225 protein-coding genes and 9 pseudogenes (1 of these 234 cut by a window edge) are annotated in these 230686 nt (G+C 35.4%); 126 read left to right on the top strand and 108 right to left on the bottom strand.

Features of this window, described 5'->3' with window-relative positions; genetic code table 11:
* The 19 genes from MKY71_RS19655 to MKY71_RS19565 form a co-directional block, all read right to left on the bottom strand.
* Positions 1 to 399, bottom strand: partial view of a hypothetical protein gene (locus tag MKY71_RS19655; RefSeq protein ID WP_340733835.1) — the 5' portion only. 345 nt of this gene lie to the left of the window's left edge; only the first 399 of its 744 coding nucleotides appear in the window; its start codon is at positions 397 to 399; the stop codon falls past the left edge of the window.
* Positions 400 to 447: 48 nt separating this feature from the next.
* Positions 448 to 1785 carry a hypothetical protein gene (locus MKY71_RS19650; RefSeq protein WP_340733834.1) on the bottom strand — a complete coding sequence of 446 codons (1338 nt, stop codon included), beginning with the start codon at positions 1783 to 1785 and terminating at the stop codon, positions 448 to 450.
* 14 nt (positions 1786 to 1799) lie between these two features.
* Positions 1800 to 2024, bottom strand: a complete 225-nt coding sequence (locus tag MKY71_RS19645; RefSeq protein WP_340733832.1) for a hypothetical protein — start codon at positions 2022 to 2024, stop codon at positions 1800 to 1802.
* Between the two features lie 242 nt (positions 2025 to 2266).
* Positions 2267 to 4159 (bottom strand): group II intron reverse transcriptase/maturase, encoded by a 1893-nt coding sequence (gene ltrA / locus MKY71_RS19640; protein ID WP_340733831.1) that lies wholly within the window; start codon positions 4157 to 4159, stop codon positions 2267 to 2269.
* Between the two features lie 769 nt (positions 4160 to 4928).
* Positions 4929 to 6077: an SNF2-related protein gene (locus MKY71_RS19635; RefSeq protein ID WP_445683746.1), complete on the bottom strand. Its 1149-nt coding sequence runs from the start codon at positions 6075 to 6077 to the stop codon at positions 4929 to 4931.
* 220 nt (positions 6078 to 6297) lie between these two features.
* Positions 6298 to 8208 carry a group II intron reverse transcriptase/maturase gene (gene ltrA, locus MKY71_RS19630; RefSeq protein WP_340733829.1) on the bottom strand — a complete coding sequence of 637 codons (1911 nt, stop codon included), beginning with the start codon at positions 8206 to 8208 and terminating at the stop codon, positions 6298 to 6300.
* Positions 8209 to 8971: 763 nt separating this feature from the next.
* Entirely contained in the window at positions 8972 to 9496 is a 525-nt protein-coding gene (locus tag MKY71_RS19625) for a hypothetical protein (protein ID WP_065217248.1), read from the bottom strand.
* A 78-nt stretch (positions 9497 to 9574) separates the two neighbouring features.
* Positions 9575 to 10699: a hypothetical protein gene (locus MKY71_RS19620; RefSeq protein ID WP_340733828.1), complete on the bottom strand. Its 1125-nt coding sequence runs from the start codon at positions 10697 to 10699 to the stop codon at positions 9575 to 9577.
* Positions 10700 to 10918: 219 nt separating this feature from the next.
* Positions 10919 to 11797, bottom strand: a complete 879-nt coding sequence (locus MKY71_RS19615) for a hypothetical protein (protein ID WP_079524064.1) — start codon at positions 11795 to 11797, stop codon at positions 10919 to 10921.
* Positions 11798 to 11853: 56 nt separating this feature from the next.
* Positions 11854 to 14109, bottom strand: coding sequence for a DNA polymerase III subunit gamma/tau (gene dnaX / locus MKY71_RS19610; protein WP_340733827.1), 2256 nt, complete (start codon positions 14107 to 14109; stop codon positions 11854 to 11856).
* Positions 14110 to 14141: 32 nt separating this feature from the next.
* Complete coding sequence (locus tag MKY71_RS19605; RefSeq protein WP_340733826.1) at positions 14142 to 14654, bottom strand: hypothetical protein; 513 nt, start codon at positions 14652 to 14654, stop codon at positions 14142 to 14144.
* Positions 14655 to 14737: 83 nt separating this feature from the next.
* Positions 14738 to 16627, bottom strand: coding sequence for a group II intron reverse transcriptase/maturase (ltrA, locus tag MKY71_RS19600; RefSeq protein ID WP_065217243.1), 1890 nt, complete (start codon positions 16625 to 16627; stop codon positions 14738 to 14740).
* 695 nt (positions 16628 to 17322) lie between these two features.
* Entirely contained in the window at positions 17323 to 17709 is a 387-nt protein-coding gene (locus MKY71_RS19595; RefSeq protein WP_340733823.1) for a hypothetical protein, read from the bottom strand.
* A complete protein-coding gene (locus MKY71_RS19590; protein WP_340733822.1) occupies positions 17706 to 18527 on the bottom strand; it encodes a hypothetical protein in 822 nt (273 codons plus the stop codon). The genes MKY71_RS19595 and MKY71_RS19590 overlap by 4 nt, the downstream gene beginning before the upstream one ends.
* Positions 18528 to 18589: 62 nt before the next feature.
* The gene (gene ltrA, locus MKY71_RS19585; RefSeq protein ID WP_340733821.1) at positions 18590 to 20374 is read right to left on the bottom strand and encodes a group II intron reverse transcriptase/maturase; all 1785 of its coding nucleotides are present in this window, start codon (positions 20372 to 20374) and stop codon (positions 18590 to 18592) included.
* Between the two features lie 721 nt (positions 20375 to 21095).
* Positions 21096 to 21449, bottom strand: coding sequence for a hypothetical protein (locus tag MKY71_RS19580; RefSeq protein WP_340733820.1), 354 nt, complete (start codon positions 21447 to 21449; stop codon positions 21096 to 21098).
* A 330-nt stretch (positions 21450 to 21779) separates the two neighbouring features.
* Complete coding sequence (locus tag MKY71_RS19575) at positions 21780 to 22997, bottom strand: hypothetical protein (protein WP_340733818.1); 1218 nt, start codon at positions 22995 to 22997, stop codon at positions 21780 to 21782.
* Between the two features lie 5 nt (positions 22998 to 23002).
* The gene (locus MKY71_RS19570) at positions 23003 to 23464 is read right to left on the bottom strand and encodes a hypothetical protein (protein WP_340733817.1); all 462 of its coding nucleotides are present in this window, start codon (positions 23462 to 23464) and stop codon (positions 23003 to 23005) included.
* 12 nt (positions 23465 to 23476) lie between these two features.
* Positions 23477 to 23803 (bottom strand): hypothetical protein, encoded by a 327-nt coding sequence (locus tag MKY71_RS19565; protein WP_340733816.1) that lies wholly within the window; start codon positions 23801 to 23803, stop codon positions 23477 to 23479.
* A gap of 338 nt (positions 23804 to 24141) precedes the next feature.
* Between MKY71_RS19565 and MKY71_RS19560 the strand changes: the two genes are divergently transcribed.
* Entirely contained in the window at positions 24142 to 25710 is a 1569-nt protein-coding gene (locus tag MKY71_RS19560) for an IS1182 family transposase (RefSeq protein WP_340733815.1), read from the top strand.
* 79 nt (positions 25711 to 25789) lie between these two features.
* Here MKY71_RS19560 and MKY71_RS19555 read toward each other — a convergent pair whose 3' ends face one another.
* From MKY71_RS19555 to MKY71_RS19535, 5 genes are all read right to left on the bottom strand, one after another.
* Positions 25790 to 26932, bottom strand: coding sequence for a hypothetical protein (locus MKY71_RS19555; protein ID WP_340733814.1), 1143 nt, complete (start codon positions 26930 to 26932; stop codon positions 25790 to 25792).
* Positions 26925 to 27398 carry a hypothetical protein gene (locus tag MKY71_RS19550; RefSeq protein WP_340733813.1) on the bottom strand — a complete coding sequence of 158 codons (474 nt, stop codon included), beginning with the start codon at positions 27396 to 27398 and terminating at the stop codon, positions 26925 to 26927. The genes MKY71_RS19555 and MKY71_RS19550 overlap by 8 nt, the downstream gene beginning before the upstream one ends.
* Positions 27399 to 27411: 13 nt before the next feature.
* Complete coding sequence (locus MKY71_RS19545) at positions 27412 to 27741, bottom strand: hypothetical protein (RefSeq protein WP_079524053.1); 330 nt, start codon at positions 27739 to 27741, stop codon at positions 27412 to 27414.
* 66 nt (positions 27742 to 27807) lie between these two features.
* A complete protein-coding gene (locus MKY71_RS19540; RefSeq protein ID WP_065217232.1) occupies positions 27808 to 28704 on the bottom strand; it encodes a 5'-3' exonuclease in 897 nt (298 codons plus the stop codon).
* Positions 28705 to 28716: 12 nt separating this feature from the next.
* Positions 28717 to 29070 carry a hypothetical protein gene (locus tag MKY71_RS19535; RefSeq protein ID WP_065217231.1) on the bottom strand — a complete coding sequence of 118 codons (354 nt, stop codon included), beginning with the start codon at positions 29068 to 29070 and terminating at the stop codon, positions 28717 to 28719.
* A gap of 435 nt (positions 29071 to 29505) precedes the next feature.
* On the opposite strand from MKY71_RS19535, the gene MKY71_RS19530 reads away from it, so the two are divergent.
* From MKY71_RS19530 to MKY71_RS19520, 3 genes are read left to right on the top strand one after another with little or no spacing between them, the layout of a single operon-like run.
* Positions 29506 to 30462: a hypothetical protein gene (locus tag MKY71_RS19530; RefSeq protein WP_340733812.1), complete on the top strand. Its 957-nt coding sequence runs from the start codon at positions 29506 to 29508 to the stop codon at positions 30460 to 30462.
* A gap of 14 nt (positions 30463 to 30476) precedes the next feature.
* Positions 30477 to 30854 (top strand): hypothetical protein, encoded by a 378-nt coding sequence (locus tag MKY71_RS19525; RefSeq protein ID WP_340733811.1) that lies wholly within the window; start codon positions 30477 to 30479, stop codon positions 30852 to 30854.
* Between the two features lie 47 nt (positions 30855 to 30901).
* Positions 30902 to 31369, top strand: coding sequence for a hypothetical protein (locus MKY71_RS19520; protein ID WP_340733810.1), 468 nt, complete (start codon positions 30902 to 30904; stop codon positions 31367 to 31369).
* A gap of 70 nt (positions 31370 to 31439) precedes the next feature.
* Here MKY71_RS19520 and MKY71_RS19515 read toward each other — a convergent pair whose 3' ends face one another.
* A complete protein-coding gene (locus MKY71_RS19515) occupies positions 31440 to 32720 on the bottom strand; it encodes a ubiquitin-like domain-containing protein (protein ID WP_340733809.1) in 1281 nt (426 codons plus the stop codon).
* A 225-nt stretch (positions 32721 to 32945) separates the two neighbouring features.
* On the opposite strand from MKY71_RS19515, the gene MKY71_RS19510 reads away from it, so the two are divergent.
* Entirely contained in the window at positions 32946 to 34631 is a 1686-nt protein-coding gene (locus MKY71_RS19510; protein ID WP_065217221.1) for a methyl-accepting chemotaxis protein, read from the top strand.
* 308 nt (positions 34632 to 34939) lie between these two features.
* On the opposite strand, the gene MKY71_RS19505 is transcribed toward MKY71_RS19510, so the two are convergent.
* The 13 genes from MKY71_RS19505 to MKY71_RS19445 all read right to left on the bottom strand — a co-directional run bounded on the left by MKY71_RS19505 (position 34940) and on the right by MKY71_RS19445 (position 51343).
* Positions 34940 to 35389 (bottom strand): hypothetical protein, encoded by a 450-nt coding sequence (locus MKY71_RS19505; protein ID WP_065217220.1) that lies wholly within the window; start codon positions 35387 to 35389, stop codon positions 34940 to 34942.
* 19 nt (positions 35390 to 35408) lie between these two features.
* The gene (locus MKY71_RS19500) at positions 35409 to 35885 is read right to left on the bottom strand and encodes a hypothetical protein (RefSeq protein ID WP_065217219.1); all 477 of its coding nucleotides are present in this window, start codon (positions 35883 to 35885) and stop codon (positions 35409 to 35411) included.
* 407 nt (positions 35886 to 36292) lie between these two features.
* Positions 36293 to 37570 (bottom strand): IS110 family transposase, encoded by a 1278-nt coding sequence (locus MKY71_RS19495; RefSeq protein ID WP_340732245.1) that lies wholly within the window; start codon positions 37568 to 37570, stop codon positions 36293 to 36295.
* 612 nt (positions 37571 to 38182) lie between these two features.
* On the bottom strand, positions 38183 to 39232 hold the full coding sequence (locus MKY71_RS19490; protein WP_065217218.1) for an NERD domain-containing protein: 1050 nt from the start codon (positions 39230 to 39232) through the stop codon (positions 38183 to 38185).
* Positions 39233 to 39430: 198 nt separating this feature from the next.
* Complete coding sequence (locus MKY71_RS19485; protein ID WP_340733808.1) at positions 39431 to 40372, bottom strand: hypothetical protein; 942 nt, start codon at positions 40370 to 40372, stop codon at positions 39431 to 39433.
* Positions 40373 to 40452: 80 nt separating this feature from the next.
* Entirely contained in the window at positions 40453 to 40713 is a 261-nt protein-coding gene (locus MKY71_RS19480) for a hypothetical protein (RefSeq protein WP_065217216.1), read from the bottom strand.
* A 142-nt stretch (positions 40714 to 40855) separates the two neighbouring features.
* The gene (locus tag MKY71_RS19475; protein ID WP_065217215.1) at positions 40856 to 41974 is read right to left on the bottom strand and encodes a DNA polymerase III subunit beta family protein; all 1119 of its coding nucleotides are present in this window, start codon (positions 41972 to 41974) and stop codon (positions 40856 to 40858) included.
* Between the two features lie 95 nt (positions 41975 to 42069).
* Entirely contained in the window at positions 42070 to 42540 is a 471-nt protein-coding gene (locus tag MKY71_RS19470) for a single-stranded DNA-binding protein (protein ID WP_340733807.1), read from the bottom strand.
* Positions 42541 to 42588: 48 nt separating this feature from the next.
* On the bottom strand, positions 42589 to 42789 hold the full coding sequence (locus MKY71_RS19465) for a hypothetical protein (RefSeq protein ID WP_065217213.1): 201 nt from the start codon (positions 42787 to 42789) through the stop codon (positions 42589 to 42591).
* Positions 42790 to 44262: 1473 nt separating this feature from the next.
* Positions 44263 to 46080: a group II intron reverse transcriptase/maturase gene (gene ltrA, locus MKY71_RS19460; RefSeq protein WP_340733806.1), complete on the bottom strand. Its 1818-nt coding sequence runs from the start codon at positions 46078 to 46080 to the stop codon at positions 44263 to 44265.
* A gap of 736 nt (positions 46081 to 46816) precedes the next feature.
* On the bottom strand, positions 46817 to 47860 hold the full coding sequence (locus MKY71_RS19455; protein ID WP_340733805.1) for a DNA primase: 1044 nt from the start codon (positions 47858 to 47860) through the stop codon (positions 46817 to 46819).
* Between the two features lie 919 nt (positions 47861 to 48779).
* On the bottom strand, positions 48780 to 50264 hold the full coding sequence (locus MKY71_RS19450; protein WP_340733803.1) for a cystathionine beta-lyase/cystathionine gamma-synthase: 1485 nt from the start codon (positions 50262 to 50264) through the stop codon (positions 48780 to 48782).
* A 932-nt stretch (positions 50265 to 51196) separates the two neighbouring features.
* Positions 51197 to 51343, bottom strand: a complete 147-nt coding sequence (locus MKY71_RS19445; RefSeq protein ID WP_340733802.1) for a hypothetical protein — start codon at positions 51341 to 51343, stop codon at positions 51197 to 51199.
* A 35-nt stretch (positions 51344 to 51378) separates the two neighbouring features.
* Between MKY71_RS19445 and MKY71_RS19440 the strand changes: the two genes are divergently transcribed.
* On the top strand, positions 51379 to 51534 hold the full coding sequence (locus MKY71_RS19440; RefSeq protein ID WP_340733801.1) for a hypothetical protein: 156 nt from the start codon (positions 51379 to 51381) through the stop codon (positions 51532 to 51534).
* 183 nt (positions 51535 to 51717) lie between these two features.
* Here MKY71_RS19440 and MKY71_RS19435 read toward each other — a convergent pair whose 3' ends face one another.
* The 4 genes from MKY71_RS19435 to MKY71_RS19420 form a co-directional block, all read right to left on the bottom strand.
* Positions 51718 to 52956: an IS110 family transposase gene (locus MKY71_RS19435; protein ID WP_340716285.1), complete on the bottom strand. Its 1239-nt coding sequence runs from the start codon at positions 52954 to 52956 to the stop codon at positions 51718 to 51720.
* An 856-nt stretch (positions 52957 to 53812) separates the two neighbouring features.
* Positions 53813 to 54400, bottom strand: a complete 588-nt coding sequence (locus MKY71_RS19430; protein WP_340733800.1) for a hypothetical protein — start codon at positions 54398 to 54400, stop codon at positions 53813 to 53815.
* Positions 54401 to 54427: 27 nt separating this feature from the next.
* On the bottom strand, positions 54428 to 54925 hold the full coding sequence (locus MKY71_RS19425; RefSeq protein WP_340733799.1) for a hypothetical protein: 498 nt from the start codon (positions 54923 to 54925) through the stop codon (positions 54428 to 54430).
* Positions 54926 to 55496: 571 nt separating this feature from the next.
* Positions 55497 to 56735 carry an IS110 family transposase gene (locus MKY71_RS19420; RefSeq protein WP_340733798.1) on the bottom strand — a complete coding sequence of 413 codons (1239 nt, stop codon included), beginning with the start codon at positions 56733 to 56735 and terminating at the stop codon, positions 55497 to 55499.
* A gap of 527 nt (positions 56736 to 57262) precedes the next feature.
* Between MKY71_RS19420 and MKY71_RS19415 the strand changes: the two are divergent.
* Positions 57263 to 57535: pseudogene (locus MKY71_RS19415) on the top strand (DNA/RNA non-specific endonuclease); the annotation flags it as partial.
* Between the two features lie 814 nt (positions 57536 to 58349).
* On the opposite strand, the gene MKY71_RS19410 reads toward MKY71_RS19415, so the two are convergent.
* The 13 genes from MKY71_RS19410 to MKY71_RS19350 form a co-directional block, all read right to left on the bottom strand.
* On the bottom strand, positions 58350 to 60209 hold the full coding sequence (locus MKY71_RS19410; RefSeq protein WP_340733797.1) for a hypothetical protein: 1860 nt from the start codon (positions 60207 to 60209) through the stop codon (positions 58350 to 58352).
* Between the two features lie 13 nt (positions 60210 to 60222).
* Entirely contained in the window at positions 60223 to 60945 is a 723-nt protein-coding gene (locus MKY71_RS19405) for an AAA family ATPase (protein WP_269454600.1), read from the bottom strand.
* A 215-nt stretch (positions 60946 to 61160) separates the two neighbouring features.
* Complete coding sequence (gene ltrA, locus MKY71_RS19400; RefSeq protein ID WP_340733795.1) at positions 61161 to 63029, bottom strand: group II intron reverse transcriptase/maturase; 1869 nt, start codon at positions 63027 to 63029, stop codon at positions 61161 to 61163.
* 737 nt (positions 63030 to 63766) lie between these two features.
* Entirely contained in the window at positions 63767 to 64477 is a 711-nt protein-coding gene (locus tag MKY71_RS19395) for a hypothetical protein (protein ID WP_340733794.1), read from the bottom strand.
* 102 nt (positions 64478 to 64579) lie between these two features.
* Positions 64580 to 65416: a hypothetical protein gene (locus tag MKY71_RS19390; protein ID WP_340733793.1), complete on the bottom strand. Its 837-nt coding sequence runs from the start codon at positions 65414 to 65416 to the stop codon at positions 64580 to 64582.
* Complete coding sequence (locus MKY71_RS19385; protein ID WP_340733792.1) at positions 65388 to 66017, bottom strand: NYN domain-containing protein; 630 nt, start codon at positions 66015 to 66017, stop codon at positions 65388 to 65390. The genes MKY71_RS19390 and MKY71_RS19385 overlap by 29 nt, the downstream gene beginning before the upstream one ends.
* Positions 66018 to 66381: 364 nt before the next feature.
* The gene (locus MKY71_RS19380; RefSeq protein ID WP_340733791.1) at positions 66382 to 66696 is read right to left on the bottom strand and encodes a hypothetical protein; all 315 of its coding nucleotides are present in this window, start codon (positions 66694 to 66696) and stop codon (positions 66382 to 66384) included.
* A 23-nt stretch (positions 66697 to 66719) separates the two neighbouring features.
* Positions 66720 to 67880, bottom strand: a complete 1161-nt coding sequence (locus MKY71_RS19375; RefSeq protein ID WP_065217422.1) for a hypothetical protein — start codon at positions 67878 to 67880, stop codon at positions 66720 to 66722.
* Positions 67880 to 68752 carry a S1 RNA-binding domain-containing protein gene (locus tag MKY71_RS19370; RefSeq protein WP_065217421.1) on the bottom strand — a complete coding sequence of 291 codons (873 nt, stop codon included), beginning with the start codon at positions 68750 to 68752 and terminating at the stop codon, positions 67880 to 67882. The genes MKY71_RS19375 and MKY71_RS19370 overlap by 1 nt, the downstream gene beginning before the upstream one ends.
* 157 nt (positions 68753 to 68909) lie before the next feature.
* Positions 68910 to 72548, bottom strand: a complete 3639-nt coding sequence (locus MKY71_RS19365; protein WP_340733790.1) for a type IV secretory system conjugative DNA transfer family protein — start codon at positions 72546 to 72548, stop codon at positions 68910 to 68912.
* Positions 72549 to 72837: 289 nt separating this feature from the next.
* Positions 72838 to 73917, bottom strand: a complete 1080-nt coding sequence (locus MKY71_RS19360) for a transposase (RefSeq protein ID WP_340733789.1) — start codon at positions 73915 to 73917, stop codon at positions 72838 to 72840.
* A 4-nt stretch (positions 73918 to 73921) separates the two neighbouring features.
* On the bottom strand, positions 73922 to 74320 hold the full coding sequence (gene tnpA / locus MKY71_RS19355; RefSeq protein ID WP_065217418.1) for an IS200/IS605 family transposase: 399 nt from the start codon (positions 74318 to 74320) through the stop codon (positions 73922 to 73924).
* 161 nt (positions 74321 to 74481) lie between these two features.
* Complete coding sequence (locus MKY71_RS19350; protein ID WP_340733787.1) at positions 74482 to 75909, bottom strand: hypothetical protein; 1428 nt, start codon at positions 75907 to 75909, stop codon at positions 74482 to 74484.
* Positions 75910 to 76879: 970 nt separating this feature from the next.
* Between MKY71_RS19350 and MKY71_RS19345 the strand changes: the two genes are divergently transcribed.
* The 3 genes and pseudogenes from MKY71_RS19345 to MKY71_RS19335 form a co-directional block, all read left to right on the top strand.
* Positions 76880 to 78094 (top strand): hypothetical protein, encoded by a 1215-nt coding sequence (locus tag MKY71_RS19345; protein WP_340733786.1) that lies wholly within the window; start codon positions 76880 to 76882, stop codon positions 78092 to 78094.
* Positions 78094 to 78708, top strand: a complete 615-nt coding sequence (locus MKY71_RS19340; protein WP_340733785.1) for a hypothetical protein — start codon at positions 78094 to 78096, stop codon at positions 78706 to 78708. Before MKY71_RS19345 ends, MKY71_RS19340 begins: the two co-directional genes overlap by 1 nt.
* A 144-nt stretch (positions 78709 to 78852) precedes the next feature.
* Positions 78853 to 79732 (top strand): annotated as a pseudogene (locus tag MKY71_RS19335) (IS3 family transposase); the annotation flags it as partial.
* Positions 79733 to 80258: 526 nt separating this feature from the next.
* Here MKY71_RS19335 and MKY71_RS19330 read toward each other — a convergent pair.
* Entirely contained in the window at positions 80259 to 80666 is a 408-nt protein-coding gene (locus tag MKY71_RS19330; RefSeq protein ID WP_139377690.1) for a hypothetical protein, read from the bottom strand.
* Between the two features lie 119 nt (positions 80667 to 80785).
* Here MKY71_RS19330 and MKY71_RS19325 point away from each other — a divergent pair, with 119 nt between their 5' ends.
* Entirely contained in the window at positions 80786 to 81307 is a 522-nt protein-coding gene (locus tag MKY71_RS19325; RefSeq protein WP_065217413.1) for a hypothetical protein, read from the top strand.
* 454 nt (positions 81308 to 81761) lie between these two features.
* On the opposite strand, the gene MKY71_RS19320 is transcribed toward MKY71_RS19325, so the two are convergent.
* The gene (locus tag MKY71_RS19320; protein ID WP_065217412.1) at positions 81762 to 82349 is read right to left on the bottom strand and encodes an N-acetylmuramoyl-L-alanine amidase family protein; all 588 of its coding nucleotides are present in this window, start codon (positions 82347 to 82349) and stop codon (positions 81762 to 81764) included.
* Between MKY71_RS19320 and MKY71_RS19315 the strand changes: the two are divergent.
* A pseudogene (locus tag MKY71_RS19315) lies at positions 82338 to 82787 on the top strand (IS3 family transposase); the annotation flags it as partial. The gene MKY71_RS19320 and the pseudogene MKY71_RS19315 sit on opposite strands and share 12 nt — an antisense overlap.
* 159 nt (positions 82788 to 82946) lie before the next feature.
* Here MKY71_RS19315 and MKY71_RS19310 read toward each other — a convergent pair.
* Complete coding sequence (locus MKY71_RS19310; protein ID WP_065217411.1) at positions 82947 to 83678, bottom strand: hypothetical protein; 732 nt, start codon at positions 83676 to 83678, stop codon at positions 82947 to 82949.
* Positions 83679 to 84939: 1261 nt separating this feature from the next.
* Between MKY71_RS19310 and MKY71_RS19305 the strand changes: the two genes are divergently transcribed.
* The 17 genes and pseudogenes from MKY71_RS19305 to MKY71_RS19995 form a co-directional block, all read left to right on the top strand.
* Positions 84940 to 85734, top strand: coding sequence for a hypothetical protein (locus MKY71_RS19305; RefSeq protein WP_340733782.1), 795 nt, complete (start codon positions 84940 to 84942; stop codon positions 85732 to 85734).
* Positions 85735 to 85844: 110 nt separating this feature from the next.
* On the top strand, positions 85845 to 86867 hold the full coding sequence (locus tag MKY71_RS19300; protein ID WP_065217409.1) for a hypothetical protein: 1023 nt from the start codon (positions 85845 to 85847) through the stop codon (positions 86865 to 86867).
* A gap of 129 nt (positions 86868 to 86996) precedes the next feature.
* The gene (locus MKY71_RS19295; protein WP_340733781.1) at positions 86997 to 88340 is read left to right on the top strand and encodes a hypothetical protein; all 1344 of its coding nucleotides are present in this window, start codon (positions 86997 to 86999) and stop codon (positions 88338 to 88340) included.
* A gap of 45 nt (positions 88341 to 88385) precedes the next feature.
* Positions 88386 to 89360: a hypothetical protein gene (locus MKY71_RS19290; RefSeq protein ID WP_340733780.1), complete on the top strand. Its 975-nt coding sequence runs from the start codon at positions 88386 to 88388 to the stop codon at positions 89358 to 89360.
* A gap of 5 nt (positions 89361 to 89365) precedes the next feature.
* Positions 89366 to 90154, top strand: coding sequence for a hypothetical protein (locus tag MKY71_RS19285; protein ID WP_340733778.1), 789 nt, complete (start codon positions 89366 to 89368; stop codon positions 90152 to 90154).
* 7 nt (positions 90155 to 90161) lie between these two features.
* The gene (locus MKY71_RS19280) at positions 90162 to 90992 is read left to right on the top strand and encodes a hypothetical protein (RefSeq protein ID WP_340733777.1); all 831 of its coding nucleotides are present in this window, start codon (positions 90162 to 90164) and stop codon (positions 90990 to 90992) included.
* Positions 90979 to 92883, top strand: a complete 1905-nt coding sequence (locus MKY71_RS19275; protein ID WP_340733775.1) for an ATPase, T2SS/T4P/T4SS family — start codon at positions 90979 to 90981, stop codon at positions 92881 to 92883. Before MKY71_RS19280 ends, MKY71_RS19275 begins: the two co-directional genes overlap by 14 nt.
* On the top strand, positions 92880 to 94937 hold the full coding sequence (locus tag MKY71_RS19270; protein WP_340733773.1) for a hypothetical protein: 2058 nt from the start codon (positions 92880 to 92882) through the stop codon (positions 94935 to 94937). Before MKY71_RS19275 ends, MKY71_RS19270 begins: the two co-directional genes overlap by 4 nt.
* 77 nt (positions 94938 to 95014) lie before the next feature.
* Positions 95015 to 95470, top strand: a complete 456-nt coding sequence (locus MKY71_RS19265; protein WP_340733771.1) for an ABC transporter permease — start codon at positions 95015 to 95017, stop codon at positions 95468 to 95470.
* Positions 95471 to 95491: 21 nt separating this feature from the next.
* Entirely contained in the window at positions 95492 to 95893 is a 402-nt protein-coding gene (locus tag MKY71_RS19260; protein ID WP_340733770.1) for a hypothetical protein, read from the top strand.
* Positions 95894 to 95905: 12 nt separating this feature from the next.
* Positions 95906 to 96469, top strand: a complete 564-nt coding sequence (locus MKY71_RS19255; protein ID WP_340733769.1) for a hypothetical protein — start codon at positions 95906 to 95908, stop codon at positions 96467 to 96469.
* A 2-nt stretch (positions 96470 to 96471) separates the two neighbouring features.
* The gene (locus MKY71_RS19250; protein ID WP_340733768.1) at positions 96472 to 97467 is read left to right on the top strand and encodes a hypothetical protein; all 996 of its coding nucleotides are present in this window, start codon (positions 96472 to 96474) and stop codon (positions 97465 to 97467) included.
* 16 nt (positions 97468 to 97483) lie between these two features.
* Entirely contained in the window at positions 97484 to 98077 is a 594-nt protein-coding gene (locus MKY71_RS19245) for a hypothetical protein (RefSeq protein ID WP_340733766.1), read from the top strand.
* Positions 98078 to 98161: 84 nt separating this feature from the next.
* Positions 98162 to 99271, top strand: coding sequence for an S-layer homology domain-containing protein (locus MKY71_RS19240; protein WP_340733765.1), 1110 nt, complete (start codon positions 98162 to 98164; stop codon positions 99269 to 99271).
* Positions 99271 to 102477: a DUF5704 domain-containing protein gene (locus tag MKY71_RS19235; RefSeq protein WP_340733764.1), complete on the top strand. Its 3207-nt coding sequence runs from the start codon at positions 99271 to 99273 to the stop codon at positions 102475 to 102477. Before MKY71_RS19240 ends, MKY71_RS19235 begins: the two co-directional genes overlap by 1 nt.
* A 175-nt stretch (positions 102478 to 102652) precedes the next feature.
* A complete protein-coding gene (locus MKY71_RS19230; RefSeq protein WP_340733763.1) occupies positions 102653 to 103633 on the top strand; it encodes a GGDEF domain-containing protein in 981 nt (326 codons plus the stop codon).
* 30 nt (positions 103634 to 103663) lie between these two features.
* A pseudogene (locus tag MKY71_RS19995) lies at positions 103664 to 104026 on the top strand (transposase); the annotation flags it as partial.
* A 333-nt stretch (positions 104027 to 104359) separates the two neighbouring features.
* Here MKY71_RS19995 and MKY71_RS19225 read toward each other — a convergent pair.
* From MKY71_RS19225 to MKY71_RS19215, 3 genes are all read right to left on the bottom strand, one after another.
* Positions 104360 to 104668 (bottom strand): hypothetical protein, encoded by a 309-nt coding sequence (locus MKY71_RS19225; protein ID WP_340733761.1) that lies wholly within the window; start codon positions 104666 to 104668, stop codon positions 104360 to 104362.
* A 407-nt stretch (positions 104669 to 105075) separates the two neighbouring features.
* Entirely contained in the window at positions 105076 to 106353 is a 1278-nt protein-coding gene (locus MKY71_RS19220) for an IS110 family transposase (protein WP_340733760.1), read from the bottom strand.
* Positions 106354 to 106604: 251 nt separating this feature from the next.
* Positions 106605 to 106760: a hypothetical protein gene (locus tag MKY71_RS19215; RefSeq protein WP_340733759.1), complete on the bottom strand. Its 156-nt coding sequence runs from the start codon at positions 106758 to 106760 to the stop codon at positions 106605 to 106607.
* 63 nt (positions 106761 to 106823) lie between these two features.
* Here MKY71_RS19215 and MKY71_RS19210 point away from each other — a divergent pair, with 63 nt between their 5' ends.
* The 7 genes and pseudogenes from MKY71_RS19210 (at position 106824) to MKY71_RS19180 (ending at position 112335) form a co-directional block, all read left to right on the top strand.
* Positions 106824 to 107885, top strand: coding sequence for a tetratricopeptide repeat protein (locus MKY71_RS19210; RefSeq protein ID WP_340733757.1), 1062 nt, complete (start codon positions 106824 to 106826; stop codon positions 107883 to 107885).
* Positions 107886 to 107887: 2 nt separating this feature from the next.
* Positions 107888 to 108025, top strand: a complete 138-nt coding sequence (locus tag MKY71_RS19205) for a hypothetical protein (protein ID WP_340733755.1) — start codon at positions 107888 to 107890, stop codon at positions 108023 to 108025.
* Positions 108026 to 108682: 657 nt separating this feature from the next.
* The gene (locus MKY71_RS19200; RefSeq protein WP_340733754.1) at positions 108683 to 108922 is read left to right on the top strand and encodes a hypothetical protein; all 240 of its coding nucleotides are present in this window, start codon (positions 108683 to 108685) and stop codon (positions 108920 to 108922) included.
* A gap of 11 nt (positions 108923 to 108933) precedes the next feature.
* Positions 108934 to 109452, top strand: a complete 519-nt coding sequence (locus tag MKY71_RS19195) for a hypothetical protein (RefSeq protein ID WP_340733753.1) — start codon at positions 108934 to 108936, stop codon at positions 109450 to 109452.
* Between the two features lie 24 nt (positions 109453 to 109476).
* Positions 109477 to 109841 (top strand): annotated as a pseudogene (tnpA, locus tag MKY71_RS19190) (IS200/IS605 family transposase).
* A 4-nt stretch (positions 109842 to 109845) separates the two neighbouring features.
* Positions 109846 to 110925, top strand: coding sequence for an RNA-guided endonuclease InsQ/TnpB family protein (locus tag MKY71_RS19185; protein ID WP_340733752.1), 1080 nt, complete (start codon positions 109846 to 109848; stop codon positions 110923 to 110925).
* Positions 110926 to 111375: 450 nt separating this feature from the next.
* Entirely contained in the window at positions 111376 to 112335 is a 960-nt protein-coding gene (locus tag MKY71_RS19180; RefSeq protein ID WP_340733751.1) for an Abi family protein, read from the top strand.
* Positions 112336 to 112516: 181 nt separating this feature from the next.
* On the opposite strand, the gene MKY71_RS19175 is transcribed toward MKY71_RS19180, so the two are convergent.
* The 3 genes from MKY71_RS19175 to MKY71_RS19165 form a co-directional block, all read right to left on the bottom strand.
* Positions 112517 to 113146 carry a hypothetical protein gene (locus tag MKY71_RS19175; protein WP_340733750.1) on the bottom strand — a complete coding sequence of 210 codons (630 nt, stop codon included), beginning with the start codon at positions 113144 to 113146 and terminating at the stop codon, positions 112517 to 112519.
* Positions 113147 to 113227: 81 nt separating this feature from the next.
* Positions 113228 to 113461, bottom strand: coding sequence for a hypothetical protein (locus tag MKY71_RS19170; protein ID WP_340733749.1), 234 nt, complete (start codon positions 113459 to 113461; stop codon positions 113228 to 113230).
* A complete protein-coding gene (locus tag MKY71_RS19165; protein ID WP_340733747.1) occupies positions 113461 to 113640 on the bottom strand; it encodes a hypothetical protein in 180 nt (59 codons plus the stop codon). The genes MKY71_RS19170 and MKY71_RS19165 overlap by 1 nt, the downstream gene beginning before the upstream one ends.
* Positions 113641 to 113813: 173 nt before the next feature.
* Here MKY71_RS19165 and MKY71_RS19160 point away from each other — a divergent pair, with 173 nt between their 5' ends.
* The 22 genes from MKY71_RS19160 to MKY71_RS19055 all read left to right on the top strand — a co-directional run bounded on the left by MKY71_RS19160 (position 113814) and on the right by MKY71_RS19055 (position 136583).
* Positions 113814 to 114935, top strand: a complete 1122-nt coding sequence (locus tag MKY71_RS19160; RefSeq protein WP_340733746.1) for a hypothetical protein — start codon at positions 113814 to 113816, stop codon at positions 114933 to 114935.
* A gap of 860 nt (positions 114936 to 115795) precedes the next feature.
* Complete coding sequence (locus tag MKY71_RS19155; protein WP_340733745.1) at positions 115796 to 117769, top strand: DnaB-like helicase C-terminal domain-containing protein; 1974 nt, start codon at positions 115796 to 115798, stop codon at positions 117767 to 117769.
* Positions 117770 to 118093: 324 nt separating this feature from the next.
* Positions 118094 to 121066, top strand: a complete 2973-nt coding sequence (locus MKY71_RS19150; RefSeq protein WP_340733744.1) for a DNA polymerase III subunit alpha — start codon at positions 118094 to 118096, stop codon at positions 121064 to 121066.
* Between the two features lie 85 nt (positions 121067 to 121151).
* The gene (locus MKY71_RS19145; protein WP_340733743.1) at positions 121152 to 122765 is read left to right on the top strand and encodes a hypothetical protein; all 1614 of its coding nucleotides are present in this window, start codon (positions 121152 to 121154) and stop codon (positions 122763 to 122765) included.
* A 116-nt stretch (positions 122766 to 122881) separates the two neighbouring features.
* Positions 122882 to 124249, top strand: a complete 1368-nt coding sequence (locus MKY71_RS19140; RefSeq protein ID WP_340733742.1) for an S-layer homology domain-containing protein — start codon at positions 122882 to 122884, stop codon at positions 124247 to 124249.
* A 269-nt stretch (positions 124250 to 124518) separates the two neighbouring features.
* Entirely contained in the window at positions 124519 to 124698 is a 180-nt protein-coding gene (locus tag MKY71_RS19135; protein ID WP_340733741.1) for a hypothetical protein, read from the top strand.
* A gap of 74 nt (positions 124699 to 124772) precedes the next feature.
* A complete protein-coding gene (locus tag MKY71_RS19130; protein ID WP_340733740.1) occupies positions 124773 to 124952 on the top strand; it encodes a hypothetical protein in 180 nt (59 codons plus the stop codon).
* Positions 124953 to 124991: 39 nt separating this feature from the next.
* Complete coding sequence (locus MKY71_RS19125; protein ID WP_340733739.1) at positions 124992 to 125411, top strand: sigma factor-like helix-turn-helix DNA-binding protein; 420 nt, start codon at positions 124992 to 124994, stop codon at positions 125409 to 125411.
* A gap of 1185 nt (positions 125412 to 126596) precedes the next feature.
* Complete coding sequence (locus MKY71_RS19120; RefSeq protein ID WP_340733737.1) at positions 126597 to 126950, top strand: hypothetical protein; 354 nt, start codon at positions 126597 to 126599, stop codon at positions 126948 to 126950.
* 133 nt (positions 126951 to 127083) lie between these two features.
* Positions 127084 to 127464 (top strand): hypothetical protein, encoded by a 381-nt coding sequence (locus tag MKY71_RS19115; protein ID WP_079524379.1) that lies wholly within the window; start codon positions 127084 to 127086, stop codon positions 127462 to 127464.
* Between the two features lie 175 nt (positions 127465 to 127639).
* On the top strand, positions 127640 to 127846 hold the full coding sequence (locus tag MKY71_RS19110; protein WP_340733734.1) for a helix-turn-helix transcriptional regulator: 207 nt from the start codon (positions 127640 to 127642) through the stop codon (positions 127844 to 127846).
* Positions 127843 to 128142, top strand: a complete 300-nt coding sequence (locus MKY71_RS19105) for a hypothetical protein (protein ID WP_340733733.1) — start codon at positions 127843 to 127845, stop codon at positions 128140 to 128142. The genes MKY71_RS19110 and MKY71_RS19105 overlap by 4 nt, the downstream gene beginning before the upstream one ends.
* Positions 128143 to 128639: 497 nt before the next feature.
* Positions 128640 to 128849: a hypothetical protein gene (locus MKY71_RS19100; protein ID WP_079527240.1), complete on the top strand. Its 210-nt coding sequence runs from the start codon at positions 128640 to 128642 to the stop codon at positions 128847 to 128849.
* Between the two features lie 216 nt (positions 128850 to 129065).
* The gene (locus MKY71_RS19095; protein ID WP_340733732.1) at positions 129066 to 129338 is read left to right on the top strand and encodes a hypothetical protein; all 273 of its coding nucleotides are present in this window, start codon (positions 129066 to 129068) and stop codon (positions 129336 to 129338) included.
* Positions 129339 to 129744: 406 nt separating this feature from the next.
* Positions 129745 to 129930: a hypothetical protein gene (locus tag MKY71_RS19090; RefSeq protein ID WP_340733730.1), complete on the top strand. Its 186-nt coding sequence runs from the start codon at positions 129745 to 129747 to the stop codon at positions 129928 to 129930.
* 459 nt (positions 129931 to 130389) lie between these two features.
* A complete protein-coding gene (locus tag MKY71_RS19085; RefSeq protein WP_340733729.1) occupies positions 130390 to 130641 on the top strand; it encodes a hypothetical protein in 252 nt (83 codons plus the stop codon).
* A gap of 193 nt (positions 130642 to 130834) precedes the next feature.
* Entirely contained in the window at positions 130835 to 131389 is a 555-nt protein-coding gene (locus tag MKY71_RS19080; protein WP_340733727.1) for a hypothetical protein, read from the top strand.
* 3 nt (positions 131390 to 131392) lie between these two features.
* Positions 131393 to 132022 carry a hypothetical protein gene (locus MKY71_RS19075; protein WP_340733725.1) on the top strand — a complete coding sequence of 210 codons (630 nt, stop codon included), beginning with the start codon at positions 131393 to 131395 and terminating at the stop codon, positions 132020 to 132022.
* Positions 132023 to 132701: 679 nt separating this feature from the next.
* Complete coding sequence (locus MKY71_RS19070; RefSeq protein ID WP_340733723.1) at positions 132702 to 133004, top strand: hypothetical protein; 303 nt, start codon at positions 132702 to 132704, stop codon at positions 133002 to 133004.
* Between the two features lie 687 nt (positions 133005 to 133691).
* Positions 133692 to 134426, top strand: a complete 735-nt coding sequence (locus tag MKY71_RS19065; RefSeq protein ID WP_340733722.1) for a PadR family transcriptional regulator — start codon at positions 133692 to 133694, stop codon at positions 134424 to 134426.
* 66 nt (positions 134427 to 134492) lie between these two features.
* Positions 134493 to 134681 carry a hypothetical protein gene (locus tag MKY71_RS19060; protein ID WP_065217372.1) on the top strand — a complete coding sequence of 63 codons (189 nt, stop codon included), beginning with the start codon at positions 134493 to 134495 and terminating at the stop codon, positions 134679 to 134681.
* A 666-nt stretch (positions 134682 to 135347) separates the two neighbouring features.
* Entirely contained in the window at positions 135348 to 136583 is a 1236-nt protein-coding gene (locus tag MKY71_RS19055; protein ID WP_340733721.1) for an IS110 family transposase, read from the top strand.
* A gap of 150 nt (positions 136584 to 136733) precedes the next feature.
* On the opposite strand, the pseudogene MKY71_RS19050 reads toward MKY71_RS19055, so the two are convergent.
* Both MKY71_RS19050 and MKY71_RS19045 read right to left on the bottom strand, forming a co-directional pair.
* Positions 136734 to 136934, bottom strand: a pseudogene (locus MKY71_RS19050) (3-hydroxyisobutyrate dehydrogenase); the annotation flags it as partial.
* Positions 136935 to 137297: 363 nt separating this feature from the next.
* Positions 137298 to 137504, bottom strand: a complete 207-nt coding sequence (locus MKY71_RS19045; RefSeq protein ID WP_340733720.1) for a hypothetical protein — start codon at positions 137502 to 137504, stop codon at positions 137298 to 137300.
* Between the two features lie 214 nt (positions 137505 to 137718).
* Between MKY71_RS19045 and MKY71_RS19040 the strand changes: the two genes are divergently transcribed.
* The 8 genes from MKY71_RS19040 (at position 137719) to MKY71_RS19005 (ending at position 143966) form a co-directional block, all read left to right on the top strand.
* Positions 137719 to 138399, top strand: coding sequence for a hypothetical protein (locus MKY71_RS19040; RefSeq protein ID WP_340733719.1), 681 nt, complete (start codon positions 137719 to 137721; stop codon positions 138397 to 138399).
* A gap of 833 nt (positions 138400 to 139232) precedes the next feature.
* Positions 139233 to 140129, top strand: coding sequence for a DNA polymerase III subunit delta (gene holA / locus MKY71_RS19035; protein WP_340733717.1), 897 nt, complete (start codon positions 139233 to 139235; stop codon positions 140127 to 140129).
* A 14-nt stretch (positions 140130 to 140143) separates the two neighbouring features.
* The gene (locus MKY71_RS19030) at positions 140144 to 141028 is read left to right on the top strand and encodes a hypothetical protein (protein ID WP_340733715.1); all 885 of its coding nucleotides are present in this window, start codon (positions 140144 to 140146) and stop codon (positions 141026 to 141028) included.
* 86 nt (positions 141029 to 141114) lie between these two features.
* A complete protein-coding gene (locus MKY71_RS19025) occupies positions 141115 to 141717 on the top strand; it encodes a hypothetical protein (protein WP_340733714.1) in 603 nt (200 codons plus the stop codon).
* Between the two features lie 338 nt (positions 141718 to 142055).
* Positions 142056 to 142322: a hypothetical protein gene (locus MKY71_RS19020; RefSeq protein ID WP_065217367.1), complete on the top strand. Its 267-nt coding sequence runs from the start codon at positions 142056 to 142058 to the stop codon at positions 142320 to 142322.
* Between the two features lie 597 nt (positions 142323 to 142919).
* On the top strand, positions 142920 to 143123 hold the full coding sequence (locus tag MKY71_RS19015) for a DUF2187 family protein (RefSeq protein ID WP_340733713.1): 204 nt from the start codon (positions 142920 to 142922) through the stop codon (positions 143121 to 143123).
* Positions 143124 to 143136: 13 nt separating this feature from the next.
* A complete protein-coding gene (locus MKY71_RS19010) occupies positions 143137 to 143619 on the top strand; it encodes a hypothetical protein (protein ID WP_065217365.1) in 483 nt (160 codons plus the stop codon).
* Between the two features lie 38 nt (positions 143620 to 143657).
* Positions 143658 to 143966, top strand: coding sequence for a hypothetical protein (locus tag MKY71_RS19005; protein WP_445683745.1), 309 nt, complete (start codon positions 143658 to 143660; stop codon positions 143964 to 143966).
* Positions 143967 to 144154: 188 nt separating this feature from the next.
* Here the strand turns inward: MKY71_RS19005 and MKY71_RS19000 are convergent, their stop codons facing one another.
* Complete coding sequence (locus MKY71_RS19000; RefSeq protein WP_065217363.1) at positions 144155 to 144358, bottom strand: hypothetical protein; 204 nt, start codon at positions 144356 to 144358, stop codon at positions 144155 to 144157.
* 110 nt (positions 144359 to 144468) lie between these two features.
* Between MKY71_RS19000 and MKY71_RS18995 the strand changes: the two genes are divergently transcribed.
* The 23 genes and pseudogenes from MKY71_RS18995 to MKY71_RS18890 all read left to right on the top strand — a co-directional run bounded on the left by MKY71_RS18995 (position 144469) and on the right by MKY71_RS18890 (position 158448).
* Complete coding sequence (locus MKY71_RS18995; RefSeq protein ID WP_340733710.1) at positions 144469 to 144945, top strand: M23 family metallopeptidase; 477 nt, start codon at positions 144469 to 144471, stop codon at positions 144943 to 144945.
* A pseudogene (locus MKY71_RS19990) lies at positions 144890 to 145114 on the top strand (lysozyme); the annotation flags it as partial. The gene MKY71_RS18995 and the pseudogene MKY71_RS19990, both read left to right, overlap by 56 nt.
* Before the next feature lie 36 nt (positions 145115 to 145150).
* Entirely contained in the window at positions 145151 to 145408 is a 258-nt protein-coding gene (locus tag MKY71_RS19985; RefSeq protein ID WP_065217361.1) for a hypothetical protein, read from the top strand.
* 214 nt (positions 145409 to 145622) lie between these two features.
* Positions 145623 to 145826 (top strand): DUF6366 family protein, encoded by a 204-nt coding sequence (locus MKY71_RS18985; RefSeq protein ID WP_065217360.1) that lies wholly within the window; start codon positions 145623 to 145625, stop codon positions 145824 to 145826.
* Positions 145827 to 145890: 64 nt separating this feature from the next.
* Positions 145891 to 146553 (top strand): hypothetical protein, encoded by a 663-nt coding sequence (locus MKY71_RS18980; RefSeq protein WP_231918733.1) that lies wholly within the window; start codon positions 145891 to 145893, stop codon positions 146551 to 146553.
* 127 nt (positions 146554 to 146680) lie between these two features.
* Positions 146681 to 147007, top strand: a complete 327-nt coding sequence (locus tag MKY71_RS18975) for a DUF1827 family protein (protein WP_065217358.1) — start codon at positions 146681 to 146683, stop codon at positions 147005 to 147007.
* A 20-nt stretch (positions 147008 to 147027) separates the two neighbouring features.
* The gene (locus tag MKY71_RS18970) at positions 147028 to 147309 is read left to right on the top strand and encodes a hypothetical protein (RefSeq protein ID WP_065217357.1); all 282 of its coding nucleotides are present in this window, start codon (positions 147028 to 147030) and stop codon (positions 147307 to 147309) included.
* A gap of 48 nt (positions 147310 to 147357) precedes the next feature.
* Positions 147358 to 147573: a hypothetical protein gene (locus MKY71_RS18965; RefSeq protein ID WP_065217356.1), complete on the top strand. Its 216-nt coding sequence runs from the start codon at positions 147358 to 147360 to the stop codon at positions 147571 to 147573.
* 57 nt (positions 147574 to 147630) lie between these two features.
* Positions 147631 to 148308, top strand: coding sequence for a hypothetical protein (locus MKY71_RS18960; RefSeq protein WP_065217355.1), 678 nt, complete (start codon positions 147631 to 147633; stop codon positions 148306 to 148308).
* A gap of 55 nt (positions 148309 to 148363) precedes the next feature.
* A complete protein-coding gene (locus tag MKY71_RS18955; RefSeq protein WP_065217354.1) occupies positions 148364 to 148573 on the top strand; it encodes a hypothetical protein in 210 nt (69 codons plus the stop codon).
* Entirely contained in the window at positions 148546 to 148710 is a 165-nt protein-coding gene (locus tag MKY71_RS18950; RefSeq protein ID WP_079523950.1) for a BRCT domain-containing protein, read from the top strand. Before MKY71_RS18955 ends, MKY71_RS18950 begins: the two co-directional genes overlap by 28 nt.
* Before the next feature lie 204 nt (positions 148711 to 148914).
* Positions 148915 to 149361 (top strand): hypothetical protein, encoded by a 447-nt coding sequence (locus tag MKY71_RS18945; RefSeq protein WP_065217353.1) that lies wholly within the window; start codon positions 148915 to 148917, stop codon positions 149359 to 149361.
* 125 nt (positions 149362 to 149486) lie between these two features.
* On the top strand, positions 149487 to 150122 hold the full coding sequence (locus MKY71_RS18940; protein ID WP_065217352.1) for a hypothetical protein: 636 nt from the start codon (positions 149487 to 149489) through the stop codon (positions 150120 to 150122).
* Between the two features lie 62 nt (positions 150123 to 150184).
* Positions 150185 to 151021 carry a hypothetical protein gene (locus MKY71_RS18935; protein ID WP_065217351.1) on the top strand — a complete coding sequence of 279 codons (837 nt, stop codon included), beginning with the start codon at positions 150185 to 150187 and terminating at the stop codon, positions 151019 to 151021.
* Between the two features lie 380 nt (positions 151022 to 151401).
* The gene (locus MKY71_RS18930; RefSeq protein ID WP_340733703.1) at positions 151402 to 151842 is read left to right on the top strand and encodes a hypothetical protein; all 441 of its coding nucleotides are present in this window, start codon (positions 151402 to 151404) and stop codon (positions 151840 to 151842) included.
* A 152-nt stretch (positions 151843 to 151994) separates the two neighbouring features.
* The gene (locus MKY71_RS18925; RefSeq protein WP_269454599.1) at positions 151995 to 152120 is read left to right on the top strand and encodes a hypothetical protein; all 126 of its coding nucleotides are present in this window, start codon (positions 151995 to 151997) and stop codon (positions 152118 to 152120) included.
* Positions 152101 to 154263, top strand: a complete 2163-nt coding sequence (locus MKY71_RS18920; RefSeq protein WP_340733701.1) for a type IA DNA topoisomerase — start codon at positions 152101 to 152103, stop codon at positions 154261 to 154263. The genes MKY71_RS18925 and MKY71_RS18920 overlap by 20 nt, the downstream gene beginning before the upstream one ends.
* 221 nt (positions 154264 to 154484) lie before the next feature.
* On the top strand, positions 154485 to 154754 hold the full coding sequence (locus MKY71_RS18915; RefSeq protein WP_065217346.1) for a hypothetical protein: 270 nt from the start codon (positions 154485 to 154487) through the stop codon (positions 154752 to 154754).
* A gap of 28 nt (positions 154755 to 154782) precedes the next feature.
* Positions 154783 to 155169, top strand: coding sequence for a hypothetical protein (locus tag MKY71_RS18910; RefSeq protein ID WP_065217345.1), 387 nt, complete (start codon positions 154783 to 154785; stop codon positions 155167 to 155169).
* 462 nt (positions 155170 to 155631) lie between these two features.
* Positions 155632 to 155910, top strand: a complete 279-nt coding sequence (locus MKY71_RS18905; protein WP_065217344.1) for a DUF1871 family protein — start codon at positions 155632 to 155634, stop codon at positions 155908 to 155910.
* 108 nt (positions 155911 to 156018) lie between these two features.
* Positions 156019 to 157376 (top strand): IS3 family transposase gene (locus tag MKY71_RS18900; RefSeq protein WP_340733700.1). Its coding sequence is split into 2 segments (ribosomal slippage): positions 156019 to 156472 and positions 156472 to 157376, totalling 1359 coding nucleotides; the frame shifts between segments, so codons are not numbered across the junction.
* A gap of 150 nt (positions 157377 to 157526) precedes the next feature.
* Positions 157527 to 157688, top strand: a complete 162-nt coding sequence (locus MKY71_RS18895; RefSeq protein WP_340733698.1) for a hypothetical protein — start codon at positions 157527 to 157529, stop codon at positions 157686 to 157688.
* Positions 157689 to 157863: 175 nt separating this feature from the next.
* Positions 157864 to 158448, top strand: coding sequence for a hypothetical protein (locus tag MKY71_RS18890; RefSeq protein ID WP_340733697.1), 585 nt, complete (start codon positions 157864 to 157866; stop codon positions 158446 to 158448).
* 679 nt (positions 158449 to 159127) lie between these two features.
* Here the strand turns inward: MKY71_RS18890 and MKY71_RS18885 are convergent.
* Positions 159128 to 159856: a hypothetical protein gene (locus MKY71_RS18885; protein WP_065217341.1), complete on the bottom strand. Its 729-nt coding sequence runs from the start codon at positions 159854 to 159856 to the stop codon at positions 159128 to 159130.
* 579 nt (positions 159857 to 160435) lie between these two features.
* Between MKY71_RS18885 and MKY71_RS18880 the strand changes: the two genes are divergently transcribed.
* The 7 genes from MKY71_RS18880 to MKY71_RS18850 all read left to right on the top strand — a co-directional run bounded on the left by MKY71_RS18880 (position 160436) and on the right by MKY71_RS18850 (position 165583).
* The gene (locus tag MKY71_RS18880) at positions 160436 to 160768 is read left to right on the top strand and encodes an RNA polymerase sigma factor (RefSeq protein WP_079524140.1); all 333 of its coding nucleotides are present in this window, start codon (positions 160436 to 160438) and stop codon (positions 160766 to 160768) included.
* 341 nt (positions 160769 to 161109) lie between these two features.
* The gene (locus MKY71_RS18875) at positions 161110 to 161337 is read left to right on the top strand and encodes a hypothetical protein (RefSeq protein ID WP_079524139.1); all 228 of its coding nucleotides are present in this window, start codon (positions 161110 to 161112) and stop codon (positions 161335 to 161337) included.
* A gap of 805 nt (positions 161338 to 162142) precedes the next feature.
* Positions 162143 to 162385: a hypothetical protein gene (locus MKY71_RS18870; RefSeq protein WP_139377703.1), complete on the top strand. Its 243-nt coding sequence runs from the start codon at positions 162143 to 162145 to the stop codon at positions 162383 to 162385.
* 238 nt (positions 162386 to 162623) lie between these two features.
* A complete protein-coding gene (locus tag MKY71_RS18865; RefSeq protein ID WP_079524137.1) occupies positions 162624 to 162896 on the top strand; it encodes a hypothetical protein in 273 nt (90 codons plus the stop codon).
* Positions 162883 to 163482, top strand: coding sequence for a hypothetical protein (locus MKY71_RS18860; RefSeq protein WP_340733696.1), 600 nt, complete (start codon positions 162883 to 162885; stop codon positions 163480 to 163482). Before MKY71_RS18865 ends, MKY71_RS18860 begins: the two co-directional genes overlap by 14 nt.
* Positions 163483 to 164001: 519 nt before the next feature.
* Positions 164002 to 164895, top strand: a complete 894-nt coding sequence (locus MKY71_RS18855; RefSeq protein WP_176142040.1) for a tyrosine-type recombinase/integrase — start codon at positions 164002 to 164004, stop codon at positions 164893 to 164895.
* A gap of 262 nt (positions 164896 to 165157) precedes the next feature.
* On the top strand, positions 165158 to 165583 hold the full coding sequence (locus MKY71_RS18850; protein ID WP_079524132.1) for a hypothetical protein: 426 nt from the start codon (positions 165158 to 165160) through the stop codon (positions 165581 to 165583).
* Positions 165584 to 165616: 33 nt separating this feature from the next.
* On the opposite strand, the gene MKY71_RS18845 is transcribed toward MKY71_RS18850, so the two are convergent.
* The gene (locus tag MKY71_RS18845) at positions 165617 to 165961 is read right to left on the bottom strand and encodes a hypothetical protein (RefSeq protein WP_254865259.1); all 345 of its coding nucleotides are present in this window, start codon (positions 165959 to 165961) and stop codon (positions 165617 to 165619) included.
* 568 nt (positions 165962 to 166529) lie between these two features.
* Here MKY71_RS18845 and MKY71_RS18840 point away from each other — a divergent pair.
* The 3 genes from MKY71_RS18840 to MKY71_RS18830 all read left to right on the top strand — a co-directional run bounded on the left by MKY71_RS18840 (position 166530) and on the right by MKY71_RS18830 (position 167651).
* The gene (locus MKY71_RS18840) at positions 166530 to 166853 is read left to right on the top strand and encodes a hypothetical protein (RefSeq protein WP_079524131.1); all 324 of its coding nucleotides are present in this window, start codon (positions 166530 to 166532) and stop codon (positions 166851 to 166853) included.
* Positions 166854 to 167176: 323 nt separating this feature from the next.
* Positions 167177 to 167383 carry a hypothetical protein gene (locus tag MKY71_RS18835; protein ID WP_079524130.1) on the top strand — a complete coding sequence of 69 codons (207 nt, stop codon included), beginning with the start codon at positions 167177 to 167179 and terminating at the stop codon, positions 167381 to 167383.
* 73 nt (positions 167384 to 167456) lie between these two features.
* On the top strand, positions 167457 to 167651 hold the full coding sequence (locus tag MKY71_RS18830) for a hypothetical protein (protein WP_079524129.1): 195 nt from the start codon (positions 167457 to 167459) through the stop codon (positions 167649 to 167651).
* Positions 167652 to 167741: 90 nt separating this feature from the next.
* Here MKY71_RS18830 and MKY71_RS18825 read toward each other — a convergent pair whose 3' ends face one another.
* Entirely contained in the window at positions 167742 to 167924 is a 183-nt protein-coding gene (locus tag MKY71_RS18825) for a hypothetical protein (RefSeq protein WP_079524128.1), read from the bottom strand.
* Positions 167925 to 168126: 202 nt separating this feature from the next.
* Here MKY71_RS18825 and MKY71_RS18820 point away from each other — a divergent pair, with 202 nt between their 5' ends.
* The 3 genes from MKY71_RS18820 to MKY71_RS18810 all read left to right on the top strand — a co-directional run bounded on the left by MKY71_RS18820 (position 168127) and on the right by MKY71_RS18810 (position 171827).
* Positions 168127 to 168966, top strand: a complete 840-nt coding sequence (locus tag MKY71_RS18820) for an ATP-dependent DNA ligase (protein ID WP_079524127.1) — start codon at positions 168127 to 168129, stop codon at positions 168964 to 168966.
* 397 nt (positions 168967 to 169363) lie between these two features.
* Positions 169364 to 170455 carry an SAVED domain-containing protein gene (locus MKY71_RS18815; protein ID WP_340733692.1) on the top strand — a complete coding sequence of 364 codons (1092 nt, stop codon included), beginning with the start codon at positions 169364 to 169366 and terminating at the stop codon, positions 170453 to 170455.
* Positions 170442 to 171827 (top strand): nucleotide-binding domain-containing protein, encoded by a 1386-nt coding sequence (locus MKY71_RS18810; RefSeq protein WP_079524151.1) that lies wholly within the window; start codon positions 170442 to 170444, stop codon positions 171825 to 171827. The genes MKY71_RS18815 and MKY71_RS18810 overlap by 14 nt, the downstream gene beginning before the upstream one ends.
* Positions 171828 to 172103: 276 nt before the next feature.
* On the opposite strand, the gene MKY71_RS18805 is transcribed toward MKY71_RS18810, so the two are convergent.
* Positions 172104 to 173066: a hypothetical protein gene (locus MKY71_RS18805; protein WP_079524125.1), complete on the bottom strand. Its 963-nt coding sequence runs from the start codon at positions 173064 to 173066 to the stop codon at positions 172104 to 172106.
* 265 nt (positions 173067 to 173331) lie between these two features.
* On the opposite strand from MKY71_RS18805, the gene MKY71_RS18800 reads away from it, so the two are divergent.
* From MKY71_RS18800 to xerS, 6 genes are all read left to right on the top strand, one after another.
* On the top strand, positions 173332 to 174411 hold the full coding sequence (locus tag MKY71_RS18800; protein WP_176142037.1) for an S-layer homology domain-containing protein: 1080 nt from the start codon (positions 173332 to 173334) through the stop codon (positions 174409 to 174411).
* 272 nt (positions 174412 to 174683) lie between these two features.
* A complete protein-coding gene (locus MKY71_RS18795; RefSeq protein ID WP_139377702.1) occupies positions 174684 to 175505 on the top strand; it encodes an N-6 DNA methylase in 822 nt (273 codons plus the stop codon).
* 1277 nt (positions 175506 to 176782) lie between these two features.
* A complete protein-coding gene (locus tag MKY71_RS18790) occupies positions 176783 to 177421 on the top strand; it encodes a hypothetical protein (RefSeq protein WP_079524122.1) in 639 nt (212 codons plus the stop codon).
* A 966-nt stretch (positions 177422 to 178387) separates the two neighbouring features.
* The gene (locus MKY71_RS18785; RefSeq protein WP_065217310.1) at positions 178388 to 179197 is read left to right on the top strand and encodes a DUF3800 domain-containing protein; all 810 of its coding nucleotides are present in this window, start codon (positions 178388 to 178390) and stop codon (positions 179195 to 179197) included.
* Between the two features lie 176 nt (positions 179198 to 179373).
* Positions 179374 to 180015, top strand: a complete 642-nt coding sequence (locus MKY71_RS18780; protein WP_065217309.1) for a hypothetical protein — start codon at positions 179374 to 179376, stop codon at positions 180013 to 180015.
* 4 nt (positions 180016 to 180019) lie between these two features.
* Positions 180020 to 181147 (top strand): tyrosine recombinase XerS, encoded by a 1128-nt coding sequence (xerS, locus tag MKY71_RS18775; RefSeq protein ID WP_065217308.1) that lies wholly within the window; start codon positions 180020 to 180022, stop codon positions 181145 to 181147.
* Positions 181148 to 181352: 205 nt separating this feature from the next.
* On the opposite strand, the gene MKY71_RS18770 is transcribed toward xerS, so the two are convergent.
* Complete coding sequence (locus MKY71_RS18770; RefSeq protein WP_156732654.1) at positions 181353 to 181631, bottom strand: hypothetical protein; 279 nt, start codon at positions 181629 to 181631, stop codon at positions 181353 to 181355.
* A gap of 356 nt (positions 181632 to 181987) precedes the next feature.
* On the opposite strand from MKY71_RS18770, the gene MKY71_RS18765 reads away from it, so the two are divergent.
* A complete protein-coding gene (locus tag MKY71_RS18765) occupies positions 181988 to 182314 on the top strand; it encodes a four-helix bundle copper-binding protein (protein ID WP_065217306.1) in 327 nt (108 codons plus the stop codon).
* Positions 182315 to 182403: 89 nt separating this feature from the next.
* Here MKY71_RS18765 and MKY71_RS18760 read toward each other — a convergent pair.
* From MKY71_RS18760 to MKY71_RS18740, 5 genes and pseudogenes are all read right to left on the bottom strand, one after another.
* Positions 182404 to 183279: pseudogene (locus MKY71_RS18760) on the bottom strand (FAD-dependent oxidoreductase); the annotation flags it as partial.
* Positions 183280 to 183430: 151 nt separating this feature from the next.
* Positions 183431 to 184072 (bottom strand): YitT family protein, encoded by a 642-nt coding sequence (locus MKY71_RS18755; RefSeq protein WP_079524090.1) that lies wholly within the window; start codon positions 184070 to 184072, stop codon positions 183431 to 183433.
* 270 nt (positions 184073 to 184342) lie between these two features.
* Positions 184343 to 185092, bottom strand: a complete 750-nt coding sequence (locus tag MKY71_RS18750) for an amino acid ABC transporter ATP-binding protein (RefSeq protein ID WP_269454598.1) — start codon at positions 185090 to 185092, stop codon at positions 184343 to 184345.
* A gap of 2 nt (positions 185093 to 185094) precedes the next feature.
* Positions 185095 to 185745, bottom strand: coding sequence for an amino acid ABC transporter permease (locus tag MKY71_RS18745; protein ID WP_065217304.1), 651 nt, complete (start codon positions 185743 to 185745; stop codon positions 185095 to 185097).
* 72 nt (positions 185746 to 185817) lie between these two features.
* Complete coding sequence (locus MKY71_RS18740) at positions 185818 to 186612, bottom strand: amino acid ABC transporter substrate-binding protein (RefSeq protein ID WP_065217303.1); 795 nt, start codon at positions 186610 to 186612, stop codon at positions 185818 to 185820.
* Positions 186613 to 186943: 331 nt separating this feature from the next.
* On the opposite strand from MKY71_RS18740, the gene MKY71_RS18735 reads away from it, so the two are divergent.
* From MKY71_RS18735 to MKY71_RS18690, 10 genes are all read left to right on the top strand, one after another.
* The gene (locus tag MKY71_RS18735; protein WP_065217302.1) at positions 186944 to 187984 is read left to right on the top strand and encodes a metal ABC transporter solute-binding protein, Zn/Mn family; all 1041 of its coding nucleotides are present in this window, start codon (positions 186944 to 186946) and stop codon (positions 187982 to 187984) included.
* 88 nt (positions 187985 to 188072) lie between these two features.
* A complete protein-coding gene (locus MKY71_RS18730; RefSeq protein ID WP_065217301.1) occupies positions 188073 to 188261 on the top strand; it encodes a metal-sensing transcriptional repressor in 189 nt (62 codons plus the stop codon).
* 324 nt (positions 188262 to 188585) lie between these two features.
* Positions 188586 to 189581 carry a rod shape-determining protein gene (locus MKY71_RS18725; RefSeq protein WP_065217300.1) on the top strand — a complete coding sequence of 332 codons (996 nt, stop codon included), beginning with the start codon at positions 188586 to 188588 and terminating at the stop codon, positions 189579 to 189581.
* Positions 189582 to 189596: 15 nt separating this feature from the next.
* Positions 189597 to 190301, top strand: a complete 705-nt coding sequence (locus MKY71_RS18720; protein ID WP_065217299.1) for a response regulator transcription factor — start codon at positions 189597 to 189599, stop codon at positions 190299 to 190301.
* Positions 190298 to 191698, top strand: a complete 1401-nt coding sequence (locus MKY71_RS18715; RefSeq protein ID WP_065217298.1) for a sensor histidine kinase — start codon at positions 190298 to 190300, stop codon at positions 191696 to 191698. The genes MKY71_RS18720 and MKY71_RS18715 overlap by 4 nt, the downstream gene beginning before the upstream one ends.
* A gap of 144 nt (positions 191699 to 191842) precedes the next feature.
* Positions 191843 to 193711, top strand: coding sequence for an asparagine synthase (glutamine-hydrolyzing) (asnB, locus tag MKY71_RS18710; RefSeq protein ID WP_340733683.1), 1869 nt, complete (start codon positions 191843 to 191845; stop codon positions 193709 to 193711).
* Between the two features lie 46 nt (positions 193712 to 193757).
* Positions 193758 to 194312, top strand: coding sequence for a TVP38/TMEM64 family protein (locus MKY71_RS18705; RefSeq protein WP_065217296.1), 555 nt, complete (start codon positions 193758 to 193760; stop codon positions 194310 to 194312).
* Positions 194313 to 194422: 110 nt separating this feature from the next.
* Positions 194423 to 195217 (top strand): lipid II flippase Amj family protein, encoded by a 795-nt coding sequence (locus MKY71_RS18700; protein ID WP_340733848.1) that lies wholly within the window; start codon positions 194423 to 194425, stop codon positions 195215 to 195217.
* 26 nt (positions 195218 to 195243) lie between these two features.
* A complete protein-coding gene (locus MKY71_RS18695) occupies positions 195244 to 196203 on the top strand; it encodes a C39 family peptidase (protein WP_065217295.1) in 960 nt (319 codons plus the stop codon).
* 315 nt (positions 196204 to 196518) lie between these two features.
* Complete coding sequence (locus MKY71_RS18690) at positions 196519 to 197019, top strand: C40 family peptidase (RefSeq protein ID WP_065217294.1); 501 nt, start codon at positions 196519 to 196521, stop codon at positions 197017 to 197019.
* Positions 197020 to 197584: 565 nt separating this feature from the next.
* On the opposite strand, the gene MKY71_RS18685 is transcribed toward MKY71_RS18690, so the two are convergent.
* Positions 197585 to 198610 (bottom strand): stage II sporulation protein P, encoded by a 1026-nt coding sequence (locus MKY71_RS18685; RefSeq protein ID WP_065217293.1) that lies wholly within the window; start codon positions 198608 to 198610, stop codon positions 197585 to 197587.
* 125 nt (positions 198611 to 198735) lie between these two features.
* Positions 198736 to 200256, bottom strand: coding sequence for a multicopper oxidase family protein (locus MKY71_RS18680; protein WP_065217292.1), 1521 nt, complete (start codon positions 200254 to 200256; stop codon positions 198736 to 198738).
* 353 nt (positions 200257 to 200609) lie between these two features.
* Between MKY71_RS18680 and MKY71_RS18675 the strand changes: the two genes are divergently transcribed.
* The 3 genes and pseudogenes from MKY71_RS18675 (at position 200610) to MKY71_RS18665 (ending at position 202369) form a co-directional block, all read left to right on the top strand.
* A complete protein-coding gene (locus MKY71_RS18675) occupies positions 200610 to 200759 on the top strand; it encodes a DUF378 domain-containing protein (RefSeq protein WP_413079119.1) in 150 nt (49 codons plus the stop codon).
* A 277-nt stretch (positions 200760 to 201036) separates the two neighbouring features.
* Positions 201037 to 201114, top strand: a pseudogene (locus MKY71_RS19980) (four-helix bundle copper-binding protein); the annotation flags it as partial.
* 232 nt (positions 201115 to 201346) lie between these two features.
* On the top strand, positions 201347 to 202369 hold the full coding sequence (locus MKY71_RS18665; protein WP_065217291.1) for an MBL fold metallo-hydrolase: 1023 nt from the start codon (positions 201347 to 201349) through the stop codon (positions 202367 to 202369).
* A gap of 220 nt (positions 202370 to 202589) precedes the next feature.
* Here MKY71_RS18665 and MKY71_RS18660 read toward each other — a convergent pair whose 3' ends face one another.
* From MKY71_RS18660 to MKY71_RS18645, 4 genes are all read right to left on the bottom strand, one after another.
* The gene (locus MKY71_RS18660; RefSeq protein ID WP_413079184.1) at positions 202590 to 203135 is read right to left on the bottom strand and encodes a YdhK family protein; all 546 of its coding nucleotides are present in this window, start codon (positions 203133 to 203135) and stop codon (positions 202590 to 202592) included.
* Between the two features lie 183 nt (positions 203136 to 203318).
* Positions 203319 to 203630 (bottom strand): hypothetical protein, encoded by a 312-nt coding sequence (locus MKY71_RS18655; RefSeq protein WP_139377699.1) that lies wholly within the window; start codon positions 203628 to 203630, stop codon positions 203319 to 203321.
* 196 nt (positions 203631 to 203826) lie between these two features.
* Complete coding sequence (locus tag MKY71_RS18650; protein WP_139377698.1) at positions 203827 to 206010, bottom strand: copper-translocating P-type ATPase; 2184 nt, start codon at positions 206008 to 206010, stop codon at positions 203827 to 203829.
* A gap of 169 nt (positions 206011 to 206179) precedes the next feature.
* Positions 206180 to 207097, bottom strand: coding sequence for a plastocyanin/azurin family copper-binding protein (locus MKY71_RS18645; RefSeq protein ID WP_082990890.1), 918 nt, complete (start codon positions 207095 to 207097; stop codon positions 206180 to 206182).
* A 256-nt stretch (positions 207098 to 207353) separates the two neighbouring features.
* Between MKY71_RS18645 and MKY71_RS18640 the strand changes: the two genes are divergently transcribed.
* Positions 207354 to 208268: a C40 family peptidase gene (locus tag MKY71_RS18640; RefSeq protein ID WP_065217288.1), complete on the top strand. Its 915-nt coding sequence runs from the start codon at positions 207354 to 207356 to the stop codon at positions 208266 to 208268.
* 99 nt (positions 208269 to 208367) lie between these two features.
* Here the strand turns inward: MKY71_RS18640 and MKY71_RS18635 are convergent, their stop codons facing one another.
* The 7 genes from MKY71_RS18635 to MKY71_RS18605 form a co-directional block, all read right to left on the bottom strand.
* Complete coding sequence (locus MKY71_RS18635; RefSeq protein ID WP_065217287.1) at positions 208368 to 209102, bottom strand: urease accessory protein UreH domain-containing protein; 735 nt, start codon at positions 209100 to 209102, stop codon at positions 208368 to 208370.
* Positions 209103 to 209122: 20 nt separating this feature from the next.
* On the bottom strand, positions 209123 to 210046 hold the full coding sequence (locus MKY71_RS18630; protein WP_065217286.1) for a F510_1955 family glycosylhydrolase: 924 nt from the start codon (positions 210044 to 210046) through the stop codon (positions 209123 to 209125).
* A gap of 66 nt (positions 210047 to 210112) precedes the next feature.
* The gene (locus tag MKY71_RS18625; RefSeq protein ID WP_065217285.1) at positions 210113 to 210649 is read right to left on the bottom strand and encodes a CueP family metal-binding protein; all 537 of its coding nucleotides are present in this window, start codon (positions 210647 to 210649) and stop codon (positions 210113 to 210115) included.
* A 33-nt stretch (positions 210650 to 210682) separates the two neighbouring features.
* Positions 210683 to 211363 carry a response regulator transcription factor gene (locus MKY71_RS18620; RefSeq protein WP_065217284.1) on the bottom strand — a complete coding sequence of 227 codons (681 nt, stop codon included), beginning with the start codon at positions 211361 to 211363 and terminating at the stop codon, positions 210683 to 210685.
* Positions 211364 to 211378: 15 nt separating this feature from the next.
* The gene (locus MKY71_RS18615) at positions 211379 to 212740 is read right to left on the bottom strand and encodes a sensor histidine kinase (protein WP_065217283.1); all 1362 of its coding nucleotides are present in this window, start codon (positions 212738 to 212740) and stop codon (positions 211379 to 211381) included.
* A 69-nt stretch (positions 212741 to 212809) separates the two neighbouring features.
* Positions 212810 to 213520 carry a cytochrome c biogenesis CcdA family protein gene (locus MKY71_RS18610; protein ID WP_065217282.1) on the bottom strand — a complete coding sequence of 237 codons (711 nt, stop codon included), beginning with the start codon at positions 213518 to 213520 and terminating at the stop codon, positions 212810 to 212812.
* A gap of 203 nt (positions 213521 to 213723) precedes the next feature.
* Positions 213724 to 214341, bottom strand: coding sequence for a YdhK family protein (locus MKY71_RS18605; protein WP_065217281.1), 618 nt, complete (start codon positions 214339 to 214341; stop codon positions 213724 to 213726).
* Positions 214342 to 214561: 220 nt separating this feature from the next.
* Between MKY71_RS18605 and MKY71_RS18600 the strand changes: the two genes are divergently transcribed.
* The gene (locus tag MKY71_RS18600) at positions 214562 to 216487 is read left to right on the top strand and encodes a penicillin-binding transpeptidase domain-containing protein (protein WP_340733679.1); all 1926 of its coding nucleotides are present in this window, start codon (positions 214562 to 214564) and stop codon (positions 216485 to 216487) included.
* A 677-nt stretch (positions 216488 to 217164) separates the two neighbouring features.
* A complete protein-coding gene (gene spoIIP / locus MKY71_RS18595) occupies positions 217165 to 218034 on the top strand; it encodes a stage II sporulation protein P (protein ID WP_079524082.1) in 870 nt (289 codons plus the stop codon).
* Between the two features lie 242 nt (positions 218035 to 218276).
* Here the strand turns inward: spoIIP and MKY71_RS18590 are convergent, their stop codons facing one another.
* From MKY71_RS18590 to MKY71_RS18575, 4 genes are all read right to left on the bottom strand, one after another.
* Positions 218277 to 218906, bottom strand: coding sequence for a nitrite reductase (locus tag MKY71_RS18590; protein ID WP_065217279.1), 630 nt, complete (start codon positions 218904 to 218906; stop codon positions 218277 to 218279).
* Positions 218907 to 218993: 87 nt separating this feature from the next.
* Positions 218994 to 221411 (bottom strand): heavy metal translocating P-type ATPase, encoded by a 2418-nt coding sequence (locus MKY71_RS18585; protein WP_082990889.1) that lies wholly within the window; start codon positions 221409 to 221411, stop codon positions 218994 to 218996.
* Positions 221412 to 221483: 72 nt separating this feature from the next.
* Positions 221484 to 221690, bottom strand: a complete 207-nt coding sequence (gene copZ, locus MKY71_RS18580; RefSeq protein WP_065217277.1) for a copper chaperone CopZ — start codon at positions 221688 to 221690, stop codon at positions 221484 to 221486.
* 69 nt (positions 221691 to 221759) lie between these two features.
* On the bottom strand, positions 221760 to 222092 hold the full coding sequence (locus MKY71_RS18575) for a metal-sensitive transcriptional regulator (protein WP_197494750.1): 333 nt from the start codon (positions 222090 to 222092) through the stop codon (positions 221760 to 221762).
* A 250-nt stretch (positions 222093 to 222342) separates the two neighbouring features.
* Between MKY71_RS18575 and MKY71_RS18570 the strand changes: the two genes are divergently transcribed.
* Entirely contained in the window at positions 222343 to 222672 is a 330-nt protein-coding gene (locus MKY71_RS18570; protein ID WP_065217275.1) for a four-helix bundle copper-binding protein, read from the top strand.
* 435 nt (positions 222673 to 223107) lie between these two features.
* Here the strand turns inward: MKY71_RS18570 and MKY71_RS18565 are convergent, their stop codons facing one another.
* From MKY71_RS18565 to MKY71_RS18500, 14 genes are all read right to left on the bottom strand, one after another.
* Entirely contained in the window at positions 223108 to 223524 is a 417-nt protein-coding gene (locus MKY71_RS18565) for a hypothetical protein (protein WP_065217273.1), read from the bottom strand.
* Between the two features lie 128 nt (positions 223525 to 223652).
* Entirely contained in the window at positions 223653 to 223940 is a 288-nt protein-coding gene (locus tag MKY71_RS18560) for a hypothetical protein (protein ID WP_065217272.1), read from the bottom strand.
* The gene (locus tag MKY71_RS18555) at positions 223934 to 224269 is read right to left on the bottom strand and encodes a hypothetical protein (RefSeq protein ID WP_139377696.1); all 336 of its coding nucleotides are present in this window, start codon (positions 224267 to 224269) and stop codon (positions 223934 to 223936) included. Before MKY71_RS18555 ends, MKY71_RS18560 begins: the two co-directional genes overlap by 7 nt.
* A gap of 93 nt (positions 224270 to 224362) precedes the next feature.
* The gene (locus MKY71_RS18550) at positions 224363 to 225604 is read right to left on the bottom strand and encodes a glutathionylspermidine synthase family protein (protein ID WP_065217270.1); all 1242 of its coding nucleotides are present in this window, start codon (positions 225602 to 225604) and stop codon (positions 224363 to 224365) included.
* A complete protein-coding gene (locus MKY71_RS18545; protein WP_065217269.1) occupies positions 225582 to 225821 on the bottom strand; it encodes a hypothetical protein in 240 nt (79 codons plus the stop codon). The genes MKY71_RS18550 and MKY71_RS18545 overlap by 23 nt, the downstream gene beginning before the upstream one ends.
* A gap of 5 nt (positions 225822 to 225826) precedes the next feature.
* A complete protein-coding gene (locus MKY71_RS18540) occupies positions 225827 to 226360 on the bottom strand; it encodes a hypothetical protein (RefSeq protein WP_079524076.1) in 534 nt (177 codons plus the stop codon).
* 117 nt (positions 226361 to 226477) lie between these two features.
* Entirely contained in the window at positions 226478 to 226663 is a 186-nt protein-coding gene (locus tag MKY71_RS18535; RefSeq protein WP_065217267.1) for a hypothetical protein, read from the bottom strand.
* A gap of 203 nt (positions 226664 to 226866) precedes the next feature.
* Positions 226867 to 227277 carry a hypothetical protein gene (locus MKY71_RS18530; RefSeq protein ID WP_065217266.1) on the bottom strand — a complete coding sequence of 137 codons (411 nt, stop codon included), beginning with the start codon at positions 227275 to 227277 and terminating at the stop codon, positions 226867 to 226869.
* Between the two features lie 22 nt (positions 227278 to 227299).
* A complete protein-coding gene (locus MKY71_RS18525) occupies positions 227300 to 227773 on the bottom strand; it encodes a hypothetical protein (RefSeq protein WP_065217265.1) in 474 nt (157 codons plus the stop codon).
* A gap of 2 nt (positions 227774 to 227775) precedes the next feature.
* Positions 227776 to 228210, bottom strand: a complete 435-nt coding sequence (locus tag MKY71_RS18520; protein ID WP_340733673.1) for a hypothetical protein — start codon at positions 228208 to 228210, stop codon at positions 227776 to 227778.
* Positions 228211 to 228357: 147 nt separating this feature from the next.
* Entirely contained in the window at positions 228358 to 228705 is a 348-nt protein-coding gene (locus MKY71_RS18515; RefSeq protein ID WP_156732652.1) for a hypothetical protein, read from the bottom strand.
* A 187-nt stretch (positions 228706 to 228892) separates the two neighbouring features.
* The gene (locus MKY71_RS18510) at positions 228893 to 229066 is read right to left on the bottom strand and encodes a hypothetical protein (RefSeq protein WP_156732651.1); all 174 of its coding nucleotides are present in this window, start codon (positions 229064 to 229066) and stop codon (positions 228893 to 228895) included.
* A gap of 622 nt (positions 229067 to 229688) precedes the next feature.
* Positions 229689 to 230048: a hypothetical protein gene (locus tag MKY71_RS18505; RefSeq protein WP_231918730.1), complete on the bottom strand. Its 360-nt coding sequence runs from the start codon at positions 230046 to 230048 to the stop codon at positions 229689 to 229691.
* A gap of 141 nt (positions 230049 to 230189) precedes the next feature.
* Positions 230190 to 230585 (bottom strand): NUDIX hydrolase, encoded by a 396-nt coding sequence (locus tag MKY71_RS18500; RefSeq protein WP_340733670.1) that lies wholly within the window; start codon positions 230583 to 230585, stop codon positions 230190 to 230192.
* Between the last annotated feature and the right edge of the window lie 101 nt (positions 230586 to 230686).

The following is a 230686-nucleotide window of genomic DNA, read 5'->3' as shown; positions in this document are numbered from 1 at the left end:
ATTAATATCTCCCGTTAATACAGTAGATTCAAAGTCATTTGAAGAAGCAAACTTATCTTTCATTTCTTTATAAAGTTCCGTATGATCTTCTCCAGGTTCAAATTGTGGCTTTTTAGCAAAGTTCCAATCAGAATTTATGACTCTTATTTTTGTTGATTCAAAGTCAATATCAACACTAGCTTCAACTAACTGGCTGTTATTTTTTGAAACAGGCGTAACACTAGGCTGTGCCTGTGTTTGTACATGCTTCACGCTAGTACGTCCATGCAACTTTGCATCTACAACATCCTCTACCGTTCTACGAATAACGCGGTTGCGGTTAGCATATGAAAAAGCATGGCCAAAACCGTATAATAGCATTCCACCAAACGTAACAACAAAAGCAACAATCTCTAACATAATCTTCTCTCTCCTTAAAAATGAAGAGGCGCGGAGTGCACCTCTTACCTAAAATAGTGATGTTTGAGCTAAATTAACTTTAGATTTCCGACCGCGCTTTGGCTTCGGTGCAACAAGTTCCTTGCTATCTAAAATGATTAAGTCAAAATCGTCGTCATTATTAAATAATGGATCAATGTCCTCTGTAATCGCTTCTTCTGATACATTGTTTACTGCAGGTTCAATTTCCTCCGGAACAGCTTCAACAGGAACGTCGATAGCAACAGTTTCATTTTCTTCTGTAACCGGCTCAACATTTAAGTCGATGGCTACAGCTTCATTTTCTTCTGTTTCTTCTGTTTCTACATTCAAGTTAAACGCTACAGGTTCAGCTTCATCTGCAATAGAATTAATGTTTAAATCAACCAGAACAGGTTCAATTCCCTCTGCTGCAGGTTGAATATCTAATTTAATTGCAACAGATTCAGTTTCCGTTGTAACCGGTTCAATATGTAAAACAACCCCTACAGATTCGCTTTCCTCTGTAATTGTTTCATCCACATCATTGTTTGCTACGGGTACGATAGCCTCTTGATCAATCGTAATATCAAGCGATACAGGTACATTTGCAACTGCAACTGGCTTCACATCAGATTCAACAATTTCAGGCTCGGTTTCCTCTGCGACTTCTTCCTCTATAGGCTCGTCTACAGTTACAGGTTCATCGTCCTCATTTTCATTATCTAAATCCTCGACAGGTTCTTCAGCTGCAATCGAAGCTAAAACGGATTGAATGTTTTCGCTCTCATTTTCGCCTGACGCAATATAATCCGTATCATCAATTAATGTTTCAACGAAAGCCGCGACTTGATCTTCCATTTCAACATCAACAACATTTAACAGTTCAAAGTGGATAGCCCCCGAACGGTCAGGATTTACAACGTCATACTCGACTTTAATGTTATGAAGGTCTTTTAACTTTTCACGTTGGTTAAAAAGATTCCAGCCAACAATTTCAATGTGGCTTAACAATTGGTCCCGGTATGGCAAGTAATCAATTTTCTCATTCGGTACAAAACTCTCCGTAAATACTTGTAATATGAAGTGTTCCATATATTGACGGTAAAAAAGATATTTGCTTGAACCATAAGATTCATTCCTTAAAACTAACACTTCATCTTCTTCATATTCCTCACTGTGATACCTTGAATTATCAAGGTATTCTAAAAACCATTGAGGGTACGTATCGGGCACAACAACAAAAAATGGGTCATTTCGTTTACCGAAATTGGGAATGAGCGCAATCGGCTCAAAATCCCATCTTTTCATTTCTGTTGATCTTCCTTTACGCTTTCTGCTGTAACTCACATATACTTTATGATCATTTTTCTCATATAACATTGTCATTTTTCGTTATCTCCTTAAACCGCATTTTCATAATCATCACGTGACGTTCCGCGTGACAACATTTCTCGTGCGAATGCTTCATAATCGAGTGTGGCTGATTGAGCTACATTTTGACCCTCGAACTCTTTTGCAACTTCCGCAAAATCAAGCTCTTGTCTGTCAATCGCCATATCAACACCGCTTTGTTTCGAAAGAATTAAGCTGTGCATATTGGCTTCAATCGTGTCAATTGTGATCAACCAAGTAATTTCGACTTCTTCACGTTGCCCTAAACGGACAGCGCGGCTATAACATTGCTCAATTTTCTTGGCGTTATAGTCAAGGTCGAAAAGTACAACACTTTTAGCTTCTGTTAGTGTGTAAGATTATTACGATAGGTAAGAGTATTCCGCAGCATTACCTGTTAGGAACTCTTTTCCCCCGTCTCACACGGTACGTGAACCTTTCGATTCATACCGCGCTCCATCAATGCAGGTTAGTATTATCCATTAACTTTCTCTCTAAATTTAATGAGTCTTTTATAAGTTTGTGTAGTTAAGATATTAGAGTAATCTTCTTTTGAATGAATCATCTTGTGACATGGTATATGGACTGTCGCGAGATTGTTGACGCGATTAAGTAACTCGATAGGTAATTTCGGGCTGATATGATGGAAATGAACATTGTCCGTTTCCGCTTGCAATCCGCAAACTCTGCACTTACCTTTGTCTCTATTGAAAGCGTAAGCCTTATTCATAAAGTATTCGAAGTTATACCGTTTGGACGTTCTACCTGTGGCTATCAGTTTAGATGTGTGTAATTTCAGTACATCATCTGCTCTGGCTAATGTAGGTACTTTTCCTGTCCTTTTTTCGTATAATTTTCGGCCTTCTACTGAATATGGTGTTTCCGCTTGTGTTTTGAGCGTGTTTTCTTCAAACCTACAGAAGTCCAACGCTGTTACTCCAATTTTCATGTTCATATGTTCAATGTATGCAACGTATGATTTGTATTTGGAGTGAATTGAGATAAGGTTATTGGTTTCGTTTGCAGGTCCCCAATCACCGCCGAACTTCTTTAATGCTTTGTAGGCGGCGTACTTAATTTTTGGTGCATATTTGGCAAGGTCTTTGTTTACTCGACTAGATGCTTGATAGTAGTTAATCGTGCCTCTTATTGACGAGTTGATACGGTTAATTTCATGTATTAATCCGTCCTTGTTCTCCAATTTAAAGTGTCTTAGATTCTTCACCTTTTTATGCAACTCATTAGCTTTCGCTTTAAGTCTAATCGGGTCCGGTCTACTTGTAGGTAGCCATCCATATCTGATTGCCTTCCAATCTTTCTTACTTTTATCTCGTCTGACTTTAAAGTGAAACCCCAGAAACTTGATTGGCTTTTTGCGAATATTCGTGATTACAGTTTTTTCATGTGACAGTTCGAGTTTGAGCTTGTTTTTAAGGTACTTATCAATCCGGTACTTAAATTTCTCAGCATCACTCTTGTTCTTGCACATAAGTACCCAATCGTCTGCGTACCTTATTAGGTAGCATGGTTTGAGTTTACTGTATCGCTCTAATGCGCGGTTCTTCCTTTTATCAACGCTTATCTCTGGGTTCATCTTCTTGTTTTCCCATTCGCGGGTAATCCATTTATCCATTGCATCTAGGTAGGCGTTTGCTAATAGTGGGGATAGGATACCTCCTTGTGGAGTGCCTATTTCTGAACGATTAGTAACGTTCATGATTCCCGCTTTGAGCATTTGTTTAATAATCATTAAAACCCTTTTATCCCTGATACCGAGTCCCCATAACCGTTTAATTAATATGGTGTGGTTTACATTGTCGAAAAAGCCCTTAATATCTCCTTCTACAACCCAATGATGTTTAGCGTGATAGGCAACATGGGCAACTCGTGCCATTGCCATATCTGCTTGTCTCATTGGTCTAAATCCGTATGAATGCTCGAAGAATTGAGCCTCTAATATTGGTTCGATTACGATTTTTATACATTGCTGTACTATTCTATCGATCATTGCCGGAATACCGAGAGGACGCATTTCTTTCTTACCGGGTTTAGGTATATGAACTCTTTTCACTGGGATAGGTTCGTACCGATTAAATGCCTCTTTGACACGTTTTATAACACTAAGATAATCCTTTTCCAAAAAGTGAATTCTAATGTCCTCATTATCTGTTCCGCTAGTTAAACTGCCTGAATTAGCTTTCAGTTTGTGCATTGCGGTTACGATAACTATGTCAGATTGAATAATTTCAAGTAGATTCTTGAAGTTGGGTGAATTCCCGTCTTCAATAGCCCTCTTTGTGTCTAGAAAGAATTTATCTAGTAAATTTCTCAATTCAGTCTCATTATTTAGAGTTACATGTTTTTGCACCGTTGAAATCACTCCTTTCGAGGAAATCATTGGCTTAAATCAGTTATGCTCAATGGCTTCCATATATCGAAAGTAATGATAATACTGTTCCTTTTTATTGAAATGCTAAGTTTCAAGCATTGACTATGCCCCTTCGCTCCGCATCCATTACAGATGTTTCAACACTACTACGGGCTGCTGCCACTAAGATTAAACAGTCATTTCCTACTGTTGAGGAACTTCGGATTTTACACTCTTTAACATTTCCTTCTTAGCTTCCTTTGTTCCGATGAATCTAGCTTTTATCATAATGACCTTAGCTTCCCTCTATAACCCGCCAATCATCTCTTCGTCCATTGTTGGAGGACTTGAGACTCTAATCCCTTGCTGGATTAGTTCAGAAAAGTGCGCGAGCAGATACCCTTTTTCCGAGATTGGACCTCACTAGGAGGCATATATCTTCTTTATTAGATATATCAAACGTTTCGAGCCGTACATCCGAGGATTCGTTCCAACGCTTCTGCGTTCTCTAAGCCTAGGTGGTTAATTCCACTAGTCATTTTATAGCCCCCCGCATACTTCACTAACCGCTTCACAGGTCTGTTTTTCTGCGCCTTCAGCGAGCTCCCATACGATTGTCTGTAAACAACTTTCGCACGTCGCAGTTCTTAGGGTATTGGATAGCCAACATTCTTTCCAGACAGGAACTTCCCCTATCAAAATCAATTCATCAGTTAGATATTTATAATAAATATCCTCTAGTTTTATTCTTTGTCTCCAAAGAGGTTGTCTAGAAACAAAGCACACCGGCTCCTGTCTTCATCGTCATAACTAAGCACGATAACGGGTCTTTCGGATCTTGGAATCGACGTAGCAATTCATGGCGTTCATGCATTGGTACGCTGCCATGGATATAGCCAACTTCATAACCTGGAGCAACCATGTTTAACAGCACACCTAGTTCTTCACACGTTTTTTTATGAGCCGTAAAGATAAGCATTTTACGGTTCATCATCGCTTCTTGCTGAATTTTATCTTGAATAAATTGCAGTTTTGAAGGTGTTTCGTCATTTTGTACATAGTCCGGGTGCAACCAAGGGCATGATGCCGTTTGACGTAGTTTACCTAACCATTGAGAAATCTCAATTGACGAGTATTTACTACGTACACCTTTCATACGAGCTAGCGCTAATTCGTCCTCATACATTTTGAACCATTCACCAAAATCTTTAAGCGTTTGAGCATATACTTCTTTTTCGTTCTCATTTTGAGCAACGTGTAAACGACGGTGAACAGGCTTTGGAATACGGATTACATTCGCAACATCATCATCCGTTTTTTTACGGCGATACATGACTAAATCGAGTAAGCTCCATAATTCCTGAGTAGATGAAACACGACTACTAATAGCTGTGCTATCCATTAAAGCCTTTTTATCCGCGCCTCCGTAAATTGTTTTGAAACAACGCTCTCCATAAGTACCAAATGCCTCAAATGGCTCTAATTGAATACGATTCCAGAAATGAACCTTGTCACCGAGCATCCAAGCAAGTAACCAAAACAGATCACTGGCTCCGTTTTCAGCTGGCGTACCGCTAATAACAACGCGTGTACGAGTTTTAATCGCCATGATTGATTTGCAACGAGTTGTACTACCATTCTTGAATAGATGGCCTTCGTCAACTGCTGCTGCCTTATATGAACGATTAAAATACTTGAACAATGGCTTTCTACGTAAAATTAATTCAATCGTGCCGTCCTCTAAAGTTTTGGTTTTCTTTGTTTCTGAAGCCCAACGCTCATAAGAAACTAAATGAATACGTTTAGTGCTCTTCATATCACTTGGATTATGAAGGACGATGTAATCATCGGCTAAACCTAGGTTCTCAATTTCAGCTTCCCAGTCACATAGGTTACGTGACATTGTAACGATTAGGATTTTAGTATTTGAAGGATCTGCATATAGCCCGGCAATTGTTGTGCGCGTTTATAGTGATAGGTAACTCTTTGAAGTAATCTCCAAGTTTTCCCCCACCCCACACCGTGCGTGCGACTTTCATCGCACACGGCGCTCCATCAATTATGTGTATGTTACGCATTTACAACCTCCATTAGCGTTACTGCTAATGACGGTAGCTTTCTCTATTATTAACTAGTTTTCATTCACTCAACTTTTTTGTATTTTCGTATTGTTTTCTGTATTTTAGTAGCTTCTTAGCACCTGCGGGGCTTAGTTGTAAGCTTGGGTCATTGTTGGAGTGCAATAGTTTGTGGCACCTCTTACATAGTGATGCGAGGTTGCTCACTTTGTTGATTAGATTAGGCGGTAATTTGGGATTCACATGATGCGATTCAAAATTAGCCCAAAGTTCTAAACTACAACATTTACACTTACCTTTATCTCTTAAATATGCATACTCACGATTCATTAGATATTCAAACGTTAAACGGAATTTGTAGGTGTGCTTATTAGCAAAGCCATGTAGATTCTGTCTTTCCAGTTGTTTTAGTTCGTAAATGGTACCGTTCCTTAACAATGGCAGTTTCTTGTTTGAAGCTCTCTCGTAAATCTTCCTTCCTTCTTCTGTGTACGGTGTCATTCGGTGGTTAATCCTAAATGCGTCAACACTGTGCGTAAAGCCAAATTTGGTGATAGCCATGTTTGTTTCCCCGATTTTGAGGAAGAAAATTCTATCTCGCCTATTTTCATGCCTTGCCGCGCAGTTGCTGGAGGTGTTTGCTTTAATAGTAAGCTTTCGAAACCTTCCTCTGTTCCCGTTGAGATACTTAACTGTTTTCCATGTTTGGTACAGTAATCGGTTATCCCATGATTTAAAGAAGTTAGTACAATTTGAGTATTTATAGTATTCAGCGATTCCTACTATTTTTGAATTGATTCTTTCAATCCCTAATGCTCGGTCTTCCTCATATTTCGTTCTCCATCTTAGCCTCTTAATTTCTTTGGAAACTTCAGCTAATTTAACTTTGACTTTTTGATTGTTGGGTATAAACTTCCCAACAATTTTGTCTTGGTACCGTGACTTTTCAGCGAAGAACTCAAACCCTAAGAATTTGGCTCTTTGTTTGCGGATGTCAGTTATTAGCGTTTTTTCCTCCGATAAATCGAGTTTCAATTGAGCTTTGAAATATTTTGTGACGTATCTCAAAACAGATTGTGCTTTCCATTTAGTGTTGCAAAGGATAACCCAATCGTCAGCGTATCGGATCAAGAATACTTTCTTGCCTGATTGCCCTAGTTTTGCTCGTTTGTCAGCTACGAGTTTTCCGTTTTTAGAGTAGCTATATGGATTTTCCATGTACATTTTGTTAATCAAGTGGTCGAAGTTGTTTAGATAGGCATTGGCTAGTAAAGGTGATATTATTCCACCTTGTGCCGTTCCTACATCGGTAGGATATAGCCTTTTATCTTCTTCAATTACACCAGCTTTAAGCATTTTCTTGATAATCGCTAGAACACGTTTATCTCGTATGCCTAGATTCCAAAGTATTTCAACCATTTTATTGTGATTGAGGTTGTCGAAAAATCCTTTAATGTCACCTTCTATAGCAAAGTACGTATGGCTTCTGTTAATCCTATCGATTATTTCAGCCATTGCGTGACTTGCTTTCCTGTAAGGTCGATACCCGTATGAATGGACGTAGAATTTAGCTTCAAGAATTGGTTCAATTACTATGCGAACGACTTCTTGAATAATTCGGTCAATCATGGTCGGTATTCCTAAAGGTCGGGTTTTACCGTTTGCCTTGGGAATGTTCTTCCTTTTAATAGGTAAGGGGCTATAGTTTTTAAGGTGCACATTAACAAGTGAAATCAATTCTTTGTATGGCATATTTAAATAGTAGTCAATGGTATTTCCGTCAATGCCTGCCGTTTTGCTACCCTTATTCGATTTAATGTTGTGTATAGCAGTAATAATTGTCTGCTCATTTAACATTAAGTCAATTAAGTTATAGAAAGGTTCATCGCCCTCTTTAGAGAGAGCATACATTTCATCGAGTAATTGTTTTAGTTCATGTTCAGTATTAACTAACTGTGCTTTTACCTTCACTGTTTCCCTCCTTCATTCATACATGTTCATGTATGAGTGTGATGTGGGTGAGTGAATTAACTGTTTACCTATCAAGAAATAGGTTTACACTTTAGTCGTAGAGAATAAGCTCATAATTGACTAGTGCCCTTCGCTCTGATTGGTTTATTTCTCTCTGGGGAACTTCCACAGCATTTCGTCTGCTTTATATCCACCGTCACTGAGCCAATCGTCGTCGCTACTATGACACCGCTGACTGATTTCCAACTTCGTAGCTCTCAAAAGCTCCATTGGAAACCTCTCAAACGTTCCATTATTCTTATCCCTTTATTTGAAAACCTTAGATGCCCTCTATACACCGCCACCTTGTCCTATTGCGAGATTAACCATAACTGCAATAGGCGTTGTTTCGTCGTCTAGGGAACCCGACGGACAACAGAAATTGGTTTAGGCAACAACAATTTCTCTTTAGTGGATGATAACTTGTAAAGTACGGGTAAGTTATCTCATGGGTTACGATGCGTACATATCGAGGGTTCAACTTCGTTCATCATAGTTTTCTTTTAAGGAACTCCGCCTTATTACACACAATCCGTATTATGTGTGCATTGTGACGACTTCACCTGGCTTCACACCCTCCTCGATTTGAGTTTTGGAGAGCATGCAGGAGTATCAAGTCACTGTTTATTTGGTTATTAACAGTGGTTTGGAATTTCACCAAACATATCAGAATAATAGTTGTAACAGCATTTTGCTGTCCCTGTTTTTCCCGTTGTATCAACGGTTATACAGAACGTTTCGCACTCCCGAGGCCCATATCCATCCCATTCAATAAACGTTTACGTGAACCGATAAGCGCGGCTCCTTCGATCTGATAATCGAATAATTTAGTCGTGTCATGTAACACGCCGCCAAAACGTTCTACTACTCTCGCATAGCTACGAGCATAAGCGTTTGTTTCTTTATGCTCGGCAATTGGTGTGTTGAAATCATCATAAGTACGACGCGTTTTTTTGAAGTCTTTATTTAGCTCGTCGAACCCGTTAAGAGTTACGTTTTTAGCTAAAAGATTTTCTATCGCTTTTACTTCAGATAAGTCCTGGACACCACGATTTAGCATGATGTTGTAGTTTAATGAAGACAGTTTTTTATAACGGTCACGTTCATGCCCTTTCATTAACGCAATGCTATGCTCAAAGTGAACACTCGCACTATTCATTAAAAAATTCACATAATTGTTTACTAAATAATCCTTTTGTTTCCCTAAAATAATCTCATTCTTTTCCTTTGATAAATTAATCTCTAACATAATCTGTTATCCTCCTTAAAAATAAAAGGAAGATACGATCTAACGTCGCATCTTCCTTAACTAAGTTAAAAGCCAATGTTATTTGCTTACTTGCCCTAACATTACTTTTACATTTTCAATTTCAATTGTTCCTGCGTCGGCAGATTCCGCTTCTAAAGTAACAGAACCTAAGAATGTAACGGGAGCGCCTGCAGCATTAATACAAATGAATACTTCATCTGATTTTAAAGCTGTTAATGCACTTTCGATCGCTACGACCGATAAAGCAAAACCCGAAGATTCCCCTTCACAAACAACGCCTAAGCTTTGTTGAAGTACATTTTCATAAATAGCTAGGTACTTACCATTGGTATGAGTAAATTTAATGGTACCTAATGCCCCTGATAATCGTTTTACGCGACGAGCAACTTCTAATAATTCGAGTCTGTCAATCTTCCAAACAAATGGAGAATTTTCATCTACATATAGTTTTGAAGTATCAACAAATTCACCGTCAATAATTCTTGTAATAATTTTTGTATTCGGTGCTTGGATTAATAGGCGACTGCCATCATTTACAAGTCCAACAGTTACAGCCTCTTTAACCAGTTTATTAACAGCTTTCATTGCTTCTTGTGGAATCGAAAAGCCTTTCGATAACCACTGACCGTCAACTACTTGATTAATAGCACGTACAGCGTCAGAAGCCTCTACAACAAGTTTTCCCTCTGCATTTGAACCAAAGTGAACACCTTTTGTAATTGGGTAAGTCGCGGCTACTTCTGAATCATTCGATGAACAGAAATGAGCGAATATACGACTGTAATAACCCCAATCAAGAGTGATTGAATCACCTTCAACCTTTGGAACTACAACAGCTTCTAACTTGCTTGCATGTTCTGTAAATAAGATCAGTCCGTTTGAACGTCCCCACTTTATAGAAACATGACCGTTTTGAATTTCCCCGAATACTGCTTCAACATCATTTGGTAAAACGCCGATTTTTAATAGCATTTCATGAGCCGATGCAATAAATTTAAAATCCTTTTTCACAATTGCTTTAACTTCTTTTTCAACTTCAACCAACGCATTTTTTAATACAAATTTTACAACTCCATTTTCAGCGATAACACCAATTGAAGCGTCTTCGTCTCTACAAAATTTCGCTGCACCTGCCATTGATTCGATAACCTCTTTAACGTCGTTTGCCTTAATATAGAACATAATAATGTTCCTCCTTAAAAATTTTATTTATTGATAATGTAAGAGAACGCAAAAAAGCACTATCAATAAATGAACAGACTGAACCCTTTGAGAGTTTAGTTGTTACACTTAAAGATAGTGCTTAAAAATATTCATTCCTTAGGAATGAATAAAAATTAAAAATTAAAAGTTACAAATATCAATACAGCAATTATACCGTAACAAGCGGTTGCTTACAACTTATTTATTACGGATTACTAACTCTAACTGCGACACATAATGCCCGTTAGAATAGAGATTCTTGCTGAAATCATTTATTAATCTATTAATCTGTAAAATTTGTTGCCAATCCATATTAGGTAAGCTGCCCCAAGCGGTAGCGTCGCCCTTTTTATGAGCTAATAACGCCTTTCCGTATGATTGAAGCAATCTCGAACTGAACAACTTCTGGTCTTTGTTTTCAAACAGTTTATCCCACGACTGAACAGAAATTAATGCTGCTGCAGGTGATTGTGTAAATAAATCTTTTACTACGGCAACCCACTGATCCAACTTTTCCTCACATTCTTTTAGTAATGCTAACTCACTTGCAAATTCAGACAATACCGCTGCGGTAGACAATTGAATATTCAATGTATCTAAATCCCCGGCAATTGAAGAAATGACAGTCGAGCCGACATTAAATGTTTGAACGCGACTCAAAATTGTATCGAGTAGCAATTCCTTATGTTCAGTTGTCATTAAAATATTTACATTCTGCTTAGGTTCTTCAAGAAATTTCAGAAGTGCATTGGCAGCCTGTGGGTTCATCTTATCAGCATGGCGGATAATGAACACTTGACCATTGCCCTCATAACTCTTTAAAGCCCCTTGATTTAATAGCTCACGAATTTGGTCCACTTTAATATACTGGCCTTCTGGCTCAATGAAAAAGACGTCCGGATGATTATTGTTAGAAATACGGTTACATGTAATACACTCGGCATTATCGCACCCACACAAAATCTTCTTACTTAACCAACGCGCAAAGCTTACTGAATCAACGCCTGCAAATAAATACGCATGACGTAGTGATTTGTCACTGATTTGTTTTTCAAATAATCGTTTTAATTCATTCATATTAGTCACCTTAAAAAAATAAGGGAATAGCTAACTATCCCCTTAAATCCCTTCAATTATAATTTCGTCACTTCATCGTACTTTGCTAAAACAGTCTCCCAATCAGCTTGTGTTAAAGCTACATAGTTCAATGGTTTGTATACATCAGCAAAAGCCTCTTTAATATTCTTTTCGTGAATTAGCTTGTTAATCAACGCGACTTGGATCTTGTTCTCATGAACAATAACCAGGCAATCGTCATTTATTGCTTTTACACTAAATTCATTAAAGATACGTTTCGTTGCTAAGCTTTTATTTTGTAATTCAGCAACAAACGTTGGCTTTATTTGTTCAAACTCATTTAACAGTCCTGCTTTCGCTGTTAAGATCGTGTTTAAAGCTAAAGTTTCTTTATCTGAAAGATTTACGCCAATACCACGATTTTCAAGTGGTGTCGGTACGTTAGAAATTGAATGTTCTTGTACAGGAGCTTGCTCTACTACTGGTGCTTGTTCGAATGCTTGTGGCTCTACAATTGTAGTAAAGCTTTGCGGTTCAACGTTGGCAGTACCTAAGTCAAAACCTTGTGGCTCAACTACTGGTGGTTGCTCAAAGCCTTGCGGTTCAACAGTTGCCTGTTCAAATGCTTGTGGCTCTACGTTCGCATTACCTAAATCGAAACCTTGTGGCTCGACTACTGGTGGTTGCTCAAAACCTTGTGGCTCTACAAGCGTATCAAAGCCCTGCGGTTCAATGGCTGCCTGTTTAAAGCTTTGTGGCTCAACAACAGACGACTCATTTAATTCAGGTAACTTTTCTGATTCTACAGCAACATTAAAGCTTTGTGGCTCACTAGTACGCTCAATTTCAACACTTTCTTTATTGTCAATTGGTAGCTCAGTCGCCCAATTAGTACCGTTTTCAGCTAATTTTATAGCTTGCTCTATGAAACCGATTGGATCTTCAACATCAACACTTTCCGTTACATCACTCTCATTAATGAAAGGTTGTTGCGGAATGCTATTTTCCTCAACTTTCACCGCGTCATTACCTAATTCAAATGCAGGTAATTCATGGTGAGTTGGTTCAACCGGAGCAAAGTTTGTCGGTAATGATTGCTCGTTAGTAACGATAGGCTCGTTAATCGTTTCAATCGGCTCTACAGGTGTAGTTGCAACGTTTGTTAATGAAATATTACCGTTACCGATAAGACCGCGCAGCTCGTCGATTTGAGCTTGTAGTGATTTATCAGCACCCGTAACCATATCAATGATTGTCATTTCCATAAGTAATGACAGGTCATGATGGAATTTCATATCATTCACTGTTTGCTGTAGCTTTTTCATGTATGCGAATACTGCATCATTTGAAATCGCATTGGCAACTTCTGCAAAGTTTTTATCCGTATGCCCTTTCTTTAGATCGGCCTTACCTTGTAATTTACGGAATACAAGAATATCACGTAAATAGATTAGTAATTCCTCAACAAAATACTTTGGCTCTTTGCCTTTATTGAATGTTGAATTATATAGCTCTAATGCTGATTCCAGTTCTTTATTCGCAATTTTTATAAGGAGTTGACCGATAATTCGAACGTCAACGGAACCTGTTAAAGCTAAGACGCTATCAAGTGTTACAACTTCATCCGTATTAGAGGCCATGCTTAACGCCTGGTCTAATAAGCTGACAGCATCACGTAATCCACCATTGGCAACTTGTGCGATTAGGTGTAACGCTTCTTCATCCATTTTACGATTTTCCTGTACTAAGATATGTTGTAATCGTTGTACAATCGTCGCGCTCGTAATACGAGAGAAATCATAGCGTTGGCAACGTGACAATACAGTTGCAGGTAACTTGTGCACCTCGGTTGTAGCTAAAATGAAAACTACGTGCTTTGGTGGCTCTTCCAATAACTTTAAAAATGCGTTAAAAGCCTGAGTTGAGAGCATATGGACTTCATCCAAGATAATCACTTTGTACTTACCGTTTAATGGCATAATACTAACGGTTTCTTTTAGCTCACGAATATGATCAACACCGTTGTTACTTGCTGCATCCATTTCATGAATGTCGATAGGATTTTCACAAGCGGCACATTTGCCACATGGATTAATTCCTTCTGGTTCATTACAGTTGATTGCCTTTGCAAATAATAAAGCCGAACTCGTTTTACCTGTACCACGTGGGCCAGTAAATAAGTAAGCATGGTTCACAGCATTGTTTTTAATCGAGTTTGCTAATGTTGTAGTAATATGTTCTTGCCCTACTAAATTATCAAATGAAGATGGGCGGTATTTACGGTAAAGTGCTAAGTTTGTATTTGTCGTCATAGTTAAAATTCTCCTTAAAAATAAATGTCGTATTAGTTATTCATTAACTCTTTTAATTTTCGTTTCATTTCACTATTCACATAGGTTGGTGCGGATACACCGTCACGTGAATTGAAAGTAATTTCATTTTGAATTAGCACACCTTTATGTAGCAGGTTGTTAATTAAAACATTCGTCATTTCTGCAGCGTAGCGATTGGTTTCGACACGTTGAGGATTGTTGATTGTTTCCGCGCATGATTGCGTAGGAAATACTGAATCATGGTCCTCTAAAATATCGGGATATAATAAGCCTACGGGCGGCACTACTACTTCCCCTTTAACTTTTAATCCAGCTACGACCTGTCCTGAAAAGCCACTATCAGCAATTAAATCTGTTACTTGCTGGAATGGTATATCTTTGTCAAATTCTTCTTTAACCCGAACACCTTCAACACCCACGTCAATGTACAGTAAGTTCTCCGCTTGCATGAAATACTCATGCATTAATTGGCGTGTACATAGTGATAGGTAACTCTTTGAAGTAATCGCTGAGTTTTCCCCCACTCTAAACCGTACGTGCGACTTTCACCGCATACGGCTTGCTATCAATCTATATATAATTCAAACTAGAATTTGAATGTTTCTTGTTAGTGAGCTATAGGTTCATTTCCTACTATCTCTCTTAATTTATCTATCTTTTTCCATGCTGTGATGTTTAATTTCCCAATGCGTTGAATAAGTTTATTGATAACGTCTTTTCCTGTTGCATGTATAAGTCTGTGTACATCAGTAGTGATGTACATGAGGTTTTTATATTCATCCGTTCCACCCATATTTCGAGGGGTTATATGGTGTACTTCCATATTATTGATTAGCAATGGCTCTTGTGTTATTGCACATTTACCATTTTGACCTATAAATAGTGAAATACGATTATCGTTATATTCGGTGCTCCTATTCGAGATAGGATGTTTCATAAGATATAACATCGTTGCCATGTTAGCTTCATTCAGATTTTTGTGTATTAATTCCCGTCCCTTTTTGGTGTAGGCACAAATTTCTTTATTTAAAGCTTTATGACTCTTATGTTTGATACCTGCGATTGGATATAACGGTTTACCCATAATATAGTAGGTTTTGAAATTATAGCGACCATAGAATTTCTTATACGTTTTAGGAATTTCTTCTGACTTGGTATTTTCTTTCGCCACGTTTTTAAGACATTTATCAACCATCCTGAATGTTTTAGCATGTATCTCCGCAAAATCTTTATTTACCATAGTAGCTATATCATAGTAGTTATGGTATCCCAGGATTTTTGCGTTCAAGAGGTCTACTGTATCAACATTCGGTTGGTCTTTAATTCTTACAATCCCACGTCGGTAACTCGTTGTAATTTTTTGTTTGGCTTTATCAGTAATATGTGATTGAACAACATAATCTGTTTTAACAGCCTTTTTCTTTTTAGCCTTAAATTTTATTCCTAGAAATTCAGTGTAGTTCTTTTTGAGGTTGGTAACTTTGGATTTATCTTCATTGATTTCTAATCCTAAGCGGTTTTTCAGCCATTCTTTAACTGCAATTAATGTTTTACTTGCTGAGTTAAAGTCTTTGCAGAAGATTTTAAAGTCATCGGCATATCGGACAATGAACATTTCTTTAAGTTCACTGCTGTTCCTCAATGCTCTGTATTTATGACTTCTATCTAATCTACCTCTAGATATTCTCTCGTAGTTGTGTTTTGTTGGCATGGTCTCCCATTGTGAACTAATCCACCAATCCAACTCATTTAAAACTACATTAGATAATAGAGGCGATAAGATTCCACCTTGTGGCGTACCTTTTTCAGATTTCCCTATACCTTCGATTTCGGATTTTAAAATTTTTGATATTACGCAAATTAAATTTTTGTCTTGAATACCAAGTGACCATAATTGTTTTAATAGCTTTGCATGATTCACATTGTCAAAGAATCCTTTAATATCTACATCAACTACATAGTAGAATTTTGAAAGGTTTACAAGTGACATTGCTCGTACAATCGCATGTTTGGTACTTCTATTTGGTCTAAAGCCGTAACTATGGTCATAGAATTTGGCTTCACAAATAGGTTCTAAAACTTGCTTAATGCATTGCTGTACAATTCGATCTGTAATAGTGGGTATTCCTAGAGGTCTTTTATCCCCATTAGGTTTGGGAATCAGTACCCTACGAACTGGCTTAGGAAAGTAATTATCCAACTGTTGTTGAATTTTAATTACAAATTCATCAATGTCGCTGTTTCCTAATTTGAGAATATTTTCTTTATCAGTTCCCGGAGTTTTACTACCCTTATTACTTTTAATGTTGCGAAAGGCTAATTTTATATTTTCTTCTGAACGAATTATTTCCATGAGATTTCGGAATTTATTATCCTTTTTACTTAATGCATATAGTTCATCGAACATCGTTTGCATATCATAATATTCATTGTTTCTTAGTAATCTCTTTTTAAGTTTCCTTTTGGAATGTCCTGTTTCAAGTCGGTTACTAACCATGTGCTTTCACCTCTATTATTCTTACTCGAACCTTGTAACTGTGAACGATTCCTATTCTAGTTATTATCAAATTTATATATAAACTGACTAATGGCTGTTCCTCCATATTCATTACAAATACTTCTCAGGTCGTGCCATCGCTCTTACAAGGATTAAGTAATGTTATATCTATAATTTAGATTTTCCATTACAACATTTCATAGGAGGTAAATCCTTCATGTTCCTTGCTTTCAACGTTCCGATATTTTTTATCCTTGCATATGCTTTTAGGTGTACTCTGTGAGCCTGTTTGCTTTAATTTGCCTGTAACAAATTAAGGTTTTTCATAACAACCATTTTACTAAACCTCACAAACCCTACAACTTAGGTAGGTACAGCATTTCTACTGCATCGATATATAGACTTTTTATTTCGAGTATTCGCCAGTCATTATGACATCTCACCATGAGCATTTTATGGACTCCCGGCATATCAGATACATTAGTTACCTCTAACTAACTTTCGTTTCTTATATAATTACAAGAGTTACGGTATCCTTCTGCCGACTTCACCGAGCTTCACACCATCAATTTATTTACCTTAATTGATAGCATGTCGGAGTATCAGAGGAAGCGTTTCAGGGCGTTACTCCTTCATTCCACTTTCTAAAAATATCAGTTCATACAAAACAGTTTTTGTATGCGTAATCTTTTCAATTACGAACGTTTCGCACGGTTATTATCGACACATCCTACTAAAATACGAAATGCTTCTGTATCATCACCGAAAAGGGTATCTAAATGTTCAAGCTCGGGAACGTACTCGGTAGATGCTAAAACATCCAAACTGTAATGTTCACCATAGCGTTCAGCTAGAGAATAAACCTTGTATTCGCCTACTTCATCAGAAGAAAATAGTTGATTACGAGTATTTTTCTGCTCTATTTTATCTCCGTCCACAATCATATAGCGTAAGCCTTGGATTCGTTCGCGGAAATTATTGTAGGTTTGCAAATTGTTTCTTACAAAAAACGAACCATTTGCGCCGGTTCCGATCGTTACTTGATTGAATTTTAATTTCTGGTTTTTGTCTAAAATAATCATAGGTATAGTCCCTCCACTACAGTTACGTTTTGTTTCCAATCCGCAGGATAGCTCACAGGCTCCATACCATGACTTAAATCGAAAATATCTTCCGCTTTAAATGGTACTTCATGCTCGCCCATCTTTGCGCGGAAAACTGTTTCAATTTCATCTTTATTTAATCGACCAAACACTCCAAAAACACCAAATGACGTATTAAACGATTGCTCGTTTTTATTATCCGTTTCTGAAAAGAAAGCACGCATAACATTATGACTATGCACTTCTAATACAGGGATATAACGCATTGATCGGTATTCGTTCGTGTGTTCGAACTTAATAGCGACAGCTGTGACACGTTGCTTAGGACAAGCAACAACATACTCCGCTTTTTCAATATCATAATACACCCGCAACGCGACTTCATATTGCTGATTCTCCATTACATATGAACGGAAAAAAGCAACAATCTGTGCGTAAATGCTCCCCGGTATCTTTTTGAACTTCCACTCGAACGTGTTAGTCAGTTCAGGCATATCACGAAACGTTACATTGTAACGATCCATAACCTCGAAAACGAACTCGTCTTCTGCTTGCCCGATACGTGACAACATACGACCATATGGTGCATCAAATAAGGCAAATACCGATTTATCTTTGCTAATGACATAGCGATAAAACTTTTTTGAAGCAGCGGCATCGTCAACATTAATGAAAAAGGAAGGCGTAAAACGCCCTCCTTCCTCACCGATGGCACCCTTTGAGCCAGCAAAGGCGTCAGGGAACAATCGTTTTTCATCTTTATATAGTGATAGGTAACTGTTTGAAGTTATCTCCAAGTTTTCCCCCACTCCACACCGTACGTGCGACTTTCACCGCATACGGCGTTCCATCTAACTGTCTACGTAACTACTAATTCAAGGTTACAAAGTTTCCTAAGTTGGTTGATTTTTGTAATCTGTTTTGTGTCAAGTTTGAAGAAATCAACTATTTTCTGAATTATTTCAGGTTGTGTTGCGTGAATGAGCTTGTGAATTTCCTTGTGAATAATTATTAAATTATCAAACTTATCCGTACCGCCTAATTTTAAAGGTAGTTTGTGGTGGCAATGTACGAGTTCGGCTGGTAAAGCCAATTTCGTAATGTGACACAGACCCTTTTGCATTGAGAATTTGGAAAGTCTATTATCCATGTATTCTGCGCTTTTGTTAGGTAATTTGGATTTCATCAGTCTGATTAACTCATTATCCCAAGAATAATTTTTCCCATCTTTATATATATTCATTGTTTGTGAATAACAAAGGTTATTTTTAGTGCTTCCGATAGCGATAGGGAAAAGTAGAGTATTTCCAATCCTATATGTTTTGTAAGTTGTCGGATAGAACTTGGTGTAGTATTCTATTCCGGCTTTCCCTCTAGGGTAGCCGTATTTAGATACTCTCCTTAACCTGTTTTTCAGCATTATACGAGTCCTGTGATAGATGTGTTTTAAGCTCACGCTAACATGTGTTGCGTATTTGAAATAATTTTGAATTCCCAAAACGACTGAATTGTACTTAAGTACATTGCTTGCGTTTGGGTGTTTTTGTAGTTGATAAGTATGGTTTCTTAAGTTGTTAATTATTTGCTCAGTCTTTTTATCGTCTATATATGAATGGCATACCCATTTAGCACCCTTTTGTACTGCTTTCATTTTGAAACCTAAGAACGAAGTAAATTTGTCTTTAACACATATAACTTTCGATTTCGTTTCCGAAATGTCGAGTTTTAGTCTGTGTTTTAGATAATCTTTTACTGCGTGAAACCAACGCTTAGCGTGGTCGTAGGTGTCGGTCATGATTCTAAAATCGTCGGCGTATCTGATTAGAAAGCCGGGTTTGAGATTAGAATTCGTTTTGAGAGCGTGGTACATGTGCCTATGGGTGTATTTATGGCGAGTTTCGAAAGTTTCCCATTGGTTAGAGATCCACCAATCTAGGTCGTTTAATACGACATTAGAGAGTAGAGGGGAAAGAATCCCTCCTTGTGGTACACCTTTTTTGGGAATCCCAATCCCTGTTATCGGAGCTTTTAACATTTTGCTGATAATAGCGATAACTCGTTTGTCCTTTATGCCAGTCTGCCAAAGCTGTTTTAGCAATAGTGAGTGGTTTACATTATCAAAGAAGCCTTTTATGTCAATATCAACTGTGTAATATTGCTTACCTCTGTTGATTAAATGTTGCACTCTGGCGACAGCATGATGTGTCGCCCTATTTGGTCTAAAACCATATGAGTGGTTATGGAACTTTGCTTCACAAATTGGTTCCAAAATATTCAGGAACATTTGTTGAATAATTCTATCCCTAATACTAGGAATGCCGAGTGGACGCATTGAAGTGCCGTCTGCTTTCGGAATCATAACTCTCTTTATAGTCTTTGGTTTATAGAAATTTAGACTGTTTTTAATGTAATTAACAAAATCTTCTTTTTCCATTTTTGCTAGTTCTTGAATGGTTTGTTTGTCTGTACCGGCTGTATTTGCACCGTTATTTGACTTTACCATTCTGTAGGCTAACATGATGTTTTCTTCGGTCGTTATTAACTCATATAGATTCTCAAATTTATCATTATTACGGCTTTTTTCGAAAAGTTCTTTTTGAACTTCGTTTTGCCCGTAATATGTAGTAGCTCTTTTTGTTCCCACTGGTGCAGTATCACTCCTTTAAATACAGGATAATACCAACTCACCTTCTTACCTGAAAGGTGGGATTCACTTTGTAATTTTTAGTTACGAGATAAACTCGTTAGACTAAGGGCTATCCCTCCGTTATATTTCTATAACTTCAACGGTACTGTGCCCTCGCTCTCACAATGATAAATGCATTTCGGTTATTAAAAACCTTATAGCAAACTTCGTGTCGGATAACACTTAAAAATGAAGTTCATTGCTTTCCACGTTCCTGTATATCTATCTTTACATATACTTTTAGGTGTCTGCTATATGCCTGTGAAATTATAATCTCGATTGTTGATTATCCCGAATTTCATAACATGGATTTTTACTTTTCGGTATTCCACCATGCGATTGCATGTCCATTATTTCTAATGGTTATGGGTCTAGACATGTACGTTCGCAGATTCGTCAGTTTCCTTCGAAACATTCTCACCATGAGTATTTTATAGAGTCCCGGCCTATCTCTTACCGTGCCTCTGAAAAGAGGTTTAGGCTTGATTCAGCCGACTTCACCTAGCTTCACACATTGTAATAAATCCGATTACAATGCATGTAGGAGTCTCAGACAATTGATTTCAGCGCAACATGACGGCTTCATTCTCAATTTCGATATACAAGTTAAATCTCTTGTACTTTAAACATCTTATTCAGTTTAAATAGTTTTACGAGATTCACCTATTTCACAAGTAAATTACTTGCTTGTAAGGTAACGTGTCGCACCCATATCCCACTTCGTACGTGCTGCACTAAATTTAGGGAAATGGCGTTCAATACCTTGTCGAACGATCTCTAATGTTACTCCGTCTTCTGGAATATCATCTTCATCAACAAAATCACTCACTCGGAATGCTTCAGTAGGGAAATGAATCGTCCACTCAGCAGTCACTTTAAATTCTTCAATCGGTTTTGGTTTTGGTTTCGGCTTTGCTGCAGTTGTTTTAGCTTTGGCTTTTTTATCTTCCTCCGCGTTTAATACAGCTTTTTCTTCCTCAGTTAATACGTCCTCTACTCCAACCACATCAAAAATTGATAATTCTATAGTCATTTTAAATGACCTCCTTAAAATGTTTGTTTATCTTACTTGAATACAAAAAAAGCACCCAATCGATAGACAGACAGACGAATCCCTTGAAAGGTTTCGAATGTTGCAGCTCGATTGAGTGCTAAAGAAAGCCGATATACCAGTGGTTTCGGCAAATAGTCAATAAAAAAAGTAATCAAATAAAATATACGTTAATTATATCTAATTAATAAGGCCGTTGCAATAAGTTATTTGTAGTTTGTACTTTTACAACGTAATTTAAACTTGCCCCAATAAAAGATCTATTTCGCATGTGTGTTCACACGAAATAGATCTCTTTAAAACTCGTTCTAATTAATAGAATTCACCAACGGTTACATTTAGTGGCGTCAGTGTTTCATCGTCAAAATCGAGCCCCTCATACTTTTTAAACGAATCGTAGCCCCCATTACTTAAGTGACTGTTATTCGATGTGCTTAAAAATGCGTCCGGAAGCTCATCGCATGGAATACCTTTGAAATTGAAGCAAAGTTGACCTGTTGAAAAAACGTTCGAAAACGGGTACTTGTAAAGCTGTGTACCTTCGTGAATCGATTTCTTACCTTTTGCGGCAGCTAATTTTGCGTCAATGACTTCAAAATGCTCATTAACGGTGATAGCAAAAATAAGGCGCGGAAAACCAACCTTTTCTTTGAACATAACCGACTGAAATTTAGTAAAGTACCGATTTTTAGGTAAGTCGTAATAGAACACGTTCCCCTTATTCGTATGTGCCATAAATACGGCATTTTTAGGTAAAGGTGCAAAGAAGCGCGCTTCTTTTTGAGTAAAACGGTCATTTTTACGACGTGCCAACTCGTCTTCTAATACAAATTGGTCTAATTCAGTAACTCCATTCAGAAGCCATGTTCGCATTTCATTAGGGTTAGTTGGTGTTGAAACCTCACTTAAAGCTAATTTAATTAAGCTTTTCCTTAATGGGCTATTATGCTCGTTTGAAAGCAATATCTTTATTAGCTCCGTAAAAGCACTAACATGGGTCTGTGAAAGTTCTTCATTTGCCGATGCAAACTTTAATTTCGTTCCCCATAACATAATGAATTCCATTAATTGTGCTGTTGGCATTTCTTTAGCACTTGCTAAGGATATCAATTCGCGTAAAGGGCCAGAAAAATCAATTTGATTTTCTCTTAATTTCTTGGACCACAACAGAATTAATTCATTGAAGTGTTCTACTGAAAAGTTTTCAGCATTTACTTCACAATGCTTTAGAATATTTTCAACATTAATCGCACGACTGGAATTAATCATTTCACCGTTCAGGTATTCTAACATCACATCAACAAACTCTCTCGCCTCGTTATCGACACTCGTAGCTTGTTCTAATAGCAATGAAAACTCGTCAATACGGTCATGAATAAGTACCGATAAAAGCGTATCGATTGGTAAATCACTTGCAAACATTTTCTGTAGTTCAGTAATGTATACTGTACGGGCACCAACCTTTAACTCGTTTTCATAACGCTCAATTACAGGGTTTTTATTTGGTTCAATATTAATTTTAATCGTCATTTTCTTTACTCTCCAACCTCAGAACAATATTTGTCAAATTTCAATAATTCTTTAGCAATCAAGTGATTTTCGAAGTCGTAGTCCTCTAAATAAAGATAGAGAAAACCATGATCCTCCCATGACGTACACCTTAATGATTGCAACTCCTTAAAAAGCAATTCTAATTTTTCATCTATTTCATCAAGCCCCAGGTCCTGAATACGCTCATAACTATACAGATTTATTCGTAGCGTATCGTTTTCCATATCAGCTTCTCCTATTCCAGTTTCCTCAATAAATTCCATTAATGCTTCCCATAAGTCATCGTAAAAGTAGCCGACAAACTCATTATATTGGTGAAAAATACGGATATTTGAAGAAACAGGCTTCTTTGTATAGTCTTCAATCATCTTGCAAATGATTAATTTATCAATGGTTTTAAGCATTGTTACATGGTCGTCTTGTGATACAGCAGTATTAATCTTCATACTCTCTCGCTCCTAGAAGAATTTCTTTTTATTATTAGTTTTCAAGTGCCAAAGCTCATAAAATGTGCTGTCGTCCATTAACGTATAATGGGTTGGTTCAGCATCCTTTTCACCCAAGCAAAATTCTATATCGCCCTCAAAATAAACAGAGACGCTACAAAGGTTTTCTCTAATCGCGAGTAAATCATCTATTGAAATAGAATCAAATAGCTCTCTCATATCGTTAATACTAGCTCTATGATTTTTAGGGAAAGCTTTCATAAATTCTACTTGTCTTAAAAACGCTTCATCATGTTCAGTACGCGGTTCATCAATAAAACCAACTAATTTGTCATACATATATTTTCCTCCAAAAATAAAGGGGCTGGGACAAAACCCGCCTCAAAATCAAAAGCCGTTCAAGTTTTACGATGAGTAAAGTTTGAACGGCTTTATTATTGTGTGTCTACTATGTAGCCGTTGTTCTCCGTTACGGCGGACGCTTTCCTGGGGGCACGGCTCGAGCCTGTAGTCTCTCCCACGTGCTTGTCCCCTGGGAGTCGCCGCCTTCACTCCGAACAACTAATTTTTCTTCTATATCAAGTAAATCTCTGCATAATTTCAGGCGTGAAAAAGGGACATTCTCTGTTAAAATTTAAGTATCCTACCACCAAATTTTAAACGAAAGAAGTGTCCCTATGTTTAAAGATTATAACATGAATCAACTTATTTTACCGCTAGATTTAGAAGTAAAGTTACATAAAAATGATATTGCCTTTTCCATCCACCATTTGGTCGAAAGCATACCGAACGAAGCTTTCGCTCCTTTTATTCACCATACTGGTTGTCCATCGTATCATCCACGTATGATGCTAAAGCTGATTTTATGCGGTTACACACAATCCACTTTTTCAGGAAGAAAAATAGAGGATCTGACAAGAGACAGTATCCGTATGATGTGGCTTGCCCAAGGATATGAACCAAGTTATCGCACTATTAACCGTTTTCGTGTACATCCCAATATGAAGGAACTCATTCGCCAATGTTTTGTACAATTCCGTTGTCAGCTAGTTGAAGAAAAACTCATTGATCAAGAAGCGATTTTTATCGATGGCACAAAGATTGAGGCAAATGCCAATAAGTTCACATTTGTTTGGAAAAAATCAGTGGAAAAACATCATACCAACCTCGTAGAAAAATCAAATAAACTTTACGATGAGTTATTGGAACATCAAATTATTCCTGAAATCAAACGTGAAACGGATGAACAGTTATCAATAGAAGAGTTAACACAAGTAGCACATCACCTAGAAGAAGTAGTCGACGACTATACGAGCAAAATAGAGCATTCTGATGATGTCATTGAACGAAAAAAATTACGTAGCGAACGAAAAACACCGAAGCAAATACTCAAACAAGTACATGATTGGATTATAAGAAAACAGAAATATGAGAAGGATTTTAAAGTGTTTGGTACACGCAACAGTTATTCAAAGACAGATCACGAAGCAACATTTATGCGGATGAAAGATGACTATATGCAAAACGGCCAATTGAAGCCAGGTTATAATGTACAAATCGCTACTGAAAGTCAATACACACTCGCTTATGATGTATTTCCAAATCCAACAGACACGAAAACACTTATTCCATTTCTTAATAAAATTGAGGAAAGTTATTTTGAGCTACCAAAACATATTGTAGCGGATGCCGGATACGGCAGTGAACAGAATTACCATGATATTCTTAACAATCGAAAACGAACACCACTCATTACATTTAATCAGTACTTGAATGAACAGAAGCGAAAATACAAAAATGATCCTTTTAAGACAAGCAATTGGGTGTATGAGAAAGAAAACGATGCATACATTTGTCCAAATGAAAAGAGATTAAGATTCCAATATAATTCTGTTCGTACGGATAAAGCAGGTTTCCAAAGAGAATTTAAAATCTATGAATGTGAAGAATGTACAGGATGTCCTTTCCGTACAAAATGTACGAAAGCTGCGGAAGGGAAAAATCGTAGACTCATGATTAACGAGAATTGGGAACAACAAAAAGAAGAAGTAAGAGCGAAGCTTTCAGAAGAAAAAACGGCTGCCATTTATCGTCAACGTAAAATTGACGTGGAACCAGTTTTTGGATTCTTGAAGGCTAATTTGTGTTTCCGCCGATTTTCAGTTCGTGGAAAATCGAAGGTTACTAACGAAATAGGCTTGGCATTAATGGCCACAAATTTAAGGAAATATGCGGTAAGAGGATAATGCCTCTCCGAATATTTTCTTTATAAAGCGCAAAAAGAGAAATTGCATTGTGCAATTTCTCTTTTTGCGTGAACTGAAACTAATTCTGTCCCAGCCTCTTCAATTTGCCTTTTAATATTAATTTTTCATCGTCAAAATCAGCGTCTTTGAATTCCTTTAGGTAATCCATAGCACCAGAAGTTAAATGGCCCGTATTGTTTGCCATCAGAAATCCACTCGCTGCAAAGCTCATATCGTCAAAGCTAAATGTACTTTTCTCTCCCCAACAAACCTCTCCACCGCCATAAACGTTAGAGTAAGGATATTGGTAAAGCTCTGAATCGCCATTTAATCGCTTGCCATCGTCTTTAAGTGCATATACACGCATGCTGTGAATAAACCCACCACTATTTACAGTGTAGAAAAATGCTAAACGTGGGTGTCCGATCTCCCCAATAAATTGATTATGGAATTTGATACGATAGCGTGCCTTTTTCAACTCAAAGCCATACACTGTACGCTTATTCGTTTTAAACACATAAGAACAGCCAGAAGGAATAACCCCTTCAAAGTCTGTCACTTCATGGTCTGTAAGAATATCACGTGTATTCAGAACAAACTCGGAATAATCAGTAGGTGAGAATCCAGCAATTATTGAATACAGCAGGTCTTTTTCAACTTCTTGCTGCTGCTTCGTTAATGACCGATACATAAATTTAAACATCGACATTCTAGCTATACGTAATTTCTCATTATTCTCTTCGTTTTCAACAACAGGTGTTTGTAACAACTGGCTCATTAGATTTTTCGTTAGGTCTAACATGTTGGCATCGAATTGAATACGAGAATCCGCAGACAATCTTTTCATAAACTCATTCAATGTCCTTGTATCAATAGATCGGAACGTCCAAACGTTCTCCACGACAGCTCTAAAAATTTTAACGAGTCCTGGGTCAAGTTCGTTATTTTCACCTGTATTTAAAAAATGACTAGGTACATGACGTATGACAGTCGCTAAAAAGTCCTCAAAAATTCCTTCATCATGCAAATTTGAAAGTGAAGATTCGAAATCCCTGTGCTCTAATAATAGTGACATTAAAGCACCTGGAGTTAAGTTCGCTGCCATACTCCCAAAATAATCAGCGGGTAACATTTGGCGTGAACCAACCTTCGTATCATTTTCATAACGTTCCATTTTGATATGTTTATTATCCTCAAAAATAGCAATTACTTTATTAGTCATTTTTCTCATTTCCTTTTCTTAAAATTAACTCGTAATATTCCTTAAAAAATTGGCATGGTCTACCACGATAGTAGTTCATATATAGGGTTACACCTGTTTCTGAATAAGTCTCAAACTCAACTGGCTCACCGGTTTCCTCGTCAAGAATTTCCTCATAGTAAAACTCGGACCAACCATCACAAAGTGCTTCAACAAGTGACTCCATTTTGTTACGAGGCAAGTTTAGATTTAAATATAAGTAGCCTGTTTCATCGTCCCACTCGAAATCGGAGTTTGTAACATGTAAAAATTCAAGTAAATCTTCTAGATACCCCTCATTTTCGTCACTGGAAGACCCCATATAAAATTGCAAATCCCATTCAATATTTAAGAGCTTACAAACCTTCGCTATCATAATTCGTGATAAAGAACGAATAATAACGTTCTTGTCACCACTACCAATTGCACTTTCATAATAAAAAGCCATATACTTTTTCTCCTTAAAAAAACTTCTTTTTCGATTTTGGTCTAAGATAATAGTTCGTCGCGTCGGATATATTAGCAGCGTTGTAAAATTCGTGTGCTAGCTGATACACTTCAGGCTCGGCAAATTCATTTTCTTCATACTCGCCAGCCTCGTAAGTGTACATTTCATACACAAGATCAAACGTATTGATTAAATCGTCTAGCGACCAATCTTCCAACTGATCCTCTATATCAGAAGAGTGTTCGTATTTACCGAAATACAAGGTTGAAATAATCTCTACAGATTTATTTGTGTAAAGCCCGAATTCGTTTTGTCCCCAAATTTTATCTACGTCAACTTTCATAAAAAATCTCCTTCAAATAGCAAAAGGAAGCACATTTAAAATGTACTTCCTCATACTTTCTTATAATTAGAAACGATTTAAATAAATGCCAAGCGACGAGCACACGCTTTTAAGCCCGTACTCTGAAAAATGATATCGTTGGACCTTTATAAATTCATTTATCTTTAATGTCGTTAAAACCTTGCAGAATGCAGCTGTTTCCACACCCACTTCATCAAAATACTTTTCGTATCTGAATAATGGTTTAGGGAAAGGCTTTTTAATCGCTTCGATTGTTCCAAAATGTTCAATCAACGATTTTGCACCTTTTTCACCGATTCCTGCAACGCCTTTTATATTATCCGAGCTATCACCAGCCAATGCCTTTACATCAACAATTTGAACTGGCTTCAAGCCCCATTCTTCCTCAAAACGTTCAGGAGTATAATACACATCCTCTTTTCCCTTACGTGCAACAACCGTCACTTCTGAGCTAACTAGCTGTAGAAGGTCTTTATCGTTACTTAAAATGTATTTATGTCCGTTTAAATTGTTTGCGGCACTCGCGATTAGATCATCGGCCTCTAACAATTCATCCGTAAATACAGGAATTTGAGCATGACTTAAAACCTCTTTTAAAGTTTCCATTTGTTCTGTTAAACCGGGTGGTGTAGGTTTAGAATCTCGATTGGCTTTGTACTCGGGGTACAAATTCGCTCGGAAACCGCGCCCTTTATCAAAGAAGAACACTAATTGAGCATTTAACTTCTCTTGATATTCTAGCACCATGTTTAAAGCGAGACGTACAGCTGGAATAAGCTTTCCGTCTGGTGAACGCTTGTCAACTTTCTCTGTCACATAGTAAGTACGGTTAATTAAATTATTCCCGTCTACTAAAATCCAGTCATTAAAAAAAGGTTTCTCCTTTAACGTATTGTCTTTGTTCATGCGGATAAGTTCGTCAAATAAATTCATCTGTAACATAGTAATCTCTCCTTAAAATAGTGTAAACTGACCTGTCGCCTCAATAAAATCAGGCTTTTTAGCTGATTTCGGTTGTGGAGCCGACGGAGTTTCTTCAAGTTCAAATAAAAATAAATCGTCATGTTGATTGGTAGCAGTTGGCTCAGGAACAGTGACAGGAAGCTCAAAAAGCGTTGGCTCAGTAACTTCAACTTTCTCTGTTTTTACCTCTTGCTGTAAGTCATTACGTAGATCGCGGTTAAGATAAGCACCGCAGAATGATTTTTTGTTAGGTTCTGTAGTATCAAATACACATGCACCTCGCCCTAAATCACACTGTTGCCAATATGCGCAGCAACTAAATCTCGTATAATCCTTGTTTTCCAATAGAAAGCACCTCCTAAATTTTTAAAGCATTTTTAAGCATAAAAAAACGCTTATTTAAGAGATTGATGGGTTTTTAGACATAGTAATGCCTAAAGATCAATCGCCTAAATAAGCGTTTTCGAGTAATAATGGCTCAATCCAATGGCTGAGCAAAAATAAAAAAATAAGTAAAAGTAATAATAATCAAAGTATAGCACGAAACCTTATTTAAAAAAACTTTATTTTAATACAAATATTTGATACGCTTTCATTATAAATATTGTTATTTTGTTATTATTTCTTTTTCCTCTATCCATTGGTATAGAGTTCCTTTTTTTGAAATCAAGCACGCTAAAATTGGCTTATTATGCCCTTTTTAGCGTGCTTTTTTTTATTAGACAAAAAAACATTATTTATAGAAACTGACGAGAACCTATTTTTAAGGAGTTGAATTGTATGCTTAAACCCTTAGTAGCAATAGCAGGACTACACATTGTATTGGTTTTGCTTGATTTAGCACAAGGTACGAATTACAAACACATTTATTCAGATTTTATTATGGAATGGTGGCAGGTCTTACTCGCTTTATACATTTTACCTGCCGTACTGAAGGTAAACAGAAAATACAAATACAAGGTGTTCGACACACTTCGTTTAAAGCAATTTAAAGCCGAAAACAAACGCTTTAGATTTACGAGCGAAATGTCCTCACTATTGACTTTGTACTTACTGGAACCTCCACGTGCGCACAATCCAGAACTTGGCTTCATAGCAAGCGACAAATTCTATAAAGAAGTCGTTACTGCTTTCCACGAAAAACTAGCCAATGCTTCACGCGCTACAAAATCTACCCCTGACAAAAGAGCTTTTCACTTACTGATAATCGGTCCCAAACTTTTAATCAGACATTTCATTTATCTAGTAGCCCCTTTCGCATGGATCTTCTATGTAAAATTACAGCTGCAACTTACGTTCATATCGGACTGGCCAGTAATCACATTGCCAGTTGTAATCGCGTTGTTCCTTCGAACAGTCTACTTTGTGCAAGCAAACATCGTTTACTCGCCAATTGAGCTAAATAAAAAGCTTGTAGCAAATGATATGAATGAAAGCACACCGCTACACACTGTATTACCAAATACAGCACTAGGAAATGAAATCGTATCTGCTCAAAAGGTTGAGGCAGAGTACCGCCAACGTTGCTCATTTATTAGCCGAAACATACCGATTCCTGAACATGTTGAGCCTTTCCGCCATATATATTTCCCACATGAAATATATCCAACGAATATAAAGCTCAATACAAGCCAAATGAAGCCTGTTCCGAGTAATCATCAACAAGTGCAAACCAATGACGAAAACACCGCGCAGGAGAGCTTATATGCTTCTGTCGTAACGATTAAATTAGGTTAAGGAGAATATAGAAAATGACAAAAGTATATTTATTAGTAAGAGCAGGCGTAATGTACACAATACCGCATGAGGATGTTGAATTATCAATCAAGGCAACCAAGAAATCCAAGCTGGAAGTGTTAGCCCAACATATTGATCGAGAACACCCTCCCCTTATAACATTCACTGATTTAGAAAATAACTTCACTGTATTATCAGACGATGACGGCTTAATGGCTGGCGAACACTTATATATGGTGAAAGATATTGACGACCGCGTTTACCACATTCCCGGCACATGCATATTTGCAAAGTTAGATCAGACACATAAAATCGTACCTCTAAACGACGAGGACTTGGCTTATTTACGAGCAAATGTCCCCCTTCGTTGCTGTGCAATGCCTGAAATGTAAGAGACAGACCATACAAATAACAGAACCATATTAAGGAGATAGAAAACATGACAAACATTAAAGAAATTTCAAAAGCCGATTATTTAGAGCAACATTATGAGCATGGTTGGGACGATTTAGCTTATCCGATGCTACGCCTGTCGAGCGCGGTAAGTATCACAATGGAATTAGGTCGTGACTTTGGCTATGGCGATAAAACAATCTTCGGCCTGATCTTAGACAATGATTATTACGTAGCTTTTTCAATGAATGATGAAGACTTAACGATACAAAGTGCCATCATTTATGATGAATACGATGATGTCATTTGTCGTGGCAAAGTAAATTGGCTAAAAGAAGATGATGAACCTGTAAACATGGTTGAAAAATTAACCGGTTATTACAATGCCTATGCCAAACTCTATGATGTAGCACCATTACAAAATCATGAGGGTTGGTTATTAAAAGATATGACGGTAAAACAATCCGATGAAAATATGACGGAAGTTATTGAGCATTTTATGAATCACATATAAAAAGAAAAACGAGCTGCAGCATCCATGTTGGAATTGCTGTAGCACGTTTTTTTATTTTATCCGGAAGGCATTACAATATTTTCAGTCGAACCTGTTTTCGTCCCCATTTGAACGCTTCAGTATTAGAGTGTACTAAAACGTCAATTCGATTGTTTTTTATATCGCTTCCAATGTCACCAGCTATTGCGAACCCATACCCCTCTACCCAAACCCGAGAACCAAGCGGGATAACAGTGGGATCAACCGCAATTACTTTTATATTAGTATTTAAACGGACATTGATACCCATTTTCGTAGTACCTGAACATCCAGTACAAAACGGCGTATAGGCGGTTGCTTCAACAATTAACTCCTCTTTACTTGCTGTTGGCTCGTTTTCAACCTTTATGTCACTTGAATAATTACTTAAAGAATCTTCAAGATCATTCGAGTTAGCACGTATGATTGATTCCTCGGCAGCCGCGACAACGGGCTCCGGAACCTTTGTACCGATTAGTATAACTTCGGTAACTGGCTCTTTTGTAACTTCCTCTGAAACCATGTATTTCACTACCGGCTTCCCGTTTTCTTTCACAATCTCGTATGTAATTTTTTTCTGACCGTTTTTACCTTTTGTAATTAGTTCGCTTTCCCCTTTTAGTAAAGAAAGCCCCCTCTGCTTTTCAGTAGCATACGAAAGCGTCTCCTCTACAACTTTTGTAACTTTTTCAACACGAATAATTTCAATTTTCATATTCGCATGGATTTTTGAATCTAACCGGTAATTAACTTTATCAAGCTCACCTAATGTAACGCCTTGCTCTTTTAATAAATTACTAACGGAAGTAACAGTAGAGCGAACATTTCTACGTTCCCCTTGTTCAATAATAGCTACATCAAAAGCCTGTAATATGTCTATTTCGCGGTTTTTATCGATTTCGCTATCAAGAGGTAATGACAGCTTATCATTGTCTGACACATCAATATTGGCCTCCTGCAATATATCTCTGACGGCTGTTTTAGTCGTCCAGATAGATAACATTTCACCATTCAAATTAATTTTAACTGGCTTTGCTTGCTGCCATTGGATGGTCATACCTTTTTCAATCTTCGTATCAAGTGAAGGTGAAACTTTGTCATGTTTCGATACATCAATTTTTTGCTTTCCTAACAACCGTTCGACAGTATTAGCGTGTGTAGAAACGATTCGTTCCCCTTCATTCGTAACAAGTTTTACATCAACTTTAGTTATTTGAAATAGGATGACTCCAATCACAAGTAGTAATAGAGCGCTCACTATACCGATGGCTAATTTCCTTTTAGCTTTACGTCGTGGCGATAATAATTGTTCTATTAAATTGTCATTCGACATATAAACGCCTCCTAATACAATTGTATTATAGGTTGGTGAGTTATGCGATGGCGAGTCAATGTTTTTTAAACAAAGTAAGGTTCTAAATGATGCTTCCGAATTTCCAATATTACAACATTACTTTTCAATATATTAACAATAGAAATTAATACCATGTTGCTATATAATTGTTAAACGTCATAAGAACTTAGACCTACATTTGGTGTGAATAAGGAGAAAAAAGCAATGAGTTTTAAACTAGGTACCAAAATAAATTTGCTATTTATTAGTGTAATATTAGTATTTTCACTGATTATTGGCTTAGTAGTTACCAATCAAGTACGTTCAGGTGTAAAAGATTTTGCACTTGAAAAAGCAAAAAGCGATTTAGATTTAGCCTATCGCTATATTAATGAAAAATATCCGGGTGACTGGAATCTGAAGAACAACCAGCTGTATAAAGGGAATGTTCTGATAGATGAAAATTATGAGATCGTAGATGATATTGGGGCAGATACGGATGGTACTGTCACTATTTTTAAAGGCGACACACGTGTTACTACGAATGTAAAAACTGACGGGCAGCGTGCAATTGGGACAAAAGTTTCCGATGAAGTAGCGACTGCAGTTTTAAAGAATAAGGAAAAGTTCTTCGGTGAAGCCGATGTTGCAGGGAATAAATATCAAGCAGCCTATGAACCATTAGTAAACAGCAACGGGGAAGTAATCGGGATATTTTATATAGGTGCTTCGGAGTCAATGATTACCTCCATTGTTTCTCAGATCATAAAGAGCTTTATTATTGTCGTTTTAATTATGATCGTTTTAGCAACTGTAACAAGTCTTTACTTTTCAAAAGGCATTAAAAAGCGTTTAAGCGACGTTTCGGCTGTTCTGACAAGCGCCGGTATAGGGGATTTTTCACAACGCCTTACGGCATCTAAAAGTGACGAAATCACAGATGTAGCGAACAATTATAATAAGATGGCCGATAACTTGAAGATATTACTCCAGGAAGTTTCCAATCATTCCGATGTAGTCGAGCGTTCTTCGGAAAATGTGTTAGAAAATGCGAAAGAAAATGTAGGTTCAACGGAACATATCGTTAAATCGGTGACGAACATCACGGATAGCCTTTCTGATCAACAGGAAATGATTGAACAAAGTGTAGTCGCAATTAGTGAAATGACGATTGGCATAGCGAACATTTCAGAAAACACAGCGGATATTGCTGGATCATCGGAACAATCAATGACTCAGGCAAAACAAGGCTTCTCAAACGTTGAAAAAGCGGTTCATCAAATTACAACGATTTATGAAGCCAATACGAAAACAAATGAAGTTATTAAGGAATTAGAAAAACGCTCCTTAGAAATAGGCAATATAACGAAAGCTATAACAGATATATCAAGCCAAACCAACCTATTGTCATTAAACGCTGCGATTGAAGCGGCAAGAGCTGGCGAACATGGGAAAGGATTTGCTGTCGTAGCCGATGAAGTACGTAAGTTATCTGAGCAATCCAATGCATCAGCTAAAATGATTTCAGACATTGTAAGTGCAATACAAAAGGACACTGTGAGGGTTTCCGAATTTATGAGCCATACACATAAAGAAATTGAGAGTGGCATTGTTTATGTGAGTCAAGCTGGCGAAACATTTGAAAACATCGTCAGTGAATTTGAAAAATCTAATGCACAAATACAAGAGCTATCTGCCATTTCAGAACAAATGGCTGCAAGTATGGAAGAAATTAATGCCTCTATTGAATCGGTTGCCGAATTATCACGCGGCACTTCGGAACATGCGGTGACCATTTCAGGTGAAACTGAGGAACAATTAGCATTAGTAGCTCAAATAACTGACGCTACAGAAGGTCTTACAACAACTGTAAGTGAATTGCGCGGTTTAGTTCACCAATTTAAAATATAAATTGAAAAAGGCGTAGCTCGAATGAGGTTTTTCATTCGGGCTGCGCCTTTTGTAATTGTGGCTTTTTACGATTGAAGACCCCTTCCTTTTTCAAGGAAAGTGCATAGCAATTAAATGGCCTTCAAACCGGTAAAGCGTGTTCGCGACCATAGCAAAAGGGACTATTCATTGAATAGTCCCTTTGCATTGTGTAAAAGTAATTCTGTCAAAGAAATCCAATGAACTTTTGAGCGATAATAATAGACTTTTTCTACTATTAATGGACTAAAAAACATTGTTTCCAAAAAGTTAAAAGAAATTTCTAATCTTTATTGCTTTAATTTAGAGACTACTGGTTGTACTTCACTTATAACTTCTACAATAAAGGTAGATGTAATTAATAAATGATGTTCAGCATTGGGTTGTATAACTTTCCGAATTTCATAATTATCATCGTACCATTTTAAAAATCTAGAATTTTGTACTTTATAAAATGTAGGACCATAATTGAGGGAATTATTCTCTATTTTATTGAAGAATTCAAAAATTAACTCTTCAATATCAGGTCTTACTAATTCTTCTACGATACGAAATGTTATAAAAGCTTTTCTATCTTCTGAGGATTCATATGAAAAAGAATACATCTCTTTACTTTTATTATCTTCAAAAACCAAAACAAAATCCTTTTCAAAAGATAATTTCACTAGATTCATCTCATTATTTTTTCTACAGAATGGATTTCCCACTATCGGTTCCCAAATTAAAAGTTGCTCTTTCATAAATAACAATCACCTCTTTTTAATCTCCTAAAAATCTAATTTTATCATCTAAAAATGATAAAGTTGGTCTTTGGTCACCTAGAGTAGAAGAAGTACTTCTATATAATGTTACATAACCACCATCTGTATTCTTTACAAATGTAGTTCCATTCTTACTAACATGTTGTACCACCTCTCCACGTCCCCCTATATTAGTGAATTCTGTCATTGCGTTATTAAAATTTCCATTGTTATGATAAATTTTTGTACTTCCACTTTGGTTAGAAAAAGTAGAACGACTTGTTAGTGCTGCCCAATCAGCTCTTGCATTACTAGGCTTAAATGATGAAAGTGGCGTTATTAACATTTCTGTAGAGTTTATTAGTGTTACAGTTTCATCTTCAATAATTTCAGGTTGTATTGCACTTCCGTCATCATTTGCAAAAACTAAACTTGAAAAACCAAATGACAATAAAATAATAGAAAAATATGTAGAAATTGTTTTTAAATTTAACATAAAGATTCCTCCCTCTATAAATGTTGATGTATCAATGGCTCACGCCATTTTAGAGTGTCAAAAAAATATTCTCCCGACACGTACATCTATCTTTATTTTGTAATTATTGATTTTTTTAACAATATATCTGAAAGCTTCGCTAAAAGATGAACCATTAATTGGTAATGTTCCTCCTGATCCTGTGCTGTATATTGATGCACTTTTGGATCTCTGCGTAGCTTATGATGACGGACCCTCCCATGTCTCTAGGCGTCTGATTGCGCGTACATTCCTTCGTTCGGTCTATTCATAAGGCAGAGGCTGGCGATGCTCCTTTAGGGACTCGTTTAATTAATCACGGTCGGATGGGGTAAATAATGCCGGCTTCTCCGTGTCATCCTCTTGGTTAAACTTTTGATGAAGTACGCTTAAGCAGCTGTTTGGAGACTGGCAAAATCGTTCATCATTTGTTGTTCATTAAACATGGTTTTCTTTTTACATAAGGCATGTAAAATCTTCAGTAACTTCCCACATAACACGACGATGGACTGCTTTTTTCGAAGCGGATTGACTGTACGTGTTGTGTAGTATTCATGTAATTGTTTGAATGCTGGATTATGCAAGATTAAAGGCATCATGACTCGGAAGAGGAGGGCGCGAAGTTTTCTTCTACCTCGTTTAGAAATCCGTTTTTGTCCTTTTTGCTGACCGGAAGAGTTTTCACGCAATGTGAGTCCCGCTAGTTTAATTAATTGGCGTGGATGTGTATATTGCGTTAAAGAACCAATCTCTGATAGTAAATCGACAATCGTGACATCCCCGATTCCAGGTACCGATGCTAAATAGTCATAATCCGTCATTTGTTTGGCTAACTCTGCGAGTTGACTTGTTAAGTCGTCTAGTTGTGCTTGCATCAATTTGTGCTGGGAAAGAAGCGTGGCGATTTCGAATTTGGCCATCACTATACCTTCTGTCAGTCCGATTGAGCTTTCTGCTACCTCGACTAATTGTTTTGCCTTTGGTAGCTGTGGGCTTTTCAGACCGTCTACCTGGCGATATAAAAATAGTAACTCTTCTGGTGATTTGCCTACAATATCTGTTGGTAATGGTGTTTTTTCAAGTACCGCATACGCCATTTTCCCAAAGCTTTTAAACACTTGTGTGAATTCAGGAAAAAAGCGATCCAGCCAACGAATCATGCGATTTTGTAGGGCATTTAAGTCTTCTTGAATCTTTGAACGTAATGTCGCACCATTTCGTAACTCCGCTTCGATACCTTCGAGATGTCGTGGATAGCTGAAGCGACCATCTCGCATGAGGCGAGCAATGACAAGTGCGTCTTTTTGGTCATTTTTCGTTTGAAGATTGTCGTCCAATTCCTTGGAACGATTGACGTGCATTGGATTGACCATCACGAATGGTATTCCGTAGCTTGTCAGAAACGCCGCCAAGTTCATCCAGTAGTGTCCTGTTGGCTCAAAACCAACGAGGATTTCCTGTTTTTCATGAGTGGTTTTTAGAGCGAGTAAGCGCTCATAAAAGCCTTCAAATCCAATGCGTGACTGTGTAATAGGAAATGATTTTTGGAGCACTCGGCCTCGATCATCAATAGCGCAAGCAAAATGTTTGTGCTTCGCAATATCGATACCGATTACTAGTGTATTTTCAGAAACTTGATTAATTTTTTCATTCGTATTAAAATTCATTGTTGTAAGTCCTCTCTGTGGATGTGCGAGTCAATTTTCCGGTTGACACTCAAGCATCATACAGGAGGGCTTTTTTGTTTTCAAGTCCCCGAAAATCCTTCTAACAGGAATGCTCCTTTAATAATACTAGTTCCATTAGTTTAATTCATATTTAATTAAAAATATCAATGCCAATCAACTATACGTCTACTGGTTAACAAATTTGAATATTAATAGTTCCATTGAAGCCACCTCCATTTTTCTATAAATTACCATATACTTTGAGAGAAGTATAAAAATATTCTTAAATGAATATGAGAAAGTTTAATCAATGATATTCGTACATTTTTTTAAGGATATAGGTAACTTATCTTGTCGGGGAATATGCAGGTATAATGAAGTTCATGAAGTTGTCACTTTGTTATTTTGTATGGTTGGATTCCATGAGGTTATTTTTTAGTAATTAGCATTATATTTTTATCTGGCAAACCTAAGAACTGCACCTAACTGTGGAATTGACGTCTACTTAACTGATTTACAACAATCAGAATTTGAGGTTTAATTGCCGCTAGTGATGAGTGCGGTTATTTGAAGAAAATACATATGTGAAGTAAGGGCAAAGAAAACTGCCACTTACTTCATATAGTCCTTAATAATGAAAATAAGGTCATTACCGAATGCATTAATTTTATATTCTCCAATGCCTGTAACTGTTTTCAACTCTTCATGGTTACAAGGTTTTTTTGAAATTAATTCTTCTAAGGTTTTATTTGAGAAAATATTATAAGCGGCCATATTTTTTTCATTTGCTAATTTTAGACGGAATTGTTTTAAAGCATTTTCTAAGTCTGTACTTTTCTGTTGGTCAGGCTTTGACTTTACTTTTGCTTCATCTTGATTATCAATAGTTTCCTCTAAGAATTTCAACTCTACTTCCTCTGTAACTTCTTCATTAATTTCTTTATGCGAAGCTTTAATATATTCGCTCATTTCGCTCATACGGTTGTCGAGAAAATGTACAGGCGACGATTTTTGAAGTTCCGATTTTAAATAGCTTACCAAATTGTCTACCCGTATAACTTTTTCTTGCACTCGCTGACTTGCTTTATTAGTGTTTATAACGGTCTTATTATTTGTAAATACAACCACACTTTTAATTGGAGTTCGACTAACTGCTCCCATTTCTTTCATATATGATTCAAATATTTGAGATTGTCGTTCCACTTGTCTTAATGGACTGTAGAACCCTTCTTGTAGAGCAAGTTTTTTTCCATGGAATACTTGTCGAATAAATTCATCTTTTTCATTAACTAAAATATGGCCATAGTAATTTTTAACTTCAATTAATAAAATAAATTTTCTTGTTAAGACAACAAAATCGATCTGACAGCTTAAACCGTTATGTTCAATCCGGAAATCATGAAGTATATGTATTGGTAAAAATGAGTTTTGTAATTCAAATAAGACACTATTCTCACCTTTCAAACCTAGTTCCAATAATTTTATTTGTTTGCGTATTTTTTTTCGTTTTTGTTCATCTGAGTTTTCAATTTCTTTATGTAATTGTTCAATTAATTGAATACTTTCTGTTGCTTCTTTAATAAGAAGTGGTGTTTTTAAAGTTTCGGTATCTGTAATAGCATTTGCAAGACTTTTGAGAAAGCCAACCTTTTTATATTTCATAAATTCCTCCAATTAATATCAGTTATAATGTTCGACTAAACGATATGTTCATTATGACAAAACACCTATTCAATGTATATCAAAGGTATTTAAAACAAATTTTAACACCTTAAATAAAAAGGATTGCTACGATTTCATAAAGAAATGTAACAATCCTTTGTTTATTTTAAATTAGAATTACTTGTTATATTTGGCTTTTCACAAAAAGCGCTGATTTTCTTGTTCAATCCAGTTCAAATAATGCAAACTCTTGGATTCCTCCATACGAAACCCTTCAATTGTGAAATTGCAATTAGTAAGTAATTGCTCAACCTTTTCAATGACGCTCTGAAGCTCATGCGTCCATTCTAAGCCGTTCCACTCGGTTAAGGTGATATACAAGTCCTCAATGTTTACATTACTCTCATAACGCGTTTTAACCATGCTTTTAACGAAATGTGCTGCATGTTCAAATGACATATCAAATATTGTTGAAACACTGTTAAATAAGCTATGAAATTCCTGATAAGCCATGTTCGCGTAATCGGCTGCCATATCAAACTCATATTCACTAAATGCTTCATTCATCATTTGCTGTTGCCATTGGATACGCTCTAATCTCCCCGATAAATCTTGGTACCAACGTTCTTTTGAAACGAGCTCACGTACCTTTTCAAGTAGATCGTCATACGTCACTGTAAATGCTAGTAGCCCCTTACTGCTTTTATGCTCTAACTTTTTATAGCCAGCTTTCAAGTAGCAATAACCCGTATTAGAGGATTTCACACTTTTCTGGTCCACATACGTAAGCAAAGTCATGGGTGCATTGTCCTTTTTGAAATGTTCAAAGGTCATTAATGAAGCAAGGATAATTAAATCACTGCTCAAATGCTCACTTTCATTACGAAATAAGGTGCATTCAATCGCTGTAAAGCAATCGTCACGAAATTTAGAGTACCAACCAACCCAAACAGCATCACCGGCAGCTGTACGCAATACGTAATTCTTCCCTGGTCGGCAAAAACTCGTGGCCCCTACTGTCTGCCTAGAATAATGGCGATCGGCTAATTGGCGACAAGTAACGTCTGTCTTTTTCGTCACCTGCCATAAAGTGTGTTTTCCATCCATAAAATCTAGCATTAATTGATAATTAGTCGTCATAGTTCATCTATCTCCTTAATAAAAAAAGCAGCGGTATATAAACCACTGCATATCTCGTATATTCTCCTTAAAAATAGCTTTTAGAAAGCTTTTAACACTTTTACCGCGCCATCACGAATCGTTACATATAGTGTTGCTAATCCGTTGAAAGCGGTTGGCTCTAAAACTTCCTCTAAAAATTCTGCATCTACATTTACAGCATAATGATGTTCCTTACTTTCCTCATTGAATGATAAAAAGTTACCTTTTGAACGTAAGTGACGGTAAAAGAAAGATTTATGTTTGTTGTTAAGACGCATTTCTAATTTTTCGATGTTTGAAGTTGTAGTTGTTTTTTTCATAATTTAATATTCCACCTTGTCATGTTTAGTTGCTCGCAATAAAGAAAAAGACACTCTATTCCATTAGCAAAGCTGAATGAAAATAAAGTGTCGTAAGAACCGTTCTTTAAAGCGGCTTAATAGTATTTGTCGTGTATAAAAATTATATTCGTGTACCCATAATCACTTGTTGTAATGAAGGAACTGTGCTGACATACAATTTTGGACCATCAAATGTTAAGATGATCGTTTCATTGCCTGTAGCAATTGCCTCTTTCAAGAATTGTACGTTGACGTTAAACGTTTCAGGTAATGTTCCGGTTACTGACGCAATCGGTAAAACGGTACTGAACTCACCGCCCTGGTGAATACATTGTACGTTTAAGCCCGATTCTACAGCTGAGAAACGAACGATCTTTTTAGCATCGTCCTTTTCTTTCGAAATACCACTGAATGAGTCGATTAACTTTAGTACATTTTTAAGCGATTTCACATCAACCTGTGCTCTAAATGACTTTTCCGAAATACTGAATAATGGTGCTACATTTGGATAAGTACCATCTAACAGTTTTACATATACAGTTACATTTTCTTGTTTTAATACAAGGAAACCATTACCGATTTCAGATAAGATTTCTTCTTCACTAAACAATGATAACGCGTCTGATAAGTATTTATTGTGCACAACGATTGAAGGGATTTCGTCAGTTTTTAATTCGATATTGAACAATGCAGCGCGGCGACTATCTGTACCTGTAGCGATTAAACGCTCACCATTTGAAACAAGGTTGATACCTCTAAGTTGTGGGCGCGATGCTTTATCACTTGATTCGCACGCATAACCAATGTTTTGTAAAAGCTCCGTATAGAAGCTTTTTGGAAGTGTTGGCAAATACGGCTTTAGTTCACAAGTCGGTGCTGGCGTAAATACTTCATCAGATTTTAGATTAAGCTTTAAATTAACCGATGTAGTTCGAATGTTAAGAGCATTATCCGTGACTGATAATACAACTTCGTCCTCCACTAAGTTAGAAAGTACGCTTAAAAAGTGTAAATCCAATAGCATTTCGCCTGGTTGTTCAACCGTAAAAATAGTAACTAATTCATCATTACCAACGATGCTATCTAAAACAGTTTTCGATGCAAAAATATCATCGTTCCCGGACTGTAATACCAAATGGTCCTCTGCAGCTGTCACTTTGATAACATCATTTTTAGCGTTCTTTGATAATGAACGAATTTCCTTAACGATAACTTCTTTATTCTTTAATGTGATCTTCATATATATTCTCTCCTATTTTAAAAACGAACAGTTAATAAGCTCGACTGTTCGTTTTCTATAAATTATTTTTGTCAGATTAGAGTTGTAGTTTGTAATTAACGATTAAAACCGAAGCCATCAGGTGAGCCAGCATTTGAAACAGGAGCATTATAACCCTGTTGTGACGATTGCTGATTCTGTTGGTAAGCTTGTGATTGAGTTTGTTGATTAGCATTAGAAGGATCAGCCGCCTGTTGAGGTTGAGTAGATGTTTCCTTTTTATCAAGGTAACGAATATCTTCAACAACAATGTCGTGGCTATAAGCTGTTTTGCCATCTTGACCTTGGTATGAACTAGACTGATAGCGACCCTTGATTGATACTAAACTCCCTTTTTTAAGGTACTTAGCAGCGTTCTCAGCCGCCTTTTGCCAGATCAGCAGAGGGATAAAATTAACGCCCTCTTTGCCATCTTTGAAAATACCATCACCGATTGCCAGCGTTACACGTGTGTACGCCGTACCATGTCCTGTATGCTTTAATTCAACATCCTTTGTTAATCGTCCTACGCCTGTAAATACGTTCATTTCAATATCTCTCCTAAAGTTTATTTGTCGTGTTTATTATTTTCATGATTAAAGTTCGTGAATGTTTTGGAATGTAACAGCGCGTTTTGAGCCATTTCTTAAACTCAATTCGATAGGCAGCTTACGATTCTTAATTAAATCATCAAGCCCCTTGCCATCTTCAATATTCCAAGTCCAGATCACGTTTAAAATATCTAATTTAGATACTTCAACTGAAAAGTCGCGAACAATGTTATAAAGGGACTGCATTTTCTTCTGCCCTTTTAATGTGTCGTCTTTTGATTGAAGGATGTGACGCGTCTTCTATCCGACCGTTAGGTTGGGGAATCGAAGATAGCGTCTACCCATTACGGGCTGGATAGGTAATTTTCGCCTTCAGCTCGCCTGTTAAGGTTACTCATTTTCCCCCCACTCACACCGTACGTGCGACTTTCATCGCATACGGCGTTCCATCTTAATTTTGCTTACAAGCATTAACGTCTTATTTCGTAGCTTTTTCCCTAAGTACTAAGATTTTCTTCCAAGTTTTTGGACTTACTATGCTAGAAAAGTCTTTATTAGAGTGAATCATCTTATGGCAACCTTCATGTGTTGTAGCTAGGTTATTCACCTTGTTAATTAGGGCGATTGGTAATTTGCGGTTGATGTGATGTGTGTTCACTTCATATGTTCTGACGTGTTCACCACATAGGTTGCATTGTCGTAATATTGGATAATTCCTCTATGGTTTCGTATCATTAGGAAGAATCACTCCTTCCTTTTGAAAAATCGGTTTTGCACAACGGCATCCCATTTAATTGACGTAATATCTTGTTTGCAATGTAATTAAGACTATGCCCCTTTGCTCCACAGGCATTACTCTGCTTCAACGCTACTACGGGCTGCTGCCACTAGTATTAAATGGTCATTTCCTACCATCGAGGTTTCATAGTTCTCCTACAAACTCCACCTAACTAGCTTCTTCTGTTCCCATTTTCTTAGCTTTACTTCATTGTTTTAGGCGCACCCTTTAACCCGTTAGTTACTTCTTCACCCACAGCAGGCGGATTTGAAGCTAACAACCTATATTGGTTGAAAGTCGTCATAATCGGACACCAGATTATGACCACAACTAAAATCTTTTTCAAGACCGAATGGCTTGTTATTCGCCAAACTCGACATTACGAGTCGTTAGTAAGGGTATTCGTTTCAACTTTTTTATAAAGTGTACCTCGCCATGACAATTACTAGCCCCCCGCATATTTCACTAACCGCTTTTCAGGTCTGTTTTTCTGCGACTTCACCGAGCTTCATACAAAATGAGTTTTAGGATTTCATCTCGCATGTCGGAGTATTAGGGTAACCATGCCTGCTTTCATGTTAAGTAGGGATTTCACCTACCAATTCAGAAAATGAGTTAAATAACGTTTTCTCTATATAAGAGAAAGTATCGCTATTCCTAGGCTTTTCTACTTGTATTTCTACAATGTATTGGGCTTAGAACAGAACGCACGTATCCATGTCATAAGCGGTAATTAGCTTCTTAACATACTTCCACTCTTGCAATCTCATTAAAAATTCCTCATAGTTCCCGGCTCCTGGCAGACCCACAACCAGCAAGCCAAATGTTTTAGACGAGATGTAAGCTTGTGACGATAGGTAAGACCTTGATGCTATCTCAGTCTTTTCCCCCGTCTCACACCGTACGTGCGAGTTTCCCCGCATACGGCGTTCCATCAGCGTTTACAGTGCTATGCTATCTAATTTACAATTCTTGCGGAATCGGTTAACTTTCTCAATTTGTTTATAAGTAAGTTTGTATTCGGCAATGATTGATTTAATCGCTCTAGGATTTGTACTGTGAATAAGTTTGTGTAAGTCTTTATGGACGATTCGCAAGTTTTTGAATTCGTCAGTTCCATCTAGATATTTAGGAATGTAATGGTGACAATGGACTTCATTGGCTGTTAGGAACAGACCAGAGATTTCACATTTACCATTTTTCATGGAGTATCGTGAAATACGATTATCCATGTATTCCATACTTCTATTAGATGGCTTATAAAGAGATAGTTTTGTTAATTCCTTAAATACACTGTCGCTAAGATTCTTGTGAATACTTCTCCTACCTTCATCTGTGTAAAGGGTTAACTCCTGTGAAAAGTTCATAGGAGATTGGTGCTTTTGACCAACTAATGGGAAAAGAATAGTATCTTTGACAATCCACGTTTTTCGTTTCAGATGTCCGAAACGCTTTTTATAAGTGGGTGATGGTGATTTAGGAAATTCAAACTTACCGGATTCCTTAAAGCGATTATGCATGGTGGTCCTAAGTTCATAGGAGAACCTATTTAAATCCTTGTATACATGCGTTGCTATTTTGAAGTAATCGTGTATACCAAGTATGAAACTATTAAATTTATGAACATTTTCCTTAGTAGGATTTTTGGAAATGGTTTTGATATGAATCTTCGCATTTTCCTTAAGCTGTTCTAGTTTTTCATCTTTGATATTTGATTTGACAACGAGTTTATTTCCCTTTTTCATTAATCCAAAAGTGAATCCAAGGAATTCTGTTTTCCTTTTTCTTAGATTAATAACTCTAGATTTCTCCGGAGAGATATCCAGTCCCAATCTGTCCTTAAGGTAGCCACTGACAGCATGGAACCATCTCCATGCTGTTTTACTATCCTTCGCCATGATTTTAAAATCATCTGCATATCTTACAATGAAGCCTGCTTTGAGGTTAGACTTTTTAAGATGCTTGTATCTGTAAGATCTAGGATTCTTTGAGTATTCAGGAACTTCAATTTCGAAATCTTCGAATTGTCCGGCAACCCACTGATCTAAGTCGTTGAGAACAACATTAGATAGTAGTGGTGAAAGGATTCCACCTTGTGGAGTGCCTTTCGTTGGGATGCCAACACCTTTTATTGGAGCTTTAAGCATTTTCATGATGACGGCCAAGACCTTTCTATCACGTATGCCGATGTTCCAAAGTTGTTTCATTAGTTTGGTGTGGTTGACGTTATCGAAGAAACCTTTAATATCGATGTCTACACAATAATGATAGTTTGAGATGTTTATTAGGTAATTCATTCTTGCTATAGCTTGATGTGTTGTTCGTAAAGGTCGAAAACCATAGCTGTGTTTGTAGAATCTTGCTTCACAGATAGGCTCAAGAACTTGTTTGAACATTTGTTGTATCAAGCGGTCTAGCATGGTTGGAATTCCTAAAGGTCTCAATTTACCATTCGCTTTTGGAATATAGGTTCTCTTAACCGCCCCTGGTCTATAATTCTCAAGTCTATCTCGTATGAGACTAATGAAGTCATCGCGAGTCAGACCTTTATAATTACTTATCGAAAATTTATCAGTTCCGGCTGTTGAAGAACCTTTATTACTTTTGATACTTCTATAAGCAAGTAGGATATTTTCATCGCTGATTATAATGTCATATAATTTGTGAAAATTATTTCCATCTTTACTCATCGCATATAAATTTGAGAAAATTTCGGTTGTACCGTAATATTCCCAATGTCGCAAGGTTGTCTGTATCATGGATACCACCTACCCTCATTAATAAGTAGAGGTACTTCCCATGTTCTTACCGGACCCATACAGTTCAATTAGTTAGAATAGTCAATTCTGTAAAACGATGACTAGTGGCTATCCCTCCACAAACATTACATTTGCTTCAACGGTACTGTGCCACCACCTTCACCGAAGTAAAGTGATTTAATACTGCGTGAGCAGATTTATATTCACAAACACGCCCCTTGATAGAGGTTTGATACGTGTCTTCGGCTTACCACGTTCCTTATTTCTTAGCCATCCATGTAAATTTTAGGTGCTTGCTATGAGCCCGTGAAACTACAATAGCGTCTTTGCTCGCTATACCGACTTTCATAAACACAATTCTTACTTATCGGCGGTCTCACTACCGTTGTAACGGCGGAAAGCATTTCTACTTCCTAGGCGTAAGGACCCGTACATTCGCAAGTTCGTCAGACACTTGATTGTGTCATTCTCACCATTATTTACTTTTCGACACCCAGACCTATAAGATTCACCAACTACCTCTAGTCAGCTTTCCTCGGCATTATCCGTTAGGGAATCCCTCAGCCAATCTTCACCTAGCTTCAAACCCCAAATATCTATCAAATATTTGACGCATGTAGGAGTATTAGGCGAGCGTTTCAAGCTAGCATGATAGCTTTCATTCCACTCATCAGAAATAAAGTTGTAATTACAAACTTCTATATAAGAAGTAGTAACCCCGCTGTTTCGTGTGGTATTAAGCCACACTTATCAACGAACGTGTCGCACTATGCTCACCTTCAGTTACAAGTAAGGACTTCATAGGACAAACTTCTGTAATGTGTCGCCCTTTCGACCATACTTTCATTACTGCAGGTGGCACAGCGATAGACATTGGCGCTCCACTTGAAGCACCATTTCGTCTTAAATACTTAATATTGGTTTCACTTTCAACATTGTGCTGAGAACTGAACCAAATGTATTTAGGCGATCCCTCGTCTTTACGAATACGTAAGCGAATGATATACCCGTATTCATCAAATACAGGAATAAAATAGCCCTTCATACTCGTACAAACATAATGCCATTTCCCTTTAACAACACCTTTTTCCGTTGAAATTTCACCAGCTTCACCTAAATGAGCAGGGAATTTCGACTGTTTGTAATAATCGGGTTGAAAAATTTGAGAGAATCCTGGTACTCGTTCAAGAGGATAATTTTTCTCCATGAGCGTTTTGTAAATTGGTAGCCATTCATCATAAGTTGGAACTGATCTAAACATATATAGATTCAATTCATCTTGACGATAGCCGCGCTCTAATAACTCTTTATGATGTTCAGTACGTAAAGGACACAGATTTAAAAATGCTCGATATACAGCATCTAAAATACGTGGTTCTTGCGGCGGTAAACTTTCGCTCACAACTTTTACAGAAGGAACGTAGTCTTTATTACCAGCAACGATTACTTTGCCTGTTTCATCATAAATTTCAATCTTTAAAAGCTCTGCAATACCTTGAATTGATTGCTTGAATACACCATCAGACTTACCAAACTTATGCCAAGCATAAAAGCCAATCGCATTATTAGCCGATGTATCAGTACAAGTAAAACATTTCATGATATTCTTTCGTGTTTCGATGCAGCAATGTTCCATAGCACCTTCAGCGTGATCAGGATTAGGACAAGGAATAAAAATCTGTTTTCCGATTTGCTTCATTGGTAATTCTAACGCATGTGCAACTTCAACCATTGGTACATTTCTAATTAGGTCAATGCTTTCTTGACTAATTTTCGCCATTATAAATAGCCCCCTTAAAAAAATTTAACCTTTAAGACGCAAAAAAACGCTCGATTAAATGAAGGCATGACAAATAAAGTCATAACAATCACTCAATTGAGCGTTTTCAATAAAAAAACTCTATTCCTGTGGAATAAAGGTGTGATAAAAAATAAAAAAGTCATAAAAGTTAATAGAATTAGTATAGCTAATAAAATTAAATTTGTCATTAACAACTTTTTTAAACGCTCAATTCTTTTGGTATTAACTTTTCAAATTATCTGGAACCATGCTAAAGACTGCCATTGCTCAGGCAATTCCTTGTCTTTGATTTATCCATAGTTACAGCTGCGAACCAGTTCAACACTGGCAGATTAATGTAATGTTTTTAAAAATGCTTAAATAGGCTGTAGACTTTGTTCTGGAACCATTTGTATTTTCTCCATGAAAAAGCCCATTCCAGCTACAAACACCGCGCTCAATAAAATAATACGGCTTAATAATTGTTTAAAAATCTTTATAAACATTGATTGAATAGCTTTTTAAATGATTATGTACAAATGGTCCCCATATAAAGCTACCAATCTATTCAATTAGCAAATTAGATCCTTAGTAATTTATAAAGCTATAAATATAAAACTATAATCTATTACTGGGGGAATTCTATGGATACTCTATTAAGAATAAGCTGAATAACCAGTAAACAATTGTATGCTATTAATCTACCTGGCGTTTAAATGTTTATTTATATGGCTAAATGGATAGAATAATTAGGGTTAATAAATTGTTATAAATCTATTTGATATAAACATAGTCAGTAATACTTGGGAAGAACTCTATTAAGATTAAGCTGAACTACCAGTGAACAAACAAAGCTAGTACGAGTAAATAACGATTTTCATAGCTTTACGGCATCAACAATTGATATGTATTAACGCATTCAATTATGGAGCCGGGGCGCGGCATTCAACTGATATTCGAGCAATACTTCTTTTGAAACAAAGGGCATTATTGCACTCGATTTAGGCTTTTTAGTTTTAGATACCGCATTTGTTGTCATTTCATTAGTCGTTGTAATAGCTGATTCGACAGCTGGCTTCGGTTTATTCTTTAAAGCTTGTACCAGTTTATCGAGAACCCCTTCTTTAAGCATCTTCATTAGCTTTGTTACATAACTTTTAGATACCTTCAAAAGCTTGCTGACAGCCGTATTTGTGCTTTTAGGATACGTAGCGCGGATCAGCTTCAATTTCGTTAATAATCGTAAAAGCTTAGTAGAACGGCGTCGATTATATTCTTCTCTTGATTTACCCCCTGCCAAACGACGAGATTTTTCTTTGGCTTTACGATTACGACGCTGTTTTTCCTCTTTGGATATGAGGACTGATAGGTGTTGCATTTCTGCCTCCGTAATTTCAAACCATTCAATCAGAGTTTCATTGTATAAGCGTAAGTGGTCGTTTGTATCGGCATAGCGGATCGCACTTATTGTACGATTGTAAACCTCACCCGATTTTAAAGGCTTAACAAATAAACCATTCAGTTCCTCAATCTTCTGAACAGCCTGCTCCTTACTTCCAGTTAGCAAATATGTGTAATGGCGCGCAACAAATAGCAAACGCTCACGATGGCCTTTCATGTTCCCCTTACGTAATTTGATAAGGGTTTCAAGGTCATTTAAACGCCCTGCTAATAATGACTTTACTGTAAACCACTTAGGTAATTTTTTCTTTGGGCGGTCTAATGAATCACTATTTGCGTTTGATTGAATTGCAAAGTTTACTTGCTCAACTGCCTTTTTATCTGTGTTGTTTGAAAAGTATGTAGAAAATGTTTTTAAATTCATTAGTCGGTCATGTAAATAGTCATAACGGACAATTTCATTCGATTTAGAATTAATTGAAGAAGGTAATCGGAATACACGTGCTGCATCGGATGTAGACGATGGATCGGCCCCAAAATCTTTAAGTAACTCAAAGATTTTACGCTGAACTTTACGCCAACGGTCGATAGCTAGTCCACTTAAAGGCTCACAATGCCATTCTAAAGCGAAACCACGTCCTGAATATAAAATTACATTCGGTTCTGGTAGCCTCGAGTGAAAGTAATCGGCTTTAAGGACCTCCAACACTTGTTCAGGCTTTAATCCTAAGTTGTGACAATCAATATCGATGTAAAAGTTATGTATTGTGCGTAGCTGATTGTTACGACGTAAAGGACGGTAAAAGCTATTAAGTGATATATAAGAGTCATAGCATACATATGAGCGAATCATTTCAGGTGTAATGTCATCTAAATAAACATGCTGCTGATGAACAGAATCACTATGTTGGAACTTACGCATAAATGTTACGTAGCCGTCTGTATCACGATGTAAAATTTTTATGTATTTCAGTGGGTCAATTTGGTTATAAAGTGGAATCATAATTTCGCTCCCCTTCTAGAAAACAAAGGGTAGTGAAAAATAGATTTTCGAAAATTATAAATAATTCTACAAAAAAACTAAATTTTGTCATAAAGAGCCCTCTTTCTGTTTGTTTGGTAAAAATTACAGAAAGACAGAAAATTAGTGTAAAAGCCTTGAAATTTGCGAATAAAAAAGCTAAAATTATAGTAATTATATAAAAAAGACAATATTAAAGACGCCTTACGAAATTGCTTTTTTTTCGAAAGGATAAATTTTAGTTTTTTATTCTATTTGTAGGTCTTAACGACTTACCAGAATGACTGCGAATCATTCTAAAACTAAGCTCTAAAACACGATTATTTCTGTCTTACTAATGCAACTGCGAATTGCATTAGTGCCACTAAGGCGACGGCTGCGAACCATCGTCTTTTTTTCATGCTTTTTTCTAGCAAAATAGCGATTTATAACAGCGACGCCTTAATTTTGGCAACAAAAAAGGCATACGAAACTGAATTTCGTATGCCGGTGCTTCCGATCAAATAGAAAATAAGATTGCTAATATTCAATATTGATTACAATTATTGAATAAATTCTATTATTCGTCAAGCATATATTAAGCAGCATACGATTTTTTATCTTCCGTACACCACCGCTAAGGTTAAAATCTGCTAAAAAACATTATTAAAATAAAACATTTGTGTTGCAAATCAATAGATACGTATTGTATACTTTGATTTGTAAATAATATTTAATAGCGAATCACTTTAGTCGGGGAGTCGCTGTCAACGATCTGAGCTACCAACTCAGGTCGTTTTTTATTTCTATTTCTATTAAACCGTTAAAGATTGGAAATGTCAACAGGATTAACGCTCTAAAAGCCCTAAATAGCGTATTAAAAGCGAAAAGCAAGTCTAGGTTAAAGTACCCCCCTAGACTTGCTTTTCTTTGCCTTAAAGAACTCGTAAAGAGCCTTTTGCGGCACGTAAGGCAGACGTAATAACGCCGACACTACCTAAGAATAATGATCCAATTAAATCATTATCCGTATTTAAGGCAGTTAAAATTTCTTGGTCGATAATTCCGAAGACAGTAATCACAATAGTAAAGACCGATTAAAAGAGCTTTAGATGAGGTGTTTGATACTCCTCAAGATTTTTATATGGAACTTACAAACTTCCAACAACAAACAACTAATAATGAAATTAATAACGATAATATCGTATTTTTAACTGATGGTAAAAATAAAAGGGAAAGAACTTTAGCAGATGATTTTCAGGGAAGGTTTTAAATTGTAGCTTTCGAAAATATAGAAGATGAATGCAGTTTTATTATTCCACAAAACCAGCTAATAGTTGTCAAGATTTTTCGATAAAAATATTAAATCCTACATGATATACTAAAAAAGGGTACACCAAATAAGCCTTCCTCTTTAAAATTGGAAGGTTTTGTTTAATCCACTTAAATATACTTTTTAAACCGCATTTTGGAAGGCTTCTTTCCTTTTAAGTAGGGCATATATCCAATGTAAAAGCTTATTAGCACATGCAATGATTGCTACTCTAAATGGCTTTCCTTCTTCGCGTTTTTTATCGTAGAACTCTCGTAATTTCTTATTTCTAGGGAGTATTTCATCACTTGTTTTTTGCTTACGTGCATCTCTTATACCGCATTGTACAGCCATAAATAACGCTTGTCTTAACCTGCTGGAACCTCTTTTGGTTATACGATTGATGGAAGCAGTAAATCGACCAGAAGAGTAAACGCTAGGATCTATCCCGGCGAATGCTACTAGCTTTTTAGGATGGTTAAACCGTTCTATCTCTCCAATTTCAGAGATGATTGTTGCCGCAATCTTTTCTCCAACACCAGGGATAGACTGGATTATCTCATATTCTTCAATTTCTTTAGCGAGGGCATCTATTTCTGCTGCTAACTTTGATAGATGCTCTTGATATTGAAGAACAATGTTAATAAACATTCTTAGGTTAAAGATATGGCTTTGATACAAGTTGTTTTGAAATGGATTACGTAATGCAGCCTCTCTCAATTTAATTGCCTTTTCTTTTGCCCATCTTTCTGAACGGGTTGTACATAATTCCGCAATTTTATTAGTAAGTTCTGATTCGCTAACACTTAAAACCTCTTTGGAGGTTGGGAAGATGGATAGAATCTGTAACGAAATTTTTGAATAGAGATTTCCAAAGACACCTCTGTATTCAGGGAAAACCTGATCTAAGATGGACTGTAGCTGTAACTTTGTTTGTGCAGCTGTGCTTGATACTGTTTCTTGTTGTCTAGTGAGATTACGAAGATTTAAGAGTTGTATACCTCTCTTTTTATATGGCTCTAACTCTTCCTTGTAATACAATTCGCATAGATGATAGGCATCAATGGCATCGGTCTTTACCTTGCGTAAATTTGTACTTCTAGCTCGATGAGAGATAAGTGGATTAACAATAATATAGACGTATTGTTGCTCCTCCAAAAATTGAATAACGGGCATATGATATTGACCTGTAGATTCTAAAATAACCGAAGGTTGCTTACCATCAGCTAATTTCTCTACTTCCTTTAGAAATTCTAATAAACTATCTAAACCATCAAGAGTATGTTTAATACTAAAGCTCTTACGATATGGTTTGCCTTTATCTAAAAAGGCTTGAACCTGACTTTCTCCTTTTGAAACATCCAGACCAACGACTGGATTCATAATTACATCTCCTCCTAAAGAAAACTAAATTCGTCGGTAACCCCTATAGCTGCTTGTAATGTCATAGGTTCGCTTGTTAAACGGGATCCTTGTCCCAACCAGCTCGAAACATGTTTATACAAGTAGGGGGTGAACAGTTTTGCGGACGGGATCAAGTCCCACGGGCCAGACGTTCTACCCCGACTACCGTTATAATAAGACCTAAACAAAAAAGGTCAACCAGAAAAATCTGGCTAACCTCATATTACGATCGGGCCATATTGTTGAATAACTTCTTTGAAGGGAATGTGTTAATTAAAGCGTATAATAAGGTAAGTTGTATTTAAGAGAAATCTTTGTTCTAATACTAATTGGGTATTATGTAGGTGGAAATCTTGAAAAGAAATGAAATAAAACACTTTTTATTAGGTGGTTATACAATTGGTTATATTGTGGGATGTTTGGTAGTTCTTATATCTGTAATTAACCCCACTTTTAATTTAAGCTTTTCCTTTAATAGTATCTTCTGTATTCTAGTGGTTTTACCCATATTATATTGGATGTTTTGTTATTCAAGGATGGTTTTCAAGTAGGAGAAAATTTTGACTAGTTTTGATATCTGGCAGTCAAAGGCCATATTGTTAAGTTTGCCAGATAAAGATATAAAGCTAATTACTATTAGGGGGAGTAATGTCTAAACGCTGATTTTGTACGTTAAGGCTAAGAACCGTAATATATAAAGGTTTCATGAACCGTTTTTTGGAAGCTTGATTTTAGTATATATATTTTGTTTATGAAAATACCTGTGGATAGGACACTTGAAAAAGTGTGTCCTATCCACAGGTACGATATTAGTCCTTACCTATTAAAATTATTCTTATTCTACAGTAGATTTATTTAGATTTTCTTTATTGTTATAGTTACTTTTATCACTAAACGCTTCAGGAACAATTGGTGCCTTTAAAGCACTTGTCATTCTTTTTACTAAAGAATACATTTCGTGTGAATCATCAATTTTAACAGTACCATAAGTATTAATAACTGTATGCCAATCTTCAGACTCTAAATGCCTTGTTGCAAATAAGTACTTTTCCCCTTCTTCTAGTAGTTCATCATTATTATATAAAAGAAGAACTTTATTACCGCTTTCGTCTTCATCGTAACCACCAAATTGATTTACAGTAACTTCACCTTCAAGGTTTCCCTTTAAGTTTTCTATAACTTTAACAGTAAATTGAGTTTCTGGCGAACCGTCTAAACTCTTATTGCCTTTTTCTCTAACAACGTCACCAATAAACACATTATTTGATGAACCAACTAAAATTTTATCGTTCGAAAAATCAGCAACTCCGTTTAAATGACCCTGTACAACTTTAGCAGGTTCTTCGCTCTTTTCAAAATTACTCAATCCATATACAGTTAGTCCTAGACACACTATTACGGAACCAATTATAGTTTTTTTCATAAGTAGACCTCCTTTTTAATGTTCAGATTAAAATCCCCATGAAGCGTGGTAGTCTTCTTTATCATGAGCACCCAATTTATCATAACTCCAAACTCCAGATCTCATAACATTACCAGCAAGATCATGATGATCTAATCCAAGTGCATGACCCATTTCATGTAGTGCAGTATGTTCTCTTTGGTCTGGGGTAAAATCCCAAAGAAAGAAATCATTGTATTCAAGGAGGTCAGCCCCACTTTGTGGAGTCCATCTACCACTCCACCCGGCATCCGGCCGGTCTACATCTTTGAAAGAGAGGTCTTCAACCGTAAGATTAGTATCACCAGCAATATTGATTACCCCCAGAGCGTTCCAAACATTTATAGAATGATTTCTAATTGAAGTCCAACCAGTTGTCCCTTTTGCAGTTCCCCATCTAATTTCTTTTCCATCAACTGAACTAGTCGTAAGAAAATGAGCTTGCGTATTAAGTGGAAGGAGTAGTGTGCCTAATAATACGGGTATTAATATTAATTTTTTCTTCATAGTATATTTCTCCTTCGGCTAGTTACAATTAGGATACGATTTGGAATTCTTATAAATCGTTCAAAAATTATAAGTAGTCAGTTATTTGTATTTCAACTAAATATTACCATATTTTATATCGCGTTTTATAAAATTATAGAGTGAATTTAAAAAACAGTATTTTTTTACTAGTATAAATTCTCATTCTTGTTAAACTAAAATGGTTATTTAGGGACTTCACTACTAGTATTGTTCTATCTTTATTTTCATTTTTGTTTTTTCATTGCTAGTCATTGTCGGCTGGACCCCTATTATTGGTGAAGAAGACACGATGATATAAGTGACATTGATTTGCACGAAATAGACATGAATATGGATTACAATGGTTCACATTCAGAAATAGATGAGGAATTTTATTTTAATCCTAATGATAAAAATAAAGAATTTCCTTATTCAACAAAACCAGCTAATAGTTGTCAAGATTTTTCGATAAAAATATTAAATCCTACATGATATACTAAAAAAGGGTACACCAAATAAGCCTTCCTCTTTAAAATTGGAAGGTTTTGTTTAATCCACTTAAATATACTTTTTAAACCGCATTTTGGAAGGCTTCTTTCCTTTTAAGTAGGGCATATATCCAATGTAAAAGCTTATTAGCACATGCAATGATTGCTACTCTAAATGGCTTTCCTTCTTCGCGTTTTTTATCGTAGAACTCTCGTAATTTCTTATTTCTAGGGAGTATTTCATCACTTGTTTTTTGCTTACGTGCATCTCTTATACCGCATTGTACAGCCATAAATAACGCTTGTCTTAACCTGCTGGAACCTCTTTTGGTTATACGATTGATGGAAGCAGTAAATCGACCAGAAGAGTAAACGCTAGGATCTATCCCGGCGAATGCTACTAGCTTTTTAGGATGGTTAAACCGTTCTATCTCTCCAATTTCAGAGATGATTGTTGCCGCAATCTTTTCTCCAACACCAGGGATAGACTGGATTATCTCATATTCTTCAATTTCTTTAGCGAGGGCATCTATTTCTGCTGCTAACTTTGATAGATGCTCTTGATATTGAAGAACAATGTTAATAAACATTCTTAGGTTAAAGATATGGCTTTGATACAAGTTGTTTTGAAATGGATTACGTAATGCAGCCTCTCTCAATTTAATTGCCTTTTCTTTTGCCCATCTTTCTGAACGGGTTGTACATAATTCCGCAATTTTATTAGTAAGTTCTGATTCGCTAACACTTAAAACCTCTTTGGAGGTTGGGAAGATGGATAGAATCTGTAACGAAATTTTTGAATAGAGATTTCCAAAGACACCTCTGTATTCAGGGAAAACCTGATCTAAGATGGACTGTAGCTGTAACTTTGTTTGTGCAGCTGTGCTTGATACTGTTTCTTGTTGTCTAGTGAGATTACGAAGATTTAAGAGTTGTATACCTCTCTTTTTATATGGCTCTAACTCTTCCTTGTAATACAATTCGCATAGATGATAGGCATCAATGGCATCGGTCTTTACCTTGCGTAAATTTGTACTTCTAGCTCGATGAGAGATAAGTGGATTAACAATAATATAGACGTATTGTTGCTCCTCCAAAAATTGAATAACGGGCATATGATATTGACCTGTAGATTCTAAAATAACCGAAGGTTGCTTACCATCAGCCAATTTCTCTACTTCCCTTAGAAATTCTAATAAACTATCTAAACCATCAAGAGTATGTTTAATACTAAAGCTCTTACGATATGGTTTGCCTTTATCTAAAAAGGCTTGAACCTGACTTTCTCCTTTTGAAACATCCAGACCAACGACTGGATTCATAATTACATCTCCTCCTAAAGAAAACTAAATTCGTCGGTAACCCCTATAGCTGCTTGTAATGTCATAGGTTCGCTTGTTAAACGGGATCCTTGTCCCAACCAGCTCGAAACATGTTTATACAAGTAGGGGGTGAACAGTTTTGCGGACGGGATCAAGTCCCACGGGCGCTACGTTCTACCCCGACTACCGTTATAATAAGACCTAAACAAAAAAGGTCAACCAGAAAAATCTGGCTAACCTCATATTACGATCGGGCGCTTTAATTGAATAATCGCATCCCGAAATAATCAAATTCTTTTATAAGAACCAAACTAGATAAGTAAAGAACCAACTGTTTTGATTAACTTTGTTTCAAAACAGTTGGTTTCTTTCTGTATAAAATCAGCGTTTGCAACTTATTTTTAATTGAACTTTATTAAATGCTACAAATTCCACTTATTTTTCCCCATATAATTTGGGGGAAAATATGTACAAGTAAAGGTAATATACACTATTATGTTTTTATCCCGATAAATTTAGATGTACAATATACTATAAGAGGGAACGTAATCGTTGATAAATTTGAAAATGTTAACCCTGATGAAGTAAACGATTCGCTCGGTTTAACAGGTAACAAGCCTACCGATTCGACTAGTTCAAACACAAACAATGATATTTCAAGTGTTGATACAAACGGAGACGGACAGGTAACCATTAAAGAAGCAAAAGCAGCCGGTTTCAAAATGCCGATCCAGCGTGATATAGATTGGTTATACCCCTATATGGATGATCGAGATAACGATGGTATGGTGGGAGAGTAAGCACCTATAAAGCTTAAAGGTACCGTAAATAAAAAACTGCCGACCCCGTAAATAAAAGGTATCGGCAGTTTTATTTATTAAGCCTTAAGTATGTACCTTAGACCCCGTTCACCTAAACCAGGAAGTGAAGATGAAGCGCATTTTGAAGTATTAACACTTAAATAAATTCAAGCTAGTATTGATTCTGTAGTTAAAGACGAGACACGCAATGCATTAATTAAAGAAATGTATGCATGGTGTCTCACGGTATCATCGTACGATAAGTGCCTAAACTTACTACACTCAGGTTCAGACTGGGATTTTGACGGATTCTCAATCATATTCGACCTAGAGTATGTAGCAACTGCGAATCAAGTCCGCAATAACTTCCGTGAGGTTAACTTAAAAGACGACGCACTAAACGTACAACTTTTGCTGACCTACTGAAGTAAATTATTCATGGCCCAAGCAGTCATCACTCTGCTTAGGCTGTCTTTATAATAGCACAGCTGTATTTTTTTAACAATTTAGTTCGTAGGACACCACGTATTAAAATTATTTAACCTAGATGCCCTTCTGAACATTGCCACAAATACTTTGTTGCGGAGTTAGTTAAAATACAACCAAAATGTATTTAAATAACAAAAATATGTAGTGGTGATAATGTGTTTACGATATGTGTAAAATATACACACATTGTAAACACATTTTGTTTTTTCTACTATTAACGTTAATTAATGGACTATCATTAACCGTGCTAAAACACAGTAATATCACCGGTTAATACCTTATCAACACAAAAAAACGATGGCGCAAAATGCACCACCGTTTAGTACTAACCTCGTCGCAATTTAATGATACGAAGTACAATGTTTTTGAAGTCTTTCACAAGCTGGCGCTCGGAATGAACTACATTGTTTCCATAAATCTGTTTAGAAATATCATATCCGTATTCATCATGGCCTACGAATAAGCAAACGACATCGATTCCACGCTTTTTAGCATTTGCTATCATTTCTTTCATTAGATCAATGCCCTCATCCCCAACAAAGCAAGGTGAACCATCACTAATCATAACAGCAAGCTTAATCGCTTTATCTTGTTTATCTGCTTTATCTAGTAAGTATTGTAAAGCTACAACATCCCTGTTAGCATAGCCCGGCTCAACTCCACCAATCGCACCTTTTGTACGTAGTGTAATTTTGTCGGAGTCTTTTAATTGGAAGATTGTTGTATCATCGTTCCAATCTGAATAGAAAGCAAAAGCTTCAGTAGAGATACTATTAGCATTTTCATCAGCAGCACTTAAAACAACCGTCAACGCCTCTTTCATGTGGTCAATAACGCGTTTACCGTCGTTACCCATAGAACAGCTCGTAGAACCGCTTATATCGTTCATACAACCGATATAAACGTTGCCAGCAGGTTTCCCCTCGACTTTCTTACGATAAATCTTATTATCGTTACATTGAGTTGCACGCCAAATTAGATTTGTTTTAATGCGTTTGCCTTTGGTACTAATATATTCTTCATCTTGAACAGGCTGCAGGAGCAGGCGGAAAGCTTTACTCAGCCCCTTCACCTTCAGACGATTTTCCTCATACATCGAAAAGAACTTTTCAGCATCAAGGTTTTTAACTTGGCTTTCAATAACCTTTGCAGACTCATTATATTGGCTACGGTGTGTTGCAACCGACATAATGTTGTCCTTCTGGTTTTCAGCGTCAAGTTGATCATCCACTTGCTCTTCAACATGTGCCATTTCGTTTTGTGCAATTTCCAATACACCTTCGAAATTGGGTTTAGCAGGTGGTTGTGGCTTATCTTCATTTTCAGGTTGTTCTTCCTGGTCTTCGCTTTCGCTATTCATAAGCGCCATAACACGATCTAAATTCGCCTCAATCTCATTTTGTTCCGTCTCTGTATTCGAATTTTCATTCTTAGTACGAGCATTAATGCTGTATGATTGTGTATCTTTCTTCTCGTCTTGGATCCATTCATAAATCGTCGGCCATACCGCGCTCAAAAGCTCATAAGTCGCTGTTAAGTTATCTTTTGTAGAGCGTTGGCAAATAATATTATCGATTAATGATTGGTTATCATCGACTAACTGCTTGGCTTCTTCGATATATTCGGCATCATCAACCATTTGTAATAATCGACGTAATAAGCAAGCAAAGAAATCATCCACTTTACTTTTACCAACATCCGGGGTTTCAACAAAGCACCATTCATAGTTCACGAAATCAATCGCATCAGCTGTAAATGGATAGTCGAGCTTTATAAAATGCTCTAAACGACCATCAGCGCAAAAATTACTTAAGTCACTGACGATGTTTTGAGGCCATTTTCGATTGTTTTTCCAGTCGTCCTCGTCATTTGAACTGTGGTCTTCAATCATTTGACGATAGATATTCATATCATCATACAGTTTATGACCCATTTCATGATAAGCGAGTCCAGCTTGGATAATGAAGCGTTCCGGGGTAGTGTATTGACGGGTTGGGTGAAAGTTTTCAACATCATACCGAACGTACATTGTTGTGCCATCCCAATAAGCCGTTTCAACGCCCGGTGCCGCCCATTGAAACTTAAAGTCGTTCGTTTTGAACTTACGACGAAGGGATCGCACTAATTGGCGACCCCTTACTTGTTTAATATGATTTTGTCGGTTTGCAGATATAGTTATTGTCATTGTCGTTTATCTCCTAATTGGCTAAGTCTGGATTAAATAAGATTTCGTCCGGCGATACAGGGAAGTCTTGAAGTTTTATATCATTAAATACTTCACGAACCGCTGCTCTTGCCTCACAATATTCTTCTACTTCTTCAACTCGGTTAAGGATATAGGCTTCAACCGCGCGAATGCGTGAAGTTTGGTTATATCCGAAAGTAAGGAAGTATTTCGCTGCTTTAAAGTAACCTCGTAGCGTATCCGTATCAGTTGCCAGTCCTTCTATATGAAGTTCTTTTAAACCTTCCTGAATGGCTTCTAAGAACTCTAATGCAGCAACGTCAACTAAACCTGTTTTACGGGTAATAAGCTCTTTAAATGATGCAGTTTTCGTTAAACGTAGAACGGCAAAACGGTCCTTAAATGCTTTGTTAAGCTTTTGAACCCCTTCATAGCCCTCACCAACGTTCATCGATGCACAGAATAATGTATGTGGATGTAGCTTGTAGCTGCCTAATGGCGTTGAGATTACACCGTTATCATCAAAGAATGAGTGGAATACAGAGGTCACATCACCTTTTAAGAAGTTTACTTCGGCAAAGTTAATTAAACCGCCCTCGAAACTAGCTCTCGTAAGGTTTGTTAGCTTATATGTACTCTCATTATTAATGAAAGCAGGTTCAGCGATTAATGTTTCCTTCGATTCGTCTTTGTTCCCAACGACGATATTTACCGGATAACCAAAAATCCAGCTAATTGTATTAATTAGATATAGCGTAGCTCCAACCCCGCTTAATAAATTAAGTTTAGGGGTTGGAGGAAACGCTTGCCCATTTCGGGTGTGATAGGTAACCGTTCTCTTTTACCAAAAAGGCAGTCAGATTCAGGTTTTCCCCCACTTCGCACGGTACGTGAGACTTTCACCTCATACCGCGCTCCACCAACTGTTAGTAGTTTATAGAATTAACGTTATCAAAGCATATCCCTATATTTCTGTATTTTCTTCCAAACTTTTAAATCAAGTTCGGAGTGATCTTTTCCATCGTGAATTTTACGGTGGCATTTTTCGTGAACGGTAACAAGATTCTCCGTTCTATTAACAAGGTGCATAGGAAGTTTTGGTTTTTTGTGATGTATATGAATGTCAAATAGACATTCTTCACCGCAAACCATACATTTTCCTTTATCACGATTGTACGCTCTAGTTCTGTTAAGTTTAAATTCAAGGTTATAAATTCGTTTACGGTTGCCTAAAATACCCATGTTCGTTGAGAGAGGGTCAAACAAGTTGTCAGCCCTAACTTTCAGCGGTACTCGTCTGGACAGTTGGAGTTGTAAAGCCCTACCTTCAACCGTAAACGGAGTCCGTTTTTGATTGTATAGTGGTGTAGGCGTATGAGTTACGAAAATTAAATCCGTAAGTCCAATCCAACTGTTACCAGCTTTTATAGCAGGTATCTTCATAGAGTATGGTTCATGTGCAGAAGGATTGTTGCTGACCTTGTTGGCTGGCATCCATCCGCCACCATATTTTGTTTTGGTGACGGTTTGAAATCCTGCTCTCCTAAGAACCCAACCGTATCTGGCCATAAACAGGTTAATACTGGTTGTGACTCGGTAATAATTTATTAGTCCTCGAATTTGAGAATTTATTCTAAGTATATATGAAGCAAGTTCATAATTATCTTTGGCTTTTCTCAGTTTCTTAACATCTTCATGTAGTGATTTAAACTTCGCGTTGAACCTATCCTTGTCCGGTCGAGATTGAGTAATCCAACCCGTTCTCGATTTGCCTCGTCTTACTTTATATTCGTAACCAACAAATTTGATAGCTTTGTTTCGAATGTTTGTTATTAGTGTTTTTTCGGCTGAAAGTTCTAATTTCAGTTTCTCGTTAAGGAATTTATTGATTTTGTACTTAAACTTTTCAGCATTTTCCTTTGAGTTTGTAATTAGAACCCAATCGTCAGCGTATCTAACAAAGTAAGCAGGTTTCAGATTACTTCTCTTTCTGAGTGCTTCAATTTTGCTATCGCTGCGAGTATATCCGAATTTGGTTTTCTTTTTCTCCCAACCTTTGGTAACAAATTCATCTAGGCTGTGTAAGTAGATGTTGGCTAGTAAGGGCGACAGGATGCCTCCTTGTGGAGTTCCTAATTCGCTCACCTTAACCTCACCCATAACACCTGCTTTTAACATGGCTTTGATGATTTTCAGTAATCTACGGTCGCGTACACCCATGTTCCAAAGTTTTCCTAAGAGAACTGAATGGTCCACGTTATCAAAGAACCCTTTAATATCACCTTCCACAATCCAGTGATAACCAGATTTGTGAACAATATCGGAGATTCTTTCATAGGCGTGTTGGGCACTTCGCCAAGGTCTGAAACCATATGAATGTTGAAAGAACTGAGCTTCAAAAATCGGCTCGATTACTAATCTGATACATTCTTGAACAATCCTATCTATCATTGAGGGTATACCTAATGGTCTAAGTTCAGATTTTCCTTGTTTTTCAATATAAACACGTTTAACCATATTAGGACGATAATTATTGAAAGCTTCGATGATTCTTTCCTGTACTTCAGAGAAGGATTTGTGAAGGAAATTATTACGTAGGACTTCATCATCAACACCGGGGGTATTACTCCCTTTGTTCCTTTTCAGTTTTTCAATTGCTGAAAGGATAACAGGTTTGGATGTTGCTATTTCTACAATTCCTTTGAATTTAGGTAGTTCATCGCTCTCAATAGCTTCCTTAGTTGTTGCGTATATTGAATCAAGTAAATCCTTTAATTCTTTATCAGTTTTGGGAACTGCTTTATCAAGTTTTTGAGCCAATAGCATCACCTCCTGGGCGAGTATTGGGTTAGTCATTTATGCTCCACGGCTTCCTTGAAGCGATATCGTTTTTCTATAATCTAACAATCTGTTGGCTATGCCCCTTCGCTCCACATTCATTACAAATGTTTCTACACTACTACGGGCTGCTGCCACTCAGTTACAACGGTCATTTCCTACCGTTTAGAGACATCTGATATACCATCATTAACATTCTCTACTGAGCTTCACTTGTTCCGTTAAAACTAGCCTTCCATATCGACTTAGGCTCACTCTCTAGTCCGTCAACCGTTCTTTCGACCTTGATTGGGGGTCTTAGAACTCACAACTTCTACGAGTTGTAAACAGATGAATACGACACGAAATATTCAACCGCGATTGATGCCTCTAATGAGGTGTCTACTCTTCATTATTCGAAGTAGACGGTAATCACGAACCTTAAACGAGTGTTCCTCTCGTAGCCTTATCGATTTTATGGCCCCTAGCATCTAGTCATACCATCTCAGGTCTTTTCAACGCCACTTCACCGAGCTTCGTACAATGTGTTGGTATTATACTAGTACAATTTCAACGATTAAGAATCGTGTTCCAAGTTCTAGTCACAAAGCACGTCGGAGCTTTAGGGTAGATTTGCCAATCTTCAATTCTAAGTAGGAACTGCCCCTACCTATTCGTTTTAACAGTTAGAATGTTTTAAATTAACATCCCCTCGGATTTTCCATGAGTGTTTCCACTAATCATGCTTGTCCGAGAACAAGTCGCACCGTATCTTTCCCGGTTCCAGCATCACCAACTAAAATTAAATGCTCGCCCATAAGGATATGCGTAATCGCAATTTCAAGCATTTCACCGTTGTATGGCGTGTCGGGTTTAACTGGCGGCATTAAGTAATCGTGCATAGGAATTGTCGCGTGTACAAGCTCACGTTTATCGAATATCTTATTTTGTAATGCGATAGAAAAACGTTGGTCGTCTAAGTGTTCTTGGATCTCTTTCCAACCAACATTTGCATCGCGTTTCGTTGTAGTTGAAGCGGTTTGAACAGAAGTATGAACAGGTGCGGGTGCTGGTTTACTTTTTGAAATCCCTAACTCCGCGCTTTTGTCAGTCCATGAAACTGCGTTAAAATTCGCTTCAAATGTTTCAAATTCAGGTGTCTTCGCTTTATGGCTCATATGTTCAATTTCATGGCCGAAATGCTTTGCGACAGCTGTTAAAACAACTGTATGCGTACAAGAAGTCCCTTTTTCAGCATTTTTACAGTGGTGAGCGATCGCTTTTGTACCGCCTGCTACGTAAATATAGCCTTTAGTTTCAATGTCTTTGAATGTAACACGTGCATAGAAATGTCCGTTTTTCCCCTCATACGTTTCCACTTGGTTTAAAAAGTTCTCTGGTTTGCAAGCATGTAAAGCCGTTTGTGAAATTGATAATGTTGTAAAGTTCATAATAGATTCTCTCCGATTCCTTAAAAAAGTTATTTGTCGTTTGTCTTTAATCAATAAAAAAAGACGAGTTACGGGTATCGTAATCTCGTCATAAATAAATGGTTAAGCCACTTCGTTTACTAGTTCAGTGGCATTGATACAGTTATTTGCTGAATCATACCAACCGACTACCTTAAATGATTTATGAAGGAAAATTGAAGATCCTTCCTCAATCATATTTGAAGGGAACCATAATAATACTTCGCGTCCATCAGGTGCTAACACCCGGCTAAATAACAATCCGTTTGCCCCATCCTCTAATAGTGTAGGTGGTTCCTGTGCAGTCAATTCAAACTTATATAAGGTTTGTTTTTGCTGAACAGGCGCGGCATTGTTAGTCGGCTGATTTGAAGTTTCTGTCGTATCAAAGTATAGGTCTAATTGTGAATCGCCTACGCCATTCCCAATAAGTCCATAACCTAAAAAACCAAGAGCTCTACCAATGGCAGACGTTTGAGCTTTAGCAAATGGATTTGATTGGTCCACACCTTTAGCCTCACGCCCGAGTTCAATTACCCCCGTAGCTGATCCATAAATCTCTGAATCCACTGTAACGGAACAAATTAAAGTGTCACCTAACGGGATGAATTGCGGAGCGTGTACATGGAATTGCTTATTAGCAGCTTCATGTTCATCACGTAGCATTTTCAAACGGCCATCGACTGTAACATAGGGCTTGAACACCTCGACATACGTTGAGTTGTTGAAACTTGAAAGTCCTAAGTTGTCATAGCCATTCACGTTAAATTCCTTATAAGCAATCTTCTCTTTTTGAGGTAAGAGCACTAAGAAATTGTGATACTTTGAATCAATCGAAGCAAGCGCTTGCTTGATCTCCTGACTCATGATGTTTCGTTTGTTTTGGGCTTTATTAATAAGCCACTGCGGTAATTGTGTCATTGTAAACCACTCCTTGTCGGCTTTTTGCAAAGTCTCTGTCGTATTTAGAAATGATGTAAGGCTTGTTCTGATCGATGTAGCGAACAGCTTTTTGTGCTGCCAATGCTTCAACGATACTTTCCAGGCTAATTACTCGATCTACAACCGCGCTCAGTTCTCTGGCAGGTGTATGGTTGCTTACAATTAAATGTACGCGGGCACCATTGGCCTGTGCTTCCACTACGGCTGGAACAAGGTCACTATCTGCTGAACAAAGAACAATGTCTTTAGCTCCGCTAGATGCCTCCTTATACAGCTGTAAAGCGATAAGAACGTCAACGCCTTTCTCAATGTTTTTCCGTCTGAAATCAAGTACAGTAAAGCCTTCTAATAAGTTCACACCGCGCTCTGCAAGTGAATTAAAGAATCGTTTACGGTTGCTGTAGAAAACAGACTGATCATCGGACACATTCGCACAAGCGAAATAAGATTGGGTCGGTGTATTCAAGATAGAGGATACTAACTTGAAAAATACTCTCCAATCCATGCCCTTCACGTTAATTTTGTGTAATTGGTGCATGATGTTCATTTCATCAACAATTACGGGAACTTCTTTCGTCATAAAACTTCCTCCTAAAAAATACTTTTGCTAAATGCTCGAATAACGATAAATCGTCGATAAAAAGCCGAGAAATTAGCGGTCACAGACAAGTAATTCAATCTTTTCATTAAAAAAAGGCAATAAAAAAACGCCTATTTTAAAGATTGATAAGGTTTTTAGACATACGTGTGCCTAAACATCAATCGCTAAAATAAGCGTTTTCGAGAAAAGATGGCTCAATCCAATAGTTGAGCAAACAGATAAAGAAAAAGAATAAAAATAATATAACTATATTTTAGCATAAGGTCGGGTTAAGTACAATTACAAAAAGCTTGCTACACATAGTAACAAGCTTCAGTAAGGTTATAAAGAATAAGTAAATTGATTACAGTGTTTCGCGCGGGAATAACACGATGTTTGAACCGCTCTCTTGCTGCTTATAAATCAATTGAATGCGTTCCGGACAGTGTTCTAATAACTCGGCAATTAATGTTTTATCTTCAACAATGCTAAGTAAATGTTCATCGTCATTATCGAAGTCGGGTTGGTTTTCAAAAAGGAAGAAGTTTAAAGTATCTTCTAATACCCCGACAAGATAATCCTGCTCTTTATATTTCAAGTGAAAGTTCGTTTTCATATCTAATAACTGTTTAGTGTCGTTATCTTCTAAGACGATTTTTAAAAAGTTCTGCATTTGCAAGTTGTAAAGCCTCCTACATAAGATTAATATTCGAAATCGTCGTCCTCAACAACATTGGTTGAATATGGATTATTAAATGTTTCAAAATACTGAGACGCGGTCATGCCCTCCCAAGCTCTTGTTAAGAAAGGAATACGAGCTTGTACAACGCCGTCAATATCATTGTAAATATAGAAAATATCATCACTTTCACGTTGGATCAAACGCTCGTCTGTCGTATAGCGAACGACTGTAGAAGGTGCGTATTTTTCAATCAGCTTATTCACGTCTGGAATACGTGAAACATTGTCTACAATCATAATCATAATTTCAGGACGTAAATCATCACCTAACACATTCATGCCTTTTTCGATGAAGCGTAAGCGTTTAGAAAGTGTTTCATACCAGTTGCTTTCAGGTCGCATAACCTCTAACCAAACCGTACGAATATCCCCTTCTCCGCGAATTGTCTTAATAACTGCGTGTGGTGATATATATTGCTTGCTGTCGATTGAATAGCTTTCATTGGCAGACCATGAAACAACGCGGTCTAGTTCATGCAGCTTACAATAAAACTCCGCTGAAATGACTTGGCGGAAGAATGGTGCCATTGAAGGTGCTGTGCCGGGAAGGTAATTAGTCGGGACTAATCTAAATTGGCTCGGTGTTGAACCATTTTTACCTAATAGTACATGAGCCGCGCGAGCCGCACTTGGAGATAATGCATAAAGGTAGGGTTTATGGTTTTCTAATGTAATGGGTGAATTCCAGTTAAACGGAACAAGAATACCGTTTTCAATCCATTTTTTCATATGATTTTTAATGCGTGCATTTGATTCAGTTACGCCAAATACGACGCGGTTAATCTGAATACGTGTTGCCACGCGGTTTTGAGATAAAAACGTCAGCAATTTGATTTCATAATCACTAAAGTTGTTATCCATCATTTTTACGTTGTACCAATACGTACTATTACGGATCACGTTTTGGTCTGAACGTAAAAAATTCAATTGAGCGTAAGGGTCACTAAATAATGAGAACTGCTCCCCGTTCGGTGGTAAGAATTTTAATACGTCTTTAGGAATGTTGGGTGACACGTAAGGACTTGTTGCGCTATAAGTCGGTGCCAATGGTCCAGAAGGTTGTAACTGTTCAGTTTGTTTCTGAACAGCTACATCTTCCATCGATAAGTTAAACTCAGACATTAAAATCCACGACGCTCTGAACGAGCGATTTGCCCCATATATGGTAGTGAAATACGGCCGCGCACATGCCCTTTCGCTACATCAACATCAACTACTTTAAATAACACTTCGCTACCGTTTTTAATATGACGAGCAACGTTTGCTGTTGGCAATTGAGCTAAAGCTGTTAATCCATAAGGTTTTAATGTTACGAAAATTACTTTACGGTCAAGATCAATGTTATTAATAGTGGCTCCGTAAGTCCCGCCAGGCTTGTAAGTCCCGATTGCTTGTATTGGGTCCATTTCTAACGCTTTTTTACTGATATGTACGTCACGTTTTTCTTTATCAACTTCCATAATGCGAACGCGGATACTTGGTGTTTCATTTAAAGAAATTTCACTGTTTAGGTCATGGATATATGTGTGGCTGTAGTCGCTCTTGTGCATACGTAATTTAACGCCATGAACATTTAGGAATACAAACATAGAGTCAACGCCTGTTACTAATGCATCGTAGATTTGCCCTGTTTCTACACGTTTCCAGAACTGTTCTACCTTCATCGCATTGGCAGCTTTACGGTCTGCTACAAAGAATACGCCATCATAAAGGTTCGTATCTGTAGTAATAATGTCTTTAATCATTACGTCAAACTGCTTATTAGTGAAGCTGTCTAACGATTTATAATTATATTCATCAACCAAATCTAATGGGATATAACCAAAAATATTTTCAAATACAACTTTTAAACAGAGTGTACTTTCTTTCCCTAGTGTTAATTCCTCATTACCGATACATTCTACACGTAGATAACGATTCAGGTTTTTGGCTTCGTAAAGACTCGACATAGCAAATGTGCGAGTTTCGATAAATTGTTGTTCATTAACAAACATAGATAACCCTCCAAATTGGTTTATTAAACAAAAAAAGGAACACCAAACCATACCTTTACCAAAAGGCATGGTTCGGTGCTCCCGAACGATTGTTTAATTTAGTTTTTTTATTGATAGACTTAATATAATCAAATAAGTATAAAAAATCAAGAGTAATTTAAATTTCTAATTCGATAATACGTGGTTTATCTGGCGCTTTCGGTTGTTCATTAGCCGGTTTTTCTTCAATTGGTTCAGTAACTTTCAGTGATGGATCTTCTTTACTTGCTGCGACATCCTTTTGAAGTTGGTCTAACATATCACTTGATTGTGTATCAATGACACTCGTTTCAAAGCCCTGCTGTGTTGATTCCTCTAATATAAATGGCTGTGGCTCAATCACAAATGATTCCTCGGTAGGTGGGATTTGTTCGAGCGCGGTTGCTTCAGCTGTAAAAGGTAATGGCTCAACAGGTGTAATATCCAATGGAAAATCATTTACTGGCTCTTGCTCAATCACTTCATACGGTGCAACATCAATGAAATTAGGTGTTTCTTCTTGCATTTCAGGCTCATTTAACGAATTTGGCTCTTGCGAAACGCCGCTCAGAGGCTCCGAAATGTCATTTAGTTGAGTAGTTGGTTGTTCGAACGCAATCTCAGCCTCTTGTACAGGTGCTTCATTTCCAACTGAAAGGTCTGTTTTTTCAAAAACAGGGAAATTATCAACATTTTCAACTGGCACAGGCTCATTGTATATCGGTTCATCATTAACGATAACGTTATTAACGATAGATAAGTCTGTTTCTTCAAAGACAGGAACATCAATCGATGGCATCCCCTCTTGAACAACTCGCTCACTTGGCTCATTAACCATGATTGATAAAGTCGTTTCTTCAAAGACAGGTGCTTCATCAGCTGGAACAAATTCATCCTTCGTTGTTTCAAAGCCGATAGATAAGTCTGTTTCCTCAAAAACAGGTACTTCATTTGTTGAAGTTGGCTCTTGTTCGTTCAGTTCACCATGTACAGGGAAATCAATTTCATCATTTCCAACTGGATTTGTTTCAGTCGTTGTTTCTTCCTCTTCTTCTAATAATTCAAGCCAATCGTTTTGCTCCGGAGTAATTACTGGATCGATTGCATGACCAGGAGAAACTTCTTGTACTGACTCGGTTCCAATTTCATTTTGTGCTGCAGGTTGCTCATTCACAACAACCGCGTCATTTAATACGACTACATCAGAAGGAACAGCAAAGTCATTCAACGACATTTCCTCACTTGGTTCATTACCGCCGAAAACATCATCACTGTTCTTTTGTGCATCTTCCGTTTTAGGTGAATGAACAGGTTCAACATGTGCTACAAGCGGTTCTGCTACCTGTGGTGTATTAACTGGCACCATAATAGGTTCTAATTCATGCGTAGATGGGTTCGTTGATTCGGCTTGATTTTCCGTTACGACTTCCGATTCACTCACAAACTCATTTAACGCTTGGTTAGCTTCTTCATTAGTGGCATCATCCATCATACTGCCATCTGATTTACCAATGTAGTTTTTGCTATTAGAAATAGCGCTCACAACATTAATATCTCTTTCATTCGTTGACTTAATATCAGACTCCACCAGCTTCATAAAGCGTTGAACAAACGCTGATTCATGAACAAACTCACCAATGGCATGTTTTGGTTTCGCTATGCTGTTACGCTCGTCTACGATCTGAACAATCATTTGTTTAAATGGCAGCTCTCTAATGTCAGTAGGTGTAAAGCGCGGCATAAGCTTCTTCTGTGAGTTCATACGCATGCCCCAATTTTGATTATCCGTAGTCATTGGTGCGCCTGATTCATTCACTGATTCTTCTACCCGCAATTCCTCACCAAATTCTTTAGAGAAGTATTCGTTATCGTCAACTGGACCGCGCCCGAATACCGTCTTATGTGAAGCGTTACCCATAACTGTTTTTCGGTAATCTGTCCCCACAGCATCTAACTGAGCGATCGACTGCATAGCGATAACCGCGCCCACTTTGTAAGAACGCCCTAAAGTTAAAAATCGTTGGAATGCATCATTAGCGTATAACGGGAATTCATCCACGTAAAAAATACAAGGGATACGTCGAACGTTTTCCTCTTTATTCTCTTTAGCACGACGGAATACGGCTGCTTGGAATTGACGTATAAAGAATTGGCCGAACATCATTGAGAGTTCGTCCAGCTCGCCAAGCGCGGTGTTTACTAACACGATTCCACCCTCACTTAACACTTTATCCGCGTCAAATACTTTATCGCCTTCTCCACTTGTGAATAAAGCACGTAAGCTATCCTCATTGACTAAATCATTCAGATACTTTTTAGCACCTGAAATATAGTTTTCCTTTTTGTTCTCAACCATTTGCTCTGGATGGTGTCTATGGTTCGGTGGATAAGGAACGGGCTTGATTTCATCTTTGTCACGAAACGTCTTGTAATCTAAAACTTGGTTAATAAAGTAGTTTACGACTACCTCATATGAATCCAGCTCTTTTAATTGGATGGGCGTAGCATTTGTATTACGTCTGTTCTGCTCAATAAAAGCTGAAACATGCTCTACAACATTTGCAAGCTCACGCGGATCGTCAATCAATTGCTGAATGATACGGATGTTTGTTTTGTTACCGTATCGGATTTTAGCTAATAAGGTAATGTTCTTACAGACCTCATTTTGTTGGTCTTTAAAGAATTGGTCTTGGTCGCCGGTTAATGCGGAGATTGTACCTTGAAAAGTATTCGCTACGATATTACGCTCACCAATAAAAGGATTGTACTTATAAGACATTTCTTTAAATGGGTCAATAACGATAATCTTTTCATCAGGTATGCCGAGCTTTTTACAGATTGTCAGTACATCGTCTACAGCATCCCCTTTTGGCTCTAAGAGTACCAACGACATATCTTTTGTACCTGTAGCAATCTTTATCAAGTCCTGAGCAATACGTAAAAGTAAAGTTGTTGAAGTTTTACCAGAACCCGTTACTCCTAAAATCGCCTCATGTAAAAAGCGTTCATTTTCTTTAATAACGATTGGCTTACCTGTATCAGACTCATAACCAACAATAACGTCAATGCTCTCTAACTTATATTCATGTGCATATCGTTTAAAGTAGGGCATTTGCCAATCCATGAAATGATCTTGCAATAAATCTTTATTAATCATGTAATCCCGCGCTTGTACGAATACACCCAATGCACTAATAATGATTGGGGCAAAGAATATGATTAGTAAAAATGAGTTTAAGTTATCTGTTAGCAAAATCCCTTTATGACTTTCCATTACGTTTAATGTTGTTAAGTAATCGAAATAATTCTCATAGACGAATTTTGAAAAGACCGCCCAACACATTACATGGAATGGTGCTAGGTTGAATAGCGCGGACCGCTTTCTCCCCTTTGGCGTTTTAGACCAATCCTTCTTAATGACTGGCTCTTCCTTTTGGGGAATGGTAATCGTTGTATAATGCCACGATACATAAGGCAGCACCCACAATATGATAACCAACCACCAGGGAAGTAGGTTAATTGGCGAAGCTTTAACAAAGCCGAATAAGTTCATTAGCCATGAAATCAAACCAAACGGCAAGATAAGGAATAAACTTATATATGTAGTTGTAGTAGCGATTCTAAAGTTTGTTTTAAAACGAAATTTTTCTTCTGCTAATGTTTTCTTAATAGCCGATTCAAATATTGATTTTCGTTCTTCTACTTCATCGAGCAACATTGGATCAACTACTTCACTTGGCTTATGCGACCGCTTTAACTGTGGAAGTAATTGTTTCATACCCTTCTCCTTTCTTTATAAATTATCGTAAAAAACAAAAAAACACCGTACCTATCCCTATGGATAAGTGCGGTGCTTCCTCACTAGAACTAATGTTAAGTAAAATTCATGAAACTGTCAATGTATTCTTATAGCGTTGAGACTCCCACGGCTAAAGCCGCAAGCCTTACACCTTCGGTGTTGAGATGGGATTCTTGAGTGATTTAACGTTCTCAATCCATTTCTGTTTCGAACAACCCTCAAGGTTAGGGTATCTCATTACCCCTCCTAAGACAGTGCGTATAGCATCTTAGGCTGATTGACTATTACCATCAACCACAGGCGCATATCGAATATTCATTGCGCCGACTATATCTCGGTGTTTCTTAAAACCACAATTACATTTGTATGTACGGTCTTTCGCTTTGTTCCTTTCGGAACAACTAGGACAAGTTTGACTGGTATAAAAAGGGTTGACGAACTCCACTTGTATCCCTGATAGGTTTGCTTTGTATTCGATATATTGTGCTAAACGATAAAACGACCATATATGAAGATTCTTTTCGTTTTTACGGCTTGTTCTTGCCGTCTGTCTTATGTTTGCTAGCTGCTCTAAGCGAATAACAGAAATTTTATGTTCGATTGCAAAATTAACAATCGAACGACTAATTTTATGGTCTTGGTCTTTCATATAACGTTGTTCTTTATCGTTTAAACTTTTAATAGCGGCTATTTTCTTGCGTTTGCCCAAGTTTTTTCTGGTAGAACGAAACTTACGTTTTTTAAATTTATTCATTCTTCCGTTACCGAAAAAACTGATTTTATCATCACTTGTTACAGCTACAGCAGGAACTTTAATCCCTAAATCAACGCCCATAATTTTTGTCCCATTTTTAAAAACAGGTTCACTTGTTAGGGCAATTTGAGCAATCCATTTTTTCTTCTTTTGCGTGATGCGAAGCGTCCCTAATTTATTTTCTGTTAACGCTTTTTGAATTCGATTATTTTCGTCTTTCATCAATGCCCTAATGGGCACTTTCTTAACTTTACCATCAATATAAAGAGGCATTGAAATACTAGTCGAATCAAATGAATAATTTTGGTTGTTCCAAACACAAACCAATTTCTTCAATAGTGGAACAATAGAAAACTTTTTCATTCTTACTTTGCTAAAAATGCTTTTCGCATCTTTAATCGCTTGGTTTTTCACAGCACTAGGCAAATCTACTTGTACATCTTTGCTCGTCTTCTTAGTTGTTTGTTTTACATTGACCATTTCATCTACAAGATTATTGATAGTTTGGATGTAGTTCTCGGACATCGCCTTTAGAATTAGAGCCTGTTCTTTTGATGGCATTAATTTAATTTGTAGTGTGAACGTTTGGCTCAATGTATTAACCTCTTTTCTTTTGCTGTTCTACATATCGTTTAATTGTTTCGCTAGAAACATTGCCCACCGTTGATACGAAATAAGAACGTGTCCACAAGCTCGGGAGGTGTTGCAGATGCGGAAACTCCTCTCTTAAAATTTTCGAAGACACCCCTTTAATCTTAGCCATTATATCTGCCGGACTAAGTGTTGGCAGCGTATTTAAAAACATGTATGCGTGGTCTCTATCACATTCAATTGCAATGATTTCGGTATTCAAGCTATCGCAGATTTCTTTAACGATTTCTTTAAATCTTTTTTCTACCTCATTATTCAAAAAAATTTTTCTTCTATAACGAGGACAAAATACAAAATGATAATTCAATAGAGAGACTGTCGTATTTGTATGTCTATAATTTTCCATGGCTCAATTGTATCAGTTAATAAACATAACAACAACGAAATGAACAAAAAAAGAAGAAATACATTTCAAATACTTGAGGCGTCAAGAACCGTAGGTTCAAAAACGACACTCCATATTTGACTTCACTATCATCCCACAGCTAAAGCAGTGGGCTTTCTCGTTCAGAAGTTCTGTAATGAACTAATTGGCACCGGTTCTCCGCGCTTATATAAAACAGGCATTGCCGGATTTGAAATCTGCATCACGTAATACTCCTGATAGAAATGTTCACCGTCTCGCATAGGGAACGTATCTTGTATTTCACGTGGGAACACTGGGTAATGCTTTCGATAAACGACAATCGGTACAATATGCTTTTGACCTTGAAACGCATCGCGCAATTGCACAACCGTTTTATTAAAACGTTCAATGGCTTTCTTCCATGCTGTTATACATAATCCCTCAATGTTAAAAAACATATACATATAGTTCTGATTTTTTTCATAACGAGCCAATGTGTCCCCTGTTCTCTTATCATACGCTTTGAACATCGCATTATCTTTTGTTGTATAGGTAAAGGCTCCATTAAAGTCAGGGTGCTTTAACGCGGTACTTAATACATTCGCAAAATCTTGTTTGTATTCAGTACGCATTGTAACAATTGTGTCCTGTAAAGTTTCATCGGTACATGTAATCACTTCAAACGAATCTGAATAACTCCGACAAGTCATTTGAAACGATTCAACGAAATTCAAATGACGCAGCTGTACTTGTAGATCACTTGGGTATTTATCTGAAGGTAAGATAACTAGCATCCCTTTGTAATATTTCAACTCATCTGTTTCAGCCATTTCATCAAGTCGGCGCTTTAATCGTCCAAACTTCTCCATTAGTCGATTCCCGTATTCTGTTTTCATATCGAACTCTAAATAAAAACGTTCGGGTGAGCTATACACTGATAGTTTCCCATTTCGCTCTACCGTATGTAAGGTTTTAAAATCTTTATATAATGATTGGTTTAATTGAACTTCCCCATCAGGCTTATACACATGTGATTTCTTCACTTTCGTATTTCGGGGAGCTGCATGGAGATTATCACGTACGGAACACACGTTCGATAACCTTACGCCCCCTATAGCCCAATTGTTATTTTGTTTCTCATTCGTATCTAGTTCCGCCAGTCGATTGAGTGACATGATCGCGGTCATACATGAAACTTGGAAAAGCGAATGTTTGTTCTCTAACATTTTATTGTCCCGCTTACGCCAGTCAAAATACCCCAACTCAAAATCAAAACCAGAGCGTATGTTCTTATCCCTCACTGTGATGTGCATATGGCTGTACATGAACTCCTGACCATCCTGTGTTAGCTGCAAATAGAATGTGTCCTGAATGTTCGAATACTCCGATATGACGTATCCGTTATCTTTCAGCAACTTTACCGTCTTCTGAATGGATCTTTGCTTCACTGGAAAGTCCTTCGATTTAGGGTGAATGTCAGGGTGAAAATAAGCTACTAATTGCTTGATTGTAGCAGCACGTAATTTTAGTAGCACCTTCATTATTTCTATCTGTTTTGGTGAAGGTTTTTTTGCTGTAGATGGCGTCATTAAAATCCTCTTTTCTATGTACTTAAATAAGCTTTAAAATCCCTCTTAAATTGCCGAGAAAATCAATCTTGAAATGTTATACCTCGTGACTCCGATTTTAGCACAATAAAGTTCGGAGTTACAAAGTTGGCGAACGGAGTACAAGCGAGCCCTTGCTATCACTGAGTTTTTGAGTTTATACACTGACGTCTATTACTGACGACCAACGGTGACGGGTTACGTCAGTATTGGTCGTCAGTGCAAAACGTCAGTGTAAGCCCTCTTTCCGACACTGAAAAATGCTACAAAAATCACCTGATTATAGTTAGGGATCGGTAGCAGTTGCAGCCATTTCCGCTGGATAATTTCATGTATATTTAGTTTGTTTTTAAGCATGGTTTAAGGTGGCTTTTGAGGCTGAAATGGGAACGTATCTAAGCAAGTAATTGAGCTTGATTTTTTGATTATTCATTGTGGATTTCGAGTATGACTTTATAGTTTGAACTTAATAATATTGGACATGTGACTATAAGTGATCAGCTATGGTTATCCTAAAGAAACATACACCTATTAGATAGTCTTCTACTAAAAAACATACAAAATATATTAAGAAAAGTATTGAGTAAATATGGAGTTTATAAATATATTTTACACACATTATATTCATTTTATATTGAACTACTAAACACATACAAAACACTTTATGTATAGAATGTGTGTATAAAATTTGAAATTCCGTGTTGCAATTGTAGGTATATTCTACATATCTTTTAAAGATAAAGTATACATATTGTATTGAGTCATTAAACACATTGTATTTAATATATACGCACAAAGTATTTATAATGTATTGATAATGTGTTGAGAGTATAAACATGATATGTACACACTCTATTGACATAGTGTTGAATTTAAGGTAAAATTTATATGTACTATTTTGATAGAGATAAGTACAAGAAACCAATTTTATATAATTAGGAGAGATAGAATTATGGCAAAGAAACGTAAAACTCGTCGCGGTGGCGTTGACGCTGGAAATGGTGAAGCTAAATTTTGGTTCGAAGGAGCTCATGCGGGTATCGCTATTCCTACAGCGGAGATTGAAATTTTCCGCAACAATGATAAATTTGCAATGTTAGCGAACAACGATGTTACATATGAAAATATTCACGAAAGATTAGATGTTACATTTGTTTCTTCAAAAGCATTAGAAGAAACGAATCGTAGATATAAAATTGGTGGTCACACTTTATCTGAAAATGGTGTGAAGCCGGATGAAACAGAATTTGAATCTAAAAAATACGCTTCTGAAATTATTGCTCGTTCTGTATTAGCAGGTATTTTAGTAGATGCTCTGAAACAAAAACATCAAGAAGTAGGTTCTTGGGATTTCAAGAGTGTTAAAGCTTCATATGACATTGCTCTTGCACTACCATTAATGGAGATTAATCCAAATTCATTTTCATCACATGCATTACGCTTTATCGGTACGCATGAAATGATCTTCCATTTCCCTAACGGCCAAAAAATTGAAGTTACAATTGAAATTGAATTTGCAAGCACATTCCCCGAAGGTGCAATTGCAGTTTATCCGATTATGTACAACCTAGATGGAACGTATAAGCAATATACAATAGAAGTAAACGGACAAACGATTACTACAGATTTAAGCCAATATAAAATTTTATTAACTGATATTGGGGCTGGTACACTCGATTTAGCGGTAATGAACGGTGTAAATTACGACTACAATAATTCAAAGTCTTTAGATTTAGGCACAAAAGAAGATGTATTCAGTATTATTGAACAATGGAACGAACATGACCCATTAAATAAAATTGATTCTCTAACGCAATTTACTAAGATTTATAGCTCTAAAGATGATTTCAGAACAGAAGCATTAGTGAACTTTGCTAGTCCACGATTAAGTGCAAACTCGAAAAAAATTGGTACTGAAGTTAAAAATATTTTCAAAGATTTAGGCTCAAAATCCGTAAACGTCTTCTGTGGTGGCGGTTCAATCTTATATAGAAGTCACTTAACTAAGATCATGAACTCTGACTCTAAATACCAAGGACGTACAATCTTCTCTGAACACGATAAATTTACAAATTCGTTAGGTTTATTAATGATGATGCTTCATGAAGCCTTTGATCAAATGAAAGACCAATACATTAGTGAAGTTCAAGGTCAAGGACAAGCATAATGACAAAAGAGCAAGATAACGCAAAAGGCGCAGAGCAAGGAAAAAAACCTAACAAAAGACGCTCGAAAGTACTAGGTCATGGGGATAGATTTCAAACGTACATTGGTACAGCAGCTCATGAAGATTTGATTTCATTTATCAACAAACAATCGGATTTATCATCAACTGTACTTTACGGCTTTCTAGTGCTACAAGCGAAATATGGTGACAGAGATATAAGAGATTACCTACCTAGAACTTTCAACCCCGAAGTCTTCCAAGAGGACTTCATCAATAAATTTTTAGGTGGTAATCACAATATTGCTAGCACCCTATTAAGTGAGGATGCACCAGTTATAGAAAAAAGTACGGCTAGTGAAAATATAGTAAAAAAAGAAAGTTACAATGAAAATGACGGTGAGACTGTCGAACTGGTAGCCAAAGAAAGTCCAGGAGATACAGTAACTCCAGAACCAACTGTACATGAAGGGAATAAAAACCATAACCTACAAAATACTGACAGTTCAGGCGTTGCATCATCTGACACAACCTCGTTGCAATCAAACAAAACTGGCGGAATGAGTATAGGTAATATGGCAGAAATGTCAAAGGCATTCACATTTAATAAGAAATAATAAAAAAGGTAGTTAGGTCAACGTATGAACTGAACCCCGAATAGTGGACACTTTAAAAAAAGTGGACCTATTCGGGGTTTTTCTATTTTCTTCACCGAAAAATCCCGTTATACTGGCCATACGATTTAAGGACGGGAGAACATCATGAGTAAAATTATTTTTAATGAACATCAACGCAGACAAATTGAAGCGAATCCAAACGTGGCATCTGTTTCAGATCGCTCTATTCAATATACAGCTGACTTTAAATTAAAGGCGGTTCGGGAAAACCTGGCGGGAAAAGGCCCAGCTCAAATCTTTAGAGAAGCTGGATTTGATTTAGATATTATTGACCTAAAAAAAGCCCAAAGTGCATTGAGCCGTTGGAAGTCTATCTATAAAACACTTGGTGAACAAGGGTTTTTGGAAGAGCGTCGCGGAAAAGGCAGCATAGGTCGCCCTCGTGCTGATAAACTAACAGCGGACAAAAAGTTAGAGAAAGCTGAAGCGCGTATTCGACTTTTAGAAGCGGAATTAACCCTTCTAAAAAGCTCGACGAAATGGAAAGGCAGGCTAAGAAGAATCGGTTCTAACACCAAGAGAAAAATATCAGGCAATTAACGAAACGATTCGACTGTATCAACTCAAAAACATGACACGCTATTTATGCCAAGTAGCGAATGTCAGTCCAAGCGGTTACTATAAATGGCTTCGAAATGCGGAAAAGGATGCACTTCGTGAAGAATCAGATTATCAAGATTACTTATTACTGAAATCGATATATGATAAAGAGAAAGGAAAGATTGGCTATCGTGGATTTTATATGGCATTAGTTGATGTATTAGACCAACCCATGAATCATAAAAAGATTCTTCGTTTAATGCGTTAATTTAATTTATATGCGAAAATTCGCCGTGCGAATCCCTATCGCCACTTAGAAAAAGCGACAGCGTCACACTGCCGTATACCGAATCATTTAAATCGCGAGTTCAACCAAGATGAGCCAGGAAAAGTATTCTTGACCGATATTACATACTTACAATATTGCCTTACTTCCCTTATTTGCTACATTCGACAACATAATTTCAAGATGGCTAAGAAAAAAATTAGAAGATTATAAAGCTGATAAGGTATATATCCCACAATTGTGGAGTAAATTAAATAATAAAAATTTAACAGTAAAAAAGAAATTATCAAAGAGTCTTGATGGTCTTCTGCAGTATCAATTCATTTCCGCTTTCATCAAGATTTTTGATAGTAATAGTAAATATTTAAATCGTAATTCTATTCTACATGGCAATTCTAACTACGATGGAATCGGAAAAAAAGAATGTTAAAAAATGTACGCATTATTACATGCCTCATTAGATTTAATTTATATCGAACCTTTAAAAGTTTGTTTCGGAAATAATAAAAAGAAATAAAACTTACTTCATATAAAAAAGCCCCCTACCAAAAAGGTAATGAGCTATTTAATAATTATTAGACCCTATTTTACGTTTTGGATAAACGCCAGAATTGGATAACTCTATTGATTAAATTGGTATTGTGTTGATATTTATTTTTTCCCGTTAAGAATTAATCACTTTTCCAGTACCTGTGCATCTTTTCTTGACTGAGTCATCTTCACATTCCACTTTAACACCATAATATCCAGCTTTTTCAACTTTTATATATTGTGTGTCGGTAAATGGTATTGGTTCACTTACAGCATTTCCAGAAGAATCTACTAATGTGGTAACTAGATTAAATTGACCACTAGAATAATTACTTACTTCTAAATAATCACCTGCTGTTGCGTATAGAGTTTCTGAATAAACTGTCCCTGATCCATAACTAGTAACATTTACTCCCTTGCATGGATTACCAGCTACATTAGAACAATCAATTTTTGAATATGCCGCTGATGCTGTTAATACGAAAGAAAATACAAGAATTAGGCTTAAAACAGTTGAAAGAGTAAACTTCGATTTTTTCATCATATATAACCTCTTTTCTTTTTGGTATAAAATACTAATTCTTCAAAAATATTAAAAACCCTTTTTGCGTATATGTTTTTTTAAAATTGTAATAATAAGAAAAAAGGGATTGATTTAAAATGAATAAATTAACTTTTTCAATTTTTGCTGCCAGTGCTATTCTGTTCTTGTTTGTTAGTGTTAAAATGTATGCTGTAGAAGATACGCCTTCAAGCTTTGAAAAAAAATATGCTGAAGTGGGATATAAATCAATTGAAGAGTCCGTTAAAGAATTTCAAGAGTTTTGTAAATGTGAGGTAAGATTACCTAAAGCATTACCTCCAATTCCTTTTACTCATGAATTCGGTAAATTTTCAGAAGACAAAAATTATATAAATGATACCTTAGAAATTCGATATGTACATGAAAATAAAACTGAAAATATCTTTAAAATAGATATTAAATTAATTGATAATGAATTAGAATTTAAAGGAAAAGAATATTTACTCGAAGATGGCACGAAAGCAGTGTATTTTGAACGTGAATACTTTAATTTTATGTTTTTTGAGAAAAACAATTTACAATTTCTAATGGGAATTAGTAATAAGATTACCGACATTGATCCGGGAGAGGAATTGGTTCGGATAGCAAATTCTATATAATCTACTAATTCATATTAATCAAGCAAGCAGCTAAAAATGCTGCTCCTTTTATTTTGGGACGAGTTAATAGGAGCGAAAGGAACATTATGTATAAATGTATAAAGAAGCAATCAATTTAGGGTTCAGACATCCTAAAGTAGTAAATTACAGTCAATATTAAATGATTTACTTAATAAGTATTCTAATATTGCTGCTTATTTATGGGGGATTACAAATTGCATTGCATAAGTCAGTTATAAGCCCAATTTTTAATAGCCCATTGATTAAATTTGTCAATGGGCTATTATTTATTAGAATGTTCGATTAATTACTGCAGCTTGATAGCTAAGCAGTTGCGCATCATTGTATTGATTAATTATTGAATCAGTATAGAATGGTTGGATTAATTACAAACTCCTTTTTACCGTTGACCGTATACAGTTTGTTACGTGCTTTTTTTAATAAGTCTCTAATTTCATCGCGTCCTTTCGGTTAACATAACTTCATCATCTCCTGTCGGGTTAGTATTTTCAGTTGGTGACTTCGGGGTTATCGTAGTAACACCAAAAAAATTATTAATGCCTTCAAATGTCAGCTGAGCTTGCTTTTCAATTTCAAAAGCTATAATTTTTTCATCATCTAAGTTACTGATAAAACCGTATTCAATTAAAATCGCGGGCATGTTTGTTTCACGCACCACTGCGAAATTTGCGCGTTTCATACCTCGGTCTCGAAAACCGATTCCATTAATGATTGCTTCGTGCAAGGATTTTTGTAATTTCACTGTATTAGCACTTACAGGACCATTGAAAATAAATGTTTCAAAGCCTGTTGCAGTTTTGTTTACTGCGCTATTATCATGCAGAGATATAAATATATGTGCTCCCCAAGCATTTGCTAGTTGAGCCCTTTGTGTAAGAGATAAATACGTGTCCGTGCGTCTCGATAGCCTTACTTTATATCCTTTTGCGATTAATTTCTTTTCTAAAGCTAGAGCTACTTTTAAAACATTTTCTGCTTCCTTGGACTTCGTTCCAATCGCCCCCGGATCAGAGGTGGTCAAACGGCCTATTTATCTTGTGTAAAAGACGTCGCTACAAGAGAAATTGTCGCCTATGCGCTATCAACAACACTTAAAATATCGATTGTGTATGAGACACTCGAACAATTAACGATTGATTTAGATGGGAATCTTCATCCGGAAGCCATGATTCATTCCGATCAGGGTTTTCATTATACGCACCCAGAATTGCAACAGCTTGTGAAAAAAATGGGACTGAAACAGTCGATGTCACGCCGGGGAAACTGCCTAGATAATGCCCCTATGGAATCGTTCTTTGGGCATTTTAAAGATGAAGTCGATTATAAGGAAGCTGAAAACTTAGCTGAATTGCATACGTTAGTCGTAGAGTATATGGATCATTATAACCATACGAGAAAGCAATGGACGTTAAAAAAGATGACTCCGGCAAGTTACCGAAGTCATCTAATCGCAGCATAGGCACAACTACATCCCTTTTTATTAAACTGTCTACAAAATGGGGTTCAGTTCAGTAATTGATCTAACTACCTTTTTCTCTAATTAACAAACCAAACGAGAGTTTATTATCCCCTACTGATTATGTTGCTCTGTTACCAAAATCGCACCCTTATATTATATTTAATCGACATCGACAACGGGACTTAAGTGTTCTGGAAAGTCCCTCCAAAATTCAATAATAGCGTTGGAGTATTTATTAAAACTAACTTTCTCGATATCGAAAACAATCTCAGCATTGGTTGTTAGCTCAACGTCCATGACTCTCTTGTCACCTAAGAAACCTTTTAAGAACAAGTCTGGGTTCTTTTTATACAACCTAGTAGCAGCACGACCGTCACCATGCTTGTATGTATTAACAAGATCAGCTAATAGTTCAATCGTTTCCCATTGGGGAGTCTTTGTTAAATCATATTTTAGATATTCGTATGCTTTCTTTATTTCCCCCATATTAAAACCAAATTTTGAAAATTCATCTACTAACCTAATCGGACTTGTACTATGGTTTAGCTCCTTGTAGACAAAACCTCTTAATTGTTGTTCAAAGATTTGGTATGTTGTAGCTAACAACGACAAGTGAAAATTATATTCCATGATTTTTTCCGATCTATAAAATTCATAAGCTTCCATTTCGATATCTTCAAATATGTCACTAGGATCAACTACCTCATAATTGTAAGCAGTCGCATATTCTTCACGCAATTTTTCTTTGTATTCGTTTGCTGAGTCCTCAATATTATTGAAAAGGGTTTCCATTGTAGAAGCAAACTTTTCTTGTATTTTCTCGTGAATTAAAATGAATTGCCCTCTTTTATATTTAGTTAGCCACACATTTAATTGAACTTGTTCACTCATAAGTTCGCCTCCTTACATTTTGTTTAATTTTTATATTCTTATATGAGCATTTACCGAAATGCTCTAAGCTAATTTGGCCCATAATGAGGGTCACCCATCAATTGAATGTTTATAGTATCGTTGCTGCTTTACATTAATTATATAGATTGGTAAATAGATGTAATATCCATTTAATTTATATATTACCATGAAATTAAAAAAGTTCACTATATACTCGTTTTGAAATATTTCTTAATAAGTAGTTATTCGTCAAAATCCAGATTAAGATAAAAAAAGCTGCAGTCAATTCATATAGGTTTTACGAACTATTATAATGAATGCCTGACTTTCACTTTTAAATTTACTAATATTCCTGTTCTCGAATAAATAGTTTAAAGAAGTTCCTCTATTCATTTTCTAACCATTTACTTTATAAGCGACTTAACCATTCCAATGCTTAAACAATGGAATTTAGTTATTAAGTCACCATTATAACGGGTATGACGCAGAAAAGTTCTATTTGAACTAATGTAGCCCCTACTTTGTAAGAATAATTGTCTCCCCTCTTAGTCAAATTTTATATATTTATGAAAAAGTATTCAATTTGTGTGTCAAAAGAGTTGATAAAGTGTTTATATTATGTTGTATATATATTGATAATGTGTTGAGAGTGTACGTAGAATATGTTGAAACTGTGTAGTGTATATAGTGATAATTTAAACACTAAGCGTTATAAATAACATTTTCGAAACGATTATTAGTTATTGATCATTAGATTATGTAGTATCAAGATCAAATTAGGATAAATAAATACATACTATTATCGTTAGTTAGCTAACATTGGGTTATCGATAAATTATTTAAAGAATATCGAATTAATTTAATGATAATAAATTATCTAATATTATCGTTAATGAAAGTATAAAATTTTATCGTTATGTTATTCGAATAATATCGAAATAACGCAACGATAAGAAAGAGAGATGTATTATCGTTAAGTAGAGATTGAAATATTAACGATAAATTATTTGAATAATATCGAATTAATTTAATGATAACAAATTAGCTAATATTATCATTAAAGAAAGAGTTAAATATTATCGTTACGTTATTTGAATAATATCCAAATAACGTAACGATAATCCTTTTTGTATTATTATTTTTTAATGATTTTAAGGTTTTTCTATTATTGATTATTAATGTTTAGTTGAAAAAGGGTGAGAAAAGTTGTTCTAACAATGTTATAATCATCCTAAGAAATATATATTAGGAGGGGTCTGGTTTGAGTGCAAAAGATATGACAGAATTAGAAATAGTTGACTCAACTGTAGAAAATGAATCAGAACCAATAACTACAAATTCAATGGAAGTCTGGAAAGTTTCGGAGTTTACGGAGAAGGTGAACCAGCATTTCAAGGATATTCATAATGTAGACATAAAAGTTACATTAAATACATTGAATAATTATTTCCGTCAACTTGAAAGCCAAGAAATTCACTTCTTAAACAGAATCAATTCGATGAAAGTGTATAATATGCAGGATTTAAAAGTTGCAGAATTCATCATTATTAAGCGTACAAAAGCATTAAATAACGGAATTGTATGGCAAATTCCACAGATTATCGATAGCCTAGCAACTACCGATTTAGTACGTTCTAAAGAAAAAGCTAATGAGGATTTAAAGTCAGAACAGCAGGGTATTCCTATAGAAGCTTTAAACGAGTTTAAGGAGCAATTAGAACAATTATTTGCCTCTGAAATTGCTAAATTAAAAGAACAAAACAGACTATTAATTGACACACAAAAAGAAAAAGAAAAAACGCAGGTAAGAGATACCACGTTAGAAATACTGGCACTTCAAAAGAAATTAAGACTTACCGCAATTGACGAGTGGGAGAAGAAGGATGCTAAAGAGCGATTTGAAGGTTGGCTGTTCAAGCGTGAACGCGTGTCTGAACGGGATCGATTTATAGAGGGATATATTAGCGATAAACTAATAGAACACCTTAACGATAACCTTAACGATAGCATTAACGTTAATGAAACAAGCGATATTAATAATGAAGATAAGTCATAGTTGCTAATAATTTAATATTCAACTAAAATCAAAATGAATTGTTGACGAAGAACGCAACACTCCAAAAGGGGAGAGTTGCGTTCTTTTTTCTTATATAAGGAGGATTTAATATGGAGAAAACTAAGATACACGAAAAGTATGTAGGGCAGCCATTCGCAATCGCATACTTGCCTGAGCAATATAAAATTGTGTGGGATTGGCGTAATGTTGTTCATGCACGTATAGGTTTTATGCACGATAATTTTGAGCATGGCTTTATTCGTCATGTAAAACATTATGCTCGTGCAAATGATACGAGAATCTTACATATGACAACTGAAGATATTAGCAATCGCTTTATGGAAAGAGATACTCTAGACATTCTAAAGCTAGAAGAAGCTCCAACTTATGAAGGAATGGGGCATTTAGAGCGTATGCGAATGGATATGGTTCAATTATTTTTTAAAGCCGTATGCTATGCAGAAGGTACGACAAGAACAGAATTAATTCCTCAAATGCAATATTACCGCGATCAAGAGGGGCCGATAATGGGTTATTTGCGAGGGATTATGAATATGACGGACCCCGTTAAGCAAAATATTCTGTACGGGCACATTGAACGTATTCGCATGGTTGAAATGGGTATAATTTGCAATGAAAATGACGGTGTATCAGACTTTGTTTACCTGGTGAAAGGGAATAACCTAGCTGAACTAGTTGAATCATTTATTATCGGTGTTTGGACTATTTTCGCAATTCATTTAAACCGACAATCCGATGAAGTAGGGATGCAGCGTATTTTAACATTAGTTCAATTGGGAGAAGATTTAGTAAAGAGAGAAACGGATAGTGTAGCAAAAGAAATCATTTTAGCTGGCGTCGAAATGTTAGCTGCTTTAACTAAACCGTTATTAGATAATATGCACTTGATACCTTATCACGCATTATTAATCCAATCATCATCATTATTCCCGAACATTTATAAGCCAATTTCGCATATGTTCTATGGGAAAATGCAAGTATCAGACTTCAATTTAGCTGAAGGACATACGAATGTTATTCCGTTCGGACCTAATGAAGTTATCCTGCGAAGTGGTGTTATTTATAACAATGAAGAATTTATCGGCAGATTAAAAATTTGTGTTGCTGATTAATTTTTAATATGTTAATATCTAAAAAGTAAAACATTTAATTAAATAACTAAAATTACAAATGCGAAGCACGCATTACCCCTATATAGGGGTAATGTGTGCTTTTTTTTGTTTTTAGGGCAAGGAGGACGCATGAATCTTGTAATCGCAACCTCTAATACATCGTTTGCTCAGGTACTCGAACAGAAGTTTCGAGAACAGGGTGTGAAGGTGCTGGACATTGCTACGTGCATTGAAGATTTATTAGAAACCGTCGCTGAACATTCAGAGATAGACGGAATTTTAATAAGTACCGATTTGGCACGTAAAGGCAACGATCCACGTTTGGAAATGTTAAGTGATACCATTCTAGCGGTAAAAAGGCACAATGGTTTTGATAAAGTCCCATTTACAGTGTTATCAGATTATCCTGAAGGACATCCACTACTTGCGGAACTGTTCGAAATGGGGATATACAACTTCTTTTTAAGAAATGAAGGGAAGTTTACGGTAACAAAGCTGATTGATTCATTTAAATCGCCAATGTCATTTTCACTGGCATTAAGATTTAGAAATGCCAACCCTTCGTATCCATGGCGACGTGATTTATCTAAGTACGATTCAATAAACATTAACATTCATGCGAAAGAGCAACAAGTTCAGAAAGATGGTGGGGGTGAAGATGCCGAGAGTAAAAAGCCAGGCATTAAATTACCAAACATTAAGATTCCTACTATTAATAGAGAACGTGCCGAGCATGAGGTTCATGACGAATGGGTATTCCAAGATAACACGCAGCGTAATACGAGCGACACAATACTAGGAACAGTAATTATTGCAGTTGCAAGTGTTGAAAGGAATTTAGGTTCGACAAATACAGCTTTAAACATAGCGAAATATCTGTCTGAACAAAATTACGATGTAGCGGTGGTTGAGGGAAATACTTCGTCGGACTTTGATAGAATCCATTGTCTAATTCACCTAGAAAACCTGCAAATTGAAGATATGGAGTTTGAATTTAAAGGCTTCGATCATTTCAAGTATCGAGAAAACTTCGATGTAGCTCAGGTTTATAAGCATTACCAATATGTTGTTTTGGATTTAGGTGTGTTAAGAGATTCACCATATGAAGACGAATTTTATCGTAGTCACATGCAGGTTGTCACTGTATCAGCAGACGAGTGGAAGTATCACTGGATTGAACAGTTCAAACTTGAATATGAATTAGACGACAGAACAAAATTTGCTGTAGCAAATGGTAATGAAAGCGCCGTTAAAGAGCTTTCGTCCCGCTTAAAAGAAGAAGTGTTTTTAATTGGTAACACAATTTCACCGTATCACGTAACTAAAGATAATGAGGATACATATTCAGACCTTTTAGGTGGCTTTAATGAAGAATATACCCCACGCGAGCGAAACAATAAACATTTGTTGATTGCAGTAGCAAGTTCAATTTTAACAGCGTTGGCATTTGTCATTTATATGACGTTCAAATAATAACAGAAGGTGGTGAAACCCACTAATTTGTTATTAGTGGGGATAATGAAAAAGAGTAGTATTCGTACAAAAAACTCGAAACTAATTTACGCAGGTTTAGCTGGTGCAACAATCATGTTAGGAATTTTGGCGATAGCCGGATATTTTTTGTATGACAATATGCGCGATGCAGAAGCCAAGCGGATAGGCGAGTATAAAGCAAAAATGGAAGAATTACAGTCAGTAGCAGATCAGAACCAAGTAGCTTACGCTGTCAACGCTGACGTTGAAAAAGGTGAAGTTATTTCAGAAGCTATGCTAACTAAAGTGTTCGTGTCGGAAGCAGCACATTCGGAAGACGTTGTATTATTACCGCACTTACAAAATGACAATGAGTATTACTTATATGCAAAAACAGATTTAAAGGCGAATACTGTCTTAACTAAATCAATGGTATATGAAGACGAGGCAATTACTGACGATGCTCGTGAAGCGGAATACAGTTTTGTTGAATTACCTACGAATATCGAAAACAACAAGTATGTAGATATTCGTATTCAATTCCCGTCAGGTGAAGATTACATTCTATTAAGTAAAAAACGAATTAAAGATATTTCAGGTATTAATTTACGCATTGACGTATTAGAAGATGAAATTTTATCTGTAAGCTCAGGTATCGTTGACGCGTACTTAGAAAATGCGAAAATCTATGCAATTCCATATTTAGACGAGCACATGCAAAATAAAGCGATTGAAACATATCCATTAAAGGACAATGTACTTGCTTTACTTAAAGAAGATCCAAACGTAGTGAATAAAGCTAAATATGTTTTAGAGCAACGTAACCGTACAGCTCTTGAAAATAGCTTAGATGCTTTATTAGAAGAAGAAAAAGAAGCAGTTAAATCAGGTAATACCAACACGAAATCTAATAAAGAAGCAGCTGACGCTAAAAAAGCGGAAGAGCAACGTCTGAACGCAATTAACGCACAAGAGGCGGCACAAGTGGAAGAACAAGCTAACTTACTTGAAGGAGAGTAATTCGAATGAAGATTGTTCAATTTATGGGAAACCGTTCTAAAGCTGACTTCATTATTTACTTAGCTCATTCGATTAGTGCTATGAAGAAACGTGTACTAATTGTAGATGCAACTTCCTCCTATGAATATTACTACGGTATTATTCGGAAAGTTGAAGAAAATGAAGTTTTATACGATTTTAACGGTTTTGAGATTTTAGCGACTGGCAAGGCCATTACTAACATTGATTGGGAGCTAGAGAAAGCCAATGAATGCATGGAAAATTACGATTACATTCTAATCGACGTGAATAAAATCCAAAAATCAATTATGGCTTTACCAATTGAAAAGAGTTATTACGTGAGTGATAACATTCGTACAAATATTATGAAGGACATTGATTTATTACATGATTACGCTGATTTATCAGGTATCACAAATATCCATCAATTGTACTTTGAAAGCACGATCCACATTAGCGAGGACTACATTTCCTTACTAACAAATGGTCGCTTCAACTTTGTTCAAAACGTAGATACGTTTGAATTTGCAGAAAATCAGGACTATCTAAAAGAGTTCATTCAACATGAAGGTTCTGTGCCATTCGATAAGTTGAGCAAAAATTACAAGTTAAATGTAAAAAGTGTTGCAGCAGAAATTACAAATGATGCAATTGTTGATTACGATATAGTGCTGAAAACAGGGCTGTTCCAACGTATTTTCAATAAACGCAAACCATCAAATGTAAACAATATCAGCAACTCAATTAAAGCTCTACCGCCTGTAATGGCAGGAGAACATATTAAGGAAGGGTGACAAGTAGATGGGTAAAACGATTGTGAGCTGGAGCCCAATTCATGGACAAGGCGCTATCACATCGAATGTTGCAGCATTAGCAGCGTACTCAGCTTTAACATCCTCGAAACGTGCATTAATCACGCACACTCAACTAAATTATTCATCTTTAGAACTTTTATTCGGTAAGCAATTAGTTACTAGAGAAGGTTTTGAAGATGCGGGCATGGCTGCCCTTGAACGCTTAATTAAATCGAATTTATTAAAGCCAAACGCGGTTATGGATTATACCGAAACCATTTATGCAGATAAGCTCGATTTATTAGGCGGTTCAAATTTAGAGGATATTATAGATGACAAAACGTTGAAAGCGATTTTAAACATTACAAAAGATGCTTATGATCACATTTGGATCGATGCTCACAGTGGGCGTAACAGTGAACTAACAAGACTTATTTTAAGTAAAGCCGACTTAGTTATTGTAAACCTACCGCAGAATCGATTCGTGTTAGATCGCTTCTTTAATGGTATGGACTTCCCGGAAGAATTAAAAGGAAGAAACTACATTATCGTAATTAGCCAATATGATAAAAAATCGAGCTTTACAACTCGCAAAATTAAACGAATGTATAAAACGCAGGCGCCGGTCTTCCAAATACCTTATTCCCAGCAATTTAAGGATGCCTGCAATACGTTAAATGTAACTGAATGGTTTTACCGATTACATAAATCGACTGTAAAAGATTCGGCTGCTTCAAACTTTCGTGATGAACTAGAAAACATTGTAAAGTACATTCATAAAACTCTAGCCGACGTTGAAGCTGACGTTGAGGAAGGTGAAATGAATGATACAAACTAGCTCACTGAACCTTTTATTAATTATAGCGATTGGATTGTTCGCATTAGCCTTCATCTTTCTGAAGCTTACACAAGCTAGAAAAGAAACAGAAATTGCGAATAAAAAGAAATCATACATTCCACAACAAGAATTAACAGTTGAGGAATTGAAAAACTACGTTAGTAAGAAAATGATTGATATTACTACGAAAAGCCTGTATTTAGACAACGTTACCGAAGAAGAATTTAAACGTAGTCAGAGTAGACGTAAAGAATTGAAAAATGCTTTAAAGAACTGTAATACAGGTGATCTTTCTGCTAAAACTTACGTGCGTGAGTACATTTACGACCTCTTGGTAAAAGATAAAAAAATCAATGAGGAATTAGTTGGGTTAGTCATTCCATTTGATAATTCAGCCGAAATGACAGCTCGTGAAAAATTTGAAACGATGCTGTATGTAAATGAAAAGAAACATGGTTACAAAGCGTTATCAGCTATCATTGCCCGTTATAAATGGGATGTTAAAAATGAAACTGGTAGCTATATCGTTACTGAGGACCACATTCACAATGCGTATAAGCAAGAAATGAAAAACCAAAAGCTTTCATATCAAGATAAGATGCGAATTGTTTCACAAGTCGTATATAGCCATTACAAAGGGTTTGGCCTTATCGATGAAATTCGAGATATGCAAATTGACGGTGTATCAGCTGGTGTAAGTGGTTATAAATCTCAAACAACAGTAAATGAAATTTCAGATGATGATTTCTTATCAATGGCAAAAAGTAAAGAAACCACATTTTCTAACCTACGTAGTATTTGGGTGATGAATAAAGGTAAAACAATTCACTTTGCTTTCCTTGAATTTGATTCGGAATCAGAGTTACGCCGAATTGTTACAAATGCTTATAAATACGGTTATCCGGGCCAACTTTCTGAAACAAATCCAGCCATCATTAATGAAATGGCTGACGGTTCACGTGTTACTGCTGCAAGACCTAAACTAACAGAATCATGGGCTGTATTCATTCGTAAAAAATATGAAGCTAAAAAACTAGGCTTACCGGATCTTTTCAAACAAGACAATTCACAGATTGCAATTGAATTACTTCGCCTACTAATGCGCAGTAAAAGAACAGTAGCCGTAACAGGGGCGCAGGGTTCTGGTAAAACAACGTTATTAATGGCTTTAATAGAGCACATTCATACAGAGTTAAAGCTTCGTATTCAAGAAACAAAATTCGAATTAAATCTACGTAACCTCTATCCGGGCCGAAATATTTTAAGTTTCCAAGAAACAGAAACGTATAGCGGTCAAGATGGATTGGATTTACAAAAGAAAACTGACGGTGACGTTACGGTGTTAGGGGAAGTAGCAACTGACCCTGTTGCTGCATGGATGATTCAAACATCACAGGTAGCTTCTGAATTTACACTATTTACTCACCATGCCAAAACATTTAAAGACCTTGTATTCGCTCTACGTAACTCATTATTAAAAACTGGTATGTTCAGTAACGAGCGTGTAGCCGAGCAACAAGTAATCAGTGTACTAGAGTTCGATGTTCACATGGTTCAAATTCATGCAACAGGTGAGCGTATTATCGAGCGTATTACTGAATGTGTGCCAATCGACCAAACAGACGAGCATTTAAAAATCTTAGATCGTTTGGACGGCTCAAAGGAGAAGGATGTACGAGCTTTAATTAGCCTTGCAACAACGTTCTTCCAGCAACAGACTCAAACACAGCAATTTAAAGAAAATACAATTCTTGAATATCGTGACGGTGCGTATGTCGCTGTTAATCCGATCTCTGAGGAACGTATGAAACGCATGATGCTTCATTTATCTAAAGAAGATGCTGAGGACTTTAAAGAGCTTATGAGTAAGTCATGGGGGCTTGCACTATGATTCTTTCGATATTGCTAATTGCTATCTTTGTTGGGTTGATAATCTACAGCATTACGCAATTTCAAAAGTTCTTTCAATTAAGAAATGAAAGAGCTGCAGTATTAGGTGAGAAAAAGGTACGTAATAAAAACTATTCAGTGAAGTTTACGGCCTTTGCGTTGAAAAGTTATAACTTCATCGAACGCATCCCTGTACTTCGCAGATTTCAAGCAAAGATTCGCAAAAAGCTTGAAACGTTAGCTGTATATGATGAATTTACTTTACGCAAAGAAGTAATGAAGATTATCTTCGCAATTTGTGCGTTAGTCGTAATCGTATTAGGGTTTCTCTTGGTAATACGACCATCATTTTTAGTTGCCTTTTGGGTATTTGTTGGGTTCCTATTATTATCAGGAATTTTAGTAGACTTCTTTATTTATAGAGTAGAGCGAAAGCTTTTAAAACAGTTAAAAGAATACATTAATCGCGTTCGCTTCTATTATCAATCTACGAAAATGGTAGACGAGGCAGTATTTGAAGCGATTCACGATGCAGGTAATGAAATGAAAAATCACGCTGAGCGTATTGATAAAATCGTCAATAGCTTAGACGTGGAAAAAGAACTGGCTTTATATGAAGACGTAGCACCAACACGTTACTTACGGGTGTTTGCTGGACTTGCCGTACTTGTTAAAGAGCGCGGCGATAAAGTGATAGATGGAAAAAGCTCATTTTTAAATGGCTTAACCGCTATTAATAAAGAGCTAAATGCAGAAATATTATATCGCTCCCGTTTAAGCTATGCGATGCGTAACTTACCGTTACTAGCACTAATCCCAATTTTCTTTGCATTGCCTGTGAAAAATTGGACTGAGGGAAACTTCCCAACAACAGAAGCCTTTTACGATTCTCGTATCGGTCTATTTTCAGAAATTGGTGTGTATGCAATTAGTATCGCTTGTTACTTAATTTTACGTAAAATGCGTGAAATTTCAGAGAGCACAAAAGAATTTGTCCCAAATAAAGTTAAATGGGAGCGTTGGATTTTAACGAAAGTTAAAGGTGCGATGTTGCTTTGTAAAGCATTTACGCCGAAAAAGTATTCACGTCGCTACAACGATACTGAACAGCTAATTAAAGATGCTAATGAATCTATTACGGTGTATGAACTTACATTACAAAAGATTGTTAGTGCTGTAATTATATTTATTCTTGCATTTGGTGTTTTCGCTTACTCACACGTAAGAGAAAAATCAGTTGCATTACAAGGTTCATTCGATGGTTCAATTTTCACCGAAACTTATACGGCCAAAGAATCTGCCTTGTTACAACAACAAACAGATTACGACCGAGAAGTAATTGAAAACTTTAGTAAGGCCAAGGTGCTACCAACCGAAGAAGAAATTGTCCTTTCTATTGCAGATCAACTTGAACTAGATCCATCAGACGAAGAAGTTTTAAAAACTTACAATCGCATTATGGATAAATACGTTAAGTACACGAATGCGTACTTAAAATGGTATGAAGTTTTATTAGCGATAATCTTTGCTTACATAGCTTATCAGTTGCCTGCAATTGTTTTAAGCTTCAAAAAACGAGCACGATTAAAGCTTATGGAACGTGAAGTATACCAATTATTAATGCTTATATCCATCTTAAAAGATTTTGATGGAATGAGTGTAGCAGGAATACTTCAATGGTTAGAACGCTTTTCTATTGCATTTAAACGTTCGCTCGAAATTGCTATCGAAGAATTTGATAGTGGACCAGAGGAAGCATTAGAAAAGTTAGGCGAAACAAATACGTTCGAGCCATTCGTACAAATTGTAGAGCGATTAAAACTTACATTAATTCGCTTATCAATTGCAGAAGCATTTGAGGATATAGACGTTGAAAGAGAATATTACCTAGAAGAACGTAAGGAAGATCAAACACGCGAGATTGCAGAAAAAACTCAAATGGGTTCTTTCCTTGGTCTGGCACCAATGATTTCATTAATTTTCATCTATTTAATATTCCCGATTATCTATATCGCTGTAACAAATTCAAACCAAATGATGGAGTTGTTACATTAATTCATTAATTTGTGGGTGGGTCCACTTATTATAAAAAATAAAAAATATAAAACAGAAAAGAAAGAAGGAATTTCAAAATGTCAGAAACAACAGCAACCGCGCTCAAATTTGCAGCGGGAATCATCTTAGCAATCGTGTTAGTAGGTATCGCAATCATGGTATTCACACCTGCAGCAGACTCAGCAAAATCAGTAACAAATGATTTCACAAATAATACAACAGAATTACAAGATCAAAAATACTTAATGTATGACAATACAGTGGTTTCAGGTTCACAAGTTATCAACGCTATCCGTAAATTCAAAGGTCAAGAAGGCGAAATTGGTGTACAAGTAACAACTGGTAAATCTACGAACTGGTACTTATCAGAATTTAACAAAGAAGCTGACACGATTACAGAATTACAAACAGACTTAGTAAATGCTACAACTAATAACCATGTAGATTACATTAATCCAAGTGGAATGTTCGATGCAGTTATCGAGCGTGACAAAAACGGCGTTATTCGTAGTATTAAATTCAAACAACAATAATCCTTTTTTGCGAAAGGGGGAATGGGAGCCGTATTGCGCGGCTCCCAACCTTTAATGAATAAAACAGTAAGTGAAGCGATTTGGTTTACCTTAACAACCTTAACTTTTAGTCTAGCTCTAGCTTATGCATTGACACCATTATTTCAAATACAAAAAGAGTTTGAAATTTCTCCTGGTACGGAAGGTTCTGTATATGTAAAACAAACTGAAATTCCAGAAGAGCCCCTATTTACAGGTGCACAAATAATCAGCTCAATTTATAAGCTAGATTTTGACGAAACAACTGTAAATGTGGACGGGAACTTGTTTGAGCGACAAACAGATTTAAAAACAAAGCAATCAATTATTCTACCATATGCAGAATACAAACAAACTATCCAATATTCAGGATCAGGTACACGTATCAATTACACAATGCAATAAGGAGTGACATAAATGCCAAATGCCATAAGTAAGATATTCGCGGTCATATTAGCCGCGCTCGTTATGTTTTACTTTGTAACGTATCAGCAATACAAGAAACAAGAAGACCTCGCTTATATACATACATATCAAGAAGTGACAAAGTTTGTAGATTCTGTTCGTTTAAAGGGCTACATTACACCGAAAGAATGGGAAGAATTTGAGCTTGGGCTACATCAAGGAAGCAACGTACTATACGACATTGAATTAGTACATGAACAAAAGAAGTACCAACCTGTTTATACGAACGGAACGGCCATTGAACCGGCAAGTTTTACAGGTAAGTATGAAGTGCAATATGACGAGTATTTTAAAGAGCAATTATTCGAAGTTTTATATGATGAATCCGTTCCTTATAACCAACGCATGTATAAATTGCAAAAGGACGATTACTTTACTGTAACCGTTCAAAATAAAACGAAATTCCAGTCTACCATGCTACTTAGTATGCTAACAGGTGGGAAAGCAGGCACAAATGATACAACGATTTATTTCCCATATGGCGGGATGATTTTGAACGAAGATTGGAATGATTAATTATGAAGTTAAGCCATTACATTATTTTGTTCCTTGTTATCTTCACTGTGCCATTGCTGTATGTAGAGTTCAAATATAGCTACGCCAAAGAAACAACAGAACTAAACCATAAATTCGAATTAAATATGACGACTGCAGCACAAGACGCCATTAACATATTGCGTGTCAATGCGATTCCACACATTGAAAATGGTTATGATTCTTATAAAATACTGCCTACGGACTTCCAGCCTGCGTATGAAGCGTTTGTAAAAACTCTCGCTAAAAACTTTGGTTCAACTGATAAATACACAATTAACCGTATGGAACATTACATACCTGTTTTCGCTATCGTTGATTTCGACGGTCTTATGTTAAACGTTTATCAAGAGAAAAAAGATGCTCAGGGTAATAAAGTAACTGAGCGAACATGGCTACCTAAAGTTCCATTTGTTTATCGTGATGAAGAAGGAAACATTATCAACTTTACGGTTGACGATGATTTAGTCGTGTACGATGTGCAATTACAGGAATGGGTAGAGGGTACGCGTCAGGAATTGTTAAAGGATTCATTACTGACAATCGATTTTTTAGAAGATGCGAAAAAATTTGAAACAGTACGTCGCCAAACAATTGTAGATACCGTTCAAGAGCAGATCGCGTATTACATTAATGAACATAACGTATATGCGAAGCAATTAGACGTTACTTATACATTTGCACTACCGCTAATCGACAATGAGGAATGGTACAACACCGTCGATGATATTTCGATTCTAGCTTTCTTCCAGGGTTATCCGTCGAAGTTTGATAACTATGAATATCAAAAATATGCCTTTGTTGGCTCACGCATTAACTACACGGACCGTATTTACGCCGGCATGGTTGGCGGAGAGCATAAATTCTGGCGTTCATCCTGTGATGTAGCAGCAACGCCTACCGAAGTATTTAGTTCAAAGAAAGATGCAGCAGCGCGCGGTTATCAAGAGCTTTCATGCTTAAATCCGGCTGTGCAATAAAAAGGAAGTGGATTATATGGGAGAATTGAAAATTGAAAAACTGCGGGTCAATATTCCGTTAGGTAAAATAACCACAAAACTTCAAGCGTCTATATATAGGAAGAAAGACGGTGAGTTTGTTAAGAGCAAGGACTTCATCAAAATAAATACCACATTAAATTTATTTGGTGTTGAAGATGGGATTTGGGCCAATATTGGGGAAGGTCGTTATGTTACGGAATTAAACAGCAGTCATTACGATATTAGCTACGGTCTGATAACAGCTTTAACCGATTCGGTCCTAACTTGCTCCCGCAACGGTTTCATCATCAGAAAGCTTAAAAGTGGCACTAAATTAAAGGTAAGAGATATGTGTCGCATTAATGAAACTGAAATCCTTTATAAAGTAGGTGATAAAGAATACATTCATAGTTCAATGCCGATTACATTCGTAATGGGGGAAATGCTCATACAGGAAGATGGCTTATGCCATTTAGAAAATGATTATGTCTTACGTGCAACGAAAGGTGAAATTATGCCTTATATGAACGTACGACAAAATGAAGTGCAATTGTTGACGGGTGATTGGATCAATCCACACTCAATTAATGCGAAGTTGTTACTGGACTAGTTCACTAGCTTTTTTGAATGATTTCAAATGAGTTGTTATTATGACGATATAACAAATACAACTTACTTCTTGGAGGAAACAATTATGAAAAACAAATTACTATTATCAGCAATCGCATTATCAATCGCAACACCGGCAATCGTAATGCCGATCGATGGAACAACTCACGAAGTTGAAGCCGCTACCTATAAGAAAATATTTAAAGACGTAACAACGAAAAATGTAAACTACGACATTATTCATTCAATGGCTGCAGAAGGAATTATTAAAGGTTATGACGATAATACATTCCGAGGCGGAAATGCCATTACCCGTTATCAGGTGGCAACTTTAGTTTATCGCTATATGGGTGAAAAATTACCGGTGGTTAAACCTAACGTGAAAATCCCAAGTGATGTAACACCAAAGAGTGATCACTACGATGCTGCTGTCGCTTTATTAAAAGCTGACTTATTAAAACCGGATGCTAACGGTAAGTTAAATCCGAATAAGCCGATTAGCCGCGCGGAAATGGCAAAAATCCTAGTTGTCGGTTTCGATGTAAAAATCAAAGCTGAATACGATTTTGCTGACACAATTGAGGGCGACGCGGAAACACGTGATTATGTACGTGCTCTCTATTCAAATGGCATTACAACAGGTTACTTAGAAGATGCAACATTCCGTCCGACTGAATCATTAACACGTCAACAATTCGCGGTATTTATGCACCGTTCAATTAATATTGATCCAAACTTTGAGGCAAAACCAATTGAATTGCCAAAAGAAGAGGGAGTTATTGAAATCCCAACGACTGGCTATAATCCTTATGAATTGAGCTTAGAAAAAACGCCAGCGTCTGAATATGAGAAATATAGTGATAAATATGCTGATATTTTAGCAAACCAAAAAACACCGAAAGTAGGTAATTTATCGACAGATGAACTATCTACGTTCCAGGCACAACAATTGGCGATGTATAAAGAATTTTTAAAAGCAGATAGTAATACAGCAATGCCTACGTTTGTGGCGAAAGAAGAATTTATAGAGGCTTTTGCTCAACGTGAAGGTGTTTCAACTGCTGACATGACTAAAATCTTCAATTATGTTCAAAGTACAGGCGCGGTTTATAAAGGTAACAAGATGGCCATTTACTATAAGTACAATGAAAAACTCAACACAGGTTCATACCATAAGGTTGAGAGAACTAGATAATGTTTAAAATTGATTTTAGAAAGGCAGGAATAATATTAAGTATTTTATTCCTGTTTCTATCTACTTTATTAATACCTAAAGTGGTTCAAGCGGATGAATGGTCGAATGCATATGACCATTTAATTCCTGCACCTAATCCATCTGTTACCTATGAAATAGTTGAGAAAAACGGCAAAAAATTTAAACAATATTCTATTAAGGGTATACGTTTAGACGATGACCCTAAAATTTTTAATACACCTTACGGCAAAGAATCGATTTATGATATTTATACTCGAAATCCGAATGCAGTTGGTACTTACATTCAAGAACTATATTCGAAAAAAATAAGTGGGGACCCATCTATAAAACAACATACAGGTTGGGCCCTTGATTATAAAAAATATATGGGAAACGCTTGGAGTGATTCAGTTGCTGAAGGTACAACAAATGGATATATCAACGAATGGTACTCTTTAGATGAAGTAAAAAATGGCTTAGCTGAAATGGAGCATTTGTTTGATGCGGATTTAAAAGCAAAACTAGCATCAATGAATAAAAGTGAGAAGGTCTTAAAAACAACATCTGATTCAAGAGACGCACGTATTCGTAAATGGCAACTACCAGTTGGTGGTCTTTATAGTCCAGAATCAGGCAAAACCAATCCTCAAACGGGGAATATGTTTATTTTGTACTATGATAATGAAGTATTCCTTGATGTTACTTTACAAGTAGATATTGAATGTAAGGAAGATTGTGGACCACCTCCAACACCACCACCAACTACGGGCGGTGTATGTACAATTGATTTTAGTGCTTCAAATGCTTCATCAATGAACCGGAGTTATTTACAAGCATCACCGAATGGCTCAATTTATTCAAGTACAGGCGAATTTGATGCCGTACAAGGTATTCCAACATCGGAAAACTTAACTGTTGAGGCAAGTACAGAAGAATATCTATTTGACCAACAATTCCAACAAAAGACCGGTAAAGTTACATATAGCGGCATTAACGCCAAAAAGGAAGTAACATTAAAGTGGACGGAAGAAAAAATAACAGGTACAGGGAAAGATCAAAAAAAGGAAAATATACCGAAAAGTGAAAAGGTAACCGTTGAGACTACTGTAAATGGTATTCAACGCAATTTCTCTTACTGGGAATCACCTAGATACGATGTGTGGAAAGCTGCTTCTGCAGACTTTACAAACTACGCGCTACCGAATGGTTCTCAAAATGTTCCTGTTTCCCTGTCAGTGACGGCAAATGCAAGACATAGTAGTGTTATAGAAAATCATGTATTCCCTAAACCATGTCCTGAAATTGTTTTACCTGCTACTACAGTAGATGGAGGTAAAACAAAACCATCACCGCCGGACATCTCAGGAGAAGCAAAAGGAGCTGCCGAAGCGGCTATTGGTCAACCGGATGTGAAAAATGATTCAGTTACATTTAAAGGTAGTACTTTAATGTCGGATGCCATGACAACATCAAATGGTCCGACTCCATCGAACACACCAATGCCAAGTCGTGTAACAGCAAAACGCAGTAATTTAACAATTGACCGAACAAAAACAAACTACTTACGTGCTCCAAGTACAGGACGATTTAATTATAGTTTAGTGTTCTCTTTGGGCGGCGCATCTAATAAGAGTTTTAATTTTGGAGTTAATGATGTAACGGTACACACACCGACAGTTATATATGCATCAACTTCTGACGACAAAGAGCATGACCAACGAATTAATCCGCCATTACGTTCAACGCCGGTTAATTCAGATACAGAAATAGCGGCATTAATTTTAGACCGTCAATTTACTGTTAAGATGCCAACAATAGGACAGCATCGAAATATACCTGGTTATGGCAAACGTGATTATCAAAAATGGATTAAAGAGAAAATGGTGAAATTCCCATTCGATGTTTATTCTGAAACGAAACAAAGCTATTACCCTTCGAATACGTGGATTAAAGTACCTGTAGATATGCAAGAGGCGAAATTCTTCATGCCGGTGTGGGTAACGGAAGGACGCTATAAAGTAGAATTTAAGGCTATCGCAGAAAACGCACCTGCTAGTAACGGTATGGAAGAAAAAGAAGCCAATAAGACGATTCCAAATGGCAACGTTGAAGGGCATCCATCAGCCGCGCATACTGCAACAGATTCATTAACAGTCGATGTTGTAGGTCGCTTATATGACTTACAAATTACCGATGTAACGGATCACAATTGGCAGTACATGTTTAGACAGATGGATAACTTAACGCCTACTGGCAACAAATTCAATGTTGGCTTAAAAAACATTGACGGTGCTAATAGAGGAAATGTTGAGCCATTCACTTTACCTTTATCACACGCGAGTAATACGAACGGTTTAATTAACAATGCTGTTAAATTAGGTTATACGTTCAAATTCGATGTGAAAACAAAAGGTGATATGCAATCCAATACAGACGCGATTCGCATTAAGCCAACGTTCTTCTTTGTAAGTAACGATGGACGCAATCGCCAGGAAGTAGATTTATATTACAACGATAACCGCAACATTTTTGTAAAAGTTGGCTCAACAGAGGACAACATTTATCGTGAAGTCGCGTTAAATGAAACAAGTCGCTTTGTGCCAAACAATGAGCTAACAAACAATGCCTACCAATACTTTGATAATGCAGAGCGTTACGGATTAAAAGAAATTGCACAAGATTATTTCCGTACAGGCTTTGCTACTCACTATATGAGAAAAATGTCTAAAGAAGCGGTGCAAACTGGACCTTACGCTTGGCAATTACTAAATTGGAAACTTCGTACTTTCCGAGGACCAAATGAAAATGTGGTCGGAGCATCAGCTACGATGGTTCCGAAACCAGACTTAGTAACTAAAGAGCAAACGTGGTACGGCGAGTACAGCTTACCTTCAAAGACATATGCAATCCCGAAAGGTTCTAATTTAGCAACAGTAGGGGCAGTTGACGATACACATAGTATTTTCCTTAAAAATGGCTACATTGTCGTAAACTTCGATGTGCAAACGATCAATGAGGGCGACACAGCAAATCTTTATTTAAGCTATACAAAAGCTAAATACATGAGTCAATGGCGAATGGAAGGTGGAAAAACGCAATTTACTGACGGCTACGGTTACGATTTCGCAGTTAATGAAGGCGATATGATTTACTATCACGCCAATCAGTCAGTTGAACTCGATTTTTCATCTAGCGTTACTCATTAATAGTACAGACCCTCTCTATTCATATTAGGGAGGGTTTTTGTCCTGATTATAAGCGAATAATGGTGTCTTTAGGATACTTTTATATCACAAATACAAACAACGCTAAATACAGGCTTCTGAGAGGTTTCACGATGTATGTAGAACGCGGTTGATTAAACATAGGAGATTAAACAATATGACACTAACATTATTAATTTTAAGTGCCATTTTCGTATTCGAAAAAATTAGTATAAGCAAAAAGGTTAGCAGCAGCATGGCACAACTAGATACAATCTTGGCAATTGCAGGGTTTGTTATCATAGCTGTTGGAACATTTGGCATTGAGTTAGAGGTATTTTCCAATGTAATAGCTATAGGATTTATCGCATTGGGCGCGGCTATGATTGGTGTGGGTACGACAATTAAAGCTGATAGCAAAGTTGATATTGTAATGGGCGTATTCGCGGTAATGCTTGTAATTCCATTTGCGAACTACGGTGGTGCGTTCTGTCTGGCTTTATATCTTTTCATGATTAAAGGGAAAGAAAAAGGAGCTGCAGCGCACATTTTAGGTGTCGCTATGATGATTTCATTTATTGCTCTGTTATTAAAATCAGTAGAGCTTGCCAGCTTCGTGATGATCGTTTACTTAATTACATTAAAAATGGCGCACTTAGAAACCATCATCAGTATGCTACGTCATGTTGGGAATAACGTAGTAACCGATGCCTTAACCGGTTTATTCAATCGTCGCTGGATGTTCAAACAATTAGAAAAGCTGATTGAAAAGAATCGTGAAGTAGGTGTTATCTTCATTGACATTGATAACTTCAAGAAATTAAACGATACAAAAGGGCATGATTACGGCGATCTTGTATTGAAAAAGATTGGCGATATTATGCGACAAGAAGTAGGGGCGACAGCTTGGGGCGTTCGTTATGGTGGCGAGGAATTAGTTGCACTTGTAAGTAAGGAAGTTCGTACTGAAGCGCTGGCTAAAAAGATTTTAGATCGAGTGCGTAAAGAGGTGGAAGTAACATTAAGTATTGGTGTGGCTTTATTAAACGGACAGGAAATGTCGCCGGACCAAATTATTAAAGTTGCTGACGAGCGTATGTACTACTCTAAAAACAACGGTAAAAATCGTATTACTACAGGCAATCAAGCTGAGCCGTAGAATAACCATAGAAGTGATGAAAAATTATATTTAAGTCCGATCATGGATTTATATAATGGTGAGATTATTGGGTTTAGTATGTCAAAACGGCCGAGCCTAGATTTTGTGTTAGATTCACTTAGACAAGCACTTCCAATTATTCAAAAGCGTGCAGTATATAGGACAACAATTCATTCCGATCAAGGATGGCACTATCAACATAATACATGGGTGAGAACATTAAGGCAGAACAGGATTTTTCAAAGCATGTCTCGGAAAGCAACATGCGCAGACAACGCGGTCATGGAGAACTTCTTTAGCTTATTAAAACAGGAAATGTATTTTGGAGAACCATTAAACTCTTACGAAACATTACAAAAGAAAATAAAAGTGTTGGTTTGCAATAAAGTTTGATTATAAGTAGGCTACAAACGTTGATTTTATAAAAAAAACCTAAACGTTTTGAATAGAGATTAATCAAAACGTGTAAGTTTAATTTTTGATAACAAAGATTTTTAATAAAAAGATTGATTAAAATCAACTGACAACCTATAGGAGTTTCCCCAAAAAATTTGTGCACAATTATTTGTATATAAATGAATTAAGGTTAATATTTAAATGTCTTGTATTTCGGCCACGCTACTATTCTTTACAATTATTAGATGTAGAATTTTTTATTAAAACCTAAATGCCTGATAATTTCTGTTTGAGCTTCATAACATCATACATTTACCCAGACTTTTTTAACTACTTAACTTTAATAGAATTAGTCAAATGAGCTGATAATTCTAGTTTGGACATTTGTAAAAAATTATTTATTTTTTTTAATAATGCCTCGCTTAATTCATTCTCTTTTTTCGATAAAAGCTTTTCTGAAAAGGCAAGTGTAACCCCTAATTTCCCTTCATCAGGAGGATTTAACATCACCCCTTTACCTGTAATTAAAGCATTTGTCATAGCAGCTAAATTTAAAAATGTTGTTTGAAGAATATCAATTTCACGAGGTGATAACTCCTTTTTTAACGGTCCATCTATTTCAAATTTTAAATATGACATCTAATCACTCCCTCTATAAATGTTGATATATCAATGGCTTACGCCATTTTTAAGCGTCCAAAAAATATTTTTTGACATATACATCTATCGTTATTTTGTAATTCTTGATTTTTTTAACATCACGTCCGAACGCTTCGCTAAAGGATGAGCCATTTATTGGTAATGACTATCCTGATCCAATGTCGTATATCGATGCACTTTTGGATCTCTGCGTTGCTTATGATGACGGACCCTCCCATGTCTCTAGGCGTCTGATTGCGCGTACATTCCTTCGTTCGGTCTATTCATAAGGCAGAGGCTGGCGATGCTCCTTAGGGGACTCGTTTCTTAAATCTCACGGTCTAATGGGATAAATAGTGCCGGCTTCTCCGTATCATCTTCTTGTTTAAACTTTTGTGTAGGTACGCTTAGGCAGCCGTTTGAAGACTTGCGAAATCGGTCATCATTTGGTGTTCATTAAACGTTGTTTTCTTTTTGCACAGGGCATGTAAAATCTTCAGTAATTTCCCGCATAGCACGACAATCGATTGCTTCTTACGGAGCGGATTGATGGTGCGTGTAGTGTAATATTCATGTAATTGTTTAAACGCTGGATTATGCAAGATTAAAGGCATCATGACTCGGAAGAGAAGGGCACGAAGTTTTCTTCTACCTCGTTTAGAAATCCGTTTTTGTCCCTTTTGCTGACCAGAAGAGTTTTCACGCAATGTGAGTCCCGCTAGTTTAATTAATTGGCGTGGATGTGTATATTGCGCTAAAGAACCAACCTCTGATAGTAAATCGACAATCGTGACATCCCCGATTCCAGGTACCGATGCTAAATATTCATATTCCGTCATTTGTTTGGCTAGCTCTACGAGCTGAGCTGTTAATTCATCAAGTTGAGCTTGCATCATTTTGTGCTGTGAAAGAAGCGTGGCGATTTCAAATTTGGCCATCACTAAACCTTCTGTCAGTCCAATTGAGCTTTCTGCAACCTCGACTAATTGCTTTGCCTTTGGTAGCTGCGGGCATTTCATACCGTCTACCTGGCGATATAAAAATAGTAATTCTTCTGGTGATTTGCCTACAATATCTGTTGGCAACGGTGTCATTTCAAGCACCGCATACGCCATTTTCCCAAAGCTTTTAAACACTTGTGTGAATTCTGGGAAAAAGCGATCCAGCCAACGAATAATGCGATTTTGTAGAGCATTTAAATCTTCTTGAATCTTTGAACGTAATGTCGATCCATTTCGTAACTCAGCCTCGATTCCTTCAAGATGTCGGGGATAGCTGAAACGACCGTCTCTCATGAGGCGAGCAATGACTAGCGCATCCTTTTGGTCATTCTTCGTTTGTAGGTTGTCATCTAATTCCTTCGAGCGATTAACGTGCATTGGATTAACCATTACGAACGGAATTCCATAGTTCGTTAAAAACGCAGCTAAGTTCATCCAGTAGTGACCTGTTGGCTCGAACCCAACGAGAATTTCGTGTTTATCATAAGCTGCTTTAAGCGCCATTAGGCGTTCATAAAGGTTTTCAAAACCAATACGTGATTGCACGATTGGAAATGATTTTTGGAGCACTCGACCTCGATCATCAATTGCACAAGCATAATGTTTATGTTTAGCAATGTCGATGCCGATAACTAGAGTATTTTCAGAAACTTGATTAATTTTCTCATTCGTATTAAAATTCATTGGAATGTAGTCCTCTCTGTAGATGTATGAGTCAATGACCGTTGACACTCAAGCATCATACAAGAGGGCTTTTTTGTTTTCAAGTCCCCGAAAATCTTTCTAACAGGAATGCTCCTTACTTATTTTTATAAGTCATCTTTTATTTTAAAGGTTTAGAATCAGAAAATAAATATAATTTAGTCTTTTAAAACTCACTATTCTATTCAATTATTTCTATAAGAAAACTATGTTTCAGCTAATTTTAGATAATCCTAGTTTCCGCAAGGTACAATATCACCAGAACCATTAGCATAGCTACCATGACAACCAGCTTCTACAGCATCTGCTGGCATTAATCCATAACTAGCTCCTAAAATTCCTACACCAAATGCTGTTGCAATTAGTAATTGTTTTAATTTGTTTTTCATATGAACATCCCCTATCACGTTTAATTTTTTCCAATATATGTTTTAATCGAAATACGAAGGGGGGTGTTATTAGAAATATATAGTGAAGCAATAAAACTACGCACAATCAGTTTTGCACAAGAAAAATATGATTATTTAATGCAGAATCAAACATTATACCTTTCAAACAAGTCTTATTATGATTACAATTTAGTATTACTTTATTTACTATTAACGATAAAGAAATACAATGAAGAAGTTGATAAATTTATCTCTTTAATTACGGAACAAGAAGGGAGTCTTAACGCTTCTCAAAAGTATTTATTAAAAAAATGTATAGGCATTTATCATTTCAATAAATCTGAATATGCTATATCTAGTAAGTTCTTTGATGAAGCAAACCTTATTTTTCCTGAAAGTCACTTTGATGACTATGAAAAAGCGGATTTGGCATATATGAACTCTTTAGCAAAATTATCTAATAGTCAGCTATTGAATGCTGTTGAGATTGTTAGCTATGCGACAACTTACTTTCAAAATGCTGTTATATTTCCAAGAATAATTGAATGTTTAATGGTTGAAGGGATAGCTTTTCAACGTCTTCAAAATTTAAATAAAGCAAAAGAAAATTTCAATCAAGCTTTAAAAATTTCAGAGAACTCCAATTATGAAAAGCTAAAGGCTATTATTTATCAAAATCTGGGTTCAGTTAATGCTGCTCTAGGAAATTTAAGTACTTCATTGGAATACCATATGAATAGTTTAGATTTAAAGGAAAATGTCAGGGAAAAGGTGCTAACAATCTTTTCTATTATTCAAATTTATTCGCGTAAAAAAGACTACACTCTATTAGAAGAATGGATAGAAAAAGGTTTACTACTTGTTGGTGAAGATGATAATTTAAAACCATACTTTTATCACTTTAAAGTGTACCAACAACTTTTTCTTCAATTTAATGATTTAAAATTTATTGATAATGCTATGAAATACTTTGAAGATAATAAAGATTATCGTCATGTATATAAATACGGAATAAAAATTGCTGAAATACTAAAAGAAAAAAGTAAATATAAACAAGCTACGGATTATTATCAACATGCTATCCATATTAAAAATAATCATTTATTACACTGGGAGGATTTGTAAATATGTCTAAGAAAAAAGTAATTAGTATGATATTTATTTTCACTTTAGGAACTTTAATAACTATGAATAACGAAAAACAACAAGCTGAGAATGAACTTCCGGGAATTACAACGACGAATAAAATACATCATGTAGATTAAGAAAAGTAGTACATACAAATTAACCTGGTAAGAACCTATCAACAAAATCCATAATTTATTTAAGACATTATTCAAAATTTAAATAGCCCTATAACAGAAAGTCATGCGTGTCTTAAAACTGCTTATAGTTCAATTTCAGTATCTACTGTAATAATCCTGACTTGGTTTTCCACTTAGCTGAGCATATATCTTTGTCGTCTCACTCTCTTTTCATCAGTGAGCTAAACGTCCAACTTGAAGTATTAGAAAAATCGAATCCAGATGCTTTCTCAATTTGTATTCAATTTAATACCGACGTTTGCAACTTACTTTTAAGATCACATTCAGAGGAGAAAAACAACAAAGAGATTTGACAATTTAACCTGTCATAATTACCGATTAAGATAAACGACACTACAATGGATCGAGATTCCTTTGTCTGCGAACTTACAAAGGAAACCTATAAAACACTTAGGAAGGAATATGCTATTGAAACACAATTGACATTGAAAAAAGAAGATATATCCGGTGGAGAACCTTCTAATGATTTTATCAAAAAAAGATGATAGTACGGTGAGCGTTCAAGTTATTGGCCGTTCACCTTTTTTCGTTTTTCAACAAATTCCGCGACTTGTGGCATTATAATATAAATGATTACTATTAGGAGATACAGACAAAATGTTAGCAATTAATCGAGTAGAAGAATTATTAACTTTACCACTAGAGCCTGTGAAGGAATTTCAGTTTGAGGGAAGGTATTACGAGCGGATTTTTATAAATGGCCTATATGGTGATTTATTTTACAATGAAGCTGAACGCCAAGTTATACAAGTTTTAAATGGGGATGTAAAAGTAGAATATCGCATTTTAACGCGGTTAGGTGAAAATACATATCAATCTGGATATTTCGGAAATTAAGGAGCGCTATTATGAAAGTAAAGACAAATGAAATGCAGGATCGTAATAAAATCGTGCAAAAGCTTATATTAAGTGTAGCAATAGAATTTATACCAACAGTCATTATTTTATCGGCAATTGACGCTTTATTTTATTACTGGGGCGATTCAATGGCTATACCTTATACAAGCAACATTGATTTAAACTTTATTTATCTAATGAAAGCGTTCATCATCGCTTTATTACTTGGCCGCCTTACATTAACATTTAATGAATATCGTGAAACGCGTGTGGTACTATTCAATCCTGAAAAAGATTTGAACTTGAATGTTAGCTTTAAGCAGTACATAGCATTACATGTTTGTATTTTACCGTTAGCATATGTGATCGCAACTTACACAATGTTTGCGAACTCCGTTTTAAGCTTCATCATTTTAATAGCTGCGGTGTACATTGTAAGCGCGGCGCGTGCTGTATTAGATATAACATCGGACTTTTATCAAAAATTACTATTGACGTATTATAATGACCAGGAAGTTAAAGAAAATTAAAGCTATAAACATACAAACACAACCATTTCTCTACTGAATTATCATTTTGTATTTTGACCTCGTTAAAGGAGGAAAATTTTTTTGAATAATAGTGTGGAGGAAAGATTCAAAGAAATCGTTAAAGAAGTTTGTGATAGCTTGAGTATCGAAATCTTTGCGATTGAATGCGACAAAGACCATACACATATGTTTTTAAATGCGCTTCCACCGCTTAGTCCATCGGATATAATGGCTAAAATTAAAGGTGTTTCTTCGAAAATTTTGAGAGAGGAATTTCCATATCTACTTATCTTCCCAGTTTGTGGACACGTTCTTATTTCGTGTCGGCGGGAAATGTTTCTAGCGAAAAAATTAAACGATATGTAGAACAGCAAAAGAAAAGAGGTTAATACATTGAGCCAAACGTTCACACTACAAATTAAACTATCACCAACAAAAGAACAGGCTCAAATTCTAAAAACGATGTCGAGGGCGTACATAAAAACCATCAACCATCTTGTAGATGAAATGGTCAGTGTAAAACAAACGACTAAGAAGACGAGCAAAGATGTACAAGTAGAATTGCCTAGTGCTGTGAAAAATCAAGCGATTAAAGATGCGAAAAGCGTTTTTAACAAGGCAAGAAAGAAAAAATTTTCAATCGTTCCACTATTGAAGAAATTGGTATGTGTTTGGAACAACCAAAATTATTCATTTGATTCGACTAGTATTTCAGTGCCTCTTTATATTGATGGAAAAGCTAAGAAAATGCCCATTAGGGCATTAATAAAAGACGAAAATAATCGAATACAAAAAGCGTTAACAGAAAATAAATTAGGGACGCTTCGCATCACGCAAAAGAAGAATAAATGGATCGCTCAAATCGCCCTAACAAGTGAACCTGTTTTTAAAAATGGGACAAAAATTATGGGTGTTGATTTAGGGATTAAAGTTCCTGCTGTAGCTGTAACAAGTGATGACAAAATTAGTTTTTTCGGTAACGGAAGAATGAATAAATTCAAAAAACGCAAGTTTCATTCTACCCGAAATAAATTGGGTATACGCAAGAAAATAGCCGCTATTCGAAGTTTAAACGATAAAGAACAACGCTATATGAAAGACCAAGACCATAAAATTAGTCGTTCGATTGTTAATTTTGCAATTGAACATAAAATTTCTGTTATTCGCTTAGAAAAGTTAGCGAACATTAGACAGACGGCAAGAACAAGCCGTAAAAACAAAAAGAATCTTCATACATGGTCGTTTTATCGTTTAGCACAATATATCGAATACAAAGCAAATTTATTAGGGATAAAAGTAGAATTTGTCAACCCTTGTTATACCAGTCAAACTTGTCCTAATTGTTCCGAAAAGAACAAAGCGAAAGACCGTACATACAAATGTAATTGTGGTTTTAAGAATCACCGAGATGTAGTCGGCGCAATGAATATTCGATATGCGCCTGTGGTTGATGGTAATAGTCAATCAGCCTAAGATGCTATACGCACTGTCTTAGGAGGGGTAATGAGATACCCTAACCTTGAGGGTTGTTCGAAACAGAAATGGATGAGAACGTTAAATCACTCAAGAATACCACCTGTACACCGAAGGTGTAAGGCTTGCGGCTACAGCCGTGGGAGTCTCAAAATAAGCTATACAGTCAGTGAGCTTTTAAAGTTAAGAGCAACGAATAAAGTGTATGTGGCATACCGTAAGCAAATGGATCTTGTTATAAAAGAAAGTGAAGAATACTTTGATAGGAGCGCATCCTAGGCTTCCTTTTTCAGTTGTCATGTAATCTAACGAATCCGTCTCTTACAATTTGGCTATCAAATATTAGCCTGTATCTTGATAATTAATTTTACATATACTATAATGATCTTACCGATCCGGTCCATTTCCTTACGAGGCATGGACCATTTTTTTTTAGGGGTGAATCCAAAAATGAAACCATTTAAAACTCATCGCCAACAATTAGCGATTTTGCGAGGAAGAGGACTTAAAATAAACAGTGGCTCAAAAGCTTTACGTATCCTTGAAAGCGAAAGCTATTATGCTGTAATTAACGGTTATAAGGACTTTTTTTTATTAAAAGACCCTACAGGAAAAAATATTTTACCTGAAACATACATAACTAATGCAACATTTGAAGAAATATATGAATTGTATAGTTTTGATAGGGATTTTAGAAACACTATATTGGAATTTATTCTGAAGTTTGAATCTAGTATAAAATCAAAAATTTCCTATCGTTTTTCTGAGAAATATAAAGAGCCTCATGCATACTTAATCTTAAAGAACTATACGAGAGTTTCAGCGAAATTAAAAGACGTTCTAAGTTTAATTTCTACAATATCAAATACCATTTCTAAAAATGGTAAGAAAAAGGGGTCTATTGCTCATTATTTGGACAAACATGATGGTGTACCTCTGTGGGTGTTAGTAAATTATTTGACAATAGGAAATATGCAATATTTCTACAGTTGTCTTGACAATTCGCTACAGAATACTATAGCTAAGGACTTTTCTATTTCTTATAAACGAGATTATGGAAATGTAATTCATTTTACACCAGACATGCTAGAAAGCACTTTGAAAACAGTAACTTTTTTTAGAAATGTATGTGCTCACGAAGAGCGACTTTATAATTTCAAATTACATAAACCTGCCCCATCCGCTGGTATCGGGAGTATTTTATCTATCCATACTCACTTACTAGATAAAGGTAATATTTTTACGGTATTAGCCTTTCTGAAACTTGTATTGCCTAAAAAAGAGCATCAAAAAATGATTAAAAATATCAATAAGCTTATTCATAGTTATTCATCTAAGTTTAATTCAATTAATTTCAATGATATTCTTTTAGAGATGGGACTATTTACAAACTGGGATCAATCACTTTAAAGTATAGCCGATTTGGCTTTATAGTATGTAAACAAACTCCAATTATTAGACAATGGTAAAACTACGGATGTTAGGCATTCGTAGTTTTTTGTACTAAAATAGCATTCCATCTGCTTAACAACACGTTCGATGGCACTCTGGTTAATCTGTATGAGATGCACTCCCTAGTTAGTTCAACCTTCTAAATATCTCTTAAATACAGATCATTACAATATTTGTCCTGAAGCTTTTCGTAACGTTTCTGACTTACTAACTTATACCACCTATTGTACGTTTTAAAAAATGCAGTTGCATCCTGTACAGTAAGATTCGTCCAGGTAGGATGTAACCGAATAAATTCTATATTTTCAGCACCTAAAAGATAGCCTCCAGAATATGAAGCGAATGTCTGAGTATCGGTAGCGTATTCTTCCGTAAAATACCGTGTTAAATCAGCTTCGGCTATGCCTGTAAGCTCGAAAGCTAGGGTATTGGCTCGTAGCTCACTATACGCCTTTTTAACCGCGACAGCAGGCACAAATAAAAATGCGATACCTTCGATAAAAGATGATTCTCGGTACTTTTCATGAATAAGCTCATGCACAAGTATAAATTCACATTTGCTACGTTCCTCATTCCATTTGTCGATAACATGTTGATTCAGGTACACGACATTATTATTGTAACTTCCTCCAATATTAGCAGCCTTTTTAAATTTAAGGCGCGGCTCTGACATTTGAAGTATGGTGCAATATTTCTTCATGGTTTTTGTTATGTCTTTTATAATAACTTCCAACAATGCAACCTCGCTTATTCTGTTTAAATTCGTCACTTCGGGAAATACCTTCTGACCGGATTATTACTTATGTATATATGTAATGATTGAACCAACAACGACCCCTGAAACCAATCGCTACAGCTTGTCAAAATCGTTATGAATGATTTCAAGACGTTCATTTAGCAAAGCGGGGTGGTCTTCTATTAATTGTCCTATTAAATGATTTATTTCAAGTAAGGTTAAATCTCTTTTTGGGATGATAAAGAAGCCCCCTAGATCAACTCCAACATGCCCGATGTGTTCATCTGCTAGATAAATATTATCCAACCATTTTGTAGGAATATTAATGACTCTATGGAATTTGAACATTATTTCCCTTCATCATATTGTGACATCGGTTCGAAAATTGAGGTAGCACCAGCTGACTGTTTACCACTAACTGAAATGGTGCCGGTTCCATCTTGAAGTAGTTTCATAAATGCTTCAACATACTTTTCTACTTCTGTACGGCCCGTATCATTCATTTCTAGCTCATTTAACTTTTTCACTCTGCTTCCTCCTAATAGAAACCTTATTATACCTATTAATTATAATGGTTCCGCGCCCAGTATTCTATGCTAATGGTAGAATGGTAGATAAAGCACTCGGGGAGTTATTGATATTTATAATTACTTAATGTTTAATGGATACATACGAATGCTATAAAGGTGAGGTGAAAGAATTGAATGATACGTTAAATGATAAATTAATTGAGGCTGCCAAACGTGACAAGCAACAAACCATGTTCGATGAAGAGTTTGAAGATGGGGCAGAAGAAACAACTGCTAAAAGCCCTGTAAACGATAGTAACGAAGATTCTTTTAAAATGGAACAGTTATTTAATAATCCAACCATTATGACGCAAACGCCTCAAAAAATAAAAACACAAACGATTAATAATAATATCCTTACAATTGACCCTGTCTCACGTAAGATTTTCGGAAATGAAAACTTGAATAACTCTATTATTGAAAATTCAACGACATATGAAGAAATGGTTGCAACAGGATATAACAAAGATGAACAGCCAATGCATGTGTTACTGACGTTGAATTTCGATGAAGAGGGCATTAAAATTATGAAACCTTTATCTATTTATGAGCGCCGGGTTCATGATGTCATTGTTTCGCTGTATGCTATTGGGAATACCTGTATTACCATACCCATGATTTATAGAGCGTTGACCCAATCAAAAAGTCGGACGAAGCAACCGACAGAAGTAGCGCGGAAAAAGATTGAAGATGCCGTTGATATGCTTTCGAGAACACGTGTAAAAATTAATGTTAGTGAGGAAATGGCGCAATATAAGGACATAGATCGTGCTGAGTACGAGGGGACAATCATTGCGATTGAATCATTAACTATTCAAGAGAAGGGGCATGAAGTTCGATACTTACGTTTTTTCCGAGAGCCGATTCTCCTTACATACTCCCGAGCAAAGAAGCAGGTTGTTCAGGTTGATCAAAAGTATTTTCAATTTGAAGGGAACAAGGGGGAAATGGTTCATGTACTTGCCGGCTATCTAATGTACCGGATACAGTACATGCAGCGTGTTCATAAAAGCAAACGAACACGTACACATCGTACCATTCTATTTAGCACCATTTATAAGCAAATCAAGTATACACAAGATAAAGATTCCGTATTAACAAAGCGTAAAATGCTCTATTATCGAACATTATGTAACGATATTTTAAAAACATGGCAAAACCTCGGATTAATAAGGGAATTTACCTTCCATAAAGAAAAAAATGAAGTTCGAAGCATTATTATTGAATTAGATGATGTGATTAAAATTAAGTAGAAAAAAGCTCAAGGATGATCTCTCAGATTATATCCCTTGAGCTTTTTTATTTATAATCATCAACATTTTTCCGCTGATTGCTGTGAAAGTATGTCTAGTTTTACGTAACCCCTATACTTTTTAGCCAAAAGTATGTCTAGTTTTACGTAACCTCTATGCTTTTATAGACGAAAATATGTCTAGTTTTACGTAACCCTTATGCTTTTTTAGCAAAAGTATGTCTAGTTTTACGTAACCTCTATGCTTTTATAGACGAAAATATGTCTAGTTTTACGTAACCCTTATGCTTTTTTAGCAAAAGTATGTCTAGTTTTACGTAACCTCTATGCTTTTATAGCTGAAAATATGTCTAGTTTTACGTAACCCCTATGCTTTTTATAGTCAAAAGTATGTCTAGTTTTACGTAACCCCTATGCTTTTTATGGTCATAAAGTATGTCTAGTTTTACGTAACCCTATGCTTTATATGTTTAAAAGTATGTCTAGTTTTACGTAACCCCTATGCTTTATATGTTTAAAAGTATGTCTAGTTTTATGTAACCTCTATGCTTTATATGTTTAAAAGTATGTCTAGTTTTATGTAACCTCTATATTTTTATAGTTAAAAGTATGTCTAGTTTTACGTAACCCTAAAATTTTTTTGAAAAATTTTTATGTCTAGTTTTACGTAACCAGTAGTCTAGTTCTGCGTAACCCCTAGTCTAGTTTTATGTAACCAGTAGTCTAGTTTTACGTAACCCGCCACTGTTCGAAAAAAAGCGCCAAACCCTTTACTGGCAAGGATTACAGCGATTTTCAATTTTTTACTTAAAATATATAAAATATATTAAATCTTTAAAATGCAATCTATTAAAAGCGAGATTGCTATTTTTATATTGCTGTTTTACACTGTACTCAAAACAGCGAGAAAGTAGTACCTGGGGGGTAGGTTCAGTCATGAAAGTTATCGACTTAGAAAAACAAATTGATCTATTCTCTTATATTTCTAAAAGCTATCACTTAAAAAAGAGTGGGCGCGGAAAATATTATTTTATCGAGCCTTGTCCAGTTTGCGGTCATAAAAATCACTTTGCTGTCGTACCCAGCACAAATAGTTTTGTCAGTTTTTCTAACTGCTGCACCGGGGGAGGACCTTATAAATATTTAATAAGTGTAGAGGGACTAGCTCCAAATGAAGCTTATAAAAAATTATGTGACCTGGCGGGTATCGCATTACCTGAGACGGATGTAACTGAAGATCGACTAAATGAATATAAAGAAACCCAAAAACAGCCGTCTTTAATACAACAAGTAGACAATCAACAAAATTTAAATGAATTTGTGAGCCAAAACTTCATAACGTTTATTCATCGGTATGCGAATGAATGGTGGGATTTCCAAAAACAACGGTATATATCAAATGACAACTTAATTAATCACCAAATTTTCATTTACAAATTTACAGATGGATTAAGAATTGTTTTCCCCGTTAAAAAACAGGGGCAAATTATTTCCTATTCGGCTAGAGCCTTAGAAGGACAAGAGCCGCGCTATCTCAATTCAGTTGGTCCCAAAGTTGAAGGGGATTTCTTTGGAGTCGATGTTTTAGAAAGTGACAGTAAAGAACCAATTATTTTAGTTGAAGGACAAATTGATAAATTAAATTTAGAAGCAATGGGGTTTCGGAGCATTTCAATAAATGGCACGCAAAATTATCCAGCTTTTATTGACTATGTGAAAAAAACAGGGCATTACGATACAGAAATTTTCATCAATGGTTTTGACAATGATATAGCTGGCGATAAACTATGCGAAAACAGTTTTTTTAAAAGACTTGCGATCCCCAAGCAATTTAGTGATATAAATGAGTGGTATGTTCATTCCATAAATGAACTTACAGAAGAAATGAAAGCACAAGGCAGCCTCGAATATACGCTATCTGAATCCAGCATTTATAAAAGTATTGCCAAGCAACTTTATAATCCGAGCCGAAAAGATAACGTTCTTGATTATTTAATGGGGGATTATCAGAAGGATTTAACAGCCTTTGACGATTGGCGTTCAACAAAAACCGGTTTCCACAATATTGATAAACATATTAAAAATGTAGAGCCGGGACTATATGTAATTGGAGGCGTTCCCTCCATCGGAAAAACAACGTTCCTCTTACAGCTTGCAAATGGACTTATACATAATAGCGATCGGGACGTCATTTTATATTCGTTAGAACAGAAAAAAGTAGAACTCGTGAAGAAAGAACTGAATCGTATTCAGAATTTAAATAAGTCATTAAAAACAATGGAAGATACCATGATTGCTTACGCCCCAGTTGCAGCGCGGTTCTCCATCGTAGAAGGTGGCTTTAATACAACGGTTACTTACATCAGGGAATATTTAGAGCATTTTATCCGAATGAATAAAAAAGCCCCGGTCATTATGATTGATTACCTCCAAATACTAGGTTCTGAAAATGAATTAATGAATGACAAAATGAAAGTAGACCGTAATGTTATTGCATTAAAGCAACTATCAAAAGATTTACAAGTACCAGTGTTCCTAATCAGCTCGTTAAACCGCGCGAATTATACGGAAGTCCTGAGTTTTGAAAGTTTTAAAGAAAGTGGCTCAATTGAATACTGCGCGGATCATGTATGGGGCATTCAATTAGACCTCGTAAATGAAATCAGTAATAAATCCAGCCTGACGATCAGCCAAAAACGTAAAAAACTAAATGATGAAAAAGCGAAGGAAATCCGAAACGTGGAATTACTCTCATTGAAGGGGCGAAATGTAATAGCCAGCTTTAGCGCAAAGTTCAAATACCATGCCAAACAGGATTATTTTAAGGAAATGTAAGTAAAATTGTTCCCCCTTATATAAGTGATGCTCACAAGCTCACATTCTCCGAAAAGGCAGGTAAATTTCATTAACACTTAACAATAAGTACCTGGAATGCTATAATCAAAATAGAATTTTTGTTATTTTACTTTTACTTTTATGTTGCTAAACCACTATGTCGGTTCAGCTCTTTTACACTAACTACTATTTAGTGAACACCGAAAACCTACAAGGGATTCGTCTGTTCACCGATAGTAGTTTTTTTCGTTTTCATAGAAAAAGAGTGAAGCAACATAATTCGTAACAATAATTCTTAAACATTTTTTAAGGAGAGATACGATTATGTACATTAATGTTAAAACTGAGGAAAGTATTTTAAAGAGCACAATTCGAAGCGAGGCGTTAGTATCGTTTTTAAAAGAACAAGGAGCTACAGGATGTGCGGTCACAAATGATAATTTATTTGGTTTCATTAACCGTCGTGATTTGTTCAAGAAAGAAGGATTAAATTTAGTGCCAGCATTATCATTTGAGTTAGATACAAATGATGTGTTACCACTACAAGTTTATGCGATGAATGAGAAGGGCTATAAAAACCTTATCAAGCTATCTAGTGCGATTAAAATGTCACCGAAGGAGAAATGTTCTTCTGACGATTTAAAAGCGTATAGCGAGGGTTTAAAGGCTGTTATTCCTTTCTATTTAGGAGATTGGCCCAAGTATTCTAATTTAAATTGGATTACGCCAATTTATTCAGAGGGAATTTACTTAGGCGTTATCCGTACAAATGGAGAAAAGCTTCAGATTGAGGAACAAACCCAAGTTGTTGCAGCTGATAACAACCTACCAATCATTGCAATGCACAATAGTTATTTCATTAGACCCGACCAAGCCAATGCTTACGCATTAGTGCGCGGTATCGACGCAGGTTCGATGGGCTATTTAACTGAGGAAGATAAAAATAGCTACATGCCAACGCAAGTTCAACTGTCACAATGGTTTAGCGATAAACCGCTTTGGCTTGAAAATGCACGTTCACTAATTGCATCAAGCAATATTAATTATCCTGAAAAGCGATTCCATATGCCTCAATTCCCGTTAGCAGAATGGAAGAATGATGCTGATATTTTAAGAGAATTAGCGACTGCAGGTTTAAAAGTACGAATAAACGGTGGAGTTTTTGGTGATATTCCTAGTCAGTACCAGGAACGACTAGATTACGAGATTTCAGTTATCAATGGGTTAGGCTTTGCCTCTTACTTTTTAATGGTATCTGATTTCATTAATTTCTGTCGTAAAGAAGGTATCTTAACAGGTCCCGGGCGTGGTTCGTCAGCAAGTTCTTTAGTTGCGTACAGCCTATACATTACCAATGTTGATCCATTACAGTATGACTTGCTCTTTGAACGCTTTTTAAATCCGGAGCGTATTACAATGCCTGATATTGACGTCGATATATTGGATACACGACGCGTTGAAGTCGTACAATATTTCGAACGTAAATATGGTTCACAACATGTGGCTCAAATTATCACATTCGGTACGCTTGCGATGAAAGCGGCTGCTCGTGATACTGGGCGTATGCTTCAAATGGAGCCAGCGGAATTAAAGCAAATGTCTACATTACTAGACCGTACAAGAAAAACGACGTTAAAAGAAGCTTATGAATGCTCACAAACATTAAGAGATTTCGTAAATAAATCGGATCGTAAGAAGCAATGGTTCAGCCTTGCTTACCAAATTGAAGGACTTACTCGAAATACTTCAACTCATGCTGCAGGTGTAATTCTTACGCCACAACCCTTAGTAGAATATGTGCCGGTTACAAAAGGTACTGATACAAAGCACATCACACAATGGGATATGAATGAAGTGGAGAGTCAAGGCGTTCTGAAAATGGATTTCCTCGGCTTATCGACATTACGTGTCATAGAGGAAGTTTTACAATCACTTGAAAAAACTTATGGAATCAAGCCAACGCTACATACTATTCCATTGGATAACCGCGCTACATTCGAGCTTTTACAGAAGGGTGCTGTTGAAGGGATTTTCCAATTAGAATCAGAAGGTATGCGAAACGCGCTTATGTCGGTAGAGCCAACATCAATCAATGACATTATTGCAGTAAACGCATTATATCGTCCGGGCCCAATGGAATTTATTCCTCAATACGCGGCACGTAAAAAAGGTGAAGTTCCTGTGGAATTTGTAGACGCTTCAATTCAAAACATTTTAGCAGATACATACGGGATTATTATTTACCAGGAGCAGATTTTACTTATTGCTCGTCAATACGCTGGCTATAGCTTAGGGCAAGCCGATTTACTACGTCGAGCGATCAGTAAGAAAAAACGTGAAGTATTAGAAGCGCAACAAAAGCAATTTGTAGAAGGTGCTGTTAAGCAAGGGCATACAGCTGAAAATGCTACGGCAATCTTTGAAGTAATTGTCCGATTTGCTGAGTATGGGTTCCCAAAATCACACTCGACAGCATACAGCATGATTACTTATCAAATGGCTTATTTAAAAGCGAATTACCCTTCACATTTCTTTACTGCCTTGTTAAACAAATCGGTGGGGAACGTGTCTAAAATCAAGACGCTTTTAGCTGAAATGAAGGAATTAGGCGTTGAGGTATTACCGGTCGATGTAACAATGAGTTCACATGAATGTAAGTCTGAGCAAGGGAAAGTTCGTCTCGGCTTTAATGTCGTAGGTGGAATTTCAGTCGCTACAGCTGACACAATCGCAAATGCGACAAAGAGCGCGGCGACAGTGAACGAATTTAAGTTTGCAATGAATGTTCAAAAATATGAAAAAGAAATTGAGTCACTAATTAAAGTAGGGGCATTTGATACAGCATATGGAACAGATCGTAATAGCTTACTAGCAGAAATAGCAGCTGGTGGCGACGATTTAAGTTTCTTCTTTGCCGAACAAACGGAGAAGGAAGTTGCAACGACTTCTAATTATGACTTAGAAATAAGCGTATTAGGATTTTCGTTAGAGAAACATCCAGTCGAAGCGTATCGTGCTAAAGGATATGAGCAAATGCTTAATAAGCTTACGGAAAACGAACAGGTGCAAGTAATTGGTCTGATTGAAGAAGTAAAGCCTACGATAACGAAAAAGAAACAAGAAATGGCCTTTGTAAAGCTGTCTGACGAAACCGGTACAGTATCAATTACTGTTTTCCCAAATGTTTATGCAGCCAACAAAGACAAATTGAATAAAGGGCAAATGGTACAGGTTGCAGGTAAGGTTGAAGTGAAGTACAAAAAGACTTCAATCGTGGCAAATACTATTAAGGCTTAGATATTACTGAAGGCGTCATATGATTAATTTTTATTAATTGTATAGACGCTTTCTTTCTAAATACTGACGAGAGAGGTTATGAAGAATGTTAAATATTGTTAATGAAATGCAGGAAATGTTCGATGAAATAGAATTGAGTAATGTAAAAAGGGCGTTTCGAAAATTATTCGAAAGCTATGTTGATTTAAACGATCCAGTTATTGAACAACGAGACAATGGTGAAAATGTGGAACATGACACTCGTATCATGTTGAGAAATGCAGTTATTATTCATTTAGTACGTGATTCATACGCTCGTAGCATTGTGTTACAAGAGTACGATAAATTGAATGAAGAACAGCAACTCCATATTCAACAGTACACAGCAAATTTATCGATCTGGCCAACAAACTTTAATGCTGAGGAAACATTGGCTTTATTGAAGCTACATGCTTTATTACATGAGGATAAGGACAATAAAACGCTGGAAAAGCTTATTAAAAAGGCATTTAACAAGTTGGTCCGAATAGTAGCGAATATGAAAGACTTTGGATTCCAGCAATTTGAGCAGTCCTACGGAAAGCATAGTAAATATACGGAGTTTGAATTTACAACGGCTATTTATTACCGCTTATTGAAGGGCAACAGTTTGGTGATTGCTGACGACTTTTTTGTGAGTTACTATCCAGATTTATTGGCGATTTCTAAATTACTCTTTGCAAATACACCACTTGTAGCGAATTGGTTTGAACATGCAAATGTAAAAGAGTCGCAAGTAGAAACAGCAAAAATTGAATTAACGGATTGGTGCAAGCAAGTATTAGGATTATCAAAAGTCCCGAAAGACCTTGAAATAAATGCGATATTATCGCTTTTACAAGTAAAGGAGCCGATTTTTGGTAGAACGGACCTGTTACGCTTGTACTTTAATGAGGTAACAATTTCGGACACTGAGCTGCTTAATCTGTATGTGAATTATCGAGAAGAATATGAAGACAATTCCTTAGAGAAGTTTTCAGTCCATCTAATCACATACTTTATTGAGCGATATAACCGCGAACAAAAAGAGTACTTATACAGTAATTTAGAGGGTTCTCTAAATCTATCTCCGACGGTTGGCAGTAAATACGCTGAAGAACAGATCCAGCAAGTTATCGCTTCACGAGAAGGTGTTATTTCTTCACTGGAACAAAAGCTTGCGAAAACTGAGAAAGTCTATGCGGATAAGTTAGAGCTGAATGCGCGGTCATATCAGGCACTTGAACGAAAGTATAAAGAGCTACAAAAGGAAATTGACGATACGACTGACCTTAAACGTGAAGTACAAATTCACCGAAATAACCTATATGAGCAAATGATTGAAGTCGATGCAGACGAAACAATGCCTGTTGATCAGACAGACTACGTTCAATTATTAAAAGATATGGACGTAACCCTTGCGCTATTTGGTGGTTATCCTTCTTTCCGTCAAAACTGGAAAGAAACATTCGGCAAGAATATTCGTTTAGTCGGCACTCGTGACTACTATGTAGACCTTAAATTTATTAATAATGTGGACGTTATATTATTCGATGGAAAATATAATAATCATGGTTTATTTGAAAACGTCATGGCGGCCTTAAAGTCAGACGAACCGATATTTAAACTATTACGTACAGGGCGTAGTATGAACTTAATTTGTAAAGACATTTACATGAAACTTACGAACTCTAAAAAGTAATCAAAAGCGTGCATAAGCTGTTATTTATACAGCTCATGCACGCTTTTTTGGTTTCTATGTTTTTGTAGTATAATTATGTATGTCATCCAAATTATTGAATATCAGGAGTGTATAAAATGAAATTAAAGAAAATTCTTATGACAAGTACCTTAATAACCGGCATTGCCTTTGTATCAAATGCGAGCTCCAATGTGTATGCTGCTTCAATCTTGGAAGTTGAGCCAAATGATACAATCGAAACAGCGCAACCAATCAGCTTAAATGGTGAAATAAAGGGGAATATTTCAAAAGTATATAAAGAACCTACAAATGAAGATTATTTAAAAATTACGGTATCACAAGATGGTATTCTGAATTTAAAAATGGATAAATCGGAGTCATTCGAAAATAAAATTCAGGTATTAGATAGTGAAAAGAATATTATTATGGATCGTAAAGTTGGTTTCACAAAGAACCTGGAGGATTCAATTAATTTAGGTAAAGGAGAGTATTATATTCGTCTCTATTTAGAGTATAATGCTGACGGCAACAAATCTTATGATTATAACTTAATTACTTCATTTAAACCCTATACGGCATCTTACAAAGGAGAGACTGAGGATAACGATACGATTGAAAGGGCAGATTTAATTGCTGTGAACACTACTTATCATGGTAGTTTATTAAAAAGTAACCACAGCGGAGATGAAATAGATATTTTTAAAGTTTCGATTCCTAAAGATACATATACATCGATTAACCTACACTTTGAAGATTCATTTTGGAATGTATCGCTATTAGATGCTAATGGAAAAGAGATACAGTCTGATTATTCACAGGGCAGAACAGAATCCCATACATTTGATGGTCAATTCAAAGCCGGTGATTATTATATTAAAGTGGATACATATTTTGATTATGGGAACTTAAATTATTCAATTAGAGCTGATATTTCAGAAGTAAAGAGCTTCAAGGATATATCAAAAAATCATGAATTCTACAAAGAAATCTCGATGGTTCGTGAATTAGGTATTATCAATGGCTATACAGATGGAAATTTCCGTCCTAATGAAAAAATAAAACGTAAACATGTAGCGGCAATGATTAATCGCGCCGGGGCTACTTTAACACCAATCCGTAAAATGACGTATTTCTCAGATTTACGTGTTACCGACAGTGCATATGATTCAATAAGAAAATTATATGCTGCTGGTGTCATTGATGGTAATGGAGACAACTTTAATCCTGAAAATTCCTTAACACATGCTCAAATAGCTAAGATTTTAGTGAACGCTTTTGGTTTAGAAAAAAATTCGGATAAAGTTTATTCATTTTCTGATGTGAAAAAATCAGCTTGGTATTATGATTATGTTCAGATTTTAGCAGAGAACGGCGCTACCTTAAATTCTAAAGGGAAATTCAACCCAAATTCGCCAGTTACCCGCGCGGAATTGGCAGTATTAATTTCACGAACAATTGAAGCTTCAAAAATTATCCCTTTATAAAAAATCTAAAAACAATAGTGATAACACATTTCTCTTAGAGGAATGTGTTATTTACGTTTCCCCAATTTCCATTGCGAACATACATGACGCCTCTTTGCGATAAAAGATAATGTAGTACATACATAGTAAAAATGACGATCTGGCTGAGATCATTTATACTTTCTTGTAATGAATAGTTGGAAACTTTACATTTTAAGTGATTATTTAATGAAATAGGAGAAACAACTAAACTATTGAACAGTTTAAATTAATAGAAGGTGGTAATAAATATGAAGTTCTTTACAGTTGAAAGTTTAAATGTGCTTTACATCAAAAATCACGATGTATTTAAAGAGGTAACAGGAATTAACCTGGAGGGGCAAGACAACAGTGAAGTAGTAATGCTAACAGAAAGCCAAATCGATGAAATGGTTGCTCTAAAAGCATTTACGGCGGTTGTGAAGTATTAAATTGCTTCAGGTACGTATGTTATTGAGCGCGGTTGCATGTATGAAAGACATAAATAATGTAGGGAAGTGTTTGAATGACAAAGAAATCACCCATAAGTGACATTTCTAAGATCCAGCAACGTGCAAGTTTATTAGAATTAAGAGCAATGCAGGCGCAACAAAAAGGCAATTTAGTTAAAGCTAAAGACTTAAAGGTTGAAGCTATGCATTTATCGGTTAAAATGGACCAATTAAATCAAGATTTAAAAAAATAAAAGGTATAGAACTTTAAAAATGGAAAAGGTAAAAGTATTATGAAATATCAATATACAGCTCGTCAAAAAGAAATCGTTGAGCTTAGGAGACAGGGTAAAACCTTTCAGGAAATCGGAGTGCTATTAGGTGTAACCAAGGTTACTGTTCGTAGACTATACCAAACAGCTGTAAGGCGTCACAATGTTGCAGAAGTACGTTCGGAAGTCTACACGAAACGGCAATTAGAGGTAGCTGAATTACATGAAAAAGGACTTTCATTTAGGCGAATAGGGGAAATCTTAGGTATTCAACATATTACAGCTACTCAACATTACAAAGCGTATATTCAAAAGTTTACAGTCAATACGATTATTCAAGAATTTTCAAACGGGAAATCGATTAAGGAACTTTCAGAGACATACGATTGGTCTGAGGAAACAATTGAACAATATGTAAGGGTATATAAAAAGCGCTTATAACGATTTGGGGTAGGAATGATTACACATTTCTACTTTTTTTATTTCTACTTTTGTTCGTAATGCACTTTACTTTCCTTTTATAGCTTTGAAATATAAGATTAATTTTTTCCTCCTGTGTTACTCAACAATTGCACCCAGATTGTGGAATAAGGGGTCGTCATATTCATGTGGTATACTAAATACGATTTTGAGTACGGGACTAGATGAAGCTTTGAAATAAAGTTTGCTTAAAAATCCCTCGTAAATACTTATTTTACATTTAATAAGAAGAATCTATTTTGAAAAAAGATTAATCAAAATAGATTCTTCTTTAGCTATTTTAAGTTTGGTTTTATAAAAATGTTTAATCATTTTCTATCTGCGTTCCTCCTTAAAATCGCCCTATTATTGAAATTACATACCTCACATTCGGGCTATAATTATAAAAGTAGTCCATAAGAAACCCAATCCTAACGCTAAAATGGAGAGTGTCCTAAGTAAATTAATTGAATAGGAAAAGATACCTTTTGTATTACAATCTCTTTTTTTCAATGATAGGATAATGAACATAACACCTAATAATCCAACTAAATAAGTAATGGTAACTCCTATCCAATACCACGTTAATCCGTCACCCCAATACGCCATCTTCTGAAATTTAATGCTGAGATAAAATACTCCAACCGCACATAATAAAGAAAATAACGTATTAAAAATTAATTTAATATCAACCGAATTCAATGAAACTCACCTCCGTTTCCAACAAATTCAAACTTGTATTTCCCTACAATCCAATCTACTTACAAATTCTTACTCGAAAAAATTTATCTTTGTTAACGTCTCTAGTATCCCGTTTGTGTAATTTTACACTAAATGTGTCATTTGTCAATAATATATTCTAAATGGTTAAGGAAAAAAACAACTACTCGTTACTGAGTTTTAACATGCTACAAACGGTAATATGATAATAGAAAAAACCCATACATTTTCAACAAAGTGATTAAATGTGTGGGCTTGTGTTTTTGTAAAAACGGTACATCTTTTTTATAAACGGTACGACTTTATTTTAAATCTACACTAGACTGTAATTATGTTACCAAACGTCGGTTTGGGAAGATTATACTTCAACTAACGCAGCAGTTAAGTTGAACAGTTTAGTAACAAAACTACTGTAAAAAATGACCAATTAAAAAGGAGGTTGTGTTTTTGAAAGTGAAGCATATCTGGTTTTTTATGATTATCTGCATTTTACTCTTTGTTACGGCTTGTACAGAAAATGAAGTAGAAGGTAATGAAGTGAAAAAAAATGATGTATATACCGAGGTCAGAGATGTGGTAATGGAATATTTCGAACAAGAGAATTTGAATCAAAACTCAGTAAATGAATGGAAAAACGCATCGGTGAAAAAAATTACGGCTGATGAAACATATAAAAATTTAGATAAATCATATTTAGGGCAAGAAATATTTGTAGTTACGATAGTAGATGCACTTGCTACACCACTTGTATTTGTTGACCCGAACACATTAGAAGTGATAGGGATTATGCCAGGGGAATAATAGTTCTGTTCTTTGACTAACGTAACAGACCTTTTTGAAATGTGCCCAAACATCGCTTTGGGAACGATTTTAAAAGGACATTAGAATGTTAAATCGAATATAGCTTATATAACTGTTTAAAAGGTGGTGACTTATGAAGAGATTATTAATAACATTCGGACTAATCGTAGTATTGGCTGGAGCATTTGTATTTTACAACAAACTTTATTACCCTCCGTTACCAATAGAAACTATAAGCAAAAAAGAAGTGATTGAAAAACTAAATAAATCTGACGAAAAAATCATTAAATTAACTAGTGAAAACGGGAAAGAATGGTACATAGTAAACGAGCAAAATCAATCTATTGTTGATGAAATAATCATAGATATGTTGAGCCCAAAAGAATGGGTATTCAAACGAAAAGATGGAAGTGGACTCTTCTTTGAAAAACAAGGTGAGGATTTGATTATCACAACACAAAAATGGACGGGTGATTATTCATTAGTTGATATTCCAATGAAATTTGACGAATAAAATATACATTTCTTTATTTAATAACGTTCCCAAATGACACTTTGGGGATGTTCATCAGCAGCCAAGACTACTACACAAGTCTTGGCTGCTTTTTACATCAATTAAAATGCATAATATTCTTTACATATTGTTAAAAATACATTACAATCCATTTATAGGGATAGGTGGTTATAAAATGTTAAATAATGAAATTAATGTATTTAGAGCGAAGAAGAAATGGACACAACAACAATTAGCGGACCAGATAGGGGTAAGTCGTCAAACAATCGCAGCTATGGAGAAAAACAAATATAATCCATCATTAATTCTGGCTTTTAAAGTTGCGAATGCATTAGATATTCCTATTACAGATGTATTTAATTACAAGGAGGATAATAAATGAGCTTAATTTTAGAATATGTAATTTACTTCTTAGTTATATTGGTAATAGTAGCGGAGATTTATAAAATTAGATTTGAAGGTAATAAGGAATCTAAAGATGAACGAGGATTACAGCTGATATATAAATCTAAATCCATTTCTTATTCAATCTTGTCGGGTGGAATTATAATAGGAGTCGTCTTAGTTGGTGCATTGAAAATAGTTCCAATAGAAGCTTTTATACTGATTATTATGATAACATATTTTATTCAAAGTATAGCTTCAAGTGTGTATTTATTTCACTCAAGAAAAATTTGAATCTATCATTTGTGCAACAAGGATTAATAAAGCATACAAAAATCAACATCATAATGTTCCCAAATCAAAGCTTGGTAACATTTAAAACAGCGACAAGCACTGTTTAATCAGTATTTGTCGCTGTTTTTATTATAAATAACGCTCTGAGACGCTGCGAGAAATTATTTTAAAGAGGACTGCTCAAGAATCTCAATCAGCTAACGAGCAGTTTAATAACCGTATTATGTGGTTTTAGAACTCTTATACAGGCATATACTCAATTTAAAGAAGGAGTGTACTAACTGAAAAAGAGTAAAGTCATTTTAATTGGGACCATTCTAATTTTATTTGTTATAACCTTTCTTTTTATCAATAACTTCTCATCAAAAGGAGATATATCCGAAGCTCTACCTACGATAAGTGCACAGCAACAAGCAGAAAATGAAAAAAAATCTAGGGAGATTGAAAATTTCATCTATGGAGATAGCGGTATTATTAAACAAGTAAATGATGAATTAGTGAAAAAAGGTTATAGATTTCAAACGTTGGTTATGGCAAATTCTATGAATGATGTTCAGGTGAAATATATCTTAAACAATAAAGACGCTACTGAATCTGAACAAGAAGTGGTAAAATCAATTTTCTTTCAGATAGTTAAAAAGAATAATTTAGATTCAAATGCATTTATTCTTAAAGTGGCTGATAGTGATGATGGACCAGATTGGTAATTAAGTGTTTTTTTACTAACGGGTGCTTTAGTGTAATTTATAGCGTATACAAAACAAACGTAAATAACGTTCCCCAATGATACTTTGGGAGCCAACACCCCTTATTCAATTGAATAGGGGTGTTTTTAGCTTCTTATGGAAAGTAAGTCCTCAAACTACGCTTTGGGGACATTTTTGATATAATAGTGTATCTAAAAATTTATAAGGATGTATGCATTGAAAAAATATCTAAAGGGTTATGCATTAGGAGTCTTATTTGGTTTAATCTTCACTTCACCGTCATTTGTTACACAGGTTCCGTTGTCGTTCAAACAGCATTGGATTGCATTAATAATATTTATACCTGCTATTGTTTATTTTTGCTTAAGTTATAGTGAATATAATGAAATTTCTTTCAAAAAGGAAAATATTAAAAAGGGTGTGTCTTTTGTAATTGGCATTATTTTAAGTTTTTTAGCAGTTGATATAATTTGGGGCTTGCCAGTTTAACTTGTTATACAACTTTATACCGAAAAATGTTCCCAAATGAAAGTTTGGGAATACACTAAAATGCGAGAAACGTTGACTTAATAGCGTTTCTCGCTTTTCTTATGGAACATTGTTTATACGTGATTTTATGCAAGACAATGAAACGTTGCTAAAGCAGCTTTTATACTTGCTGGGCATGATCTTTAATTTGCATAAAAACTTGTATAGCCATTCTTTTATCGGTATAAATCTGTATCTTCTTTAAGACTCCCCCACGAAAAATTGTTGCTCCATATGGCCCTTTTGTGAAACAAAAAAAACCTGCATCTTTTAAAAAACCACACCTTTGTAATGAGTAAATTTTACGGATTGTCGCGGTGTGCATATAATTCAGGTAGCAATCAATCGTGAGAGGAAATGACAATATATGATTAACACTACACCAATTGAAGAAATGACAAATGAAGAAATCTACGCTGAGTATAAGCAAGTCAGTAAAATCATTCGGGACTATGATAATGGCGTTGTGAAGTTGGAAAATTATGAGGATCGTAACAAGTGGGTTCCGCGTTGTAGAGAACTGCACGTGCATATGATTGGGGCTTTAAAGTAGGTCAGAAAGTCGAAACATCTGTATGGCAAAAAAGAAGGCAAGCAGCCATCATTACAGAACATGATGCGGTGGAGAATAAATTCCTTATCGAGAATGATAAAGGTTGGGAAGTATGGGTAAGAGGGATAAGCATTAGGGCAATTCAAGAAGATGAACAAGATTTAATCATGCTAATAAGTCATAATGAGTCTAACAAGCCGAAACAATTAATGTTATTTTAGTAACTGTTTTTTTGTTCTAATTGTGCCTGGCATAAAATTTCACCAAACATAATATATTATAGGAAAAGTAGTAATCACTAGCTTAAAATTTTATACCATTTTACCGAGTATTTAGTCCGTCCGGATTAAATACCTTTTTTTTTAATATATTGTAAGTATGGTAAAATAGAGTTACGTGATAGTGTTGCTCTCCCTAAACAAGAAAGGGGGTGGCGACATTAAAAGTAAGCATAACGGAATGGCAATTCTAACACTTCCGATCACTGTACCACTAGCTATTATCTTTGCTAAAGGCAGCTTATCAGAACCGATAAAAAGTTTATTCAATGCTGAAACCCCAACGTTCATACTTATCCTATTGGTGACAGGTCTTTATCTGTACCCGTTAGCAAGTGGCTTTGGCATCCATTTTAAATGGGAATCAAAGCAAAAACATAAATCTGTAGAGATTTGGATTGATAATCGTAAAAATGAAAAAAAACAACCATAATGAGCGTGTGAGCTAATCAGGTCGTTTTTAATCATGATTATTATATTGGGAGAGATAACAGTTTAAAGTACTGGCATACTTTAAAAGCTATCACGTTCCCCTTGCATGATGTAAGGGGATTTCTTGTTACTAAAAAGATAGCACATATACATTGTATTTTCAATTATTCAAATTAATGAGGGAGTACAACCTTATGGGAGATATATATAAATTCGTACCGCGTACAAATAAAGCTGTTTCAACCGGTACGATAGTTAAAAAGGCGATTAAAAAGCCAACGATAGAGCATGAAAGCGTTCCGGAGGCTGATAAGCCATATAAATTAGTCTTCACCAAGCAGTTTAACAGCAGCCACACAAAGCCACATATCGTTGAAATCGAATTTCAAGTGAAGGATCATGCATTTAGACAGCGCATTAGCAATATTTTTGATACGAACAATTTTGAAGTAGCTTATTGCTTTATAAGTGAGATCGTTGCTGGTGAATTACAGGTAAACGCATTTGTTGAGCTGACACATTGGCATATGGCGAACAAAAAAATCATGCTATCAGTATGCTCGAATGAATTTTTTGAGCCTGCAGGTAAGTTCAGTTTAGTCGAGTTTTCTACCGTAACCGTCGAATTTACTTATGAACGTTCAACTGAAGCATTTATTCAAGCTTTCGAAGAAACGGTATTAGCCTTTATTGATAAAAAATACGACGACTACTTGAAGTTAAAAGCTCGTTTGTTAAGGAGAGAATAGCGTATGCCTACATACTATTTCAGTGTGATGATAAAAAATGAAGTTGTTCAAACGTATGGAATATATGGATTGACGCGGAAAGCTGCGGAAAATACATTCATACTTAATCAATTGCCCCCATTAAAAGAGCTCGGGGAATTGGAGTTTGTTCAGATTACGAAAGAAGAGCATATAACGTATCAGCAACAGCTTATACAGAACACAGTTAAGTACAACGACCAACTGAAGAAAGATCAATATGTTGAGAAGCTCAACCTGGCATTACAAAAGGCAATTAATTATGATGTAACGCGACTCGAAGAGTATTTGAATGAGCGTGATTTAGATGAAGTAAGACAACGATTATTAGATGGGTTGCTGCAGGCGTTTAAAGCCATTACGTTGCAAGATTTATCGGATGCCAAACACTACCGTCATTTGCAATTCATCTTAATGGATATGCACAACGATGTGGAGCGAGAAAAAGCGGTGATACCGGACCGGGAAGGGCAAGTCAAAGTATTAGCCAATATCATTAATGAAATCCGGTCCATTTTAACGGTAGCAGTCGAAAATCAAGCGATGTTTGATTGTTATGAATTGTTCATACTGTTTAATACATTCGAGAATTATTATGAATACATAAGTGAATGAGAGTAGGGGGGCGTTCAATGAACGCCTCTTTTCTGCTGTTTAAATACGAATTAATCGACAAAATGCAACAAACACGAAAATGCTCATTTTAATGTTTAATTACTTTAAATAGTCAAAATTATTATAGTTAAAGCAAACATTTGATAGAATATAGGACAAACCTAGTATTTTATAGGACTTTTCAATATTGTATTAATCGACAACCACATGTATAATTACAATAGACCTCGATAGACCATATACGGGGGGAACACCCATGTTTTTCTCTCCCGTCTGGTTGTGTATTCCTGACGCCATGTGTTGCGTCGCATGCACGCTCTAGTTTCTCCTTACCCTGCGGCTCTTTTTTTTGGCCACAGATAGATTGAGTTTATTTTCCGAAGGAAATTTCCGTTTCGCTACGCTCATGAAGATCCAACCTACCAACCACGCACCCATCCCACGACGACGAGTAATTTCTCGCCTGGGAGTGCAATGGACAACGACGGATGGCTTCCCGTTCATCCGCAGGGTAAGGATAGATTAGAGCCGAAAGGGATCGAACAACCCGAAGCAAACCAAAACAAACGGCCCCGGGCCCACTCGGGGTGGTAAAGAATGTTTGTATATGGGCTATCGAGGTGAGTTGTCGTAATACATAAAATGCAGTAAAAGCAATAGTTCAGGAGGATTTTCTAGTATGCCAAACATTTTACATCAAACACATTTAGATTCTTCCCTTCTTAGAGATTGTCGCGATGTGCTACAGATCGTTAAAACGAAATACAATAATCAACTTTGCAGAGTCGAAAGCTTACAGTTCGATTATGAACACAATATGTATAAGAATAATGCCGCCGATGTCGGCAAATTTCCGAATCGTTTCCGAATCGCCGTTAAATTTCTAATTGATAACCGCGTTCTTGAACCAAATGAGTGCCTGGTCAAATTAAATAATGAGCGGTTACATGAATTTTTCGAAAAGCTGACGAGTAATTCTTAACAGGAAGGGTTTATCCGGAACCAATAGCAGTACATAATCGTTGGTGAAGGCTATTCACTCAATCAATCGTACCGAGCCGAAATGGTGAATCTCCGGATGTTCAACGCATTAAGCTTAAAAGAGGAAGGTTAGTTATGAAAATTATAGATGCTGAGTACATTATAAAAAAATACAACGAGGGTACACCATTTTCGCCGCAAGTAGTTAAGGAAGCTCAAAAGACACTTCTAGGTTCAACCCCGGTGAATTACAACTGTAATACATGTAACAACGAATTTTACACTGTACAAGGTAGTCCAGAGCATGAAAAGCAGCTTTGCTACACATGTTTAATCGAATTATGTTGCCAATAGTTCCCTCCGGGGAACTTTTTTATTTGTTTTAAAGTATTGGTGGCAAAAAACAACCAAATTTTTACCTTACTAATACGGTTTTAAGTATTATTTTTCTCCAGCTTCAATTCCTTCTTTAAATTCTTCATATTTATACATAAAAACTTTTGTATTTTTATGTAATTACTTCCTATTCCCATTTTTCTATTGCTTTTGTTGTATTTTGTTTTATTTTTTTTTAGTATCTTTAGTAATATTTTTTTCATTCTATAGATAGTATTGAAATTTATTATTCGTTATAATGTATAAATAACTGCCCCCAGTTTCCGAACGATTATAGAAGGAGGGGAATCATATGAACGCTGCGGTTAAAGAGGAAAGGTTCAGCATTAAAGATACGATTATCGCATTATGGTTATATACGGCTTCTAAAGAAGAAACGAACCCTAAAGCACTTTATGATCTTTATACGACTGAGTTTGAACATAGCAAAGGCTCGTATGATTACATTGCACGTATAGCGAAAGAATTAGAAGCTAAAGGCTATTTAGCTTTAAATATGGATAAGCACATGAAGTTTTATCGAACAACAAGTGAAGGTAAAAAAGCATTACACTCTATGACGGTGCAATATGAAACGCTATTTACTGAATTACAAATTGTGCTTAATCGTATCAGTGATATGCTTTCAAATCATACCGGCAGTGTTCTTTTGGCTGAAAATGAGCTACCAGCAGCGCTTCGAACTTACTTTTCGAAATTAATCTCTGTTAAAGACCTCGTACGCTACATGGTGTTTTACATTGGTTCGAATCGAACAGAATTTTATGCTGCAGAAGTAAATGAGCAACTTAAATTACGCTTTGGCTGGCATGTGTCTAACGGTTATTTATACGACATTGTACGAGAAATGGAAACTGACGGAACAATAAAGGGTCGATGGGAAGATACTGAAAAACGCACGAAACGACTCATTCAGGTCACTGACGAGGGAATGATTTTTAAAAAGCGTGTAACGGCCGATCTCTTTACACAAGTAAAGAATGTACAAAAATACATAACCTCTATGCTGAAATTCATCAAGAGCTAATCAATTTTTGTCATAAGTGCCGGTCGTTAGTATAATGAAACAAAAACAACTAACAGGTGATTAAAAATGACGACTTTTGATATGGCAGTAATTTTACAAAAAGCAGTAATCTTAAATGGTATTATTGCGAAAGGCTCTCCGAAGGAACGTAAAATGGCGATTATGGAATTTAATGAATTACGTCCGACGATTGAATTAATTGCTAACAGCAATCCAAATGTGTTTACTAATCGTAATACAACTGAAATTTTTTAATAGAGGTAAATATTTAGTCTTATACACGCTGCAGGTTCTTCCTTGCAGCGTTTTTTTATTTTTACAGCAAAGAACTAAGGCTCGTCATATTCATGTGATTTCATACTAAAAAAAGAAGTTGCCAAACGTCGGAGATATAAATATGGGTATTTTCAATATTATTGCGACTATATTGTTTATGTTTTTTTTACTAATGTACTCTAAAAAAGATAGTAAGTTTTTAAAGATTTTCTCAGTATTCGTTGTAATATCAGGGATAATTGTATTTGTAATCACAACCTTTAAATCCGATTAGCCATTCTTTTTTGTCGGTATAAATCTGCATCTTCTCTAACACCCCCCAAGAAAAACGTTGCTCCACAATATGGCGCTATAACGGAAAAACCCAATCTTCTTATTGAAGAATCGCGCCCGATCGTATTATTAGGTCAGCCAGAAAATATTTCTGGTTGACCATTTTTTATATCGATATATGATAACGGTAGCCGGGGTAGAACGTTCGCGCCCGTGGGGCTAAGACCCCGTCCGCAAAACAGTTCGCCCCCTACTTGTAGAAACATGTTTGAGGCTGGTTGGGACATTGATCTCGTATAACAAGCGAAGCTATGACACTACAAAGAGGATTTAGGGGTTACCGGCAATTATCATTTTGAAGGAGGAATTATAATGAATCCAGTCATCGGTCTGGATGTAGCTAAAGGTGAAAGTCAGGTTCAAGCATACTTGGAAAGAAAGAAGCCCTACAAGAAAAGTTTCAAAGTAAAACATGATCTTGATGGGTTAGCTAGTTTATTAGATTTTATTAAAGAAATAGAAGATATTTCAGGAGATCGTCCCCCTCTTGTTATGGAATCAACAGGCCATTATCACACACCTGTTGTTCAATATTTTGAGGAAAAAGGCTATTTAATCATTATCGTAAACCCACTCATTTCTTATAAAGCAAAGAGTTCTAGTTTACGAAAGGTAAAAACAGATATCATTGATGCCAATCATCTCTGCGAGCTTTATTACAAGGAGGATTTAGAGCCTTATAAAAAGCGTGGTATCCAACTTGCGAACTTACGTCATCTTACGAGACAGCACGATAATATTACAGGCATGTATGTACAAACTAAACTACAATTTCAGACAGTTTTAGATCAAATTTTCCCTGAATATAGTAATGTTTTTGGAGACTTATATTCGGATGTTTCTTTAAAAATACTACAGGCATTTCCTACTTCAGAAGATATATTGAAAGCCAATAATGAAGCATTAACAACTAAAATAAAAGAATTCTGTAATTCTCGTTCTCTACAATGGGCAAATCAACAGGCCGAAAAACTAATGACTGCAGCAGCTCAAAACCCTTTTCAGAAGGCTTTATATTCTAGTCTTTCCCCAAGCTTAGATATGTATATTAATATGCTCTTTGAATACAAAAAACATCTATCCCTACTTGAAAATGAGATAGATGCTTTAGCAAAAAGTATTGAAGAATCGAAGATTATACGAACAATTCCCGGTATCGGAGAAAAAATCGCTGCCACGATTGTATCTGAAATTGGGGAAATTGAAAGGTATAATCATCCTAAAAAACTAGTCGCATTTGCCGGTCTTGATCCAAGTGTCTTTGAATCTGGCACATTCAAAGGTACTTATAACCGAATAACCAAAAGAGGATCCAGCAGACTCCGGCAAGCTTTGTATATGGCTGTTAAATGTGCGATTCGTGACTGTCGAAAACAGAAAACAACGGATGAAATCCTGCCCCGGAATAAGAAATTACGGGCGTTCTATGATAAAAAACGTGAAGAAGGAAAACCGTTTAAAGTAGCTGTAATAGCTTGTGCAAACAAACTCTTACATTGGATTTATGCACTTTTAAAAAGTAAAACTTCTTTCCAAGACTTAGCTTAATATAACAATTTAACCAAACACACCTGAACTTTCCAAATGAGATATTTGGACGGTTATTTGGTATGCGCAAATTTAGTATAACATGATATTTTTATTAATTTTAATATAAATTATTGACAACTATTAGCTGGTTTTGTGGAATAAGGATTGCTGTTGTCTCCAAGAATCATTTAAAGAGCCAATATCAACTGCATCGAAACCTAGCTCATTTACTAGGACCATGATTATTTGTTTTTGTGATAGGTCATTACCAGCAATTGTCATGGCAATGCGACCACTAGTCCCTTCTGAGGTACCTTTATTTTCTAAAGTATAAGCTAATAGATTGTTGAAGGCTTTAATGATTGATTTATTTTCCCCTCCTTTCTTTTAAAAAGACTCCTACCATAGATAAGTGCAAAGGTACGGATGACATAAAAATGATGAAGAAACAGTACATCAAGGAACTGATTGAGAAGGTAAGGGGAAATAGTTTTAGATTCTTCAAACGATAAAGAAAAGAGAATGTTTTCTAATACTGGTAAGCATAAAAGGCTACTGTATCAACTATTTGTACTATTTGAATAAAAAGCTGTATAAACAATAAAGCTCCAAAAAAGCCGAACTTTGATTTAACACTCGTTCGTGCTTTTTATTTGGTAACTTTGCATACTTAACGTTGTAAATGCATAAGTCTGAAGCAATCCCTTATAAAATACTAGGAAAAAAAACATGCTACTTTCTATTCTTCAAAAAATTATGTAGGGAAGTAATGATAAACGTTATAGCTATTACTCCTAAAATGATATTAGTTATTACTAAAGTATTATTTAGTTGATCTATATAAGCTTGAACTAGTTGCAATTCTCTTTGTGTATTGTCAGCAACTCTACCAACTTCACTAATTAAATTATTCCATTCTAATATCGATAATTCATCCATTCTATTACACTCTCCTAAATCAATTTGTATAACCAAATTAATAATTTTTGTCATCTTAAAATAACATATATCTTATTTAAATATAACATATCCATTAATTACAACACAAAATTTGTCATAAAATACATTATTTTATGCAAATATGTTTGCGATATTGAAAAAATATTACAATTTTTATAAAGTTTAGAAGAATAAAATTATAAGGAGTGAAAACATGAATACTTTAAAGAAATTTGTAACAGCTCTAGCTTTAGGGGTGGGAATCTTCTTTGTAGGCACTGGAGATTTAGTTAAAGCATCATCAACTGAGGAAGAATATTTTACTGAAAGAATCAAAGGGATTGAGTTTGAAATCCCTTATGAAGAAAACGAAGTTTATACAGAAAAAGTTATAAACGGATCAGTTGGTTCAATTAATGTCTACGATCAAATAAGTAATGAGTTATTAGAAACCTTTTCAGTGGAAGATGTAGAAGAGCCGATTAATCAATTTAATCCTTTAAAAATGACTACACTTGCTAGTACTCCTAGTACTTCTCTGAAAAATGTTTCAAAAACTAGATACGACAATAATCTAGGAACTCAACTACGTGCTCGTATTGAAGTTTATTCTTCAGGCTCTTTTAGACAAATTAATAGAGTTTTAAGTACACAATGGTTTGCTGTATCAGGAATACATACAATTGAAAATGCTACAGCAGATGTATTAGAACAACCTCGAGATTTCCCGAGAACTTCTATTAATGTCTTAGGAGATGCTACTATTCAGGTAGAAACTGATATTAATGTAAGTGGAGGCTGGGAAGCTGCAGGGTTTTCGGCAGGTGTTTCAGTTGGGCAAAAAAAATATTACCGGAAATATATTGAATTAGGTTTTAAATACTCAGTATATTAAGAAAATGTGAGTTCTCTAGGATAATTATTTGTTATCCCAGAGAACTCTTTTTGTATACTGGAAAACTTTATATTTAACTTTACTTTTTTCATTTAAAATTCTAATCTTTATGATTCATACTTCTTCGCACTATATAAAAGAGTGTTAACCATAGGTTTTACTCCAATCTCACTAAGGTTACACCTCCTAAATATAACCTAATAAATACATAATATTAATCTATAAAAATACTATAAGTAATCCAAAAGAATAGTTAACGGTGTAGATTTCAAAGTTATCTGAAATCTACACTTAATAAAAAAATACTTAATAAGTGCATATGTTGCTACCATATATCCTTTTGAATAAAGCCACTTTGCCGATTTCCAATTCTCTTTAGAGGTTACTCCACAATTTGGCCCTTTAATGGAATAATTTTATTATTACTTAAAAACTTCTGAATTCATAAGAAAACCGAAATCTCTTCTTTATTGAGAGAGAGAGAGGAAATTCCGGTGCATCTTACATACTGACGGCCATTATTATGCAACCGCGCTCGGACGGGATATACGCATTGAAGGGTATACAGCGCGTCCCCGCGAACGTAGGTAAGTATTAAATTCCTTTGAAACTACTTGATATTAACCATTTTTGAAGGTAATATTAATGTATTGCTATTAACACTTATTAATTTTTAATTTTCTATTATCCAATCATAGATTGGAGAGTTATTTTTGAAAGCACTTTTTAGAGTGATATTTTAAGACGGGATAAATCTGTCTAAATACACTCCTGAAAAGTGCTTTTTTGTTTCTTAATAGCAATAAACCATTTTTTAAGGAGAGATATTGATTATGAAAGTTTATTTAGTGTATGGTGAGGAACAGTTTTTACTAGACGAATATATTGAAGAATTGAAGCCAGCAGATTCAGAGAGTATTGAAAAATACGATGTGCGTGAAATGGATATGAATGAAATCATTTTCAATTGCTCACAAGGATCTCTATTTTCGTTTGGTGAGAAGTTTATCATCCTCAATGATGTGTATTTCTTAGGAACTGAAAAAGCTCCTGAAAAGGCGACAGAGGCGTTACAAGACTTCTTACAAAGTGATGCAGAAATGACCGTTGTATTAAAATGTCCTTTCAAGCTCGACAAGCGAAAGAAGATTGTTAAATCGTTATTAAAAGAAGCTACATGTTTTGAAGGGAAGCCAATGTATAATACGGCGGGCTGGATAAACAAACGTGCTTCATCAAAAGGATTAAATCTAACGTCGGATGCGGTGAAAAAGATTAGCGGTACATACAGCAATCTATACATGATTGAAAATGAGCTAATTAAGTATAAAGCGTACTTCGGTTCATCTTCTGTAGATGCAGCTGCTCTTGAAAATATCATGGCACCAACATTAGAAACAGACATTTTTAAACTGATTGATTCAGTGGTAGATCGTAGCTATCGTGCAATTGAGCAATTAAAGGACTTAACGCTAAATGGGAACGATGAAATTAAAATCAACCTATTAATTAGCCGTCAGTTACGCTTAATTGAACAGGTTCTACTTGGTAACAAGTCGATTGACGTTCATTCATTCGTCTTATCGAAAGCACGTGAGCAAGCTGAGGCATATGAGCTATCAGAAGTATCACGAATGCAGAAGGAAGTTACTGAGTTAGATATAGCTATGAAGCGCGGTGAAGTGGATAAAGCAATCGCTTTAGAAACGATGATACTCGGTTGGCTGTAAGGAGGGCATTTCGTATGAACAACTTACAAGCACCGAACATTCAACACCAATCCAATACTGCTGTATTTCTAGTAGATGTTAAATGTAAATCATGTGAAGCCATTACACGTGCGGCTGACATTGTTTTTGGGACTGATAATGCTATTGGTTTCGAAAACATCATCAATGCGACTTACGATTGTTCAGGTTGTCAGAAACAGCAACCGTATACAGTTGAAGACATTGTACGAGCCAACCGCGCTGGAACGATGGCCGATCACATCATTGAATCATTCCCCACAAAGAATATAGACCCTTTGCATACAGGTTTATGGGTAAACACTCATACAAATAAAATGCTCTTTGTACAGGACAGCGTACCAACGTTCAGTAATGTACAAAACGCTTTATTTATCCCCTTAGCAAATGAACTCGACATTATCGAGCTTACCTATCAGCTGGCATATGACTTGAATAACAATCCTTGTGTACCAGAAGTTGTACAACAGCTTTTAAAACAATGGAATGCAATTCATCCATTTATGCTAACGCCTGACGAACTTATTCAACCAGGAGCCATTTTCGACGTGTGCCAATTGACGATAGAGAAATCTCTACCGAAACTAACAGCACATCGAACGTTCCTCGGCAGTAAGCTCAACCGTAAAGCCTACTTTTTAGATAACGACAACCTCAATTTACGAACAGACCCACACCTTTTTAATAAAAACATATCTGTTACATTAAACAGTGTTTGTAAGATGATATTTCATGGAGGCAAAAGCCTGCATCTATTTGTCGTGACTCATTCCAGTGAGCTATGCCTAATAGGGAAATACATTGAAGCAAAGTGGGATGAAGAAACGAATATTTGCACACCGCTGGCAATTTACGATGAAGCACCAAGCTTTATGGATTAATCAGCACGTGCCCCAATCATGACAAAATAGACAATCCAAAAATACGACTTAACGCGGCAGCGCCGCTTTTTCAGGAGGAAACAATTATGAAACAATTTTTTAATGTAGAAATCCAATCAACAAAAGATCAAGATATGTACGCAGCAGCGGAATTAACATTCACTTATAAAGATTACCGTCGCTCATTTACTGTTTGGTTAGAAGATGAATACTTTGATAATGACGAGAACAACTTCGCAACAAATGTATTTCTTTCAGCAGTTCCAACCGAACGCAAGTATGGTGATCCAAACTTTGATAACCAGGTTCAAATTAGCATTGACGAACTTTTCCTTAATCATGGGGGAATTTCAGCGCTAATTCGTGAAAGTGTTGATCAAGAAAAGGATTTTCATATTGAGGTACCATTAACTGAAATGGCCTTTGATTTAGAATACATTTTATTCGATGAAATTATAGTCGCGTTATTAAATCAACAATATGATAAAGACCGTTACAAACAACTTGTAGGGTACTTAGCAGATTTAATTACGTACAACCCTGAGCTTTCAATTGAAGGTGTTGACTATGTAGCAAATATACTTCGTAACAAAATACCGGAATTAGGGGTAGATTTATTCGAGCGAAATAATTTTGAGAAAGTAATTTCTGCTTTGACGACAGCCGAAATTCAAAAACGATATGCTTAATTAAGAGCATAAAAAAAGGAGCCTAGCCACGCATATAAGCGCGGTCAGGCTTCTTTTTTTATGTTTATATTGAATCCTTTATATTGCGGTGTTTGGATATACTACATCTTCATATAGAATTTGCTATACAGCTTATAAGTAATTTGTTACAATACCTGTATATTATTATTCGCTTATTTTACTTTTACAGATCGCCCATCTCACAGGGAAGGGCCTTTTTTTAGCACTTACTGATTAAGTGTAACAACCGAAACTCTTTAAAGGGATTCGTGTGTTCACTTTTATCAGTAGGTGCTTTTTTGCGTTTAATGATAAATAAAAATTCGGAGTGATTATTTATGAAATCGACATCTATTGAAAAATTTAGAGAGTACCAAAAAAACAACAAAGGACGTAGACGCAGCCAAGTTTCACCGGTTATTTCTTCACAATCGGACAAAGCAACACATTTTGAAATTGGCGGCAACTTATATGAAATTTCTGTTGGTGGTTTTACAAAAGCTATTACACATGGCATTTTACTGTTAGTAGGGGGTTTAGCAGGATTTACATTACTATTCCTAGCTGTTTTCTTCTTTGCTCAACTTGTTAAAGGCAATCTGTAATATCTAATTTTAGACAAACGACAATTATTTTTAAGGTGAATTAAATTAATACTTTTTCGGCTAAAAACAAAGGTTTTAACACTATATCTACAGGGGATTTATTTAGTAATCACAATCCGACACTGGCAACCAAGTCAGTTCGGGTTGATTTTGGACCTAATAATGTTCGCGACTATAAAGCATTGTTAGTTCGATTAGCGTTTCCAAAAGCCAATCTGGTGAATTGGTGCGCACCCATCAGAAAGCTTTTGGGAAAACAATCGTTAATCTGTTCAATGATTCTATTTAATGTGCTTATCTCTTAATGGCGTTATCCGGCATTAAGTGTTAGGCTTCCTTGTAGAGTGGATTCAATCTTTTAGCTAAACAACAACCATTATTTTTCGAAATAAGCGACGAGTGTTACCTAGCTCGCCGCTTATTTTATTTACAAATGATATAGAACTTTTCAAGTTGAACATGGGAATGAAAAAACACCTGCAATCTAAAAGATTACAAGTGTATTTCAGGATTTAGGCTTATGGCCCCTATATATATCAACTTGGCTAAGTTTCTATATTTATATTATATATCAAATATGAAAGAGGGCAATGAAACATGGCAAAAAATAAAACAGCAGTAGAAGGTTCAAAAGTGAAATGGTATGACGCTAAACGCGAAGAGACATTAAAAGGACAGATTATAAAGTTCTATACAAACTCCGCGTTAGTCGATCTTTCTACTATGCAGGATTATGACAGATTCGGGCTTGGCACATTTACAGTCGTATCGATAAAACGCCTTGAAGTTATTCAGGGGTAAGGGGTACGAATATATGTTGGTAACGCAAGAATATGTGACGACACGACACTTACACAATCATACGGTATCTACAAAAGGTTTTGCCCCGTTTGATTGCTATATTGAAAATGACACACCCATTTACTTTACTCTGGACCAGCTAAAAGAGTTGATTCCTTATTTCAATCATAATAATGCAGAATATAATGTAGCGATTAATGAAGAATTAAATATCATACATATTCAGCATTTAAACAGACTTGGTTCCCCAATGGATGTAATCAGCCCTATTGAAGCGGTCGATGAAATGACGCAACAGGGTTTACAAGTATTTGAGTTGGATTTTGGTTGGAAATTAATTGATCCCTATAATACAGCTGTATACAAGTGCGCGGTTATGGTACAAATAGCAAAACACCTGATTCAAGAGAATCAGGCGGATACTTTTGCAGGGGCATCAATTGACGACTTAAAAAGTTGGAATCCATACAATACGATGAAATGTATGCTGACTTAGTTGCACTTGAAACAGCTCGCCCGGAGTTCATCACTGAAATGTCGCCAACACAACGTATTGTGACGGCCATGAATGGGGATTTACAAAAGGTGAAGCACATCACGCCAATGTTATCACTTAAAAAGACAACGGATGCTGCTGGTATTCATGACTTCTTAAAACACGCACCCAATGAGCCGGTGATCCTTCAACGGAAAGAAGATGGATTAACCATCGTTGGCTCTTATGACAATCACCGCGCATATGAATATGTGACGCGTGGTAATGGTGAAATAGGAGAAAGTTGCATGAGTGCATGTTCTCAAATTAGCAACTGCCTCAAACAATCAGCTTCCCTAACAAATTAACATTACGTTTTGAGGTTGTCGTTCCTTTCGAGGGCGTCACAAGCCTATGTAAATTTATATAGTAGAATTGGCTTGCCTCAAGATATAAAGGTGGAGAAATTTAATTTACAATATAACAATGACTTTAAATATGATAATTGGAAAAATCTATTATAACTTTTACACCTCATCGATAATACCCACAAACATTAATTTAACAATGTTTGTGGGTATTTTTCACCTACACGTCTTTGTTCTTGTTTTCGATAAGTTTGTTTATATAGCTTCAAAATATTTTCATCTTCTTTTGCACGAAGCTCTTTTAAAATATGCGCATAGGTGCTCATTGTTATTTGTACAGTTTCATGGCCCAATCGTTCTGAAACATACTGGATATTAAATCCTTCATGCAAAACGTAAACATCCGGTAACAGGGAAAATCCAAAAACATGCGGGTGTGGAGCTGGTGAATATCAAAATTGCTAAGGCTCCAATCTTAGCCACAGCTGCTGGGTAATTACGCTTGGTTAAAACAACAAAGGGTGGCTACGGCAAGCACATCATCATTACTCATAACATGGGTGGCCAGGTATACGAGTCTGTTTATGCTCATTTAAAAACCTTCAATGTAAAAACAGGTCAAACGGTTAAACAGGGACAACAGATTGGGGTCATGGGGAACACAGGGATAGGTACTGGCATTCACTTGCACTTCGAGTTGCACCGTGGTCAATACCAATACGCAAACGGCAACTATCCAACATCATTTGATCCTTGGCCATGGATCAATCAGGATCATTTTAAGATGGGAGTTTCCACAATTGGAATAAGCCTAATTCAAAAATGGGAAGGATTTTACGTTGCAGCTTATTTATGTCCGGCAAAAATATGGACAATAGGCTACGGTTTAACTAAATGGCCAAACGGTACTCCAGTTAAACAAGGTGAGAAAATCACTAAAGCAGAGGCACTCATTTTACTTAAGCAACAAGGAAAATGAGCATGCTTCAGCTATTTTTAATTATGTAAAGATACCATTAACACAAAATCAATTTGATGCTCTCGCTTCATTTTGTTATAACATAGGGGCAAATGTTTTAGCCAAAGACCCAACGCTCACACGCTTTATAAATGCAAAGGATTGGGCAAACGTTACCCGTGTCATGCAGCTATATAAAAAAGCAAGTGGCAAGGTGCTCAAAGGATTGGTAGATCGTCGCAAAGACGAGATTTCATTATTTTTAAATGGATTGGAGGAAGAAAAAGTGTATAGTTCAGGGGTATTAAAAGCAGAGCATGAGGAAACTCGCTCAAGCGCAGCACGTCGAAAGATTATTGTTGAGGCTGCTATTGCAGCAGGATACAACAAAATTTGGCGCGAGAAATTAAAAGAAGGTACAATTACAGCTGATGATGTAGACGCACTAGCAGCTGGTACACTTGTAAAAATTCACAAAGGATGATTTCAATCCCGTTGCCTAAAGTAGATTGCCATAAATTTTGATTGTGAGAAATATATAAAATAGAAACTTAAAAAATCTGTTTTGTTGTCAAATATTTTAAGGTTAAGGGTATGGTACAAAAAGAAGAGTATTAAATTTTCATATTCGATTCTTCATTTATTATATAAAAGTGTTATAATTTGTATCAAAATACAATTTAAGGGGGATTTGTTATATGAATTCAAATGAAAAAGAAACTCCAGAACAAAAAAGGGAACGGTTGAGACAAAACGAATTAAAAAATAATCCTACAGGATCTCTAAATGATGGGGTAAATAGGGGAATGGGTGGAAACTTAACTGGCATGGGTTTAAAAGAAACAGGGGTTTTAATTATTGTTTTATTTGTTGGTTATATAATATATAAAATATTCTTCTAAATTTTCAGTGTTTTTTGTCATCTTTTATGTTATCGTGGAAAAAAAAGGAAGGATGATGAAAAAAATGTTGAAAAAAATCTTTACTAGTATTGTCGCTTTTTCTTTTTTAGGATTTTTAGGAATGGATTCAACCCAAGCAAGCAGTAGTTTATCTGGATTCGAAGCACCTGAGGCAAAATTTGTAGTTAGTGTTACAAATGATGAGACAGGTGAAACTACTTTATTAAAACCAATTTTATTAAAAAGTAAGTTAAATGATCAAATAGGAACATATTCTCAATCGGAGGTTGAAATAAGAAGCGTTGGTTATGAAGTATTTATTCCGTTAGAAAATCCAACATCTTCTGAAATTTCCCTTTTTGATTCTGCTGGAAGTAAGAAAACAGAAGCGGGCGTTACTGCATCTATAAACGTAGATTATAATTTAAGAGCAAGTAACACAGAGATCCAACTAACTAAAGTATACGGTAGCTGGTCTACAGATGAAAAAGTTTATGTTTTATCAAATAGAACAGTTAACGCACATTCAGGCTCATCTTTAGGCACAAGTCTTCCTACTAAATATCCAACATCTAATACTTTTTCATATACAACTGGATTTGGCTATAATAAGTTCGGAAACGGCGACGGAAGTCCAAGAGCTTGGTCTAGTGTTAAAGCACAAGTATCTGGTATGCCTTCATCTAGCGCAACAATTAGTGTAGAGGTTGTTTTCCCAGATAAATAAACCATTAAATCTATACTTTTAGAAAAGACCTTACCTATAAAAATGGTAGAGGTCTTTTTTTATTGAACAACAGGAACGTTTGTTCTATATTTGATTAAGGGATAAAATTATTATTGGGAGGATTAATATGAACATTAATTATCCGTTTGCTAAAGAAAGAATGTTTAGGGATATAACAAAACAAAGAGAAGATGTGGTAAAAATCACTGCAAATTCCTTAGAAGGAGTAACTGTTAATGTTTTTGAATGCAAGGGTACTTATATAATTTATAGCCAATCCAAAGAAGCACAGCATGCCAGTATTTCAAATGTAAGGCAGCCTGTGAAAGACTGGGAAATTGGTTATGCAATCGCTAGAATTTTAAAAGTTAATACTAGTGATACAAACATTTTTGTTACAGGGAATAATGTTGTTCATATACATCACGAAAAGGATAATATACTACTAAACTAAAGATAAAGGGGTGAAGAGTAATGCCAATAAAAAATGAGAATATACAAATAATATTTGGAACAGGAGATATTGGTGTTCAAATAGCATGGTCCAATGTTAAAAAGTCAGGAGTAGTTGAATTCATAGAAATAGAACCTAGACCTATTGGGAAAGAATTTACTACCAAACAAAAAACGATGAATGTAGGGGAAGCACCGGTTACTTTAGTTTTTAATGAGATTGAAAGTTTAGAAGCTGTTATTTATCAACTACAAAAATTAAAAGGGATTATGAGCAATGAAATCCCTACAAATAAAAAATAGTTTTCTATATTATTGTTAAAATGGATAAAGGGTAATCTGTTTGAGGGCGTGGAGTTCACATATGACAGCGAACGTATTGCTTTTGTAGAATCACTCGGCTTTGAATTTTCGGAGTCACATTATTTCTTTAAAAAGCAAAAAGGCTTAATAGAGGTTGAACGCCTACTTAAATTTATCGAAAAGTATGAGCATGAGGTACGACCAACATTGCCACACATGATTGATGGATTGGTATTGAAGTTTGATCGCTTAGACTTACGTTAAAAGCTAGGGACTACTAGCAAACATCCACGTTGGGCGGTTGCCTTTAAATTCAGTTCAATGGACGGTATTACACAACTGACGGATATTGCTGTCGCAATTGGTAAGTCGGGTCAATTATCGTTTACAGGCGTGTTTAATTGCATTGATATTGACGGCGTAGAAATTCGCCGTGCAACGCTGCATAACCTGGCCAACATTGAAACGAAAGACATTCAGATCAACGACAATATTTTAGTTAGCCGCGCCAATGATGTAATTCCTCAAATTGTACAATCATTCCCTGAGCAACGTTCAGGCAACGAGTTTAAATTCGTTCCGCCAACGATCTGCCCGGAATGTGGTTCTACATTAGTTAAGGAAGGTGAGCATTTATTCTGTAAAAACTCGGATAACTGTACACCGCAAATTGTTGGTAAGCTGGAGCACTTTGTTTCACGTAATGCCCTTAATGTAGATGGTTTAGGCGAAAAAGCGATTGAACTATTCTACGACAAAGGATTAATTGAAACGGTGGCTGACATTATCGAATTGCCGCGTTTTAAACAGGTAATTGTAGGGCTAGATGGCTTTGGTGAGAAAAAGTACGATAAATTAGTAGCTGGACTTGAAGCATGTAAAACTTCAACACTGGCACAAGTATTGTACGGATTCTCGATTAAACTGAACGGTCAGACAGCTTCCAAAGCAATTTCAAAAGTATTTAAAAACATGGATGAAATTTTAGAAAGTAGCTAAAACACCAAATGCACTCTACTTTAAGTTAATTCAGTTAGATGATTTTGGTGATAAAATGGCTGTAGAATTCGAAAAGTTCTTCCAAGAGCCGATGAACATTCATCAGATCGAACGTTTAAAGGCACTAAGTTTTACAATACAATCAGATTATGTGGCACCTGCAAGCAATTCATCACTTACAGGTAAAGTCTTCGTAATTACAGGTAGCTATCGAAATCACGTGACGATTTTAAGTCTATTATTGAAAAGCTCGGCGGAAAGGTAAGTGGTTCTGTAAGTAAGAAAACGGATTACTTATTAATGGGTGAGGATGCGACAGGTACTAGCAAACATCAATCTGCTGTAAATAATGGCGTAACAATTCTTTTAGAAGAAGATTTCAACGGTTTACTTTCACAGTAATCTGATATCCGCTTCAATAAAAAAGATAAGAAAATTCAGGTTTTCCAAGTTGTACATTGGAAAATTTGGCTTTTTTCTTTTATAATTCTATAATTATCCTTATGAATTCCACATACATTTTGTTATGGAAGAATACTATTAAAATGTAATAATTTTGACGATATACAATATAAGAATAATTATGAACAATCGAGGAGTCCCGCAATGCTAGATAAATTGGAAAAAACAAAAGGAAAAATCATCGTAACATCAAAGTTTAACGTGAAGCTCCAAGAAACAACGTGGTCTAAATACATTAAGGTTAAACGATACGAAAATGTAGTGGCCTTTATCAAAGATTATAAACGAACTATCTCACGTACATGGAATAAAAAATATAAGACTCAATTACAAATAAGTGATCTAATTCTCGACGAAGAGCTATATAACAATTTTACGCAGCCTTTCATTTTAAAAGAATACGCCTTGACGACAGATCAATTATACTCTCCGTTTTACGCGTTAATTACTTACAAAGAAACTGGGAAAATAGCTTTAATTCCTGCGAGTGACGTACATGCAGTAGACATGAAAAAATTAGTCTCGGATGTGCTTTGTGAATACGGGTACATTGATTCCATACCGAAGTATCAATTAAAAAAGCTTTCATAACTTTAATACTTATAGTAAAATTATAGTGCATTACAACTTACATATTATTAATAACAAAAATTGCGAAGCACGCAAATACGCTCTATATGGGCTTATTTGCGTGCTTTTTTATTTTGGAGGTAAGAATGTATAGAAAACTCATAATACCTGTAGTAATGGCTTCTGTTTGCGTATTAGGTGCCTGTGAATCACCGAAATACAATGAAGAAGTTGTGGTGGAAAAACAAGCGGTACAAAAACAATTAGATAAGATCGACGAAGAAAATACAACAGCCGTCGGCTCAATAGAGGGCGTGGTAGTTGAAGTAACAAAGGACAATACCCTTATAATACGTATGCCGCGCCGGGATGAAGAAACACCTGGTGGCTTACAAGTGAATCCAGAAGGCTTAATTGAAGTCGGATTTTCAACGTTAAACTTACCAATTGACGAAAAGTACCATGAAGCGCTTGAATCATACTTGCTGAACAAGGACGTTAAATTTGTAATTGATAAGCCTCAAGAAATGACAGCAAATAAAGTATTAGGTCAGATTCTTTTGCCAACGGGGGAAAGTGACAAGCCATATACATTAGTTCAGGAGTATTTATTTAATGACGGACTAATCGAAGCGAGTCCTCAATTAACCGAAATATACGAAGCAGTAAAGCGTTCTGACGAAAGTTGCAAGGCATTAATGAGCAAAAGTGAGATAGAGAAAGATGTATTTAAAGCAGTAACAGGCACAATTTCATGTGTGAAAGATGCTGCAGCTCTATAATAAAACTTGCTGTACCTACACGTTTCCGATATTTTTAATTTAAGAATGTGAGGGGTCAGAATATGAAAAAGAGTGTATTCGTATTAAATGAAATACATGATATAGCACCAGCTGTAGAGGCGCGGTTACTAAGTTTATCCGATACCATTTACTCAATATCAACGAAGGAATGGGATTTTATAGGGAAAGACGGCGTAGGCACTACACGATTTAATGATGTAAAAACATCACATCATGCTTTTGGTCGCTGGAATGAACGAATCGGACCATTCGCTACATATGATCAACTTGCTAATCTAATCAAATATATTTGCATGTATGAGCCGAGCCGCGTTGAAATGTACAACGCCAAGCAATTAAACGGAACCAAATTTCAATATTTCATTTTAGATAAAGACATTGTTGCGATTTTTACCATAGAGAACGATGTACTTGTCATACAAACGTATTTAGGTCGATTGAGCTTGAAACCGCAGCTGCAAAGTGTGGCTGAACTATACGACTTTATTGTGACTGAGCGTGACAATACGGACTTAAATGTACCAACTGAGGTGTTACAACTTCAACACCTACCTTACGGGCCTTTCCAAAGTATGCAGGTTGCAGATTCATTAATGTATTATCAAATGGAATTTAGTAATGAAAAAGTTGTGCTGAAGGTTGATCAAGATCCAAACAGCACATCATACACGTATACAATCGTTTTACTGAAGCATAGGCACAACATGAATTTGGATGTATTAGATTTAAGCACCATCTTAAAAATGAGCAATCGAAAGTTTGTAGCGAAATATATTTCAACGAATTATAAGGAAATGCCAGATTTATGTGAGCATTACAGTAATAAATCGTTGTTTAACTTCAAACAAAAAGTTTTGTATAACCGAGGTGAATATTAGTGGAATTTTATTGTGACGATAAAGGCGTTGTTCGAGGCTTATTCAAGCTCGACGATAAGGGGAGAACCTTTTTTGAGGTAGCCCGATATAAAGAAAGTGATAAGAAGCGAATTTATGAGATAGCCGATAGCATTACACCGGATACTCATGGAAAGGAAATCGAGAAACTGTTTGAGGGCATTGATTGTACATTACGTACCAAACGGCATTTTGTAAAGCCAAAACGATTTGACAGTAAATCAGCCCTCTACGTTTACGCTACTGTTTGTATTATGTTTGCAATAGTTGCTTATTGGACGACTTAACATTATGCAAACATTCGATTTTTGCGTAATTAAAAACACTGTTGTACTCTACTCGTAGAGAAAGGAAGTATTGAAATGACAGGACAATTAAACCTATTTGACTGGATAGAGCCAGCTACAAGTTCAGAGATTGCTGCTGCTAGCAAACCTATTGAGCAAAAAGAGCCTCCAATACTAATTGTTGAGGAATCAGTCGTAGCGAAACAACCCATTGAAATGAAGGAAGAATGTACCGAAGTAGCGCCTTCAAACGAGCCAGTTACGGAAGACAGTACGGTTAATCCCGAAGATATATATGTAGGTCAATCGTGTCGTATCATCTTACCCAAAAAGGACACTGAGCTATATGATTATCTGAAATACTACTTTCCGTTTGTAATTGACAAAACTGGCGACATTGAAGAAATTACATTCAATGCAAAAGGCGACTGCATTTGCAACGTAAAATACGCGGTACCAACCTTTTATTTCATTCTTCCGAACTCGTTTTTTTATAGCATTTATCGGATTTTATGATATAATTTACATCAAGTATTTGATATTAATATGATGTCAATTAGGCGAACGTAAAGAAGCACTTTACTAATGTTTTCAAAACATTGGTGAGGTGCTTCTTTTTTTCGTTTTTTTAAAATTCTAATAATTTAAATGGAGGTTTTTACTTAGCTATGAAGCAACAATTTAAAGGTTGGGACCCAAAACTACGCATGATGGTACTGCTAGGAACACTTTATGAAGCAGAAAAATTATATGAAGAACATGGAATGAGTACTTATGGATTTAATCATATGTGAAAAACGTTCGGTCGGTATTTCAACCGCCGAAGCGCTATCAACTTCTTTTAAAGAAGAAAAAGGCTACATTGTCTGTAACAACAATATCCTTATAACTTGGTGTATCGGCCATCTATTTACGATGGCTGCCCCCAAATCATACAATCCTGTATGGGAAAAATGGTCGTGGCATACCTTACCGATGATTCCAGACCGTATTAAGTTAGAAATTATCGACGATGCGCGCATTAAAGCGCAGGTGAGCGTGATTAAAAAGTTAGTGGAAAAGCCAGAAGTAACAAGGGTGGTAGTCAACAGTGATGCCGCCCAAGAAGGGCAATTAATCGCCGGCAATCTATTACGAATGTTAAGTGTTAAAAAGCCGATTGTTCGTATGTGGGTGTCGTCAATGTCTGTAAAAGCATTGCAGCAGGCTTATAAAAACGTGATTTCATGGAACGACCCGAGCCAAGTAAATTTATTAAAAAGTGCTGAAACGCGTACGATTAGTGACTGGATCGTTGGTCTTTCATTATCACGTGCAATGACTTTGTGGGCCCAAGATGCAGGTGTCGATTATAGCGAGGGCGGTAGCAGAGCTTTAAACATGGGACGTATTATTAATGTAGTCGCGGCAATGGTTTATGACCGCGAAATGGAACGTACAAAATTCAGTAAACGTATGTACTATCCATTGTTGGCTCAGTTCCAGCAAGGCGACACAAAGTACCTCGGTTATTTAAAAGCTGAAAAGGAATATGAGAAATCCGTTGTCGAGAACATCATTAATCAGATCCGCTCATTACCTGCGAATGTTGTTAAGAGTGAGAAACAAGAGAAAACAACACCGGCGCCCTTGCTATTCGATTTAGCGAGCGCGATTGCTGCAGCAAGTAAACGATTCGGCATGAAAGCCCCACACATACAAGAGGTGCTAAATGATTTGTACCTGAAAAAGTATTTAAGCTATATCCGGACCGACAGCCAGTATATTACTGAAAACGAAATTCCTTTAATGCATGAAACATTCGATTTGCTAAAAGACCGTTATCCTCACTTAACAGCAAATGCAGATAAGAAATATGTACACGCAGCAAATAAGCGGATTGTACAGCCGGATAAAGTTGCGGACCATCATGGAATTTTAGTAGAGCCAAAAGTTCCGACCGGTTTAAGTGATGAAGAGCAAAAGATTTATGATATGGTCCTGGAACGTTGCTTTATGCACTTCAACCCGCCATTTAAATACCAAAACACATCTATTCACACACGAATGGGCGATCACTTATTTGTTTCAACGTACAATGATACGATTGAGTTAGGGTGGAAAGCTTTATTGCCAACCAACCAAAAGGATAAAGAGAAGGAAAGCGCGGAGAATGAGGATGATGCCGCGCTCACAGGCTCACCAAACGTCGTAGTTGGTTCAGCTAACATTATTGGTGCAAAGATTGAAGAAAAGGAAACAGCTCCACCACCTGCTTATACAGACGGTTCATTAATCCTTGCTATGAGTAATGTATCAACTATCGTTAAGGACCCTGTAATGAAAGAGAAATTGAAAGAGCGCGGTATAGGTACATCAGCGACGCTTGCGGCAACTGTAGAAAAGCTATTGAATATTGGGTACTTAACTTACGACAAAAAGAAAGTAACCATTACTAAAAAAGGTGCGTTCATTGTTGAATCATTACGTAAAACAAAAATACAGGTATTAACTTCTCCTGAAATGACTGCTCAATGGGAGATCGAGTTAGAGAATATCCGTAAAGGAAAAAGTCCTCAAACATTCAATAATGCGATTGTAAACTTTGTGAAGTTAGCTGTAGAGGAAATTAAATCGATACCAAATGACAATGTGCAGCTGATCGACTATATAGGTGAGTGTCCAAAATGTAAATCTGGCCTTACACGTACTGCAAAGCGTATCAATTGCTCAGGTACTAAAAATGGGTGTGACTTCTTCTTATGGTCGAACCAATACAATAAAGCCGTATCAGATAAGATGCTGGAACAATTACTAACTAAAGGGAAAACAAATGTCCTTTCATTTAACACAAAGGAAGGAAAACCATACAAAGCTCAATTAGCACTAGAGGCACCATATGAACAAGGGAAATTAAAGCTTTTATTCGCGGAGGCGAAACCTAAAGAGAAAAAATGATAATATGAATTACTTTATGTAATTTTACAAACAGATTCTTTATATTACAGTTTAAAAACAATCTATTTAATTTTATTAAACTACTATAAAACACATATTATTTTTTGTTATTTTTCAAAGTTCTTATGTCTATTGTTAATAAATACTGTTAATATGAACTCACATTGATTTATAATTATGTGAGCTAGTAATAATTGGAAATTAACGCGGAGGGCATTCTAATGAATAAGGTTTATAAATTAACTAAAGACAAACTTAAGATCGAAGACAGCTATATCGTATTAACATCCCTTTTAATTATTCAACTTGATAATGAAGGGAAAGTTTCAGAAGTACGTACTGTTCATACTTCAAATGAAGAGTTTTTAATTGCTGAGGCTTCAGATGAAATTAAAGCGCTTCCGGATAGAGATAGCAAAGAACTTGAAAAGAGCGAATTTGACGAATTAGTAGAGATATATAAAAATAACATTAAAGATATCCAATCGTAATGAATTTATAGCAAATGAGGGAACTTTAATGATCTTACAAAATGAAAACACAATGACATTATTTGAACAATATGAATACACATCAAACGTTATTAAGCAGCTTCAACTTGAAAACCACATTGGAGAAATGGAATGGATTCAAATGGAGTCGTTTGATCAAATTCAGGACGCCTTTACTGACGTTTTAGCAACATTCAATGGCTTAACGAGTGCCAACATACCTTTAATTCACGAATCAAGAAAACAGTCTTTGAAAGACTATGTAAACATCAGTAATAAATTACACGCGTTTGTCCTGGAACAAGCCCGCCATGAGTTGCAAATGTCTTCAAAAGACGTAAATTACTTATTTAAAGAGGTTGAGTTTGCTGGAGCTAGATACTTCACAAAAGACAACCCTCAACGCTTGTTTTAAACCTTAGACTTATAATATTCGGTTATATCCATTTACCTGTAGCAATCTGCTGCAGGTCTTTTTTATGCAGTATTTTAGAGTGTTTGTGGCTCGAAGTGTAGCATTTTAATAAAGTTCGATTAAAAGTAAGTTGCAAACGCTGATTTTATACAGAAAGAAACCAAAAGTTTGAAACAAAGTTTAATCAAAACAGTTTGTTCTTTACTTATCTAGATTGGTTCTTATAAAAGAGTTTAATTATTTCGGGATGCGAATATTCAATTAAAGCGCCCAGATTGTGGAATAAGGGATCGTCATATTCGTGTGGTATACTACATTACATAAAAAAAGGACAAATACGATTTTGAGTACAGGATTAGATAATTATGTTACCAAACGTTGGTTTGGGGACTTTTATGTTTTAATTAAGAGTAAATTTTTAAGAAGCAGATTTTAGAATATTTTTTCAGGGAGAGATTCTCATTGTCAAATAAAGAATTAAAAGAAAAATATGATAAAACATTTAAATTAATCAAAAGAATCATTAATAATTGGGACCCCATCGGTTTGCTACCATCAGCACCTGATGATGAATATGAAATGGAAATAGGAAGAATTGTTTCTTTACTTAATAAAGCTGAATCTGTAAATGTTTTTGCAGCAGGAATTAGCAGTACCTTTAATAAATATTTTGATGTGAATATCACTGATGAAGAATGTCTGCCTGTTGCTCAAAAAATCTGGGAGGCAGTGGAAAAATAAATGAAATATTAAGTCTATAATTTTTCTGTATTAAGCTTTTAAAATGCACCCAAATCTGAACTGCACCCCATTTGTTAGACACAATACCAACGAATGGGGTGTTTTTTCATGGCTAAAATGAGTGCCGAACAAAAATTAGCAGCGGTTGAACGCTATTTAACAAGTAGACAAAGCTCCCGAGCCGTAGCAGCGGAGTTTGGAATTTCACATCGCTATTTACTCACATTGACGAACCAATATCAAAAGAACGGTGTAGAAGCGTTCGTCAGAAGATATACAAATTACACAAAAGCATTTAAACTAGACGTACTTAACTATATGACTGAACATGGTACGTCCTTATACGAAACGGCAGCGATTTTCAATATCGGCGCCAGTTCGTGCATACGGAATTGGCAAAAACAATTCGAAACTTTAGGAGAGGATGCCCTTCAGCCAAAGAAAAAGGGGCGTCAATCCATGAAAAAACAAGGAACGAAATCATCTAAAAAGAACTTAGTAGAAGGCTCTACAGAAGCACTTCAAGCGCGTATTCAGCAGTTAGAAATGGAAAATGCGTATTTAAAAAAGTTGAATGCCTTAGTTCAAGCCAAGGAAGCATCACCACGAAAGACAAAGTAAACGTCATTTGTGAATTAAGGAATATCTATTCGGTGAAAGCACTTATCGCGTACGCAGAAATTCCAAGGAGTACGTTTTATCATATCGCAAAGAAATTAGCGTTGCCTGATCCAGACGCTGATTTAAAAGCGGACATTCAAGCGATTTACGACGAACACGAGGGCCGTTATGGCTACCGTCGTATTCGTGATGAACTGGCGAATCGTGGGCAAAAAGTGAACCACAAAAAGGTCCAGCGCCTCATGAAAGAACTCGGCTTAAAATGTATTGTCCGTATGAAAAAATATAAATCGTATAAAGGCTCAGTTGGCGAAATTGCGGACAATATTTTAAATCGTCAATTTAAAGCGGAGGCGCCAAATGAGAAATGGACAACGGATATTTCAGAGTTTAAATTATTTGGTGAAAAGCTGTATTTATCGCCAGTTTTAGATATGTTTAATAGTGAAATCATTACTTACACAATCGGCTCTAGACCGACTTTCTCTCTTGTTTCAGACATGTTAGAAAAGGCCTTAGAGCGCTTGCCAGAAGACCATCAGCTCCTCATGCATTCCGATCAAGGCTGGCATTATCAAATGAAGCAATATCGCCATGCGCTCCAATCGAGAGGCATTGTGCAAAGTATGTCACGTAAAGGCAACTGTTACGACAACTCCGTGATGGAGAATTTCTTCGGCATCATGAAATCCGAATTTCTTTACTTAAAAGAATTTGAAAGCATTGAGCACTTTAAAGAAGAGCTCGAAAAATATATTCATTACTACAATACGAAACGAATTAAGGCAAAATTAAAAGGCATGAGTCCGATACAATATCGATTACATGCCCAACTAGCTGCTTAAACGAAACGTATCTATCTTTTCGAAATCACTTCTACTTTCATCAATGACCAGTATTAGGGTCTATATTATTATGGAATGCATAGTTTTCATTGTATGCAAAAACAAAAAACAAATATGTTAAAATAAGGATAAAAAATAGGAGTGATAGAATTGCGCTCAATTAAAATAATGTTATTAGGTATCGCATTGATGCTTATAGCGATATACATACCACACGAAATTGCTTTTAGAACAGGTGGTTCTGAAATTTTCCTTTTAGCTTTAGGATTTATTCTTGTAATGATTGGATTATTAGTAAAGGATAAGCGATAATCCTCCTATAACTGTCTAAAATAACCGTGTCTAACTTTTAGGGGTCACTTCAATCCCGCTTTGGGAACAATTCTTTTTCGAGTAACATAATAGGTTAATCGAATAGATACTATGAAAATTTATTGTGACATTTATTAAGATATTTCGTCTAAGTTTACAAAGGAGAGAGTTTATGATGTTAAAAAATATTAAACTGATTTTGCCTATTATGTTTTTATCAATAGGGTTGTTTGGTTGCCAACAAAATAATAACGAGAAGGTTGATAATGAACCGTCTAATACCCAAACCTTAGAAACGAAAGCTGAGGTCATCGAAGAAGACTTTGTATATCGACTTGTGATAGAAAATGCAGAATACAGTAAGAATGAACCTATAAAAATTTATGCGGAATTAGAATATACAGGCGATAAAGAAGAAATTGAAATTTTTCATTCAGCTTCGCCATTCTCTTTTCCAATGGTTGAGACTACGAGAAATTATGAAATTGGATACGGTATGAATGAACCGTTATTAAGCACGAAACTAATTAAAGGGGAACCACTCCGTGAAGAATATAGGGGAAGTGGCGGGTATGGTTCACAGGACAAAAAAGAATATATAGAGTTTATGAAACAAATTATGAATCAAGAGTTTCCAAAGGGACATTATGTTGTAAATGGCATTGCAGACTTTGGTGTTATAGCTAACGAGGAAACGGGACAAAAGAAAAAATATAAAATAAAAGCAAAGGTTGAATTTAGCGTCAACGATAGTAATTAAAAAAATAAATTTTTTTTATTAACGGAGGCTTAGTGCAACAACGATTTATAACGTATTCATAACTAAACCTAATAACGTTCCCAAATAAAAGTTTGGGAATACACCAAAATGCGGGAAACGTTGACTTAATAGCGTTTCTCGCTTTTCTTATGGAACATTGTTTATAAGTGATTTTATGCAAGTCAATGAAACGTTGCTAAAGCAGCTTTTATACTTGCTGGGCATGATCTTTAATTTGCATAAAAACTTGTATAGCCATTCTTTTATCGGTATAAATTTGCATCTTCTCTAAGACTTCCCCAAGAAAAAATGTTGCTCCACAATATGGCCCTTTTATGGAATAACTTTATTATCACTTAACAGGTTCTTAAATCCACAAGAAAAACCGAAACCCCTTCTCTTTATAGAGATAGGAAATTCCGGTTCATCTTTTATATAAACGGTTAAACTTTTTTCAAAACGGTACAACTTTTTATAAACAGTTCAACTTTATTTCAAAGCCACACGAAGAAAGGGTTCAATTCGACCAACATAATTGTTATTAAATCCTTACCAATCTGTGCTTTTACCGCGCTAGGTTTCCCAAAGCTTAGTCTTAACAAAAAGCCGATAATTTCTCTTAAAGAGAAGCTACCGGCTTTTTTATGGAGAATATTAGGTTTGGTATACTAATTTAATTCTAACATTTCTTAGCATTACTACTAAACCATGCTTGAGCAATATCAGCTGTTACTGTTGTTTTACCTTCAAGACATTTAAGGAATTCTTTATCGCAGCAAGCGTCGCCGTTACCAAACATTTTCCAGCAAGCGTCATGACCTCTACAGCATGTATCTGTCGAATTTATTGGTGTGCCTCCACCATAAGTAAGACCGATACCACACCCAGGACCACAATGTTCATAGTGGGGAATACCTGGTGCACAGCCAGAGAAACTCCATTGTGCTTTGATTGGTTCTTCAAATGCAGCAAAATTGATATCTTCTTCTACATGTGTCTCTTCAAACAGTTGGTTGTAGTTTTCTGTATCGAAAAGAAGTTCTTTTTCAATAACTTCCTTATCTCTTAATACATTTTGAGCAACAACAATATTACCATTTTGTTTTTCCTCTTTTTTAAGGTTACTGATTAGGGTATATTCTTTTTGCCCCTTTATTGGTTCTGTAACAGAGAAAACAATTTGAGCCGTATTTTGATTGTTGTGTAATTGAACATACCGAGTATATTTGACTTCTTCTTGCTCAGGGAATGTATTGAACTGATACCCAAGTGCTACATTCAAATCTTCCGGGTTTACTCCATTTCGTTTAAAATCATTCTTTACCTTAGCAAAAGCAGGAAGATTATAGAGATCTTCTAATGTTTTAGTAATTAATGCACTTTTCATTTTAGCTCCGTTATAATTCATTAAATTGCCACTCCTTTTCTTTTTCAGTTTCGACTTAGACATTTTTCCTTACATACATATACTGCAAATACTTTTTCGATCAGCTGTAATAACCATCACATTACACTTAATGTTGTGATAACAACATTCTCTACTAATATCACAAATGTACATTGGCTTGATTTCCTCAGACTGGCGATTTTCAGTAGATTTTTCATCCATCATTTGGCTCACCCCTTTTTTTGTTACTATTACATAAAGAGAGGTAAGCTAATTAAAAGTAAAAAACGATAAAAATAATTTGATTACTTAAGTTTTATTTCCAACTTCCTTTTTAAAATATTGGCATATGTAAGGTAGGCAGAACAAAATGTCCTATTGCTAAAAAGCTGGACCATCAAGCTGCTTTCAGTCTTTCACGTCAAAAGGGAGCATTACTCTTTAGGTAATATGTAAATATCATTGAAAGTAATAATGGGTAAATAACAGCTAATTTCAGTTGATAAAAAATTTTTTTATAAAAAAAAAAATTAAAAGTAACTTTTACGATTTTCAAACCGTCTCACTTGTGACGGTAAATTGATTCAGGGAGATTAAAAAATGTCTAATATGAATCCATTAGTTCTAATTGAAGAAATATACAATGAGCATTATGTCTATTTACGAAACTTTTTAATTGGTTTAACTAAAAGTGACGTAATCGCTGATGATATTATTCAAGATTTTTTCACAAAAATCTTGGTTTCACCTTCAGTTGTTACAGAAGTTACATATATAAGGAGTTGGTTAATTACAGGAGTTAAAAATACGATGCTAGATTATTATAAAAAAAAGCGCCCTGAGTTGCTTCACGATGAGAATATTATTGAAACATTGTTGGTTGATAGTTATACACCGGAATTAAGTACAACGATCAGCCGGTCTACTGTGTGATGCAGCAATGTTATTTGTGCTGCTAGGATCCATTGGGGGCATTCTGACACGTATTGATATAGCTGGTCACTTATACCTTCCATCATTAATAATATTAGCGTTTTCATTTATAATAGGCACCATAGCAAGTGACTATTTAATTTGTAAAAAGCCTCGCCAATTTTGGTTTAAAAATGCAGTCATTACGACCGGTTTTTTAATTGGCTTAGTTGTAGTAGTGATCATTAACCTTTAATAAGAGCTGACAGCTGACAGGCTTTCAAACAATAGGAGCTTTTTTGTTGGATTTGTGATTTAGTTGTACGATTATCGTAAATCCTTATGAAAGAGGTCTAAATATAATGAATAAGCGAATCGATAAAAAGAAACAAAAACGATTAGCACTTAACAACAACAATAAAATTCTTTTAACGAAAAAGCTTTCAATGAGTAAGCTTGGCACAACTCCAGACCCTTCTAGAAATAGTGAATTAAATGAAAGTGTTAAACGGTTAATGGAGATTTTCTTGGAAAATGAACGTAAATTACGTGTGAAAAGGGCTGGTGACACTCTTGAAAAATCTCAATGAAATATTAAATAACCTTGTGTGCGCGGTGGTCGTAAATATAATGGTAGGGTGGCAATCATAAATGAAAATTTAAAAGATATGCCTCTGACTGATTATCTAGAATTCCGCAAACTTGTACAACTGACAAATAAGGCAGTTGAAATAAACCCTACTAACCAAACCATCCAAAAATTCAATCCATTAGAAATAGGAGATACAACCCCTATAGAAGAACATGCTGTAAACGTCTGTAACTTGCTTCTACAAGTCGCTAGTATAGATAATACTATTATTAGTCACGACGACCTTGAAACGGTTAAAATCTTGATAATCGATGGCAATTCTAAGAATAATCCGCATACAATCAAGTCCTTATTCGAGGCGTTAAGTATCGACCAAGAGAAGAATCTAAACGTATTGAATGTATTGAATCAACTTGTATGATCTATTAAGAATGCTTATAAGAAATAAAGTATGCATTAAATAAAATTGTAAGTTAGAAGGAGTGAAATATGTTGAGTATAGGAAGTTGGTTCACGCTATTAATAGGTGCAATAGCGGTTGTAATAGGATATCTAACAGATGGGCTATATTCGGCAAAAACGTTATTAGATATAAGTATTACTTCCTTTTTTCAAGGTTTTTTTGTCGCTTATATCTCTTTATATATGATTTACACATTTATATATAAATTCTTTTTTAAAGTCTATTAAAGGTTTCGAGTAGAGAATTATGAAATAAAGAGCATAAATAAAACAACAAGGTCATGGAACTTTTAGATGCTATACTAGAAGGGCTTGAAACAAAAATTAATGGAGTGGTTCTTTTGAAACGGTATGTATTAAAAGTAAATGAAACTACATTTGTTACTGCGATAAACTGGATCATCATTACAATTCCAGTAATAACAACAGGGCCGTTTGAAGATGTGCTCGTTCTGGAAGAATCCTATTTGAATGAGCCTATTGGACACAATCGGTATGATAAATCCACTACTCGTAAAGAATTAATAAAAACACATTATCCAACAATCCAATTTGAGAAAGTTAAGATTGTTTTAGATAAATAGACGCAATTTATTTTTTTTCTTCAGGAATTAAAGCTAAATGGCCAATAGCTGCATTGGCTATTTTCGTATGATTAGTCTATCCGTTAGCGGGTAGGCTTTTTTATTTTAACTGGGTTCCATACCATATAATTAAATATAACTTTTTAAGTAAAATTTTATCAGAAACAAAGAATCGTGCGAGCTTGTTTTAAAAACCTGTGATATGTTTTGATAATAACGTTATGGAGGTTAAATATATATGACAGCATTTAATGAAGCATTAGCTGAAAAAGAAAGAATCCTTAATTGGAACTTTGAAAAGGAAGATGAAAACAAATTCGCAGAGGTAAAAAAAGAGTACGATAGTCTTTATGCAGGTGACGCCACATTAGAGTACCTAAGCGGCTTAATTGAAAGAGTTAGGGAAACGGAAGATAACAATGAGAAAGTAGCGATATTCCATTACCTTTATACGAGTGATATTACAAGATATGATGTAGATGATTATGTAAAAAAAAATGGACCCCAATGAATTTCCTGCTTTTTGTTCATTGATCATTCTTATCGTAAAACATGATGAAATCGACAGCCAATACTATTTAAGCAATTTAACTCTTGCAGAGAAATTAATATTTGAAGAATTACAGTTTAAAGGAAGTCATTGTCACCCAATTAAATATTTGTTAGGTGAAGAAGTATCAACTGTTTTTGAAGCAGAAAATATGTTTGAAATCCCGCCAGTCTACCTAAAGTATGCAAATGAAAAAGAATCCTATGTTGCAGCTAAAGTTAAACGAACATTAGAAGCGGAGAAGTACGATGAAAGCTTAGAAATTGTTGCTGGTGCTGGATTTGAAGAATATTATCGTTTATTTAATGTTTACGATAGAACATTTATTTTCCCAAGTGATCTTGCCGGTTACTTTAGAAAAATGACGACAATTATGAAAGAAGCAAGCGAGAGAAATTTAATTACGCCTGAAGAAATTATTGAACGCATATCAAGTTTCATTATCGACCGAGTAGACCCATGTTGGGGAGCAGATCACGAATTAACTGAAGAACTTATGGAGTCTATGAAAAATTCTGTACTACATATGCTAACAAATACTAAATAACCCTCTCTTACAAAATGGCTCTCAGACGATTCGAGTAAGACCTAGTATCGCAAAACTTAATTTCGATTCGTCTGAGCGTCCTTCTAAATAATTCCATAAAACGGAATTTCACATCACTTCACCAAAAATAAAACCATAAATACCCATGTTAAAAATAGGGATTACAAAAGCAAGAAAATGGAAAATTAAAGAGTTTAAAATTTTATCCAATTTCTTACTAATTTAATGAAGAAAAAATCAGTCGTTTTTAAACACCAACAAAACCAAAAAGTCAATACTAAAAAAGAGTTTTAGAATAAAAATTTTCAAGCGAAGAAATATATAACCATATTTTTCTAATCAAGAAAACGTTGCTTGTCTGGATTTGATAATTCAGGACTTTCATAGGTATAATAAAAGGGGGAGAATTGAATTGTGTCTAAAATGTGAACAGATGTAACGTTAGTGAAATATCGTATAAAATTCAAACAATTCAAAATCCTATTCGTGAAATTTTATGGGAGGAGGATGTTATATTATATGGAAGAAAAAGTGTTGTCTTTTGGTAATTACAAATTAAATGCCGAAAAGGACGAAACTATAAAAAGTATCAAAATAAAAAAAGCGGATGTGTACAAACCCGACTTTCAATTATTTGAGCGATTCTGTTCCAAACATTACTTAGGTGTAGATTTTGAAAGCTTGATCGTTTATTTACATGATTCAGTAACAAAAGCAAAAGTACGCTTATCGACATTCAACCGTAGAGCTGCAGGTGTGAAGTATTGGTTAAAAAATGTTCATGGCATTAGTCCGACTGGGGAACAAGAGCTTGAAATTACAATGCTTCGTAAATTGTATTCAACAGAGGATTATCTACGATTGAAGTCGATGCATGGGGTACAGGTGGAAAAGCAATCCGATGTACTGCGCCTTATAGATCGGTACGATACAGCAGAGGATAAAGATATACGGATTCGTGCTATTTGTTTAGTAAATCTTTATACGGCTAACCGTCCATCAGAAATGGTTCGATTAAAGGTCAGTGACTTCGAACTAGATAAAAGAACTGTGCATGTGCAATTGATCAAACAGGGGGAAATGGCAAGAAAACGATTAACACTAGAAGCGGTGCAAGCTGTGAAAAAGTACATAATTCGATTTAACTTGCAACCAGACGACTTTTTCGTAGGAAAGATTGATAAATGGGGCAATTATACAAGTGCTCAAATTAAAGAGGATAGCTACAACTCCATGATTAAAAAATGGCTAGACTTCCCGCCTTATACATTTAGAAAAACTCAGATCACAACCATGTACAAAAATGGTGCTGATATTCCAACGATAGCAAAACAGTCAGGCCATAAATCTGCTCAAACGATTATGCAGCATTATATTAAGTTACACGCAGAAGATGTTGACGAATTCCTATAAGGAGAACAAATGCTAGAATACTGTTTCTAAAATATTTTAAGCAAATTAAATCGCCTTTGAAATGTAACTATATTTTTCCCTATATAATAGAAGAAACTCATAATTTTTGTGTATATTTTAGTCCGAAAAGAGCCTACAGTTAAAGAAACAGTTCCTTACGTAATTACCAATATATCAAACAAATGTTAAAATTAAATCATGTTAATTTAACATTTGTTTGATATTTTTTATTTATAGTCATACAGCAAGGAGAATCGGCAACATGAACACAAAATTAGTAAAATCAGTCGCTTTCGGTTGGATCGTTACGATATTCGGCATAATATGGCCTATCTTAGCTTTCCTTTATCCAGACCAGATGGCGCCGCAATTCATGTGGCAACACATACCAAACCTATTTTTCATCAGTATTTTACTGCTAGTATTACGTTATTCAGTATATGGACCAATCTTAAATACCGCGAAAAACGCTGCAAAAATAACCATGCTTGCAATTATTTTTGATTTTTTTGCAACTGGACGAATGACCGAACGATTCAATCCATTCATAATCGGATTAGTATTAGGTTGCGTTATCATCATGGCGTTTCAAATTATGTACCTGGTCATTGTATGTTGGTACTACCTCATTCGAGAAACAATAGCGCTAATAAAAACATCAAAAAACAGCCAAGCAACGATTAGTTAGTCATTGCTTGGCTGTTTTTTAATATTACTTTTCTTATGTAATTAAAAGTCCTGAAATCCAGGCTAATGCAGCAATATTGAGGCAAAGTACAAAAATAATAAATTCATATGACCATGACTTATCCTTTTCATAATTCCTTTGCCATTGTATTAAAAGTCCCATGTTCACTATTAACAAGGCTTCACTCATTAATATTATAGGCAGCAGCCAGTCAGCTTGGATTTTTTCACTAGAATCAATATTCCAATAAAGAACCACTAGTAAAAAACAAATAATATATGTTATACCCTTCGTCCATTTTGATTTTTTTATTATTCTCACTCCAGTGTAAATTTTAATGTTTCCTATACTTTCAATTATTTTAACATAATAATCCATTTATATTCGAAATTTCCTTTATAAAACTACATAGAAGCTATTAGGTGTTTTCTTTAGAAATAAATATTATAAATATAACTCAAAAAATGGAATAACTTATACGGCAACGGTGTATAAGTTATTATGAAATACATTTGAAAGGGGGGCGATACATATTATTTTTATAGCATTAACTCCAATATTTATTCTTTTGGGAATTGGTTTATTGGTAGTATCAGCTTTAATTGGAAATAGGAAGATGATATCAGAAGCATTAGTTTTTGCTTGTTGCGGGTTCTACGTTCTATTCCTTACAGCATTTATAAATATTATTTTAACGGCATAGAAAACTAAGAGGCCGGACTTTTCAAGTGGTGAAATTACTTCAGGTGTTGCAATGGATAGATTGTTAAAAGGACAGGATTTGCTATTTATTATAGCGATTCCTGTCCTTTTTTAATTGCTTTGTGGGTTATAAGAATTTTCATTTTGAAAAATAGCTCGTTTTTTGTTCAAAAGTTAATATTGCGATAATCTGTTTTTAGGTTACCAAAAATAAATAAATATCCTTAAAGGAGAACAATATACCATGATACAAATTGAGAAGAAATCATTTTGGTTAGACGATACCCCTTCATTTGAAGGATACACATTTAAGGGCAACACTTGGAATGGTTGGCAATGTCCTTTGTTCACAAAAGATGTAGGAAAAGAGATTTTAAAAGCCCTTGCTGACAACGATACAAGTACATATTACGACGAGAACATCGACGCTTTTATTGTGATTTTCAATTCATTGACTGAAGACCGCGAAACAGAGGTTTATGCCTCAAAAATAATTGAATATGAGGGTGAAGAAATTACGGTTTATCCTATCGGCTATGGCTCTTGGTGTTGGAGCGTATCCCAATAACGCAAACGGCAAACAGATTATCCTGTTTGCCGTTTTTAATGCCTTTTTAAGCGCGGTTACTACGGTCGATTATGTGCTTCAACGTTTTTTCATTAGTTATAGCAATAGTGGAATTATCTTTAAATCATGCAGGAGAAAATACCATTACACTAAAAAGTAACGACATTTAATTGGATTTCAATTAAGATATACTATAGATTAAACGTTACACATTACGGATAATGGCAGTTGCAGTACCGCGCCCTGGGGGTATGCTCAAAGCGGTTTGAAGTATAAATAAAACGTTACGAGGTTCCAAGTACATTTTTAAGGGAGTGAAACATGTGGTACTTTATTGGATAACAATTGCAATCCTATTTATATCAATTGCAGTATTCATGATCGGCGTATATGGCATGTATGGATGGATAGAGGAATTTTGGGGAACTTTGAAGCTCGAAAAAGAAAAAGCAAAGAAACCTGTTATTATATCGGCGCTCGGACTAGCTGGTATATTACTAACTAATGGCATTAATCACTTTTTCCTTTAAAATAAATAAGTGAAATAGCAGCTCGTAAATGTAGTTTGAAACCATTGTTACTATGTAAAGGAGGGAATCAGTAATGAGAGACGATGTAAGTGTAGTTGAAAAACGCGTTCTTAAAATATGCAACACTTGTGAATTTAATTTTGGTGAAAGATGTGTAGCACATGGTAGTCTATTTGGTTACGGTGGACAAATTACAAATGATGATGCTACATGCGATGAGTGGGGAATATCGTTACATGCTTACTTAGATGAAGTTTCAGAAGATTAAACTACAGTTCATTTCATTTGGATAAAGGAAATATTCGATTTAGCAAGTGCCAACGCGCAAAAATACGCGGGGGCTTTGCTATGCTCTCGATTAATCGACAATACCTAGATCAACGTTAGCACTCGTTAAATCTAATTTTCCTGTACTTAATGGCACAACCTTATATTCTTCATATCCATTTTCTTTAGCAAAAGTGTTAGCTGCTTCAATGCTACTAAATTCTTGTTCTACAGCTTGTGGTTGTTTTCCTTCTATATATATAAGTCCAAACATCATAATGGCCTCCTTTAATTTATCTGATACATACATTACTACAATCAATTCGTTACTAGAAGGGCGTATAGAGGACATTTTAAGTTAAATTTCTCAAAATAATTATTTTTGTTCCGGATTTATTGAATGAGAACGCCGGATCGCCTGATTAATTAACCAGCCATTTAACCATACTTAATGAAGATGATAGAGGTGATAATGTATGTTTGTTGAACCCATGCTCTTAGAAAAAGTGGATAAGCCCTTCAATGACAGCCGTTTTTGCGCGGAGCTAAAGATGGATGGTTGGAGAATGTTAATTAGCAAGTGGGACGGTAAAATTCGGTTATATTCAAGACACAAGAATGAATTTACTTCTGTATTTAAAGAATTTCAAAGTGTAGAGATTCCTGATAATACGATACTAGATTGTGAATTAATCGCAGTAGATGAAGAAGGGAAAAGCAATTTTGAACTGTTGCAGAATCAGTACCGCGCGAAACACCGCACAGCCCCGCTTCAATTAGTCGCTTTTGACATCCTATTCTACAAAGGGGAAGATTTACGGAAGAAGCCTTTAATGGAGCGAAAACAAATACTCGCAGATGTAATTGAGCCGTCAGATAAGTTAGTCCTTATTCAATATGTAGATGGTACGGATGCTGTTCAATATTTTGAGTTAATTAAACAGCATGGACTTGAGGGATTGATTTTAAAGGGTAAAGATTCCATTTACGATTCTCGGGGGAGACGCTCTAGTGCATGGTTAAAGGTCATTGCGTACAATTTTGAGTCTGTAGCTGTTCATGGCATAAGGAAGAAGAAATTCGGTGTTTATCTATCTTATCTGAATGGCGAATACGCAGGTATGATTGAGTTCATGACAAAAGAGGACCGAAAGAAATTATACAGCTTTGTTAGCAAACATAAGGTGAGGGAAGATGAAAATAAAATTACGTTGGATAATAAATTGATCATCGAAGTAAAATTCCGAAATAAATTTAAAAGTGGGTTATTGCGGCTGCCTTTATTATCTTCTTGGGAAACGGACAACAGTGATTGAGACGTTCAAATGATTTGCTGTTACATGAAATTGCCGGCGTTTAGTATATGTACTGAATTAGAATTATATTGTAGAGGTAAAAAAAATTACCTCTATTTTTTATTGGCGCGAAACGAGTCCTTCATTGCAAATTTTGCGGGATTAAAAGAAATACACTAGAAGTAATAATGTAAATTTGAAATAAAGTTTGATAATTATCTACTTGCATTGCTCCACAAACGCGCCCAGATTATTGAATAGGGAATAGGAGGGATTTCCTCCTGCTTTTTTCATGTTATGGTATGATAATCATGTATTACTTAACATTACTGATATTTTTATCAAGGAAATAGTAATCTTACATATGAATTGGTTAAGACAGTAGTTTGCAAGATTTAAGTATGAGAGAGGGTTAGAGATGTTGAAAAAAATATTAAACCTGTTTAAAGGTTGGCATGAAAAAAAGATTGTTTTATTGTTACTTGGAACAGGTTCAACTCTGGTCTTAGGTGGTATTGCTAAGGAATGGTGGTTGCCTATACTTATCCCTTTAATAAATAATCAGTTCAATCAAGACATACCTCTTCCAGATGATTCTATTGATTATGTAGTGTTTGCGATTGGTTTAGTATTAATTGGTCTTGGTATTTGGTTTTATTTTAAAACAAAAGAAAAAAGAAAACTACAAACCATGTTGCAGATTCGCCATTCTTCTATTGAAGCAGGGGATTATTCGAAAGTTGATGTTGATTTATCGAATTATAACATTGAACCCTTTTCGATAATTCAAACAGAAGAATTAAAAAACATTAATGAACAAAATTTACAACATGCTTTAAGGGAACAGGATAAGATTGTACAAAAAATACTTCAACGTCTGGATGGACATACAGATATAGAAGTATCTTATTGGGGATTAGCTCATATTCCACTTCTCGTTTTACTCGGTTATCAAATTGCTGATAAGTCTAATAGTTCTTACTTTGAATGGAATCAGAATTTTTTAAAATGGGAAAAAGTGAAGGAAAAAAGTGAAGTATGTCCTCCTTTGATGCTTGAAGAAGACATTTCGAAACAAACGGTAGATGAAACAAAGGAAGTAATAGTGAGAATAGGGGTTACTTATCCTATACATGAAACGGACTTAAACGGATTGGATTTAGATAAATTTAATTCCTTTTATCTTCATTTAAAGCCACCTCACAGAAATGCAATTAAATGTATGGAACAACTTAATGAATATCAGAAGCAGTTTCGTCAGCTATTGGATAAAATCAATCAAACATATCCTCATTTAGAAAAAATTCATTTGTTCTATTCAGGTCAACCTTCTTTAGCTTATCGTTTGGGAAGTACCATTTCTCCAAGAATGGATAAAGAAATTTGGGTGTATAACCATTTAGGAATAGCTTCTCCAAAATACAATTGGGCTATAAACCTTCAAAAAGCAGGAAATCCAGTAAAAATAAAAATCACAGGGGCGAATCAAATTGGGAATGAAGAATCTTAACGGTAAGTTTAACACGTTTTACGGTAAGCATGTCGTGTTGCCGAAAAAAGAAAAGGATTCACTTTTCGAGAAAAAGAATCTAAACATTAACAGATTGAAGGAAGGTTTAAAAGAATACAATCAGGAAAAAGGAACAAGTTACAAATTATCTGAAGAAGCGATTGTTCAAGGTAGTATGGCGATGGCTACTGTTACCCAAAACGAAAGTAATGATTACGATATAGATGTGGCTATTGTGTTTGAAAAAGACCAACTTCCTCCTGGGACAACTGCAACAAAGAATATGATTGTTAATGCTTTAAAAAGAAAATGTAAGAATTTCAAGAAAGAACCTACTGCGAAGACAAATTGTGTTCGTATCGAGTATCAGGAAGGGTATCACATTGATTTTGCAATCTACCGAAGATATAAAAAGAATGAATCGGATGATACTTACACATATGAACATTGTGGCAGCGAGTGGAGAGAAAGAAATCCAAGAGCAATAACAAAGTGGTTTTTGGATGCAAATACAGAAAAAAATTATCAATTAAGAGAAGTTGTTCGATTGTTAAAAATGTTTTCTAAGTCAAGAGATGGTTGGGTGAATATGCCTGGTGGACTCATTCAAAGTGTTTTAGCAGACGAAAAATTTCAATCCTATGAAAGAATGGATGAATGTTTCTATTATACAATAAAGGCGATAAGAGATAGATTGCTATGGAATAAAGAAGTAGTTAATCCAACCGATCCTACGAAAAGTCTCAAACTGGTCAGTAAAGATGATACGAAGATGGATAACTTATACAATCGACTGAACGAAAAATTGTCAAAATTAGAAATACTTTTTGATGATACTTGTACAGATTTGCAAGCTATTGAAGCGTGGGAAGCATTCTTTAATCATTCGTATTGGACAACTCAAAAAGAAGAAATTTCAAAGGCTCTGGAATCTTACAGTTCTTTTAATGAAGCAGAAGAAGAATTTGTACGTTTTAGAGAAACAGAAGAATTTATTCAGAATCTACTTCCAGTAAACTATCAATCTCAATATGAATTAAATTTAGATTGCAAAGTAGTAAAAAACGAAAAAACGCTTGGTTGGCTACAAATCATGAGGTTAAAAAGAGAGGTTTTATTACCAAAGTGTCAGTTGTACTTTCAAGCTAAAACAAACGTTCCAGCACCTTATAATGTGTATTGGAAAGTGAGAAATAGAGGCATAATCGCCAAACGAGAGGATAGTATTCGTGGAGAAATTCAACAAACGGATAAATTAACACATTACGAAGAAACACAATTTAAAGGGAATCATTATGTGGAATGTTATATTGTTAAGAATGGCGTATGTGTTGCTAAAAAAAGAATAGATGTAGAAATTAAATTATCTTAATTTCTATATAAAAAAGAATTAAGAAGATTGGAAAAAGAGGTGAGCTTATAAACTCTTCTCTTTATTTTTTTTAGTATTGAATATAGTCACCGAAATTCGCCTATTGCTCTAACTTGTTGAAAAAATTAACTTTACCAACGTCTTCATAATAACGATTCCATTTAAACATTTTAAAAAGATAGTAGCATTTCAGTTAATCTATTCGTTTAAATACCGCAATAATTGATTAATAAGAGAACAAAAAAGACTACCGAAAATGGTTCGGTAGTCATTATATTAATGAATCATAAAATACGCATAATCGTTTGGAATATCCATACTTTTAAGATTAATCGTAGCAATATGATACAGAATGTCAGGTGTAAATTTGTTTTCAGATAAAATTGTTCCTTCTAGGTATGTGCCTTCATTGTCTTTTTTAGGCGTTGTTTCAAAGTTACCGAAAAACTCCGCACTTTCCGGATCTTCTAATGAAACGAAGTATTCTTGTCCCTCTTTAAAATCACCGTACAGCTTAAATGCAATCATATCCGTTGCAATCTCTGTAATATCCAGCTCTTTTGTAAATACAGAAGCGTTTAAATCTGAATCATTTAAGAAAATACTCATTGTTTCCGTCAGATTAGAAAGACCAGACTTAGTTACTTCAAGGTTAGTAGGGGTGGGTTCTGCATAGGAATAACGTTGTTCCATATACGAATTTACAATGTTATCTCTTACATCCTCTTGGTTCCCTTCAAATTCAATTGAGATGAAACGAAGTTCTTGCTTGCCTTGCAGGATATACACGCAAATATGGTAATCTTCATCTGCCAACGTTTTTGAAATTATACTACCTTGCATTCCGTTAATTTCGATAGGAGAAACCTCAACGCCCTCGCCATTACCATTTAAATCATCAGCGATCTTTTTTGAAGCATTTTTTAAGGTGGCTGCCTTGCTATATAATTCAAAGGAAACAATCATTTTTTCATCGGGGGAAGCAAAAATAAATGTATCATCATTTCTGTTCGTAGCTGTTATAAAGTGCTTAAAGTCCTCCGGGATTTGCATATACCCGTAAGAATCGTTCCCAACAAATTGATAATCGATTAAAATGTCCGGCTCTGAAACGTCTTGTGCCGATGCAGACACTTGATCAAGCGCAGCCTCATGCTTCTTAGAGTCGCTACAAGCCGTCAGGAACATGAAACCTATGATTAGTGAAGCTAAAAAAGGGCTATATTTGAATTTCATCATCGTAACTCGCTCTCATAGTTGTTTTGTGCTAAAACTATTATAGCAAATAAACACGTAACAAAAGGGGCGGCTACTATGCAAATAAGTGTAGAAGAAACTTTATCCAATGGCGGTAACGTTCGTTATTCGATATCGTCGAAACAGTTTTATCATTTTTCTACTTGTGTTATTCCTTAAACGCGCCCAATTTTTTATTCAAGTCGAAGTGGTACGAATTTAGAAAAAAAAAAAAGAAACTATTTAAATGCAGTTGGAGGAAAGTAATATGAAAAACAGCAACAAACTTTTATTATCTACATTTGCGTTAGCAATTGCTACACCGGCTTTCGTTATCCCTTATGACAGTTCATCAAATCAGGTAGAGGCAGCTACTACATACGCAAAAACATTTAGTGACGTATCGAAAAAGAACGTTTACTACGATATCACTCATGAAATGGCTCAAAGTGGAATTATTAGTGGATATGAGGATGGTACATTTAAACCTAACGAAACAATCTCTCGTAAACATGCTGCTGCATTAATCAGTCGTGCAATTGAAATATTACCAAGAACAACTACTTTTAAAGCACCGAAAGATTTATCGACAAATAATGCTTATTACAATGATATTAAAAAGCTGATGGAAGCGGGGTTATTAGCTGTCGATTCAAAAGGCAATATTAATCCCAACAAAGCTTTAACACGTGGCGAAATGGCGAAGATTTTGGCTATTGCGTATGACTTAGAGACAACTGGTACGAATCCATTAAAAGATGTAACGAAAGCAAATGCAAAGTATGTAAGTGCATTGTATAACACTGGTGTAACTACTGGATATGAGGATAAAACTTTCAGAGAAAATGAAACCTTAACTCGTGCTCACTATGCCGTATTCATTTATCGAGCAAAGGATATTAAAAGAGTATCTGCTGAAGATATTAAAAATATGAACGATGAAGAATTAAAAAAATTAACCAATGAACAGATTGCAAAGATTGTACTTCCATTCGAAATTGAATTATATAAGGACATTCCGCTCCCACAAGGTCAAACAGATGCTAACTATTTAAAAGAAAAGTTACAAAAAGAATATAATGCTTATTTTGTGAAGTATGGAATGAATTTAAATATTAAAGAAAAGTTTTTTAAAGAATCTAGTTATTCTGCCTATGCCTCGTTTACAGATTACTATAATGTCCTTATGAATATATCTTCTGTAGAAGCCGTTGAACTTGTAAATCGGGCATATACAACAGGAACACTTATTACAAATGAAAATTCAGGTGTTGTAACAGATGTTAAATTCGTTATGTTCTTCGACTATGTAGATGGTAAATTACACTTTGGATTATTAAACAAATAAAGCTTTTTAAATAATGTCGGTGCAATCCTTTTATTCCAGGAATGCGCCCTTTAATGGAACAAAAACAGACAACATAAATAATCGACCAGGAGTAGCAAGTCAGTGAAATTATTCGCTGATTTGTTTTTTATTTTGCTATTATTTAGAGGTGTTGCCGGAGTTCACCTAGCATTTTTGCCAACATGTCTAGCCATTTATATAATTCGTTACAAGTGAGTCATACACTACAGCAAACACAAAAACAGTTGTATGAACGGAATCGAGGAATATAAATGACACAAATAAAAAGAGAAGTATTTAACCAACTAATCAGCGTAACAGACAGCGTTGACGCCCCAGCCAAACTATTAGAAATCTTATATGACAGACCGCGCCGAGAACAGCTAATGAAGGATGTATTAGAAGCGACGAATTATCAAGTTGACGATGATACATTCCGCATGTATTTTGAAGATAATCACGCAGATCGTAAGTATTTGAAGCAGGATTTTACACCGCATTCAGTATCAAAGTTAGTTGCACAGCTTGTAGGTAATCAAGAACAGCAAGACAATCAGACATACTACGAGGCATGCGCAGGTACGGGAGGAATGATAATTTCAGCGTGGCACAACAATGTAATGAAGCATGAGTTATTTACTTATAGACCTTCTATGTACTTATACCATGTTGAAGAATTATCAAGTCGAGCAATCCCATTTTTACTTTTCAACTTAGCAATGCGTGGCATGAATGCCATCGTCGTACATTGCGATGTACTTTCACGACAGGCATATGGGGCGTTCTTCATTCAAAACGATACGGACGACCCGATGCAGTTTAGTTCGATTAACCGCTTACCATATAACGATGTAGTAGCAAACTCTTTTGGCTATCCAGTCGAGTTTGTAGCAGAGTATTATGAGCCTTTAATTGAGTCACCTGAGCACATTCCACACTTAGCCGAGGAAATGGACCGATTACAAGGAAAAACGTCAAATACGGGCATTTCTGAGCCGACAGTGGAACAAGTTGCTGAAGATTTAATGTTTGAGAGCGATTTATTGAGCAATCCATTTGAACAGCCGACGTACATTCAACAAAGTTTGTTCTAAATTTGCACGATTCTTTAGATCGATTTATCTTTTGTTTAGATTCAAGCAACACTAACATCTAACGGCTGGATAAGAGCCAACTATTATGACAATGACGGCTTCAGTGAAGGAGAAACGTTCTTAGGTAGATATTAATTGAAGTAATCGAGCTGCGCATTTGCGTGGCTTTTTTATATTCCGCTGCCTTTCTTGCAGTTAAACCGGCCATACTATATGTTGATAGTAGAAATAAACATTAATGTTATTAAAAGGGGAATATAGGATGACTGTATATAACAACACTGATACTTTAGAACACCATGAGGGATTAATTTGGGTTAGTAAATCGTTTCAAACAGAAAATCGAGGAAATATCTATGCTGATTGAAAGATAAATTTCAGGTACTAGCATATGTTTCACCAGTTCAACTCGAAAACAAAGACCTACATACATTGGTGCAAGAAGTGATTACAGCGAATGGAACGCCATACATGTTAGAGGAAACCACTATCATGTGTATGATTTGCAACAAGTCATTCCATGAAGCTGACGTAAATATCATTGATTATAAAGATGATGTTTGTATTCACTGTGAGCCAACATACAGCAAGCAATAGCAAGGCAAAATAAAAGACACACATTTACTCAGGTATTAAGAGTAAGCGTGTGTCTTTTAACTTGCCGCGTGGTGATAAGGAAATGTTTGCTGAATAGTAATCCTAATATTTGGGCGAGTATTTTAATATAGCATGCTGAATAATAAAAAAGGCTGTTTGGCTAAATAGATAAGCCAACAGCCTTTATTTATTTTTAGCTTTATTTTTCTTTTTAGGTTTAGTCGGTAATCCCATACGACGATTATGGTCAATAATCGCAATCGCTAATTTGTCTGCTTCTTCTCGTTTCATATAATCACCACCTTACTAGAATCATTGACGGAATACCCAATTTTTATACAACATTAAAATTTTTTTCTCTTTACAGAAACACTATGAAATAAGTTAAGGACAGTAGGACAGTTTCTATAAGATATCGCTTCAAGCTGTTTGAAGCGGGGGGCTTATGCCAGTAGTGCTAATTCACACAATTTGCCGTCATAGCATTAGAACACCGGGACACTTTCCAAGCAAAAAATCCGCGCCAAACTCGAAAAATACCGTAATAAATCCCTACTACTCGTACATACCTTAGTAGCAAATGAGCGAAAACCCTCTACCCCACCGAAAAAACCACAAATTTATCCTTGGGACACTAGGACTGTTTCTAAAAGAAAAATATGAATTTAGGAGGCATTATATTGAGTACAACAGTAGGGCACAGGAAGAAAAGAAGTGATGCTAAACGTGATGTAAAGCCAACTATTAAACTACCTTTAAGAGAAAGTGTTTGTCGGATGGCTGACATAACAGACAATCCCATTAAGGATGTTGGCGCAAACATGATTGAACACGCTGTCAAGAATAAGAAAATAATCGATAGCTTATCCATTCATTTCCGTCGAGATATTTTAATTGAAAATACGATTAAGCGCGGCAGCACCGACAATCCACGAATAGCGAAACGTGAGGACGGCATTCATGAACGGATCACTATTCGATTAAGGCAACATACTTATGAAATGGTATCAGCTCTTGCATTTGCATTAGACGTTTCCGTATCAAGAGCCTGTGCAATCCTCATTGAAAAGAGCATGCATGATTTTGATTTTGTAAATAATTACGTCAAAAAGCATTTAAAATCACACCTAACACCTAATGAAATGCGAAGTTTAGAAAGCTTGCTACACTATGTAAATCAAGGCATTGAATATGGGGAAAAGGTTACGCTTGCAGGGGTTGTATCGTACATAGTAGAAGAAACCAAAGCCCCAATAAGCAAAGCAAAAGAAGCTATCAGCAACTTTGTTATTAATCGCTGGAATGATAACTTCAAATGATGTGATATAGGGCCATTTCGAAAGCGTATGACGTTTTTTGCACTCCACTAACTTGTTACCTATACTTCAGCTAGAAATGAAAGTTATAGGAGGAACAAACATGTAATATGTAGTCCTCAATCAAAAGCGAGTTGGTATTGATTACCAGTAACCAAATTGATTTAACCATAAAATATGTTGCCGAAAATATAAATAGTGTTGCTAGAGTCTGAAGGTTCGCATAAAGCGATACATTACCTTATCAGTTGCGCCCATTTCTATTAGCATAGATTTATACGACTGTTCCATTAATAGATCGTAAATCTTTTTCAATTAACGCACCTCCGTGTCCACGCACTACTAATGCCAGCAATACTGCTCGCCCGTCCGTTTCGACTTCAATTACAGTGTTTATGCTTTATGCCCCCTTCTTTTTAATTGCCGAGTGCTGAAATTTGGTTAGCGTTACTTCCTCACAATCAGTCTTTGAAACTTCTAACGGAGTGCTAGAATCTTTTACTAGAATAATATAATGTGAGTCTGTTTCATTTTGTATTAACAAAGTGTTGTAGAAGGACAAGACTTTCTTGTCTTTTTAATCATAGTGAATTTTAGGCAATGATAAATTAGGCTTTCCAATTTCAAAAATTCAACGACAAGAGATTTTTGTCCAAAACGGTACTAACTTTGTGTCCATGTACAAGTATAGATTTTATAATCAAAAATTTAAATTCTAACAGGGGGCTCACAACATCATAACTTTTTCGCAAAATACCAATTTCACGAAAAAGTAATAGATAGTATAGGTATATTATGGTAAAATAAAAAAAGATACCACAGGCTGCAAGAGCAGCCAATAGTATCTCATAAATGTTATTCGGAAAACTGCAAGAGCAGTTCATAAAATAACATATGTAATTTAATATGATTCAATATAAATGAATTATACCAATCATGCTTGAATTTTTCAAGTAGTGGAGGAATTTTATGAATAACGAAAAAAACCATACTGTTAATATTTACTTTGATGAAAGTGGTAAGGCAAATGAAACCCTTCATTTGATGGGCGCAATTTTATTTCCTCAAGATTACTATTTGCATCATCAAGAAAAGTTGGACAAAATCATCAAAAATGCTGGCATTCATTGGACTAGTTATGGGGGACATACGGCAATACGGGATAGCATTAAAATATTATTATCAGATGTACTCTCGCATCATCATTTAATGAAGATGAATGTTATTTCATACGATATTAATAAGGTTGAATTTAATTCAAAACCAATTAAACCAATTATTTCCGATATAGTAGATCGTACTATTTATACAAAGTTTCCAGAGCGTGTAGTCTACGGATTAATCAGGAAATATGGAAAAAACACTTTCGTAAATGCAGATGTTTTTATTGAGCACGACCGTACATACGAAGCTAAAAATTATGATTTGAAGGTTGATATGCTAAGGCAGTTAAACATTCAATCAATTTATCGTGGGGAAAATTTTAAAGTTAATAGTGTTTCATATTTGCCTAAAAAAGCAACCTACGGTATTGAAGTAACCGACCTTTTATTAGGTATTGTTAGGACAATTATTTTAAATGAAAGTTCTGATTCAAACCGTAAGAAAGCTAAAAATCAATTAGTAATGGAGCTATTAAATAACGAAAGTAATCTTTACCCCTTTTTAGAATCAATTAAGTTATTTGAATGGTATGGTGATTCTAGTGAGCTGCGTTCTGTCCCCTTTAATAGCTATATAGATGTATTTTTTAGCTCGAATCTTAAATTACTGAATTAGGGGGATATTGGTAGTGAATAAAACCGAACACTTTTTCGTTAAAAATGTATTTTGCGAATAAGTGTTCGCATTTATAGTCATTTAGTTAACTATCACTGCCCTACCCTGTTGCGTACGGAAATGATACAAGGAACTAATTATTTTGCGCAATATCCCTACTATACGGAGGTTTTATTATGAAAAAAATGAAAGTTGATTATCGTGGTCAAAGTTTATATGATTCCCTTTATTATTTACAGCATGGTGTTGGGATACGTGGCCATGTATATTCTTATTTTTATGATAGTAAAGGTCGCCTGAAAGAACGCAACTATTTAGGCGATTTTTTAATTACTACGGAGTGTGCGGTACACTTTAATTTTGCTTACCAATTTAATGCCCGAATCCCCTATACATTGGCATTTGATTTATTAAAACAATCACTAATAAAAGCTGCGGCAAAAGAAAGTGTATTAGACCTTGATTCAACGCTACATGAAGAATTAATTATGTATTTAGGATTAACATATCCAGAAAACTTCACAACTGAAGAATTACAATTATCAAATATGGATAATTTAAGTTATTTATTCGAACATATGATGCGTTATAACTGCTCCCCTGCTGTCACAAACGATTTTTTAAGCAAGTTAATACTAATAGACCCTGTAGAGTCAGAAAATGAATTTGAGAAGTCTGCGCTTTTAATTTGCAATGAAATTGAGGGTATTATTACCGATGATAAATACACTGAAACCGTAAAGCGAGATGCACTTGAATTAGCTGTGGCTAAAAATATGGACATTTTCCATGATTACGAAAATTCCCTGAAGGAGTGATTATATGGCTACACTATCTCCCGATGATCTAAAGATCTTAGAATATACGGATAAGCTTACTAAAGAACTTCCCTTTTATATACGTGATTTCCGTATAGAGAAAAATAAAGAACAGATTTCTTTCAGAACGATTCACCAATACTTATATAGATACAAAATATTCTTTGAATGGCTACTTAAAGAAGGAATTGCTGATGCACCAGATATTAAAGAAATAACTTTAGAGCACCTATCCCAAATAAGAAAAAAGGATATTGAATATTTTATAGAACATGTATCAAATGAGGATATTTCGAAAAAGCATGAAACTAGCAGTCGAGTACGTGAAATGCGTTCGGTATCACTTATGGTATCTGCTCTTAAGTCCCTATTTCACTTCTTGGCTGTTACCAGTGATGATGACCAGGGTAAAACGTACCTAAGCGAAAATATTATGGCTAAGGTAAAAATTCCGGTTTATAAAGAAACATCAGCAAACCGCGCTGCGGAAATTGCTACGCAAATACTAGATAGTAAACGCCTGTTCGACTTTGTTGATTACTTAGGGGATGATGGACCGGATGGATATTTAGCAAAATTAGAAGTGCCCCAACAGATTTCTTTATTCAAACGTGATTGTGAGCGTGATATTGCAATTATAGCTATTTTATTGGCCACAGGAATGCGTGTAGGAGAACTTGCTCGTATCACTATGGCGGATATTAATTATAGCGCTCAAACTGTTAAAGTCACCCGAAAAGGCAATAAAAAAGATACAATTTACATTATTGATTCTGCCTTTAACCGTTTGCTGGAATACATAGCAATTCGAAATACACGTTATCCCCAAGCCGAAATGTGCCCTTTCCTTTTTGTAACGTATCGAAAACCAGCAAAGGCAATCAGCATACGAACAATTCAAATGTTTGTAGAAAAATACACTAGTTCTTATTTTCCGAATGGTGTATATCCACATAAGCTGCGCCATTCGTTTTCGGTAGCGTTTATAAAAAATGGAGGCGAGGCAACAATTCTGAGGGATTTATTAGGTCATACCGATATTAAAACTACCTCTCTATATATTAATATGGCCAATTCTGATAGAGTTCATGCTTTAAATGCGCTAGAATCCTATTTAAGAACCCGTCCATAGGAAATGGCACTATTGTTGAATTGATGAAATAAAGATTGATCATTTGTAAGAAAGTTCGAGAAAAATGCGCAACCTTTATAAAGAAACCTTGTAATAACAACGTATTGAAGTAACCGACATATTTTTTATTTAGATATTAAAAAAGACCACTTCAAACAACTATTTAGTCGTTTGAAGTGGTCTTTTCTAAAAAGCTTTATATTAATTAATCAACAAATATATGAAATTTATCATCTTTAGTTGGAAGCTCCCCTCCAGGTACATTTAACATATAACGAATAATCTTTACAGCTAACTCATTTGAAGGTAAATTCATATTTGATGCTCCCCATGCCTTATAGATTAATATTGGGGTAGCTTCCTCAGTAAGACGATAAAGAGCCATCCGGTGAGAATAGGATTTACTATTTGGATCGGAATCTTTCTTTTTTAATGTTACCCTAATTATCCGCTCAGGCTCAAAAATTCCGTTCTTATGTTCCAAAATATCAAACCAACTCTTCGAAACACCAAACACCAATCATTTCTTTTACAAAACTGCGTTTTTCATGATTCTTTGATTGAACTAACTTTTATCGATGAATTTAAAACAAGAAAACAAAACACAGTAGACCTGAAAGGAAGTGCTGAAATAGTAGAAGCTGTAGGATCTTCCGTTCAGCAATATCAATCCTGTATTGATGCATGTGATGCTTGCGTCGTAGCTTGTGAACAATACTAGACACTTACTTAAATATATGCAGTTTTTATGGAGTTTTAATTATTTCAGTTTATATTAATAATTAATGGGGAAATTATATTATGTAACCAAAAATAATCACTAAAATGGAGGTTTTATTAATGGCGCATGAACAGTATCAACAACTATTACAAACTTTACATGAATGTATGACAGAGTGTAATCATTGTTATGATGCATGTTTAAAAGAAGACGATATTAAAATGATGGCAGAGTGTATTCGGTTGGATAGAGAATGTGCTGATATTTGTGCTTACCTTGAACAAGCAATCTCAAGAGGTACACCCTTTGTTTCTGAATTAGCTTCTGTGTGTGCTACTATTTGCGAGGCTTGTGGGAATGAATGTAAAAAACATAATCATGATCACTGTCAAAAATGTGCTGATGCCTGCTTTAAATGCGCAGAAGCATGTAGAAGTGTTGCTTAAAAACATCTATTCTGTAAAAAATTGCTCAAAGCAGGTTTACCTTCCTATTTGAGCAATTTTTTATCCAAATACAACATATTCATTCACATTTACCCTGCACAACAAGATAATTTGGATACATCTTTATCAAAAGTTAGGGCAGCTAATTTTAAGCCTTCTGCCATTGTTAAATATGGTGCAAGGCTTTCTTTTAAATCTTCTACAGTTAACCCAAACTTAACGGCTAAAGTCGCTGCATAAATCACATCACCTGCATTTTCAGATACAATATGAACCCCTAGCACTTTTAATGTTTTTGCATCTGCCACAAGCTTGAAAACACCTGTTGTTTCACGATTTACTATCGCTCTTGGAACCGCATCTAAGGGCAATACAGAGGTTTTTACTTTATAGCCTTTTTCTTTTGCTTTTTCTTACGTTAAACCAACGGTTGCAATAGATGGATTTGTAAATGTAACTCCAGGAACAACCGATAAATCTGATTTTTTATTTAATCCACCAATTGCATTTTCGGCAACAATTCCACCTTCATAGGCTGCTACATACACAAATTGAGGTCCTAATGTTACATCGCCTGCTGCATAAACCTTTTCATTACTTGTTCTGGCATAATCATTTATCAATATTTCTTTTCGTTTTCCGACTTCTACACCTGCTGCACTTAAATTTAAAGAGTCCGTATTTGGTTTTCTTCCTGTTGCAACAAGTAACTGCTCTGATTCCACAACTTTTTTCCTGCCATCTACTGTTACATAAACCTTTTTTAGTTCTCCATCTTGAAATGAATCACTTGCCACTCGACTTTAATAGTTTATCAATTTACTTACATCAATCAGTTAAAGTTGATAAGGTACGATTATCTACTGTTCCACACGCTCAAAAGTTGCCCCTTTTACAAGATTTATACCCTGTTCAGTTAACGCTTTTTCTACGGCTTCTGAAATTTCTGGGTCATATTCTTTTACCTATTTTATAATAGGGGAATGAATATTTTTACCAATCATTATAAATGGAGAAGCCTAGATATTATCACGATAACGGAGTAAATGTAAACAAGCTGCAAGGCCAAAATTTGATAACTTTATAAAATGAATTATACCTCTCCATAAATACTCATTAGTGAGCTACTAAATGCCCTTTTCTACTTGTAATAAGACTTGTGGTTACACCAATAAAAAGTATAGTTATAATGGAGAGATAAAATGTTTCTGAAGATAATAATAATCCACCAACAATTATAACAATGGAATCAATAAACAAGATATAAATGCCCACATTTATACCTGTCCTATCACATAAAAACTGAGCAATAAAATCCGTGCCCCCAGTACTTGTCTGAAAATGTAACATTAATCCAATTCCAATTCCTACAAAGATGCCACCTAATATAGAACTGTAGAACGCTTCGATTTTAATTAGATTATTAACTGGTGCTAGAAAATTAATAAAAAATGCAGACAGAATCATTCCATGCAAACTATTATAAAAAAAGTTTCTATAATGAAACCATGCGTAGATAAAGATTGGAATGCTTAATATAATTACTGTTAAACCTATATTAAAACCCCATAAGTAGTTTGCTATTAATCCGATACCAACTGTTCCTCCATCTAATATTTTATGTGGTACTAAAAACAAATTTATACCTAAAGATGGAAAAATACTACCTATAATTAGTGCTAAACCTTTTTTAATAAATACAGGGGACCACCTCTTATTGTAAATTTTTACGGTAATTATAAATAAATATATGTTCATTTTTAAGTTTACAGTAGAGAATCTGAAAATAATAAAGCTATAACTCGTTGGATACTTACATAATATTCTGTTCGGAATCGATTATAAAATTTCCTTCGTAACTTAACTTCATGCACAATAATGGATAGACTAGCATGTGGAAATAAGCCATTTGTATCTGCAAAACATTTTTATGTAAAGAATTGCCCCAATAATAAAAACAGTAAGAACACCATTTAATTGGCACCCTTACTGTCTCTATTCATACTAAATATCCGCAAGAAATTAAAATTAATTAAAATGATTCTGTAAAAATATTTGTGCACGTCTAGTTTGTGGATTTTGAAAAAATTCCAATGGTGTTGCCGTTTCGACGATTTCGCCGTTATCCATAAACACAATTCTATCTGCAACCTCTCGTGCAAAGCCCATTTCATGTGTCACAACTAGCATTGTCATATTTTCATGCGCTAATTCTTTCATAACCTTTAATACTTCACCTGTTAATTCAGGATCAAGGGCCGAAGTCGGCTCATCAAACAACAAAATTTCGGGTTTTAACATTAGTGCCCTTGCAATCGCTACACGCTGTTTTTGCCCACCAGATAGCTTGGCTGGATATTCATTCGCCTTTTCTAATAATCCAACCTTTTGTAAAAGCTCTTCACTTTGTTTTTGAATAGCCTCTTTTGTGTATAATTTTAATTGCTTCGGAGTTATTTCTAGATTTTCACGCACTGTTAAATGCGGAAACAAGTTGAAATTTTGAAATACCATACCCATTTTAGCTGTGATTTGTTTCCTTGTTTGTGGTGTTGTATATACCCCATTCTTCACTAAAGTCTGCCCATCAATAATTATGTCACCGAAATCAATACGTTCTAAGTTGACTAAGCTTCTAAGTAATGTACTTTTTCCTGAACCCGAGGGACCAAGAATAGCAATCACTTCATTTTTTTTTGCAAAAAAAGAAATATCCTGAAGTACTTTTGATACACCAAATGCTTTTGCTAAATTTTTAACCTCAATCAATGTACACACCTCTATTCATATTTGAATCTTTTTTCTAAGCCTTTAAAGAACCATGTTAGTAGTAACGTCATCAGTAAATAAATCACACCGGCCACAAAATAAGGTATAATCGTAAAGTCACGATTGACGGCTGTTTGCGCAAAGTGTAACAGCTCCGGTATTGCTACTGCATATAGAAGTGCTGTATCTTTCACTAATGTGACAGATTCATTCGATATAGCTGGTAATGCGACACGAATCATTTGTGGGATAATAATTTTTGTCATCGTTTGAAATTTATTTAATCCTAGTACTTGTGCAGCCTCGTACTGCCCTTTATCAATCGATAGTAAACCACCTCTAAAAATTTCCGCAAAATATGCTGCGTAATTTAAAATGAAACCAATACATGCTGCGACAAATCGGTCTAGTACAAGGTATTCACCAATACCTGGAATCATCGGCAGACCAAAACAAATGATAAGTAATTGTAAAAGCAGCGGTGTACCACGCATGACATATATATACGTACTTGCTAACGCTACAACTGCTTTCCATTTACTTTGAACTGCTAATGTGAGTAAGAAACCGAGTGGAACAGCAAGTATAATGGCGATTATAAATAGTAAAACGGTCATTTTTGCGCCTTCTAACATTGGAAGGACAACGGTTTGAAAATCCATTACTTACACTCCCTCTCTATCATGAACAGAAAAAGATAAGAGCTTTTTAAATGAAGCTCTTACCTTTTGTCATTATTTTAAAATGCGGTCTTCGCCAAACCATTTCTCTGAAATTTTAGCTGCAATACCGTTTTCATTCATCATGTCTAACGCTGCTTGTAACTCTTCTAAAAGTTTCTCATTCCCTTTTTTCACACCAACTCCGTACTGCTCTGGCGCTAAGGCATCATCTAAAATTTTGAATGTGTCTGGCTCCTGAGTCATGTAATATTCGCCAACGACTGAATCAATAATAACCGCCTGTGTACGGCCTGCCTTTAAATCTGTTAATGCTAATACGTTATCACCGTATTCAGATAAAGAAGCAATTTCGTCTTTAACAGAATGCGCGTTAATTGCATCTACAGCCGAAGATAAGGCTTGAATCCCTACATCTTTTCCTGCTAAGTCTTCAATTGATGCAAGTTCAGAATCTTTCAGCGTCATTACAACTTGAGCATTTTCTAAATAAGGTTCCGTGAATAACACTTTCTCCCTACGTTCATCTGTAATCGTATAACCATTCCAAATTAAATCGATACGACTACTTGCAAGTTCTACTTCTTTAGTTTTCCAATCAATTGGTTGAAATTCTACCTCAACTCCCATTTGATCTGCAGCAGCACGTGCATAATCAATATCAAAGCCCACAATCTCATTGGTTTCATCTCTGAATCCCATTGGGGCAAATTTATCATCAATCCCAATAATTAATACTTCCTTCTCTTCTGTTTTACTCGAAGAAGTCGATTCCTCTGTATCGCTACAAGCCGCTAAGATTGTTGCTGTTGCAGCTAGACCTACTAATAATGTTTTAATTTTTTTCATATCAAAACTCCTAATCTCATAATATAATTTCACTCACTAATACACTAGCACACTAAAGTACATGTACAAAAAAATAATTGTTAAAGACTGACCATCTCTTTAGCAATACTACTAATCTATCCACTTTATTAAGTTGGGTATTTCAGCGAATAATTATGATTATAAAAACAAAATGTGGAGAAAGTATGGAGGAAAATTAAAATCAATAAATTTAATTTAATTTGTGACCAAATAATTAATCTAAATTTTTTTGCTTGTCAGCATTTCTTCTTTACTGTATATTTACATACATTAAACGTAATCATTACGATTTGAAAGGAATTAGAACGGCATGAAAAAATGGTTAGCTCCCCTTCTAGTAACAAGTGGCTTATTACTAGCAGCCTGCGGGAATAATGAAGAAGACAAACAAACAACTGAGAATACTACGGAAAAAGTAAAAGTATATACAACAGTTTATCCGCTTACTTACTTCACTGAGGTTATCGGTGGTGAATATGTAGATGTTGAATCGGCTTACCCACCTGGTGCAAATGAGCATTCATTTGAGCCAACTCAAAAAGACATGATTGATTTTGCCAATGCAGATGTTCTCTTTTATATTGGTCTCGGTTTAGAGGGCTTTGTAGAGAATGCGAAGGAAACATTAGCAAATGAAGACGTACAATTTATTGCAACGACGGACAATGTTTCAGACGAGAAATTAGCTATTAGTACAGGCGAAGTTGATTCACATGAAGGCGAAACAGCTGAGGAACACGCAGAGCATTCAGAAGAGTCAAACACCGATTCACATGAGGATGAATCGGTTAAAGAAGAAACGGGCCAGGAAGGTCATGGTCACGGTGAATTAGACCCACATGTTTGGCTATCTACAGACATTTCAAAAGACTTAGCCTTAGCGATTAAAGATACTTTAGTTGATGAAATGCCTGAACAAGCTGCTGTTTTTGAAGATAACTACACACAGTTAGTCACTGAATTGGAAAGCTTAGATACTGCTTTTGAAGAAATGACTACAAGTGTATCAAATAACACCTTCTTTGTTTCACATGCAGCATTTGGCTATATTGCAGGTACCTATAATTTAGAGCAAGTAGCCATCGCTGGTCTAAACTCTCAAGATGAACCTTCTCAAGCTGAGCTTGTCGAGCTTGTCAAAATGGCAAAAGAGCGCAATATCCAGTATGTATTATTTGAACAAAATATATCATCAAAACTAACAGAAATAATCCAAGAAGAGCTTGGGGCTAAATCACTGACGCTGCATAACTTAAGTGTATTAACCGATGAAGATCTTCAAAATAACGAAAATTATTTCACCCTAATGGAAAAAAATATTGAGACATTGCGTCAAGCATTAACAAAGTAATTGTTGTTTTACGGAGAACTCTATAAAAGTTCTCCCTCTTTTTACATAAAACCATCCTCCCCAGGGGGTTAAGGAGGAATAGAGTATTATGTGTCAAAATCATCCACATCATGAACATAAACAACGTAAGAAAGTCGTGAATCGGCTAGCACGTATTGAAGGGCATGTGCGCGCCATTAAAGAAATGACCAGTGACTGTGCGGAAATTTTATTACAACTAGCTGCAGTAAGAAAAGCCATCGATAATACAGCAAAAGTTGTTTTTGCTAATCAATGACAACTTATAAATTAACAGCACCAAAATTTTATAGCTGGTTATCTATAAGCAATCGGATACAAAACCATCGTTATATAGCACTGCGATTGATATGTGGGGTGTTCGTATTCTAGGGGTATATATATTAGACATTCATAATTTGGTATTTTAGGTGTGTGATTGTCTACCGCAATTGACTTAGTTATGAGAGCAGTTTTCCTTACATGGAAATATCATTCACATTTAAAAAAGCTATTACAAGATAAATATTGACTACACACTTTTCACAAACTTTTTCACTATACTTATTGCATTGAATTGACATCAATAATAGGAGGATTTCTCATGCAATTATTTCAAAAATCAGGTCCTGGTATCGGTATTGATTTGGGGACTGCAAATACATTAGTCTATGTAAAAAATAAAGGGATTGTTTACAACGAACCTTCAATACTCGCTAAAAACACATATACACAAAAAGTAATTGCGGTTGGACATAAGGCAAAAGTTATGCAAGGTCGTACACATGGTAGTGTAGAGACAGTTCGCCCTATTCGCGACGGCGTTGTTGCGGATTTTCAAGCTACAACTGAAATGATTCAACATTATGTAAAAGAATTGACACAAAAAAGGTTTGTTGGAAGAAAACCATTTTTAGTTGTTTCGGCCCCTACACATTTAACGAGTGTAGAGAGAAGAGCAGTTATTGATGCGGCGTTACAAGCTGGAGCAAAAGAAGCGATTATCATTGAAGAAACGTTTGCCGCTGCCATAGGTGCAGGACTTCCAGTTTGGGAACCATCTGGCTCAATGATTGTCGATATTGGAGGTGGCACTACTGACGTAGCCATCCTTTCACTTGGCGGAGTTGTTGTTTCAAACTCAATAAAAGTCGCTGGCGATGAAATGGACCGCCTCATAATTAAACACACTAAAAATACACACCAGTTAATTATTGGTGAAGCGACTGCTGAAAAAATTAAAATCAATGTCTTTAAAGAAGAAGTAAACGGTAAACTGGAAGTACGAGGTCGGGATATGGTAACAGGTCTTCCAAAGACAGTTAATATTACTGCTAGCGAAATTTCGAGTGTTTTAGAAGAAGCAATCGACCAGATTAATTTAGTTATTAAACAAACTTTAGAGCAAACCCCGCCTGAACTTGCCTCTGATATAATTGAACGAGGTTTATTATTAAGTGGTGGTATAGCTCTTCTACCACAACTTGAAAAAATCATTAGTGATGCCTCGCAGTTACCGGTTATTTTAGCAGAAACGCCCCTAGAAAGTGTTGCTAAAGGGACTGCCAGAATTGTTGATGAGCCTAACATTGTTAAGTAATAAGGAGCGATTTGTATGAAAAAGATTTTAATCGTTGAAGACGAACAGTATATGCAGGAACTCATGCGAATCCAACTTCAAAGTCAATACGATTTAATACTATGCGAGAACGGTGCTGACGCCCTCCAAATATTTAAAACAAAGGAATTTGACCTCATTATACTTGACGTCATGCTACCTTTTATCAATGGCTTTGAGTTATGTAAAGAAATTAGAATGTCTTCAAATGTGCCAATTTTAATGGTAACAGCTCGTACCGATTTATCTGATACTGTAAGAGGGCTTGAAACAGGAGCTGATGATTATGTTACTAAGCCTTTTGAATTTGAAGAGCTTATTGCTCGTATGAAGTCTCTCCTACGAAGGTCTGCCTTTAAAGAAGACGAAAAAAGTAATACCCAAATTTTATCGTTAAACAATGGGACATTAATCATTAATATTGATAATCGTAGCGTGAGATTTGATCAACAATTCATAGAATTGACAAGTAAAGAATTTCAGCTCCTTGTACTGCTTGCTGAATCGCCAGAACGTGTATTTACCCGGGAAAAATTACTTGAACTGTTATGGAATTATGCTGATGAACGTGAACTACGAGCTATTGATTCGCATGTAAAGAATATTCGAACAAAATTCAAGAAAGTGCGACCTGGTGCGAAAATTATACAAACCGTATGGGGCATAGGCTATCAACTAATTATACCAGAGGCACAGAAATGAAAAAAAATAGTGTTGTAACGAAGCTTGGTATTGTAATTATGCTATTATTCCTGACAATTCTAATCCCATTCGCAATTATTATGGACCGTATTTTCTTAAATGTCTATTCGCTTTATATAGATGAAAATGTACGTGCTTTAGGTGATCGAATAGAAATTGCAGTAACTGAAACAATGAAAGACGAACCGAATCTATATTTAAATATTCAATCTCTTACTGACAATGATTTGGTCTTTTTCAATAAACAAGGGATTGTACAATCTGAAGGTTACTTAGAATATCATCAAGGAAGTAAAATATCAGAGAACTGGCTTAATCGCTTACAAGCTGATGAATATTTAGCTGGAGAGCGAGTTATTCAAGATACAAAGGAAAATATTTATTATGTGGTGAAACCTTTTATAAAAAACAATGAATTTAGTGGTGGGGTTATAATTTTTTCCTCTATTAGCGAAATCCATGCAAAAATGCATGAAGTACGTGACTGGATTATTCGTACCATTATTGGGGCCATCATTTTAGCACTTGGTTATACAATATTTCTTTCATGGCGTCTTAGTCGCCCATTAGTGGAGATGGAAAAAGCAACACGTGAAATTTCAAAAGGTAATTTAAAAACCAAGGTCCATGTGCCTTCAAGTGACGAAGTCGGTTCCTTAGCGAAAGCCATAAATGATATGAGTATTGAGTTAAATGATTATCGTATAAATCGTAGTGAATTTTTAGCTAATATCTCACATGAATTGCGAACGCCTACTTCATATTTAAAGGGTTATGGGAACATCATTAAAAATAAACGCTACAAATCACAAGAAGAGCTAGAAAAATATGCTGGAATAATTGAAAGTGAAGCGAATCGATTAGCAAAGTTAATTCAAGAGCTATTTGAACTGTCCAAAATGGAAGAAGGTAATATCCAGCTTTACCTACAATCTGTTGATATTGATGATCTTATAGAGTCTGTCGTAGAAAAGGTAAAGCTTAAAGTGTTGAACCAAAACAATCGAATTCGCATGACTGTACAGAATGATTTACCAGAAATCTATACAGATGGCTTGCGCCTAGAACAAATTCTTATAAACCTTCTTGAAAATGCTGTTCATTATTCAGACGGTGGAGATATTGAAATCATTGCACGATTGAATCACAAACAAATCCAATTTATTGTTCGAGATGAAGGCCCAGGCATTCCAGAAGCAGAACTTCCGTTTATTTTCCACCGTTTTCACCGTGTTGAAAAATCTCGTGCACGGAATCTTGGTGGCTCAGGTCTTGGTTTAGCCATAGTTGCAGAATTAACAAAGCACCTCAAAGGTGAAATTTACGTTGAAAGTATACTTGAAGAAGGTACTTGTTTTACAGTTTCCATCCCAATAACATTATTATCTGATGAATAATATTTCACTTAAATAACGTATGGTAGATAATTGCATCCTCTTTAGGATAAAAAAATTTTTTTCGATCATGCATATTTCTCCATAGATTCTACAAATCCTCTCTTTAAACTTCTAAGTATTAAAACTTTAAAGAGGTGTAACACAATGTGTGGATTTGTCGGTTTTATTCATGGTACACAACCTTTTCAATATAAAAATTTTATGAAGCAAATGCTTGAAACAATTGTCCATCGTGGACCTGATAGTGATGGGATTTATTCAGATGAAAAAGTAACATTAGGTTTTCGACGATTAAGTATACTCGATCTAAGTACAGCTGCGAGTCAGCCCTTTTCAACAGAAAACGAAGATATTGTACTTGTATTTAATGGTGAGATTTATAATTATCGTGAACTTCGAGAAGAATTAATAAGTTATGGTCATACATTCCAAACAACTTCAGATACAGAGGTGCTTTTAAAAGGATATATTGAATACGGAACGAAAGTTCTCCAAAAGATACGCGGAATGTTTGCTTTTTGTATTTGGGATAAAAAACAAAATCTCCAGTTTATTGCCCGTGATCATTTTGGAATTAAACCTTTATATTATACGCAGCATACGACAGATAACACGATTTTATTTGGTTCAGAGATTAAATCCTTTCTTCCGCATCCTAAGTTTAAAAAGGAGTTAAATGAAAAGGCGTTACGCCCTTTTTTAACGTTCCAATATCCAGCAACAGACGAAACATTTTTTAAGGGCGTTTATAAACTCACTCCTGGATCGTTCATGCTTATTCAAAACGGTCATATACAGATTAAATCTTACTGGACACATGAATTTTCTCCAACAACTAATTCTTTAGATACACATGTTCAACACATCAAAAAAGTATTAGAAGATTCTGTTGAAGCGCACTCTGTGAGTGATGTAAAGGTTGGTTCATTTTTATCTGGTGGTGTCGACTCCAGCTATATTGCAAAGCTATTAAAGCCTGATACAACATACAGCGTCGGCTTTCAAGGATATGAATCAATGTTTGATGAAACCTCTCTTGCAAAAGCCTTGTCAGAGGAATTACAATTTGAGAATAAGCAAAAGCATATTACAGCAGATGAAGCATTTGAAGCCATTCCAAAAATCCAGTGGCATATGGATGAGCCAGATTCAAATCTTTCGTCACTCCCTCTTTACTTCTTAGCAGAACTAGCTAGTAAGGATGTAACAGTTGTACTTTCTGGAGAAGGTGCAGACGAATTGTTTGGAGGCTATGAATGGTATAAGCCTTCTGAAAAAATGGAGCAATATAAAAAGATACCTTTGCCTTTGCGACATATACTTTCAGCAATTGCAAAATCTTTACCCAAAAACCGTTACACAAACTTTTTAGACAATGGGTCAAAATCAATTGAAGAACGCTTTATTGGACATGCCTTTGTTTGGCAGGAGGACGACGCACTCGCACTTCTAAACGAAAAATATCATAAAGGACCATCTGTTTGGGATATTGTAAAGACGTATTATGACAAAGTACAAGCTGAAGACGATACAACAAAAATGCAGTACCTCGACTTACATGTTTGGCTACCAAGTCAGATTTTACTGAAAGCCGACAAGATGAGCATGGCACACTCACTAGAATTACGTGTGCCTTTTTTAGATAAAGAAGTATTCAAAGTAGCAAGTCACATCCCGACACAATATAAAGTATCAACAGCAGATACAAAAATAGCGCTTCGTCAAGCGGCCTTAGATGAATTACCTGAAGCCTGGGCAAAGCGTAAAAAATTAGGGTTCCCTGTACCAATGCGCCACTGGTTACGTGAAGAAAAATACTATCAAATGGTGCGAAACACATTTGAAAAAGCATATATCCATGAATTTTTCGATCAGCAACTATTACTAAACTATTTAGATGCTCACTATGAAAAGAAAGCTGACCATGGTCGTTACGTTTGGACTGTCTATGTATTCTGCGTCTGGTATGAACAATATTTTCCTGAAAAATGCGGGTGGTCTCACGATTGGTAATAATAAATTAGTTATACAATAGCTAAAATAATTTTAAGGAAAGATTATGGATCAATTATTTTTAGACATTATACAAAATGAAAGACCTAATGGTTGGCTTTATCAATTTTTAATAATGGTACTTGTTTCAATGATTCCCTTTGCACCAATTCCCGTACTGGCGGCATTTATTGCAAGTAATCATTCGTTTTTCCCTGGTCTTGCGATTAACTTGCTTGGGACAACGCTAGGCTCCGTCCTTTTATTTCTCTTAAGTAAAAACTTACTACGGCATGTCGCTCTAAAATATTTATTAAAGAGACAGTATTTAACGAAATACATTGAACTAGTTGAGAAAAACGGTTTTTTAGCTGTACTACTTGGTCGTATCATTCCAGTTTTACCTTCAGCCGGCATTAATTTAATTGCAGGTATATCGAATGTAAATCTCGGTGCCTTTATAGCTGCAACATTTTTAGGCAAGTTACCAACAATACTAGCCTTTTCACTTGCAGGTCATCAAATAGCAGCCGGCAATTGGAATACTGTATTTATTATTGCGCTTTATGTGCTCATACTATTTTTAATCGGGAGAAAGCTGAAGCAAAAGTGGCGCCAATAAACATAGTCACCATAAAATAATGGACTATCCCCTCTTTAAACAACTCGATTAAGGAGGGGTTTTCCTATCACCTACTAAGGAGAACACCTGTGATTACAACACAGCTTATCATCATTGCTTTATTTATCTGTATGATTCATTCCATTGAAACACTTGCATATGCTGTACGATTATCTGGCGCAAGGGTAAGATTCCTCGCTTCAGCTTTTGCTTTATTTAATGTACTTGTAATGGTGTCAAGGCTAGCAAATATGATGCAACAACCCTTTACAGGAAGTCTCATTGATTTGGCACCAAAAGAAGATTCACTTACGTATGTGGAAGATCAATTTCGCTTTATTATAGGCGCTGCTTCTATTGGAACAATTATAGGTGCCTTATTGTTTCCAACCTTTATAGCACTATTTTCTAGAGCCATTGTTCATTTGGCTAACAAGCGAGGCTCAATGCCAGCATTGCTTAAAGCCGTTTGTACACGCAACAATATTATTCGAAGTATAAAACATATTCAAATGCCGAGTTTACAGTATTTAAAAGGGATTTCACTTAAAACCGTACCTATAAAACTGATGCTATTTAATATACTGATAACGGCTATCTATACGATTGGTGTTCTATCAGCACTGTATGCTGCATTGCTCGTACCTGAGCGAGCTGCAACAGCTGTTATGGCATCTGGTTTAATTAATGGCATGGCAACTATTTTATTAATTCTTTTCATTGATCCAAAAATTTCTATTCTAGCAGATGATGTGCTGAATGGTCGTGGCAGTTATATGCAATTAAAACAAACGACTATGTTTATGGTCATATCCCGTCTGCTTGGTACGCTTTTTGCACAAGTGCTATTTATTCCGGGTGCGCATTATATCGCATGGTTTACTAGATTTATCGCTTCCCTTTAATCATACTAACGAAAGGATTAAATATGATGAAAAGAATTTCATTTTTACTTTTAATAACACTACTATTAACTAGTTGTACAAGTGAAGAGAATACAGTGATAGAAAATTCCCCTACCGTAGAGGAAATTGTTGAAACTACGTCAATTTTTATAAAACTTATTGAGTTTACAAGCCAAGCTCCTGTCGTTAATAAGCAGGTTATTTTAAATGGTTTAAATGATGATACATATGTAGAAACTTTTTCGGATAAAAATGGACATATACTGTTTGAAGATATCGCAGTTGGTAAAGAGGTAGAAGTAAATATTGGAACAGGATTAACAAAAGAATCGCTTTCTTTTACTGTTGAAAAAGAAAAGGGAGAAATTCTGATAGAAACACATTCGCAGCAAAGAACAATTGCTGTTCCTGTAGTATTACAAAAACCCGTTCTCCCTACCGGCTGTGAAATCACATCACTAACAGCTATTTTTAACTACTATGGCGAAACAATTACTAAAGAGGAAATGGCTGAAAAACATTTAAATAAAGTACCATTACGTTATGAAAATGGCAAACGAATCGGCCCAAATCCACAAGAAGCGTTCCCAGGAGAACCAACGGATCCTAAGGGCATTTACATTTTTCCAGAAGGTATTATTGATTCAATTCATAGCTATTCAGAGGCTAATGGAAAAGATTACACTGCTGTCAATCTCACAGGTGCATCAATAGAAGAAATAGAAGATATGGTAAAAGAAGGTCTCCCCATTCTTACCTGGATTACACGGGATTTAGGTACACCTATAATACGAGGTAGCTATTGGATGGATGGGACAAACGAATATCATCATATTATTCAAAATGAACATGCAGTAGTATTAACTCGGGTTACTGAGGATACTGTTACTATAATGGATCCTCTACAAGGAAACGTTACACATGATAAAATTAAATTTTTTAAGAGCTTTGAGAGTTTAGGGAATATGGCTGTTACTCTTTATTGACTATTTAAATACTCTCTTTCAATTCAAGAAAGATAAGACGGAGCGATAGTTGACTTTGTAAAACAAAAGACCACTTTTTCAAATGAAAAGTGATCTTTTGTTTTATATGTGATTAAAATACAGAACGAAATATAAGACGAATTGCATAAAACGCGAAAAGTTTAATATTAAGAATATTATTACAAACTCGAATAGTGTAATCTTTTTGTTACTCAAATGTAAAATTAAAAAGGTTTATATGGTGATAAACTAGGTTTAGTTGAAGTTTAGAAAAAATAGCAGCCTAGAGCTAACAATCGGAGGATTTTACTTTATATGAAATTACAGTCACAGTTGCTTAAGGGCATTTCAATAGTTACACTTTCGTCATTCATCTTTTTAGCTCCACTTGCAAATCAAGCAGAAGCTGCTTCAAGTATAAATTCAACACAAATCGTATCGACTGCAAACAAAGTTTTGGGTACCAAGTATCTTTGGGGTGGTACTACAACAAAAGGCTTTGACTGCTCAGGATTTATCGGGTATGTATATAAAAAAGCTGGTGTTGCCTTACCAAGAACAACTGCTGGGATGATAAATGTTGGTACATCTGTTTCAAAGAAAAATCTAAAAGCTGGAGATTTGGTATTCTTCAATACTTCAGGTAAAGGTGTATCACATGCTGGAATTTACATTGGAAACGGCAAATTTGCACATTCTTCATCCAGTAAAGGTGTTTCAGTATCGAAACTGAACGATCCTTACTACTGGGGGGACAAATATATAGGTGCTAAGCGTGTAGCAAAAGTATCTCAAGTAGCTTCAGCAAAAAAATAAACTTACATTTCCAAACGTCTTACCGCAAACTATAATGCGGTAAAACGTTTTTTATTTTATGCACAGGACTCTCTTTCTTTCACCAATATATTTTGGAATTAAATTAATAATTAATTTGAGTAAATCAAGAGGGATTTAAATACGTTCTGAAAAAATTTTTCGCCCCTTGATTGTTCAGTCGGCTCCTGAATTAGTTGGCAACAGGAGGAGGGCGGACGCCTAGGAATCAGCCCCCTGTTTGCCGCCTTAGTCATGATGAGAATGTGTACAATCCGTAGGACAAAAGCAAAAAATACCACAATAAAAAGCAGCCTCCGTTTTGGTTGAGGAAAATCACCGGGTATTCTAGCTCGACCTTCCAAAATTAGCAGATAATTTATAAACTAACACCCTTCATGAGATACACATTTTTTAATTTTATATAAAAAATGTAGACAAGCTGTTTAATCAACGAGTCTACACATCGAATTTAATTACAAAAAGTGATTTTGCATTTCTAAAAGTATTCCATTCCTAAGCATTAACCCATTGGGTATCTCTAAAAGAAGTTTAAGGACTCGTTATTTCACCGAGATTCCGAATTTTCCTCCCAATAATAATCACTTAATACTTCAGCAAGGGCTTCCGTTGATCGATGAAGTTCTTCTACCGTATTATCTACTCCCCCAATTTCTATAATTAATGAGTTAGGGGCGAGATCTTGATTATAAATTCCATTTCCCTGACTACTACTTTTTTTTAATATACCTTTTGACAAAGTAGGGTATTTTTTTTCTAATAGTGTATGTAGCTTATTTGCAAACTGAAGATTCTTTTCAAATTCTGCATGGCCAGTTCCAACTACAAAAAGTAGATTAGCATATTTTGTTCTATTTATTTCTGTCGTTGTATTTTCTTTTCGTAATGAATCACGGTGAATATCTAAAAAGTACTCAAGGTCTTTATTTTCATTTTGTGATAATTGGATTAGTTCCCTTGAAACATTGTAAGAGCTGCTGTAATCTAAGTTCCTAGAATTCAAAAGTTGTACAATATCTACTGTTTCAACTTTTGTTCCTACTCCCCTTTGGTCCATTGCTCGCCCAAGCATTTTTCCAACCAATGTTATGTTTGCTACTGAATGATAAGCTTCTTCTGGTCTGATTGTATCTATAAGATAGGGCAAAAAGGATTCCCTACTATGGGAATGATAAATATAAACTACTTCTTTACCAAAGGTAGAGTGGATAGCTGAAATTTCTTTAGGTGATTTCATATTTCCGAAAATCCCCTCAATATTTTTTAATCGAAGAGTTCTGTCTTTTAATACTGTTTTCATAGGTGGTTTTAAGTCATCTCTATCCGTGTTTTCAAAAGTCTTATCCTCTTCTGAATTTTCTGTAGAGAAATTAATAGTGGGATCTTTTTTATTTAAAGGACTATTTATAACTTCGTTTTCCTCATTATTTATATTATTAAATTTGTAGGTCATTCCCAACCAAGTAGTAGCTATTCCCCAGATAATAAAAAGGAATATCGCAATATAAAGAAATAATTTTGCTTTATTCTTACCAACCCGTTTGTTCTTGTCTTCTGTTAATTTAGGAGACATATAGATCCCTCCCTTGCAATAATTATTATTAAAAGTATTTAAAAAACACCCTCAAGTAAATCCCAACTATTACTTGAAGGTGTTTTTTATATAAATTATCTCTTATCAAGTCGAGAAAGTAAATGTTAGATTATTTCCACTTGTCCCATCATTCCGTTTTCCTCATGTTCAAGAACATGGCAGTGGAACATATATATACCTTTATTATTGAATTTCACAGCTAATTTAACTGTTTGACCAGCTTCAATGGAAATTGTGTCCTTCCATCCCTGCAAGTTTACAGGTGGCTCATTCCCATCTATTGAAACAACTTTAAATTGAGTACCATGAATATGAAACGGATGAATCATGCCACCCATTGCATCTGGTTTATTGTAGATTTCCCAAATTTCTGTTTCACCTTGCTTCTGCGTGAAATCAATTCTGTTCATATCAAATTGCTTATCATTAATATATACCATTTTCCCCATACCAAAAAGTTCAAGTTTTTTCGTAACGGATAAACTTCGCTCTTCATCCGTCACTGCAAAGTCATTTAAACTAGTTGAAATTTCTATCGGATTTGTTTTTTGCTCATCAATAAAAAATGGTAATAAAATTGTATCGTCTTCATTCAAAAGTGCTATATCACTTTCAGAATCAAGTTTTGAAAAGTCCACAATAATTTCTGCACGTTCACCAGGTGCTAATGTAATTTCACTCAATTCAATTGGGCTATTTAAGAAGCCACCATCACTTGCTATTTGTTGGAATTTATCACCCGTATTTAATTTGAATGTATAGTTTCGTGCATTTGCTCCGTTTAATAAACGAAGTCTCACTTTTTCTTTTCCTATTGTCAGCTTTGGGTTTATCGTACCATTCACTAATAAAGTATCTCCGATAGTGCCATCATCATTGCGTACTGCTTGGTAATCAAACTGTTTTTCATCAGTGAACTCTCTATCTTGAAATACTAATGGAAAATCGTTTACCCCATATTCTTTTGGTAAGGTTAGATTTTCAGAATTATCATCTTCAATATAAATTAATCCTGCTAGACCTTTATATACTTGTTCAGCAGTAGAACCTTCCGGATGTGGGTGGAACCAAAGTGTTGAAGCCCCCTGACTAACCGTAAACTTCACGTCTTCCACTGCGCCTGGTTCCAAGAGCTGATGTGGACCACCATCACCTTCACCTGGTATATCTACCCCATGCCAATGAAATGTGGTAGGTTCGGCTAATTCATTTTTTGTTCTAAGAATAACTGTTTCTCCTTCATTTACTCGAATAACCGGACCTAAAAATGAACCATTATATCCAAATGTTTTCGTTTGAATTCCTTTAAAAATTTCTGTTGTTCCTTGTTTAGCATTAATATTAACAATTCCATCTTTTGGTTCAATTAATTGTGGAAGAACTAACTCATTTTCCCCCGTTGAGTTATTAAGTGCAACAATGTTTGTATGACTTGCATGACCGTTTTCCATATCCATTTCTTCCATTTCCTCATCGGTCATGTCTGAATGGTCCATTCCCTCCATGCTCGTCATGTTTGAGTGATCCATTGTCCCAGGCTCATCAGATTCAGAACTTCCTGCACTACATCCCGCAATAATAACACTACTAACTAGCAATGTAGTAATTAATAAATTAAACTTCATGAGAATTCCCTCCTTATGTATCATTACAATTACTGTAACAAATAAATATGAAGAAATTATGGAGTTTAACGGAATCATTATTACAAGATGCTAATGAGTACTGAAAAAAAACGCATACTTTTTGAACATGTATATGATTGTAATTCCCAAAAGTAAACTTCTCTATTAAAGGCCGCGTTTTTTGGAGCAACACACGTAATTGGGTTCCATATCCTTGTTAATGTATAAAATAAACAATCTAACACATTATAACACCTGAATTACAAAATTTATGGGAAGGAAAAATAAAATGAGAACATTAACATGGTGGTTAGTTACTGCAGCTGCTTTAAGGTTGGGAATAATAGGTTTTTTTGGGGTTTGACTTAATTGGTTCTATATTTGGTTCTCCGTCTGTTGAAATGTCCGCATTAGATAGAGTAGTTTGCGCTATAATTGGTATAGTAGGGATATATGCAATTTACCTATTGATATTTAAGGCAACAAATAAGGACTTAGTCTAAAGTAAAAAATTAAAGGTTTTTATGACCCCCTACCCCCCGGTTAGATACTAATTTTTACGGGGGTTTTTATAGCAAAATTATTAGTTTAAAAATAAAATCGAAAAGGTGGAAAAATTTAGTCTCTTTTGTGTAATGTTTAATAATAATCGCACTTGCAGGTGTACTTAATTTATTATAAATTACCTTAAATTTAATAGTAACGTTTGCAATCGAAAAAATTTGTTAATAATAGGTTTGTGAAGCATGTGCTGCTGAATGTGAAAAGTTTCAGGCTACACATTGCCAAGAATGTGCAACAATTTGTCGTGAATGTGCTGAAATGTGTAGACAAATGGCTAGAGGGGTTTTTCATTAGAAGGAATTTATGGTTGTTGTCTACTCTCATCCTTCTTAGAATCATAAATCAATGTACTAAAAGAAACGAGAATTTTTAGTTTGATATAGCACTAAAAAAGAGGAAGTACACTTAACGGTGTCTTTTCCTCTTTTTTGCAAAGCTTATTCAGATTACTGTGTACTCAGAGTACAGTGAAGATATATACGAAATAATTAATCATGTAGGGCACATAAAGAAAGGAGGGAAAATAATGAACATCAAAATAAAAGCAATTTTTTTAAAACTAATGATGATCGTTTCTATGATTACGGTTATGCTTATTGCTATTTTAATCAGTGTGTTCTTAAAGGACAAAAATAAGCTAGGGGATTACGATAAATATTTTGTGTCGCAATATGATAAAATTCTATCAGATGAAGCTGTTAAAGTTACATCGTTCGGAACCACTACGCTCTTACTTGACGATGGAGAAACACAAATCTTACTAGATGCTTTCCTTACACGCCAATCTTTACCTAGAGTTTTAATATCTAAAATCGAAACAGATGAAACATTGGTTGATGATATTCTAGAAAAGGAAAAGATAAATCGTTTGAAGGCTATATTTGTTTCACATTCACATTATGACCATGCTCTTGATGTTGCACACATTGCTAATCGAACGAATGCCAACATCTATGGTTCTGAGTCTACTCTCAATATTGGTAGAGGTGGTAACGTACCAGAAGAAAACCTAATATTGTTTGATATAAATGAACCGACCGAAATTGGAAAATTCATAGTTACTGTATTACCTTCGATCCACTCTGAACCAACAGTATTTAATAATGATACGGGAGTGGTCATAGAAAAGCCACTTAAACAACCAGCCAGAATGCGTGATTTTAAAGAAGGGGGCTCTTTCGACTTTTTAGTTCAACATGGCGATAATAAAATGTTAGTAAGACCAAGTTTTAACTATATTGAAGGTGCACTTGATAACATAAGTGCAGATGTCTTGGTTTTAGGAATTAATAGATTAGGAATGGCAGATTTACTAAAACAGGATAAATTCTATGAGGAAACTGTAAAAAATGTTAATCCTAACCTAATAATCCCTGTACACTGGGATGACTTCTTTTCGCCTCTCGAAAAGCCCTTAAAAGCTCCAATTATATTCATAGATAATCTACCTGCCGGTTTAGATTATATGATTAAGAGGACAACAGAAGACCAAATAACCTTTAAGATGTTAGATGCTGGTCAATCAACAATACTTTTTCAAGAACATTAAGAAAATAAATGTATCGGTTTATCCAGGAATATTATAATGGTTGTGAAATAATTCAATTAACGGAGTTGATACTTATGTTCCAGATTAGCTGCATTGCATAAAGGGGGATTGATCACTAAGGTAGGAAAGGCGAAATACAACAGACCAGACCTCTTGTAATAAAATCAAAAAGATACCCATAGCGAAAGTGACTATTGGGTACCTTAATATTTCAAATATATTATTTTACAACTAATTCGCTTTCAGTTAACCATTTATGATTGGTTACTTTTTCACCTGTGGTCGAGATGTAATCTACCATATAAACCGTTGTTTCCTTCACAGAATCAATTGTTGCAGTTGAACCTTTCATTCCTTCCATGTGATCTGCATTAATCTTGACTTCTGTCCCGATTTCTAACGGCTCCTCACCAATACCTTCCAATTCCTCTTGGATAATCCACTTATGATTTATTACAGGCTCTCCACCATTTGTAGGAATATATGACACTGTATATACAGTTGTATCGTATGCAGCTATAATTGTAGCTTCAGCACCTTTCATTCCTCCCATATGATCAGCCTGTATAATGGCTGTGTTTCCAACAGGATATTTGGGATTTTCAGCTTTTTTTAAACCTTCAGGAACTTCCCCAGTTCCAGGCTGATTCATATTATGCCCTGTCATTTCGTTACTTTGAACTTCATCTTGAGACGATTTGTCGTTATCATTCCCTGTACATGCTGTAAGAGTTAGAATTGCTGTAATTGAAAATATTCCGATCATTAGCTTATTTGCCACATGAATTCCTCCTATCATATAGCACTAGTTTTTGTAGGCTACCTTTAAATATACATAAAATTTTACAAAGAAAGCCACTTCGTACATAGAACAAGAACAACTATTCATCCTTCCAGAAAAAAACTCAATTTCAATTCCGGTTTACATACTCCATAATTCTAAACAAATTTATAGTAAGAATATTGATGAAAGATACATCATAGTTATTGTTAAACCTATTAACAATGCTAAAATACCAAATCCCTTTAGGTCTTCATTTCTTTCCTTTTTTTTATATTCTTTATAAGTTAACTCCCCCTTAACAAACCTTAAACCATTCTGGTTTGTACTTACAGAATAGAATTTACCGTCAATATCTTCTAAAACTGCTTTTGTAATCAATTTACTTCCATCACTAAAGCTTTCAAGGTTTTGAGGTTCAATAATACAATCATCAGAAAGCTCTAATCTTACCATCCTGTACCTTGATTGGGTTTTCATTACTTCACATATTCTATATGCCTGTAGTTCAATAAAATTACTAGAAATACACATTTAACTCAACTCACTTCTAATTTAGATTTAATTGCAGTTAATTTATTATATTCATTTTCCTTTAAATTTCTCCATTAATACAGGGTTTAAAATTTTTCAAAAAAAGCCTAAGAATTCTTAGGCTTTTTTATAATATCTATATTTAGTTACTATTAATCTGTAAAAGCTGAGCATTGATTGCACAAATAATCGTACTTAACGACATAACCGCTGCACCTATTGCCGGTGTTATAACAATACCAAAGCTATAGAGAACACCAGCAGCGAGAGGAATTGCAATAATGTTGTAACCAGCTGCCCAACCAAGGTTTTGAACCATTTTTCGGTGACTAGCTTTTGAAAGTTTTAATGTGCTTAGGATGTCTACTGGATTACTATTTACTAAGACAACATCCGCCGTTTCAATGGCAACGTCTGTTCCAGCTCCTATTGCTATCCCTAAATCTGCTTCAGCTAACGCTGGTGCATCATTCACTCCATCACCAACCATCGCTACCTTTTTACCACCTTCTTTTAACGCTTTTACATTGTTAGATTTTTCATGTGGTAGTACCTCAGCGATAACTTGTGTCATTCCAAGCTTTTCACCTACATAGTTTGCCACCCGCTCGTTATCGCCTGTCATCATAACTGTTTCAATTCCTAAATCCTTTAATTCTTTTATCACCTTAAAAGATGATTCGCGAATAATATCAGCTAATGCAATCATGCCTTGAACCATATTATCTTTTAATACAAAAACAACTGTTTTTCCTTCTTGAGCTAGCTTATTATACGTATCTTCATCGAATGAAATCATACCTTCTCTTAATACGCCCGGACTAACTATTGCAATTTCAAAATTATTAACCTTTGCTACAAGACCTTTACCAGTTAAATTTTGATAGTTTGATACTTTATAAACTTCTAAGTTACGTTTCTTTCCTTCTTTAACAATTCCCTTTGCTATTGGATGTTCAGACTGCAATTCAACAGAATATGCGAGTTTTAATAGTTCTTCTTCACTAACCTCTTCTGTTGGATGAACATCTGTCACTCCAAAATTCCCCTCTGTTAAGGTACCTGTTTTATCGAATACAATACGATTTATTCGAAAAGCACCTTCAAATGAGGTACGATTTCGTATTAACAAGCCATTTTTTGCTGCAATAGAAGTTGATCTAGATGTAACAAGTGGCGTAGCTAAGCCAAGGGCATGTGGACAGGCAATAATTAATACCGTAACCATTCTTTCTAATGCAAAATCAAAATCTCCTGTAACCGCCCAATAGGCCAGCGTAATAAGACCCGCAATGATTGCAACATAAAATAGCCACTTTGCAGCAGTATCGGCAAAACCTTGAGCTTTTGATTTCGTTTTTTCTGCATCACTAACTAATTGGATAACCTGAGCAAGGTAAGTATCACTACCTGTTTTTGTTACATTTACTTTTAATACTCCATCGTTATTAATTGCTCCACCAATAGCATTCATTCCTGCAATTTTTTCAACAGGGACAGACTCTCCCGTTAACATTGATTCATCTACTGTTGAATGTCCTTCAAAAATTACTCCATCTAAAGGGATTTTTTCTCCTGGTTTAACTAATATATGATCACCTGGTTTTAAATCTTCTACAGAAACATCTATAATATTTCCAGAGGCGTCAATTTTATGAGCTTCTTTTGGCATTAATTTAATCAGCTCTTCTAATGCCTTCGATGCCCCTATAATTGATTTCATTTCAATCCAGTGACCTAAAAGCATAATTACTATTAAGGTTGCTAATTCGAAGTAGAAGTCACTTCCTTCAATAAAGAAAGCAGTTAAGGTGCTATAAACATAGGCAGTAACGATCGCCAATGTAATTAATAACATCATACCCGGAACTCTTCCTTTTATTTCACCCCATGCGCCAAGTAGGAATGGTTTTCCTCCGTAAAAGAAAACTACTGTAGATAATAAGAATAATAAGAAAGTATCGCCAGTGAAATCAACATGATAGCCAAATAACATTTGAATCATCATAGATAAATACGAAATTGGTATTGTTAAAACTAATGATACCCAGAAACGCTTTTTGAAATCTCCAATTGAGTGACCATGGTGTTTATCATGACCTCCTTCATGATTTCCATGATGATTCTGGTTATGATGTTCATGCTCACTATGTGAACGGTGATTCTGTTCATTTTGATTATTTTCGCTATGCTCTCCTATATGATAATCGGACTTCTCATTAACATTTTGACTACGAGGTTCATGTACTTCAGGTTTATGTTTAGATTGGTGATAATCATGATGATGTTCCTTTTGGTTATAATCATCTTTGCTTTTTGATTCCATGTTCTTACCCCTTTTCATTAATAAATCGAAAAATTATTAAGAATGGTATTACACTACTTATCATTTATAAAACTACATAACTAAATATAATATACATGTTAAATATGCAAAATTTATCAAAAATTAAATCTATTCCGCACATTTGCTGATGCAAGGGGCATTCTAACTTTTACCTAACAATTATCTTTCCGACCATCCCCAATTCTTTATGTCCTGGAACTGTACAAACAAATTCATATGAACCAGCAGTAGTTGGTATAAATCTTACACTTTGTGTTTCTTTAGAGTTTGCGTGTAAATGAATCATATTAGCTTTCGAGCTATGGTCATGATCTGATTGAACCTCATTAATATTAGGTAATATTACTTCAATATCATGTTCTATATTATCCTGATTATTTAGTATTAAATTTACTGGTTGATCCTTTTCTAAAACAATTTCTGTCTGTTTGTATTCCATATTAAAAGTTTGAACAGTAATATTTTTCGTGTCTACACTTTGATTATTCTCTGTTTTAGTCTGTGTATGGTTGTTATGTATTAATGGCTCTTTAGCTTTGACCTGTTTCTCTGCAAATGTTACCCCTCCCATAAAATAAACAGAAATAAATAACCCAATTAATAAGGGTTTAAAAATTGCCACTTTGCTTTGTAAATATTCCGTACCATTTTTTCTAGGAAGAATTACAAATAAAAAGATTGTTGAAATTGATAAGAAAAGGAAAATTCTCACTAAATACATTGACTGATTTCCATTTATCATTTCACCTAACATTGCACCCATCATACCACTCATTAATCCAGTCATTGTGCCCTCTAATACAGACAGCAAACTATAGTTCATACCAATTAGTAACCCCACAACAGAACCTATTAGACAAGCTAACACTGTCGAAAAAAATAATTCACCTTGAAATGTAGTACCAAGGAGTATCCCTACTGTTAAACCAGTGTTCATACTAAAAAACATTGTTATCATCATACATTGCATCAAATTAACTTTGTTCTTCTCATATCTAGATATCATCAAAACACATATTGTTAGCACTGCCAGTGAGACTAAAATAAATATTTGATAAAACCCCATCAATCCACCCTTTCTAACCACCCTTAATGTATACCCTTATATGGTATGCATAAATCTGTTATTTAATTAAATTTTCTTGATTTATTCTAATATGGGATTTTATTCTCCTGGATCTACAAGATTTACAATTTAAACTGTATATTTGATTTAATCTGCATAATTTTGTTACATAAATGAAAAATTTAGTGTGCAGTTTCTATGTTAATCTTACATTATTCATATTAATTAGTGTTTGTTGAGAGGAGTAAGGTAATAGGTGAAGAAGAAATGGTTACTACCAATATTTGCATCCTTTATGATTTTTACAGGTGTAGGTGCAAATAATACAGAAGCAGCAGCAGTATCTGATTTAACAACTACTGCAAAGAATTATCTTGGAGCCCCATATAAACTGGGTGGGACAAATATTAAAACAGGTGTTGATTGTTCGGCATATACACAATTAGTATTTTCAAACTTGAGTATTTCCTTAAATCGAACTTCAAAAGCACAATATCAACAAGGAACATCAGTTTCAAAAAGCGAATTGGTAGCTGGCGATCTTGTATTTTTTAATACTTCTGGTTCAGGTGTTTCTCATGTTGGAATATACATAGGAAGTGGCAATTTTATATCAGCAACACCGAGTTCGGGTGTTAAGATTGATAAAATAAATGACCCTTATTATTGGGGATCTCGTTACATAGGAGCCAAACGTGTTGCAGATTTCACAACCGAAGAAAAAAGTGAAGTTAAAGGTTCTGAAATTGATTTTAGTGTTTATGCATCTCGTGGTGAAGTAGCTCTACAACTTGCACAAGCATTAGGATTAAATATTTCTGATAAAAGTTCATCATTCACAGATGTAAAATCATCTTCTGAATATGCAGGTGCTGTAACTGCGTTAAACAAACTAGATATATTTAGTGGAGATACAAACGGTAAATTTAATCCAAATTCACCTATTACACGTGGTCAGCTTTCAAAAGTATTAGTTAAAGCTTTCGATTTAAAACAACAAGGGAATGCAGAAGTATTCTCAGATGTTCCCGCATCTCACTGGGCTAAAGATTATATTTCTGTCTTATCATCTAATAAAATTACGAATGGTAAGGGTGACGGTACTTTTGGCTTAAACGATAAAGTTACCTTAAAACATTTAGATGCCTTTTTGAATCGGTTAACTAAATAAGTTAGCGAATAGAATAAAATAAATAAAAAACATTAATATTTCTATAAAAAAGGCTTGGTATATGTACCAAGCCTTTTTCTAATTACATAATAATCTATTTTATATTCCCCAATAAGTGATGGTGTCAAGGATGCCAATGAAAATTAGCACAATTCCAGTAATCCTTTGTATGACTCTTCCTGCCCTCATACTTTTTTTCATGATTAATCCCTTTACATCAAAATACCATATTAGCCCTAAAATCATGATAAGAGGAATCGATGTTGCGACTCCAAATATTGTAGGGAGCACTAATCCATAAGATGTAGATGCTACTGTAGGCATTAGCCAAACGAAAAAGAGCACAAACATTGTAGGACAAAATGAAATTGCAAAACTTGCTCCCAAAAGAAATGAGCCTATCTTTCCTTCTTTTAGACTTCCTGGTATACGAAGATTAAAATGTTCTAAAAGACGAAAATTTAAAAATTCAAACAGTACAAGGCCAGTAATAATTAATAAAGGACCAATTATTTTTCTGAACAATGGGAAGTATTCTGTCATTTTTGTTTCAAATGACTGACCGAAAAACCAAGCGAGTAATCCGATCGCGCTATAAATTATTACTTTTCCCATAATGAAAGATATAATTACACCCCAATTGTTGCTCTTTTGAATAGTTCTATTTCCATAAAGGGTTATTGCACTAATGTTTCCTGTCAACTGACATGGTGCTACAGCGCCAATTAGCCCTAGCAGAAGAGCTATAAAAATTGGTGAATGATCATATGAATGTAAAAAAGTAGCGACGGGATTACTTATTATTTGACTTATTTGAGACAAAAAATTGTACATTTTATTGTCACCTTTTCCAGTTATTTATTGGAAGTTAATTTACCATTGAAGGCTAATTCCCCCCAGTTTAGTCCCTTATCTTTAGATTTATAAATGTTTAATTTATCTGTAATTATAACAATCTCATTTTCATTATTTGGATTCGAAGCAATAAAGATGATAGGGTCTGTCATAATTTCTTCAGGTAATTCTATATTCTTTTCTAAACCCTTTTCTAAAGAAAAAGACTTTAGATATACTTTGCTAACATCAAAATAAGTATAATATCCACCAGTCTCGGTTAATGCTATGTACGTAACCATCTGAGTTGAATTTAATATTGAAAAGTTTTGTCCAAAATCCTTTGAAATATATATCCCCTCTTTACTACCTACTAAAAGTAATTCTTCTTTTGATGGATGTGCAGCTATATTTGATATATTAGTTATATTAAGCCCACTCATTGTTGCTTCAATCCAAGTTTTCCCCTCATCTAGAGAATAATTTAATCCACCCTTTAATTTTTTATTGGGTGTCTCATTGAAAACATAGACCACATTCGAATCATATCCAGCTGTTAAGTAATGAAAATCAATTTCTCCATAAAAGGCTAATTGGTCCAAAGTTGCACCCCTGTCTGTGCTTTTAATAAGTCCTAAAGGATTTTCAAGTTTTGACCCTTGCTCGGGATGTCCACTTGCATAAAATCCCTCTCGTACAGCAGAAAAACCCATATAATCATGTTTTTCACTATTAGCTTCTTTCCAACCATCCTTTCCGTACTGGTATAAACCGTAATGAGTGGCAACGACAAACTCATCTCCTCCATTTGTATATCCTACACCATGGACATGATCAATTTGACTATTTTCCATCTTCACAAAAGAGTATTCATTTTTTGAACTACAAGCTGTTAAAATTACAAGTGCTAATGGTATACCAAATATTATTTTTAAAATCCCCACAAGTATCCCCCTTATTATATACACTTTCGTATCTAACCTGCTGTATTTAATAGAATAATTTGATCCCTAACTCAATTTCATTGTTGTAATACAAGTACCATCATTTTCAAATGTAGAAAACTCAGATTCCACCGTTTTTCCTTGATGCTCAATTTTTATTAGGTACGATTGTTCACTTGGCAACCATAAATCAATAAATCCATTCGCTTCTGTTTTTAAGGTGTCATCTACTAGGACATTACCTTCGGTATCCTTAATATATACCTTGAACTGTTCACTTACCATTTCACCTTGGCATCCCGTTAAACTGTGGTTTTCGCAAGGATGTGTTTCATTTATGTAAGGGGCAATTGAAACAAAAAACTCATTTTTTGGAAGTTCATAAACTCGCTCAATTCCATCATTGTCTGTTACTAATAGTTGTTTAGATGTTATAGAAGCGGACTCAGCTGTAACATTTCGGGCACTATAGTCTTGAACTAATTCCTTAATTTCACTACTTTCAGTTTTTATAGAACTGTTTTCCTCACTCTTACTTTCTTCACTACATGCTGTCATTAGAACAACTGCAAAAATAGTACTAATAAGCATTTTTAATTTCATTTTTACTTTACACCTCTTGGTTTTTATTTAAATTTAGTTCCATTTATAACCGATTCCCCAGACAGTCTTTAGAAATTCACTAGTAGGAAAACCTGCTTTCTTCAACTTTTCTCTCAAATTGCGAATATGGGAATCAACTGTTCGAATATCCGTTTCTGTTTCATAATCCCAAGCCGCATTGAGCAATTCTTCCCGAACATAAACTTTAGAAGGTCTAGACATCAGCGCCTTCACAATGAAAAATTCTTTCGATGTAAGTTGAGCTTTCGAATTTTGATAATACAAGGAATACTTTTCCGTGTCTAAATAGAATTCGTTATATACAACTTTTTCAACATTACTCTCATCTATTTCCGAAACTCTTCTTAAAATCGCATTAACTCTAGCAATTAATTCTCTTTCATCAAATGGCTTTGTAAGATAATCGTCTGCGCCGATATCTAATCCCTTTACTAAGTTCATTTTATCGGATCTAGCGGTAAGCATAATTATAGGCACTTGTGAAAATTCACGTATCTTTTTACAAACTTCCCAGCCATCCATTTCAGGCATCATTACATCTAATATAACCAAATTTACTTTTTCATTTCTAAGTGTTGCTAAAGCACTTTTTCCAGTTTTTTCTTTTAGACATTTAAACCCTTGTGGAACTAGAAACAATTCAACTAAATCTAACATTCTTTGTTCATCGTCAACTAAAAGAACGGTTTGCATCTATTTTTTCTCCTTTTATATCGTTATTTTAAACGTACTACCCTTCTCTATTTTGCTTTTGACCTCAATGGTTCCTCCATGTGCATCTACTAATTCTTTCACAACAGCAAGGCCGATTCCTGAGCCTCCGTATGCACGTGATCTTGATTTTTCAACTCGATATAATTTTTCAAATATAAATTCTATCTCGTTTGATGGAATACCAATACCAGTATCAATGACAGAGATAACGGTTTTCCCATCCTTTGCATGTGCTTCTAAACAGACCTCTGAATTTTCGTTTGAGTAATTTAAAGCATTATCTAATAAATTTAGTATTATTTGTTCTAATCTGAGAGCGTCAGCATAAATTTGTAAATTGCTTTCACAAATAAGATTTAGTTTAATTTTTTTTATTTCAAATGAAGGGGATACGAACTTATAAATATTCTCTAAAAACGGTTTAGCCAAGAAATGTTCTTTAGAAATGGTGAAAGAGTTTTCATCCATTCGTGCCAAATCCAATAAGTTTTTCATTAATTCTTTCATTCGGTTTGATTCTTCACCAATAATTTCTAAGTAATATTTACGGTCCTTATCACTCAATTCTTCTCTTTTTGCAACTTTTGAATATCCAATTAAATATGTTAGCGGTGTATTTAATTCATGCGCAATAGAAGCAAGAAACTCATTTCTCTCATTCTTTAATCTTTTTAAGTCTTTTGCTAATTTGTGAATGGAATTTGATAAATCCCCTAGTTCATCACTCCCCAAATTCGGTAAATTTACTTCAAAATCACCTTTACTTAATTTCTCAGTTGCTTCTTTCATTCTGATTAACGGTCGAGTTAGAATTTTAGATAATAACGCATATATAATAAATAAAACGATTAAACCTATAATTCCAGATATAACAAAATGCAAGTTCATATCATCAACCATTTGATTAATTGATTTTGTACTTTGAAACATTAAGACTACGCCTGATTGATTTTGATCTATTACGTACGGGTGTACGCTAACAATGTACGGAAGATTTCTCCAATCCGAAACTACTATGTAATCTTTTTCACTATTAAAATCGTCTACAAAAAGTTGGTACTCTTCTTGCAACATATAGGATTTATCGGAACTACCAATAATGCTTCCTGTCCGGTCTATTATCATTACTTTACGATTTTCATTTTTTTCCATTAAAACTATATGTTTTATCGTTGTATCTGAATAATGTTCAATAAGAACATCTCTATGATTTGCACCATTTGCCAATAATAATGAGAACTCTTCTTCTACCCTATTACTAATCATATTTTGATGAAGGTAATACATCAGAAGTGATTCCATTATTAGCACTACTATGAAAAAACAACCCGCTAATTTTGTAGAAATTCTATTCACTTTTATTTTTGCTCTCCCTACATCAAAAAAATCTTAAAACATAAATAGATTATAAGCTAAATTAACTTTCTAAAATCCTGTGAATCCACCGAAAAATGGCGTTAATAAAGCAATAATTTTTGTCATCCAATCAAAATACAATAAAATTCCCATTATTATCATAATAAAGCCACCTAACTTCATAAAAATGTCACTACGTTTTTGAAGAAATTTCATTTTCCCAATAAATAGAGACATTATTAAAAATGGTATCGAAAAACCAAGTACATAAAATAACATATACCATATGCCTCTATCTGGATCCGAAATACCTAAAGCAATAACTCCTGCCAAAATTGGTCCAGTACATGGTGTCCAACCTGCAGCAAACCCCATACCGATAATAATTGTTCCTAAATATCCCTTTGGTCGTGATTTAATTAAAAATTTTTTTTCCGATTGAAGAAAATCAAATTTGAGGAATCCGAGAATTACTAAACCAAAAATAACAATAATAATTGCGCCAATTTGTCTAAGTAAATCTTGATACTGAATGAAAAGTGTTCCAATAATAGAAGTTGAAAATCCTAACGCCATAAAGATTACAGAAAAGCCTAGTAAAAAAAATAAAGTATGTAATAATGCTTTCCGATTTAATATGCCCTTTTCTTCCTTGAGTTCGTTAAAGGAGATTCCCGTAATATAAGATAAAAATGCCGGGTAAAGAGGTAGTGAGCATGGAGAAATAAAAGATAAAAGTCCTGCTCCAAATGCAAGAAATAGATTTAATTGAGTAACCACATATTTTCACTAATCCTTTCTCAAACCGTATTTATTATTTAGTAATAGGTGATGATAGTATAAGTAATAAATATGGAGAAATTATGCAGATAATTAATTTATAATTGTTTAGTATAGATTAATAGATACGAAAAAACCTAACATAGAAATATGTTAATTTAAAATAAAAAGATGTCCACCTATTGATGGACACCTTTATGACTTTATTTAGTAGATAGTTCTTTTTCTGTTACCCATTTGTGATTTTTTACTTGTTCTCCAGTTGCTGAAGTATAATCAACCATATAAACAGTTGTTTCTTCAGCAGAATCTATTATAGCAGCTGCTCCTTGCATTCCTTCCATATGATCAGCATTAAGTGTTACTTCTGATCCCGGTTCCAAAGGTGCTTCACCAGCATCCTCTGTTTCTTCATGAATAACCCACTTATGATTTTTAACAGGTTCTCCTCCTGTAGTAGGTGTATAGGAAACAGTATATACAGTTGTATCATAAGCTCCTACAATTGTTGCTTCAGCGTTTTTCATACCAGGCATGTGATCAGCTTGAATAATTGCTGTACGTCCTACAGAAAATGTAGGATTTTGAGCTTCTTTCAAATCTTTTGGAACTTCACCTGACCCAGAGTGATTCATTGTAGCGTGATCCATGCCTGTCTCACTTTCATTATCAACTCCGACATCCTGTTCCTTTAACATTTCGTTTGTTTCTTCTTGTGTGGATTCATTTTGAGAAGTATTTTCATTCCCTTCCCCGCTACATGCAGAAAGTGCTAAGGCAGCAGAGATAGAAATAATTCCAATCATAAATTTATTAGCCATTGTAAATCCCTCCTATATTATTATGGTATTTACCCCCGGTTTCCTAAACTAAACGTGGACTGTTGGACGGATGCATACTTGCTTTGCCCATTTATGAGAACTTACTAGCAAAATCAGGGGTTATAATCCCGAACGGGTCAATACCCTCGAACATTAACAAACAATTGAATATAATTTAGTTTAAATTCATAACGTGTAAAAAAAGAGGTGTTAACTTCGAATGAAGTGGGTATCTACCAGTTCAAAAAAACGCTTAAGTTTAATAATTTCTGGATTAATCTTTTTTGGTATAGTCGTTGTTATCAGACTGTTTTATGTTCAAGTTATACAACATGATGAACTAACAGAACTTGCGAAAGAAAACTGGGATAGAGAAATTCCGTTTGCTTCGGAAAGAGGGGAAATTGTAGATCGTAATGGTGAAGTTATTGTTACAAATGAACTTGCGCCGACCCTTTATTTTATGCCTTCACAAAACGATAATATTGAAGAAGCAGCAAAACAAATTGCCTCGGTGTTAGATTTAGATACTCAAAAATTGTATGAGAAAATGAACAAACGCGTTTCTATAGTAAAACTTGCGCCAGAAGCAAAAAACATTACGTATAAGCAAGCTGTAGAAATTCAAGGTCTTAATATAGACGGGCTGTATAGTGGAGTAGATTATATAAGACAATATCCATATGGAAATTTATTATCTCGATTTATTGGATTTACTGGGTATGATACTCAAGGACTTGCGGGTATTGAATATCAATATGATAAAGTATTAACTTCTAAAGATGCAGCGATTCGACTATTTACAGATGCAAAAGGAAATCCTTTACCTCATGTTGATGACGAACGGCGTAATGGTGAACAAGGAGCAACCGTAGAACTAACCATTGATTTGGAAGTGCAAATGGTTGTTGAAAGAGAATTATCACAAGCGATGGAAAAATATGATGCTGACCAAGCTTTAGCCATTGCGTTAGATGTTAATACTGGAGAAATATTAGCACTGTCATCTTTTCCTACTTTTAATCCTGCTAATTTTGAAGACGTAGACCAATCAATTTATAACCGAAACTTACCTGTATGGATGACATATGAACCAGGTTCTACATTTAAAATTATTACACTAAGTGCAGCACTTGAAGAAAATGTTGTAGATTTAGAAAAAGATATGTTTTATGACAAGGGATATACAATGGTAGAAGGAACAAGGCTTCGTTGTTGGAAACGTGAAGGACACGGCAGTGAAACATTTTTAGAAGTTGTAGAAGATTCATGTAACCCAGGTTTCATTGAAATGGGTCAACGTGTTGGTTCTAAGAAGCTCTTACAATATATAAAAGATTTTGGCTTTGGTAAAAGTACTGGTTCGAACATTACTGGTGAATCCTCAGGGATTTTATTTTCTGAAGAAGGTTTTGGACCAGTGGAACACGCGACGACCTCGTTTGGTCAAGGGATTGCCGTTACACCAATCCAACAAGTCCAAGCCGTTGCGGCTGCAGTAAATGGTGGGAATTTATATACTCCGTACGTTGTATCAAAAGTAGTTGATTTAGAAACTGGTAATACCGTACTTGAAAATAAAACAGAATTGAAACGTACGGTGATTAGTGAAGAAACTTCTGCAAAAGTTCGCGCTGTATTAGAATCGGTTGTTGCAAATGGTTCTGGTCGAGCAGCATTTCGTGATGGTCTTCGCATTGGAGGGAAAACCGGAACCGCACAAAAAGTAATAGATGGTCGTTATAAAGACGGAGAATATATCGTATCATTTATTGGATTTGCACCTGCCGATAATCCAAAAGTGGTTGTATATGTTGCTCTCGACAATCCGAAAAGTTCCACTGTTTTTGGAAGTACAATTGCTGCGCCAATTGTTGGACAAATTATAGAAGATATCGCACCAAAGGTTGGTATTCAAGTTAACCGTGAAGGTCAACTTGAAAAACAATACCGTTGGGGAGACCCGTTGACGGAGAGAGTTCCAAATTTAATAGGATATTCTGTTGATGAAATCAAAGAATTACAGTATTCCTTTAAAATTGAAATACATGGTGAAGGAAAAATAGTAACATCACAATTACCAGAGGCAGAAAATATTATTGAAAAAGATGGTACCATTCATCTTTTTTTAGATGATGACAATTAATTTATAGTTGTTAGGTTTATTTAGGCAGACCTAATTTAGAGAGACGGGATTTAGCAAGAAATACTCATTGAAATGTGCGAACTTTATTACGTTTCTAACTTCAAAACTAATGCTATTAGTTGGTATCCTATAACAAGTATTACTATATCTATATGAATCAGATTTCTAGTTTATAGTAATGCCATCCAAACCATTATATATTTAAATTTATATAGGAAATAAATGCCAAGTGATTTGCTGCAACTTAAGCCTAAGAACAAACCCCCTAAAAAGATTGCAGACTATATGGCGACAAAAATAAAAGGTTTCGTCGGTGAGCGGTTTTAGTATTCGGATAATTCGTCTTAAATCGTTTGCTACTCAGCACTCTGGCACGATTATGAGCGAAACACTTGCATATGCAGTTATTTATCCGGTTCTAAATTTTAAATATTCGCGGCATTTTCACTTTTCAATATGCTCGTGATGGTTTCTATACAAGCCAAATATAATGCAACCAACCTTTTCTGGAGTTTTAATTGATATGCCCAAAAGAGGTGTACTTTATTTTATAGAGGCTAATTCAATCTGTTGGCAATTTAATTCATATAAATAGATCACGTAACAATCAAGCATAATTGATTGTTTTGAATAATAGTTTTACCTCATTCATATAGTGGTTTAGAGGTGAGTTAAACGTGCCAAATAAATTAATTGCTTTTTTGGGATTTATTTTACTATTATTTTTTTCGCCGTTTGTTCCAGTAATTCTTTTTAGTTCTCTTCCTCAAAATTCAGACATTATTGTAAATCAACCTGAAATTAACCAAGAAAAAAAAATAGTTGGAGAAAAATTCGATAGTAGTAATCAACTTGTCTCTTCGTCAAGTAAGACAACCATTTTGAAAACTAACGACCAAATTGAAACTAAAAAAGCATTAATTCTTTTCACCCATTCACACGAAGCTTTTATTCCTATTGTAAAAAATGTAAGTGGTCAAACAACTGTTTACCATCCACAGTCGAACATTACAGCATTTGAAGATGTAATAAAAAATTATTTTGAACTTAATTCAATCAATGTAGAAATTCTTGCAGTGGATACAATGGATAAAATGAAAAAAACAAATCGTAGTTTCTCAGAAGCATACGATGTTGTTCGTCCATACCTAGTAACTCAACTTCAAAACAGCAATTATGATATAATTATTGACCTTCATAGAGATTCCACAAAAAGAAAATTATCAACACTAAAATATAAAAATGAGAATTATGGAAAACTTTATTTTGTTGTAGGTGAAAATAATCCGAATTACATAACAAATAAAACCTTCGCCGAGGAAATTTCATCTTCTTTAAACGAATATATACCTGGAATTTCCCGTGGTGTTATCAGTAAAAAAGGGGAGCATGTAGACGGTATCTATAATCAAGATCTTGCAAAAAACATGATATTAGTTGAAATGGGGGGGATAGAAAACACGCAAGATGAAATTAATCGTACAATATCTGTCCTTTCTAAAGCCATCTCCACTGTCTTGCAAAAATCATCTTTAAAGGATTTATAACTATATTGTATGATTATCATATTTAAAAAGGTAAGGACTTGAAATGATTTGAGTGGATGACTGTGTTTTAAAACATGAAGTTTGGAGAGTATTTATTCTTTGTAAATTTCCTAAAGCAACAGGCACAAAAGAAGTAAAGGAGTGAGACCTATTAGTCACGACTAATAATTCTCACTCCTTATTTATAATAACCTTTTGAATTAGGGAAGTTAGCACAATTCCCTATTAAAAAGTAGAATTCATTAAACCTTATATCTATTCAAGAAATCATTTCCACCCATACGTTTTAAAAACTTATGGAATGCTTCTCGCTTTTTCCCTAATTCCGAATATTCTATAATAATTTTTTCTACGGTATCATACAATTCTTCCGGTGTAAGATTCTCAACCATCAATGAACCAACTTCTGCGTCTTTCCCTTTTGCCTTTCCACCTACATACAAATTGTAATGGTCTCTAATCTTCATAACACCGATGTCGCTTAACATAGGTTCCCCACAACCAACAGCACAACCTGTATAAGCAACTTTTAGGGTAAATGGAACAGGCTTTCCTGCAATACGACGATTTAATTCCTTTGCAACCGGCATTCCTTCTTCTTCGTCCCCTTTGCAGAAATTGCAGGTTCTTAGACTTTTTACAAAGTTGCCAACTGGATAACAAGCTAATCCTACATTCTGAAATTCCTCTATAATTTCTTCAATTGAATCTCTCGAGACTTCTATATAGAGTTGCTGGAAGGTAGTTAACTCAAGTTCTTCGTCCTCATTCATATATTTTAATATGGTAACAAGTTGTTTTGAGTTAAGTTTTGCTCCAAATCCTATTCCTCCATTAATAGCAATCTTTACTTTTATACCGCTATCCTCCATATGGTTTTACCACCTTCCTTAAACGTTTTCCACAATAATTAGGGTTATATCTGCCGCTAAATATAGCGACAGATGATATTGATTATTTTATTTTTGTAAATTAACTCTTTGTAAGCGTAATGCGTTCAATACTACTGACACCGAACTGAATGCCATCGCTGCGCCAGCTACCCATGGCGCAAGTAACCCTATTGCAGCAATTGGAATACCAATCGTATTATAAGCAAATGCCCAGAATAAGTTTTGTTTTATATTACGCATTGTTTTCCTACTCATTATGATTGCATCCGCTATACTATTTAAATCGCCTCGAATAAGTGTAATATCTGCAGCTTCCATGGCAACATCCGTACCTGTACCAATAGCCATTCCTATATCGGCTGTTGCAAGCGCAGGTGCGTCATTAATACCATCACCAACCATTGCTACTTTTTTGCCCTGTTGTTTCAGTTTATTTACTTCTTCTGCTTTTCCCTCAGGGAGAACTTCTGCTATAACTGAATCAACACCTACTTCTTTACCAATGGCTTGGGCTGTTCGTTCATTATCACCTGTCATCATGATTACTTGAATGCCCATTTCTTGTAAGCGATGGATCGCTTCTCTAGACGTATCTTTTATTGTATCTGCTACAGCAACTAGCCCTGCATATTTGCCATTAATTCCAGCTAGCATTGCAGTTTTCCCATTGCGCTCTAATTCTTCCATCGTAGGGAGAACAGATTGTATATCAATTCCATATTGCTGCATGAGTTTACGTGTACCAATAATTACACCTTGACCTGACACCGTTGCTTGAACACCATATCCCGGAATTGCTTCAAAAAATTGAATGTTACCAAGCTCAATGCCTTTATCTTGAATACCTTGAACAATCGCTTCTGCTAATGGGTGTTCTGATTGTTTTTCTGCTGCACCGATTAGTGACAAAAATTTTTCTTCGTCTTGGCCATCAGCTACTAAAACATCTGTTAATACAGGTTTACCATGTGTAACAGTACCTGTTTTATCTACTACTACTGTGTCGATGCTTTGTGTTTGTTCTAGATGTTCTCCACCCTTAAACAAAATACCAAATTCTGCTGCACGACCGCTTCCTGCCATAATGGAAGTTGGTGTTGCTAAACCAAGCGCACATGGACAAGCAATTACAAGAATGGCAATTAACACTTCCAGTGCTGGTGTAAACTCGCCGGGTTTAACCCATATAATCCATACTAAGAACGTAAGAATTGCAAATCCTACTACGATGGGTACAAAAATACCTGATATTTTGTCGGCCATACGTTGTATAGGTGCTTTTGAACCTTGTGCATCTTCTACCACTTTAATAATTTGGGCTAATGCTGTATCACGCCCAACTTTTGTTGCTGTCATTTTGATGAAACCATTTTTGTTAATGGTTGAGCCGTATAATAAGTCACCTGCTTTTTTATCCACTGGTAAGCTTTCACCAGTTAACATTGACTCATCAATAGCACTTGTTCCTTCTACTACTTCACCATCAACAGGAATTTTCTCACCCGGCTTCACTAAAATAATGTCTCCGGTTACCACTTCTTCTAACGGTACTTCTTTTTCAATTCCATCACGTACTACGATAGCTGTTTTTGCTTGAAGACCCATTAATTTTTTAATTGCTTCTGATGACCGGCCTTTTGCCTTTGCTTCAAATAATTTGCCTAAAACAATAAGTGTGATTAATACTGCACTTGTTTCAAAGTATAATTGTGGTCCGTGGTGTGCTCCAACAGTTATAATTGCTTGATATACACTATAAAAATAAGCTGCCGAAGTCCCCATCGCTACAAGTACATCCATGTTAGCACTACCGTTTCGAAGTGACTTATATGCCCCTACATAAAACTGTTTCCCAATAATAAATTGTACCGGTGTTGCCAATAACATTTGAATCCATGGATTCATTAAGAAATCTGGGACATATAAGAATGATGTAAACGAAAAGTGTCCGACCATCGTCCATAATAATGGTAATGATAAAATCGCTGAGAATATAAATTTACGTTGCTGGTCTTTAATATGCTTTTCACGGTGATCTCCTTGCCCTCTTTCATCTAGCTTTTGGTGTGCACCGTAACCCAGCTTTTCAACTTTAGAAATTATATCTGAAATAGTGACTTCTGAAGGATTAAATTCAATTGTTGCCTTTTCAAGTGCTAAATTGACATTTGCAATTGCAACACCTTCCATTTTGTTTAATCCCTTTTCTATACGAGTCGCACAAGCAGCACAAGTCATTCCAGTAATCTCGAATTCCGCTTTTTGTTTGACAACCCCGTAACCAAGTGCTTCGATTTTCTTTTCAAAATCAGCTTCACTTAGCTTTGAAGAATCATATTTAATCGATGATTTTTCAAGTGCTAAGTTAACGGTTGCTTGCTCGACACCTTCCATTTTATTTAATCCTTTTTCAATCCGTGTTGCACATGCAGCACAAGTCATTCCGGTAATTTGAATGCTAGCTTCTTTTGATATCCTACTCACGAATTTCCCGCCTCCCATATACCGTATAGGGGTATATTTTTTTGAAAATGAGAGAGTGCTGTGAAAGCACTCTTATTCTACATCGTACCCTTGATCATCAATCGTTTCTTTAATCTTATCAATAGATACTTGCGTTTCATTAAATGAAACTTCCACTTGTGCAGCATCTAATTTTACTTTTACTTCGTTAACTCCTTCTAATTGACCAACACTTCCTTCGATCGCCTTTACACAATGCCCGCATGACATTCCCTGTACATTTAATGTTACATTTTGCATTTTTTATTTTCTCCTTTTATTGAAATTTTATTTATTCAAATTTAAATACCCAGAGGTATTTTTAAGTTTTTATTTTTTCATTAACTTTTGAATTGTTACCACTAATTCGTCGAGTACCGCTTCATCACCTTCTGAAAGGCGATCAACTACACATCCCTTTAGATGACCTTCTAAAAGAATTTTGGCTACACTATTTAATGCAGATTGTGTGGCAGAAAGTTGTGTAATTACATCATCACAATAAACATCTTTATCTATCATTCCTTTAATTCCTCGAATTTGGCCTTCAATTCGATTTAATCGACTTGTTAAATCTTTCTTTACACGTTCCGAGTGATGACTTTTCCTGCATGTTTCATCAGATTCAGTATGACCTTCCACATCTTTCAATGAGTTTTCCATTATCATAACCTCCTTACTTTAAACACAATATAGCATACCCCCACACCGTATGTAAAGTAGGGAGATAAAACAAAACGTTTTTTTATTCCATTCCTTATCCCTTTTTAGTTTCAACAATTTAAGAAATTTTACTCTTTTAAAGACTTTTCTATAAAATTTTTTACCTTCTAAAAAAAATTCTTATATTTCGGTTATTTTAAAGCCGTTTTTGGGTAATATAATTCTGTATTAATCAAAGGAGGGGAATATAATGGCACATGAACAATATCAGTCTGTAATTGATTCACTTCATGAATGTATGATTGCGTGTAATCATTGTTATGATGCTTGCTTAAAAGAGGAAGATATGAAAATGATGGCGGAATGTATTCGTCTTGATCGGGAGTGTGCAGATATTTGCGCTTACTTCGAACAAGCGATTGGAAGAGGTACGCCGTTTATTTCACAGTTCGCAGAATTGTGTGCAACAATTTGTGAGGCATGTGGTAATGAATGTAAAAAACATAATCACGAGCATTGCCAAAAGTGCGCTGAGTCTTGCTTTAAATGTGCAGAAGCCTGTCGAAAACTCATTGCTTAAATTCCCCCTATAAAAAAGGAGGGTATTTTCTACGGGATACCTCGTTTTTAATGATTAGAACGCCAACCTTTTAAAGGTTGGCTTATTTTAATGTTTTTTACCCGATGGTATATATCAGTCAGAAATAAAACATCACCAAAAGGAGGACTTCTTTTGACAAGCACTACAAATGATAGAATCATTAATAATTACAGGTGTCCTTTTCCTATAACCCCATTTTAAGCAAAGAGTTTGTGCGTGCAGAATCGGGCCTTGAGGTCATAGACCATTATGTCCACCGTTATCCTGATTCCGGACTATAAAGACCACCTGTATGTTGTTTTTTAGATGGATCCTTAATTAGGTGTTTATCATATAATTAATCAATTGTTATTCCCCCCTGCTTACTATAACCACTACCGCCTGTCGAAGTAGTGATGTCCATGTTTGCAAACTTTAGTCTAAAAATTCTAGATAATCGTTTGGCTTAATAATTATTTCTGTACCTTCTTTGGCATTAGCCCTGCCCTCATTAAATTTATTTTGTTTTAATTTCCCCATAACCAGGCTCGGATGGCCAATCAGTTCATCATCCTTAAAAGTGAAATATTTAAAGTAACGTTCAAAGACGACTAGCGTAAAGTAATAATTATCTTCAATCATATTGAAGTACCATACGCGCGGTAATCGAACAATTTTAGTGATTGTTCCATGTACAAAATATAGCACATCTAATGCTAAATTCTTCATAACTTTTGTGTGAGCTGTTTGTTGGTCTACAATTAATTCACTAATTGGAATTTTAAAGCCAGTAATCGATATGATTACTGAGGCTAATAGATCCGGTTCACCAGTTAAAAATAGTTTTTTCAAACCTTTTAATGTAGTTAAAGTTTTAGGCTGCTTGGGACCATCATTAGGTACTTTTAAAGTTCTTCCAGTTACCTCTTGCTCGTTTGGTCGGCCACGGTCCTGGGCAACATATTCAGGATCCAGTTTATTTAAGTTAGCCTTACAACAATCGGTTCTACCTGAGTAATCATTTCTTTCTGCAGCTGCATTATTTTCCCTACACTTTCAGTAAAGGTCATTGGTGCAGCGAAAGCACATCCCTCTAAATGTACTGATGCCCCCTTACCACTCGTTTTAAAGAAAGCAACTTTGTTACTTTCCTTTACGAAATGGACCGGTGCTCGACAATCCATACAGAAAATAGGGGTTTGTTGAGACATTTCCTGAAAGTCCGTGGCATTAACAACCGTATTATCTGCTAATTTTGCGGTTAACATGATTCTCTCTCATTCCTCCCGATTCGGGCTTTACAGTGATTGATTTTTTCGATATTAGCAAACGATACAGGTTGTATTTTGCCTGGATATTGACTTTCTACTAATTCGAGTACCTCTGTTTGTAAGTGACCAGTACGATACGATAGTTTACCAGCAACTATTTCCCCATACTTTGTAAAAATGGTATACAATTTTTTATCCAATGGATCACTTAGTATGTCATACACCGTTAAAGGTTGTAACGTCACTATATTTGGTTCTGAAGAATCTTTTAAGCGTGTTTGAATGGATTCTACGTAGTGTGACTGCATATCTTGTACGTTTAGCACACATCTATTAATTTTCATAACAATCTTTTTGTGAAATTCGATTACCACAAATGTTCACACTTGTATTACCTGACCAAAATTTTGGTCAACACATTAAGATTTAATGCCAATCGGCAAAAAAAACGCATCATTTTCCGTTAATGTAGCATCTGCGCGGCAACCGATCGCCCCCACAGTCCCATTAATAATAAAGCTGCAGAATAAATAATGTACTTCTTGCTCACCTTGATTTGTGTGTATTGTAACTTTAGGCTGCTCGACATACTTTTGATAAAACAACAGGTATTCACTAGGGTTTTCATGCTTCGATTGAGCGAGCGTATTCCCTTTCCCATCTAAAATCTTTACAGTAGCCCCTTCACTAGCGAAAATAGACTTTTCAACATATGGCTCGTTGTTAGCTAGGAACGTATCCGCCTCTAAATAGGATGGTAAGAAGTATTCCTCAATCCATTCATGCTCTTCTTCCGTAAAGAACGCATTTTCTTCATGTAAGCCCCAGATAACGCTCATAACAGCCTTGTTTTCCATTAAAAAGGCACTTGGAGGGTTAATGATAAAAAGCTTCTTAGAAAGCACTAATTCAATTAGCCAAAGCCCTATTGGATTCTTTTCACTATCTTTTTCTTTTAACATATATTCAATGAAACCTGTTGGACGATATAAAATATCAACCTTCTTCCCGGTATCATCATATACACCCTCACCTTTTACGATTTTCAGCTGTTCGAACGGTACAAAACGGGCACCACCTACAGAATCTTGTAATAAAAGCGTTGTGTGAACATCCTCTCGGGAATTGGCACATGCCGTAAATACAATGTTAGGGAACGAAGCATATTTATTTGTTCGTACAGCTAGATTGACCGCCTTTTCTAAATAACTAAGAAGTCCCTCGTTTGGATCACGCAACCCGAAATGTTCACATACAGCCCCATTGACGCTATAGGCTTCTTTAAGGAACGTCGATGTATCAGCATTAATTTCAATGCATTTAAAGGAATTACCGCTAGGGATAAGGTCAATACGAGCAATTACAGTTGGGACAGGTAAGGTTTTCATTCGCACAAAATTAATTGTTTCAATTGGATAACCCATATCGCATAACACATTGGGGTGAACAGTTTGCAAGAGCGCGGTCACTTTAAAGAAAATAGCGGTGATTCGTTCCGAAGCTAATCGAAGGGCAGAAACTCGTTCCTCTGTAATCGGCATAACATCATATAACGCATATTCGTGGTCCTCTGTATCAGGCAAGAAACAGGGAATTTTATTATAAAGTTGTTCTCGCTTCAACCGCTGTTGAGCGAGATCATAATGTGATTTCATAACCATAATCTATTTGCACACCTCGGTAATGTTCAATTTCAGCTAAATGTGGCTCTTGTAATACCGTATATTGCTTAAAGTAAGCAGACGTATCACTATGCCATTGTTCATGATATTCATTCCATTCATTAATATTGGCAGCATGGACAACTGGCTCATTAACATGCCCTAAATTACCTGTAACGGTAACGCCAATTAATACAAGTTTAGTTCGAGTAGCCATAACGATTACTTCCCTTCCAGGTACATGATTTCAAGTACTTTTTTAGATGGTTTCAATGAATAGATACTGTCATTGAAACCGCAAATATGATTAAAAAACATCGTATGTAATATTGAACTTCCTACAAAATAATTTATTTCCCGATTTGTAGGAGCTGGCACAAAGCCCTCATTGTTCAGCTTTTGCAAGTAATAAGGAATATCTTCGGTAATACGCGTAATTAAGCCTTTTTCATCAAATTCACCGCTTAAATGACGCTTTATGTAAATATCGAATGTCTCAATAACAATCGTTTTTAATTGCGCTAACGAATAGGAAGAAACGAATGATTTAAATGATTCATCCACTTTCCACTGAAGTTCAGGGAGCTTTATATTGAAAGCATGTGCTTCATGCTCAATCATAGCCATAAATTCATATGCTGCGATTTCAAGCCACAAATCATAGGTACTATCAATGAAGTTTTCCTCGTCCTTTAAATTTAAATAACAGATACGGACAGTAAATGCCGATACGTCGTCAGTTGGTAGAACATTCACCTTATGCCAATTCTCCAATATATCAAGCTTATGAGTTCGTCGCTTTTGACCGCGCTTGCGCCCTGCAGCGTTCGACTGGGTAATTAAAATTTTCCGCCTAGTTAAGTGTTTTACGATCTATTTTAAGTAGGCTTTATTTGGTGTGATGATGCCATGCTTGGAAGCAGTCGGACCAATCATCATAACATCCTCTGTTGCGGCCGTATTCATAAGAGCCGATAAGTACACTTTATCTTTATAGGTTAATTCACGCTCTAATACCGGCTTTAATTCGTACTGGCAATAATTAAATGCTACGTTCATTGTGCCCTCCCCATTCCAATGCGATATAGTTACTTATTTCTTTATGGTTATCAATCAGGTTCGGTTGATTTTCTTGTAGATACCAAGCCCTCACCAAAAATGCGATAGCAAGACAACCCAACCCGATATAACCGATATATTTTCGTTTCATAAATACCTCACTTCTGTTAATGTCTAGGATCCGATGACTTGCTGATCCCGGTTTAATAAAATGCTGCAGCCATATCAACCAATGTTTTCATTTTTAATATGCCAACCATGCCATACCCGAAGAAAATAACCGCCTTCCCTACAAAGTACGTTAAAATCCCTTTAGACTGTTCCTCGTTATAAACCATAATGCTATCGACTGAATAGAAAAATGACAGCAAGAATAAAATCAGGAACGGTGTAAAGTAACCAATTACAGTGTTATTAGTACCTACAATGAGGAATACCACGACTAGAACAATGATTTGTACAGCTATAAAGACAGTACGAACGCCCTTTGTTCGCTCATACGGTTCTGTATTTCGATTGAAAATAAGCTTCAAGATTAAAGCGATTAACCAAATTGCCCCAAGTGATAGGCTATATAGTGTAAAAAATGATGCGTTTTCCTGTAATACGTCCAAAAATCAAACCAACCTTCAACTATTAAATTTTAGCTATATAGTGTTCGAAGCCTGTATGAAGCGTTACACCTGCATATCTAACCGGTGTTGTAGCTTTAAATACCTTCACTAACAATAAGAAATTCACAATATGGTCTACATATAGCTTTTTGTTCAATTCACTATCATTTATTCGAGCACATGCATTACTGAAAGGTATACTCAATTCCCATGTAATCGCGTAATAATAAGCTAAATCCTCTTTATTCTTGCTTTCGCTCAGACTACTTGAAACCTCTGCTAATTGCGTTTGCATAGCCATGTTCTTGCTCATAACCTCTGAATGTATCTGTTGGAGCTCACTTGTCGTTAATGATAATAATTCAGCTTTCACCTCTGAAGCGTCAAAACGAGCCTTACGTTCTGCCAGTCTCTTGCAAAGACGATAAAATGCCTGGTGAAATGTTTCTGCGTCCGTCAATTTCCCACTAATACGCGGATTTAATAATGTAACCAATCCTAATACCTCCTATCTGCATAACGCGAAGCGAACTGTACAGCTTTAAAATCCGCGCCTATGTTCCGAGTTGAGGGATTCACACTATATGGTTGAGGAATACGCGTCCATTCAATACCCCAATGCTGACATGCATCACATGAAATTAAACTAAAACCGAGTAACGTATCGTAATAATCTGTATCGGTAATAAACTTCTTTAATTGCCGTTCAAACAGTCTGTCTTTTTGAACACTGGGCGCCATTAGATTTATTTCGAAACGGCGTACATTTTTAGAAGGGCACTTATCATTTACGCAACAAGCTGCGCGGCTATATTCAAACAGATGATCATACACGCTTATAATTGTAATAAAGCGGTGGCTATCTGAAATATTCATCCAATCATAATACAAGCGTTTGTAGTGTTTTAAATTATGAATTCTTAATTTACACATAAGGCTTACCTCCACTAATCAATAAAAAAAGCACGCAATAAACCCGTTAAGGTCTATTGCGTGCTTCGCGATAGATAATACAATTTTATATAATTATTAGATACTTTTGCTTAAAAGTATTACTAATAAGCTTAGAAACCTATTTTATTATAACTTAAAGTCCGATGAATTTCCAAAGAATTTTTCATCGTTAAATAAATGTTGAAGATTGTTCATTTCTAAAGCTTCTGTTCCAAATTCATAGTTCGTTTGTTGAATATACTCACACAACGTAACCAGCTCTTTGTAATCGAAACCCGATGCATTCAATTTATAGATTTCTTCAAATTGAGCATTTAAGAATGTAATGCTCTCATAATACGGTTTCGTTCCTTCAATAACATTCTGATCGATATATGAGACATCGTTAAATTCAATTTCCTTACGTACTTTCCCCTCAATAACCTCAAAGCTTGAAATGCCTACATGTATTCGAACTGGTTTTTTTAATGGCAACCATTTAAAACTAAAAATAAGACAAAAAATGATTAAAGCTATGTAAAAGAAATTTATTTCTAAGTAAAGTCTAATTCCAAAAACGCCAGCGATAAGAATAAGAAAGTAGATCGTTAATATAACTTTATTCGACTTATGTTGTTTCTTGTCTTTAAACTCAAAATTCTTATTTATAGACATAGACTATTTATGAAAATTTCAGCGTTTTTCCTGCTGCGTTAGGATTAACATTATTAGATTCGAATAAATGAATGATATTAGATTTTTTGCTATTTGAAATAAACTCATACTCTCTATTATCATCTACTCGTCTTGAAGTTTGAACTCCGATAATTTTAAATTTGCGCTCTTTTTGTACCATAATTCACATGCCTCCGAATTCGATTGTTTCTTAATTTTTAAAAAGATTCTTCTCTTTAAAATGCCTGCTAAAAACAAAAAGAACCTAAAACGATAGACGTATCCCGTCTATTGCTCAAGGTTCTTCCTTAGCTTTAAAATAAGTTACTTAGTGTTACTTGTGTTTCTATATGCTTTATTCAATATTAATAAATAGTTATTAAAAAGTAAACAAAAACCCCTATAAAATTAAAAATTATTCTTTTTTTAAATACAAGTTTGGAAAATATTATAATTAATGCATTAATTGTTAGATATATCATAACATAATCTTCTAGCCCATCTCTACATATTCTAAGTTTAGTATTTATATAGTCTTATTTTAAAGGATGAATTATTATACTTCACATAGTAATCCAGTGTAATAGTATGTCTAATTATGGATAAAGCGAGGTGAATAATTAGTGCTAGATTTAAAAAGAATGGAGGCAAAAATCTTTTTTGAGACTGTTGTGAAGTGTAGCTTTGAAATAAAGTTTGAGCAAAAGCACCTCGTGGTTTTTATAAAAAAGTTTGATCATTTTCTACTTGAGTTACTCCATAAACGCGCCCAGATTGTTTAAGAAGGAATGAAATTGTAAATTTTAATTTAATTTTACTAACTCTGGATTCAATATAATATAATGATACGTCCAACAATCAGAGAATTCTGTACCAATTTCGTGTTCATTCAAGCAGACCCTGTTCATTCCATCACATCCATCGAGACCACAACAACCATTTAATCTACTACTATCTGAATGGCGGTTTGAATTGATTATATCCTTAATGTTTATAATGATAGAACCTTTTATTATTTCGTAAGCTGTTTCCTCTTGAATTAAATAAAATCCTCTAGGAATATAATCTTGACCATCGTTTTTATTAATCAGATTCAGGTCTTTTAATTCCGATAATGGTTCAGAAATTTCTAAATTACAAGATTTACAAAATAGTTTCAACAAGTCGTTTCCTCCTTTTTTATGAATATGTGTTCCAGTAGGCCCTTTAATGAATATAGAGCGTGTTCCTATTCAATAATCGCGCCCTTTAATTGAATAACTAAAAGCTTCTATTAGCTGGTTTTGTTGAGGAGTGTTTTAAGATTAATTAGATAATAGTTGTTCAATAACTTCTTGATCTTCAGGATATGTAAGCATTAATTTTGAAATTTCATTGCCATTCTTCCAAGCAATTTCTTCAATTTCTTCATCGGGGTCTTGATATTGAATTTCACCACCAGTAATTTCACATAAAAAATATTGTGTTGTTACTTTATATTCTTTGATAATCGTTTTTTTTGTATGTAATTCTTTAACTATCTTAGCTTCATAACCAGTTTCTTCTGCAATTTCGCGTATACAAGCTTCCTCTACGGTTTCATCAACTTCTACTCCCCCCGAAGGAATGCTCCAACTATTAGAATTTTTTGTACGTATCATTAATACACGATTGTCTTTAATTATAATAGCGGATGCACCATTCCAAAGCTTATATTGCATAATTTAATCCTCCTATATTTTGTTATTTATTGTTTATTATAACATTAATCTTTTCAAGAAATGTCCATGAAACGTTATCTGGTAAACCAGAAAGTTATTCA

The sequence above is a fragment of the Solibacillus sp. FSL W7-1324 genome (genome assembly GCF_038008025.1).
GTDB lineage: Bacteria > Bacillota > Bacilli > Bacillales_A > Planococcaceae > Solibacillus.
The sequence above is the reverse complement of the archived record's forward strand: the minus strand, read 5'-3'. Positions and strand labels throughout refer to the sequence as shown.

What these genes read in the sequence shown, in the direction of transcription:
- MKY71_RS19650 (WP_340733834.1), bottom strand. Translation starts at nt 1,785, where the DNA reads ATGACAATGTTATATGAGAAAAATGATCATAAAGTATATGTGAGTTAC.
- MKY71_RS19625 (WP_065217248.1), bottom strand. Translation starts at nt 9,496, where the DNA reads ATGTTAGAGATTAATTTATCAAAGGAAAAGAATGAGATTATTTTAGGG.
- MKY71_RS19620 (WP_340733828.1), bottom strand. Translation starts at nt 10,699, where the DNA reads ATGTTCTATATTAAGGCAAACGACGTTAAAGAGGTTATCGAATCAATG.
- MKY71_RS19615 (WP_079524064.1), bottom strand. Translation starts at nt 11,797, where the DNA reads ATGAATGAATTAAAACGATTATTTGAAAAACAAATCAGTGACAAATCA.
- dnaX (WP_340733827.1), bottom strand. Translation starts at nt 14,109, where the DNA reads ATGACGACAAATACAAACTTAGCACTTTACCGTAAATACCGCCCATCT.
- ltrA (WP_065217243.1), bottom strand. Translation starts at nt 16,627, where the DNA reads ATGGTTAGTAACCGACTTGAAACAGGACATTCCAAAAGGAAACTTAAA.
- MKY71_RS19595 (WP_340733823.1), bottom strand. Translation starts at nt 17,709, where the DNA reads ATGATTATTTTAGACAAAAACCAGAAATTAAAATTCAATCAAGTAACG.
- MKY71_RS19580 (WP_340733820.1), bottom strand. Translation starts at nt 21,449, where the DNA reads ATGACTATAGAATTATCAATTTTTGATGTGGTTGGAGTAGAGGACGTA.
- MKY71_RS19575 (WP_340733818.1), bottom strand. Translation starts at nt 22,997, where the DNA reads ATGACGATTAAAATTAATATTGAACCAAATAAAAACCCTGTAATTGAG.
- MKY71_RS19570 (WP_340733817.1), bottom strand. Translation starts at nt 23,464, where the DNA reads ATGAAGATTAATACTGCTGTATCACAAGACGACCATGTAACAATGCTT.
- MKY71_RS19565 (WP_340733816.1), bottom strand. Translation starts at nt 23,803, where the DNA reads ATGTATGACAAATTAGTTGGTTTTATTGATGAACCGCGTACTGAACAT.
- MKY71_RS19560 (WP_340733815.1), top strand. Translation starts at nt 24,142, where the DNA reads ATGTTTAAAGATTATAACATGAATCAACTTATTTTACCGCTAGATTTA.
- MKY71_RS19555 (WP_340733814.1), bottom strand. Translation starts at nt 26,932, where the DNA reads ATGACTAATAAAGTAATTGCTATTTTTGAGGATAATAAACATATCAAA.
- MKY71_RS19550 (WP_340733813.1), bottom strand. Translation starts at nt 27,398, where the DNA reads ATGGCTTTTTATTATGAAAGTGCAATTGGTAGTGGTGACAAGAACGTT.
- MKY71_RS19545 (WP_079524053.1), bottom strand. Translation starts at nt 27,741, where the DNA reads ATGAAAGTTGACGTAGATAAAATTTGGGGACAAAACGAATTCGGGCTT.
- MKY71_RS19540 (WP_065217232.1), bottom strand. Translation starts at nt 28,704, where the DNA reads ATGTTACAGATGAATTTATTTGACGAACTTATCCGCATGAACAAAGAC.
- MKY71_RS19530 (WP_340733812.1), top strand. Translation starts at nt 29,506, where the DNA reads ATGCTTAAACCCTTAGTAGCAATAGCAGGACTACACATTGTATTGGTT.
- MKY71_RS19525 (WP_340733811.1), top strand. Translation starts at nt 30,477, where the DNA reads ATGACAAAAGTATATTTATTAGTAAGAGCAGGCGTAATGTACACAATA.
- MKY71_RS19520 (WP_340733810.1), top strand. Translation starts at nt 30,902, where the DNA reads ATGACAAACATTAAAGAAATTTCAAAAGCCGATTATTTAGAGCAACAT.
- MKY71_RS19515 (WP_340733809.1), bottom strand. Translation starts at nt 32,720, where the DNA reads ATGTCGAATGACAATTTAATAGAACAATTATTATCGCCACGACGTAAA.
- MKY71_RS19510 (WP_065217221.1), top strand. Translation starts at nt 32,946, where the DNA reads ATGAGTTTTAAACTAGGTACCAAAATAAATTTGCTATTTATTAGTGTA.
- MKY71_RS19505 (WP_065217220.1), bottom strand. Translation starts at nt 35,389, where the DNA reads ATGAAAGAGCAACTTTTAATTTGGGAACCGATAGTGGGAAATCCATTC.
- MKY71_RS19500 (WP_065217219.1), bottom strand. Translation starts at nt 35,885, where the DNA reads ATGTTAAATTTAAAAACAATTTCTACATATTTTTCTATTATTTTATTG.
- MKY71_RS19495 (WP_340732245.1), bottom strand. Translation starts at nt 37,570, where the DNA reads ATGAATTTTAATACGAATGAAAAAATTAATCAAGTTTCTGAAAATACA.
- MKY71_RS19490 (WP_065217218.1), bottom strand. Translation starts at nt 39,232, where the DNA reads ATGAAATATAAAAAGGTTGGCTTTCTCAAAAGTCTTGCAAATGCTATT.
- MKY71_RS19485 (WP_340733808.1), bottom strand. Translation starts at nt 40,372, where the DNA reads ATGACGACTAATTATCAATTAATGCTAGATTTTATGGATGGAAAACAC.
- MKY71_RS19480 (WP_065217216.1), bottom strand. Translation starts at nt 40,713, where the DNA reads ATGAAAAAAACAACTACAACTTCAAACATCGAAAAATTAGAAATGCGT.
- MKY71_RS19475 (WP_065217215.1), bottom strand. Translation starts at nt 41,974, where the DNA reads ATGAAGATCACATTAAAGAATAAAGAAGTTATCGTTAAGGAAATTCGT.
- MKY71_RS19470 (WP_340733807.1), bottom strand. Translation starts at nt 42,540, where the DNA reads ATGAACGTATTTACAGGCGTAGGACGATTAACAAAGGATGTTGAATTA.
- MKY71_RS19465 (WP_065217213.1), bottom strand. Translation starts at nt 42,789, where the DNA reads ATGCAGTCCCTTTATAACATTGTTCGCGACTTTTCAGTTGAAGTATCT.
- ltrA (WP_340733806.1), bottom strand. Translation starts at nt 46,080, where the DNA reads ATGATACAGACAACCTTGCGACATTGGGAATATTACGGTACAACCGAA.
- MKY71_RS19455 (WP_340733805.1), bottom strand. Translation starts at nt 47,860, where the DNA reads ATGGCGAAAATTAGTCAAGAAAGCATTGACCTAATTAGAAATGTACCA.
- MKY71_RS19450 (WP_340733803.1), bottom strand. Translation starts at nt 50,264, where the DNA reads ATGATTCCACTTTATAACCAAATTGACCCACTGAAATACATAAAAATT.
- MKY71_RS19435 (WP_340716285.1), bottom strand. Translation starts at nt 52,956, where the DNA reads ATGAATCCAGTCGTTGGTCTGGATGTTTCAAAAGGAGAAAGTCAGGTT.
- MKY71_RS19430 (WP_340733800.1), bottom strand. Translation starts at nt 54,400, where the DNA reads ATGAAAAAAACTATAATTGGTTCCGTAATAGTGTGTCTAGGACTAACT.
- MKY71_RS19425 (WP_340733799.1), bottom strand. Translation starts at nt 54,925, where the DNA reads ATGAAGAAAAAATTAATATTAATACCCGTATTATTAGGCACACTACTC.
- MKY71_RS19420 (WP_340733798.1), bottom strand. Translation starts at nt 56,735, where the DNA reads ATGAATCCAGTCGTTGGTCTGGATGTTTCAAAAGGAGAAAGTCAGGTT.
- MKY71_RS19410 (WP_340733797.1), bottom strand. Translation starts at nt 60,209, where the DNA reads ATGACAATAACTATATCTGCAAACCGACAAAATCATATTAAACAAGTA.
- MKY71_RS19395 (WP_340733794.1), bottom strand. Translation starts at nt 64,477, where the DNA reads ATGAACTTTACAACATTATCAATTTCACAAACGGCTTTACATGCTTGC.
- MKY71_RS19390 (WP_340733793.1), bottom strand. Translation starts at nt 65,416, where the DNA reads ATGACACAATTACCGCAGTGGCTTATTAATAAAGCCCAAAACAAACGA.
- MKY71_RS19385 (WP_340733792.1), bottom strand. Translation starts at nt 66,017, where the DNA reads ATGACGAAAGAAGTTCCCGTAATTGTTGATGAAATGAACATCATGCAC.
- MKY71_RS19375 (WP_065217422.1), bottom strand. Translation starts at nt 67,880, where the DNA reads ATGTCTGAGTTTAACTTATCGATGGAAGATGTAGCTGTTCAGAAACAA.
- MKY71_RS19370 (WP_065217421.1), bottom strand. Translation starts at nt 68,752, where the DNA reads ATGTTTGTTAATGAACAACAATTTATCGAAACTCGCACATTTGCTATG.
- MKY71_RS19365 (WP_340733790.1), bottom strand. Translation starts at nt 72,548, where the DNA reads ATGAAACAATTACTTCCACAGTTAAAGCGGTCGCATAAGCCAAGTGAA.
- tnpA (WP_065217418.1), bottom strand. Translation starts at nt 74,320, where the DNA reads ATGGAAAATTATAGACATACAAATACGACAGTCTCTCTATTGAATTAT.
- MKY71_RS19350 (WP_340733787.1), bottom strand. Translation starts at nt 75,909, where the DNA reads ATGACGCCATCTACAGCAAAAAAACCTTCACCAAAACAGATAGAAATA.
- MKY71_RS19345 (WP_340733786.1), top strand. Translation starts at nt 76,880, where the DNA reads ATGGCAAAGAAACGTAAAACTCGTCGCGGTGGCGTTGACGCTGGAAAT.
- MKY71_RS19340 (WP_340733785.1), top strand. Translation starts at nt 78,094, where the DNA reads ATGACAAAAGAGCAAGATAACGCAAAAGGCGCAGAGCAAGGAAAAAAA.
- MKY71_RS19330 (WP_139377690.1), bottom strand. Translation starts at nt 80,666, where the DNA reads ATGAAAAAATCGAAGTTTACTCTTTCAACTGTTTTAAGCCTAATTCTT.
- MKY71_RS19325 (WP_065217413.1), top strand. Translation starts at nt 80,786, where the DNA reads ATGAATAAATTAACTTTTTCAATTTTTGCTGCCAGTGCTATTCTGTTC.
- MKY71_RS19310 (WP_065217411.1), bottom strand. Translation starts at nt 83,678, where the DNA reads ATGAGTGAACAAGTTCAATTAAATGTGTGGCTAACTAAATATAAAAGA.
- MKY71_RS19300 (WP_065217409.1), top strand. Translation starts at nt 85,845, where the DNA reads ATGGAGAAAACTAAGATACACGAAAAGTATGTAGGGCAGCCATTCGCA.
- MKY71_RS19295 (WP_340733781.1), top strand. Translation starts at nt 86,997, where the DNA reads ATGAATCTTGTAATCGCAACCTCTAATACATCGTTTGCTCAGGTACTC.
- MKY71_RS19290 (WP_340733780.1), top strand. Translation starts at nt 88,386, where the DNA reads ATGAAAAAGAGTAGTATTCGTACAAAAAACTCGAAACTAATTTACGCA.
- MKY71_RS19285 (WP_340733778.1), top strand. Translation starts at nt 89,366, where the DNA reads ATGAAGATTGTTCAATTTATGGGAAACCGTTCTAAAGCTGACTTCATT.
- MKY71_RS19280 (WP_340733777.1), top strand. Translation starts at nt 90,162, where the DNA reads ATGGGTAAAACGATTGTGAGCTGGAGCCCAATTCATGGACAAGGCGCT.
- MKY71_RS19275 (WP_340733775.1), top strand. Translation starts at nt 90,979, where the DNA reads ATGATACAAACTAGCTCACTGAACCTTTTATTAATTATAGCGATTGGA.
- MKY71_RS19270 (WP_340733773.1), top strand. Translation starts at nt 92,880, where the DNA reads ATGATTCTTTCGATATTGCTAATTGCTATCTTTGTTGGGTTGATAATC.
- MKY71_RS19265 (WP_340733771.1), top strand. Translation starts at nt 95,015, where the DNA reads ATGTCAGAAACAACAGCAACCGCGCTCAAATTTGCAGCGGGAATCATC.
- MKY71_RS19260 (WP_340733770.1), top strand. Translation starts at nt 95,492, where the DNA reads ATGGGAGCCGTATTGCGCGGCTCCCAACCTTTAATGAATAAAACAGTA.
- MKY71_RS19255 (WP_340733769.1), top strand. Translation starts at nt 95,906, where the DNA reads ATGCCAAATGCCATAAGTAAGATATTCGCGGTCATATTAGCCGCGCTC.
- MKY71_RS19250 (WP_340733768.1), top strand. Translation starts at nt 96,472, where the DNA reads ATGAAGTTAAGCCATTACATTATTTTGTTCCTTGTTATCTTCACTGTG.
- MKY71_RS19245 (WP_340733766.1), top strand. Translation starts at nt 97,484, where the DNA reads ATGGGAGAATTGAAAATTGAAAAACTGCGGGTCAATATTCCGTTAGGT.
- MKY71_RS19240 (WP_340733765.1), top strand. Translation starts at nt 98,162, where the DNA reads ATGAAAAACAAATTACTATTATCAGCAATCGCATTATCAATCGCAACA.
- MKY71_RS19235 (WP_340733764.1), top strand. Translation starts at nt 99,271, where the DNA reads ATGTTTAAAATTGATTTTAGAAAGGCAGGAATAATATTAAGTATTTTA.
- MKY71_RS19230 (WP_340733763.1), top strand. Translation starts at nt 102,653, where the DNA reads ATGACACTAACATTATTAATTTTAAGTGCCATTTTCGTATTCGAAAAA.
- MKY71_RS19225 (WP_340733761.1), bottom strand. Translation starts at nt 104,668, where the DNA reads ATGTCATATTTAAAATTTGAAATAGATGGACCGTTAAAAAAGGAGTTA.
- MKY71_RS19220 (WP_340733760.1), bottom strand. Translation starts at nt 106,353, where the DNA reads ATGAATTTTAATACGAATGAGAAAATTAATCAAGTTTCTGAAAATACT.
- MKY71_RS19215 (WP_340733759.1), bottom strand. Translation starts at nt 106,760, where the DNA reads ATGAAAAACAAATTAAAACAATTACTAATTGCAACAGCATTTGGTGTA.
- MKY71_RS19205 (WP_340733755.1), top strand. Translation starts at nt 107,888, where the DNA reads ATGTCTAAGAAAAAAGTAATTAGTATGATATTTATTTTCACTTTAGGA.
- MKY71_RS19200 (WP_340733754.1), top strand. Translation starts at nt 108,683, where the DNA reads ATGTTAGCAATTAATCGAGTAGAAGAATTATTAACTTTACCACTAGAG.
- MKY71_RS19195 (WP_340733753.1), top strand. Translation starts at nt 108,934, where the DNA reads ATGAAAGTAAAGACAAATGAAATGCAGGATCGTAATAAAATCGTGCAA.
- MKY71_RS19180 (WP_340733751.1), top strand. Translation starts at nt 111,376, where the DNA reads ATGAAACCATTTAAAACTCATCGCCAACAATTAGCGATTTTGCGAGGA.
- MKY71_RS19170 (WP_340733749.1), bottom strand. Translation starts at nt 113,461, where the DNA reads ATGTTCAAATTCCATAGAGTCATTAATATTCCTACAAAATGGTTGGAT.
- MKY71_RS19150 (WP_340733744.1), top strand. Translation starts at nt 118,094, where the DNA reads ATGTACATTAATGTTAAAACTGAGGAAAGTATTTTAAAGAGCACAATT.
- MKY71_RS19145 (WP_340733743.1), top strand. Translation starts at nt 121,152, where the DNA reads ATGTTAAATATTGTTAATGAAATGCAGGAAATGTTCGATGAAATAGAA.
- MKY71_RS19140 (WP_340733742.1), top strand. Translation starts at nt 122,882, where the DNA reads ATGAAATTAAAGAAAATTCTTATGACAAGTACCTTAATAACCGGCATT.
- MKY71_RS19135 (WP_340733741.1), top strand. Translation starts at nt 124,519, where the DNA reads ATGAAGTTCTTTACAGTTGAAAGTTTAAATGTGCTTTACATCAAAAAT.
- MKY71_RS19130 (WP_340733740.1), top strand. Translation starts at nt 124,773, where the DNA reads ATGACAAAGAAATCACCCATAAGTGACATTTCTAAGATCCAGCAACGT.
- MKY71_RS19125 (WP_340733739.1), top strand. Translation starts at nt 124,992, where the DNA reads ATGAAATATCAATATACAGCTCGTCAAAAAGAAATCGTTGAGCTTAGG.
- MKY71_RS19115 (WP_079524379.1), top strand. Translation starts at nt 127,084, where the DNA reads ATGAAGAGATTATTAATAACATTCGGACTAATCGTAGTATTGGCTGGA.
- MKY71_RS19110 (WP_340733734.1), top strand. Translation starts at nt 127,640, where the DNA reads ATGTTAAATAATGAAATTAATGTATTTAGAGCGAAGAAGAAATGGACA.
- MKY71_RS19105 (WP_340733733.1), top strand. Translation starts at nt 127,843, where the DNA reads ATGAGCTTAATTTTAGAATATGTAATTTACTTCTTAGTTATATTGGTA.
- MKY71_RS19090 (WP_340733730.1), top strand. Translation starts at nt 129,745, where the DNA reads ATGATTAACACTACACCAATTGAAGAAATGACAAATGAAGAAATCTAC.
- MKY71_RS19085 (WP_340733729.1), top strand. Translation starts at nt 130,390, where the DNA reads ATGGCAATTCTAACACTTCCGATCACTGTACCACTAGCTATTATCTTT.
- MKY71_RS19080 (WP_340733727.1), top strand. Translation starts at nt 130,835, where the DNA reads ATGGGAGATATATATAAATTCGTACCGCGTACAAATAAAGCTGTTTCA.
- MKY71_RS19075 (WP_340733725.1), top strand. Translation starts at nt 131,393, where the DNA reads ATGCCTACATACTATTTCAGTGTGATGATAAAAAATGAAGTTGTTCAA.
- MKY71_RS19070 (WP_340733723.1), top strand. Translation starts at nt 132,702, where the DNA reads ATGCCAAACATTTTACATCAAACACATTTAGATTCTTCCCTTCTTAGA.
- MKY71_RS19065 (WP_340733722.1), top strand. Translation starts at nt 133,692, where the DNA reads ATGAACGCTGCGGTTAAAGAGGAAAGGTTCAGCATTAAAGATACGATT.
- MKY71_RS19060 (WP_065217372.1), top strand. Translation starts at nt 134,493, where the DNA reads ATGACGACTTTTGATATGGCAGTAATTTTACAAAAAGCAGTAATCTTA.
- MKY71_RS19055 (WP_340733721.1), top strand. Translation starts at nt 135,348, where the DNA reads ATGAATCCAGTCATCGGTCTGGATGTAGCTAAAGGTGAAAGTCAGGTT.
- MKY71_RS19045 (WP_340733720.1), bottom strand. Translation starts at nt 137,504, where the DNA reads ATGGATGAATTATCGATATTAGAATGGAATAATTTAATTAGTGAAGTT.
- MKY71_RS19040 (WP_340733719.1), top strand. Translation starts at nt 137,719, where the DNA reads ATGAATACTTTAAAGAAATTTGTAACAGCTCTAGCTTTAGGGGTGGGA.
- holA (WP_340733717.1), top strand. Translation starts at nt 139,233, where the DNA reads ATGAAAGTTTATTTAGTGTATGGTGAGGAACAGTTTTTACTAGACGAA.
- MKY71_RS19030 (WP_340733715.1), top strand. Translation starts at nt 140,144, where the DNA reads ATGAACAACTTACAAGCACCGAACATTCAACACCAATCCAATACTGCT.
- MKY71_RS19025 (WP_340733714.1), top strand. Translation starts at nt 141,115, where the DNA reads ATGAAACAATTTTTTAATGTAGAAATCCAATCAACAAAAGATCAAGAT.
- MKY71_RS19020 (WP_065217367.1), top strand. Translation starts at nt 142,056, where the DNA reads ATGAAATCGACATCTATTGAAAAATTTAGAGAGTACCAAAAAAACAAC.
- MKY71_RS19015 (WP_340733713.1), top strand. Translation starts at nt 142,920, where the DNA reads ATGGCAAAAAATAAAACAGCAGTAGAAGGTTCAAAAGTGAAATGGTAT.
- MKY71_RS19010 (WP_065217365.1), top strand. Translation starts at nt 143,137, where the DNA reads ATGTTGGTAACGCAAGAATATGTGACGACACGACACTTACACAATCAT.
- MKY71_RS19005 (WP_445683745.1), top strand. Translation starts at nt 143,658, where the DNA reads ATGTCGCCAACACAACGTATTGTGACGGCCATGAATGGGGATTTACAA.
- MKY71_RS18985 (WP_065217360.1), top strand. Translation starts at nt 145,623, where the DNA reads ATGAATTCAAATGAAAAAGAAACTCCAGAACAAAAAAGGGAACGGTTG.
- MKY71_RS18980 (WP_231918733.1), top strand. Translation starts at nt 145,891, where the DNA reads ATGTTGAAAAAAATCTTTACTAGTATTGTCGCTTTTTCTTTTTTAGGA.
- MKY71_RS18975 (WP_065217358.1), top strand. Translation starts at nt 146,681, where the DNA reads ATGAACATTAATTATCCGTTTGCTAAAGAAAGAATGTTTAGGGATATA.
- MKY71_RS18970 (WP_065217357.1), top strand. Translation starts at nt 147,028, where the DNA reads ATGCCAATAAAAAATGAGAATATACAAATAATATTTGGAACAGGAGAT.
- MKY71_RS18960 (WP_065217355.1), top strand. Translation starts at nt 147,631, where the DNA reads ATGGACGGTATTACACAACTGACGGATATTGCTGTCGCAATTGGTAAG.
- MKY71_RS18955 (WP_065217354.1), top strand. Translation starts at nt 148,364, where the DNA reads ATGGCTGTAGAATTCGAAAAGTTCTTCCAAGAGCCGATGAACATTCAT.
- MKY71_RS18945 (WP_065217353.1), top strand. Translation starts at nt 148,915, where the DNA reads ATGCTAGATAAATTGGAAAAAACAAAAGGAAAAATCATCGTAACATCA.
- MKY71_RS18940 (WP_065217352.1), top strand. Translation starts at nt 149,487, where the DNA reads ATGTATAGAAAACTCATAATACCTGTAGTAATGGCTTCTGTTTGCGTA.
- MKY71_RS18935 (WP_065217351.1), top strand. Translation starts at nt 150,185, where the DNA reads ATGAAAAAGAGTGTATTCGTATTAAATGAAATACATGATATAGCACCA.
- MKY71_RS18930 (WP_340733703.1), top strand. Translation starts at nt 151,402, where the DNA reads ATGACAGGACAATTAAACCTATTTGACTGGATAGAGCCAGCTACAAGT.
- MKY71_RS18925 (WP_269454599.1), top strand. Translation starts at nt 151,995, where the DNA reads ATGAAGCAACAATTTAAAGGTTGGGACCCAAAACTACGCATGATGGTA.
- MKY71_RS18920 (WP_340733701.1), top strand. Translation starts at nt 152,101, where the DNA reads ATGGATTTAATCATATGTGAAAAACGTTCGGTCGGTATTTCAACCGCC.
- MKY71_RS18915 (WP_065217346.1), top strand. Translation starts at nt 154,485, where the DNA reads ATGAATAAGGTTTATAAATTAACTAAAGACAAACTTAAGATCGAAGAC.
- MKY71_RS18910 (WP_065217345.1), top strand. Translation starts at nt 154,783, where the DNA reads ATGATCTTACAAAATGAAAACACAATGACATTATTTGAACAATATGAA.
- MKY71_RS18890 (WP_340733697.1), top strand. Translation starts at nt 157,864, where the DNA reads ATGTTAAAAAATATTAAACTGATTTTGCCTATTATGTTTTTATCAATA.
- MKY71_RS18885 (WP_065217341.1), bottom strand. Translation starts at nt 159,856, where the DNA reads ATGAATTATAACGGAGCTAAAATGAAAAGTGCATTAATTACTAAAACA.
- MKY71_RS18880 (WP_079524140.1), top strand. Translation starts at nt 160,436, where the DNA reads ATGTCTAATATGAATCCATTAGTTCTAATTGAAGAAATATACAATGAG.
- MKY71_RS18875 (WP_079524139.1), top strand. Translation starts at nt 161,110, where the DNA reads ATGAATAAGCGAATCGATAAAAAGAAACAAAAACGATTAGCACTTAAC.
- MKY71_RS18865 (WP_079524137.1), top strand. Translation starts at nt 162,624, where the DNA reads ATGACAGCATTTAATGAAGCATTAGCTGAAAAAGAAAGAATCCTTAAT.
- MKY71_RS18860 (WP_340733696.1), top strand. Translation starts at nt 162,883, where the DNA reads ATGGACCCCAATGAATTTCCTGCTTTTTGTTCATTGATCATTCTTATC.
- MKY71_RS18855 (WP_176142040.1), top strand. Translation starts at nt 164,002, where the DNA reads ATGGAAGAAAAAGTGTTGTCTTTTGGTAATTACAAATTAAATGCCGAA.
- MKY71_RS18850 (WP_079524132.1), top strand. Translation starts at nt 165,158, where the DNA reads ATGAACACAAAATTAGTAAAATCAGTCGCTTTCGGTTGGATCGTTACG.
- MKY71_RS18845 (WP_254865259.1), bottom strand. Translation starts at nt 165,961, where the DNA reads ATGGATTATTATGTTAAAATAATTGAAAGTATAGGAAACATTAAAATT.
- MKY71_RS18840 (WP_079524131.1), top strand. Translation starts at nt 166,530, where the DNA reads ATGATACAAATTGAGAAGAAATCATTTTGGTTAGACGATACCCCTTCA.
- MKY71_RS18830 (WP_079524129.1), top strand. Translation starts at nt 167,457, where the DNA reads ATGAGAGACGATGTAAGTGTAGTTGAAAAACGCGTTCTTAAAATATGC.
- MKY71_RS18825 (WP_079524128.1), bottom strand. Translation starts at nt 167,924, where the DNA reads ATGTTTGGACTTATATATATAGAAGGAAAACAACCACAAGCTGTAGAA.
- MKY71_RS18820 (WP_079524127.1), top strand. Translation starts at nt 168,127, where the DNA reads ATGTTTGTTGAACCCATGCTCTTAGAAAAAGTGGATAAGCCCTTCAAT.
- MKY71_RS18815 (WP_340733692.1), top strand. Translation starts at nt 169,364, where the DNA reads ATGTTGAAAAAAATATTAAACCTGTTTAAAGGTTGGCATGAAAAAAAG.
- MKY71_RS18810 (WP_079524151.1), top strand. Translation starts at nt 170,442, where the DNA reads ATGAAGAATCTTAACGGTAAGTTTAACACGTTTTACGGTAAGCATGTC.
- MKY71_RS18805 (WP_079524125.1), bottom strand. Translation starts at nt 173,066, where the DNA reads ATGATGAAATTCAAATATAGCCCTTTTTTAGCTTCACTAATCATAGGT.
- MKY71_RS18800 (WP_176142037.1), top strand. Translation starts at nt 173,332, where the DNA reads ATGAAAAACAGCAACAAACTTTTATTATCTACATTTGCGTTAGCAATT.
- MKY71_RS18795 (WP_139377702.1), top strand. Translation starts at nt 174,684, where the DNA reads ATGACACAAATAAAAAGAGAAGTATTTAACCAACTAATCAGCGTAACA.
- MKY71_RS18785 (WP_065217310.1), top strand. Translation starts at nt 178,388, where the DNA reads ATGAATAACGAAAAAAACCATACTGTTAATATTTACTTTGATGAAAGT.
- MKY71_RS18780 (WP_065217309.1), top strand. Translation starts at nt 179,374, where the DNA reads ATGAAAAAAATGAAAGTTGATTATCGTGGTCAAAGTTTATATGATTCC.
- xerS (WP_065217308.1), top strand. Translation starts at nt 180,020, where the DNA reads ATGGCTACACTATCTCCCGATGATCTAAAGATCTTAGAATATACGGAT.
- MKY71_RS18765 (WP_065217306.1), top strand. Translation starts at nt 181,988, where the DNA reads ATGGCGCATGAACAGTATCAACAACTATTACAAACTTTACATGAATGT.
- MKY71_RS18755 (WP_079524090.1), bottom strand. Translation starts at nt 184,072, where the DNA reads ATGAACATATATTTATTTATAATTACCGTAAAAATTTACAATAAGAGG.
- MKY71_RS18745 (WP_065217304.1), bottom strand. Translation starts at nt 185,745, where the DNA reads ATGGATTTTCAAACCGTTGTCCTTCCAATGTTAGAAGGCGCAAAAATG.
- MKY71_RS18740 (WP_065217303.1), bottom strand. Translation starts at nt 186,612, where the DNA reads ATGAAAAAAATTAAAACATTATTAGTAGGTCTAGCTGCAACAGCAACA.
- MKY71_RS18735 (WP_065217302.1), top strand. Translation starts at nt 186,944, where the DNA reads ATGAAAAAATGGTTAGCTCCCCTTCTAGTAACAAGTGGCTTATTACTA.
- MKY71_RS18730 (WP_065217301.1), top strand. Translation starts at nt 188,073, where the DNA reads ATGTGTCAAAATCATCCACATCATGAACATAAACAACGTAAGAAAGTC.
- MKY71_RS18725 (WP_065217300.1), top strand. Translation starts at nt 188,586, where the DNA reads ATGCAATTATTTCAAAAATCAGGTCCTGGTATCGGTATTGATTTGGGG.
- MKY71_RS18720 (WP_065217299.1), top strand. Translation starts at nt 189,597, where the DNA reads ATGAAAAAGATTTTAATCGTTGAAGACGAACAGTATATGCAGGAACTC.
- MKY71_RS18715 (WP_065217298.1), top strand. Translation starts at nt 190,298, where the DNA reads ATGAAAAAAAATAGTGTTGTAACGAAGCTTGGTATTGTAATTATGCTA.
- asnB (WP_340733683.1), top strand. Translation starts at nt 191,843, where the DNA reads ATGTGTGGATTTGTCGGTTTTATTCATGGTACACAACCTTTTCAATAT.
- MKY71_RS18705 (WP_065217296.1), top strand. Translation starts at nt 193,758, where the DNA reads ATGGATCAATTATTTTTAGACATTATACAAAATGAAAGACCTAATGGT.
- MKY71_RS18695 (WP_065217295.1), top strand. Translation starts at nt 195,244, where the DNA reads ATGAAAAGAATTTCATTTTTACTTTTAATAACACTACTATTAACTAGT.
- MKY71_RS18690 (WP_065217294.1), top strand. Translation starts at nt 196,519, where the DNA reads ATGAAATTACAGTCACAGTTGCTTAAGGGCATTTCAATAGTTACACTT.
- MKY71_RS18685 (WP_065217293.1), bottom strand. Translation starts at nt 198,610, where the DNA reads ATGTCTCCTAAATTAACAGAAGACAAGAACAAACGGGTTGGTAAGAAT.
- MKY71_RS18680 (WP_065217292.1), bottom strand. Translation starts at nt 200,256, where the DNA reads ATGAAGTTTAATTTATTAATTACTACATTGCTAGTTAGTAGTGTTATT.
- MKY71_RS18665 (WP_065217291.1), top strand. Translation starts at nt 201,347, where the DNA reads ATGAACATCAAAATAAAAGCAATTTTTTTAAAACTAATGATGATCGTT.
- MKY71_RS18660 (WP_413079184.1), bottom strand. Translation starts at nt 203,135, where the DNA reads ATGATCGGAATATTTTCAATTACAGCAATTCTAACTCTTACAGCATGT.
- MKY71_RS18655 (WP_139377699.1), bottom strand. Translation starts at nt 203,630, where the DNA reads ATGAAAACCCAATCAAGGTACAGGATGGTAAGATTAGAGCTTTCTGAT.
- MKY71_RS18650 (WP_139377698.1), bottom strand. Translation starts at nt 206,010, where the DNA reads ATGGAATCAAAAAGCAAAGATGATTATAACCAAAAGGAACATCATCAT.
- MKY71_RS18645 (WP_082990890.1), bottom strand. Translation starts at nt 207,097, where the DNA reads ATGGGGTTTTATCAAATATTTATTTTAGTCTCACTGGCAGTGCTAACA.
- MKY71_RS18635 (WP_065217287.1), bottom strand. Translation starts at nt 209,102, where the DNA reads ATGTACAATTTTTTGTCTCAAATAAGTCAAATAATAAGTAATCCCGTC.
- MKY71_RS18625 (WP_065217285.1), bottom strand. Translation starts at nt 210,649, where the DNA reads ATGAAATTAAAAATGCTTATTAGTACTATTTTTGCAGTTGTTCTAATG.
- MKY71_RS18620 (WP_065217284.1), bottom strand. Translation starts at nt 211,363, where the DNA reads ATGCAAACCGTTCTTTTAGTTGACGATGAACAAAGAATGTTAGATTTA.
- MKY71_RS18605 (WP_065217281.1), bottom strand. Translation starts at nt 214,341, where the DNA reads ATGGCTAATAAATTTATGATTGGAATTATTTCTATCTCTGCTGCCTTA.
- MKY71_RS18600 (WP_340733679.1), top strand. Translation starts at nt 214,562, where the DNA reads ATGAAGTGGGTATCTACCAGTTCAAAAAAACGCTTAAGTTTAATAATT.
- MKY71_RS18590 (WP_065217279.1), bottom strand. Translation starts at nt 218,906, where the DNA reads ATGGAGGATAGCGGTATAAAAGTAAAGATTGCTATTAATGGAGGAATA.
- copZ (WP_065217277.1), bottom strand. Translation starts at nt 221,690, where the DNA reads ATGCAAAATGTAACATTAAATGTACAGGGAATGTCATGCGGGCATTGT.
- MKY71_RS18575 (WP_197494750.1), bottom strand. Translation starts at nt 222,092, where the DNA reads ATGGAAAACTCATTGAAAGATGTGGAAGGTCATACTGAATCTGATGAA.
- MKY71_RS18570 (WP_065217275.1), top strand. Translation starts at nt 222,343, where the DNA reads ATGGCACATGAACAATATCAGTCTGTAATTGATTCACTTCATGAATGT.
- MKY71_RS18560 (WP_065217272.1), bottom strand. Translation starts at nt 223,940, where the DNA reads ATGTTAACCGCAAAATTAGCAGATAATACGGTTGTTAATGCCACGGAC.
- MKY71_RS18550 (WP_065217270.1), bottom strand. Translation starts at nt 225,604, where the DNA reads ATGGTTATGAAATCACATTATGATCTCGCTCAACAGCGGTTGAAGCGA.
- MKY71_RS18545 (WP_065217269.1), bottom strand. Translation starts at nt 225,821, where the DNA reads ATGGCTACTCGAACTAAACTTGTATTAATTGGCGTTACCGTTACAGGT.
- MKY71_RS18535 (WP_065217267.1), bottom strand. Translation starts at nt 226,663, where the DNA reads ATGAACGTAGCATTTAATTATTGCCAGTACGAATTAAAGCCGGTATTA.
- MKY71_RS18520 (WP_340733673.1), bottom strand. Translation starts at nt 228,210, where the DNA reads ATGTGTAAATTAAGAATTCATAATTTAAAACACTACAAACGCTTGTAT.
- MKY71_RS18510 (WP_156732651.1), bottom strand. Translation starts at nt 229,066, where the DNA reads ATGGTACAAAAAGAGCGCAAATTTAAAATTATCGGAGTTCAAACTTCA.
- MKY71_RS18500 (WP_340733670.1), bottom strand. Translation starts at nt 230,585, where the DNA reads ATGCAATATAAGCTTTGGAATGGTGCATCCGCTATTATAATTAAAGAC.